Source organism: Streptomyces odontomachi (assembly GCF_024435355.1).
In the GTDB taxonomy this organism is placed as follows: Bacteria; Actinomycetota; Actinomycetes; order Streptomycetales; family Streptomycetaceae; genus Streptomyces; species Streptomyces odontomachi.
In genome coordinates this window covers 1-230,686 of the sequence record NZ_JAMJWG010000011.1, presented here as the reverse complement: position 1 = coordinate 230,686, position 230,686 = coordinate 1, and the positions used below count along the sequence as shown (strand labels likewise).

Below are 230,686 nucleotides of genomic sequence, written 5' to 3'. Positions count from 1 at the left end.
GGCCCTGGCCACGGCGCCGACCGGTACCGCGTCGCCGGCCAGGGCCGCCCTGACCAGCCGGATCGGGTGGCCGCTGACCGGCGGTTCGGCGGCCAGTGCCGCACGGATGAAGGGTTCCAGCAGGGGCCAGGAGCGGGCGACGCCGCCGCCGACGACCGCCGTGGTGATGTCCACGACGCCCGCCGTCATCACGATCGCCCGCGCGATCCCCACGCCGGCGGCCTGGTACACCGCGAGGGCGTCCTGGTCGCCGTGCCGCGCGGCGTGTGCGACCTCGCGTGCGGTCAGCCGGCGGCCGGTGCGTTCCGCGTAACGGGCGCCGATGGAACGGCCGGAGGCGAGGGTCTCCAGGTGGCCCCGGCCGCCGCAGGAGCAGGGCAGGTCGCCGAAGCCGGGGATGTGCCCGATCTCGCCGGCCGCGCCGTGCGGCCCGGCGAACAGCGCGCCGCCGGTCCACAGGGCACCGCCGACCCCGGTGCCCAGGGTCATCCCGAGGACGTCCGACGCGCCGCGCACGGCGCCGCCGAACACCTCCCCGTAGAGGAAGGCGTTGACGTCGTTGTCCAGGAAGGCCGGGACGCCCAGTGCCTCCTCGACGGCGTCCGTCACCGCGAAGCCCGCCCAGCCGGTGAAGGAGTCGCTGGCCACCAGGATGCGGCCGGCGGCGGAGTCCACCACGCCGGCCGCGCCGACCCCGGCGCCCGCGAGGCGCCCGGGGGTGCGCCTGAGCAGTGGCGCCAGCGCACCCAGGGCCGCGCCGACCATGGCCCGGCCGCCGTCGGCCGCCGGGGTCGCCACCTCGGCGCGGTCCAGCACGGTCAGGTCGTCGGCGCAGAGCACCACCTGGGTGGTGGTGCCGCCGATGTCCAGGCCGGCGAAGAGCGTACGGTCACCGGAGCTCACGCCTGGGCCTCCGTCCGGCCGGCCGCGAGGGTGGCCAGGCGTTCGGCTCTGCGGCTGCGCTGGACCACCGGGTCGGGCACCGGCACGGCGGCCAGCAGCCGGCGGGTGTAGTCGGTCTCCGGGTGCAGCAGGGTCGTGCCGGTGGCGCCCTGCTCCTCGATCCGCCCGGCCCGCATCACCACGACGCGCTGGGCGAAGTGCTGGACGACGGCCAGGTCGTGGGAGACGAAGAGACAGGCGAAGCCCAGCTCGTCCTGGAGTTCGGAGATCACGTCGAGCACGGCCTCCTGCACGCTGACGTCGAGCGCGCTGGTGGGCTCGTCGGCGACCAGCAGCCGGGGCTCGAGGACCAGGGCGCGGGCCAGGCTGACCCGCTGGCGCTGGCCTCCGGAGAGCTCCCGAGGGGCGCGCCGGGCGACCTCGCGCGGCAGCCGGACCCGGTCGAGGACGGCGTCGATCTTGCTCTGGCGCTCCTTGGCGCCCATCCCCCGCGCGTGCACCCTGAGCGGTTCGGCGATGCACTCGCCGACCGTCATCCGGGCGTCCAGGGAGGCCACCGGGTCCTGGAGGACCACGCCGATGCCGGCCCGCAGCGCCCGGCGGGCCCGGGACCGGGTGCGGGCCAGGTCGGTGCCGAACAGCCGGACGGTCCCGGAGGTCGGCGGGATCAGGCCCAGCGCGACCCGGGACGCGGTGGACTTGCCGGAGCCCGACTCGCCCACCAGGCCCAGGGTCTCCCCGGCGTGCACGACGAGCGAGACGTCGTCCAGGGCCCGTACGGCGCCCTTGCCCCGGCCGAAGACGACCGAGACGTCCTTCAGTTCCACCGCCGGTTCGCTTTCCCGGCGGCGGGTGGCGGCCGGTGCCGCGGCCTGGCCCGTCTCGGCGACCGTCAGCCGGGGCACGGCGGCCAGCAGCCGCCTGGTGTAGTCGTGACTGGGGCGGAGCAGCACGTCCTCGACGGGTCCGCTCTCCACGACCTCGCCGTGGTGCAGCACGGCGACCCGGTCGGCGAAGTCGGCCACCACGCCCATGTTGTGGGTGACCAGCAGGACGCCGGTGCCGGTCTCGGCGGCGAGCCGGCGCAGCAGGTCGAGGATCTCGGCCTGCACGGTGACGTCCAGTGCTGTGGTGGGTTCGTCGGCGATCAGCAGGGCGGGCTCGTTGGCGATGGCCATGGCGATGACCACGCGCTGGCGCTGTCCGCCGGAGAGCTGGAAGGGGTAGGCCCTGGCCCGCTGCTCCGGCTCGGGGATGCCGACCTTGCGCAGCAGTTCGACGGCTTCGGCGGCGGCGTCCTTGGCGGAGACCCGGCGGTGGTTGCGGATCACCTCGGCGATCTGCCTGCCGACCCGGGTCAGCGGGTCGAGTGCGGTGGCCGGCTCCTGGAACACCATGGAGACGGTCCGGCCGCGCAGCCCGGCCAGGTCGGCCTCGGAGGCGCCGACCACCTGGGTGCCGGCGATGACGGCGCTGCCGGTGGCGCGGGCGTTGCCCGCGAGCAGGCCCATCGCGGCCAGCGCGATGGTGGACTTGCCGGACCCCGACTCGCCGACCAGGGCGAGCGTCTCGCCGGGGCTGACGTGCAGCCGGACGCCCCGTACGGCGGGTACCTCGCCGGTCTGCGTGGTGAAGACGACGCCGAGGTCGTCGAGTTCGAGGATCGGCCCGGCCGGCGGGGTGGTGGCGGGGCCTTGGGTGGCGGTCATCCGCGTCCCCTCACGTCGAATGCGTCACGGAGTCCGTCCCCGATGGCGTTGAACGCCCACACCACCAGGATGATGGCCAGGCCCGGCGGCAGGATGAGCCACCAGTAGCCGGAGTAGGCGGCGGTGAGACCGGCGGAGAGCATGCCGCCCCAGTCGGTGGCCGGCGGCTGGACGCCGAGGCCCAGGTAGGAGACGTAGGCGACGAGCAGGATGGCGTCGGCGATCTGGAAGGTCGCCGCGACGATGATGGTCGAGACCGAGTTCGGCAGGATGTGCCGGATGATCGCCCGGGCGTGGGTCCCGCCGATGGCCCGCAGGGTCAGCACGTAGTCGCGGTTCTTCAGGCTGAGCGTCTCGGCCCTGATCAGCCGGGACGGCACCAGCCAGGAGACGAAGCCCAGGATGACGATCAGACCGGACAGGTCCGGGGTGGTGATGGCGGAGACCACCAGCAGGATGAAGAGTGCGGGGATGGCGATCCCCGCGTCCACGACCCGCATCATGACCGCGTCGATCCAGCCGCCCGCATAGCCGGCTGCGGCCCCCCACAGGGTGCCGATCACGGTGGCCAGGACGCCCGCGGCGAGGCCGACGACCAGCGACACCTTGCCGCCGTACATCAGCCGGCCCAGCTCGTCGTGGCCGACCGCGTCGGTGCCGAGCCAGTGCGCACCGCTGGGGGCGAGGTTGACCTGGTGGAGCATCGTGTGGGTCTGGTCGGTCGGGTGCACCAGCGGGCCGACGAAGCAGAACAGCACGAAGAAGACCACGACGCCGAGCCCGACCACGGCGAGCCGGTTGCGCAGGAAGCGCCGGACGGCGAGCCGGGAGCCGGACGCCGCGCCGGTGGCGGTGGCCGTGCCGGGCGTCTGGCCCGGCTGGAGGACGGCGCTCATGCCCGACCTGCCTTCACTCGGGGGTCGACGATCCGCTGGACGATGTCGGCGAGCAGCGTGCCCGCGACCGTGGCGACCGCGATGACCAGCACACAGCCCAGCAGCACGGGGTAGTCGGAGGACTGTGCCGCGGTCCAGAAGAGCAGCCCCATGCCGGGGTAGTTGAACAGCTGCTCCACCACGAGGGCGCCGCCGAACATCACCGGCACGTAGTAGCCGAGCATGGCGATCACCGGCGTCAGCGAGTTGCGGAACACGTGCCGCCACAGGATGGCGCGCGAGCGGGAGCCGCCGGCCCGCGCCGTCCTGACGTAGTCCTCGGAGAGGTTCTCCAGGGTGGCCGCCCGCATGTAGCGGCTGAAGACCGCGACCATGGAGGCGGCGCCGGCGACGACCGGCAGCACCAGCGCCTGCGGCTGCGCGAACACCTGGGAGAGCGTCTCCCCTTGCGGCGCCTGGGACGGGAACCACGGCAGCAGCTGGCTGAAGACCAGCACCAGGATCAGACCGAGGAAGTACACGGGCGTGGAGTAGGCGATGAAGCTCAGCGTGGTGATGAGGTAGTCCACCGGCTTGTTGCGCCGGACGGCCTGCCACATGCCCAGCGGGATCGCCAGCAGCAGGCCGATGAGCGCCGACAGCGCGGTCAGGACCAGGGTCTTGGCCAGCCGCTCGCCGATGAGCTGGGACACCGGCTCGTTGAGGGTGTACGAGGATCCGAGGTCACCGTGCAGCAGCTGGTTCAGGTAGTAGAGGTACTGCACGGGGAGGGGCTTGTCGAGGCCCTGCTCGTGGTTGAAGGACGCGATCTGCTGCGCCGTGGCCTGCGGGCCGAGGATCCCGCGAGCGGGACCCCCGGGCAGGGCGTGCAGCAGACCGAAGACCACGATCGTCACGATGAAGATCACCGCGATGGCCTGGAGGACCCGCCTGATCAGGTACGAAGAGGTACTCAGGGTTTTCATGGGTTTCCCGGTCGCTTCGGCTCAGTGGTCCAGGTGGTCACCGGCCGGCCTCACTTGCCGGTCCACGCCCACATGGCGGGGTGGAAGTTGGCCAGCGAGTCCTGGGCGAAGCCGCCGAGGCCGTTCTTGACCACGGAGACCTGGTAGTCCGGCTCCGGCAGCCAGATGACCGGGAGGTCCTTGGCCAGGGCTGCGCTGTACTTCTGCACCGCCTCGTCGGAGGAGGAGGTGGTGGTCTGGTTGACCAGCTCGTCCACGGCGGCGTTGGAGTAGTTGCCGAAGTTGGAGCCGCCACCGGTGGCGAAGAGGGCGTCACCGCTGGGGTAGGCCGGGAAGTACCAGCTGCCGGCGGTGCCGAAGAACGACAGCTGCCACTTGCAGCTCGGCTGGTCGGCCTTGCACTGGCCGGCCTGCGAGAGGACCGAGTTGACCGGGGCCGTCTTGATGCCGAAGGCGATGCCCGTCTTGGCGAACGACGACTGGAGGGCGCTCATCATGTTGTCGGTCACGGTGGAGCCGGACTGCGAGAGCACCTGCATCTTGAACTTGGTGCCCTTGTCCACGCCGGCACCGCAGTGGCCCGCGCCGCCGCCCGGGCTCGTGCACACCATGGTGCCGCCCTGCTCGCTCCAGCCGTGGTCGGTCAGCAGCTTCTTCGCCTTGGCGGTGGAGAACGGGTACGGGTTCTTCTTCTGCTCGGCCGAGACGAAGGACGAGCTCTGGCCCTGCGGGATCGGCCCGTAGGTGGGGACGGCGGTGCCGTTGAAGACGACCTTGGCAAGGGTGGCCTGGTCCACCGACATCTGGATGGCCTGGCGGGCGTAGAGCTGCTTGAAGACGGCGCCCATGGAGGGGTTGTTGAAGTTGTAGGGCATGTAGGTGACGGCCCAGCCGGACCACGGCTTGACCGAGTAGCCCTTGGCGGCGAAGGACGACTTCTGGCCGAGGTCGGTGGCGTTGATGTAGCCGTAGTCGACCGTGCCGGCCCGCAGCGCGTTCTCCTCGGCGTCCGTGGTGGTGAACGGCAGCAGGTTCACGTTCTTGATGTGCGCCTTGCCGCCACCGTCGTACTTGGCGTTGGCGGTCAGCTCGACCTTGCCGGAGGTGGCGAAGGACTTGAGGGTGTACGGGCCGCTGACCGTCTTCCAGAGCGGGTCGGTGGCGTAGCCGGAGATCTTCTTCGCGGCGTCGTTCAGGTACGACCAGACCTTCTTGGCGCCCGCTGCGGAGCGGTCGAGGTCCGACACGGCGCCCGAGTCGGACGTCTTGTCCCAGGCGTGCTGCGGCATCACGCGGATCATGCTCAGCTCGTTGGCGAGCATCCACTCCTGGTTGTAGGAGCGGTCGAACGTGATCGTGAAGTGCGTGTCGTCGGCGATCTTCAGCGAGGTCCAGTTGTCCGGTGCCTTGCCCGGGCTGTAGCTGGCCCAGTCGGCCTTGTTGGCCTTGATCAGGTTGAACCAGAACTGCACGTCACGGGAGGTGATCTGCTTGCCGTCGCTCCAGTGCCGCTTCCCGAGCGTGATCGTGACGCTCTTGCTGTCCTTGGCGAAGTCGGCGGCGGTGGCCAGCGAGTTGTCCTTGTTCCAGCCGACCTTGCCGGCGGAGCCGTCGTAGGCGATCAGCGGTTCCCAGAGGGACTGGGATATGGAGGCGTTGTTGGTGTTCAGATGCGCGGCGGTGCCGACCGGGAGGATCCAGTTCGGCGTGAAGTTGGCCGGCAGCGCGTAGTTGATGGTGTCCGACGAGCCGGATCCCGACGACGCGGTGCCGCCGCCGGAACAGCCGGTGAGCAGTGCACCCGTGGTGACGGCGGCGCCCGCGACGAGGGCCCAGCGGCGGCTGTTCGCCCGGTGAGCAAGGAACATGACTCTCCTCAGAGTGAAAGGACCCGTAGATGTCCCGGGAACCGGGGCGGGCACGGCAGGACCGGCACTGCGTTCACGACAGCTGGCGGTTCACGACAGCTAACGCCGGACACGCTGAAGAAACAAACACGAATCAGTAAAAAGTAAGTTACAGCAAATCTGGCAAAAGTCTTCTCGCGGCCATCTCCGGGGATTTGCGAAGATATTTAGGGCGTTTTGCCCTGATTCAGAAGTGGTCTACTTACCCCATCGAACCGTTCCCCTACGCGAAGTGCTGGCGTACTGTCGTCGCCACACACACCGTTGCGGAAGTTACTTCGTACATGACTGGAATAAGTGCAGGGGACCGCAGGCCCGCGAAGGGCGCCTCCGGCCTCGCCGTGCGCGTCCTGGAGCTCGTCGCATCGGGCCAGGCGTCCTCGCGCGCCGAACTCGCCGAACTGCTCGGCGCCGCCGCCTCCACCATCTCCCTCACCGTGGCCCAGCTGGTGGAGCGCGGGCTGATCGCCGAGGAGGGCACCCACTCCTCCACCGGCGGGCGCCCCCGCAAGGTGCTGCGGCTGGGCGGCAGCGACGAGTTCGCCGTCGCCGCCGACCTCGGTGGCCGGCACGCCCGGATCGGTGTGGTGCTGCCCGGCGGCGGTCTGACCGATGTCTCGACCGTGCCCTTCGTGATCGCCGACGGCCCCGAGGCGGCGCTGCCCCGGCTCGCCGAGACCCTTCAGGCACTGGCCGAGCAGCACGGACGTGATCGGCTGCGCGGGGTCGGGCTCTCCCTGCCGGGCCCGGTGGACGTCGCTTCGGGCTCGGTCGTCCTGCCGTCCCGGATGCCGGGCTGGAACCGTTTCCCGGTCACCGCCTGGCTGGAGGAGCACTTCGGCGTCCCGGCCGCCGTGGACAACGACGCCAACTGCATGGCGATCGGCGAGCACACCGTGCGGCCCGCCGAGCACCGGCAGACGATCATGGTGAAGATCGGCTCCGCGATCGGGGCCGGCGTCATCGCCGACGGCCGCCTGTACCGGGGCGCCACCGGCGCGGCCGGCGACATCACCCACATACGGATCGACGGCGGCGCCGACATCCCCTGCTCCTGCGGCAACACCGGCTGCCTGGAAACCGTGGCGTCCGGCGCCGCCCTGGTCCGCATCCTGCGCGAGCGCGGGGCCGACGTCAGCAGCGTCGGTGACGTGGCCCGGCTGGCCCGCGACGCCGACCCGGAGGCGACCCGCGCGGTCCGCAGGGCCGGCGACTACCTCGGCCAGGTGCTCGCCGCCAACGTCAACTTCTTCAACCCGGACGCCGTCTACCTCGGCGGCATCCTCTCCACCCTGGAGCCGTTCGTCGCCGCCGTGCGCAGCCAGCTCTACGAGAGCTGCCACCCGCTGGTCACCGAGCACCTCACCATCGAGCGGGCCAGCCTGGGCGCCGACGCCGGCCTGGTCGGCGCGGGACAGTTCGCCCTCCAGCGCGCCCTGGCCCGCGCCCTGCACGAGGTCGGCGGCGGTGACCTGGCCACCGGCCCCATCGGTCCCCCCGCGCCCCGCCACCCCGCCTGACGCCCCACCCTTCACGAGGAGCCATGCCGCAATCCCGCACCGCCGCAGCCCGCCCGGTCATCGCCATCGCCGGACTCGGCATCGAGTCGTCCACCTTCTCCCCCGCCCGCACCCAGGCGTCCGCCTTCCACCCGTCGCGCGGCGCCGAGGTGCTGGACCGTTACCCCTTCCTGGCCCCCGGTGCGGAGCTGCGCGAGGCGGCCGACTGGCATGGCGCCCTGGTCGGCAAGTCGCTGCCCGGCGGCATCGTCACCGCCGCCGCCTGGGCCGAGCTGACCGACGAGCTGATCGAACGGCTCGCCGCACTGCCCGCGTTGGACGGCCTCTGGTACGACATCCACGGCGCCATGACCGTGGAGGGCGTCGACGACGCCGAAGCGGTGCTGCTGGAGCGCATCCGCGCCACCGTCGGCCCTGACGTGCTCGTCTCCACCTCGATGGACCTGCACGGCAACGTCTCGCGCGCGCTCGTGCACCGCAGCGACCTGATCACCTGCTACCGGATGGCCCCGCACGAGGACCACATGGAGACCAAGGAGCGGGCCGTCCGCAACCTGGTGGACCTGCTGAACGTGCGAGCCTGCGGAGCGCCCCGACCGGTCAAGGCCTGGGTGCCGGTGCCGGTGCTGCTGGCCGGCGAGCAGACCTCGACCCGGATCGAGCCGGCCAGGAGCGTGTACGCGGCCGTGGACGAGGTCGAGGCCACGGACGGCGTGATCGACGCCGCGATCTGGGTCGGCTACGCCTGGGCCGACGAGCCGCGCAACCGGGCCGCCGTGGTGGTCACCGGCACCGACCGCGACGCCGTGTCGGCCGGTGCGGAGCGGCTGGCCCAGGGCTTCTGGAAGGCCCGCCACGACTTCGACTTCGTCGCCCCGACCGGCACCTTCGACGGCATCCTCGACGAGGCACTGGCCTCCGCCGAGCGCCCGTACTTCATCAGCGACACCGGGGACAACCCGACCGCCGGCGGCGCCGGCGACGTGACCTGGGGCCTGACCCGGCTGCTGGCACGCGCGGAGTTCCAGGACGACGACGGCCCCACCGTCATCTACGCCTCCGTGCCGGGCCCGGCCTCCGTCGAGACCGCCGTCTCCGCCGGTGTCGGCGCCACCGTCACGGTCACCGCGGGTGCCGAGGTGGACGACCGGCACGCGGGCCCGCTCACCCTGACCGGTGTGGTGCACGCCATCCGGCACGGCGACCGCGACGCCGAGACCGAGGTCGTCATCCGGGTCGGCAGCGTGTACGCGATCCTGACCAGGCTGCGCAAGCCCTACCACCACGAGCACGACTTCACGGACCTGGACCTCGACCCGCGCGGCGCCGACATCGTGATCGTGAAGATCGGCTACCTGGAGCCCGAGCTCTTCGCCATGTCGGCCGGCTGGAAGATGGCGCTCACCCCCGGCGGCGTCGACCAGGACCTGGTGCGTCTGGGCCACCGCCGGATCCGGCGCCCGCTGTTCCCCTTCGACCGGGAGATGGCGGAGCCGGACCTGTCGGCCCGTCTCGTCCCCGCCTCCGACGCGCCGCTGACCGGGGACGACGAGTGACCGTACGCCCCGCCCTGGAGATCGCCGTCACCTCACCGGCCGGCGCCCGCACCGCCCGGGAGCACGGCGCCGACCGGGTCGAGCTCTGCACCGCCCTAGAGCTGGGCGGCCTGACCCCGTCGGCGGCCCTGGTGGAGGCGGTCGCCGCGGCGGGGCTGCCGGTGCAGGTGCTGGTCAGGTGCCGGCCCGGCGACTTCGTCCACGGCGCGGAGGAGATCGCGTTGATGGTCGCGGAAGTGCGCTCCGTCATCGCCTCCGGCGCCAGCGGTGTGGTGATCGGTGCGCTGACCGCCGAGGGTGCCCTGGACACCGGGGCGCTCGCCCGGCTCGCCGAGGCGGCCCGTGCCGCGGACCGCCCGGTGGACGTCACCCTGCACCGCGCCGTCGACCAGTCCGCCGACCCGGTGGCCACCGCCGCGCTGCTGCCCTCGCTCGGCTTCACCCGGGTCCTCACCTCGGGCGGCGCCCGCACCGCCGCCGAGGGCCTGGAGACGATCGCCGCCATGGCCGGCGCCGCGTCCGGGGTGCAGGTGATGGCGGGCGGCGGGGTGCGCCCCGCCGACATCCCGGCCCTGGTCCGCGCCGGCGCCGCAGCCGTTCACCTCTCCGCGAAGACCAGGGCGCTGCCCCGGCGCGGCGGCGGCTGGGTACCACTCGGCGCCCGGGGCGACTCGGCCGAGCAGGACACCCACTTCGTCACCGATGCCGATGTGGTGGCCGAGGCACGGCGCGCGATAGCGGCGGCGAGCTGCCGGCGCAGCGCGTAGCGAACGCCCGGCCGGCGCCCCGGCCACCGGCCGGTTCCGCCGTGCAGGGACCCCGGGCGATCAGGCCGCCGGCGCCTTCTCCGCGGGTTCGAGCGGGGGCGTCCGCCGCTCGCCTCGGTGGGCCTGCGCCCAGCGGACGGCGAGCGGCGCCGTGAGGCCGGTCAGGGCGAACAGGGCGCCGACGACATACCACCCGGGGCGGCCCCAGGTGATGCAGAGGGCGATGAGCAGACCTGGTCCGAAGGCCTCGGCCAGCCCCACACCCAGGCCGAACACGCCGAGGTACTGGCCGGTGGCGTGCCGCGGTGCGAGGGCGAAGGACACCTCGAAGCCCGCGGCGGAGCACCACAGTTCGCCGACCGTGTGGATCAACACGCCGGTGAGGAGCAGGGTCGCGGCCGCCCACGCCGGTACGCCGGCGGACAGCGAGATGATCGAGCAGGAGACGAGGAAGGCGACACCCGCCCGGCGGTAGGCGTGGCCCCCGGCGGTGGGCGAGTTGACGTTGCGGCTGGCCCGGACCTGGAGGGCGACGACCATGACGGTGTCGGCGAGCATGGTGCCGGAGATGAGCCAGTGCGGGGCGGTGGTGGTACCGACGAGCCAGAGCGGGATGGCCACGGTGAGGACCTTGAACTGGATGGCCATGATGCCGTCGATGGCGGTGAGCAGCAGGTAGGGGCGGTCTCGGAGGGCGATCCAGCGGGGGCCGCCGGTGGCGGGCAGGGGCGCGACCGGAGGCAGCAACGCCAGGATCACGGGGCAGGCCAGGAAGGTGATCGCGTTGCCGATCGCCATGATCTGGTAGGCGGTGAGCGTGCCCACCTGGACGACCCACCCTGCCAGCACGGCACCGAGGGAGATGCCGATGTTGGTCACCGCCCGCAGGTGGGCCCGGAACTCCTGCGGACGGTCCCCTCCGTAGTGCCTGATGAGCGGGGAACGGGCGGCCGTTCCGGCCGCCTTCGCACCGGCGGCCACGCAGACCGCGGCCACGAATGGCCAGAAGCTGTCCACCAGTACGAAGCTGGCCGTGGCCAGCGCCTGGACCACGAGGGTGCCTCGGTAGACGCCGCGTGCCCCGTACCGGTCCGCGAGATGGCCGACGGCGACCCCCACGGCCAGCGCGACCAGACCGGCGATGCCGAGTCCGAGTCCCACCTGGTCGGCCGGGAGGTGAACGGCCTGCGTGAAGTACAGGACTCCGGCGGTCAGATAGAGCCCGCTGCCCACCGTGTAGACGAGGTTCGAGGCCGCGAGGACGCGCTGCGGTCCGGTCTCAGGAAGCAGGCGCAACATGACAGGGCTCCACGACACGGGAGGAAAGTAAGGGCCCGCTAAGCCTTATACCTATTACCGACCGGGGCAAAGTCGGCCGTCGAGAATCGGCCGCCCCACGGGCTCGTCGCGCGAAAAAAGGGTTTGCCGTACGGGCTCTGGATCGGATAGACGTTACCGCTGGACCCCCACCGGACGGGTGGGGAACGCCGAGAGCGAGAGGAGGGACGAGCCCATGATCCGCATGATCACCGCGCTTGTGTCCTCCCGGGGTGCGGACCGCATCTGACCCCGGAGCGGACGGGCGCCTTCACCGGAGTGTGCCTACACCGTGAAAACGAACGAAACGCACGACCTGACCATGCGTCCGATCACCGGACGCGACGAACTCGACCTCTTCTCCCGACTCCCATACCCCTACAACGACGAACTGGCAGGCGACCTGACCGCCGGCCGCCGCCGGCCGGAATGGATGTGGGTCGCGCTGCGCGGTGACCACCTGCTGGCCCGGGCTGCCTGGTGGAGCCGACCGGGGCGCGACACACCGCTGCTCCTGGACATCTTCGACGTCGACGACGACAACGGGGCGCCCGATCGCCTGGACACCGGGGCGCACCTCCTGCGCACCGCGATGGCCGCCGTCCTCCCGGACGGGGCGCCTCGCCCCGAGTACTGCCGTCACGTCCCGCCGGACTGGCGTGAGAACGCGACGACCACGCGCGTCGTCGAGGACCGCATGACGGTACTGGAACGTGCCGGCGCCCGGCTCTTCGTCGAACGGCTGCGCCTGGAGTGGCGCCCCCGACCGCCACTGCCCGAGCCCAGCGGGCGCCTCGTCTTCCGGCCGGTCGGCGACAGCGAGGAACTCGTCGCCCTCATGACCTCGGTCCTCGACGGGACGCTGGACGCACACAGCCGTGCCGACCTGACCCGGATGTCCGCCGCGGAGGTGGCCGTCCGGCACTACGAGGACGAACTCGCGCGCTACAACAGCCCGCGGGACTGGTGGCGCATCGCCACCCTGCCCCAGGGCGAGCCCGTGGGGTTCGTCGTCCCGGCCCACAACGGCTACAACCCGGTCATCGCGTACCTCGCAGTCCTGCCCGCGCACCGCGGCAACGGCTACATCGACGACGTTCTCGCCGAAGGCACCCGTGTCCTCGCCGAGCAGGGCGTCGACCGTATCCGCGCCTCCACCGACCTCGGCAACGTCCCGATGGCGAACGCCTTCCGGCGCGCCGGGTACCTCAACTTCGGACGGGAGATCAACATGACCTGGAGCTGACGTCGACCGCGTCATCCGCAGCCGGTGACCGCTGCGGATGACGCCCACGGTTATCGCGTTGCGGGCGCACCGGGGAAACCCTACGGTCGGCGGCATGTCTCTGCGTCTCCGTATGCGTCAAGCCCTGCCGGAAGCCATGCGCGCCCGTGACAAGGTCACGGTGCGCGCCCTGCGCGCCACGCTCGCCGCGCTGGACAACGCGGAGGCGGTACCCGTGGACGACGCCGCCTCCCGCGACTCGGCGCTCGAGAACGCGCCGGTCGGTGTCGGCGTCACCGAAGCGGCACGGCGCGAGCTGAGCGAACGCCGTGTCGTCGACGTCGTGCGCGCCGAGGCCGCCGAGCGACTGGAGGCCGCCGCGCAGCTGACCGCCCCTGCGCACGCCGACCGGGCCGCGCAGCTCCGTGCGGAGGCCGCCGTGCTCCAACGCTTCCTCGACGACTCCGGCACCGCATAGGGCACACCGGACAGCGCCGCGTGGCCACCCTTGCCGTGCGCTATCGCGCACCGGCACCGGTGTGGCTCAGGCCGCCGCGTCCTGCCGGAGGTCGTCGAGGCGCCGTCGTGCCCCGTCGAGCGAACGCCGACAGCGGCTGAGGCCCTTCCACGCGTCGCCCTGTGCGTCAAGCCGCTCGGGCAGGGTGCGCAGCGTCCAGCGCTGGGCGTGGAGGTCGGGATCGTCGAGTTCGGCCCAGTCCAGGGGGGTGGCGACGGGCGCATGGGGCCGGGCTCGGACCGCGTACGGGGCGACCGACGTCTGGGCGTAGGCGTTGCGTTGGGTGTCCAGGTAGAGGCGGCCGTGGCGTTGGTCCTTGCGGGCCTGGGTGGTCAGGGCGTCGGGGTGGCGGGCGGCGAGCAGGTCGGCGACGCGGCGGGCGAAGGCGCGTGCGGTGTCGAAGTCGGTGCGCCGGTTGAGCAGCACCACCAGGTGCAGCCCCCGGGACCCCGTGGTCATCAGCGCCGGGCGCAGACCGAGTTCGGTGAGCAGGTCGCCCAGTTGCCGCGCGGCCCGTCGCACGACCTCGAAGCCGTCTCCTGCGGCCTGCCCGCCACGTCCGCCGGAATGGTCGGGCGGATCCAGGTCGAACACCACGCGGTCGGGGCAGTTGAGATGGTCGGTGCGGCTGAGCCAGGGATGAAGGGTGATGCACGCCTGGTTGGCGAGGTAGGCCAGCGTGGCGACGTCATCGCAGGACGCCATGGTCAGGCTGCCGTCCTCCTTGGGCACCTCGTGGCGGTGGACCCAGTCGGGAAAGTAGTCCGGGACGTCCTTGTGGTAGAACGACCTGCCCCGGTATCCGTCGGGATACCGCTCCATGACCAGGGGCCGGTCCCTCAGGTGCGGCAGGATCACGCGGCTGACGGTGCGGTAGTAGTCGACGAGCTCGGCCTTGGTGATCCCGTCCTCGGGGAAGAGTTCCTTGTCCGGGTTGGACAGCGGCACGCTGCGGTTACCGATGCGTATGTACTCTTTCGCCTTCGGGCTCATCGCCTTACCTCTTTTCCGCCTCCCCCGCGCACGGCGGGTCGTCTACGGGGAGGCCTGGTCCACAGGGGGCGGGTACCCCGCCTCGCGGCGTCCGGACACCCTCGATCCCGGCTCGGCCGGCCACGGCGGCCGGTAGCAGCGCCGCCGGGCGCTCGGCGGGCCGTGCCGCCGGTTCCGGCTCCGTGACCGGCCGCTCAGCGGGCCCCGCCGAGCAGGCGCGCCACCAGCCGGAAGGGCAGGGTGACGACGGTGGCGATGGCGCTGCCGATCATCCGCAGGCCGTCGGCGAGAGCGGTGAGCATGATCAACTCATCCTTTCGGTCGTTTCGGTGTGACGGGACCAGCGCAACGGCTGGCGCGCCGGTCATCGGCGCCACGCGCACCGGCGCACGGTCGAGCCCGCGGCCTGCCTCGTCCCTTCGACGTACGGCGGACCGCCGCGCCGCTCACCGGCGGCCGACGGGGGTGGGATGCCGTGCGGTGGTGGTGCGCCGTCCACGTTCCGAGTTGCCTGAATCCGGCAGGGGAAACCCGGTCGTCCGGCGACCGTCCGGCGTGCCGGACGGTGCTTCCGTCCGCCGGGACAGCGGAGTTGGGGACGGAGTTGGGGACGGCAGCCGACGACCGGCCCGGGGCAGGCCGGCCAACTCCCCTCGCGCGTCCGGCCGCCACCGGCTCCGCGCACCGCACACGCACCCGGTCACCCGGTCACCCCGTCCGCACGCCCACCCAGACAACGAGGGAGCCCAGGCCCACGACAAGCCAGGCCAGGTAGTCGCCCGGGCGGCCCGAGTGCAGCCGGACGAGGGGCAGCACGCACCGGGCGCGCAGTCGGCCCATGACATGACGCAGCGCCCGGGCGGACGCCTTCGGCCGGGTCGGACCCCAGACCCCCACGGCGGCCAGCAGGATTGCCAGCAGCGTGGACAGCGTTCCCAGGAGCACGCCTTCGGCCGTCCAGCCGGAGACCGGCGTGACGGGCGGCACCGGCCGCGCGGAGTGCAGGACGGCCGCAACGTAGCCTTCGCGATCGGTGAACACGTCGGCCGCCCTGGTGAGGGCCGCCTCCCAGGCCGGGACCAGGCCGGCCGCGAGCGCGGCGGCCAGCAGCACGAGCGGCACGGCGATCATCGGCCGCGGAACGCGCCGGGCGGGCTCACCGGTCTCCGGCTCCTCGCGATCGCGTTCCGCGGGCGGCGCGGGCCCGGCTCCCACGAACACCCGCAGTGCGGTGCGCAGGACGGCCGCGCCGGTGACCGCCGAGACCAGCACGTAGAGCGCGGGCAGCCACCCGTGGAGCCGGCCGGCCGCGTGTTCCGCGACCGCCTTGCCCAGGGCGGTGCCGAACGGTGGGAGGGCTGCGAGGCCGAGGGCTCCGGCGGTGTACAGCACGCCGACGAACGGCAGCTCACGTCCCTGGCCGTACAGCTCGTGCTCGTCGACGCTGCCGTAGCGGTCCAGCAGGATGCCGGTGAGCCCGAAGAGCGCCGCCTTGATGCCCGCGTGGGCGGCCACGTACAGCGCGGTGCCGGCGGTGCCCTCGGGCGTGAGCAGCGCGATGCCGACGAGGAACAGGCCGCTGTGCGCGACCGTGGAGAAGGCCAGGAGGCGCTTGATGTGATGCTGGTGCCAGCACATCAGGCATCCGATCAGGCCCGTCAGCACCCCCGCCGTGACCATCACCTGCCGGAAGAGCGGTGCGGGGATCCCGCCGGGGCCGGAGAACACGATCCAGTAGACCCGGGCCGTTCCATAGCCGCCGAGTTCGACCATCACCCCCGACAGCAGCATGCACACCGGCGTCGGAGCCACCGCGTGCGCGTCGGGCAGCCAGAAGTGGAACGGCACGATCGCCGCCTTGACCAGCAGTCCGACGAGGACGAACGCGAAGGCGCAGCACAGCAGCGGATCCGCGTGGTGCCGCGCCAGGCGCGTGCCGATCTGGGCGAAGCCGAGTTCTCCGGTGCGGGCGTACAGCAGGCCGATGCCGAGCAGGGTGGCGTAGGCGGCCAGGGAGTTGACGACACCGAACGTCAGGGCGCCCTGGAGGGGCCTGGGGTCTTCGACGCGGTACCCGGTCAGGGCGTAGGCGGCGACGCTCATCAGCTCGAAGAAGACGAACGCGTTGAAGAGGTCGCCGGTCAGCGCGAAGCCGGTCATGCCCGCCTCGAAGAGCAGCACCAGGGCCGGGAAGATGCCGGAGTGTCCGCGTGGCGGCTCGTCGAAGTAGCGCCAGGAGTAGGCCACCACGGCGAGCACCAGCAGCGCGGCGAGCAGCGCGATTCCGGTGCCGGTCCGGTCGCCGACGAGGACGATGCCGACGCTCGTCCCGGCGTGCGGACGCCAGCCGCCCATCCAGGCCACGACATGGCCGTCTCCCGCCCTCGCCCAGAGCAGGGCCAGATCGGCCACGGTGGCGGCGGCCCAGCCCAGCGCCATGGCGTCCAACGCGACCCGGGGCAGCCAGCGGTCGCAGACGGCGAGCACCACCGAGCCCAGCAGCGGCAACGCCACCGCCAGGGCCACGAGATGCTCCGGGCTCACGACTCCTCGCCCTGGATCTCGCCGAGGTCGTCCGGATCCACCGTGCCGTGCCGTTTACGCAGCTGGATGACGAGTGCCAGCAGCAGCGCTGTCACGGTGGCGCCCACGACGATGTCCGTGAGCACCAGCGCCTGCACCACCGGGTCCACTACGGGGCGGTGCGGGGTGACGTCGGAGAAGACCGGGGCGGTGCCGTGCCGCCGGTAGCCGATGGCCAGGAGCAGGACGTAGGTGGAGGACTGGGCCACCGACAGGCAGCCGATCGTCCGGATGAGATTGCGGCTGGTGATCATCCCGTACAGCCCGACCAGGAAGATCCACCCGGCGGCCAGGAACGGCAGTACGGTCATGAGGCGTCCCTGCTCCGCACTTCCAGGGCCTGGTCGAGGAACTGCGCCAGCAGCACGATGACTCCGGAGCCGACCTCGATGCCCACCGCCACGCTCAGCAGCGGGACCAGACCGCCGGACGTGAGCGTGTTGAAGGTGCCCAGCGGCGCCACGTTGGCCAGGAACGCCGCACCGCTGAGCAGCCCGGCGAGCCCCAGCGCGGTGAACGCGCACGCGCCGACCGCGTCCGTGACGTCCAGGACGGCGAGCGGCCGGACCCGTTCGAGCACGGCGTAGTCGGCGGCGACGTACCCCAGGTGCAGGCCCGTGGCGAGCACCACCCCGCCCTGGAACCCGCCGCCCGGCGACAGCCCGCCGTGCACGACGACATAGCCGCCGGTGACCAGCGCCAGGGGGAGCGACAGCGCGCCGAACAGCAGTACCGGCGGCAGCACCCTGGCCGGCCGTGGCCCGGTGCGGCGCTCGTCGCGCGCCCGGCGCAGCAGCACCACCGCGCCGAGCACGGCGGCGAACATCAGCGATTCCTCGCCCAGGGTGTCGATGGCGCGCAGGTCGAAGTTGACGGACGACACCACGTTGGCGGTGTGGTGGCGCAGCGCCGCCCGCACCGCGCGGTCACCGTAGGGATGGCGGGCCGTACCGAAGGCCGGAAGCTGGAAGCAGGCACGCGCGAACCACACCGCGACCGCCAGCGCGGCCGTGAGGAACAGTCCCGTCCGCAGCCGCGTGCTCACTTGCGCCGGACCTTGCGCGCCGTCAGCAGGATCAGCAAGGGGGTGATGGCGGTGCCGACCGCGAGCTGGGAGAGCGCCACGTCGGGCGCCTGGAGCACCACGAACAGCAGCGCCAGGCACAGGCCGAGGACGGCGAGCACCGCCGCCTGCCGCACCGGATCGCGGGTCAGCGCCGCCACCGTGGCGACGCCGACGACCAGCAGCAGGGCGAACCCGATCAGGAAGGAGTCGATCACCGGTGCGCCTCCGTCGTCAGCAGGCCGTCCCGCCTGGCCTGCGCGCGCCCGGCGGCCATGGCGCACACCGAGCCGCCGGCGGCCAGCAGCAGGCCGATGAGCAGCAGTTTCACGGCCGCCCGCCCGGGCCCGGTCTGCACGGCTGCGGCGAGGGCGACCAGCGGGGCGCCGAGTGAGCCGGCCGGGGCCAGGGCGTGCAGCCGCGCGTACGGGCCGGGCAGCCGCACGAACGCGACCGATGACAGCACCAGGACGGCGCAGCCCGCGGCGAGCAGCACGAGGGCGGCGAGATGGCGGGCCGGCATCAGTCGTCTCCTTCGACGCAGCGTGCGAAGACCAGCGTGCCGACGGGTGCGAGCACCGCGAGCACCAGCGCGACGTCGATGTACGCAGGCCTGCCGAACCCTTCGGTGAGCAGCAGGAACACCGCCGCCATGACGGTCGACGCCAGGGACATCGCCGCGATGCGTTGCTCCACGGGGCCACGACAGGCCAGCCACAGGGGTGGCACGAGACCGCCGGGGACGAGGAATGCGGCGGCGAGCAGCCAGGCGTTCACCGTTCGCCTCCCGTGGTCATGGCCCGCTCGACCGCGGAGGGCCGGTCGGTCAGGGTGTGCAGCAGCACCACGTCGTCGTGGGCGTCCACGGCGAAGGCGGCCGGGGTGGCGGACAGCAGGCCGACCGCCCAGCCGGCACCGGTGCCGAAGGCGATCCGTGCCGTCCGGAAGGTCCCCTCGTCACGGCGTACGGCGGCGGTGGCGAGTTGCCCGGTCTCCCGCAGCAGGGCACCCGGCCAGTGGCGCAGCGCCGGCCCCAGTCCGCCCCAGCCGCCCACGCGTGCGCCGCTCGCTCTGCGCACGGCCCGCGCGGCGACGGCTCCGGCGAGCGCAGTGGCGCCACCGACGGCGACGTCCACCGGCCCGATGCCGGAGATGAAGACGACATACGTGGCCCACAACACGACGGTCCAGGCCATGATTTCGGCGAGAGCCTTCACGGGCGTCTCTCCCTTCGCAGTGCCGCACACGGGGTACTCAGCCGGGCTGTTCCGCCGGCAGCCTCCCGGCCCACCACGCCGGCGCCGCTGCGGCACGCGTCCTCCCCCGGCGATCATCACCGCTGGTGAGGGACGACCGTCGCAGCCGATCCCCACCGCGGGTGACAAGTCACCCTCTCCGGGTAACCCGCGAACCGCCGAACTACACGAAAGGCGCAGCGGGCGCGCACGACGATCGCCCCGGTACGGGGACGCCGGCTACCGCCGCCGGTGGCGGAGCACCGCTCCGAGGCCCGCTGCCGCCGCACCGGTGACGGCGGCCGACAGGAGCGCGGGGTGCCGGGCCAGCCCCGTCTGCACCGAGTGCGCATGGGAGCGGGTGTCGAACTCCCCGTGCGCCCCGTAGTCGTCCCACTCGGCCCTGTCCGCCGGTTGCCACAGGTTCTCCGGCCCGTTGCCGGACGCGGCCTCGTCCGTCTGCTGCGACGCGTAGCCGGTCCGGGCGAGGTAGCGGTCGAGCAGGGCGGGGGCCAGCTTGTTGGCGAGGACCGTCGCGGTGGTGGACGCGCCCACCTGGTACTGCCTGCGGCGCGGATGGTCCGCCGCCTGGACGACCGAGCGCGCGGCGACCTCCGGCTGGTAGATCGGCGGCACGGGCTGGGGACGCCTGGGCAGCCGGGACAACACCCAGGAGAACTGCGGCGTGTTGACGGCGGGCATCTCCACCACGGTGACGTGGACGTGGCTGCGTTGGTGCAGCAACTCGGTGCGGACGCTCGAGGTGAAGCCGTTGATGGCGTGCTTGGCGCCGCAGTAGGCGGATTGCAGCGGGATGGACCGCTCCGCGAGGGCCGAGCTGACCTGCACGATCGCTCCGGCGTCCCGGGGTGTCATCCGTTTGAGGGCGGCCCGTGTGCCGTGCACGAAGCCCAGGTAGCTCACTTCGGTGACCCGACGGTACTCCTCGGGCTCGATCTCCATGAATGGGGCGAACACCGACGTGAAGGCGTTGTTGACCCAGACGTCGATCGGTCCGAAGGCTTCTTCGGCCGCGGCGGCGGCGGCCTCGACCTGCGCATGGTCGGCCACGTCGGTGGGGACCGCGAGCGCCCGCCCGCCCCGCTCCTCGACCTCGGCGGCCGCGGCGTCGAGGCCGCCCTTGCCGCGCGCAAGGAGGACGACGTTGGCACCGCGCCGGGCGAACAGCCGTGCGGTGGCCCGGCCGATTCCGGCGCTGGCACCGGTGACGACAACGGTCTGGGTCATGATCATCATCCCTTTCGTCCGAGCGCCCCGCGCCGATACGTCACCGTCAGGTTCCCGAGCGTCATCGTTCCTAACGTCACCGTTTCGCCGGAGCGGCCCGCGGGACGGAGCCGTTTCCCAGGCCCGAGCGAGGAAACCTGTGTCGCATGGACCACTCACGCACTCCCGTCCTGGATGCCCTGGCCGCCTACCACGACGAGGGGCAGATCCCCTTCACCCCGCCGGGGCACAAGCAGGGCAGGGGCGCCGACCCACGGGTGAGGTCCGTGCTGGGGGACGCGGTGTTCCGCTCCGATCTCCTGGCCGTGCACGGGCTCGACGACCGCACCACCTCGGCCGGCGTGCTGGAGGAGGCGGAAGAGCTGATGGCCGATGCCGTCGGCGCCGAGCACACCTTCTTCTCCACCTGCGGCAGCTCACTTTCCGTGAAGGCCGCCATGCTGTCGGTGGTACGGCCCCACGAGAAGCTGGTCATCGGCCGTGACGTGCACAAGTCGGTCGTCTCGGGTCTGGTGCTGGCGGGCATCCGACCCGTCTGGGTCGACCCCGGCTGGGACGCCGAGCGGCATCTGGCCCACGCTCCGTCGCCGGCGGCCTTCGCCGCCGCCTTCGACGCGCACCCGGACGCGGCCGGGGCCGTGGTCACCACCCCCACGCCGTATGGCACCTGCTCGGATCTGCGGGCGCTCACCCGCATCTGCCACGACCGCGGCAAACCCCTGATCGTGGACGAGGCGTGGGGAGCGCACCTGCCCTTCCATCCCGACCTGCCGACCTGGGCCATGGACGCCGGCGCCGACGTGTGCGTGACGTCGGTGCACAAGATGGGTTCCGGCCTCGAGCAGGGGTCCGTCTTCCACCGCCAGGGCGACCTCGTCACCCCGATCGGGTTGCGGACCTGCGCCGACCTGCTGGGCACCACCAGCCCGTCGGTGCTGATCTACGCGGCGCTCGACGGCTGGCGTCGCCACATGGTGGAGGACGGCCGCGCGCTGTACGACCGCGCACTCGCGCTGGCCCACCGGACGCGGCGGCTGATCGACGCGATCGACGGCCTTCGGGTGCACGGCGCGGAGGACTTCTGCGGCCCGGGCCTCGCGCACGACCTGGACCCGTTGCAGATCATCATCGACCTGTCCGCCCTGGGCACCACCGGATACCGTGCCGCCGACTGGCTCCGCACCCGGCACCGGATCAACACCCACATCGCCGACCACCGCCGGATCAGCGCCCAGCTCACCCACGCCGACGACGAGACCACCACCCAGGCACTGCTGAACGGCCTGCGCGACCTCGCGGCACACGCGGCCGAACTGGGCCACGGGCCGCCCGTCGACCTGCCTGCCCCACGCGACCTGCGACTGGAGCAGGCCATGCTCCCCCGAGACGCCTTCTTCGGTGCCGGCGAAACGGTGCCGTGGGACCGTGCCGCCGGCCGGGTGTGCACGGAAATGATCACCCCCTACCCGCCGGGCGTCCCCGCGGTGCTTCCCGGTGAACGGCTCGACGAGGACGTCCTGCGCTACCTGCGCACCGGTGTCGACGCGGGGATGTTCCTACCGGACGCGTCGGACCCGCTGCTCGGCACGGTCCGGGTGGCCGTCGAGGAGTGAACCCGCCCTTCGGGCGGCGTCGGGAGTCCGGTGAGAGGACCTGGTGACCTGAGGGCGACAGGTCCTAGCGACCCGAGTCATAGCCGGCGTGCGTGACGCCGACGAGGCGTTCGAGGCGGTGCGGCTCGTAGGGTTCCGGGCCGTTCCAGCCCAGCATCATGACGGTGGCGTCGTCGGGGAGCTTTCCCTCGTGGTAGCCGTGATGGTGGGCGATGAGGCTGCGGAGCAGCTCCGGCACGGGCAGGCCGCTGCGGCCCTGGTTCACCAGGAAGTGGACCAGCCGCTCAAGGCCGAACTCCTGACCCGCACGGTTGCGCGCCTCGGTGATCCCGTCGGTGTAGAGCAGCAGGAGGTCACCGCGGCCGAGCCGGTGCCGGCAGACGGCGGCGGTCACCCCGAGGTCGGTGCCCATCGGCGGTGCAGGCGCACCGGGCAGTTGCTCGGCGGTGCCGCCGGGGTGCAGCACGACGGGGGAAAAGTGACCGTGGCTGATCCAGTCGAGTGATCCGTCGGTCAGATCCAGTCTGGCCAGGATCCCGGTGGCGAAGCGGTTGCCGCCGAACTGTTCGACGAGCGTCCGCTCGATGCCCTCGGCGGTCTCGATGAGCCCGGCGCCCTGCCGCCGGTACTTCCGTCCGGCGGCGACCGCGAGGTTGGCGGTCAGGCCGGCCGCCGTGTCGTGGCCCATGGCGTCGTACACCGCCAGGTCGATCGCGTCCGCGGCGACGGCGTAGTCGTACGCATCACCGCTGACCTCGTAGGCGGGTTCCATCACCGCGCTGATGAAGGCCCGCTCGGCGGCGCAGGTACGCGGCGGCATCAGGCGCCACTCCATCTCGGCGGCGACCTTCATGTCCCGGCGCCGTATCAGGCGGGCATGGAAGTCACTGGTGGCGCGCTTGCTGACCAGCAGCAGGGTGATGAGTCCGGCGAGCGCGTCGAGGTCCTCGAGGGGGACGGGCCCGCCGGGTTCCGGGTCCGACTCGCCGATCAGTGCCGTCCCGATCCGTTCCGTGCCGTCGATCAACGGGACCCACCACTGAGCAGCCGGAGACGGTACCGCGGGGAGTACCGCACCGGTCCGGAAGCACCGGCCCGCCGCGGTCCCCTCGACCGGCAGCTCGATCGGCGCCCGCACGGAGGTCCGACTTGCGCGGCCGGAGGGCAGCAGGTGCAGAAACCTCTGCTGGAGGTCGGCCAGGTAGATCCGGACGGGCGACCAACCGCCACGGGCAGCGTGCTCCGCGACCTTGTCCGGTATCTGCTCCAGGGTCATCACATGACTCGCCGAGATCAGGTCGGCCAGGACGTCGGAGCGGGCTGTCCGGCTACGCATGCGGGCCCCTCCTCGACGAGGTGCGCGAGGTGCGAGAAGCCAGGGCGGCACCGGCTTCCTGCACCAACGTACTGCGGACGGCCACGCTTCTCCGCTCGGCCGGCGGCGCCCACGCCCGGCCGTGCTGACTCACCGTGCCACCCGGCGCACGCTCCGCGCCCATCGCTCCGGCAGGGCGCCCTCCCGGGCAGCAGAGCGGCAGAGCGTCACTGCGTCAGGCGTGGTCCATGAGCCGCCCGACGCCCTGCTCGCGCGCGCAGTGTGCGCAGCAGTAGAACTGGCCGTCCGACTCAAGGCCGTGGCCGAGGATGCGGCATTGGCAGTTGTCGCAGACGGGGGCCATTTTCTGGGCGGCGCACTCGATGCTGTCGAAGGTGTGGACCGCTCCCGCGGCATGCACTTCGAACGACATCTCGTAGTCGTTGTTGCAGACCTCGCAGACGGCCATGAAGAGTCAGCTCCTCGTAGGGCAAGGACGCGGGGCAGGGGGCAGCACCGCAAGGCGGTTGCCCCTGGGCGGTGCGCCAGTTACGTACCCCGCGGCCGCAGCGGGCTCCCGGCCGTGCGGCGTCTTGCGCCCGGCCGGCCTACCGGCGTCACCCCGCCGGGCGCACGCCGTGCGCGGGGCGTGAAGACGCCCGGGTGAGCCGGGTCGGTGCCGCCACCACCGTCCCGCGAGTCGATGCCGAAGCTCGTACCTGCGCGCTTACTATCCGCTCGTGGCACATACCTTCGCCGAACTCGTCGAGAAGCAACAGGTGGCCAACGAAGCGCGCGACAAGGTCGATGAGCTGCGGCACCAGTACGGTCCCCCCGCGGCGGCGGAGCAGACGGAGCAGCAGGCGGAGACGTACGAGACCGCGCTACGGGCCTGGCGTGACCTGGAGCGGGAGCTGCACACCGCCGTCGCGGACTTCGCCAGGGAGCACAGCCTCGCGCTGCACGAGGTGGAGGGCCAGGTGCGGGCGGAGGCCTCGACCGGCGGGCCGCCGCAGGCGCCCTAGCCCCGCCTACTCCTCGGCGAAGGAGCCGTGGCGCGGGGCCCCGGTCGGTTCGTAGGACGCGATGATGACGCCGCTGCCGGTGGTCCGTACGCCCGTCAGCCGCAGTCCGAGCGGCCCGGCACCGGTGAACAGGCGGTGCCCGGTGCCCAGGATGACGGGGTGGAACCACAGCCGGTACTCGTCGATGAGGTCGTGCGCCTCCAGGGTCGCGGCGAGTCGGCCGCTGCCGTGCACCTGGAGTTCGTTGCCCGGTTGCGCCTTCAGCCGGGTGACGCTGCCGGCCACGTCCTCGCTGATGAGCGTGGTGTTCTGCCAGTCGGCTGAGGAGAGCGTGGTGGACACCACGTACTTCGGCAGGGTGTTGAGGCGCAGCGCGAACACGTTCGACTCGTCGGTCACCTTGGGCCAGTATCCGGCGAAGATCTCGTAGGTCCGGCGGCCGAGCAGGAACGCGTCGGCCTCGGCGAACCAGTCGGCGGCGACCCGGCCCGCGTCGTCGTCGAAGTGCGGGAACTGCCAGCCACCGTGCTCGAATCCGCCCCGGGTGTCCTCACCGGGCTGGCCCGGTGCCTGCATCACGCCGTCCAGGGTGAGGAAGGTGTTGAGGGTGAGCCGCATGCGGTGCCTCCGGCGATGCTGGCGGGATCCGTCGGTGCACGCCACCCTAGGCACCGCAGCCCCCGCCGGCCGGCCACCGGACGTGCGCGGTGCGGGGAGAACCACCTGGAATGCGGTATGACGACCACCGGGCCCGGCACGCCGGGGGAGGCGGGCCGGGCCCGGGGTGCGGCGGGTTCACGCCGTCACGACTTGTTCAGGTGCGCCCAGAACTCGTCGAAGGAGAGGAGCCTGTCGCCGTTGGCGTCCTGGGCCCCTATCACGGCCTCGGCCACTGCCTCGGTGACATGGAAGTCGCCCATCTGCGCCATGGCGCTCTTGTACTCGGCCGCGGTGATGAATCCGTCGCCGTCCTTGTCGAACCGCTGGAACGCCTTGCGTGCTTCCTCGATGTCCGCCACCGGGTTCCTCCCCTTGTGCCCTTGGCTCTTGGCCCTGTGTCGCAGGCCAGCGTAACGGGAGCCGGTGGCGCGGTGTTCGGTCAGGTTCACCTCGCGATGTCTGTTCCGGTTACGCCGCGTGGCCTGCTCTTCGGCCGGGGGTCGGGCCCGTCGCGGAGCGACTGTGGACTGCTGTGCCCCCCGGGAGAATCAGCACCCGTCCAGCCGAGCGCGGAGTGCGGCCATCGTCCAGGCGAACTCCTCGCGGTGTGCGGACTTGGGCTCGCGGCCGCTGACGATGGCCACCAGCTCCCGGTAGCGCGCGGCGTCCGCCTGGGTGCCGGACTCCATGCGTTGCAGGACCGCTGCCCGGTCGGTGTCCGGGCCGAGCAGCTCGTCCAGGACGGCGTCCGCGGCGGGGTCCTCCGGTGCGATGCCCTGCTGCCGTGCCGCGCCGACCAGCTCGACGAGCCGCCGGGCGAACCAGACCGAGGCGCCGGAGGGGGTGTTCGGGCCGCGGTCCCGCGCGTTGAACTCCACCATCTCGCGGATCCGCGCCCGGAACCCCGGATCCTGCACCAGCTCGGCGAGCTCCACCCAGGCGTCCACCTGTGCGGGCGTGGGGTCGTCGGGCAGGTCGACCTCCCGGTGGCTCATCCGCTCGCGGATGGCGGGATCGACGTTCTCGAGACCGCTGAAGACCTCCGTCACGAAGTCGTCGATGATCCGGCGGCGCTCGGCCGCGGACAGCCGGGCCAGTTTGTTCATGAGAGTCATCTCCTCGGCGGTCGAACCGCGCAGTGCGACGGTGGACAGCACGGCCCGGGTGATCCGCAGGCTCCGGATCTGCGCGTCGAGCGCCGTCACATGGGTGGCGGCGACCTGGGCCACCGTCGTCTCGCCGTGCAGCACCCGGCGCACGTCGGCGAGCGAAAGGCCCAGCTCGCGCAGGGTGCGGACGAGTTCCAGACGTGCCACGGACGCGGTGTCGTACAGCCGGTAGCCGCCCGCCGACCTGGTCACGGGCGTCAGCGCGCCCTCGTCCGACCAGTAGCGGATGGTGCGGACCGACAGGCCGGTACGCCGGGCGAGCTGCCCGATGGTGAGCAGCTCCGTGCCGTCATCGATCATGTCGAGGAGTCTGGACCTTCCAGTGGGTGGAGACTCAAGCACGTACCGCACAGCAGGTGCGTGCCGAGGTGCTCCGCCCGCGTGCACGGGTCAGCGGAAGACTCCGGTGTGGCCGAGCGAATAGCGTCCCGGCTGGGGGTAGACGGCGAGTCCGTGCGGCCCGTCGCCGACCCGGATGCGGGCGAGCTGGGCGCCGGTGCGGGTGTCGATGGCGTACACCTCGGCGTTGTAGCGCCCCGACAGCCACAGCACCCGCCCGTCGGCCGAGACGCCGCCCATGTCGGGGCTGCCGCCGCCCGGCAGCCGCCACTTCCTGGTCAGCTCGCGCCGGCCGAAGTCGAAGACGGAGATGGTGCCCTCGCCCCGGTTGGAGATGTACATCTCGCGGGCGTCCCGGCTCACGTACAGCCCGTGTGCGCCCCGCCCGGTGGTCAGCAGCGCCGGCTGGCCGAACCGGTCGCCGTCCAGCACCCAGATGCCGTTGGCCGTCATGTCGGCGACGTAGAAGGTGCTGCCGTCCGGGGAGAGCTTCACGTCCTGCGGCATCGCACCGTCGAAGGGCAGCTTCTGGTGGGCGACGACGGCCATCTTGGCCGTGTCCACCTTGAGCAGCTCACCGGAGAACTCGCAGGAGACGACGAAGTACCGGCCGTCCTTGGAGAAGTCGGCGTGGTTGACACCCGCACAGCCGACCGGGACGGTCTTCTGCACCTTCATGGTGTGCGGGTCGCGGAAGACCAGCTCGTGGTCCTTCGAGGCCATCACGACGGCGTGCCGGCCGTCGGGCGTGAAGTAGAGGTTGTACGGGTCGTGCACGTCGACGGTCTTGCCGGCCTTGCCGGTCCTGGGGTCGATGGGGGTGAGCGTGTTGCCCAGGTCGTTGTTGACCCAGAGGGTCTTCAGGTCCCAGGAGGGCACCACGTGTTGCGGCTGGTGGCCGACCGGGATCGTCTCGAGCACCCGGTAGGTGGTGGGGTCGATGACGGTCACCGTGTCGGAGTTGGTGTTGGGCACGTAGATCCGGGACGGGAAGTCCCTGACCTCCGGAGCGAGCATGCCGGGGCGGTCGGCGGCGTAGACGTTCGTCGGGTCCAGCACCGGTGGCATGCCCGGCAGGCCGCCCTCCGGGTCGGGCCCTGCGCTGCGCCGGGCCGGTGGGGCGGACGGGGTGCCACTGCCGTGGCCCTGCGGGTGCCGGTCCTGCGCGGACGTGCCGCAGCCGGCGAGGGCGACGAGCAGCACACCAGCGAGCAGGGCTGCGGCGCGCTGAATACGTTCCGGGTACACAGTCAGCAGACTGGCGTGGAATGCGACGTTCGGCGAACGGTGCGGGGTATCCGCGTGAACACCGTCCGCGCACGCCGTCCGGGCCACCCGAACGGCCACTCCGACGCCCACGACGATCGAGCGCCTTCCGATCGCACCAGAAACCAGGAAGTCCTACCAACTATTCCCAGGCGAGTGACACACCTCACCTACGAATCCATCGACAGATGAGGCATTTAATGCCTTTTGACCGATTAACGAGGTTGGTCGGAGGGCGTCGGTCTGCCATAGTCGAGATCACGGCTCCCGCGGCCCGGATGCACACCGGGTCAGGGCGACCCCTGGGGGCCCACCGGCCGCCGCGGTCCCCATCCCCCGAGTTCCGCGGCATCCCGACAGCAGCCCCCGCCCGCCCCACGAAGGCGCACGGGGGCTGCTGGCATTGCCGTGCACATCCGGGTTTGCGTGCGCAGGGCGCGTTCAGGAAATGCGCATCTCGAACCACGTCGCCTTGCCATGCGGTTCCAGGTCGACGCCCCAGCGGTCGGAGAACTCGTCGACGAGGTAGAGGCCCCGGCCGGAGACGTCGAGTTCCTGGACGGGCATCAGGCAGGGCAGCCCGCGCGAGGGGTCACGCAGTTCGACACGGATGCAGTGACGGGCGCGCAGGTATCGCATCCGCAGGCCGAAGGTGCGGGCGCCGGTGTGCCGCACGGCGTTGCCGACCAGTTCGGAGACGAGCAGCACGGTCTCCTCGGTCAGCCGTGGACCGAGGCCCCACTGACGGAGCACCACGAGCTGGGCGAGGCGGCGCGCGGTCGCCGCGGACTCCGGGCGCGACGGCAGTCGCACCTCGCCTTCGGCGGGGTTGCCGTACAACTCCAGTGCCTTCAGCGCCCGTTCGTCCTCGACCGCCGGCGACCAGCGTGCCGCGACGGCACCCGCGTGCCGCCTCGGCTGCTCCACACCTTCCAGGCCCGCCATGCCCCCCATCATGGCCGCCCGGAGTACCCGCCGCGGCCGTTCGCAGGAATCACCGAGGGGTGGTCCCCGATGTCCGGATTCTCGTATGGCATATGCCACTGGTATGACACATTCCGATGTTCGAGCCCTGACCTGTGTGGACCACCCCTCTTTCGAAGGCCGCTCTGCACGGCCTTCACGAGCTCCCGGACAAGATCTTCCTCAGCAGCCCGGGTAACCCGAAAGAGGCATTCAGCTGAACCGTGCCTTGCCGGGCCCCTCCTCCACGAAGCTGCGCATGCCGCGCTCGCGGTCCTCGGTGGCGAACAGGCCGGCGAACCAGGTGCGTTCCACCGCGAGGCCGGTGTCGATGCCGGCGTCCAGGCCGGTGTCGACGGCCTCCTTGGCGGCGCGCAGCGCCAGGGCTGGGCCCTTGGCCAGCCGGGCGGCCCACGCGTGCGCCTGCTCGTACACCTCGGCGGCGGGCACCACACGGTCCACGAGACCGAGGGTCAGCGCCTCGTCGGCGGACACCTGGCGGCCGGTGAAGATGAGGTCCTTGGCGCGGGACGGGCCGATCAGCCGCGCCAGCCGCTGGGTGCCCCCGGCCCCCGGGATGAGGCCGAGCAGGATCTCCGGCTGCCCGATCTTCGCGCTGTCGGCAGCGATGCGGTAGTCCGCGCAGAGCGTCAGCTCGCAGCCGCCGCCGAGCGCGTATCCGGTGATGGCGGCGACCACCGGCTTGGGGATGCGGGCGACGGCCGTGAAGGAGTCCTGTAGGCCACGGCTGCGTTCGACCATCGCCGCGTGGTCCATGTCTCGCATCTCTTTGATGTCCGCGCCCGCGGCGAACACCTTCGGGCCGCCGTAGACGACCACGGCCCGCACGTCCGCGCGCTCCGCGGCCTCCTCGGCGAGCTCCTTGAGACGGTCCTGGATGGCGATGTTCAGCGCGTTCATGGGCGGCCGGTCCAGGCGCAGGGTCCCGACGCCGTCGGCGACTTCCAGATGCACAGTCATGCAGAGCAGGTTAGCGGGCGTTAACGACGGCCGGGTGCCCCGGCGGCGAGTGAGCCGAAGGGCGCGCGGGTGCCCCATCTCAGCGAGTGAGCCGAAGGGCGCGCCGGTGGTGAGAGGCCGAACGCGCGGAGGCCCGACGGAGTCGGGCTGAGCACGATCGGTCTCTCACCACCGGCTGAGGCGCCCGGAGGCGAACCGAGCCACAAAAAAAGGGGTATCACTTCGTCCAGTCAGCCCAGGACATGTTCCAGCCGTTCAGGCCGTTGTCCGGCTGGATCTTCTTGTCCTTGGAGTTCTTGACGATGACGATGTCGCCGATCAGCGAGTTGTTGTAGAACCACGCGGCCGGCTGGTGACTGTCGTAGGCGCCCTTCACGTCCCGGATGCCGACGCAGCCGTGGCTGGCGTTGTAGTTCCCGAAGGCGCCGCCCGCCCAGTAGTTGCCGTGGATGAAGGTGCCGGAGGTCGACAGCCGCATCGCGTGCGGTACGTCCTTGATGTCGTACGCGCCGCCCAGGCCGACGGTGTGGCTGTCCATCCGGATCTGGTGGTACTTCTCGCTGATCACCATCTGGCCGTTGTACGTGGTGTGGCCGGGCGAGCCCGAGGTGATCGGGATCTTCTTGATGACCTTGCCGTCGCGCTCGACCTTCATCTGGTGCGTCTTGGCGTCGACGGTGGAGATCTGCGCGCGGCCGATGGTGAACGTCACCGACTTGGCCTGGGTGCCGTAGACGCCCGACCGGCCCTCGACGCCGTCCAGGTCGAGCTTGGCCGTGACCTTGGTGCCGGGCTCCCAGTACTCCTCGGGGCGGAAGTCGAGACGGTCGTTGCCGAACCAGTGGCCCTTGACCTCCACCTTCGGCTCGGTCGTGATCGTGATGGCCTTCTCGACGTCCTCAGGGTGCGTGATGCCACGCGTGAAGTTCAGCGAGAACGGCATGCCGACGCCCACCTTGGAGCCGTCCTCCGGCGTGAACCTCCCGATGAAGGTGTTCTGCGCCTTCAGCGTCTTGAACGTGGTCTGCTCGACGGTCTCGCGGCCCTGGGAGTTCTTGGCCCGGGCGTGGACCGTGTAGGTGGTGGACAGCGCCAGGTGACCCGAGGGGCGCCAGCTCGCGCCGTCCTCGGACAGCATGCCGTCGACCGGGTGCCCCTTGGAGTCCTCGACCTCGACCTGGGTGAGCCGGCCACCGGACGCGCTGACCTTGAGGGCGCCCGTGGTGTCCACGGAGTCCGCGCCGTCCTTGGGGCTGACCGTCACCGCTGCCTTCGGCACGGGCTTCGGCGAGGCCTTGCCGTTCTTGCCGCCGCCGTCCGAGTCGTCGCCGCCACACGCGGTGGCCAGCAGGAGCATCCCGCACACCAGGGCCGGCAGGGCCACGGCGCGCCGCCGGGCCGCGGTCCGGCGCGGGGTGGTGCCTGCGGTGCCCGTGGTGCGCTGCTTGCGCAGCCGTATCAGGGCAGGTATCCGATGCCGGTGGGGTGCGTCCTGCCCTGCGTCGACCGATATCCCCGACATCGCCCGCCCGTTCACGTCTTTTCTCCCCTCGCACGCCTGACCAGGCACGTGCGCACCGCACACGGCAACGCACTCCGCGTCAATTAATCACATCGGCTCCCCTCGATGACTCCCCGCGATGGTCACCTTTCAGTCTCAACACGGGCGAGGGACCGGGTGGTTGCCTGCGAACCCGCACCATCCGGGGCGCATGCGGCACGGCGGACGGGTGGGACACCAGGTCAGGCCGTACCTTCGCGCCAGGCGCGCCAGCTCATGTTCCAGCCGCCGAGGCCGTTGTCCGGGGCGACCTCGCGGTCGTCGGAGTGCACCACTTCGATCACGTCACCGATGAGGCTGCGCTCGAAGAACCAGCCCGCGGGCGTCTCGGAGTCCCCGCCCTGCACATCCCGCAGGCCCACGCAGCCGTGGCTGACGTTGTCGTTGCCGAAGACGTCGTCCGACCAGTAGTTGCCGTGCACGAAGGTGCCGGAGGCGGTCAGGCGCAGTGCGTGCGGCACGTCGGGGATGTCGTACTCCCCGTCGAAGCCGACCGTGCGGCCGTCCATCCTGGTCTCGTCGAGCATCTCGCTGACCACCATCTTGCCGTTGTACGTGCTGGTCCCGGAGGCGCCGGCAGTGATCGGCAGGATGGTGACGAGCTGGCCGCCGCGGCGCACCTCCATGGTGTGCGCCGCGACGTCCACCTGGCTCACCTGGTCGCGCCCGACGGTGAACGCGATCGTGCGGTTCCGCCGCCCGTACACGCCCGGCGCCGCCACCACGTCGCGCAGCCGCAGCCGCACGCTGACCCGGGTGCCCGGCCGCCAGTAGCTCTCGGGACGGAAGTCGAGCCGGTCGTGGCCGAACCAGTGCGGGGCGATGGGCACGGCGGGGTGGGCGGTGACGCGGATGGCGCGCTGCACGGCGGCACGGTTGCGGATCGGGTGGTCGAACCGCAGCGAGACGATCATTCCGGTGCCGACCGTGGCGCCGTCCACGGGAATCGCCTCGCTCGTGAAGTGGTGCGCCGGGACGATCGTGCGGAACGCGACGTGCCGCGCCGACCGCCGCCCGTGCCCGTCCAGCGCCACCGCGTCCACGGTGTACCGCGCGTCCGTGGCGAGCCTGCCGCCCGCCGGCCGCCAGGACAGGCCGTCCGCCGAGACCCGACCCGGCACGCGGACCGTCCGGGCGTCCTGGTGCCGCACGACCCGCACCGACGTGAGCCGCCCGGCGCGCACCCGCACCCCGATCCGCCGCCCCAACGGCACGTTCCGGCTGCCGTCGAGCGGGGCGACCACGATGGTGTCCGCAGCCGCGTGCGCCCCGCCGAACCAGGTGCCCGACGTGCATCCCGAAGCCGCCGCCAACAACGCGCCCCCGGCGAGCAGGGGGGCCACCAGTACGAGTCCTGCGCGCCGCGCGCGCCTCACTACGCGTTTCACGCCTGACCCAACGACAGCGGTCCGGCGGGGAAACGCGCGTGCACCCCCGCGGACCAGCGGCGACACCGGAGCGGGCGACACACGAACGGCCGGACCGGGCGGTGCACGCCGGTCCGACGCCGGTGGCACGCCGGTCCGACGCTGATGGCCCCGGCGCGGACGGTGGGCCGGTCGGGTCGCCGGTCGCCGTCGGCCGTCGCCGACCGCTGCCGGGCAACCGCCCGTTCGGCCGCCCCGACCACGCCTCCGGTGCAGTGGCCCGGAGGGTCCCACCCGGTGCTCCGGACCGGGGCCCAGTCGCCCGGAAACCGCCCACACCCAGCGGCTTTCGGCACACCTGCCCCAGAACGGCCTAAGACCGGCGGACGAGCCCGATCCGCCCAAGGGCCGAGGAAAACTCGGTGGGCGGCGTCAGCTGCAATCCGTAGGCTCGCTCCTGATGTCCGATAAACAGGTGCCCGGCAGGAGGCGTTCCACGGCGCACTCCCTGCTGCGGCTGTGGCCATATGTGCGCCGCGTGCGTATACGACTGTTCAGCGCGGCGGTGGTCGCGACGGTCGCGTCCTGCGTGGGTCTGGTGATCCCGCTCACCCTGAAGTGGATCGTGGACGGCCCGGTCGCCCACCGCGACCCGGGCGGCGTCTGGCTCGGGGCGCTGTACCTGCTGCTGCTCGGTCTGACCGAGGCGGGGCTGTTCGGGCTGCGGCGGTGGCTGGTGGCCCGCCCGCTGGCGGGTGTCGAGGCGCGGATGCGGGCCGATCTCTACCGCCACCTCCAGCGGCTCCCGGTCTCCTTCCACGACCGCTGGGCCTCGGGCCAGTTGCTGTCGCGCGGCACGACCGACCTCATGTTGCTGCGCCAGTTCCTTGCCTTCCCCCTGACGTTCCTGCTGGTGAACGGCACGACGGTACTGATCGGCATGATCATCTTGCTGGTACAGCAGTGGTCACTCGGGCTGGTGCTGCTGGCCCCGGCAGCGCCGCTCATCGTGCTGTGCGCGCTCTTCGAGCGGCACTACACCAAGGTCGCGCGCCGGGCGCAGGACCAGGTCGGCGATCTGGCGACGGTCGTCGAGGAAGCCGTGCTCGGCATCCGCATCATCAAGGGCTTCGGCCGGCACCGCAGCCAGGCGCTGGCCTTCCGCGCGCAGGCGCACACCCTGCGGGGCACGGAGCTGGCGAAGGCGCGTCTGCTGGCCTCGATCTGGGCGACCATCACGACGCTGCCGGAGCTGGCCATCGGCGCCGCGCTGGTGCTCGGCTGCCTCCAGGTCGCCCGCGGCGAGCTGTCCGCCGGCACCCTGGTGGCCTTCCTCTCCACCGCACTCGCCCTGCGCTGGCCCATCGAATCCATCGGTTTCCTGCTCGCCATGACCCAGGAGTCGGCCACCGCCACGGAACGGTATTTCGAGGTGATGGACGAGCCACGCGAGACGGAGCGGACGGAGCAGACGGACGGGATGGAAAAGGCGGAGGGGAGGGAACGGACGGACGGGATGGAGAAGGCGGAGGGGGCGGGCCCTCATGCGCCTCCGGCCGTCGCCGCGACCGTCACCGCCTCGTCCCGCCCGGGCCTCGTCTTCGAAGACGTCGAGTTCCGCTACCCCGATGCCCCGGCCGGTGCAGCCCCGGTGCTGAGCAGCGTGGACCTGCACATCACCCCGGGCGAGACCATGGCCCTGGTGGGCGCCACGGGGTCGGGCAAGACGACCCTCACCGCGCTCGTGCCGCGGCTGTACGAGCCGACCCGGGGCCGTATCACCCTGGACGGCGAGGACATCACGGCGATCTCACGCGAGCGACTGCGCACCCTCGTCGCCGTCGCCTTCGAAGAGCCCACGCTGTTCTCGGCGAGCGTCGCGGAGAACGTGCTGATGGGCGGCACGGACACGGCAGGCGACGACGCGTTGCGGCACGCCCTGGCGGTGGCCCAGGCGGACTTCGTCACCGCACTGCCCGAGGGGGCCCGCACGCAGGTCGGCGAGCAGGGCCTGAGCCTGTCCGGCGGCCAGCGGCAACGGCTGGCGCTGGCCCGGGCCGTGGTGGGCCGCCCGCGCTTCCTCGTCCTGGACGACCCGCTGTCCGCCCTCGACGTGCACACGGAGGCGCTGGTCGAGGCGGCGCTGCGCCGGGTCCTCACGGACACCACCGCCCTGATCGTCGCGCACCGACCGTCGACCGTGCTGCTGGCCGACCGGGTGGCGCTGCTGTCCGAAGGCCGGATCGTCGCCGTCGGCACCCATCAGGAGCTGCTGCGCAACAACGCCCAGTACGCCTGGCTGATGTCCGCGGACCCCGTGAACCCTGTGACCCCCGTGAACCCCGTGAACCCTGTGAACCCCACGGACCGGGCAGACCGGGCGGCCCACGGGTCGCCGGCGGCGCTCACGTCAGCCACACCCGCGCCCGCCCTGCCCGGGGACCCGCCCCCGGCGCTCGCACCCGCAGAGGGGACCGACCCATGACCACGGTGCCCACCAGCACCTCCCCGGAGGCCGACGACGGCGACGACAGGAACGCCGCCACCGGCCCCGACGGCACCACCGGGCCGGTCGCACGGGGCACCGCCACCCCCCAGCAGCCCCTGGAACCCCAGGAACCCCAAGACCCGCAGGAACCCCAAGACCCGCAAGAACCCCAAAAACTCCAGGACCTCGCCGACCCCACCGACCCCACCGACTCCTTCACCCGCGACACCCTGCCCGTCCCGAAAGGCGCAACGGGCGCGCTGCTGCGCTCGTTGCTCGCGCCGATGCGCCCCCGAGTGGTGCTCACCACCGTGCTCTTGCTGTTCCAGCAGGCGGCCGTGCAGGCGGGGCCGCTGCTGGTCGCCTACGCCATCGACCGCGGGGTGCCCGCGGCCGGGCGGCACGACTACGGACCGCTTGTCGCCGTCGGCGCCGGCTACGCGTTCTGCGCCCTGGCCTCCGGCGCCCTCCAGTACGCGTTCACGGTCACCTCGGCGCGGGTCAACCAGGACGTGCTGCTGGATCTGCGCGGGCGGATCTTCCGGCACGCCCAGGCGCTCAGCCTGGACTTCCACGAGCGGTACACCTCGGGCCGGCTGATCGCCCGCTCCACCACCGACGTGGAGTCGCTGCGCGAGCTGCTCGGCGAGGGGCTCCAGGAGCTGATCACCGTCATCCTGTCCTTCGTCTCCATCGCGGTGCTGCTGCTCTGGCTCGACCTCGGCATCGGCGCCGCCGCGCTGGTCTCCTTCCTCCCGCTGCTCCTGCTGGTGCGGCGGTACCGACGGCGGGCCGCGGAGATCTACGGGAAGCGGTCCACGGCGATCGCCGCGGTCATCGTGAAGTTCACGGAGACGGTGAACGGCATCCGCCCGGTGCGCGCCTTCCGCCGCGAGAAGGTCAACGACACCGCCTTCGACCTGCTCAACCGGCGCCACGAGCGCTACAACGGCGATGCGACGGTGGAGATGGCCCGCTACGTGGTCAGCTCACGCCTGGTGGCCAACACGGCGGTGGCGGCGATGGTGCTCTGGGGCGCCTACCGGGTCGCCGGGGGTTCCCTGGCGCTCGGGGTGCTGGCTGCCGCGGTGCTCTACCTGCGGCGGCTGTACGACCCGATCGACCGGCTCGGCATGTTCCTCAACTCCTACCAGTCGGCGGCGGCCTCCCTGGAGAAGATCGCGGGGCTGCTGGCGCAGGCCCCGTCCGTGCCCGAGCCGGAGTCCCCCAAGCCGCTGGCGGAGCGTGACCCCGGCCTCCCGGGGCGGGCGGTGGTCTTCGAGGACGTGCGGTTCGCGTACCGCACCGGCGGCGAGGTGCTGCCCCGCTTCGACCTCACCGTCCCGGCGGGCGAGACGGTCGCCGTGGTCGGTGCCACCGGCGCGGGCAAGTCGACCCTGGCCAAGCTGCTCGCGCGGTTCTACGACCCCACCGAGGGGCGCGTGCTGCTGGACGGCACCGACCTGCGCGACCTCTCGACGGCGGATCTGCGGCGCGGGGTGGTGATGGTGACCCAGGAGGCGTTCCTGTTCTCCGGCACCGTCGCCGAGAACATCGCCATCGGACGCCCGGACGCCACCCGCGCGGAGATCGAGCAGGCCACGAAGGCGATCGGGGCGCACGAGTTCATCACCTCCCTGCCGGAGGGCTACGACACCGACGTGCGCAAGCGCGGCGGGCGTATCTCGGCGGGGCAGCGGCAGTTGGTGGCGTTCGCCCGTGCGCTGCTCGCCGACCCCGCGGTGCTGATCCTGGACGAGGCGACCAGCTCGCTGGACATCCCGGGTGAGCGCGCGGTGCAGCACGCCATGCACACCGTGCTGCACGGGCGTACCGCCATGGTGATCGCGCACCGCCTGTCCACGGTCGAGATCGCCGACCGGGTGCTGGTCATGGCGGACGGCCGCATCGTCGAGGACGGCCCGCCGGCGACGCTCATCACCGACGGTGGCGCCTTCGCCGACCTGCACCGGGCCTGGCGGGACAGCGTGGCGGGCTGACGTTCTCGGTGCGCCCAGGGGGGCACGCCCTGGACGGGCGCACCCCGCCCCCCTCCACCGGGTCAGTGGCCCCGTACGGTCCGGGGCGCCCCCGTACCCCCGGCGGCGGCCTCTCGGTCTCGCCCCGGCTGATCAGTGGGAGACATCGCCTGGTGCCGGGGGTGCGCGTTTCGCACGGCGGTGGTGGAGACGGCGCGCAAGGTAGCGCGGCCGGTGTGGGTGATGCCGACGGGATGGCCGAGGTTGCTGGTCATGGCCACCGCCTTCCTCGTGACCGCATAGCGTGACCAATGGTGACGCACCGACGCGGACACGCTGTACACGGGGTGCGGTGCCGGGTACGAGCGGTGCGGCGTTACAGCGTCCCGGCGGGGGCGCTAGGCCAGGGAAGGCGGTGGACGATGGCAGAGCATGCGGGTACGGATATGGGTAGGGGACCGGAGGCCGTTCCGGAGGAGGACGAAGTAACGGCCGTGCAGGTCGGGGACGGTTGGGAGAACGAGGACGGTGCCGCGCGGCGCCCCGATGGCCAGGCCGGCAAAGGCGTGGTCACCGCGTTCGGCGAAACCCGCCGGCCCTGCTCGAACGCGGCGACCGTTGAGGGCGCGTAGCCGATGCGCTTGCCGAACTGCTCGCGGTCGAGTCCGGCCCGTAGCCGCAGCGTCTTCATGCACCGCTGCTACGAGTGCAAGGCAGAACTCTCTCTGGCCTCCGCCGGGATCGCCACAGCCCTGCCCTGCTCTGCTACCGCCGTCTTGCCAGCTAGCGGCTTGGCTCGGATTGTCGACCGCGTAATTGGTTCGCCGTCCGATGCCCGTCATTCTGCCTCCAGGTGTGATCTCGATGGTGGCCGTCGGGGCGTCCTGGAGTGTTCGCACGCCTGCGGGCATGGGCGAGGGCGCCTCCCACCCCGCGTGTCTCCCCGCTCTACCCGCCGTGGCCCGTCGCCTTGCCCGCCACGGCGGCGGCCGCACGGACGAAGGCGGCCAGGGCTGGGGAGGTGGCGTGCTCGGGCCAGGCGAGCACGAGCGTGGTGGGGGCGGCATCATCGACTGGGACAGCGACCAGGTCGTCGCGGAGCTGGTCGCGGATGGAGGAGGGGAGGACGGCGACCATGCGGCGCAAGGCGATGAGGTGGAGAAGCTGCGCAAGGTCGTGGACCTCGGGTCCGTGTGAGCCGCCCTCAGATGCGCCCGGCCAGCGGGGCAGGGGCTCCCCGGCGAGGTCGTTCAGGCAGACCCGGGTACGGCCCGCGAGGCGATGCGAACTCGGCACCACGAGAAGTTGAGTCTCGGTCAGGAGGTCCTGGGTGTCCAGGCCGGTGAGGTCGTGGTGGGGGCGGTGAAGCAGGGCGGCGTCGGCACGACCCTCCCGCAGGAGGCTCTCACGCTCGCCGAAGCTGCACACCAGCTCGACCGGCAGCGCACCCGGCTCAGCCTGATAGGCGTCGAGGATCGCGGGCAGCAGGCCACCGTCGCCGCCCGGCTTGATGACCAGGACCAGACGCGGGTCGGCGCGGCCGGCCCGCCGGGTGCGGCGGGCCGCGGCCGACGCGGCGTCGAGCACCGTACGGCTCTCGCGGAGCAGGACGGCCCCCGCCTCGGTCAGTGCGACCCGGCGACTGCCACGTTCCAACAGGGCTACGCCCAGCCGTCGTTCGAGCTGCTGAATGGCGCGGGACAGCGGCGGTTGGGTCATCCCCAGCCGGGCGGCCGCCCGACCGAAGTGCAGTTCTTCGGCGACAGCGGTGAAGTAGACGAGCTCGCGGACCTCCAGTCTTTCCATACCCGCACGGTATCGCTGCGCACCTGATCGGTGTTGGAACTCCCGGCCGCCCCCGTGATGGGCTGAACGCATGACAGAAACCACGACTGCCCTGGTCACCGGCGCCAACAAGGGCATCGGGCGCGAGGTCGCAGCCCGGCTCGCCTCGCTCGGCACGAACGTCCTGCTGGCCTCGCGCGACCCGCACCGCGGTGCGGCAGCCGCAGCCGACCTGGGCCCGCGGGTGCACCCGGTCACCCTGGACGTCACCGACCGCGCCGGCGTCCTGTCCGCCGCCCGCTGGATCGAGGAGCGCTTTGGCCGGCTGGACATCCTGGTCAACAACGCCGGCATCTCCGGCGACCTCGCCGCCCAGAGCCCTGGCAGTGTCGAACTGCCCGCTGTACGCGAGGTGTTCGAGACCAACGTGTTCGGCGTGATCAGCGTGACCACCACGATGCTGCCGCTGCTCGCCCGCTCCCCCGCCGCCCGGATCGTCAATGTCAGCAGTGGACTGGGCTCCATCGCCCGGATGACCGATCCCGAGGACTACTTCACAACCCGGCCCCCGCTGGCCGCGTACGTCCCGTCCAAGACCGCACTCAACTCGCTGACCGTGCAGTACGCCAAGGAACTGCGCAGCCGCAACATCCTGGTCAACGCCGCCGATCCGGGGCCGTGCGCGACCGACCTCACCACCGCGTTCCCCGGCCTCACCCGCACCGCGGCCGACGGCGCGGCCGTGGTCGTCCGGCTCGCCACGCTGCCCGATGACGGGCCGACCGGCGGCTTCTTCGACGAGCACGGCCCGGTTCCCTGGTGAGCTGCCTGCCAGGGAACCGAGGGACGGGGTGGTGGGGGTCAGCACGGACGGGATGGGCGAGCCGGAGACCGCGCCGGCGCCCGACGGGCCGCAGCGCCCGGGTTACCCGCCGACCGCCCCGGCAACAGCCGTCGGTCGGCGGGGTGCCGCCACCGGCCAGGGCATAGCCACCAGAGCAACGGCGGCCATCGTCACCGAGATGTTCACCCTGCCGGACGTGGAGTACCTGGACATCGCGCACGACCTGTCCACCACCTCTAGGCCCTGTCGTCAAACTCCCGTCTGCCTGGCGGCGTCATGCACGCCCTCTCGCCGCACCGGGCACAAGCCCACGTACATCCAGTACGCGGACTCGCGCCCGGCACTCCCCCAAGCTCTTCGAGCAGGGGGGACCCCCAGAGCACGCACCTGACGCCGCCGAGCCGCCCTTCGGGCAACGACGGGAGTTTGACGACAGGACCTAGCGCCGGGTACCGCGCCGGTTGGGCTTCACCGAAGTCCTGCGTGAACAGGGAATACCGCCAGCAGTTCCCTCGGGCAGCAGGATCGTCGCGGTCTGGCGGCTGGACCGTCCCACGCCGCTGGTTGACACCCCCTGCCCATAACCAGCCGAAACCCGCCGAGCCCAGCTCCCGCCTCTTCGGCACCGAACGAGACGACCTCTTGAGGCAGTGAGGGAGCGCCCAGGCGGAACGAGACCGAAACGTCGCCACCGGCATCCGGGGCCACCCCCTAACGGCGCGAGCCCACGGCCGCGCGCTCCCCCACGTGCACTCGCTCGTCACGGGCGGCCAACCGTCCGCCCCGCCGCGCACGCCCGCGTGCGAGACATTCAGCCGAGGGTCGATTTTCAGCCAGGTTTACGCGCGTCACATTTCTGCGAACATACCTCTGAGACGTGTCCGGAACGGCCCCCTGGCGTTCTGAACATCCGAATACCCCATACGGGAAACGGGAGGACAACCACGTCGCCCGGGTTCGCCTATCGAACATTACTCTCCGGGCACCGGACCGTTTCCGGCCAACCTGCTGACGCGCTCCTGACAATCATCGGGCCGCCTGCGACGCTTCACGCTAGCCAGGGTGCACAAGTCGGGCGCACGTTCCTCACATCCGGTTCGCCGGGCTCCGCATCCTCCCGCTCGGCCGGGGACCCCCCGGCCAAGCACCGCTGTATCCGCACGTACCCGCACGGGTTCCGCCAGCCCTGCCCGGACGGTCACCCAGCCGCCCGGCCCCCCTCTGGTCGCGCTTCGCGGCCATGCAGAAGGAGTCAGTGTTGAGACACACCTCCCGAAGAGGCAGCTCCCACAGATCGGCCTCCCACAGATCCGCCTTCACCGCCGCCAGCACCTTCGTCGCCGTGGCCGCGCTGCTGTCCATCGGCGCCCAGGCGGGAACCGCCGCCGCCGCGGACAAGCCGGCGTCGCAGGCCACGAGCCAGCACCCCACCCCGCGGCTCGGTGACATCGACCGCGGCGCCATGGCGGCGGATCTGACCCCCACCCAGCACGCCGACCTGATCAAGCAGGAGCAGGCCGCCACGGACAAGACCGCCGCCATCCTGGGCCTCCCGGCCAAGGAGAAGCTGGTCGTCAAGAACGTCGTCAAGGACAAGGACGGCACCACCCACACGCACTACGAGCGCACCTACGACGGCCTGCCCGTCCTGGGCGGCGACTTCATCGTGCAGGCCAAGGACGTCACCAGGACCCAGGGCTTCGTCCACCCGATGATGAAGCACCTGGGCAGCCCGAAGACGGCGGCGAAGATCTCCGCGGGGACCGCCACGGACAAGGCCCTCGGCGTCGCGAAGACCCAGGGCGCCAAGCAGGCCGACGCCAAGGCGCCGCGCAAGGTGATCTGGGCCGGCTCCGGCACCCCGACGCTCGCCTACGAGACGGTGGTCGGCGGCTTCCAGAAGGACGGCACGCCCAACCAGCTGCACGTCATCACCGACGCCGCCACCGGCAAGCAGCTGTACAAGTACCAGGGCATCGAGACCGGTACGGGCAACACCGAGTACAGCGGCACGGTGACGCTCGGCACCTCGCAGTCCGGGTCGACGTACACGCTCAACGACACCAGCCGCGGTGGCCACAAGACGTACAACCTGAACCACGGCACCTCGGGCACCGGCACCCTCTTCTCGGGCTCCGACGACGTGTGGGGCGACCACACGGCGAGCAACGCGGAGACCGCGGGCGCCGACGCCGCCTACGGTGCCCAGGAGACCTGGGACTTCTACAAGAACACCTACGGCCGTAACGGCATCGCCGACGACGGCCGCGCGGCGTACTCCCGGGCGCACTACGGCAACAGCTACGTGAACGCCTTCTGGGACGACTCGTGCTTCTGCATGACGTACGGCGACGGCTCGGGCAACGCGGACCCGCTGACGGCGCTCGACGTGGCCGGCCACGAGATGTCCCACGGTGTCACCTCGAACTCCGCAGGACTCAACTACAGCGGTGAGTCCGGCGGCCTGAACGAGGCCACCAGCGACATATTCGGCACCATGGTCGAGTGGTACGCGAACAACTCCGCGGACCCGGGCGACTACCTCATCGGCGAGAAGATCGACATCAACGGTGACGGTACTCCGCTGCGGTACATGGACAAGCCGAGCAAGGACGGCGGCTCCGCGGACTACTGGTCCTCCGGCGTCGGCAACAAGGACGTCCACTACTCGTCCGGTGTGGCGAACCACTTCTTCTACCTGCTCTCCGAGGGCAGCGGCGCCAAGGTGATCGGCGGCGTCAGCTACAACTCGCCGACCTACGACGGCTCGACCGTCACCGGTATCGGCCGCGACAAGGCCTCGGCGATCTGGTACAAGGCGCTGACCGAGCAGTTCACGTCCACCACCAACTACGCGAGCGCCCGTACCGGCACGCTGAACGCGGCGGCGGCCCTCTACGGCTCGGGTTCCACCGAGTACAACGCGGTCGCGAACGCCTGGGCAGGCGTCAACGTCGGCTCCGGCTCGGGCGACCCCGGCGACCCGGGCGACGGCACCTTCACCAACGACACCAACGTCAACATCCCGGACACGTCCGACGCCTCCTCGTTCATCGACGTCTCCGGCATCGGCACCGCGGGCATCATCCAGGTCGACGTGAGCATCGTCCACTCCTACAGCGGTGACCTGGACGTCTACCTCTTCGCGCCGAGCGGGGACTACGCCCAGCTGGTGCAGAACGACCCCAGCGACTCGACCCCGAACATCGACGCCTCCTGGCAGGTCGACGCGACGGGTGAAGCCGCGGACGGCACCTGGGAGTTGTACGTGGTCGACAACTACTCGGGTGACACCGGCTACATCGACAGCTGGAGCATCACCTTCTAGCGGTACACCACAGGAACAGGTACGCCGCGGGTAACGCAAAGGGGCGCCGGGCCGGTCGGGTCAACCGATCGGTCCGGCGCCCCTCTTGCTCCGTCTTCACGCGTTCCGTCCCCATCCGGAACGGGCCGTTCGCATTACGGGCACCGATCATCGCTCAACGGACGAGTTTCGGCCAACATATGGACACACTCATGACATGTACATCGAGGCGATGACAGGCTGCCCGGACGGGAGCACTCCACACCTGCCTCCTCTACCCGGGTAGACCCCCACGTCTCCGGGTTTCACACCTCACAAGGGAGCCTGCGTGACCCCCCACATCACTCGCAGAGGCAAGGTTCTGGCCATCGCCACCTCCGTCGCCTCCGGGGCACTGATCCTCTCCGGCATCGCCGGGCCGGCGTCCGCCAAGACCGCCCCCTCGACCGCCGCCCCCTCCGCCGCCCCGATGAGCCTCACCGGCGCGGCCCACACCGACCTCATCAAGGCCGCCAGCGCCAGGACCGCCGAGACGGCGAAGGCCCTGGGCCTGGGTGCCAAGGAGAAGCTGGTCGTCAAGGACGTCGTCAAGGACCGCAACGGCGCCACCCACACCCGCTACGAGCGCACCTACGACGGCCTGCCCGTACTCGGCGGCGACCTCGTCGTGCACACCACCGAGTCCGGCAAGACCAGCCAGGTCACGCGCGCCACGAAGGCCGACATCGCGGTGCCGACCGGCACCGGCACGCTCGCAGCGAAGGCCGCACCCGAGGGCGCCCGCAAGGTCGTCTGGGCCGCCTCCGGCACGCCGACGCTGGCCTACGAGAAGGTCGTCACCGGCACCGCGAAGGACGGCACGCCCCAGAAGCTGCACGTCATCACGGACGCCGCCACCGGCAAGAAGCTCTTCCAGTACGACGCCATCCACACCGGCACCGGCGAGAGCGAGTTCAGCGGCTCGGTGACGATCGGCACCAAGCAGGGCAGCGGCGGTTACGTGATGACCGACGACTCCCGCGGTGGCCACAGCACCTACAACCTGAAGAACGGCACCAGCGGCAAGGGCACGCTCTTCACGGACTCCGACGACAAGTGGGGCGACGGCACCGTCAACGACCCGGCCACCGCCGGCGTCGACGCCGCCTACGGCGCCCAGGAGACCTGGGACTACTACAAGTCCGTGCACGGCCGCAGCGGCATCGCCGGTGACGGCGTCGGCGCGTACTCGCGGGTCCACTACGGCAACAACTACGTCAACGCCTTCTGGGACGACTCCTGCTTCTGCATGACCTACGGCGACGGCGAGGGCAACAAGGCCCCGCTGACGGCGATGGACGTGGCCGGGCACGAGATGAGCCACGGCGTCACCTCCACCACCGCCGGCCTGAACTACAGCGGTGAGTCGGGCGGTCTGAACGAGGCGACCAGCGACATATTCGGCACCGCGGTCGAGTTCCACGCCGACAACCCCGAGGACCCGGGCGACTACCTGATCGGCGAGAAGATCGACATCTTCGGCGACGGTTCCCCGCTGCGCTACATGGACAAGCCCAGCAAGGACGGCGCCTCGCTGGACTCCTGGAGCTCCAGCGCCGGCAGCGTCGACGTGCACTACTCGTCCGGCATCGCCAACCACTTCTTCTACCTGCTCTCCGAGGGCAGCGGGAAGAAGACCGTCAACGGCGTCGACTACGACTCCCCGACCTCCAACGGCTCGACCGTCACCGGCATCGGCCGGGACAAGGCCGAGCAGATCTGGTACAAGGCGCTGACCGAGTACTTCACCACGACCACGAAGTACGCGAGCGCCCGCACCGGCACCCTGAGCGCGGCGGCCGACCTGTACGGCGAGGGCTCGGCCGAGTACAAGGCCGTGGACGCCGCCTGGGCAGCGGTGAACGTCAGCTGAGCCCTGAGCGTCATCCGCGGGTGAGCACCTGCTGACCCGGCGGCCCGTGGCCCGATGACGGGCCGCCGGAACACCACACGGCGGGCGGTGTGCGGGACCTTCGAGGTCACGCGCACCGCCCGCCGCCGTCTTACCCTGCACATCGCGCCCCGGCCCTACCGCAGCAGCACCCCCGCCTCCCCGCCCGCGGCACCGCCCTGGTCCTCCGGCAGGGCGACCAGGCCCAGTTCGGCACCGGAGGCCAGCAGCGGATGGGCGGGCAGGATGCGGACCGTGTAGCCGAAGGGTCCGGTGCGGCCCAGGGTGAGCGGCCCCTCGTAGGTCCAGCGGTCCGCCAGGTCGGGCCCGGAGGACGGCTTCAGCGGGAAGGAGGACGCCTCCGTGATGCGGTCCTCCGCGTCGACGCGGCCGGTGACCGCCTGCACCTCCACGTCGTCCGGGGAGAGGTCGCCAAGACGGACCCGGACCCGCAGGGCGTGGGTGGCGCCGAGCTCCGCCGTGTGTGCGGCCAGCGGCGCCTCCACGTGGTCGACCGCGACCCGCGGCCAGGCCGCGTGCACCCGGGCCTTCCAGGCGGCGAGCGCGCGGGCCGCCGCCGGGTCGAGGGCGCGGTGCGCCCGCGCGGCCGGCGCGTACAGGCGCTCCACGTACGCCCGCACCATGCGGGAGGCCTGCACCTTGGGGCCGAGTCCGCTCAGGGTGCGGCGGACCATCTCGATCCAGCGGTCCGGCAGGCCGCTCGTGCCGCGTTCGTAGAAGCGCGGGGTGATGGCGTTCTCCAGCAGGTCGTAGAGCGCGCTCGCCTCCAGGTCGTCACGGCGGTCCTCGTCGATCCCGGAGCCGTCGGCAGCGCGGTCGGGTGGTGGCCCGACGGCGCCGGCGCCCGGCGCACTGCCGATGCCGTCCGCCGTGGGGATGGCCCAGCCGAAGTCCGGCTCGTACCACTCGTCCCACCAGCCGTCCAGGACGGAGAGGTTGAGGCACCCGTTGAGCGCGGCCTTCATGCCGGAGGTGCCGCAGGCCTCCAGCGGGCGCAGCGGGTTGTTCAGCCAGACGTCGCAGCCGGGGTAGAGCGACTGCGCCATCCCCATGCCGTAGTCCGGCAGGAAGACGATGCGGTGGCGCACCTCTGGATCGTCCGTGAAGCGGACGAGTTCCTGGATGAGGCGCTTGCCGCTCTCGTCCGCGGGGTGCGCCTTGCCGGCCACCACGATCTGCACCGGCCGCTCGGGGTGCAGCAGCAGCCGGGTGAGCCGCTCGCGGTCGCGCAGCATCAGGGTGAGGCGCTTGTAGGAGGGGACGCGGCGGGCGAAGCCGATGGTGAGGACGGACGGGTCGAGCGCGTCGTCGATCCAGGCCAGCTCGGCGGGGGCGGCACCGCGCTCCAGCCAGGAGGCGTGCAGCCGGGTGCGCACCTCGCCGACGAGCCGGCCGCGCAGCTCGCGGCGGAGCTGCCAGACGGCCTCGTCCGGGATGGCGTCGGTGTCCGCCCAGCACGCCGCGGTGCGCTCGGCGTCGGTGGTGTCCGGGTGCTCGCCGGCACCGCCGCCGGCCTTGCCGGGCCCGGCGTCCGCGGTGCCGAGGGCCCGGGCGAGCAGCCGGTCCGCCTCGGGTGCCACCCAGGTGGGTGCGTGCACTCCGTTGGTGATGGCGGTGATGGGCACCTCGTCGGCGTCGAAGCCGGGCCACAGGCCGGCGAACATGGCACGGCCGACGTGGCCGTGCAGCAGCGAGACACCGTTGGCCCGCTGGCCGAGCCTGAGGCCCATGACGGCCATGTTGAACAGGGCGGGATCGCCGCCCGGGTAACTCTCCTGGCCGAGCCGGAGGATCCGTTCGACGTCGGCGTCCGGCAGCTCGGCGTCGGGTCCGAAGTGGCGGGCGACCAGCTCGCGGTCGAAGCGGTCGATGCCGGCCGGTACGGGCGTGTGGGTGGTGAAGACGGTGCCCGCGCGCACCGCCTGGAGGGCCGCGTCGAAGTCGAGGCCCTGCCCGGCCAGCTCGTGGATGCGCTCCACGCCGAGGAAGCCGGCATGGCCCTCGTTGCTGTGGAAGACCTCGGGTGCCGGGTGGCCGGTGATCCGGCAGTAGGCGCGCAGGGCGCGCACCCCTCCCATGCCGAGCAGCATCTCCTGGAGCAGCCGGTGCTCGCTGCCGCCGCCGTAGAGCCGGTCGGTGACCTCTCGTTCGCGCGGGGCGTTCTCCTCGACGGCCGAGTCGAGCAGGAGCAGCGGGACCCGGCCGACCTGGGCGCGCCAGATGCGGGCCCGCAGGTCGCGTCCGCCGGGCAGCGCGAGCCGGACGCGGGTGAGGGTGCCGTCCGGCTCGCGCAGCGGGCTGAGCGGCAGCTCGTGGGGGTCGAGCACCGGGTAGTGCTCCTGCTGCCAGCCGTCCCGGGCCAGGCTCTGCCGGAAGTAGCCGTGGCGGTAGAGGAGTCCCACGCCGATCAGCGGGACGCCGAGGTCGCTGGCGGCCTTGAGGTGGTCGCCGGCCAGGATGCCGAGGCCACCGGAGTACTGCGGTAGCGCGGCGGTGATGCCGAACTCGGGGGAGAAGTAGGCGACGGCGGCGGGCAGCGCGGTGTCGCCGGCGCCGGCTGCGCCGACCGGATCCCTGGGGTGTCGCTGGTACCAGCGGTCGCCGTCGAGGTACGCGGTCAGGTCGGCGTCGGCAGCGGCGAGCCGGCGCAGGAAGTCGTCGTCGGTGGCGAGCCGCTCCAGCCGGGCGGGCGGCACGCTGCCGAGCAACCGCACCGGGTCGCCGCCGGCACCATGCCAGCGGTCGGGGTCCACTGCGGCGAAGAGGTCACGGGTCGGGGGGTGCCAGGACCAGCGCAGATTGCGGGCCAGGCGACTGAGGGGGCGAAGCGGTTCAGGAAGAACCGGGCGTACGGTGATCCGACGGATAGCCTTCACATATCCACCTTTGCAATCCATTTAGGACCTTGCAACGGGGCGCGCAGCGCACGGGGCACCGATGCCGGCCCCCGCCAGGGGCAGACCACGGCGCACGGATGGACGGCGTGTCACAGCGCGCGCCCTGCGCATCGCTCGCGATCTGAGCAAGCGTCAGAGCGACCGGGTGCGCGCCCGAGCCGCCCGGGTAAGGCTCACCCGGTATGCGGCGCGCCGGCGCGGCCGCCGATGGAGTGAACTGAGCGAACGCGGACAGGAGCAGCCATGCCCGCAAACCCGCCAGCCGCCGCCCGCACCGATAAAAAGGTCAAAACAACCTTTACGGTGTGCTGTGCCGGCGCTGCCGCGTCGGCTCGGCCCGATCGACGTCCTCTCCCCCACCGGTCCGCGCGCCGCTCCGCCCGCGCCGCGCGCGCCTCCCCCCACCGTGCACGCCCCACCCTCCCCCCAGGTGATCCCATGCTCGGCCGTATCCCCGTCCTGGACGTACACCCCTTCGTCGACCGCGGGCGCAGACCCGCCAAGTCGGTGGCCGGTGAGGCCTTCGACATCACCGCGACCGTCTTCCGTGAAGGCCACGAGGCGGTGGGCGCCAATGTCGTGCTGCGCGGCCCGAACGGCCGGGGCGGCACCTGGATCCCGATGCGCGAGCTGGCCCCGGGCACCGACCGCTGGGGTGCCACGGTCGCCCCGGCGGTGGAGGGCCGTTGGAGCTATCTGGTGGAGGCCTGGGGGGACCCGGTGGCCAGTTGGCGGCGGGCCGCCGCGGTGAAGGTCCCGGCCGGCGTCGACACCGAACTGGTGCTGGCCGAGGGCGCCGCGCTGCTCGAGCGTGCCGCGGCCGGGGTGCCCAAGAGCAAGGGCCGCCGTGAGCTGGTGCTGGAGGCGGCCGACGCGCTGCGCGACACCACGCGCCCGGCCGCCGACCGGCTCGCCGTCGCGCTCGCCGACGAGGTGACGGCGGTGCTCGCCCGCTATCCGCTGCGCGAGATGGTGACCGCGTCGCCGCGGCTGTCGTTGCTGGTGGAGCGCAAGAGGGCGCTGTTCGGGTCCTGGTACGAGTTCTTCCCGCGCTCGGAGGGCGCCCGGCCGGGCGCGGACGGCGGGGCGCCGGTGAGCGGCACCTTCCGGACCGCGGCGGAGCGGCTGCCCGCCATCGCCGCGATGGGCTTCGACGTGGTGTACCTGCCGCCGATCCACCCGATCGGCACCACGTTCCGCAAGGGCCGGGACAACGCCCTGGCGGCCGGGCCGCACGATGTCGGGGTGCCCTGGGCGATCGGCTCGCCGGCGGGTGGGCATGACGCGGTGCACCCGGATCTCGGCACGCTCGACGACTTCGACGCGTTCGTGCGGCGGGCGGCCGACCTGCGTCTCGAGGTCGCCCTCGACTTCGCCCTGCAATGCTCCCCTGATCACCCGTGGGTGCGCGAGCACCCCGAGTGGTTCCGGCAGCAGCCCGACGGCAGCATCGCGCACGCGGAGAATCCGCCGAAGAAGTACCAGGACATCTACCCGCTCTGCTTCGAGCGTGACATGCCCGGGATCGTCACCGAGACACTGCGCATTCTGCGCTTCTGGATGGCGCACGGGGTGCGCATCTTCCGCGTGGACAATCCCCACACCAAGCCGGTGGTGTTCTGGGAGCAGGTCATCGGCGAGATCAACCGCACCGATCCGGACGTCGTCTTCCTGGCCGAAGCGTTCACCCGTCCGGCGATGCTGAAGACGCTGGCCGCGATCGGCTTCACGCAGTCGTACACCTACTTCACCTGGCGCAATTCCAAGCGAGAACTGACGGAATATCTCACGGAACTCACCGGGGAAACCGCCTCGTATCTACGGCCGAATTTCTTTGTGAACACTCCGGACATCCTGCACGAATATCTTCAGAAAGGCGGGCGTCCGGCCTTCGAGGTGCGCGCGGTCCTGGCCGCGACACTCGCACCGTCCTGGGGCGTGTACAGCGGATTCGAGCTGTGCGAGAACGAACCGCTGCGGGCGGGCAGCGAAGAGTACCGGAATTCCGAGAAATACGAACTCCGGCCACGCGACTGGGAGGCGGCCGAGCGCGAGGGGCGCACCATCGCACCACTGATCGCCGCCCTGAACCGTATCAGACGCCGTAGCCCTGCTCTACAACAGCTCAGAAGTCTTGATTTCCATGACACCGACGACGAATCAGTGATTGCCTATTCGAAAGCCGCTGCGTGTGACCGTGGCACGAACACGGTGCTGGTGGTCGTCAACCTCGACCCCCACAACACCCATGAAACCTCGGTGTCATTGGACATGCCGCGGCTCGGGCTCGACTGGGACGAGCCCCTGCCGGTGCGCGACGAGCTCACCGGCGAGACCTATCACTGGGGCAGGACCAACTATGTGCGACTGGAGCCGGCACGTACCCCGGCGCACATCTTCACCGTCCTGCGACCGTCCCCGCCGATCGGAGGGTCACCAGCACATGATCGTCAATGAACCCGTCCCGGACACCTTCGAGGACACCCCCGCCAAGGACCGGGACCCGGATTGGTTCAAACGCGCCGTCTTCTACGAGGTCCTGGTCCGGTCGTTCCAGGACAGCAACGGGGACGGCGTGGGCGACCTCAAGGGCATCACCGCCAAGCTGGACTACCTCCAGTGGCTCGGCGTCGACTGCCTGTGGCTGCCGCCGTTCTTCAAGTCGCCGCTGCGTGACGGCGGTTACGACGTGTCCGACTACACCTCGGTGCTCCCGGAGTTCGGCGACCTGGCCGACTTCGTGGAGTTCGTGGACGCGGCCCACCAACGGGGCATGCGGGTGATCATCGACTTCGTGATGAACCACACCAGCGACCAGCACCCGTGGTTCCAGGAGTCCCGCACCGACCCCGACGGACCCTACGGCGACTACTACGTCTGGGCCGACGACGACAAGCAGTACCAGGACGCCCGGGTCATCTTCGTCGACACCGAGGCCTCCAACTGGACCTTCGACCCGGTGCGCAAGCAGTACTACTGGCACCGGTTCTTCTCCCACCAACCCGACCTCAACTTCGAGAACCCGGCGGTGCAGGAGGAGATCCTGGCCGCGCTGCGCTTCTGGCTGGACCTCGGCATCGATGGATTCCGACTGGATGCGGTGCCCTACCTTTTCACGCAGGAGGGCACCAACTGCGAGAATCTGCCGGCCACCCACGCCATGCTGCGGAGGGTACGCGCCGAGATCGACGCGCATTACCCCGACACGGTACTGCTGGCCGAGGCGAATCAATGGCCTGAAGATGTCGTCGACTATTTCGGGGATTTCACGAAGGGCGGCGACGAATGCCATATGGCATTCCACTTCCCGGTGATGCCGCGTATCTTCATGGCGGTCAGGCGGGAATCGCGCTACCCGGTCTCGGAAATCCTCGCCAAGACGCCCGCGATTCCGTCCGGCTGCCAGTGGGGAATCTTCCTGCGTAATCACGACGAGCTGACGCTGGAAATGGTCACGGACGAAGAGCGTGACTACATGTACGCGGAGTACGCGAAGGATCCGCGTATGCGCGCCAACATCGGCATCCGCCGCCGTCTCGCCCCGCTCCTCGACAACGACCGCAACCAGATCGAGCTGTTCACCGCACTGCTGCTGTCCCTGCCGGGCTCGCCGATCCTGTACTACGGCGACGAGATCGGGATGGGCGACAACATCTGGCTCGGTGACCGGGACGCGGTGCGCACCCCGATGCAGTGGACGCCGGACCGCAACGCCGGCTTCTCCTCCTGCGACCCGGGCCGGCTCTTCCTGCCCACCATCATGGATCCGGTCTACGGCTACCAGGTCACCAACGTCGAGGCGTCCATGTCCTCGCCGTCCTCGCTGCTGCACTGGACCCGCCGGATGATCGAGATCCGCAAGCAGAACCCGGCGTTCGGCCTGGGCCGCTACACCGAGCTGCCGTCCACCAACCCGGCGGTGCTGGCGTACCTGCGCGAGTACGACGGTGACTCCGGCGAGGACACCGTGCTGTGCGTGAACAACTTCTCCCGGTTCGCCCAGCCGACCGAGCTGGACCTGCGGGCCTTCGAGGGCCGCCACCCGGTGGAGCTGATCGGCGGGGTGCGGTTCCCGGCGATCGGCGAATGGCCGTATCTGCTCACCCTCGCGGGTCACGGCTTCTACTGGTTCCGGCTCCGCAAGGACACCCCTGCGACGGCGGCGGGCACTGCGGTGACCACGGCGTCGGCGGCCGGTATCGACCGCTAGCCACGCACCCGGGCGGGTCGGCCCCACCCCGTTCCGCCCGGGCCAAACCGACCGAGTCCGTACGGACCATCCTGACCCGACACGTCCCGCACAGCCGTACAGCCGCGGCCGCCTTCGGGGACACTGACGCGCAATTTGAGTGGTGCCTGGGGAAAGGACGCGACGCGAAATGTCCGAAGCTGTCAGACAGCCGGCCCCGGCGTCGCTTGCCTGCCCCGAGCTGCTCGACTCGCTGGACCCGCTGCTGCGGGACTGGCTGCCGCGGCAGCGCTGGTTCGCCGGCAAGGGCCGGCCCGTCACCGGCTTCTCCCTGGTCTGCGCGACCGAACTGCTCCCGCTGGCCGCACCCCCGCCCGGCGCCGGGGACCGTGCCGCACCGGTCGGCCTGCTGCACCTGCTGGTCCGGGCCGAGCAGAGCGGGCGTCCGGTGCGGGGCGGGCGCGGCGGCCCGTCACGCGTCGCCGGGGACTGCTACCAACTGCTGCTCGGCGTGCGACCGGCGCTGCCGGCGCACCTGGCCCCCGCACTGATCGGCGAGGTGCCGCACGGCCCGCTGGCGGGGCGCACGGTGTACGAGGCGCTGTACGACCCGCCCCTGGCCGAGGTGCTGCTGGACGCGCTGCGCCGCCGGGCCCGCATCGGGACGCTCCGCTTCGAGCGCGACGCGGGCACCGACGTCCCACCCGACCTGACACCACGGCTGCTCGGCGCGGAACAGTCCAACTCCTCCCTGGTCTACGGGGACACCTTCATCCTCAAGCTGTTCCGGCGCATCGTGCCCGGCATCAACCCGGACCTGGAGCTGCCGCACGCCCTCGCACGCACCTGCTGCCCGCGGGTGCCGCCGCCGGCGGCCTGGTTCGTCGCGGACGCCCGGGGCATCGCGTCCGCCGCGGCTCACGGGCGTACGCCGGCGGCCTTCGGGCACCGTTCGGGCCCGCCGGACCGCCGCCCCGCAGGCGCCCCCGAAACGCCCAGGTCCGGCGCGCCGGACGCCCGGCCGCCGGTCGCCCCCGCGGGCACCGGCCGGCCGGGAGCGCCGGAGGACACGCTGGTGCTCGGCGTGCTCCAGCCGTATCTCAAGGACGCCACGGACGGCTGGCAGCTGGCGCTGAGCGAGCTCGCCAGGGGCGAGGACTTCCGCGCCGAGGCCCGAGCGCTGGGGCGTGCGACCGCCGAGGTGCACACCGCGCTGGCCGGCGCGCTGCCCACCGTCACCCTGGGCCGTGCCCAGCTGGAGCTGCTGGCGGCCGGCATGACGGAGCGCCTGGAGGCCGCCGTGCAGGCGGTGCCCGCACTGCGCCGGTACGCGCCCGGGCTGCGGTCCGCCTATGACGCACTGGGCACGCTGGGCGGCTGCGACGACTTCTGGACCGCCCAGCGGGTCCACGGCGACCTGCACCTCGGCCAGTGCCTGCGGGCCCCGTCCGGCGAGTGGTCGTTGATCGACTTCGAGGGCGAGCCGGCGCGTCCGCTCACCGAGCGCTGCCTGCCACAGCACCCGGTACGGGACATCGCCGGGATACTGCGCTCCTTCGACTACGCGGCCCGCTCCCACCGACCGTGGGCGCCCGCCTGGGCGCACGGCTGCCGGGGCGCGTACTGCACCGGGTACGCGGAGGTGTCGGGCCGCGACCCGCGCGCCGAACCGGTACTGCTGCGGGCCTACGAGACGGACAAGGCGGTCTACGAGGTGATGTACGAGGCCAGGCACCGGCCGGACTGGCTGCCGGTGCCGCTCGCCGCGATACAACGCCTCGCCGGTGCCGACGACCAGTGACCCCGGCACCGTCTCCCGCCCCCGATCTCCGTCCCGCTCCCTCCCCTCCCCCCACCGCACCGTTGCACCGCCCAGGAGCCCCCGTGACCCGCCCGCCGTCCGGCACATCGCCCACGCCCTCGACGCCGCCCACACCGCCCGCGCCTTCCGCACCGCCACCCCCGCCAGCGCCGTCCATGGCTCCCGCATCCGCCCCGAAGACCTCTGACGCCGCTTCCGCCCCGGCCGCCCCGTCCACTCCGCAGGTGCCGGCCACCGCCTCGGGCGGTTCCGAGGCCGCTTCCGGGTCCCGGCCGCCCGGCCCGCGCGCGTCGAAGGCGACACGGGCCCGGCGGAGCACCGGAACCAGCGGTCCGGCCGCCCGCCGACCCGCCACGGCACGGACCCGGACCGGGCGGGCCGTGCCGCCCACCGCACCCGCACCCGCACCCGCACCCGCACCCGCACCGGAGCCACGCCCCGCCGGCGTCGCGGCACGCGTCGCCGCCGGTGTCGGTGTTCCGGCGGAGGACCGGGATCGGCTGCTGGCCGGGACGCACCACGACCCGCACGGTGTGCTCGGGACCCACCCGGTCGAGGGCGGCGTCGCCCTGCGCGTGCTGCGGCCCTGCGCACGGGCGGTCACCGTGGTCGTGGAGGGGCGCCGGGTCGAGCTGCACGACGACGGCGACGGGTTCTTCTCGGCTGCGTTGCCGCCGGCCACCGTGCCGGACTACCGGCTGCTCGTGACGTATCCCGGGCCGGGCTCGGGGACGGACTCCGCGACGGCGTCGGAACCGGCGGGCACGGACGTCGTGCACGAGACGGCCGACGCCTACCGTTTCCTGCCGTCGCTCGGGGAGTTGGATCTGCACCTGATCTCCGAGGGCCGGCACGAGCAACTGTGGCAGGCGCTCGGGGCGTGGCCCCTCACGCACCAGGGCGTGCGGGGCACCCGCTTCACCGTCTGGGCGCCGAACGCGCGCGGGGTGCGCCTGGTCGGCGACTTCAACTACTGGGACGGCACCGGCTTCCCCATGCGCTCCCTCGGTTCCTCGGGCGTCTGGGAGCTGTTCGTGCCCGGTGTCGGCGAGGGCCGGCTGTACAAGTTCGAGATCACCCGCCCGGACGGCACCCGCACCGTGCGCGTCGACCCGCTGGCACGCCACACCGAGGCCCCGCCCGCCACGGCGTCCGTCGTGCACGTCTCGCGCTACGCGTGGCAGGACGCGGCCTGGCTGGCCCGCCGCGCCCAGCGGTCCCTGCACGACGCCCCGTTCTCGGTGTACGAGGTGCACCTGCCGTCCTGGCGCCCCGGCCTCGGCTACCGCGAGCTGGCCGAGCAGCTGCCCGCCTACGTCACCGACCTGGGCTTCACCCATGTCGAGTTCATGCCGGTCGCCGAGCATCCGTTCAGCCCGTCGTGGGGTTACCAGATCACCGGGTTCTACGCGCCGACGGCCCGTCTCGGCACCCCCGACGACTTCAGGTACCTGGTGGACGCCCTGCACCAGGCGGGCGTCGGGGTGCTGATGGACTGGGTGCCCGCGCACTTCCCGCGGGACGACTGGGCGCTGGCCGAGTTCGACGGCCGGCCGCTGTACGAGCACCAGGATCCGGCGCGTGCCGCGCACCCGGACTGGGGCACGCTGGAGTTCGACTACGGCCGCCGCGAGGTGCGCAACTTCCTGGTGGCCAACGCGGTCTACTGGTGCGAGGAGTTCCACATCGACGGCCTGCGCGTGGACGCCGTCGCCTCCATGCTCTACCTGGACTACTCCCGGGGCCCCGGCCAGTGGTCCCCGAACAGCCGTGGCGGCCGGGAGGACCTGGACGCGGTCGCCTTCCTCCAGGAGATGAACGCCACCGTGTACCGGCGGGTGCCCGGTGTGGTGACCATCGCCGAGGAGTCCACGGCGTGGAACGGCGTCACCCGGCCCACCCATGTCGTCGGGTCCGACGGCTTCGGCGGCCTGGGCTTCGGCCTGAAGTGGAACATGGGCTGGATGCACGACTCGCTCGCGTACATGGCGCACGAGCCGGTGCACCGCAAGTACCACCACAACGAGATGACGTTCTCGATGGTGTACGCCTACAGCGAGAACTACATCCTGCCGATCTCGCACGACGAGGTGGTGCACGGCAAGCAGGCCCTGGTGTCGAAGATGCCGGGCGACTGGTGGCAGCGGCGCGCGGACCACCGCGCCTACCTCGGTTTCATGTGGGCCCACCCCGGCAAGCAGCTGCTGTTCATGGGCCAGGAGTTCGCCCAGGGCGCCGAGTGGTCCGAGCGGCACGGGCCCGACTGGTGGCTGCTCGACCCGTCGTACTCCGCCGAGCCGGACCACCGCGGGGTACGGGACCTGGTGCGCGACCTGAACACGGCGTACGGCGCCGAGCCGGCGCTGTGGCAACGGGACGGCGACCCCGGCGGGTTCGCGTGGGTGGTCGGCGACGCCGGCGACGACAACCTCTTCGCCTTCCTCCGGTACGCCACCGACGGCTCGCCCCTGCTGTGCGTCTCGCACTTCTCACCGGTGGTGCGGCACGGCTACCGGCTCAGGGTGCCGGAGCGGCACGCCGGCTGGCGTGAGGTGCTCAACACGGACGAGGTGCGGTACGGCGGGGGCGGGGTGCGCAACGCGGGCGTCCTGAAGCCGGTGGAGTGCGGCTCGGACGGTGCCGGCTGGCTGGAGGTGACGGTGCCGCCGCTGGCCACGGTGTGGTTCCGGCCGGCGTAGGGCCTGTCCGGGGCCGGGACGCGCGGTCACCTGGGGCGCGCTGCGGGCGGCTCGCCTCGCGCGACCCGGCGATGTCGTCTTACATGGGAGGTGGGACCGGCCGCGTGCCCAGGCCTGCGCGCACCTCGCTGCGCCCGTCCTGGCGTGCCTCCGCGCGCCTGGGGACACCGCCGGGCGCGCGCACCCTCGATCGAGAGGATCGTCATGCCCTTCGTCAGCACTCGTGACGACGTCAGGATCGCCTACAAGGACTGGGGCAGCGGGGCCCCGGTCGTCTTCAGCCACGGCTGGCCGCTGAACGGGGACGCCTGGGACGACCAGATGAAATGGGTCGCTGACCACGGTTACCGCGGTATCGCCCACGACCGGCGCGGCCACGGCCGCTCCGAGCAGCCCTGGGGCGGCTACGACTTCGACACCTTCGCGGACGACCTGAACGACCTGATCACCTCGCTCGACCTGCGCGACGTCACCCTCGTCGCGCACTCCATGGGCGGCGGCGAGCTGGCCCGGTACATCGGCCGGCACGGCACCGAGCGGATCAGCAAGGCCGTCCTGCTGTCCGCGATCCCGCCCCTGATGATCAAGACGGACGACAACCCGGAGGGGGTACCGGAGAAAGCCTTCGAGGACATCAAGAACGGGATCGTCGCGGAGCGCTCGCAGTTCTGGAAAGACCTCTCCGAGTCGTTCGTGGGCGCAAACCGACCGGGCAGCCGGGCGACACAGGGCAATCGCGATGCGTTCTGGCTCATGGCCATGCAGGAGAGCATCGAGGCCGGCGTGAAATGCGTGGACGCATTCGCGCGCACCGACTTCACGGCGGATCTACGCGCGTTCGACATTCCCACCCTCGTCGCACACGGCGACGACGACCAGATCGTGCCGTTCGATGCGACGGGGAAGAAAACGGCGCAGATCGTCTCCGACGCGACCCTGAAGGTGTACGAGGGCGGCTCACACGGACTCGCGCTCGTACCGGGCTACAAGGAGAAATTCAACGCGGACCTTCTGTCATTCCTCCAGGGCTGAATCCATCGGGTCCAGGGCTGAATCCGTCAGGCGAATCCCTGGCGCATCCGATACGTCCCCGGACGAGTCGGCCAGCCCCTTCGGCAGGTCCCCGGTGTGGATGATCCCCAGGTGCTGGGTCGCCCGGGTCAGCGCGACGTACAGGTCGCTGGTGCCGTAGCGGGCCGGTTCGACCACCAGGACGCTGTCGAACTCGAGGCCCTTGGCCTGCCGGGGGTCGAGCAGCACGACCGTGTGGGTGAGGTCGGGCTCGGCGCCCGCGGTCACGCCGGGGAGCCGGCCGGCCAGGGTGGCGTGCAACTCGCGGGGGGCGATGACGGCGACCCGGCCCTCCTCGGGGGTCAGCTCGGCCACCGCCCGTGCGACCGCGGCAGCGAGCCCGTCCGGATCCGCCCGGCGCACCGACGGGTGCACGCCCGTCGAACGCACCGAGCGGGGCGGCTCGAAGCCGGGACGCTCGGCGCGCACCACCTCGGCGGCCAGATCCATGATCTCCGTCGGGGTGCGGTAGTTGACGGCCAACCGGGTGTGCGTCCAGCGGTCCTCGACATACGGCGCGAGGATGCCGTCCCAGGAACCGACGCCGGCCTCTTCCGCGGTCTGCGCCGGGTCGCCGACCAGCGTCATGGAACGGGTCGGGCAGCGCCGCATCAGCAGCCGCCAGGCCATCGGCGACAGCTCCTGCGCCTCGTCGACGATGATGTGGCCGAACGCCCAGGTCCGGTCGGCCGCGGCCCGCTCCGCCGCGCTGCGGCTGTCGGTCTCGTCCTGCCGCTCGGCCATCCGCTCGGCGTCGATGATGTCGTGCGCACCGAGCACCTCGGAGTCCTCGTCGTCCCGGTCCTCGAACTCGTAGGTACGCGAGGCGTAGGCGACCTCCAGGACGCCCTGGGCGTAGGCCACCTTCTCGCCCCGCTCCCGCGCCGCGGCGGCGCGCGCCTCGCGGTCGTCCTCGCCGAGGAGTTCGGCCGCCTCGTCCAGCAGCGGCACGTCGGCAGGGGTCCAGTCCGAGGTGGTGCGCCGGATCGCGGCCGCGTCTTCGGCGGGCAGGTGGCCGGGGTCGGCGAGGAAGTCGGCGATCAGCTGCTGGGGCGTGAGGCGCGGCCAGAGCTGGTCGATGGCGGTCCAGACCTCGGGGTTCGCGGCCAACTCGTCACGGATCTGGGTGATGTCGCTGTCGTCCAGCAGGCTGCCGCCGTCGTACGGGTCCGTACCGATGCGCTCGGCGTGCATGTCGGTGAGGGTGTTGAGGATGTGGCCCTCGAAGTGCTCACGGGCCACGTTGTGCGGCAGCCGCTGGGCACGGGTACGGTCGCGCGCCACCCTGACCAGGTCGGCGTCGAGCATCAGGACCTCGCGGTCGTGCGCGACGGCGATCACCGGATCGGGCAGCGCCTGCCGGTCGGCGACCACCGCCGCCAGCACGTCCGCCATGTCCCGGCGCCCCTTGACGGCGGCGGCGCGCGGCGTGTCCACACCGGTGGCGCGCACCCCGGGATACAGCTCGCCCAGGCTGGCCAGCAGCACACCGGTCTCACCCAGCGAGGGCAGCACCTCTCCGATGTAGCCCAGGAAGGCCGGGTTCGGGCCGACGATCAGCACCGCACGGCGGGCGAGCAGCTCACGGTGCTCGTAGAGCAGGAACGCGGCGCGGTGCAGCGCCACCGCCGTCTTACCGGTGCCGGGGCCGCCCTCGACGACCAGCACACCGCGGTGCGGGGCACGGATGATGCGGTCCTGGTCGGCCTGGATGGTGCGCACGATGTCGGCCATCCGGCCGGTGCGCGCGGAGTTGAGCGCGGCGAGCAGCACCGCGTCGCCGGTGGGGTCCTCGTGGCCGGTGCGCTCGTGGTCGGACAGGTCGAGCAACTCGTCGTGGAGCGCCGTGACGGCACGGCCGTGGGTGGTGATGTGCCTCCGGCGGCGCAGGCCCATCGGGGTGTGGCCGGTGGCCAGGTAGAAGGGGCGGGCCACCGGGGCGCGCCAGTCGATCAGGATCGGCCGCCGCTCCCCCGTCTCGTCCGGGTCCTCCTCGCGCAGCCCGATGCGCCCGATGTGGTAGTCGTCGCCGTCGGCCAGATCGATCCGGCCGAAGCAGAGCGACCCGTCGACCGCGTTGAGAGCCGCCAGCAGCCCGGAGCGCTCGGCCACCCGGATCTCACGCTCCACCCGCGCCTGACGACCGTTGCCGACCGGGGCGAGCGCGCTCTGCACGGCCTCCTCGGCCGCGCCGCGCAGGACGTCGACATGGCGGTACAGATGGTCGACGAATTCCTGCTCGCCCTGCAATTCGCGGTCCGGGACATTATCACGCCCCGCCGCGTCTGCCGTGTTTGACAATGCGACTCCCACCCCGATATACTGCGTCTAGTAGTTTTCCTCTGGTAACGCCCGGGATCCCATGAGTTGTATTGCATGAGATACCGAACGAGACACCAGAGACATGGAAAGCCAATATACGCAGAGAAATCCCCCGGTTGTCAATTCACCGGGGGATTTCTTCGTTCTCGGGGCGCCGCTACAGAACGTCGTCCAGATCCTTCAGAAGCACCCGCTTGGGCCGCGCCCCCAGGATCGAGCGCACCGGCCGACCGTCACGGAACACCAGCAGCGTCGGCGTGCCCAACACCGCATACGCCGCCGGCGTCGCCGGATTCGCGTCCACGTCCATCTGCACGACCTTCAACCGCCCGCCCAGCTCCGCGGCGACCTCGCTGAGCACCGGAGCAAGCTGCCGGCACGGACCACACCAGTCCGCCGTGAACTCCACCAACACCGGACCCGCCGCCTCGACGACCTCACTCGCGAAGTCCGCGTCCGTCACCTCGGCCACACCAGCCGCCTTGATCACCACGTCACCCTCCCAGCTCGCAACGGGGTTCCGGACCGTCCGGAACCAAGGCATCGGCGGCCAGCTCGTCCCGCGCCCGCTCGGCCCGCGCCAGCTGCACACCCACCTGGGCGCGCACCGACTGCAACTCGCCGATCAGCACGTCCAACTCGGCCAGCTTGCGCCGATACACGGCGAGCGACGCAGGACAGGAATCACCCTCGGGATGGCCCGCCCGCAGACACTCCACGAACGGCCGGGTCTCCTCCAACTCGAACCCGAAATCCCGCAACGTCCTGATCTGCTCGACCAGCCGCAGATCCCGCTCGTCATAGACGCGGTAGCCGTTGGCGTTCCGCCGGGCAGGCAACAACCCCCGGGACTCGTAGTACCGCAGCGTCCGCGTGCTCATGCCGACCCGCCGAGCCAGTTCACCGATGCGCATGACGGCGACCGTAATCCTTGACGCCGACGTCAAGGCAACGACGACAGGACGGCGGAAGGGCAGGGGGCGGAAGGCAGAACGGCGGAAGGCAGGACGGCGGAAGGCAGGACGGCGGAAGGGCAGGGGGCGGGCCGGCCGGGGAACCGCACCCCCCGCCCGGCCGACCCCGCCACCGCGGCCGGCGCCTCACACCTCGGCCGACTCCTTGCCGCCCTCGGCCGACTCCTTGCCGTCCCGGCGCTGCACGGGCACCGAGCCCTCAACGCCGTCCTCGCCGCCATCACCGCCATCACCGCCGTCGCCGCCGTCACCGCCGTCACCGCCGTCACCGCCGTCACCGGCACCGTCGTTCAACAGGGTCCGCTCGTCGAACGGCACCTCGCCGGCCAGCACGCGGGCCACCCGGTCCTTGTCGATCTCCTTGGTCCAGGTGCCGACGATGACCGTGGCCACCGCGTTGCCCGCGAAGTTCGTCAGGGCGCGCGCCTCGCTCATGAAGCGGTCGATGCCGACGATCAGGCCGACCCCGTCGAGCAGCGCGGGCCGGTGCGACTGGAGTCCACCGGCCAGCGTGGCCAGGCCGGCGCCGGTGACGCCCGCCGCGCCCTTGGAGGCCACCACCATGAACACCAGCAGCGAGATCTGCTCCCCCGCGTTCAGCGGCGCGTTCATCGCGTTGGCAACGAAGAGGGACGCCATCGTGAGGTAGATCGCGGTGCCGTCCAGGTTGAAGGAGTAGCCGGTCGGCACGGTGACACCGACCACCGGCCGGCTCACCCCCAGGTGCTCCATCTTCGCGATGAGCCGCGGCAGCGCCGACTCCGACGACGACGTCGACAGGATCAGCAGGAACTCCCGGGCCAGATAGCGGAACAGCTTGAGGATGTTCACGCCGGTGATCAGCCGCAGTACCGACCCCAGCACCACGAAGACGAACAGGAAGCAGGTGATGTAGAAGCCGATCATGATGACCGCGAGCGACTTCAGCGCATCGACGCCGGTCTCACCGACCACCGCCGCCATCGCACCGAACGCGCCCACCGGCGCCACCCACATGATCATCGACAGCACCCGGAAGACCAGCCGCTGGATGTGCTGGACACCGGTGAGGATCGGCTGCCCGACGGGGCCGAGCACCTGGAGGGCGAAGCCGACGAGCAGCGCGACCAGCAGGGTCTGGAGTACCTCGCCCTCGGTGAAGGCCGAGAGCAGGCTGGTCGGGATGATGCCGAGCAGGAAGTCCGTGGTGGACTCCGATGCCCCCTTGGCCTGCTCCGCACCCACGTGCCGGACCGTTTCCGTCAGGTGCAGCCCGCTGCCCGGCTCCAGGATGTTCCCGACGACGAGGCCGATGGCCAGCGCCACCGTCGACATCACCAGGAAGTAGCCCAGCGCGAGGCCGCCCACCGCGCCGACCTTCGACGCCTTACGCACCGAGCCGACACCCAGCACGATCGTGCAGAAGATGATGGGCGAGATCATCATCGTGATCAGGTTCACGAAGCCGGTACCGAGCGGCTTGAGGTCCACGGCGAAGTCCGGCGCCGCGAAGCCCACCACGATGCCGAGCAGCACGGCCACGATCACGGCGAGGTAGAGAAAGTGAGTTCTGTCCCGTTTGGCGGCGGGTGCCGCCTTTGCAACGGTCACGGGGGTTGCCTCCTTGTGCTGCCGTCCGGCTGTTCGTGAGCGGTCCCCTGGGGATCGGGGGCGCTTCACCTCGGTGTTCTTCAGTGGACCACGCGAGTCCACCGACAGGGAGTGTGGCCTCTCCGGTCTCCGGGGGACCCACACCGTTCACGACCGATAACAAGTTGACATGTTGTCCTGTCGTGTCGACGCATGCCCATTGACCCTGCTCTTGGCAGCCGCTTACGTTCAGCGAGCAGCCACCGCCACACCCGTGGCGACGGCCACGTCCGGCCACGCAGGAGGTTGTGCCCGTGCGTCCCACCGCCCGTCCCCGCTCCACCGTGCGGTCAGCAGGTCCCGCCCTGCTCACCGTCGTGCTCGCCGCGGCCTCCCTCACCGCCTGCGGCGGCGGCTCCGGCAGCGACGCGGACACCGTCAAGGTCGCGTACAACCGCAGCACTGACAACAACATCCGCTTCAAGGACCAGTTCCTCGAGAAGATGAAGAAGGAGTTCGAGAAGGCCCATCCGGGCAAGACGGTCAAGCTCATCCCGATCCAGGCGGCGGACAACGACTACGCCGCCAAGGTCCAGCAGATGATGCGCGCCCCCAAGACCGCGCCCGACCTGGTCTACGAGGACACCTTCCGGATCAACTCCGACATCCAGGCGGGCTATCTGCGCCCGCTCGACGCGTACATCGCGAAGTGGGACACCTGGAACCAGTTCGTGCCCACCGCCAAGAGTGCGGCGAAGGCGCAGGACGGCAAGACGTACGGCATCCCGGACGGCACCGACACGCGTGGCCTCTGGTTCAACAAGAAGATCTTCAAGAAGGCCGGCCTGCCCGCCGACTGGCAGCCGAAGACCTGGGACGACATCCTCTCCGCGGCCCGCACCATCAAGAAGAAGGTGCCCGGCGTCACCCCGCTGAACGTCTACACCGGCAAGGGCCCCGGTGAGGCGTCCGTCATGCAGGGCTTCGAGATGCTGCTGTACGGCACCGGCGACGGCAAGGCCCCGCTGTACGACACCGCGTCGAAGAAGTGGGTGACGGGCAGCAAGGGTTTCCAGGACGCGCTGGGCTTCGTCAAGTCCGTGTACGGCGAGAAGCTCGGGCCCGACGTCTCGGACGCGCTTGACCCCAACGTCGGCACGTCCGTCACCAACGACTGGATCCCCAAGGGCAAGCTCGCCATCTCGCTGGACGGCTCCTGGCTCGGGCAGAACTGGATCACCGACGGGCCGCGCGTGTGGCCAGCCTGGAAGACCGACATGGGCATGGCGGCGATGCCGACCCAGCACGGCCAGGCGCCCGGCAAGGTCTCCATGTCCGGCGGCTGGACCTGGGCCATCCCGCAGAAGTCGGGCAACCCCGACCTCGCCTTCGACTTCGTCAAGGCCATGCAGACGCCGAAGAACGCGGCGCACTGGGACGTCGTCGACGCGCAGATCGCGGTCCGCAAGGACGTCGCGGCCGACCCGGAGTACCTGCACTCCATGCCCGGTATCGAGTTCTTCACCCAGCTCGTGCAGTACACCCACTACCGCCCCGCGCTGCCTGTGTACCCCCAGGTCTCCACCGCGATCGGGGAGGCGATGGAGTCGGTCACCACCGGCGACAAGGGCGCCGCAGCAGCGGCGCAGACCTACGACGGGCAGCTCAAGGACATCGTCCAGGGCGCCGTGGTGAAGAAGCCGTGAGCCGGCGCACCATCCGGGTGGGTCAGCAGACCGCCGACGTGCCGGGCGCCGCCCACCGCGACGCTTCCCGGCCGGCCGTCCCCGGGCCGGCGGGCACCGCGGGTCGGTCCCGATGAGCACCGCACAAACCGCCGCACCCGGCACCGGACCGGGTGCGGCGCCCGGCACGGCACGGCGCCACCGCATCCCCGGACTGCGCTGGCTGCCCGTCGCCCCCGCGACCGCGCTGCTGCTGATGTTCCTGGCCGGCCCGATCGCGTACTGCGTCTACGCCGCGTTCACGAACATGCAGCTCACCGGCGCTTCCCACACGGACTTCGTCGGTTTCGACAACTTCACCCGGGCCTTCAGGGACCCGGACTTCCGCAACGCCGTCTGGCTGACGCTGGTCTTCACCGTCATCTCGTCGATCCTCGGCCAGAACACCCTCGGCCTGGTGCTCGCCGGTCTGATGAAGCGCGCCGCCCGATGGGTCCGCACGCTCACCGGCGCCCTGGTGATCGCCGCCTGGGTCCTGCCGGAGATCGTGGCGGCGTTCCTCCTGTACGCGTTCTTCCGCCGCGAGGGCACGCTGAACGTCATCCTCGACTGGCTGCACCTGCCGACCCAGAACTGGCTGTACACGCTGCCGATCATCGCGGTGTCGTTCGCCAACGTCTGGCGCGGCACGGCGTTCTCGATGCTGATCTACTCGGCGGCGCTCGCCGACATCCCCAAGGAGATCACCGAGGCCGCCGAGGTCGACGGGGCCAGCGGCTGGCACCGCGTACGGTATGTGACGCTGCCCATGATCAGCCGCTCGATCGGCACCAACCTGATGCTCAACACCCTCCAGACCCTCTCGGTGTTCGGCCTGATCTGGGCGATGACACGCGGCGGCCCCGGCAACCGCTCCGAGACCCTTCCGGTGCTGATGTACGACCAGGCGTTCAACAAGAGCCTGATCGGCTACGGCACCGCGATCGCGCTGCTGTTGCTGCTGGTGGGCGCGGTGTTCTCCATGGTGTACCTGCGTCTGCTCCGACCGGAGGTGTGAGCGCCGGTGTCCCAGCTCCCCCACACGGCAGAACCCACCACCAAGCTGCCGAGCACCCCGCCCAGACCGGGCCGCACCCGCCCTCGGCTGCTCCCCCAGCGCTTCAAGAGCCTGGGAGGCACCCCCAGGACCCGCGCCCAACTCGGCGCCAGCGCCGCCCTCCTGGTCGTCGCAGCCGCCTTCGCCCTTCCCCTGGCCTGGCTGCTGCTCTCCTCGTTCGACTCCCAGGCGACCCTGAGCCTCCAGACGCCCTCGCCGTCGATGGACAACTTCTCGGCCGTGCTCACGGACGAGATCACCTTCACGCCGATGCTCAACAGCCTGATCCTGTGCGGCAGCGCCACCCTGGTGACGGTGGCGTGCGCGGCCCTCGCCGCCTACCCGCTCTCCCGCTACCGCTCCCGCTTCGCCCGTCCCTACCTGCTGACGATCCTCTTCTCCACCTGCCTGCCGATCACCGCGATCATGGTCCCGGTCTACGGCCTCTTCGTGCAGGTCAACCTGATCGACACCATGTCGGGAACGGCACTGTTCCTGGCCGCCTCGCAACTGCCGTTCGCGATCTGGCTGATGAAGAACTTCATGGACGGCGTCCCGATGGTCCTGGAAGAGGCCGCCTGGACGGACGGCGCGTCCTGGGTCCAGACCCTGCTGCGCGTCGTCCTGCCCCTGATGGGCCCCGGCCTGACCGTGGTCATGATCTACAGCTTCATCATGATGTGGGGCAACTTCTTCGTCCCCTTCATGCTGCTGCTCTCCCCCGACCAGCTCCCCGCCTCAGTCTCGATCTTCACCTTCTTCGGCAACCACGGCCAGGTGATCTACGGCCAACTCGCCGCCTTCTCCATGCTCTACTCGACACCGGTGGTCCTGCTGTACGTCCTCATCTCCCGGCGTTTGGGGGGAGGGTTCGCGCTGGGCGGGGCGGTGAAGGGGTGACGTTCCGGCCAGTCCAACCAAGCCCGTCCGGCGATCGTGGACGAGCCCAACCAATCCAGCCCGTCCGGCGATCGAGGACAAGCCCAACCAATCCAGCCCGTCCGGCGATCGAGGACAAGCCCAACCAATCCAGCCCGTCCGGCGTTTGAGGACAAGCCCGAAGGGCGATGAAGGGGTCCGGGGCGCAGCCCCGAGTCGGCCACCCCGGGCCAGGGCCGGGCGACGGGGCGCCCCTAGAACACCGACTCCGCCTCGTCCATACGATCCTTCGGCACCGTCTTCAACTCGGTGACCGCCTCCGCAAGCGGCACCAGCACGATGTCCGTCCCCCGCAGCGCCGTCATCATCCCGTGCTCCCCACGGTGCGCAGCCTCCACCGCATGCCATCCGAACCGGGTGGCGAGCACCCGGTCGTACGCGGTCGGGGTGCCGCCCCGCTGTACATGCCCGAGGATCACCGGCTTGGCCTCCTTGCCGAGCCGTTGGCCCAGATCGAAGGCGAGGGCGGTGCCGATGCCCTGGAACCGCTCATGGCCGTACTGGTCGATCTCGCCCCTGCGGTAGTCCATGGTGCCGTCCACGGGGTGGGCACCCTCGGCGACGCACACCACGGCGAACTTCTTGCCGCGCGCGAAGCGCTCCTCGACCATCTTGACCAGGTCGTCCGGGTGGAAGGGCCGTTCCGGCAGGCAGATGCCGTGCGCGCCGCCGGCCATGCCGGACTCCAGCGCGATCCAGCCGGCGTGCCGCCCCATGACCTCGACCACCATCACCCGCTGGTGCGACTCGGCGGTGGTCTTCAACCGGTCCATGGCCTCGGTGGCCACGCCCACGGCGGTGTCGAAGCCGAAGGTGCGGTCGGTGGAGGAGATGTCGTTGTCGATCGTCTTGGGGACGCCGACCACGGGCAGGCCCGCGTCGGCGAGCATCCGTGCGGCGGTCAGGGTGCCCTCGCCGCCGATCGGGATCAGCACGTCGAAACCGATCTCGGTGGCGAGCTGGCGGGCGTTCTCGCAGGCCGCGCGGAAGCGGTCACGGGCCAGCCGGGACGAGCCGAGCACGGTCCCGCCGCGGGCCAGGATGCCGCTCACCGCGTCGAGGTCCAGCCGACGGTAGCGGCTCTCCAGGAGGCCGGCGTATCCGTCCTCGAAGCCGATCACCTCGTCGCCGTAATGCGTCACAGCGCGATGCACGACCGACCGGATCACGGCGTTCAGGCCGGGGCAGTCGCCGCCTGCGGTGAGAACTCCGATACGCATCGTGTCTGTCTCTCCTGCTCCCCGTCGATGTTGACCGATCCGATTCTTTCACGCTTCCGCCGGACATCATCGCCCCCGGGCCGCACGCCGCCCGGCCTCCGTCATGGCCCGGCCCTGTACTGTCAGGAACGCACTGCTCGCCAGGCCGGAGGGTACGCGTCCGTAACGCCCCAGAGGCCGCATCGCCGCATCGACGACAGGCCCTCGACGAGATGCCCCGTAGCCGCCTGGACGCCTACCCGGGCGCCCCCGGCGCACTCCGCCCGCATGCCCGCCCGGTCCGCCCCGCCGCGCGTGCACCTTCCCGCAGGGAAGCGACGGGTACGGGGCGGCCCGGTGACACGTCAGCGAACCGGCGGCGTCACCCGATGTCCTCCGTGTCGCCGACCGCCAGCGGCATCATCGGAAGGACGGAAAGCCGTTGCGGGCAGCGACTGCGACGAACCGCTGCACAAACGAACCGACATGACCACGCCGAACCACGACGAACCACGGCGAACGACGAACGACGAACGAACGGAGAGTCCCCGTGACGCGCAGCGTGTACGTGACCAGCATCGAGCGCGGGGACGGTCGTCAGATCGTCGAGCTGGGCGTCATGGAGTTGCTGACCCGCCGGGTCGATCGGGTCGGGGTCTTCCGCCCGCTCGTCCACGACGGTCCCGATCGCCTCTTCGACCTGCTGCGCTCCCGTTACCGACTCACCCAGGACCCCGCCACCGGCTACGGCATGTCCTACGACGAGGCGTCCACCGTGCAGGCCGAGGAGGGCACGGACGAACTGGTCTCCCGGCTCGTGGACCGCTTCCACGCCCTCGCCCGCGACTACGAGGCCGTCCTGGTGCTCGGCACCGACTACGCCGGCAGTCAGCTGCCCGAGGAGCTGGCGCTGAACGCCCGGCTGGCCAACGAGTTCGGCGCGGCGGTGCTCCCGGTCGTCGGTGGCCGCGGCCAGAGCGCGGAGTCGGTGCACACCGAGGCTCGCAACGCCCACCGTGCCTACGCCCAGCTGGGCTGCGAGATCCCCGCGCTGTTCGTCAACCGGGTCACGCCGGCCGACCGCGAGGAGGTGCGCGACCAGCTCGCCGCCCACCTCCCGGTGCCCTGCTACGTACTGCCGGACGAGCCCGCGCTGGCCGCGCCCACCGTCGCCCAGATCGCCCAGGCGCTCCAGGGCACGGTGCTGCTGGGCGATGACGCGGGTCTGGCCCGTGACGCGCTGGACTTCGTCTTCGGCGGCGCGATGCTGCCGAACCTGCTCAAGGCGCTCACCCCGGGCTGCGTGGTGATCACCCCCGGGGACCGTGCCGATCTGGTGGTCGGCGCGCTCGCCGCGCACAGCGCCGGCAATCCGCCCATCGCCGGGGTGCTGCTCACCCTGGGCGAGCGGCCCGGCAAGGAGATCCTGGCCCTCGCCGATCGGCTGGCGCCCGGCACGCCGGTGATATCCGTGGCCGGCACCAGCTTCCCGACGGCCACGCAGCTGTTCACGCTGGAGGGCCGGCTGAGCGCGGCCACGCCCCGCAAGGTGGAGACGGCCCTCGGCCTCTTCGAGCAGTGCACCGCCACCGGCGAACTGCTCGACCAGATCTCGGCGCCGCGCAGTACCCGCATCACCCCGATGATGTTCCAGCACCAGCTGCTGGAGCGGGCCCGCGCGGACCGGCGCCATGTCGTGCTGCCCGAGGGCACCGAGGAGCGGGTGCTGCACGCCGCCGAGGTGCTGCTGCGGCGTGGCGTGTGCGACCTCAGCCTGCTCGGCCCGGTGGACTCCATCCGCAAGAAGGCCGCCGACCTCGGTATCGACCTCGGCCGGGCCCGGCTGGTCGATCCGACCACCTCCGAGTTGCGGGACGACTTCGCCGCACGCTACGCCGAGCTGCGCGCCCACAAGGGCGTGACCCTGGACCTCGCCCATGACGTGGTCGCCGACGCGAACTACTTCGGCACGCTGATGGTCGAGCAGGGCCTGGCGGACGGCATGGTGTCCGGTTCGGTGCACTCCACGGCCGCGACGATCCGGCCGGCGTTCGAGATCATCAAGACGGCCACCCCGAAGGCCGGGCCGGGCACGGCAGCGGGCGGCGAGCCGGCCGCCGCCCCGATCGTGTCGTCGGTGTTCTTCATGTGCCTGGCGGACAGGGTGCTCGTCTACGGCGACTGCGCGGTGAACCCGGACCCGGGCGCCCGGCAGCTGGCCGACATCGCGTTGCAGTCCGCGGCCACCGCCGAGCGCTTCGGCGTCGAACCGCGGATCGCGCTGCTGTCGTACTCGACCGGCACCTCGGGCGCCGGAGCGGACGTCGACAAGGTGCGCGAGGCCACCGAACTGGCCCGGGCCCGGCGGCCCGACCTGCCCATCGAGGGCCCGATCCAGTACGACGCCGCCGTGGACCCCGTCGTGGCGGCCACCAAGCTGCCGGGCTCCGCGGTCGCGGGCCGTGCCACCGTGCTGATCTTCCCGGACCTGAACACCGGCAACAACACCTACAAGGCCGTGCAGCGCTCGGCCGGCGCCTTCGCCGTGGGCCCGGTCCTCCAGGGGCTGCGCAAGCCGGTCAACGACCTCTCCAGGGGCGCCCTCGTCGGCGACATCGTGCACACGGTCGCCATCACCGCCATCCAGGCCCAGGAGCCCGGCTGAGCGGCCCCCAGGCACCGGCCGGCACCCTGAACCCGCCGACGGCGCACGCGGCGCCGTAGCCGCGCTCACAGGCCCCGGTGCCGCGCTCCGCCCGGCCAGTCCCGTCCCGCACCGTCCCGCACCCACCCAGAAAGCCCCCGTTCCCGTGATCGCAGCGTCCGAAGCCGGCGACAGCTCGCCCGGCCACGTCCTCGTCCTCAACTCCGGCTCGTCGTCGGTGAAGTACCAGCTCATCGAGATGGCGACCGGCACCCGGCTCGCCGTGGGCCTCGTCGAGCGGATCGGTGAGAGCACCTCGCGCCTGGTGCACACCCCGGCCGCCGGCGAGGAGGCCCGCCGCGAACGCACCGGCCGGGTCGCCGACCATGAGGAGGCCCTGCGCGCCATGGCCGAGGAGTTGTCCGCCGACGGGCTCGGACTCGACTCGCCGGAGCTGGCCGCGATCGGGCACCGCGTGGTGCACGGCGGCAGGTCGTTCACCGAGCCGGTCCTCATCGACGACCACGTGGTCGCGGAGATCGAACGGCTGGTGCCGCTCGCGCCGCTGCACAACCCGGCCGGCCTGGCCGGCATCCGCACCGCCCGCCGGCTCCGCCCCGACCTGCCCCAGGTCGCCGTCTTCGACACCGCCTTCCACGCGGCGATCCCGCCGGCCGCGGCACGCTACGCGATCGACGTGGCGACCGCCGACCGGCACCGCATCCGCCGCTACGGCTTCCACGGCACGTCGCACGCCTACGTCTCCAGGGCCACCGCCCGGCTGCTGGACCGTGCGCCGTCCGACGTCAACGTGATCGTGCTGCACCTGGGCAACGGGGCGTCCGCCGCGGCGGTGCGCGGCGGACGGTGCGTGGAGACCTCCATGGGCCTGACGCCCTTGGAAGGGCTGGTGATGGGTACGCGTTCGGGTGACATCGATCCTGCGGTCGTCTTCCATCTCATGCGGGTCGGAAAAATGTCCGCTGACGACATCGACGTATTGCTGAACAAGAAGAGCGGCCTGGTCGGCCTGTGCGGGGACAACGACGTGCGGGAGATACTCCGGCGCCGCGCCGAGGGCGATCCGGAGGCCGCGCTCGCCTTCGACATCTACGTACACCGGCTGAGGAAATACATCGGCGCCTATTACGCGGTGCTCGGTCGGGTCGACGCGGTGGTGTTCACCGCGGGTGTCGGGGAGCACGCGGCGGCGGTGCGCGAGGCCGCCGTGGCGGGCCTGGAAGGGCTCGGTCTCGCCGTGGACGCAGAGCGGAACGCGGCGCGCTCCGGCGCGGCGCGGCTGATCTCGCCCGCCGGCGCACGGGTCGCCGTGGCCGTGGTGCCGACCGACGAGGAAATGGAGATCGCACAGCAGACATATACGTGGGTGAAGGCCTAAAAAGAGCGACAGGTGAGCGGGGAGTCGCCCATGTGTTTTCCCGTCCGACCGGGGGACGCCGCTTAATTCCACCCCGGAACAAACCGATAGGATCCGACCTATGCGCCGTTCCAAAATCGTCTGCACGCTGGGCCCCGCCGTCGACTCGTACGAGCAGTTGAAATCGCTCATCGACGCCGGAATGAACGTGGCCCGTTTCAACATGAGCCACGGCTCCCACCCCGAGCACGAGGAGCGGTACCACCGTGTCCGCCGGGCCGCGGAGGACACCGGCCGCGCCGTCGGGGTGCTCGCCGACCTCCAGGGCCCGAAGATCCGCCTGGAGACCTTCGCCGAAGGCCCGGTCGAGCTGGTGCGCGGCGACGAGTTCACCATCACCACCGAGGACGTCGAGGGCGACAACACGATCTGCGGCACCACCTACAAGGGCCTGCCCGGCGACGTCTCGCACGGCGACCAGATCCTCATCAACGACGGCAACGTCGAGCTGCGGGTCCTGGAGGTCCACGGCTCGCGGGTGCGGACCATCGTGGTCGAGGGCGGCGTCATCTCCGACCACAAGGGCATCAACCTGCCCGGGGCTGCCGTCAACGTCCCGGCGCTCTCCGACAAGGACGTCGAGGACCTGCGCTTCGCGCTGCGGATGGGCTGCGACATGGTCGCCCTGTCCTTCGTGCGGGACGCGGCCGACATCAAGGACGTCCACGCGATCATGGACGAGGTGGGCCGGCGGGTCCCGGTCGTCGCCAAGGTGGAGAAGCCGCAGGCGGTGGCCAACATGACGGAGGTCGTGATGGCCTTCGACGGCGTGATGGTGGCCCGCGGCGACCTGGCCGTGGAGTATCCGCTGGAGAAGGTCCCGATGGTGCAGAAGCGGCTCATCGAGCTGTGCCGTCGCAACGCCAAACCGGTGATCGTGGCCACCCAGATGATGGAGTCGATGATCACCAACTCCCGGCCCACCCGCGCCGAGGCCTCCGACGTGGCCAACGCGATCCTGGACGGCGCCGACGCGGTCATGCTGTCGGCCGAGTCGTCCGTCGGCGCCTACCCGATCGAGACGGTCAAGACCATGTCGAAGATCGTCGTCGCCGCCGAGCAGGAGCTGCTGTCCAAGGGCCTCCAGCCGCTCGTGACCAGCCGCAAGCCGCGCACCCAGGGCGGCTCGGTGGCCCGTGCGGCGGTCGAGATCGCGGACTTCCTGGACGGCAGGGGCCTGGTCGCCTTCACCCAGTCAGGCGACACCGCACGCCGCCTCTCCCGCAACCGCGCCATCCAGCCGATCCTCGCCTTCACCACGGATGCGGCCACCCGCAACCAGCTCGCCCTGAGCTGGGGCGTCGAGGCGTTCGTGGTGCCGCACGTGGACAACACCGACGCGATGGTGGAACTCGTCGACGCGGAGCTGGTCAAGCTCAATCGGTTCAACCCGGGAGACGTCGTCATCATGACGGCCGGGTCGCCCCCGGGGGTGCCGGGGACGACCAACATGGTCCGGGTGCATCACCTGGGGACGTCCGGGTCGGCCTGAGACGCCCGCACCACGGGCGCACCCATCGTCACCGTCCCGCAGGGGCAGTTCCAGTCGTGCCCAGCCCACCACCGGGCCGGTGGTGGGCTGGGCACGCAGTTCCCCGCGCCCCTCTACAGGCGCCTTCGGCGCCATCAGAGGCGCACGCCCACAGGGGCGCGGGGAACTGCGCAACCAACCACGACGAAACCGTCACATAGCCACCGACCCGGAGGGGCAGTTCCAGTCGTGCCCGGACCACCGGCCGGTGGTCCGGGCCCCGCTCGGTCCGGACATGGCTGTGGCCCGCATCCCGAACAGGGGGTGCGGGCCACGGCCATGTGCGGCTCCCGGCGGACGGAGGGGGCCCCTGAGGGGGGCGCCCCGTCAGTCGGTGATGTAGTTGTGCAGGCCCGGGACCGTGAGGTTGCCGCCGAACTGTCCGGCCTGGGTGAGCTTCACGTTGGTGAAGTAGGCGGCCGGAAGGTCGATGGGCGGCGGGTGCTCGGGGTCGAAGGTGATCGGGATGACCCCGAAGAGGTTGCCCGACAGGCTCTCCGTGTACAGCGTCACCGTGCCACCGCGGATCGTGGACGTGGAGCCCTTGGCGGCCTGGACGTGGTACTGCTTGCCCATCGGCCCCGTCAGGATCTGGTGCAGGTCACCGATGTCGATGCCGTCCTTCACCGTGTACTTCAGCGCCTGCTTGGTCTGCCCGTTGGGCATCGTCAGGTTCACGACGCCCTCGTAGTGCATGCCCTGGAGCGTCAGCGAGCTGGCCTCGAGGTGCCACGGCTGGTTCGGGATCGGAGCCGGCGGGGTCTCTGCGGAGCCGTCGGCCTTCTTCTCCTCCACGCACGGGAACGCCTTCTTGCCGCTCTCGTCCTCGCTGGCCGACGGCGACGGCTTGGTGGCGTCCTTCGCCTTGCCCGCCACACCGTCCACGGTGTCCTTGGCACCACCGGTGACCTTGTCGACCGTGTCCCCGACCGCCCCCGCGACATCGTCCACCGCGGAGCCGGAGCTCTTGGAGGCGGACGGCGAGGGGCTGGGTGAGGCCTTGGCCGACTCCTTCTCACCGGGCGAGAGCACGCTGCCGAGCGCGCTGCCGAGCCCACCCAGCAGACCACCGGAATCGGAGTCGCCGGAGGCGGAGGGGGAGGCCGACGGGCTGGGTTCCTTCGAGTCGTCGGACGACGTGTGCTTGGGCGAGGAGGACGGCTTCGACGTGGCGGAAGGCGACGGCGAGGCCTTGTCGCCCTTCGACTCGTCCTTGGCCTTGTCCTTCTCCTTGCCGGCCTTGTCGTCCTTCTGGCTGTCCTCGGGCGACTCGTCCGGCTGGGTGACGCAGGGCCCGTCCTGGAACGGGTTCTTCGGCAACGGCTTGGCCGAGGCGAGCGTCGGGGTCAGACCCATGCCCATGAGCACCGCGGTGGGCATCGCCGCAAGGGCTATCGCCTTGCCCGCGGGCATCTGGAGCCGGGTGAACAGGGGCTTTCTCGGGGCCGCGTGCCGGGGGCCGGTTCTCTCCCCCGACTGGGGCTCTGCCCCCTCTTGGTGACCCTTGTCAGCGCGCACGGTGCCTCCCGCTCGTGCCCTCGTTCCCGAACAGGTCAGTGGTGGGCTCGCTGCTGCTGCTACTGCCGCCGCCGCTCACCGAGTACGTGGCTCCCGCGACGCCCCTGACCACCGCCGGTGAAGGGGCTTCGTCGTCGTCAGGGTCCTCAGCGGACGGCTCGTCCTGCGCGGCCTCGGCCTGCGGCTTGCCGGGCGCCCAGGAGATGGCGAGACCGCCACCGATGAGGGCGAGCAGGAAGCCGAAGAGGAAGCCGCCGAAGTTGGAGACGACGAGGGACACCAGCGCGAGCAGGATCGCGGCCACGCCTGCGAATACCCGGGAGTGCTTCTGGAACCACATCGTCAGACCCAGCACGACCAGCAGCACACCGATGATGAGCGATCCGGCGCCTGCGGTGGTCGCCATCCGGATCGTCATCGTGCCGAGCGTCAGATTGGCGTACGGCAGATACATGATCGGGATGCCGCCCAGCAGCGTCAGCAGACCACCCCAATACGGGCGCTCCCAGCGCCACTCTCGGAACGATTGGCGCATCCGGCCGAGCCTGTCGCCCAACCCTGCCTGCGCTTCGGCGCTCATGTAGTACAGCTCCTCGGGGTGGCGTCGGTTCAGTGTTTCATGTGGTGGGCGCGTACCGCCCGGGCCCCCGTGGGACGGGCTCCCCCAGCGCCTCCTAGGCGCGGACGGGGGCGCCGCCCACGCCCGTTCAGGGCAGTGGGGGAGTCCCAGGGGCGGGCACGGGGACCGCCGGGGAGGAACCCGTGCCCCCGCGCCCCACCGTTCAGCCCAGGTGCCTCAGCGGCAAGCCGCTCAGTAGCACTCGTGCTTGCCCTTCTGGACCTGCATGTGAAGGCCAGAGAGCTTGAACGTGCCCGCCGTGGTGGCCCACGCCGTCTGCTTCACGTCTCTGAAGTCGACGGACTCGGCCTGCTGGGCGAAGCTGCCCGGCAGGTACTTGTCACCCTTGTCCGGGCCAGGGCCCTTGGTGGTGTCATCCACCGAGACGCCGATGTCGACCTTGTTGAAGGTACCGGTGGTGCGAAGGTCGGTGGCGTCGATGTAGAGCTTGGTCGCCTCGACCTTCGGGCCGCCTGCGGCGCCCGCCTTCAGAGTCATCGACACATCGCCGAAGACCGGTACCGGGACGACCACGGACTGGCACAGGTTGGTGATCTTGGCGTGGTCGATGCCGACCACGGCAACCGGGTGGTCACCCGTCTTGCCACTGTCCACCGCGCCGTACTGGTCGAAGCCAGTACCTTCCAGGTGGTCGGCCGTCACCTTGAACTGCTGACCGGACACACTGAACGATGCCGCAAGTGCACCCTGCGAGAGGGCCACGCCTATCGCGGCCGTCGCCGCGACGCTCGGCACCATGACCACGGCGAACCGCTTCCATCTGGTTCCGCCACGAGCCACGGACTCCATGACTTTCCTCCTTCTCGGACGTACATCTCCGGCCCTGACTGCTCCTGTTGGGCGGCTCAGCCGGGCAGGGATGGGAGAAGTGCTACGTCCTCGGGAAGGAGAGCGCCCGCTTCGGAGGCACTGCATGCGCCCAAAAACCGGCGATCACCCCCGAGCGACAACCACTTTGGCTGCGCCGTCAAGCACTTACGCAACCTTTCCGGACAGGCCCTGCCGCATCGACAAGGACCCCCCTGTCCAAGGCCGGCGCCGTGTTGGCACCCGCCTGCTCGGTGGGGACCCACAACCACCGCTACCCGACCGGCTGCCGGGCTTACGGGAATGGACCGAGCGTCGCCGATCGTGGTGCATTCTCGGCGCGGGCACAAGGGGGTTCATTACTCATCGGTAACGGCTGCATAACCGATTCACGACTGCCCGACACCAAGCGACCACACGGAGTGTTGCAGGGTGTGACCCCACAACGTGCAAGAGTGGTCATATCCAGACAGAAGACCAGTCCGTTCTTACTACGAGTAACAGCGACCGCAATTACCAAGTTTTGGCAAAGTACGGCCGCTGCAGCGCTCGTTCGTCGAACTTTCACTCGGGCATCACATGACCCGAGGTTTATCGACTGGTCAGAACAGGGCCCGTGCCAGGGCCCGTCGCGCGTCGGTGACACGGGGATCGTCGGCCCCAACCACCTCAAAAAGCTCCAGAAGTCGCAGGCGTACCGCGTCGCGGTCGTCGCCGGCGGTCCGCTTGACGGTGTCGATGAGTCGACCGAAGGCGTCCTCGACGTGACCGCCCACCAGGTCCAGGTCGGCGGCGGCGATTTGGGCGGCGGCGTCCTTCGGGTGCTGCGCGGCCTCGTCACGCACCTGCTGCGGGTCGACGCCCTGGACCCGCTGGAGCAGCTGGGCCTGGGAGAGGCCGAGCTTGGCCTCCATGTTGCCGGGGTCGTCGGCCAGGACGTTCGTGTACGCCTGGACCGCTCCGTCCAGGTCGCCGGCGTCCAGCGCGGCCACGGCCGCCTCCAGCGCCGCGTCGTACGGCCCGACCGGAACGTCCGGGGCGGCGCCCTCCTCGGGCTCGACGGCGTCCGCGTCGACCTTCAGACCGACCAGGCCGAAGCGCTCCTCGGCGACCTGGATGACCTGGTCGAGGGTCTGGCGGATCTGGGCCTCGGGCGCGGCGCCCTGGAAGAGCGGCAGGGCCTGACCGGCCACCACAGCGAAGACCGCGGGGATGCCCTGGATCTGGAACTGCTGCATCAGCATCGGGTTGGCGTCCGCGTCGATCTTGGCGAGGACGAAGCGACCGCTGTACTCCTTGGCGAGCCGGTCGAGAACGGGGCTCAGCTGCTTGCACGGGCCGCACCACTCGGCCCAGAAATCGATGATGACGGGGACTTCGGTGGAACGCTGGAGGACGGCGCTCTCGAAGGTCGCCTCATCGACGTCGACCACCAGGCTGGCGGGTGAGACGGCTCCCCCGCCGCCCTGCCGCGCGGCTTCCGCGCGTGCCTGTTCCGCCTTGGCCTTCGCCTCCTGGGCCGCCTTCACCGCGCCGAGGTCGACGACTCCACTCATAGACATGTTCCGTGGCTGCATGCGTCCATCCTCCCCCTTCCGCGCGCCGCAGTGAAAAGCATGACGAAGAAGTCCGATCTGCGCCGGGTCCCCACCGCGACGCCCGTGGTTGTCACCGCGTGCCCGGGCCGGGGCAGGGGCCCTGCCGGTCGGCGCCGGCCAACCCCCGCGCGGGGCTCGTGCACGCTTTCGCTACGGCTCGTAGCGTAACTGCACGCGCCTCGCCGCGCGCCTTCCACCTGCCCCTTTTCGCGTGATCTTGCTCACCGCCGGGGCCGTCCGATTGCGGCCTACCGGCCGGTATGGTCCTGGCATGTCCCGCCGCAGCACCACCCGTACCGGCCGTCCGCGCAATCCCACGGCGGACGCTGCGATCCTTCAGGCCACTCGGGCGGCGCTGGTTGACCTTGGCTGGTCAAAGTTGACACTGGGCGATGTCGCTTTGCGCGCGGGCGTTGCCAAGACCACCCTCTACCGTCGCTGGGCGGGCAAGAACGAGCTGGTCGTGGATGCGGTGGCGGTGCTCTTCGACGAGCTGGAACTGCCCGATCGGGGCAACCTTGAGGCCGACGTCGAGGGGGTGGTGCGGCAGTTCGCCGCGCTGCTCGACCGGCCCGAGACCAAGACGGCGCTGATGGCGGTGGTCGCGGAGGCGACACGGGACGAGCCGCTGCGGGAGCGGATCAGGACGTCGATCGTGGAGCGGCAGAAGCGGTTGGTTCTCCAGGGCCGGGCCCGCGCGGAGGCACGCGGCGAGCTGCCGCGCCCCGCCACCCCGGAGGCCGCGGCGCGCAACGCGGACCTCATCTTCGACGTGGTCGCCGGGGCGGTGGTGCATCGGACGTTGGTCAGCGGGCAGGCCGTGGACGCTGCTTGGGTCCACGGCCTGACGGCGTTGTTGCTTGGGGGGCTGGGGGCAGCGGCGGGGCAATGACCGACGGTCGTCTTGGCACCCTTGGCACCCTTGGCACCCTTGGCACCCTTGGGCAGGGTGCCCCGTGCCCCGGGCGGGTCTCGGCTTGGCACATCGTGAGGCCGGGCGCGACAGGAACTGCCCCCTCGGGACGGTGGCGACCTGACGGTCTCGTCGCGGCTTGTCGCGCAGTTCCCCGCGCCCCTTGAGCGGTCCCCTGGACCGCACGGGCACCGCTGCGCCCCTAAAAAAAGGGGCGCGGGGAACTGCGCCGGCAACCAACCACCCGCCGGTGGTCCGGGCGCGACAGGAACTGCCCCCTTGGGACGGTGGCGACCTGACGGTCTCGTCGCGGCTTGTCGCGCAGTTCCCCGCGCCCCTTGAGCGGTCCCCCTGGACCGCACGGGCACCGCTGCGCCCCTAAAAAAGGGGCACGGGGAACTGCGCCGGCAACCAACCACCCGCCGGTGGTCCGGGCGCGACAGGAACTGCCCCCTCGGGGCGGTGGCCGCCCGACCCTCTCGTCGTGGTCGGGCGCGCCTCCCGGGCGGAACGGGGGCACCCGAGAGCCGTGGGGCGGGTCAGAAGCCGGGGGGCTCCGTGTAGACGCCCCACTCGTCGCGGAGTGCACCGCAGATCTCGCCGAGGGTCGCCTCGGCGCGGGCCGCGTCCAGCATGGGCTCGATCATGTTGGCCCCGCTCCGTGCCGCGTCGAGCATCCCGGCCAGCGCGGCCCGCACCTTCGCGTCGTCCCGGGCCGACCGCCGCTCGGCGAGCGTGCGGACCTGATCGCGCTCCACCTCGTGGCTGACCCGCAGGATCTCCAGCTCGCCGGTGACCGAGTGCTCGTGGACGTTGACGCCGACGATGTTCTTCTCGCCCTTCTCCAGGGCCCGCTGGTAGCGGAAGGCGGATTCGGCGATCTCGCCGGTGAACCAGCCGTCCTCGATGCCGCGCAGGATGCCGGATGTGATGGGCCCGATCTCGTGCCCCTCGGGGCGGGCCTGCGCGCCGCGCTCCCTGATGCGCTCGAAGATCTTCTCCGCGTCCGCCTCGATGCGGTCGGTCAGCTGCTCCACGTACCAGGAGCCGCCCAGCGGGTCGGCGACGTTCCCGACGCCGGTCTCCTCCATCAGTACCTGCTGGGTGCGCAGGGCGATCTCGGCGGCCCGCTCGCTGGGCAGGGCCAGCGTCTCGTCCAGGGCGTTGGTGTGCAGCGAGTTGGTGCCGCCGAGCACCGCGGCCAGGGCCTCCACCGCGGTGCGTACGACGTTGTTGTACGGCTGCTGTGCGGTCAGCGAGACGCCCGCGGTCTGGGTGTGGAAGCGCAGCCACTGCGCCTTCTCGGTCCTCGCGCCGTACACGTCCCGCATCCAGCGGGCCCAGATGCGGCGTGCCGCGCGGAACTTCGCGATCTCCTCGAAGAAGTCCACGTGCGCGTCGAAGAAGAAGGACAGGCCGGGCGCGAAGACGTCCACGTCCAGGCCGCGCGAGAGGCCCAGCTCCACGTAGCCGAAGCCGTCCGCGAGGGTGTACGCCAGCTCCTGCGCGGCCGTCGAGCCCGCCTCGCGGATGTGGTAGCCGGAGACCGAGAGCGGCTTGTAGGCGGGGATGCGGCCGGCGCAGTACTCCATCAGGTCGCCGATCAGGCGCAGGTGCGGCTCGGGCTGGAAGAGCCACTCCTTCTGCGCGATGTACTCCTTGAAGATGTCCGTCTGGAGGGTGCCGTTCAGCACGCCCGGGTCGACACCCTGCCGTTCGGCCGCCACCAGGTACATGCAGAAGATCGGCACTGCGGGACCGCTGATCGTCATGGAGGTGGTGACGTCGCCCAGCGGGATGCCGTCGAAGAGGGCGTCCATGTCGGTGGCCGAGTCGATCGCGACGCCGCAGTGGCCGACCTCTCCGAGGGAGCGCGGGTCGTCGGAGTCGCGGCCCATCAGGGTCGGCATGTCGAAGGCGACGCTCAGGCCGCCCCCGCCGGCCTTGAGGATCATCTTGTAGCGCTCGTTGGTCTGCTGGGCGTTGCCGAACCCGGCGAACTGGCGGATGGTCCAGGTACGGCCCCGGTAACCGGTCGGATACAGCCCGCGGGTGAACGGGTACTCCCCCGGCCAGCCGATCCGCTCGAAGCCTTCATAGGCATCACCTGGTCGCGGCCCGTACACCGGCTCCACGGGATCGCCGGAGAGCGTGGTGAAGTCTGCCTCCCTGGTGCGGGCGGCGTCGTACCGGGCCTGCCACCGTCGGCGGCCCTCCTGGATGGCATCAGACTGCATACCCGCTATTTTAGTAGGACGTCCTAGTAACTGTCGACGCGTACGGGACTCCTGCGTCAAACAAGTCACACCGTGACCGGAGGGGTCCGGCTCAGGCCCCGACGGTCTCGCCGGAGGTCCCCGCGACCGCCGGCTCCAGCTCCCGTGTCACCCTGCGCTCGACGAAGAACGCCGCCGTGGGGATGGTGCCCGCCAGCAGCACCCAGAGGAGCTTGCCGAGCGGCCAGCGGGCCTTGGAGCCGAGGTCGAAGGCGAACACCAGGTAGATCACGTACAGCCAGCCGTGCGCGATGCCGACGGCCGTCACGAACCCGGCCGCCCCGTCCGCCTGAAGCCCGTACTTGGCGATGCACCCGAGGGTCAGCAGCACCAGGAGGACGCCGGTGACGTAGGCCATGACGCGGTAGCGGGTCAGCACGCTTCGTTTCATGGGACGAGCGTAACCGCCCGTTTTGCACGATCCAGCAGCGCCCCCGCCGCCGGCGGACCCGTGCTCCCGGGCCGGCGGCAGCGGTCAGTCCTCGTCCTCGAAGTCCTTCGCCGCGACCCGCAGGGGACGCAGCTGCGCGAAGATCTCCCCGCACTCCTCCGCGTCGTACACGCCCAGACCGAAGTCCATCGCCATGAGGTCGCGGGTGGCCGAGTCCACGACCTGGCGGCCCTTGTCGGTGATGGAGGCGAGGGTGCCCCGGCCGTCGTTCGGATTGGGACGCTTGGCCACCAGGCCGGACCTGACGAGGCGGTCGACGGTGTTCGTCACCGACGTGGGGTGCACCATCAGCCGCTCGCCGATCTTCGACATCGGCAGTTCGCCCGCCTTGGAGAAGGTGAGCAGCACCAGTGCCTCGTAGCGCGCGAAGGTCAGTCCGTACGGTTTGACGACCGCGTCGACCTCGGCGAGCAGGATCTGCTGGGCGCGCATGATCGAGGTGATCGCGGCCATCGACGGCACGGAGCCCCATCGCTGCTTCCAGAGCTCGTCGGCACGCGCGATGGGATCGAAGGGAAGGCTCAGCGGTTTCGGCACGCGTCCGACCATAGCCGGGCGGTCATATGCCGGTCAGCTCCGTCTCAGGGACCGATCATGACGGCCGCACCGGGCGGGTGCGGCGGACCTCCGCGGCCAGCAGGGCGCAGCAGAGGGTGCCCAGGGCGCCCGCCGCGGCCACCACGGTGTGCACGGCGAGGAGTTCCGCCGCCGCCCCGGCGAGCGCCATGCCGATGCCCTGGATGGTCATCAGGCCGGCCGTGTACACCGCCATGGCCCTCCCCCGCAGCTCCTCGGGCACCGCGTCGACGAACCAGCGGTCCAGGCCCAGGGTGTAGGCCGAGCCGGCGCCGGTGAGCACGAGGACGGCGAGGGCCGGGGCGATGCCGGGGGTGAGCGCGTAGGTGGTGAGCGGCAGCAGGGCGACGGTGCCGAGTGGCAGCACGACGCGGGCGCGGGCCGCCGCGGACAGCACCGCCCCGGCGTACAGCTCCCCCGCGATGGTGCCCACCGGCAGCGCGCTCATCAGCAGCCCGACGCCGGCGCTGCCGGCGCCGATCTCGTCCCCGTACGCAGCGGCCAGCGCCTCCGGGGCGACGCTGAACATCGGCGGCACCCAGAGCAGGAGCAGCAGGGCACGTGCACGGCGATCGGCGAGGAGCTTCCGGGCGCCGGCGAGCGAGTACCGCACCAGCGTCGCGCCGTCCGCTCCCTCGGGGTGGGCGGGCGTCCTGGCCGGCCTGCGGCGGGTGCCGAGGCGCAGCAGGGTCGCGGAGGCGAGGAAGGTGCCGGTGGTGATGAGCAGGGCGCCCCGCGGCGGTACGACGAGGAGCAGCACGCCACCGAGGCCGAACCCGGCGAGCACCGCGCCCTGCGAGACGATGCGCAGCAGCGAGCGGCCGAGCACGAACAGGTCGCCGCTGCCCAGGATGTCGGCGAGGGTCGCCATCCGGGTGCCGTTGAAGACCGGGGAGACGGCCGCGATGACGCAGCGCAGCGCCAGGAGCGCGGCGACCGGCGTCGCGGGCAGCGCCATCAGCCCCGCGCACCCGGCACACACCAGGTCGCACAGCACCAGCACGCGCCGGGGCGGGAACCGGTCGGCGATCCCGGCCAGCAACGTGCCACCCGCCAGGTAGGGCAGGAACCCGAGCGCGAAGGTCAGCGCACTCAGCAGCGGCGACCCGGTGAGCCCGTAGACCAGCACGGTGAGCGTGATCTCGCTGACCACGGTGCCGAGCAGGGAACAGGCGTGGGCGACGAAGACGGTGCGGAACTCGGGGGCCGCGAAGAGCCGCCGGTACCCGGCCGGCTCGGGCCCGGCCGTCGCCCGGTGGGACGCATGGTCTGCCCGCTCCGGCGCGGCCGAGTCCAGGTCGGCGACCGCCGGGCCGGACGGGTGTTCGACTGGCCCCGGCCCGGCCGGGTTCGGGCCAGTCGACCTCGACGCGGACGGGTCCGGGTCGGCCGTCGCCCGCTCGGGCGGGTGGTCGGCCCACTCCGGCGCGGCCGGGTTCAGCCCGACCGACGCCCGGTCTACTCGGTCCGCCCGGTCTGCGCGGTTCAGGCCGGCCGGCCCCGGCCCGGCCGGTTTCGGGTCAGTCGACCTCGACGGGGACGGGTCCGGGTCGGCCGTCGCACCCTCGGGCGGGTGGTCGGACGACTTCGTCGCGGGCGGGTTCGAGGTGTGCGAGGGCGCTGTGGTGACGGGCTGGTCCGGCATGCCGGCAGCGTGCTCGACGGCCGCGCCCAGCTGTATTGTTTCGGCACCAGCCGAATGTTGACGGGCACATCGGCCTCCCGGTGGCCGGTCCGCCCTTGGTCGGACGCCTGGACGCCCTGTCCGTGGGCACGCCCGTTCCGGGGCGCCGCGGCCGCGGGCGGGCGGCGCCGGGGGCTACCCGCCCGGGAAAACCGAGGGGGACCATGCCGCATCGCCTCTACTTCGGCGAGGACGACCTGCTGCTCTGCCGGTTCGCCGTGTCACCGCTGTGGGAGACGCAGGAGGCGGTGCGCACCCTCAAGATGCGCCGCCGGCACGGCTACCACCTGCCCTGGCTGCGCGCCGCCCGGGTCGCTGCCGCCGGGCTCGACCTTCGGCCGCTGTGGCTGCTGATGCCGGGCCACGGACACAGCCCGGACTGGCTGGGGCCGCCCCCGATCGGCCCGTCGGCCACCTTCGACGAGGAGATCGCGCGGGTCCGGGCGACCGACCCGGACACGGCACGGGCCGGGATCGCCCACTCCCTCGCGGACACCCCCGGCGCCGCCGACACCCCGCACGGGCGGGCCATGCTCGCCGATCCGGCGGGGGCCGTGCAGCAGCTCACCGAACTGTTGCAGGCGGCGTGGCAGCTCCTGGTCGAGCCGCACTGGCCGCGGCTGCGCACCCTGCTGGAGGCCGACGTGCACCACCGCTCGCGCCGGCTGGCCGACGCCGGTCTCGGCGCGCTGCTGAGCGAGCTCGACCCGCGCCTGACGTGGGCCGCCGGCCAGCTGACCGTCAGCTGGCACGGCGAGCACGCGCGCCGCCTCGACGGCCGCGGCCTGGTGCTGCTGCCCAGCGTCTTCTCCTGGCCCGACGTGGTCAGCGGCTTCGATCCGCCGTGGCAGCCGACGGTGGCCTACCCGGCGCGCGGCATCGGCGCGCTGTGGACGGCTCCCGCAGACCACACGCCCGAAGCACTGGTGCGCGTCCTGGGCCGCGGGCGTGCCCAGGTCCTCACCGTTCTCGACGAGCCCGCGACGACCACGGCGTTGGCCCATCGCCTCTCCCTCGCCCCGTCGTCCGTCTCGGCGCACCTGTCCGCGCTGCGCGCCGCCGGCCTGCTCTCCACACAGCGCCACGGCCACCAGGTGCGGTACGAGCGGACGGCGCTCGGCGACGCACTGCTGGCCGGCGGCATCTGACGGGCGGTGAGCGCTCGGAGCCGGCTGGACTGTACGGGCCCCCGCCCCCCACCCACACGGGCGAGCCCATCACGGCGCCGCAAAGTGTCGCAGCTCGGGCAATACGGACGCCTGTGCCAGGATGACCGGACGAATTGCCGGTCCCGCTGTCGTCGCGCTCAAGGGGTCTGGATGTCACGGCTGGTCCGTACTGTCGCCGCCCTGCTCCTGCTCGGCGGGCTCGGGGTCACCGCGGGCTGTTCCGGTGACTCCGCGGCCAAGGCCTCCGTCGACCGCAGTCCGGCGGGCTCCGGCGCGGTGGCGCCGTTCTGGGTCGACCCGGCCGGCCCGGCCGCCTGGCAGGCCGACGAGTGGCGGCGGCAGGGGCGAGACCGCGACGCGACCACGTTGCAGCGGATCGCGCGGCAGCCCGTGGCGGTCTGGCCGGCCGGCGACGACCCGTACCCGATGATGCAGGCGGCCACCGCAGGGGCGAGCGCGCAGGGCAGTACGGCGCTGTTCGTCGCGTACAACATCCCGCACCGGGACTGCGGCCAGCACTCGGCCGGGGGAGCCGTGGACGCCGCGGCCTACGAGCGGTGGGTCGACCGGTTCGCGGCGGCCGTCGGCATGGCCAGGGCGTGGGTGATCCTCGAGCCGGACGCGGTCGCGCACAGCGTGGACGGCTGCACGCCCCCGCAGTTCCGGGACGAGCGCTACCGGCTGCTGTCCGATGCCGTCGTCCGGCTCAAGCAGCAGCCGTACACCAAGGTCTACCTGGACGCCGGCAACCCGGCCTGGATCACCGACGCCGCCCGGCTCGCCCAGCCGCTGGCCCAGGCCGGCATCGCGCGCGCGGACGGCTTCGCGTTGAACGTGTCCAACTTCCAGACGACCGCCGACACCGTGGCGTACGGGCACCGGCTGGTGAAGCAGTTGCAGGGCCTGGGCACCAAGCACTTCGTGATCGACACCAGCCGCAACGGCAACGGCCCCCTGGCCGGCGACCGGGGCACCGCCTGGTGCAACCCGCCCGGCCGCGCCCTCGGCACCCCGCCGACGCTGCACACCGGCGATCCGCTCGTCGACGCCTATCTGTGGATCAAGCGGCCGGGCGAGTCGGACGGCACCTGCCGGGGTGGTCCGGCGGCGGGGAAGTGGTGGCCCGAGTACGCGCTGGACCTCGCTCGCGGGGCGGCTCGGTAGCCGTCACCCGGATCGCCCTGACGTCGCCCGGGTCACCCTGAGCCGGCGCCCGGGTCGCCCTGACCCCGCCCGGGTCACCCTCAGCCGTCGTGGGCCGCTCGCCCCCGCCGCTCACCCCCCGCCCGTGGTGCCGCCGGCGACCCATCCCGGCTGCGTCTCCGCCTCGGCCGTGGCGGCGGCCGTCGGGCGCTTGTCCCGGCGGGCGAGGAGCGAGGCGCACCAGATCCCCGCCGGTGCCAGGCAGACGGCCAGCGCGAGGCCGGCCCAGACGCGCATCGCCACATGGGTGTGGCCGAGCGGCACCGACGCGGCCAGGGCCGTGGAGAGCACGACCGCCCAGCCCAGATGGATGCGGAAGGTGGCCAGGCGGTCGGTGCTGATGGTGCCGCCCTTGGGCGTGACCACGAACCGACTCGGGCGGCGCAGCACCGCGCCGATCAGCGATCTTGCGTAGATGGGCGCCGACAGTGCGCTCATCACCATGCCGGCGAGCCCGCCGGAGCCCTCCGGTTCGTGCGGCGAGACGTTGTGCCGCCGGTTCCAGGTGTACAGGCCGATCTGGAGCGCGGCCGCGTCGCTGTAGAGCATCAGCCACACGGCGGAGCTGACCTGCGTGCCGGACGCGCCGAAGCACAGGAACAGCACCGAGCTGAGCACCCCGAGCAGCCAGTTGACCGCGGTCATGGGGTAGTAGACGAGCATCAGCGTGTACGAGAACAGCCGGCCCGGCGGCATGCTGAGCGGTGCCCTCCAGTACTGCTTGAGCAGCGTCTCGTAGGTCCCGCGCGACCAGCGCAGCTGCTGGGTGAAGAAGTCCGTCCAGGAGGCGGGTCCCTCGCCCTTGGCGAGCACGTCCGGGGTGTAGACGGAGCGCCAGTGGAAGCCGGTGGCCGGGTTCCGGCAGCGGTGCAGCTCGAAGCCGGTGGCCATGTCCTCCGTTATCGAGTCGTACAGGCCGCCGACCTGGAGCAGTGCGGATATCCGCACGACGTTGTTGGTGCCCACGAACATCGGGGCCCGGTAGCGGTTGCCCGCCCGCTGTATGAGGGCGTGGAAGAGGAACTGCTGCGACTCGGCGGCCTTGGTGACGGCCACGTCGTAGTTGGCGTACACCTGCGGGCCGACCACGAAGGCCACGTCCGGGTCGCGGAAGTAGCCCATCATCCGTTCCAGGAAGTTGGGCAGCGGAACGTGGTCGGTGTCGACGGAGGCGAAGAACTCGTAGGCGTGGCCGTGCAGGGCGAGCCAGGCGTTGTAGTTGCCGTGCTTGGTGCCCGTCTTGTGGGGGCCCCTGGTGCGGTTCCACTCGGGTACGCCCTTGCGGGAGAAGTGCCGCACGCCCAGCCGGGCGCACAACTCCTTGACCTCGTCGCTGTCGCCCTCGTCGAGCAGCCAGACGTCCAGCGTGCCGTTGTGCCGCACCCGCCGCGCGGCTTGCAGGGTGGCGCGCACCATGGCGAGGGGTTCCTTGCCCGGGACGTGGGTGGTGAGGAAGGCGACCTTGGTGCCCGGCTCCGGGGACACCGGCACCGGGTCGCGGGCGACGAGCGTGGCATGCGCGATGGAGACCACGTTGACCAGCATGAACACTTCGATCAGGCCGATCGTCACCAGCATGGTGGCATCGAGGGCGGTCAGCCAGGGCGCGGCGCCGTCGCGTCGGGTCCAGTGCGAGGGCCACACCAGGTAGCCGAGGAGCACACCGGTGAGCAGCGGCGCCAGCGTCATCAGCAGGACGGCGGACACGCGCCGTCGCTCCTTCGCGAGCAACGAGCGGTACCTGACCCGGTACGGGCTGCCGTCCGGTTCGGTGAGGGGTCCGGCGAGCGTGCTGTGGGTGTCGTAGTCGTACCCCTCAGGCCGCACAACGCCCTCCATGGTCCGTGGAACGAATGAGTCGCTATATCCACAGAAAGGGAGACATGACGACCTGTCGAACCAGGGAGGTCCGTGCGAGGGTTTCGCGCCTGGGCGCGCGTTCGGGTGAGGGGGACCACTGGCGGGCACCACCGGCAGCGCCCTGAGCCGGATTCGAGCCGGGCCCGCGGTGGGTCTGAGCCGTGACTAGACCGCGCCGTCCGGCGGCGGAGCGGACAGGTGGCGCTCGACCGTGTCGACCTTGGAGGTGAGCGCACCGGTCACGCCGGGCCGGATGTCCGCCTTCAGGACCAGCGAGACGCGCGGTGCACGCTCCTCGACGACGGCGACGGCGCGCCGCACCACGGCCATCACCTCGTCCCACTCTCCTTCGACGGAGGTGAACATGGCGTCGGTGCGGTTCGGCAGCCCGGATGCGCGGACCACGCGGACGGCGTCGGCGACGTACTCCCCGACGTCCTCGCCGACGCCCAGCGGTGTCACGGAGAAGGCGACGATCATGTGTTCACGACCCCCTCGCGGCGGGCCCGGGCGACGATCGCCAGGTCGTCACAGGCGCGCCGGAGCTTGCGCTCGGCGAAGAAGCCGCCGGTGGGCAGCACGGAGAGCACGAAGTAGAGGATGCCGGTGCCGGCCGTCCACTTGGTCCGGTTCCAGGCGTCCAGCCAGAAGACCACGTAGAGGATGAACAGGACGCCGTGCACCATCCCCATCACCGGGACCGCGTTGAAGTCGGTGGTGCGCTTGAGCACCGAGCAGATGAGCAGCAGCAGGAACGAGACGGCCTCGGGCGCGGAGACCAGGCGGAGGCGGCGGAGTGCGGTGGCGGTCTTGTTGTCCACGGGTCACCTTGGGTCGGGGTCGGGGTCGGGATCGGCCCACGGTGCGGAGGACAGCGGACCGTACTTGTGAATACAGGCACAAGCACACCCATTCTGACGCAGCCCCGCGGGAACTCCGCACGCAGGGGTCCCCATCCGGTCGGATTGCCCTGTGCGGCGGCGCCGGGGCGGCTACGGTCGGCGGGTGGCAGTGTTTCGACTCCAGGGCAGCAAGGTGCTGGCCGTCGAGCTGGCCGGGGACGCCGTCAAGGCGAAGGCCGGCTCGATGGTCGCCTACGACGGCCGGATGACCTTCAAGAAGCGGTCCGGCGGCGGTGAGGGCCTGCGCGGCATGGTCACCCGCCGGCTGACCGGCGAGCAGCTGGCCGTGATGGAGGTGACGGGGGAAGGCACCTGCTGGTTCGCGGACCGTGCCACGGAGATCAATCTGGTGCGGCTGTCCGGCGACAAGCTCTATGTGGAGGCGAGCAATCTGCTGGCCACCGAGGCGGGCCTGCGCACCGGCACCACCTTCACCGGCCTGCGTGGCGCCTCGCAGGGCAACGGCCTGTTCACCACCACGGTGGAGGGCCACGGCCAGGCGGCCATCATGTCGGACGGCCCCGCGGTGGCGCTCCGGGTGTCGGGGCAGTACCCGCTCACCGTGGACCCCGGCGCCTACATCGCCCACCAGGGCCAGATCCGGCAGAGCCTCCAGTCCGGGGTGACGTTCCGCACGTTCCTGGGCGAGGGCGGCGGCGAGGCCTTCCAGATCCGCTTCGAGGGCGAGGGCGTGGTCTACGTCCAGCCCAGCGAGCGCAGCACCATCGCGGGGGACGTCTGATGCCCTTCCGGGAGATCAACGCCAAGATGGTCGAGGCGACGGTGCTGCCCGGCCAGACGATGTACAGCCAGCGCGGCGCGATGCTCGCCTACCGCGGCGAGGTGACCTTCACGCCCAGCATCCAGGGCGGGCAGGGCGGGCTGATGTCGATGATCGGCCGCCGGGTGGCGAACGAGGCCACCCCGCTGATGACCGTGGCGGGCGAGGGCACCGTCCTCTTCGGGCACGGCGGCCACCACATCCAGCTGATCACCCTGACCGGCGAGACCCTGTACGTGGAGGCGGACCGGCTGCTCGCCTTCGACGGCAGCCTCCGGCAGGGCACGATGTTCATGGGCTCGCAGGGCGGCGTCATGGGCATGGTGCGCGGCCAGGTGACGGGCCAGGGACTCTTCACGACGACGCTGTCGGGCCACGGCGCGGTCGCGGTGCTGGCGCACGGCGGCGTCATCGAGCTGCCGATCGCCCCGGACCACCCCGTCCACGTCGACCCGCAGGCCTACGTCGCCCACCACGGCGAGGTGCGCAACAAGCTGTCGGCCGCGATCGGCTGGCGCGAGATGGTGGGCCGCGGCTCCGGGGAGGCGTTCCAGCTGGAGCTCTCCGGCAGCGGCACCGTCTACGTCCAGGCCTCCGAGGAGAAGCTATGAGCGCCCACGGTGCCGGATGGGGCCCCGCCGCCGCGGGCCCTGTCGTGCACGACCCGACGACGCTGCCGGTGGACGACAACGTCAACGCCTACACCTTCTGCGTGGAGCTGGCCGGCAGCCCGTGGTTCCTCCAGAAGGGCAAGATGATCGCCTACTACGGCGCGATGGAGTTCAACGGCGTCGGACATGGCCGACTCGACCACCTCCTGCGGACCTCGTTCCATTCGCCATTGCACGCCGGCGAATGGGTGGTCGCCGAGGGCCAGGGCAAGATGCTCCTCGCCGACCGGGCCTTCGACGTCAACTCCTACGACCTGGACGACGGCAACCTGACCATTCGCTCAGGCAACTTGCTTGCTTTTCAGCCAAGTCTCGCGCTGAAGCAGTCAATTGTTCCGGGCTTTCTCACCCTGATCGGTACGGGCAGATTCGTCGCCGCTTCGAACGGGCCGGTGGTCTTCATGGAACCCCCGATCCGGGTGGATCCGCAGGCCCTGGTCGGCTGGGCGGACTGCCCCAGCCCCTGCCACCACTACGATCACGGTTACCTCAGCGGCGTCCTGGGCGGGATTCGAGCGCTCACCGGAATCGGCGGAGCCTCGGGCGAGGAGCACCAGTTCGACTTCACCGGGGCGGGTACGGTGCTGCTGCAGTCGTCCGAGACCCTGATGCCGGACCAGCCCACCGGGGAGGTTCCGCACCAGGCCGGCGTACCGGGCGGCCCGTCGGCGCCGCCTACCATGGGCGGACCAGCAGGACAAGGGGGCCTAACCGGCCAGCTGGGCAACCTCCAGCGTCGCTTCGGGCTGTGAGCGGTAACCTGCACAGTGTGATGTCGAACGCATGCTCTCCCGCCACCGCAAGGGCCGTCCTTCCGCCTTAGCGACACCAAAGGCGGAAGAGGTACCTCATGAGGTGTCGTCCGCCACACGGCCACGAGAGTTCGTTCATATTTCAACCTCTTAGGTAGTATCTATTCCATGGAGACCGAGACGGCCACGCCCTGGCTGACCGAAGCGGAGCAGTGCGCCTGGCGCACCCACCTCGAGGTCAACAGGCTCCTGACCTACCAGTTGGAGAAGGACCTCCAGCCCTTCGGGCTGACGATGAACGACTACGAGATCCTGGTGAATCTCTCGGAGTCGGACGAGTTGCGGATGCGCATGAGCGATCTCGCCTCAGCGACCCTCCAGTCCAAGAGCCGTCTCTCCCACCAGATCACCCGCATGGAGAACGCCGGCCTCGTACGGCGGGAGAACTGCGACACGGACCGGCGCGGGCTGTACGCCGTGCTCACCCAGCACGGCCTGGAGACCATGCGGAAGGTCGCCCCGCACCATGTCGAGTCGGTACGGCGGCACTTCATCGATCTGCTGACACCCGAGGCGCTGGCGGACCTGCGGGCCTCCCTCGGGCCGATCGCGCAGCATCTGCGGGCTCAGCGGGGGCGTGGCTGACGTCCGTGCCGTAGGGCACCCCCTGGATGGACAGGACGGGCTGGACGGGCAGGACGGGCACCTCCTGAACGGCACCCGCTAGCCCCACACACGGCAGTTCGAGCACGAACAGCCTGCTCTCGGTGTGGGTCACGTCGACTCGGCGACCGGCGCGGTGCACGTCGCCGCCGACCCCGACGACGACGTCGACGCCGACGACACAGCGCCGCGCAAGGCACCGATCGACCTGCGCGAAGCCGCCACCCGGGCCCGCGCCGCCACGCCCGGCACCGTGCTGTCGGTGGAGTTCGACTCCGACGACCACCGGCCGGGGCACGGCTGCGAGACGAAGATCAAGGGCTCGGACGGCGCGACCCACGAGCCGATGGTGGACGCGCGGACGGGCGCGGTCACGGCCGACGACGAGGTCCGATCCCACCGGGACGACGATCGACGGCAGCAGAACGAGGACCGGTCGCACGAGGACGACGACCAGCCACACCAGAACGACGATCGACCGCACCAGGACGACGACTGACCGCGCCGGACCCGCGGCGCCGGCTCACCCCTGAGTGAGCCCCCGCACCAGCTCGTCCGCCGCACCGTACGGATCCAACTCACCCGCGACCACGCGCTCGGCAAGGGCGTCCACGCGACGGTCGCCGTGCAGATCCCCGATGCGTTCGCGCAGGGTGGTGACCGCGATGGTCTCGACCTCCTTGGCGGCGCGTGCGCGGCGGCGCTCCGCGAGCACGCCGCGCTCCTCCATCCAGGCCCGGTGCTTCTCCAGGGCCTGGACGACCTCGTCGACGCCCTCGCCGCGCGCGGCGACCGTCTTCACGATCGGCGGGCGCCAGTCGCCGGCCGCCCGGGACTCGCCGAGGCCGAGCATGTGGTTCAACTCGCGCACGGTGGCGTCGGCGCCGTCCCGGTCGGCCTTGTTGACCACGTAGACGTCGCCGATCTCCAGGATGCCCGCCTTCGCCGCCTGGATGCCGTCGCCCATGCCGGGCGCCAGCAGGACGACGGACGTGTCGGCCTGGGAGGCGATCTCCACCTCGGACTGTCCCACGCCGACCGTCTCCACCAGGATCACGTCGCAGCCGGCCGCGTCCAGCACCCGGATGGCCTGCGGCGCGGCCCAGGCCAGGCCGCCGAGGTGGCCGCGGGTGGCCATGGAGCGGATGTAGACGCCCGGGTCCGAGGCGTGCTCGGACATCCGCACCCGGTCACCGAGCAGCGCGCCGCCGGAGAACGGCGACGACGGGTCCACGGCCAGCACGCCGACCCGCTTGCCGGCCGCCCGGTACGCCGTCACCAGCGCCGACGTGGACGTGGACTTGCCGACGCCGGGCGATCCGGTGAGGCCGACGACGTAGGCGTGCCCGGCGAGCGGCGCCAGCGCCGCCATGACCTCCCGCAGCTGCCCTGAGGCACCCTCCACCAGGGAGATCAGCCGCGCCACGGCCCTCGGCCGGCCCTCCCTGGCCTGGGCGACCAGCGAAGCGACATCCTGCATCTCAGCTCCGTTTTCGTCAGGTTCGACGGCGTTCGTCGAGTACCGCGTTCATCGTCCGGTGCCACCGAGCCGGCCGGGTGCGGGCCATCGAACCCGCACCCGACCGGCTCACCGAAGTGGCCGGCGTCCCCGGACCGTCAGGCCCCGGGCACCCGCACGATCAGCGCGTCCCCCTGGCCGCCGCCCCCGCACAGGCCCGCCGCGCCCACGCCGCCGCCGCGCCGCTGGAGCTCCAGCGCGAGGTGCAGCGCGAGCCGTGCCCCCGACATCCCGATGGGGTGACCGAGGGCGATGGCGCCGCCGTTGACGTTCACCCTTTCAGAGGTCACGCCGAGGTCGTTCATTGACTGCACGGCGACGGCGGCGAAGGCCTCGTTGATCTCGATCAGATCGAGGTCGCCGACCGAGAGCCCGTCCTTCTTCAGGGCGTGCTGGATGGCGCGCGACGGCTGGGACTGCAAGGAGTTGTCCGGGCCCGCCACGTTGCCGTGCGCACCGATCTCGGCGAGCCAGGTGAGGCCGAGGGCCTCGGCACGCGCGCGGCTCATCACGACGACCGCGGCGGCACCGTCGGAGATCTGCGAGGCGGAGCCGGCGGTGATCGTGCCGTCCTTGCTGAACGCCGGGCGCAGCTTGGCCAGGGACTCGACGGTGGTCTCGGCCCTGATGCCCTCGTCCGTGTCGAACACGACCGGCTCGCCGCGCCGCTGCGGGATCGTGACCGGCGTGATCTCGGCCTTGAACCGGCCGGCCTGCTGGGCGGCGGCGGCCCGCTGGTGGGAGAGCGCGGCGAACGCGTCCTGCTCGGGGCGCGCGATGCCCAGGCGGGTGTTGTGCTTCTCGGTGGACTCGCCCATGGCGATGTTCTCGAAGGAGTCGGTCAGGCCGTCGTGGGCCATGGCGTCCAGGACCTGCATCGCGCCGTACTTGACGCCCTGGCGGCCCTGCGGGAGCAAATGCGGGGCGTTGGTCATGGACTCCTGGCCGCCGGCGACCACCACGTCGAACTCCCCGGCGCGGATCAGCTGGTCGGCCAGCGCGATGGCGTCGAGTCCGGACAGGCAGACCTTGTTGATGGTCAGGGCGGGGACGTCCATGGGGATGCCGGCCTTGACGGCGGCCTGCCGCGCCGGGATCTGCCCGGCGCCGGCCTGCAACACCTGGCCCATGATCACGTACTGCACCTGGTCGCCGGTGACGCCGGCCCGCTCCAGCGCGGCCTTGATGGCGAAGCCGCCGAGGTCCGCGCCCGAGAACGGCGTGAGGGAGCCCAGCAGCCGGCCCATGGGCGTACGGGCGCCCGCGACGATCACTGAGGTGGTGCCGTTGGTTCCAGACATGACGTGCAATCCCTTTCCAGCGTACGGCTGAGACGAATGGGCGACTTGCGGGCGGAGACGGATGCAGCCGCGGAGGCACGCTCTACGAGCACGATGCGCGCACGGATGCGAATGCGAATGTGGACACGGATGCGAAAGTTGTAGAGGCGAATACGGACGATGGAATTCCGGGGGCCGGCGGGCGACGAAAGAACGCTACGGCGATCCGGCGCCGCGGCGCGGAATCGGCGCATTCCGCCGCCCGGCGGAGGCCGAAGTGCAGGCCCGAGGGGTGGGACCGGGGGCCGGCGCTGCACGGTCTGGGAGATGTGAACGGTGGTTCACTTGAATGTACTGGCCGGTAGTCCGGTTCGTCATCGTCGCAAGAGTGTGATCGCGCGCACGTTGCGTAACCAGCCGTACAGGCGCTGCACTGGGGCCATGCTGACGAGAATCGACCACATCGGGATCGCGTGCTTCGACCTGGACGCGACCGTCGAGTTCTACCGCGCCACCTACGGCTTCGAGGTGCACCACACCGAGGTCAACGAGGAGCAGGGGGTGCGCGAGGCCATGCTGCGGATCAACGGCACGGACGACGGCGGCGCCTCCTACCTGCAACTGCTCGAGCCGGTGCGGGAGGACAGCGCGGTCGGCAAGTGGCTCGCGAAGAACGGCGAGGGCGTGCATCACATCGCCTTCGGCACGGCGGACGTGGACGGCGACTCCCAGGCCATCGGCGACAAGGGCGTCCGCGTGCTGTACGACCAGCCGCGGCGTGGCTCGATGGGATCGCGCATCACCTTCCTGCACCCCAAGGACTGTCACGGTGTGCTCACCGAACTGGTGACTTCGGCCGAGTCCGCACCCGTTGCGACCGAAGAGCACTGACCCGTACAGATCCGGGCCGGTAGTGTGGGCGACGGCCGTCCCGGGCAGGAGTGCTGGGAGCTTCACACGTGGCGGCCACGGCCGGGGTGTGGTGGGTAAGGGGCAGGTGTTGGGGCGGCAGCCTCTGTTCCGCCGTTGATCTGACACCATTTCCCCGGGGGCCCCATCCATTGGATGGTCGGGGCTCGTTCGGTGAACTTGCGACCATGGGACGGATGGGACCGCAGAGTGCGGGGCTACGAACGCCAGGAGCGGGAGCGGGCTGAGGTCGACCACCTCTCTCGGTTCGAGGCCGAGATGGAGCGGCTGAAGACCGAGCGGGACAAGGCCGTCCAGCACGCCGAGGACCTCGGGTATCAGGTCGAGGTGTTGCGCGCGAAGCTGCACGAGGCGCGCCGTGCTCTGGCGGTCCGGCCTGCCTTCGACGGCGCCGACGTCGGCTACCACGCCGAGCAGCTGCTCCGTAACGCCCAGACCCAGGCCGACCAGCTGCGCGCGGACGCCGAGCGTGAGCTGCGCGACGCCCGCGCCCAGACCCAGCGCATCCTCCAGGAGCACGCCGAGCAACAGGCCCGGCTCCAGGCCGAGCTGCACGCGGAGGCCGTCTCCCGACGCCAGCAGCTCGACCAGGAACTCGCCGATCGCCGCGCCACCGTCGAGTCCCACGTCAACGAGAACGTCGCCTGGGCCGAGCAGCTGCGCGCCCGCACCGAGCAGCAGGCCAGGCGGCTGCTCGACGACTCGCGCACCGAGGCCGACCAGGCGCTCGCCGCAGCCCGCGCGGAGGCCGAGCGGCTCACCGCCCAGGCCCGCCACCGGCTCGCCGAGGACGCCGAGAACGCCCGTGCCGAGGCCGATGCGATCCTGCGCCGGGCCCGCACCGACGCCGAGCGGCTGCTGAACGCCGCGTCCGCCCAGGCCCAGGAGGCCACCGAGCACGCCGAGCAGCTGCGCAGCAGCACCGCGAGCGAGTCCGAGCAGACCCGCCGCCAGGTGGCCGAGCTGAGCCGGACGGCCGAGGCCCGGATGGCCGAGGCCGAGGAGGCGGTGCGGCAGGCGCAGACCGAGGCGGACAAGGTCGTCAGCCAGGCCAAGGAGGAAGCGGCCAAGCGTCTTGCCAGCGCCGAGTCCGAGGGCGAGCAGCGCACCCGTACCGCCAAGGAGCAGGTCGCGCGCCTGGTCAGCGAGGCCACCAAGGACGCGGAGGCCAGCAAGGCGGAGGCCGAGCAGATCGTCGCCGACGCCAGGGCCGAGGGCGAGAAGCTGATCGCCGCGGCGTCCGAGCGGGCCCGTACCGTCACCGCCGAGGAGACCGCCTCCCAGCTGGCCAAGGCCGCGCACACCGCCGAGGAGGCCGTCACCAAGGCGACCGCCGAGGCGAAGGAGACCACCAGGGCCGCCACCGAGGAGGCCGAGCGGATCCGCCGCGAGGCGGAGACGGAGGCCGACCGGCTGCGCTCCGAGGCGCACGACATCGCCGAGCAGCTCAAGGGCGCGGCGAAGGACGACACCAAGGAGTACCGCGCCAAGACGGTCGAGCTCCAGGAGGAGGCGCGCCGGCTGCGCGGCGAGGCCGAGCAGCTGCGCGCCGACGCGCTCGCCGAGGGTGAGCGGATCCGCAGCGAGGCCCGCCGCGAGTCGCTCCAGCAGATCGAAGAGGCCGCCAAGAACGCCGAGGAGCTCGTCACCAAGGCCCGCGCCGAGAGCGAGGAGCTGCGCGAGACGGCGCAGACCGAGTCGGAGCGGGTGCGCACCGACGCCATCGAGCGCGCCACCACCCTGCGCAAGCAGGCCGCGGACGCGCTGGAGCGCAGCCGCGCCGAGGCCGACCAGCAGCGCACCGAGGCCGCCGAGCACGCCGAGACCGTCAAGGCGGAGGCCGAGCAGGCGGCACGCAAGCTGCGCGAGGACACCGAGAAGGCCGTCGAGGCGCAGCGCGCCGAGGTGGCCGAGGAGCTGGCCCGCAAGGACACCGAGGTCGAGGAGCGGCTGGCCGCCGCCGAACAGCAGCTCACGGACGCCCGCGCCGAGGCGGACCGGCTGCGCCGCGAGGCCGCCCAGGAGACCGACCGGCTGCGCACCGAGGCCGCCGAGCGCATCAGGACCCTCCAGGCCCAGGCCGAGGAGGAAGCCGAGCGGCTGCGGAACGAGGCCGCTTCGGACGCCTCCGCGTCCCGCGCCGAGGGCGAGAACATCGCCGTACGGCTGCGTTCGGAGGCGGCCGCCGAGGCCGAGGAGCTGAAGTCCAAGGCGCAGGACACCGCCGACCGGATCCGCAGCGAGGCGGCGGCCGCCGCCGAGCGGGTCGGCCAGGAGGCCGCCGAGGCGCTGTCGGCCGCCCAGGAGGAGGCGGCGCGCCGCCGCCGGGAGGCCGAGGAGCTGCTGGGCGCGGCCCGCGGCGAGGCCGACCAGGAGCGCGAGCGGGCCCGCGAGCAGAGCGAGGAGCTGCTGGCCAACGCGCGCAAGCGCGTGGAGGAGGCCCAGGCCGAGGCGGCCAGGCTGGTCGAGGAGGCGGACCAGCGGGCCTCGGACATGGTCTCGGCCGCCGAGCAGACCGCGCAGTCGGTGCGCGACTCCGTGCAGGGGCTGCACGAGCAGGCCCAGGAGGAGATCGCCGGGCTCAGGTCGGCCGCGGAGCACGCGGCGGAGCGCACCAGGACCGAGGCGCAGGAGGCGGCCGACCGGATCCGCGCCGACGCCTACGCGGAGCGGGAGCGGGCCGCCGAGGACGCGAGCCGGATGCGCCGCGAGGCGCAGGAGGAGACCGACGCCGGCAAGGCCCTCGCCGAGCGCACCGTCAACGAGGCGATCACCGAGTCCGACCGGGTGCGCACCGAAGCCGCCGAGTACGCCCAGCGGATGCGCCAGGAGGCGGCCGAACTGCGCGCCAAGGCCGAGGAGGAAGCGGCGCGCACCCGTGCCGACGCCGAACGGATCCGTGCCGACGCCCGCACCGAGGCCGAGCGCATCGGGAACGCCACGCGCGAAGAGGTCGAGCGGATGCGTGACGAGGCGCGCCGGGACGCCAACAAGCGCCGTTCCGAGGCTGCCGAGCAGGCCGACACCCTCATCGCCGAGGCCTCCGCCGAGGTGGACAAGTTCACCTCCGAGGCCCGCAAGAACGCCCACACCCTCACCGCGGACGCCGAGGCGCAGGCCGACACCATGGTGGGCGCGGCCCGCCGGGAGGCGGAGCGGTTGGTCTCCGAAGGCCGCGTGGAGGGCAACTCCCTGGTGGAGAAGGCGCGTACGGACGCCGACGAACTGCTGGTCGGCGCCCGCCGGGACGCCACCGCGATCCGGGAGCGCGCCGAGGAGCTGCGCGAGCGCATCACCCGCGAGATCGAGGCGCTGCACGAGCAGGCCCGCCGGGAGTCCGCTGAAGCGCTCAAGTCCGCCGGCGAGCGGTGCGACGCCCTGCTCAAGGCCGCCGAGGAGCAGCGGGTCGAGGCCGAGACGAAGGCCGCCGAGCAGATGGCGGAGGCCAACTCCGAGGCGAGCAAGGTGCGCATCTCCGCGGTCAAGAAGGCGGAGACGCTCATCAAGGAGGCCGAGCAGAAGCAGCGGGACGCGACCCGGGAGGCCGAGCGGGTCCGTGCCGAGGCGGAGGCGGAAGCGGAGCGGATCGTCAGGGACGGCAAGCGCGAGCTGGAGGTGCTGGCCCGCCGCCGCGAGGACATCAACGCCGAGATCTCCCGCGTCCAGGACGTGCTGAACGCGCTGGGCTCCCTGGAGGGCAAGCCGGCCGGTGGTGCGAACGCCGGTGGCGTCAAGGCGGCGGCCGGTGCCGGCGCGACACCTTCGAGTGGCAAACCGTCGGAGAGCTAGGCAGAACGCTGCATTCTGTGCTCGCCGAAGGCCCTTGGTGCCGGTGCGGGCAAGTGCTGCTACGGTTCGCCACCCAAAAGGGGTGTCAATCTCCAGATCAAACGGGCATCTGCTCGATGCCACAGCGTTTGGACCCCTAGGATTCCCTCTATCACCTCACCGGTCTCATTCGACAGGAACCCCATGAGCGACACTTCCCCCTATGGCTTCGAGCTAGTGCGGCGTGGGTACGACCGCGCTCAGGTGGACGAACGCATTTCCAAGCTCGTCTCCGATCGTGACAGTGCCCTGGCACGAATCACCGCCCTGGAAAAGCGCATCGAGGAACTCCACCTCGAAACCCAGAACGCCCAGGCGGCGGTCAACGACTCTGAACCGTCGTACGCCGGCCTCGGTGCTCGTGTCGAGAAGATCCTCCGGCTCGCCGAGGAAGAGGCGAAGGATCTGCGCGAGGAGGCCCGGCGCGCCGCCGAACAGCACCGCGAGCTCGCCGAGTCGGCGGCCCAGCAGGTGCGCAACGACGCGGAGGCCTTCGCGGCGGAGCGCAAGGCCAAGGCCGAGGACGAGGGCGTCAGGATCGTCGACAAGGCCAACAGCGACGCCGCGGCACTGCGTTCCGAGGCGCAGAAGGACGCGCAGTCCAAGCGGGAAGAGGCCGACGCCCTCTTCGAGGAGACGCGCGCCAAGGCGGCCCAGGCGGCGGCCGACTTCGAGACCAACCTCGCCAAGCGGCGCGACCAGTCCGAGCGTGATCTGGCGTCGCGGCAGGCCAAGGCGGAGAAGCGGCTTGCGGAGATCGAGCACCGCGCGGAGCAGCTGCGTCTCGAGGCCGAGAAGCTGCGCACCGACGCGGAGCGCCGGGCCCGCCAGACGGTCGAGACGGCGCAGCGCCAGTCCGAGGACATCGTGGCGGACGCGAACGCCAAGGCGGACCGGATCCGCAGCGAGTCCGAGCGCGAGCTCGCCGCCCTCACCAACCGCCGCGACTCGATCAACGCCCAGCTGACGAACGTGCGCGAGATGCTGGCGACGCTCACGGGGGCGGCTGTCGCCGCCAGTGGGACGCCGGAGGACGAGCCGGTCTCCCGTGGGGTCCCCGCGCAGCAGACCCGCTGACGCCGCGCGCCAGCCGTCGGGCGCGACGGCCGGCGCCCCCCATGTGGTCCACGGTGCCCCGTGACGTCTCCCACGTCGCGGGGCACTGGCGTGTCCGGGGTGCGCACGGCGTTCTTGAAGGGGCGCGGGGAACTGCGCGCCCAGCCCGATACGACCCTGCGGGTCGCCACCGACCCAGAGGGGCTGTTTCTGTCGTGTCCGGACCACCGGACCGGTGGTGGGCTGGTCGCTCCCCCACTGCCTTGAAGGCGTGGGAGGTACCCCCATCCCCGCGCCCCTTGAGTGGGCACCCCAAGCCGCAAGGGCTCCGCGGGCCGCGCCTCCCCGACCAGCCGGGGCGCAGCCCCTAGCGTTGGGGCATGATCGAGTTGGCGGGGCTGACCAAGCGTTACGGCGACAAGGTGGCCGTCGACCACCTCACGTTCACCGTGCGCCCGGGCACCGTCACCGGCTTCCTCGGGCCGAACGGTGCGGGGAAGTCCACCACGATGCGCCTTCTCCTCGGGCTCGACCGGCCCACCACCGGCGCGGTCCGCATCGACGGCAAGCGGTACGACCGGCTCAGGGATCCCCTGAAGGAGATCGGCGCCCTGCTGGAGGCCAAGGCAGCGCACGGCGGGCGCAACGCCTTCAACCATCTGCTCTGCCTCGCGCAGAGCAACGGCCTGCCCACCTCGCGGGTGCGCGAGGTGCTGGACACCGTGGGCCTGACGGCGGTGGCGCGCAAGAAGGTGAAGGGGTTCTCGCTGGGCATGAGCCAGCGGCTGGGGATCGCGGTGGCGTTGCTCGGGGACCCTCGGATCGTGATGTTCGACGAGCCGGTGAACGGCCTCGATCCCGAGGGCATCCACTGGGTGCGCAACCTGATGAAGTCGCTCGCCGCCGAGGGCCGTACCGTCTTCGTCTCCTCGCACCTGATGAGCGAGATGGCGCTGACGGCCGACCATCTGGTGGTGATCGGCCAGGGACGGCTCCTCGCCGACCTGCCGATGGCCGAGTTCATCCGGCGCAACTCGCACTCGTACGTCCGGCTGCGCTCCCCTGACGACGAGCGGCTCCGTGCGGCGCTGGACCAGGCCGGCATCGTCGCCACCCGGACCGCGGACGGCGCCCTGGACGTGACGGGGGGCAGTGCGCAGCAGCTCGGCGAGCTGGCGGCCCGGCACGGTGTCGTCCTGCATGAGCTGAGCCCTCGGCAGGCCTCGCTGGAGGAGGCGTTCATGCGGCTCACCGCGACGTCGGTGGAGTACCACGCCCATACGGACCAGTCCGAGCCACCGGCGCCGGCGCCGGGTGCCGTGCCGGAGTGGGGCGCCGGGTGGCGGCGGCGGAAGGACGGCTGACGTGCTGGTGTCACAGGTCATCAGGTCGGAGTGGACGAAGGTCCGGTCCGTCGCTTCCACCGTGTGGACGCTGTCCGTGGCCGCGGTCGTGACGATCGCGCTCGGCATGCTCATCAGCTATCTCGCCCGGCGGGACTTCAGCAGTATGAGCGTCGACCGGCAGATCGCCTTCGATCCGACGTTCGTGAGCTTCGCCGGGATGACCCTCGGTCAGCTCGCCATGATCGTGTTCGGGGTGCTGGTGGTGTCGAGCGAGTACAGCACCGGGATGATCCGTGCCTCGCTGGCCGCGGTGCCGCAGCGCGGTGCCTTCCTGTTCGGCAAGGTCGCCGTCGCCACCGTGCTGGCCTTCGTGGTGGGCATCGTGACCAGTTTCCTCGCGTTCTTCCTCGGCCAGGCACTGCTCGGTCCGTTTCGCGCGTCGATCAGCGACCCCGGGGTGCTGCGCGCGGTGTTCGGCGGCGGCCTCTATATGACGCTCATCGCGATGTTCTCCATGGGCATCGCGGCGATACTGCGCGGCCCGCTGCTTTCGCTCGGAATTCTGATGCCGTTCTTCTTTCTGATCTCCAACATCCTGGGCAGCGTGTCGGCCACCCAGAAGGTGGGCCGCTATCTTCCGGACCAGGCGGGCAGCCGAATCCTGCGGGTGGTGCGACCCCTCGACGATCATGCTCCGTACGGGCCGTGGGGTGGGCTGGGAATCATGGCGTTGTGGGTGATCGCCGCGCTCGCGGGTGGATTCATGCTGCTCAGGACGCGGGACGCGTAGGGCTTCGGGGCCCGGCGTACGCGTCCCGTGCCGCGGCGGGTCCCCGGGGTTTTCAGGTGCCGGGACCGCCCGGTCGGCTCCGGTCGTGGCGCACGCCTGCCGGTGCTCCGCACCGCCGTGGCCGAGGGCCCGTTCGAGGCCACTTCGTCGGAACCGTCAGAGCCCGATTAAGCTCCTAACCCTTACGGGGGCGTGCGCCCCGACGACCTGATCTGTCGATGGGTGCGAAGCATGATCGAGGCAGTCGGACTGACCAAGCGTTACGGCGCCAAAACAGCGGTGGACAACCTGTCCTTCCAGGTGCGCCCGGGCGCCGTCACCGGCTTCCTGGGGCCGAACGGCTCCGGCAAGTCGACGACGATGCGCATGATCCTCGGCCTCGACCAACCCAGCGCCGGTCATGTCACCATCGGCGGCCATCCCTACCGCAAGGTCCCCAACGCCCCGCGCCAGGTCGGCGCGCTGCTGGACGCCAAGGCGGTGCACGGCGGGCGGACCGCGCGCAATCATCTGCTCTGCCTTGCCCAGCTGTCCGGCATCCCGGACCGTCGGGTGGACGAGGTGCTGGGCGTGGTGGGGCTCCAGGAGGTGGCCCGCAAGCGCTCCAAGGGGTTCTCGCTCGGCATGGGCCAGCGGCTCGGCATCGCGGCGGCGCTGCTCGGTGACCCGCAGGTGCTGCTCTTCGACGAGCCGGTGAACGGCCTCGACCCGGAGGGCATCCTCTGGGTGCGCAACCTGATGAAGTCGCTCGCCACCGAGGGCCGTACCGTCTTCGTCTCCTCGCACCTGATGAGCGAGATGGCGCTGACCGCCGACCATCTGATCGTGATCGGCCGCGGTCAACTGCTCGCCGACATGAGCGTCAGGGACTTCATCTCCCACAACTCGGCCGGCTTCGCCCGGGTGCGTACGCCCGGCACCGAGCCGCAGCAGCGCGAGAAGCTGACGGCCGCGCTCACCGAGGCGGGCGGCCAGGTGCTGCCCGAGCAGGACGGCGCGCTGCGGGTGACGGGGCTTGCGCTGCCCCGCATCAGCGACCTGGCGCACGACGCGAACGTCCGCCTGTGGGAGCTGTCACCGCACCAGGCCTCGCTGGAGGAGGCGTACATGCGGATGACGCAGGGCGCCGTCGACTACCGCTCGGCCATCGACCAGCGTGCCGGCCTCCAGCAAGCGCTCGCCCCGGGCATGCAGCCACAGCCGGCGATGCCGGTACCGGGCGAGGGTCAGCCGGGCTGGTTCCCGCCGCCCCCGCCGCAGCAGGGCGGCCAGCCGTTCGCGATGCCCCAGCCGCCCACGGGCCCGTACGGCACGCCCGGCGCGGCGCCGCAGCCCGGGTACGGGGCACCGGGCGCACCGGGCGCACCGGCTCCCCAGGCGTACGGTGCGCCGGGGTCCGCACCCGGCGCACCCGGCCAGCAGGCCTACGGAGCGCCGGGCGCACCGGGCGCGCAGCCGCAGGGGGCGCCGAGCGCCGGTGGCGCACCGGGCGCGCAGCAGGCCGCCCCGTACTCCGCGCCGCCCATGCCGCCCGCCGCCTCTCCCACCGACCACCGGGCTCCTTCCCAGCCGACCCAGCGCGACAGCGAGGACCACCGATGACCACCCCGCCCACGCCCCCGGTGCAGCCCACGCCGCAGAGCCCACCGCCGCCGCACGGGCAGGTCCCGGGCGCCCCGCACGCGACCCAGCCGGGTGGGCTGCCCCCGCAGGCCACCGCTCCGTTCGGCGCACCCGGCGCACACGGCGCACCCGGCGTGAACCCTGCCGCGCCCGGCGCCGCCGCCGTACCGGGGTCGGCGCCCGGCGGTTGGCACCCGGCGGGCCCCGTGGCGGGCCAGGGCGGTGCCTGGCAGAAGTCGCCCGGCGCCGATGCCTCGTACGCCTCGCCGATCCCGATCAAGCGCACCCATCTGGGCCATGCGCTGGTCTCGGAGTGGACGAAGATCAAGTCCGTGCGCTCCACGATGTGGACGCTCGGCGTCTTCGTCGTCCTGGTCATCGGCATCGGGCTGCTGGTCAGCGCGCAGACGCACGACAGCGACTACCTGGACGTGCCGTACACGGTCCCGGCGTTCTTCGGACTGGTCCTGGGGCAGATCTGCCTCATCACGTTGGGCGTGCTGGTGATCTCCTCCGAGTACGGCACCGGAATGATCCGCACCACCTTCACCGCCTCACCGCAGCGCTACCGGGTGCTGGCCGCCAAGTTCCTGATCTACTTCGTGCTCGCCTTCGTGGTCTCGCTGGTCTCCGTCGGCCTGGTGGCCCTGGCGGTGTCCGGGATGCACAGCGGCGCCTCCGACCAGTCCTGGCAGCCGTCGGCGCTCAAGGGCTCCCTGTACGTATCGTTGCTCGGGGTGCTCTCGCTCGCCGTCGGCTCGATGCTGCGGCACTCGGCCGGCGCCATCACCACGATGCTGGGTGTGGTGCTGGTGCCGTCGATCCTCCCGGCGTTCCTCATGATCGCCGACAGCACCCGTCACATCGGCGAGACGATGGCGAAGTACAACGCGCCCAGCTCACTCGCGATGATCTTCCATCTCGACGGCGGCTCGCAGAAGGGCACGTCCCAGCTGTGGCTGCTGGTCGGTGTCACGGTTGCCGCCGTCATCGGCGCGTTCGCCCTGCTGGAACGGCGCGACGTCTAGGGCCGGGGCCGTCCAGGGCTGCCCGGCGGGTCCAGAACCGGGCAAGAACGCTCAAGGGGGCGCACCGCCCAGCGGTGCGCCCCCTCAGCGCGTCAATGCGACGGGTGGGCAGGACGGGTTCACCAGGTCGGCGTGCCGCCGTCCGACGCGGGTGCCGCGGAGGCGGGCGGCAGGGTGGCGTCGGCGGCGAGGGCGGCGTCCAGTTCGGCGTCCAGCGAGGAGTCGTCGGCGCCGACCGTCCGAGGCATACCGCGGGTCGCGATGGCGACGGCCGCGACCGCCATGGGCAGCGCCACGAAGACCGCCGCGCTGCGCATTCCGCCGGGTGCGGAGAGCACCAGCGCGATGAGCGGTGGCCCGAAGGCGCCGCCGGACTTGCCGACGGCGGCTGCCCAGCCACCCGCGGTACCGCGGATGAGCGTCGGATAGATCTCGGCCGTGTAGGGGCCGAGCAGCGCGATCACCCCCGAAGTGCCGGCGAACAGCGCCATGATCGCGGTGAGGGTCGCGGCCCGGCTGCCGTGCGTGCCGATGACCGCCAGGGCGAGCAGGGCGCCCACGGTGAGCAGGGCATAGCCGGTCATGGTGCCCCGGGCCGACCAGCGGGTGTAGAGCCAGGCGGCGACGAGACAGGTCGGGATGGAGAGCAGCGACGAGTAGAAGAGCAGGGTGGCGGCGGACATGCCGTGCTGCCCGCTCGCGAACAGGGTGGGCAGGAAGGTGACGAAGCCCCAGTAGACCAGGCCCCAGGCGAGCGCGTAGATGGTGACGACGAGCGTCCTGGAGACATGGTCCGCGCGGAAGAGCGCGGTGGCCGGCAGGCGCTTGACGCGTGCCCGGCCGCCGGCGAACGCGGCCGACTCCGGTATCCAGTGGTTGAGCAGGATCAGCATCAGCACCGGCGGCAGCTGCGCGAACCAGAGCATCCGCCAGCCGACCAGCGGCACGAAGACCGCGGCGAGTCCGGACGCCGCGATGTAGCCGCCGGTGGTGGAGAGCCCGGCCTGCAACACCATGATGGCCGCCCGCCGGCCGGGCGGCAGCATCTCGGTCATCAGCGCGTAGACGACGGGCACCATGCCGCCGGCCGCCATGCCCATTAGCGCGCACATGACAAGATTACCGGCGAAGCTGGGCATCGTGGCACAGACGGTCGTACCGAGGAACAGCAGCGAGGCGAGCAGGATGGTGGCCCGGCGACCGATGCGGTCCGCCGCCCGCCCCCACACCAGCGACCCCACGACGGTGCCGGTCAGGGCGACGGTGGGCAGCCAGGCCACCTCGGACGCGGTGAGATGGAACTCGGTGCGCATACCGGGTTCGATGAACGCCAGGGTGGCGGGCTTCATCTGGTCGACCAGCAGGCCGAAGCTCAGGATGCAGATGAGCCGGAGACGGCCGGCGCGGGTCAACCGGACCGGCGTCGCAGCGGCCGCGATGGCCCCCGGCGGCCGTCTCAGCGCCAGCCCTGAGGCCGCCACGCCGACCACGATGGCCACCATGGCACCCCACATCGTCGGCGTCATGCCCATGGAGTTCATGCGGTAGTCCATGGTGGCGGAGCGGGTGAACATCCAGAGGTGCTCGGCGACACCCGCGGCGGTGAGCACGACACCGGCCCAGAACAGGGCGGGCCGCGGAATGAGTCGGGCGGAGCGGGATGGCGGGGGCGGTGCTTCCGGAGAGGGGGCGGCAGGGGACATGGCTCCTCCTGGGTGAATGACAGGGGGTTTGCGGAACGTCCAGTGCATGCGCGGTCGCGCCTCGCATCCCGGCACGGCGGGTCACGGCGGCACGGGTGCAGGATCAGCCTGCCCACGGCGGTGAACTTTCAGGACGGCACAGGAGCACACCCACGCACCTCTGCCGTCCCGCCCGGGCTCCCCCGCCATCCCCTCGAGCACACCTGCCACCCGCCGGAGCGCGCCGGGCGTCGGGGACGGTGACGGGGACGGGGACGGGGACGGGGACGGGGCGCTCAAGGGTCCAGCCGCCTCTTGGCAGGCACGGTGCCGCGGCGGACGGCGGGGCTCAGTACCGGGGCGCGTTCCTGGACCGCTGCACCCGTGTGGTGCGCCGGTCCCGGGCGTTCCAGCAGGACTTGTGCCAGTGTCGCCGCTCGTCGACGCCCATGTGTTCCGGCCAGGCCACCACATGCGGCAGCCCGGAGCCGATCTCCTGGTCGCAGCCGGGGCAGCGGTACGTCTTGCCGGCCGCGCTGGCGCCCGCGACATGGCGGACGCTCCACTCCTCGCCCTGCCAGCTCTCCGTGCGCTGGAAGCCGCCGTACCGGTCGCCGGGCTCCTCGGTCGTGCGCTTGCCGTCCGGGGCCCGACGGGACGAGGGGCGGTTTCGACGCGGGGACACGAGCACACCTCACGGTCGTTCATACGGAAACGGTCTTGCACACACTCAAGGGCTGCCGCCCGGATCAAGCCTACGCGTCCGCGCTTCCCAGGTCAGAATTCCAGCGATTCCCGCAATTCCAGCATTTCGATCACTTACCGCACTTCCGAAAACTTCAGCACCTCAAACGCGGCCGACACCGCCCATCACTCCCCCTCGCCCTCCAGCAACGCACATATCACGCATATTGAAGAACAAATCAGCCAATCTTCCTGCACGGCCGTGCCTTTGGCACGTGCTGACGCGTTATTGCCAGCAGGAGAGCGTTGCCGGCAGGGGGCCAGCAGAACAGCGCTTCCGCTGAGGAGGCACGAGTGCGATGCGCGTAGGAAGTTTCGTCCTGGCCGCCCAATTCCCCGGCCAGCGACACACGGAGGCGCTCCACCGCGCGGTGCGCATCGGCGAGGTCTCGGAGGAGTCGGGCCTGGACACGATCTGGCTCGCCGAGCACCACTTCGTGCCCTACGGCACCTGCCCGTCCGCCACGACGCTCGGCGCCCTGCTGCTGGGCCGCACCCGCCGCATCCGCGTCGGCACCGCGGTGAGCGTGCTGCCCACCCAGCACCCCGTGACACTCGGCGAGCAGGCCGCGCTGCTCCACGTCACCTCCGGCGGCCGCTTCACGCTGGGCGTGGGACGCGGCGGCCCATGGGTGGACCTGGAGGTCTTCGGCATGGGCATCGAGGCGTACGAGAGCGGCTTCCCCGAGTCGCTGGCCCTCCTGCTGCGCTGGCTGCACGAGCCGCAGGTGGGCGCTGCGGGCGGCCGGTACACCTTCCGCGACGTGCCCGTCGTACCGCTGCCGGCGGAGCAGCCAGACCAGGCCGGCGGCCCCGAAGTGGTGGTGGCCTGCACCTCGCCCGCCAGCGTCCGGCTCGCCGCCCAGCACGGCCTGCCGATGCTGCTCGGCATGCACTGCAACGACCAGGAGAAGGCCGACATGGTCGCCCTGTGGCGGGCGCACGCACACGACGCGGGCCGATCGCACGAAGAGATCATGACCGCCGCGCATGTCTCCGCAGGCGTCGCCCAGGTCGCCGACAGCACGGCGGAAGCGGAGGATCAGCTGCGCCGCGCCCTGCCCGGCTGGCTGAGCCAGGGCCTTGCCGCGCACGTCACCGTCGACGGCCGCAAGCGCACGATGCGCGACCCCCTGCCGTACACCGAACTGCTCTGCGACCTGCACCCGGTGGGCACCCCGGAACTCTGCGCCGACCGGCTCGCCGCGACCGCACGGCACACCGGCATCACGCGCTTCGCGCTACTCGTGGAGGGCTCCGGCGACCTGGCGGCCACCGAGGAGAACGTACGGCGCCTCGGCGCGGAAGTACTGCCCCAGCTCCCCTAGTACCAGGCCCCGGACCGGACGATCCGACGACCGGTCGCCAGGCCGGACCGGGCGACCCGGCAACCGGGAGCGCCCCGGCCGGACATCCCGTCCCCGACCGGGGTGGCCGCCGCCCGGCCCCGAGTGGGGTCGGCGCGTCCGAAGCGGCGGGCCATCCGGCGCGGCGTGTCAGCAGTCCCGCAACTCCGGCGACTGGTTGAGCAACTGGCCGCGTATGGACGTGAACTTGACTAACCTGGCGTCCGCGGACGCGTCCAGCGGGAACACCGCCACCCGGTGGCAGTTCTGGAAGGCCAGCCGGACCCCGAAGTGCCGCTGAAGCGCGCCGCGTATCGCGTCACTCGCGAGCGCACGCAGCAGCTGACCGCGCGCCTGCTCATCCGGCGGCGGCGTCCGGTTGTCGGCGAAGTCACCACCGTCGACCTTCAGCTGGGCCACCAGTGAACTGATCATCTCCCATGCATAGGGCAGGGAGGTACGGACGCAGTCGACGAAAGCGGCTTCGTCGACCTCGCCTCGCTCGGCCTGTTCCAAGAGGGCCGGTGAGACGTCGAGCGACATGAGTTCTCCTCTCACACCCCCATGACGACGCACGGGGGCCGACGGGCAGGACGAAAGGCCGACGGATACGCAGAGTGCAGGGTTCGCGACCTCTCGCGCACACGTTAGGCATCCAGACCCGACCGCACCAGGAGAAGGTACGTACAACCGGCCAGTAACGAACGGGGGCAAGAGGGACGCCTAGACGGGTCACTCATGTGGGTGACAGCAGGGGACGGGTTAGGACCGGGGCGCGTCGCGGGGCGTGCCGGCGGTCGAGTAGCGTTGCCGACCATGCGTCTCGTCATTGCCCGCTGCTCGGTCGACTACGCGGGCCGGCTCACCGCCCATCTGCCGTCGGCGCCACGCCTCATCCTGGTGAAGGCGGACGGCAGTGTCTCGATCCATGCGGACGACCGGGCCTACAAACCCCTCAACTGGATGTCGCCCCCCTGCACCCTGAAGGAGGGTACGGAGGACGATGCCGGCGTCTGGACCGTCGTCAACAAATCGGGCGAGAAACTCATCATCACGATGGAGGAGATCCTGCACGACTCCTCCCACGAACTCGGGGTCGACCCGGGCTTGATCAAGGACGGCGTGGAGGCCCACCTCCAGGAGCTCCTGGCCGACCGCATCGACACCCTCGGCAAGGGCTACACCCTGATCCGCCGCGAATACCCCACCGCCATCGGCCCGGTCGACATCCTGTGCCGGGACGCCGACGGCGGCACCGTAGCGGTGGAGATCAAGCGGCGCGGCGAGATCGACGGCGTGGAGCAGCTGACCCGGTACCTGGAGCTGCTCAACCGCGACCCGCATCTGGCGCCGGTACGCGGCGTGTTCGCCGCACAGGAGATCAAACCCCAGGCGCGGGTGCTCGCCACGGACCGCGGCATCGACTGCGCCGTCCTGGACTACGACGCCCTGCGCGGCATCGAGGACGACAAGCTCCGGCTCTTCTGACCCCCTCCGACCCACCACCACGGGCCCGGCCTTCCTCGGCCGGGCCCTGATCCTTTCCCCGCCGCCCGTTCAACGCCTTGCGGCCGGGACCGGGGGCCGGCGCGTACCGGAACGCACGCTACGCGCGTACACAAGCCCGGTGGTCACGCGTACGCACGCTGCGTACGGCGGCCACGCCCGCTCCGCGTCCACGCGTACGCGGCCCGGCGGCAACCCCTAAGAGTGCGCCCCCGTGGAAGACGCCCCCGCGGACAGCCGGTCGGCGGTCGTTCCGGTGGCATCGGGCGCACCGGGGTCCGGGGTGGTCGACCCGGACGGTGAGGCGGGCGGGCTGGACGTCGGGGGTTTGGACGTGGGGGGCTTGGTCGTCGGCGGCTTGGTGGTGGCCGGCGGACGGTGCGTGGGCCGCTTGGTCGTCGCCTCGTTGGACGGCTTGCCCGACGAACTCGACGCATGGCCGCCGTCGCCCGGCACGCCCGTGGTCCCGCTCGCGGTCGGGCTGGTGCTGCCCGATGTGCTCGGTGAGCCACTGCTGCTCGACGGGCTCGCCGTCGACGGGTCGTCGGACTGCGACGCCTGCTCGCCGGCGGGGACCCCGTCGCCGTCCTGCTGGCTCACGGACGGGTCCGGGTCGACCGTGCTGGACGGCTTGCCGTGGTCGGACGTGGTGCCGAGGGTGACCACGGTGCCGAGGATCGCCGCGAGCAGGGTGCCACCGGCCGCGGCGACCAGGTTCCGCTTGGTGTTCTTCGCGGTGCCGCGCCGACCGTCGGAGCGGACCACGGGCCCCTCGTCGGCGGCCGCCCTGCCGGGGCCACGCGCGACCAGGGTGGCGGGACCTTCGGGATCCCCGTGAGAATCACCGCCCGGCTCCGGTTCCGGATCCTCCGCGGGGCCCGGGTACGGGCCTTCGCCGAACCTCGAGTACGACAGGCCGTCGGACCTCGCGTACAGGTCGGCCTCGTCGGCATCCGGATAACCGCCGTCCGGCTGCCGGTGCCCGGGTGTCCCGGGCAAGGTGGCGCCCGTCCCGCCCGCGGCATCGGACGCTGCGGCGGGCGCCTTGGGCCGGTCGGATATCTGCCGCAGTTCGGTGGTGGGCGGATCCTCGGGAGCGAGGAACGGCACCCCGGCCCCGAAGGACGTCTGCGCGGCGGACGGCATCGGGTCGTCGCCGGACCGGCTCGGCCCGCTGCGCGTGCTCGGCCCGTCCTGGCGCGGCTCCACGGGCGCCGCGGGACCGCTGCCGGACTCCCCGGCCGCCGCCCGGTCCTCGACGAGTGCCAGGGCGCGGCGGCCGGTGACGGTGCCACGCTTGTCGGCGAGGACGCCGCGCAGTCCTATGGAGGCTTCCAGTTCGGCGCGCGCCCGGTCGAGTCGACCCGTGCACAGCGCGAGCACCCCCAGCTCGTGGTGGAAGTACGCCTCCTCGGCGACCTCCCCGGCCCGCCTGGCCGCCTCCTGGCCGGAGCGCAACGCGCGTTCCCAGACGCCCCAGTCGAGAGCGGCGACGAAGGCCGGCGCGGCGGTGCGGGCCAGGTGCACCGCGCGGTTGCGCTCGCCGTCGGTGCCGGAAGGCCCGGAAGGCACCGTGGCGTTCGGCACCAGGGCCGCGAGGGTGGCCAGGACGGTGTCCGACTCGGCGAGCACCCGCTCGGGCGCGACGGAACGGTGCCCGGTCCACCAGATGTAGTGCTCACCGGCGGCGTCGGCACGCGCCGCGGCGCCCTCGCCGTATCCGGCCGCCTCCAGTTGCGGCTGGATCCCGGCGGCGAGGCGGTAGCGCGCGCCGACCGGCGTCAGGAGTCCGGCGGTCAGCAGTTCGCCGAGGGCGCCGTCCGCGTGCGGGTCGGAGAGCAGGGCAGGCAGTTGGGCGCGGTGCGGCACCTCACCGCCGAGCGCCACCGCGAACTGCAACAGGGCGCGGGCCGTCGGGCTCAACAGCGAGGCGAGCAGCGCGACGGGTGCGGATCCCTCGGCGAGCGAGGGCAGCGGCACCTCGGGCACCGGTGCGGGGCCCGACAGCGGGTCCTGCTGCGCGGCCCGGGCGTGCGCCTGGTCGCGGTACCGCAGCAGGGCGCCGGCCTGCACGAACCGTGCCGGCAACCCCTCGGAGGCGAACCACAGGTCCCCGGCCCAGCTGCGCTCCTCCTCGGTGAGTTCACGGCCGACGGTCTGGCGCAGCAGGTCCATGCCGTCGTTGCGGCCCACGCCGCTCAGGAAGATCTCTTCCAGGGGCAGGTCGGAGGAGGGCGCCGGCGCGTCGGGGGTGGCGGCGAGCACGAAGGCGCACTCGGGGGTGGCGTCGAGGAGTTCGTCGAGGGCCTGACCGCCGAACTCCAGGTCGTCGAGGAGGACCACGGCCCCGATCTCACCGACCAGGCGGCGCAGCAGACCGTCCTCGGGCCGGTACCCCTCGGCGGCGTAGACGGTGGAGAACAGGTCGTACAGCAGGTCCTTGACGGTGCGGCGGTGGCCGGAGAGCCGGATGACGCCGTCCGGCGCGAGATGGGCGCAGTCCTCGGCGACACCCTCCAGCAGGGTCGTCCGGCCGGATCCGGGAGGTCCGGTGAGCCGTACGGAGCGCCCCCGGGAAAGCAGCCGTACCAGCCTCCTGCGGACCTCCTGGTACTCCGGCAGCGGCGGACGGTTGGGCACCAGGCCGGGCGGCAGCGGTGGACGGGCCGTCCGGGCGAGCTCGGCACGCTCCTCTGCGGAGCGCCGGACGGGGAGGGGCGGGCGGAGGTCGGGCGGGCACAGCTCGACCTCGCTGCCGTCGATCGGGTTGACGGTGACGCGCAGCTCTCCCGCGATGATCTGGACCGGCCGGCGCGCACCCTTGTCGGCAAGCGCCCGGGCGGACGTTGCCGGATCGCTGCCGGACGGGCCGAGCGGAACGGGCAACGCCGCGTCACCGCCGAAGCCGGAGCCCTCCGCGGCACGGGATCTGGCCGCCGCGTCGCCAGGGCCGGCAGCGGTGTTGCGGATGTTGGGGTCTTCGGATCCCCGGTCCATCGGGTCCATGTCATTGCCCTCACAAGCGTCGTGTACCGAGCGCTCCCGGCCTGGTGCACACCGCGCTGTCACTTCGGGTCCGGGCCCGCCGCTCACCGAGTCTCTGCATACAACGGGCCGACCGCACCCTAAACCTTCGCTCCGTGTCCGGGAACAGCCGGGGTGGCGCTCGGACCGAGACGTCCGGCTCGCGTGGATTGCACGCGAGGCGGTGTTACTGCGTTTTCCCCGGGGGGTGCTGCGGTCCACAGTCGCTCCGCGACGGGCCGGACCCCCAGCCGGACTGCGTTTTCCCGGGGGATGCCCCCCCGGACCCCCAGCCGGAAAAGCAGGCCAGCCGGGGTGACCGGCGCGGCCATCGCGCGGGAGACCTGGGTAACGCGGCTCTGGAAGGGGCTGTCCGAATATCAGCACCCTGCTCTAGACCCGCGGCAGCGATTCCAGGCCGATGCCGCCTTCGATGGCGAGGATCCGGTGCAGTCGCGTGGCGACCAGCAGACGCTGCATCTGGGGCGGTACGTCGCGCAGCACGAGCCGTCGCCCGCAGCGGCCCGCTCTGCGGTGCACGCCCATGATGACGCCGAGCCCCGTGGCGTCCCAGGACTCCAGTTCTGAAAGGTCGAGCACCAGGTCACCGACGCCGTCGTCGACGGCCGAATGCAGGACCGTCCGGGCGTCCGCCGCGCTGCGGACGTCGAGGCGGCCCCCGACGACCAGCTCGGCGTGGTCGCCCCTGATGTGCATATGCGCTCCCCGAGATGGTGGTGTCACGTGTCCTGTGTCGGTGTTTCGGTTGGCGTACGGCGGTGGTCGTGGCCGCCGTACCACCATCCGGTGGTGGCCCTGGTCCGGTCCGGTCGGTCATCACCGGCGCTGCCGTCCCGAGTCCCTCTTCACGTGGTCTGTCGTCATGTCACTGCACCGAAACGCCGACCGGTGCGCAGAGTGGCCGGTCGTAAGCGAACCGATATCGAACGCGGCGCTCCGGCACCTGCACCACGGCGGGCCCGGCAGCGCACGGCGCCCGACCGCACGCCGCCCGACCGATGCCGGGCGGTGCGGGGTCAGTGCTGGTAGAAGCCCTGCCCGCGCTTGCGTCCGAGGTCACCGGCGTCGACCATCCGGCGCATCAACTCCGGCGGGGCGAACTTCTCGTCCCTGGTCTCGGCGTAGATGTTCTCGGTGGCATGCAGCAGGATGTCGACCCCGGTGAGGTCGGCCGTCGCCAGCGGGCCCATGGCGTGGCCGAAGCCCAGCTTGCAGGCCAGGTCGATGTCCTCGGCGCTGGCCACCCCGCTCTCGTAGAGCTTGGCGGCCTCCACGACGAGGGCCGAGATCAGCCGGGTGGTGACGAACCCGGCCACGTCTCGGCGGACGACGATGCAGGTCTTGCCGACGGACTCGGCGAACTCCCGCGCGGTGGCGAGGGTTTCGTCGCTGGTCTTCAGGCCCCGCACCAGCTCGCAGAGCTGCATCATCGGCACCGGCGAGAAGAAGTGGGTGCCCACCACCCGCTCGGGGCGTGTGGTGACCGCCGCGATCTTGGTGATCGGGATGGCGGAGGTGTTGGAGGCGAGCACGGCATCGTCCCGTACGAGCTTGTCGAGCGCACGGAAGATCTCGTGCTTGACCTCCAGCTTCTCGAACACGGCCTCCACGACGACGTCGGCCTCCTGGGCGGCGTCCAGATCAGTGGTCGTGCTGATTCTGGCGAGCGCGGCCGACGCGTCGTCGGCGGTCAGCCTGCCCTTGGAGACGAACTTGTCGTACGAGGCCTTGATGCCGTCGGTGCCGCGCTTGAGCGCCGCATCGGTGATATCACGCAAGGTCACTTCCCAGCCCGCCACGGCGGAGACCTGGGCGATGCCGGATCCCATGAGTCCGGCCCCGATGACGGCGAGCTTGCGTGCCACTGTGCGACTCCCTGTCCCTGTCCGCCGACGCGGCTCCGTCGCCGTGCCGACACGTCATGACGTCATTGACGTGTTCAGGACCCTAGCGCCCGGCAAGCCCGGATGGGGGCTGACGAGATGCGTGTCACGTCCCCTGGGCGGACATCACACGGTTGCGGGGTCCCACCGCGCGCAACGGTGGCCCTGCGCGCCGCCCCCTTGTTCGGTCATCCACCGCCGGGGGCACCACCCGCGTTTTTCGAACCGTGCGGGAACACCGCATAGTTGAGGACCTTCTCGCTGAGCATGTCCTCCATCTCGTCGAGCAGTGTCAGCACCTCGCGCGAGACCTCGCGCGGTGAGCGCCCGGCGACCATCTCACGGCCGATGGTGCCGACGACGACCTGGTGCATCCAGTTGATCTGCCCGGCCATCAGCGTGGGCATGGGATCGTCGGGCGCTGCGCCGGTCTCCTCTCGCAGCGTCGCCTCCAGGTTCTCGAAGACCTCCTGCCCGAAGCTCCACAGCCGGGACTGCAACGACGGCGCACCCTGGATGACCCGCATGTACTGGGCATAGCCGGCGACCAGTCCGATCCGCGGCGAGACGGCCTCCACCTCGTCGCGCAACTCGCGCAGCACGGCGGCGGCCGCCGCCTCGCCGGCGTCGCGCCCACGCACCCAGCGCGAGAGGCGGTCGACGATGCCCGACAGGCGGTCCAGGTACAGGTCCTCCTTGGCCGGGAAGTAGTTGTAGACGGTGTTCACGGAGACGTTCGCGGCCTCGGCGACCTCGGCGACCGTCACGGCGTCGAACCCGCGCTCCAGGAACAGGCCGGTGGCCACGTCCGAGATGTACTGCCGGGTCTGCCGCTTCTTGCGCTCCCTGAGCCCCTCTGCCATGCGGCTGCTCCCTCAGTCCTCTGCCCGGCGTCCCGTTGCTGCTGCCCGGCCTGTCCGACCTGCGGTCATCGTAACGCTCGTTGGGCCAGCTGCATTTTTGGAGTCATTGCAAAATTCCAGTGACTCTGTTTTTCTTACGGTCATGGCAATCATCCGTACGGAGGGTCTGGCGCAGACCTTCCAGACCAAGCGCGGCCCCGTGGAGGCCGTACGCGGCATCGACCTGTCCGCCCAGGCCGGCGAGATCCTCGGCTTCCTCGGCCCGAACGGCGCGGGCAAGACCACCACCCTGCGCATGCTCACCACCCTCCTCACCCCCACCGGCGGAACCGCCACCGTGGCCGGCTGCGACCTCGCGGGTGACCCGGCGGGCGTACGGGCCAGGAGCGGTTACGTCGCCCAGTCCGGCGGCGTCGACCCCACCGTGTCGGTACGCGAGGAACTGGTCACGCAGGGCCGGCTCTACCGGCTGTCCAAGACGGCGGCGACGGCGCGCGCCGACGAACTGGCCGCCGACCTCGGGCTGGCCGACCTCATGGACCGCAAGTGCGGTGCGCTCTCCGGCGGCCAGCGACGCCGGCTCGACATCGCGATGGGGCTCACCCACCGCCCCGAAGTCCTCTTCCTCGACGAGCCGACCACCGGCCTCGACCCCGGCAGCCGCGCCGACCTGTGGGACCTGGTGCGCCGGCTGCGTGCCGAGAACGGCACCACGATCTTCCTCACCACGCACTACCTCGACGAGGCGGACGCCCTGTGCGACCGCATCGTGGTGGTGGACGAGGGCGTCGTCGCGGCCGAGGGCACGCCGAGCGCGCTGAAGCTCGAACACGGCGGGTCGATCGACGCAACGCTCCAGGACGCCTTCCTCGCCATCACCGGACGCGGCCCCACACCGGTCGACACGACGCCGGTGGCCGTCTGACCCGGATCCGACATTCCGTCCGGCCCACTTCTCTCGCCGGTACGCACCCCCCTGCTCAGTGCCGCGCTCAGTTCCCTCCCGACCGCTAGGACCCGTATGACCGCCCTGCTCTCCGACACCGCTCTGATCTTCGGCCGGTACGCCCGGCAGACCCTTCGTTCCCGCTTCCAGATGCTCTTCGGCGTCCTCATGCCGCTGATGTACCTGGTGTTCTTCGGGCCGCTGCTCACCGGCATGCGGCTGGCCTCGCACGGCAGCTCCTGGCAGGTGCTGGTGCCCGGTCTGTTGCTGCAACTCGGGCTGTTCGGTGCCTCGTTCTCCGGCTTCGCGATCATCATGGAGAAGGGGTGGGGAGTCGTCGAACGCATGCGGGTCACTCCGGTCAGCCGCCTTGCGCTGCTGCTCGGCCGCACCCTGCGCGACACCGCGCTCTTCCTCTTCCAGTCGGTGCTGCTGGTCGTGGCCGCGACGGTGATGGGCCTGCGGGCGCCGCTCGCCGGGGTGCTCATCGGCTTCGCCTTCACGGGGCTGCTGACCATCGCGCTGTCCTCGTTGTCGTACGCGATGGCGATGCGGGTGAGCACCCCGCAGGAGTTCGGGCCCGTGGTCAACACGGTCACCATGCCCTCGATGCTGCTGTCCGGGCTGATGCTGCCGATGGCGCTCGGACCGACCTGGCTGGACGTGCTGTCCCACGTCATGCCGCTGCGCTACCTGGTCGACGCGGTACGCGACGCCTACGTGGGCCACTACGCCACCACGTCGATGCTCTACGGCGTGCTGGTGTCCCTCGCGTTCACGGCCCTGGCCGTGACGATCGGCACACGGACGTTCCGGAAGGCGGGCGCGTAGCCCGTCGGGGAGCGGGCGGGAGCCCGTCGGCGCCGGGGCCACCAGGACGCGGGCCCGGCGGCGCCGACCCGGTGGTCGCGCCCCGGCGGCCCGCTCGCCCTACTCTTGCCGCATGGTCAATCTGACGCGCATCTACACCAGGACCGGCGACCAGGGCACCACCACCCTCGGCGACATGAGCCGGACCGCCAAGACCGATCTGCGGATCGCGGCCTACGCGGACGCGAACGAGGCCAACGCCGTCATCGGCACCGCGATCGCCCTCGGACAGCTCGACGAGGAGATCGTCAAGGTCCTCGTCCGCGTGCAGAACGACCTGTTCGACGTGGGCGCCGACCTGTGCACGCCGGTCGTCGAGGAACCGGAGTACCCGCCGCTGCGGGTCGAGCAGTTCTACGTCGACCGGCTCGAGGAGGACTGCGACCGGTTCAACGCCGAGCTGGAGAAGCTGCGCAGCTTCATCCTGCCCGGCGGCACGCCTGGTGCCGCGCTGCTGCACCAGGCGTGCACGGTGGTCCGCCGCGCCGAGCGCTCCACCTGGGCCGCGCTGGAGGTGCACGGCGAGACGATGAACCCGCTCGCCGCGACCTACCTCAACCGCCTCTCCGACCTGCTCTTCATCCTCGCCAGGTCGGCGAACCGGCAGACCGGCGACGTGCTGTGGGTGCCGGGCGGGGAGCGCTAGCCGTCGTCGTCCTCGGCCGCGTCGCGGTCCGCCGCCCCCGCGGCGGACTCCGCCGCGTCCACCTTCTTCTGCATCTCCTCCAATCCGGCACGGTCACCGGATGACCCGGTGCCGGCCGATGCGGACGGGGAGCCGGTGGTGGCCGGGGCGCCGCCGGACGCATCGCCGTCCTTCCCGCAGCCCGCGACGAGCGCGCACCCCAGGACCAGGAGCGCCGCGGCCGCCGCTGCCCGGTGTGTGAGCGTACGCATCATTTCTCCTGCTTGCCGTCGTCGTGGGACAGGCACCAGGTCTTGACGTCGTCGAGGTCCTTCTGCCGCTGGTGCAACGTGGGCACCAGCGACTTGCGGAACGTCAGCTTGTCGTCCAGGTACGTCTTGACGGCGTCGTGTCCGGCCTTGTCCGCGTTGTCCACGCGCCGTTGCAGCCGGGCGATCGAGCCGCGCACCTTCTGGCCGGCGTTCAGGCGCTTCAGGGCACGGTCGATACGGTGGTCGATCTTCGGCACCCGCTTGCACAGGGCATGGGCGCCGTCGCCGCTCGGCGCGTGCGCCTCGGTCCCCGGCGTGGCGCTCGCCGTGGCACTGGGCGTGGGGCTCGCGGTGGCGCTGGGCGTGCTGCCGCCGTCCGCGAGGGCGACGGTGCTGCCGGCGGCGAACGCCACCACGGTGGACAGGGCCACCACGGCGCCGCTGCGGGTGCGCGGTGTACGTGACTTCATGTCGTGCCTCCGTTCTCCCGGACGGGTTCCTCGGTTCCTCGTCCCGCCCGTCGCCGGGAGGCTAGGGAGCGTCTTTGTGGAAACCTTGTGGTTCGCAGGAGAGCTGCGCGGCTACGCGTGACCATGTGCCCGCGGGGCCGCGCGGCCGGCCACGACGACGCCGCCGGGCGTCACCGGTCCGCGTCACCGACCTGTTCGTGCGGCGCGGACGCGAACCAGTCACGCTGGCGTGGCAGCTCGCCGCCCGGTGCCGGCAGGCGCACGGTGAAGCGCGCCCCGGCGCCGTCGCGCCCCGCGCCGGCCTCCACCGTGCCGCCGTGCAGCGCCGCCTGCTGCGCGACGAGTGTCAGGCCGAGCCCTGACCCGGTGCTCGTCGGCCCCCGGTGGAAGCGTCGGAAGATCTCGGCGCGCGTGTCGGCCGGCACGCCGGGACCGCGGTCGTCAACGGTGATCAGCACGGCGGATCCCGCACGGTGCACGCTGACCTCCACCTCCGCGCACCCGTCCGCACCACGACCGTGCGCCAGCGCGTTGGCCAGCAGGTTGTCGAACAGCAGCCGGATGCCGGGCTCCCAGGCGTGCATCGTCGGACCGGCGCCGGCGCCGGTGCTCAGCGTGATGCCTGCGCCCGGGGCGCTGCGCCGGGCGTCGGCGATGGCCGCGTCCGCGATCTCCGCGACGTCCACGAGGCGGAAGGACTCCGCCTCCACCAGATCACCGCGGGCCAGCTCGCGCAGCATCACCAGCAGGCCGAGCAGCCGGCGGTGCTCGCGGCGCAGATCACCGAGGACCTCGCCGCGGTCGGGCTCGGGCAGCTCGGGGTGCTCGGTGAGGATGTCGAGGTTGGTGCCCATGCTCATCAACGGGGTGCGCAGCTCGTGTGAGGCGGCGGAGGAGAACGAGCGGGCGGTGTCCAGCGCCTGCGCGCTACGGATGACCTGCTCGTCGTACCGTGCGAGGACCGTCTCCAGGGTGGCCGCCAGGTCGTCGACCTCGCGCACTCCGGTCGGTTCGTGGTGCAGCCGGGCCGGGCTGAGCCGCGGGTCGAGGCCCGCGGCGCGCCGCCTGAGCCGGCGCAGCGGCCGGATGGCACCGCCCGCGACGCCGCCGGCGAGCAGCCCGGACAGCGGCGCGGCCAGCAGCGCCGTGCTCACCACCCGCCGGCGGACCGCGGCGAGCCGGGCCCGGTCGGCGGTGTCGGGCGAGAACACCCACAGGGTGCCGGACGCCCGGTGCCCGGCACTGTGCACCGACACCGACACCGTGCGCCAACTGCGCTCGCCGGCCCGGACGGTGACCGGCTTGCGGGCCCGGTCCGGCAGCGGCACCGAGGCGCCGGGCTGCGGTCCCGCGGTGAAGGTGGCGTCGGGCCCGATCAGGCGGACGCCCATGTCGAGGGCCGCGTCGTAGAGCCGGCGCTCCCGGGCGTCGGAGGCCTTGGGCCGGTCGGCGGCGGTGAGCCGCAGCAGTTCCCGGGCGTCCGGGACCAGCGCGGTGGCCCGTGCCCGCACCTGAGCGTCCTCCTCGCGTTGCAGGTCACGGCCGACGAACGCGAGCAGCAGCCACCCGAGGGCGAGCACCAGCAGGACGACGGCCAGTCCGACGGCGAGAGCGATCCGTGTCGACAGTTTCATAGCGGCTCAGCAGCTCCAACGGCGGCGTACGGACCGGTCGGCGCGGGGGCGCACGCCCGGCTCACGGGCAATGGTCCGGGGGTGCGGCACCCCGGACCCTGCACGCAGCCGGCCCTCAGGTCCCCTCGTCACCTCAGGACGAACCCGACACCCCGCACGGTGTGCACGAGCCGGGGCCGGCCGCCCGCCTCCAGCTTGCGGCGGAGATAGCTGACGAAGGTGTCCACGGCGTCGGTGCGCACCTCGAAGTCGTAACCCCACACCCGTTCGAGCAGCTGGTCGCGGGTGAGCACCTGGCCGGCGTTGCGGGCCAGCACCACCAGGAGTTCGAACTCGCGCCGGGTCAGGGTCACGGGGACGCCGTCCCGCTGCGCGGTGCGGGCGGCCGTGTCGATCTCCAGGCCCGCCACCCGCAGCACGTCGCGGTCCACCGGCGGCCGGCGACGCAGCAGCGCATGCAGCCGCAGCACGAGCTCCTGCAACGCGAACGGCTTGACCAGGTAGTCGTCGCCGCCCGCCTGGAGTCCGGCGATGCGGTCGGCGGTCTCGTCGAGCGCGGAGAGCATCAGGATCGGCAGGTCCAGGCCGTCCTCACGCAGCGCGGCGCACACCTCGATGCCGGTCATGCCGGGCATCGCCACGTCGAGCACCAGCACATCGGGCGGCGCTTCCCGCACCGCGCCCAACGCCTCCCGGCCGCTCTCGGCGGTGCGGACCTGGAAGCCGCTGAGCCGCAACCCGCGTGCGAGGGAGCGCCGGATGGCCGCGTCGTCGTCGACGACCAGCACCCAACGGGGCCGTGCCGTCCCGCCCATGCACCGCACCCCCTACCGCGCCGCTCGTACCGCTGCTCCCGCCCGGGCGTCCCGCCGTCCGGTCAGCGTACGACCACGGGGGCGGGGCGCCACCGGTGGGGATGCCCAGGTCGTTCAGCGCCCGGCGGGCCGTTTCTTCGGCCAGACGAGATAGGTGAGGGCGATCACGCCGTGGATCGCCGCGATCCGCACCGCCGTCCACTGCCACAGGCGCAGCGACGTCACGTCCCCTGCGGCACCGACGTACCAGACGGCGAGCTGGAGCAGCGCGCAGGCGACGCAGGCGGCCAGCACGGTCCGCAGCCACAGCCGGCCTTCGTGGCGGGCCCGTGCCATGCCGTACCGCGGGGGCCCGGCGGGCGGCGGTCCACCGGCGATGCGGTGGTTGACCCGGCTGTCGACCCAGCTGATGGTGGCGTGGCCGTAGCCGAGGGTGAAGCCGATGTAGAGCGCGGCGAGTCCGTGCCTGAAGTCCGGTGTGGCACCGTTTTTGAGGTCGACGGCCGTGGCGACGAGCAGCACCACCTCCAGCAGCGGCTCGGCCAGCAGGACGGCGATACCGGCGCGCGGCATCCGGGCCACGTACCGCAGGAACATCCCCACGGCCAGCAGCACCCAGAACGCCACCTCGCACACGACGACCAACGTCACGACCACGGCCCGCTCTCCCCTCCCCCGTCCACCCCACGCGAGCGGACGCTTCCAGACTCGCCCCGCGGGACGGCCGGCCACATCGTCGACGCTGCGGAGACGGCGACCGGGGCACTGCATCGAACGACGCAGGCGCCCTCTCCTCCCGGCAGGGCGCGCGGACCCGGAAAGCGCCCCGTCCGGTCCGTCCTTCGATGTACTGCCGGCGGGGAAACCTCCTCCCGCAGTACCAGGCGCCCACGCGGCGGGCCGTGTTGGGATGGGTCCGTGCGCTTCCCGGTCCCGTACGTGCCGCCCCGCCCGCACCGCGACGACCTGCTCATCGCGGTCGGCGGACTGCTCAGCGGCCTGCTGCTGTGGGCGCTCGGCCTCGGCCTCCAGACCGGCCGGCCGCTCGGGCCGGCCTGGGTGCTCGCGCCGCTGCTCGCCACCGCCGCCATGGAGCCGCTGCGGCGCACCCGCCCGCGCACCGCGCTGCTGATCGGCACGGCGGCCGTGGTCACGGACCAGTTCACGCCGGGCAACCTGGCCACCGTCCTGATGTTCACGGACATCGTCTACGCGGCCGTGCTGTACGGTCCGCCCCGCACGGCACGCCGGGTGCCGATCATCACGGCACTGATCACCGTCGCCGTGACCCTGGGACTGCTGGCCTGGTGGCGTACCCCGCAGGCGCTGCTGACCGGGGCGGTGTGCGGTCTGGTCACGTTCATGCCGGCCGGCACCGGTGTCGTGGTGCGCGGCCACCGGCAAGCGGCCGAGACGGCCCTGCTGCGGGCCGAGCAGACGGCGCTGCTGGCCGAGGCCGACCGGGTACAGGCGGTGGGCGCCGAGCGCACCCGCATGGCACGCGAGCTGCACGACATGGTGGCCAACCACCTCTCCGCCATCGCGATCCACTCCACCGCGGCGCTGTCGCTGGACGATGCGGACACCACGCGCCAGGCGCTCACCGTCATCCGCGAGAACAGCGTCGAGGGCCTGGCCGAGATGCGCCGGCTGATCGGCATCCTGCGGGAGACCGGCGGCGACCGGGAGCCGACCGCGGCGCCCACCCTCGCCGGCCTCGACGCCCTGGTCGCCCAGGCCCGCGGCAACGGGCTCGACGTCCACCTCGACGACGCCCGGCCGCCGGACCACCCCCTGCCGACCCCGGTCGAGCTGGCCGCCTACCGCATCGTGCAGGAGTCCCTGACCAACGCGCTCAAGCACGCCGGACCCGGCCGGGTCGACGTGGCGCTCCAACTGGGCGACGGGGCGCTCACCGTACGGGTGCGCAGTCCGCTGGGCGGCCGGCGGGACGGGCCACGGGCACCGGGCTCGGGGGCCGGCCTGGTGGGCATGCAGGAACGGGTCGCACTGCTGGACGGCACGTTCACGGCCGGCCCCGACGGCGCGCCTCCCCAGCCTGCCCGGCCGTCAAGGCCGGCGAGGCCCGCAAGACCCACCAGGCACGTGAGGCACGCGCGGCCGCCCGGAACGGCGGACGGTGCGCCGGCCGGCGACACCGGCGCACGGTGGACCGTGCGCGCGACCCTGCCCCTCGGCGCCGTCGAGATCGCGGCCGGCAGGCCGTCGAGCGAAGGAGGAAGCACGGCATGACCATCCGCGTCCTGGTCGCGGAGGACCAGTCGGCCGTGCGCGCCGGCCTGGTCCTCATCCTGCGCAGCGCACCGGACATCGAGGTGGTGGGTGAGGCGGCCGACGGCGAACGGGCCGTGGCGCTGGCCCGTGAACTCCGCCCCGACCTGGTCCTCATGGATGTGCAGATGCCGGTCCTGGACGGGGTGTCGGCCACCCGCCGCGTGGTCGGCGAACGGCTGGCCGACGTCCTGGTGCTGACCACCTTCGACCTGGACGAGTACGTGTTCGGGGCGTTGCGGGCCGGCGCGGTGGGATTCCTGCTGAAGAACACCGAGGCACGGGACCTGCTGGCGGCGGTGCGCACGGTCGCCCGCGGCGAGGGGCTGATCTCGCCCGCGGTCACCCGCCGTCTGATCGCCGAGTTCGCCGCGGCGGCCGTACCTGAGGAGAGCCGCCCCGATCCGGCCGTGCTCGACGTGCTCACCCGACGGGAACGCGAGGTGCTGTCCTGCCTCGGCAAGGGCCTGACGAACGCGCAGATCGCGGCGCGGCTGACGATGGCCGAGGCCACCGTGAAGACCCATGTGAGCCGGCTGCTCGGCAAACTGGACCTACGCAGCCGCGTACAGGCGGCCGTACTGGCCCAGGAACTGGGGATCTGACGGGCGCGGAAGACAGCCTATTCAAGCCACATTGACTCTCCCCCACGCTCCGCGCGGGGGCACCCCCATCCAACGAGAGAGCCTATTCAAGCCACATTGACTCTCCCCCACGCTCCGCGCGGGGGCACCCCCATCCAACGAGAGAGCTTATTCAAGCCACATTGACTCGTTGGCCCGGAGGTGCGGCCTCGAGCCAGGCCAGGAAGCCGGTGAGGGCGTCCTCGCTCATGGCGAGTTCGAGGCGGGCGCCCTGGTGGTCGCAGCCGAGCACGATGGCGTCGGAGAGCAGTGCCAGCTCTTCCTCGCCCTCGGGGGTCCGCCGGCCGGTGACGACGATGGCGCCGCGTTCCAGGGTGCGGCGCGGCCGGGGCGCGTAGGAGAAGACGCGGAACCACTCGACGCGGTCGCCGCTGTAGCGGGCGATGCCGTAGGCCCAGCCTTTGCCGTTCTCGTGGGGTGCGGCGGGCTCGGTGCCGCCATGGGGGCGGTGCGCCGGAGTGTTCCAGCGCAGACTGCAATCGAAGGTGCCGCCGGAGCGCTGGATGATCCTTCGGCGCGCCCCGAAGGCGAAAAGCCCCAGGAGAAGCAGCACGATCACGGCGATGACGCACACCACGGCGAGGATCATCGGCACCGACCTCCTCGCCTCGTCACCTATGGATCAACCCTTCCGAGCCTGCATTGCCTCAGCCGCGGCCCGGTCCGGATGCTCCAGTCCTGGCCGCGGCTGAGTCACCGCCTCGTGCTTACCTGCTCACCGCACCGCCACCGCACGCAGCCGTACGTCGGCCCGCCGCTCGGCGGACGCGTCCGCGTCGGACTTGGCGCGCTCCAGTGCCCGCTCCGCGCGCTGGACGTCGATCTCGTCCGACAGCTCGGCGATCTCGGCCAGCAGCGACAGCTTGTTGTCGGCGAAGGAGATGAAGCCGCCGTGCACCGCGGCGACGACGGTTCCTCCGTCGCCCGTACGAATGGTCACCGGGCCCGACTCCAGTACACCGAGCAGCGGCTGGTGACCGGGCATGACGCCGATGTCGCCGGAGGTGGTGCGCGCGACGACCAGGGTGGCCTCACCCGACCAGACCTGGCGGTCGGCGGCGACCAGCTCGACGTGCAGCTCAGCAGCCAAAACGGCTCCTTGGGTCAGCACCCGACAGGTGTGCCGGGTGTGGTTCGGATTCTAGTGGTCGGCGGACGGGGTGCCGGACAGGGGGCCGGGTGCATGTACGTGGATGTCACTCCACATGCTCCGTGGGCCGCTGACGGCCCGGGAGGTGATCCCGGACCCCCTGCTGGTACTGCCCGGCGTCAGGAGACGCCCAGCTCCTTGGCGTTCTTCTTCAGGTCCTCAAGACCACCGCACATGAAGAAGGCCTGCTCGGGGAAGTGGTCGTACTCGCCGTCGCAGATCGCGTTGAACGCGGCGATCGACTCGTCGAGCGACACGTCCGAGCCCTTGACGCCGGTGAACTGCTCGGCGACGTGGGTGTTCTGCGACAGGAAGCGCTCCACGCGGCGGGCGCGGTGCACGACCAGCTTGTCCTCTTCACCGAGCTCGTCGATACCGAGAATGGCGATGATGTCCTGGAGGTCCTTGTACTTCTGCAGGATCGTCTTGACGCGCGAGGCGCAGTCGTAGTGCTCCTGCGTGATGTAGCGCGGGTCCAGGATGCGGGACGTGGAGTCCAGCGGGTCCACCGCCGGGTAGATGCCCTTCTCGGAGATCGGACGGGAGAGCACCGTCGTCGCGTCCAGGTGGGCGAAGGTGGTGGCCGGGGCCGGGTCGGTCAGGTCGTCCGCGGGGACGTAGATCGCCTGCATGGAGGTGATCGAGTGACCACGGGTGGAGGTGATGCGCTCCTGGAGGAGGCCCATCTCGTCCGCCAGGTTCGGCTGGTAGCCCACCGCGGAGGGCATCCGGCCGAGCAGCGTGGAGACCTCGGACCCGGCCTGGGTGAAGCGGAAGATGTTGTCGATGAAGAACAGCACGTCCTGCTTCTGGACGTCACGGAAGTACTCGGCCATGGTCAGGCCGGCCAGCGCGACCCGCAGACGGGTGCCCGGGGGCTCGTCCATCTGGCCGAAGACCAGCGCGGTCTTGTCGATGACGCCGGAGTCGCTCATCTCGTCGATGAGGTCGTTGCCCTCGCGGGTGCGCTCGCCGACACCGGCGAAGACGGACACACCGTCGTGGTTGTTGGCGACACGGTAGATCATCTCCTGGATGAGCACCGTCTTGCCGACGCCGGCGCCGCCGAACAGGCCGATCTTGCCGCCCTTGACGTACGGGGTCAGCAGGTCGATGACCTTGATGCCGGTCTCGAACATCTCGGTCTTCGACTCGAGCTGGTCGAAGCTGGGCGCCTTGCGGTGGATGGACCACCGCTCGCCGATGTTGGCGTTCTCCTCGGGGACGTTCAGCACCTCACCGACGGTGTTGAACACCTTGCCCTTGGTGAAGTCGCCGACCGGCACCGTGATGCCGGAGCCGGTGTCGGTCACCGCGGCCTGGCGGACCAGGCCGTCGGTGGGCTGCATGGAGATCGCGCGGACCATGCCGTCACCCAGGTGCTGGGCGACCTCCATGGTCAGCGTCTTCTTCTCGCCTTCGTTGGCCGGGTCGGCCACCTCGACGTGCAGGGCGTTGTACATGTCCGGCATCGCGTCGACGGGGAACTCCACGTCGACGACCGGGCCGATGACCCGGGCGACGCGGCCCGTAGCCGTCGCGGTCTCAACAGTGGTGGTCATGATCAGTCACTCCCCGCGGTCGCGTCGGACAGGGCTGCGGAGCCGCCGACGATCTCGCTGATTTCCTGGGTGATTTCGGCCTGGCGGGCCGCGTTGGCCAGCCGGGAGAGGCTCTCGATGAGCTCTCCGGCGTTGTCGGTCGCCGACTTCATCGCGCGGCGGGTCGCCGCGTGCTTGGAGGCGGCCGACTGGAGCAGCGCGTTGTAGATCCGGCTTTCCACGTAGCGCGGCAGCAGGGCGTCGAGGACGCCTTCCGCCGACGGCTCGAACTCGTAGAGCGGCCGGACCCCACCGGTCTTGGGCGCACCCTCGGTGCCGGCTCCCTCGGAGCCGCCCTCCAGGGCGCCGGAGCTCACCGAGTCGAGGCTGAGCGGCAGCAGCCGGTTGTCGACCGGCGTCTGCGTCAGCATCGAGACGAACTCCGTGTAGACGATGTGCAGCTCGTCCACGCCACCTTCGTCGGTGTCCTGCTGGATCGCCTCGATCAGCGGGTCGGCGACCTGCTTGGCGTCGGCGTAGTCGGGGTCGTCGGTGAAGCCCGTCCAGGACTGGGCGATGGCGCGCTCACGGAACTGGTAGTAGGCGACACCCTTGCGGCCGACGATGTACGTGGCGACCTCCTTGCCCTCGCCACGCAGCCGCTCGCTGAGCTGCTCGGCGGTCTTGATGGCGTTGGAGTTGTAGCCGCCGGCCAGACCACGGTCGCTGGTGAGCAGCAGGACCGCTGCGCGGCGCGGCTGCTCGGCCTCCGTGGTGAGCGGGTGCTTGGCGTTCGATCCGGTCGCCACCGCCGTGACCGCGCGGGTGAGCTCGGTCGCGTACGGCGTGGAGGCCGCCACCCTGCGCTGCGCCTTGACGATGCGCGAGGCGGCGATCATCTCCATCGCCCTGGTGATCTTCTTGGTGGCGGAGACCGACCGGATGCGACGCTTGTAGACCCGGAGCTGCGCTCCCATGAGTCAGGTCCCTTCGGTCGTCACTCGGAGGCGGAGGTGTCGTCGCCGAGCAGCTTGCCGTCCGAGGTCTCGAACTGCTTCTTGAAGGCGTCGATCGACTCGCTGATCTTCTGGATCGTGTCGTCCGACATCTTCGCGCCCTCCCGGATGGAGGTGAGCAGCGGCTTCTCCTCGCGACGCAGGTAGTCCAGCAGCTCGCGCTCGAAGCGACGGATGTCGGCTACGGGTACGTCGTCCATCTTGCCGTTGGTGCCGGCCCAGATGGAGACGACCTGCTCCTCCGTCGGGTACGGGGCGTACTGCGCCTGCTTCAGCAGCTCGACCATGCGCTGGCCACGGCCCAGCTGGGCCTTGGACGCCGCGTCCAGGTCGGAACCGAAGGCGGCGAACGCCTCCAGCTCACGGAACTGGGCGAGGTCCACGCGGAGCCGGCCGGAGACCTGGCGGATGGCCTTGTGCTGGGCGGAGCCACCGACCCGGGAGACCGAGATACCGACGTTCAGCGCGGGGCGGATGCCGGCGTTGAACAGGTCGGACTCCAGGAAGCACTGGCCGTCGGTGATGGAGATGACGTTGGTCGGGATGAACGCCGAGACGTCGTTGGCCTTGGTCTCGACGATCGGCAGACCGGTCATCGAGCCGGCGCCCATGTCGTCGGAGAGCTTCGCGCAGCGCTCCAGCAGCCGGGAGTGCAGGTAGAAGACGTCACCCGGGTAGGCCTCACGGCCCGGCGGGCGGCGCAGCAGCAGGGACACGGCGCGGTAGGCGTCGGCCTGCTTGGACAGGTCGTCGAAGATGATCAGGACGTGCTTGCCCTGGTACATCCAGTGCTGGCCGATGGCGGACCCGGTGTAGGGCGCCAGGTACTTGAAGCCGGCCGGGTCGGACGCCGGGGCGGCGACGATGGTGGTGTACTCCAGCGCGCCGGCCTCCTCCAGGGCACCGCGCACGGAGGCGATGGTGGAGCCCTTCTGGCCGATGGCGACGTAGACGCAGCGGACCTGCTTGCTGGGGTCACCGGAGTGCCAGTTGTCACGCTGGTTGATGATCGTGTCGACGCACAGCGCGGTCTTGCCGGTCTGCCGGTCGCCGATGATCAGCTGGCGCTGGCCACGGCCGATCGGGGTCATGGTGTCGACGGCCTTGTAGCCGGTCTCCATCGGCTCGTGCACCGACTTGCGCTGCATCACCGAGGGGGCCTGAAGCTCCAGGGCGCGGCGACCGTCGGTCTCGATCTCGCCGAGGCCGTCGATCGGGTTGCCGAGCGGGTCGACGACACGGCCGAGGTAGCCCTCGCCGACCGCGACGGACAGGACCTCGCCGGTGCGGGTGACCGGCTGGCCCTCCTCGATGCCGCCGAACTCGCCGAGCACGATCGCACCGATCTCGCGCTCTTCCAGGTTCAGTGCGAGACCGAGCGTGCCGTCCTCGAACTTCAGCAGTTCGTTGGCCATGGCCGAGGGAAGGCCCTCGACCTTGGCGATGCCGTCACCGGCCTCGGTGACAGTCCCGACCTCCTCGCGCGAGGCCGCGTCCGGCTTGTACGACTGGACGAAGTTCGCCAGCGCGTCCCGGATCTCCTCCGGCCGGATCGTAAGCTCCGCCATCTGAGTTTCCTGCTCTCCTTGTTGGGCCCGATGTCTGGGGGGTCCTGGGGGACTCCCCCCAGAGATCTCTGCCTACGGCCCAACCAGGGCCGTCGTTCTCCGCATTGTGGGTGGCGGCTGTGCTCGGGGCTCAGCCCGCCATCCGCCGTGCCGCCTCGTCGAGACGGTCCGCGATGGTTCCGGTGATGACCTCGTCACCGACGCGCACCGAGACTCCGCCGAGGACGCTGGGGTCCACGTCGAGGTTCAGGTGCACCTGCCTGCCGTAGATCTTGGCCAGCGACGCCCCGAGGCGCTGCTTCTGCTGATCGCTCAGCGGAACCGCCGAGACCACCACTGCGACCACCCGGTTACGGCGCGCGGCGGCGAGCTTGGTCAGGGAGTCGATCCCTGCGTCCAGGCTACGTCCCCGCGGCTGGGTCACAAGGCGGACGATCAACCGGTCGGTGACCGGATTGACCCGACTGCCCAGCAGCGAGTGCACCAGCTCCGCTTTGGCCCCGGCCGGGGCGCGGCGGTCGCTCAGGGCGGCGCGCAGCTCGACGCTCCCGGAGACGATCCGGCCGAACCGGAACAGTTCGTCCTCGACGTCGTCCAGCGCGTCGGACCGCTCCGCGCCGATGATCTCGGCGAGGAAGGCCAGCTGCTCACAGGTGTGGGTCAGGTCACGCGCCCGCGACCAGCGGGACCGCACCAGGCCGGAGACCAGGTCGAGCGCCTCGGCGTCGATCTTGCCCCGGAAGAGTGCGGCGACCAGGTCGGCCTTGCGCTGTCCCTCGATGCCCGGGTCGGTGAGCGTGCCGCGCAGCCCGGCCTCGCGGTCGAGCAGATCGGTCACGGCCAGCAGCTGCGCGGCGAGGGCGGAGGTGTCGACCGAGCTGTTGTCGGTCAGCGCCTCCAGGCGCTCGCGAGCCGCAGCGCTCGACTGACGGGTGGCATTGCTCATGTAGCGGCGCCCTGGGTCTGCTCGGCCTTGGCGTCAAGCTCGTCCAGGAAGCGGTCGATGACGCGGCTCTGGCGTGCGCTGTCCTCCAGGGACTCGCCGACGACACGGCCGGCCAGGTCGGTCGCAATGGTGCCGACCTCCTGGCGGAGCGCCACGGTCACCTGCCGGCGGTCCGCCTCGATCTGCGCATGGCCCGCTTCGATGATGGCCTCGCGCTGGCGCTGCCCCTCTTCGCGCATCTCCGCGATGATCTGGGCGCCCTGCTCGCGGGCCTGCTCGGTGATGCGGGCCGCTTCGTGGCGCGCCTCGGCGAGCTGGGTCCTGTACTCCTCGAGGGTGCGGTTGGCCTCGGCCTGCGCCTGCTGCGCCCGCTCCAGGCCACCCTCGATCGCGTCGTGCCGCTCGTCCAGGGTCTTCTGGATGTTCGGCAGCAGCTTCTTTCCGAGGATGCCGAAGACGATGAAGAAGCAGAGCAGGCCGACAACCAGTTCCGTGCCCTCGGGGATGAGCGGGTTCTGCGCCCCCTCCGCAAGGAAGGTCATCATGTCTGAACCTTTCGTCGAGTGGCTACTGGGTGGTCGTCCAGGTCACTGCTGGAAGATGAAGGGGACCACCAGGCCGAGGAGGGCCAGCACCTCGCAGAGGGCGAAGCCGAGGAACATGTTGGTGCGGATGATCGGCATGGCCTCGGGCTGACGGGCCATGGCCTCGATGGAGTGACCGAAGACCAGACCGATGCCCACACCGGGGCCGATGGCAGCGAGACCGTAGGCGACGGCGCCCAGGCGGCCGGCGGTGGTGGCGGCGGCGAGGTTAACGAGCTCGGCAGACATTTCCCTGTCTTCCTTTGTGATGCGTCTCCGTTGGGGGGCTTCCCAGCGGAAGTCGGTGGGTGGATGTGAGTGACGCCCTGTGGTGCACCGGGCAGGGTCAGTGACCCTCTTCGAGCGCACCGCTGATGTAGATCGAGGCGAGCAGCGTGAAGATGTACGCCTGCAAGAACTGGATCAGCAGCTCGAACGCGGTCATGAACGCGGCCAGCAGGAACGAACCGCCGGCGACGGCCGACAGGAACGAGGGCGTGAGCAGGTACCAGCTGGCGACGCTGAACATCACGATCAGCATGTGCCCGGCGAACATGTTGGCCCACAGCCGCACCGCGAGGGTGAACGGCCGCGTGATCACGTTCTGGATGAACTCCAGGAGCACGATCAGGGGCACCAGGAACTTGGGCAGTCCCGGGATCCAGACGAGGTTCTTGACGCCGCCCTTGAAGCCGTGCGTCTTGAACGTCAGGTACATGTAGGTGATGAACACCAGGGCGGCGAGCGCGACCGGGAAGGCGAATCGCGACGTCGCCGGGAACTGCGCCAGCGGGATGATCGACATCACGTTCATGATCCACACGAAGAAGAAGATCGACGTGAGGAAGGGCACGTACTTGTCGCCCTTCTTACCGATCACTTCGCGCGCGATGCTGCGGGCCACGAAGGTGTACCCGATCTCGCCGACCAGCTGGAGCTTGCTCGGCCGCACCTGGGGCTTGCGGAACGCAGCCCAGAAGAAGCCGACCACGAGCAGCGTGCAGATGAGCGAGAGCAGTATCGGCTTGGTGAAGTCGAAGCCCGCGACGCTGAAGATCGGCTTGAACTGGAATGAGTGGAGGCCCGGCGCGGGGAAGCCACAGCCAGCATTGATGTGGCATCCGCTCTCAGCGAGCAGCGTGTGGGCACTCACCCGTGGCTCCTTCGTCGTGAGGCATGAGTTACGGCAACCTTGTGTGTCAGCGCGGCTGGTGGAGCCGCGGTTCGGCACTGAGGACGTGGTGGTGGGGCGGTGCCGCCGCGGACTGCCGAGGGCATCCGCCGGGGACCTGAGATCCCGGATTCCGCGCTGCGACCACAGCCACTCATCCGAGTACGCCGCTGGCCGAGGGGGCGGTGCCCTCCTGCGTCCCGTGACCGGGAGGGGCCCCCACGGCCGGAAGCGATTCCGGACGATAGCAGATCAGGATGGAGCGTCTTAACGCAGCCCTTACGCCGCATCGCGAGACCCCGGACGCGCCGAGCCTGCCGTCTTGTCCCCCGCCGCACCGACGGCCGCCGCCCCGCCTTCGGAGGCGCGGGAGGCGCCGGCGGAGGTACTCCCGGCGTTCCCGGCGGGCACGGAGGGCTCCGGGCTGACGTAGAGCATCTTGCTGGTGAGGCTGTAACGAACCTGGCCGCCCACCCAGGCCAGCGCCGTCACGAGCAGGCTGAGGGCGAAGGCCTTGCTGTTGAAGAGGGTGGTGTCCTGGAAGACGATGATGAAGACCCCGATGAGCAGGATCTGCACGAAATAGACCAGCAGCCCTGCGGTCATCGCCACTTGAGGGGTGTTCTGGGTGATGCGCATCAGCGCCCAGGTGCCCAGCCCGAAGAAGACGGCAACCACGGCCAGCGCCACGAGGGCGCCGATCAGTCCCTTTTCACCAGCGACGAGCGCACTGACCACGGTGGCGGCAATTCCCAGCGGGGCAGCGATGATCGCCGCACCCCGGAGAATCCGGGCGTCGTCCGACTGCATGCGGGCAGCTCCAGCGGGAGTTGGGGGCGGGGTGCATCCGGTGACTGACGGTGACTCGCCAACGGTCCATGTTGAACAGAGGGTAGCGTCAGGAGGCGGGGTGCCTCAGGCCGGAAGACCGTCCTGCACAAGGTCTTTCGGTCCTTCACCCGTTGGTAGTGAACGGTATCACAAACTATTTGATGAGAGCTTTACCAATTCGGTGTGGGCACCATCACACGTGAGAGCGATGCTGCACGCTTGTGCATGCCCTGTGACCAATTTGTCTGCTATAAGGCGCATTTGCCCGATCATGCTGTCGCAGCTGACGCACCCTCGGTGCGCTGCGCCGGCCTCAGCCCGAGGTACCGGCCTCCCGGCTGTCCAGCCGGTCCAGGAGGCGCCCGCGGTGCCCCGGGCCGTGCCGATGGCCGGATCCGTTCTGCCCAAGGGCCGTCGCCCCGTTGGCTCCTGCGGTGCCGGAGACGGTGGGGCGCGCGGTGTGGTGGGCGAGCGCGGCCTGCTGCGGATGTGCGCCGTCCGCTTCGGCGGTGGCGTCGGCGGTGGCGGTCACCGTTTCGGGGTGGGTCATCTCACCCTCCCCTGAACCGTTTTGCCCCGCTGCCCGACCGTGTTCCTGCGGGTCCTGCGGGTCCTGCACCATGCTGTCGTCGTCCGCCGGGTCCTGCTCCGCACCGTCCTGCTCTGCCGGAACGTATGTCGCGCGGGAGCGCCGGTAGCGCGGCGGGAGGAGGCTCTCGGCCCAGTACGGGGCGCGCGGTGTGAAGCGCGGCAGCAGGAGCAGCACCAGGCCCACCGCGCTCAGCGCGGCGATGGACAGCACGATCCACATCGATGCGGAGTTGACCGAGTAGGCCAGCGCACCGAAGGCGATCAGGCCCGACCAGAAGTACATGATCAGCACGGCCCGGCTGTGCGAGTGCCCGATCTCCAGCAGCCGGTGGTGGAGATGGCCGCGGTCCGCCGCGAACGGCGACTGGCCGCGCCAGGTGCGCCGTACCACGGCGAGCACCAGGTCGGCGGCGGGCACCGCGATGATCGTCAGCGGCAGCAGCAGCGGGATGTAGGCGGGCACCATCAGGTGCACTGCGGCCCGCTCGGATCCGGAACTCACCCTGAAGGAGTCCGGGTCCACCTGGCCGGTGATCGAGATGGCACCCGCGGCCAGCACCAGGCCGATCAGCATCGAGCCCGAGTCGCCCATGAAGATCCGCGCCGGATGCATGTTGTGGGGTAGGAAGCCCAGGCACATGCCCATCAGGATGGCCGCGAAGAGGGTCGCGGGGGCCGCCGGCTCAAGGCCGTAGCCGTACCAGATGCGGTAGGCGTACAGGAAGAACGCGGTGGCGGCGATGCAGACCATGCCGGCCGCGAGGCCGTCCAGGCCGTCGACGAAGTTGATCGCGTTGATGGTGATCACCACCAGTGCGACGGTCAGCAGGGTGCCCTGCCACTGGGTGAGCGCGACGATGCCGACGCCCGGGACCGGCAGCCACAGGATCGTCAGGCCCTGCACCACCATGACGCCTGCGGCGATCATCTGGGCGCCCAGCTTGATCAGTGCGTCGATCTCGAACTTGTCGTCGAGGACGCCGATCAGCCAGATCAGCGCGGCACCGGAGAGCAGGGCACGTGGCTCGTTGGTGTTCTGGAACACCTCGTTGAGGCTGGACAGGTGGGAGGCGACCAGCAGGCCCGCACAGAGCCCGAAGAACATGGCGATACCGCCGAGGCGCGGCGTCGGCTCACGGTGCACGTCCCGTGCCCGGATCGCCGGCATCGCCCCGGCCACGATTGCGAACTTCCGCACCGGCCCGGTCAGCAGGTATGTCACCGCGGCACTGATGCAGAGCGTCAGCAAGTATTCACGCACGGGCTTCCCCACAGGTATCGCTGGCCATCTCAGCCCCACACCCTAGACGAGCACGTCCGGCGATGCGTCGATCGCCCGACGGGGCGGGCCTCGCGGTGTTCGGGCCCGGCGGGTGCGAGGCGCCACAGGTCGGCGGGGACACCGCCGGATGTCCGACCGGATTCGTGCCCATAAAGATATGGACTGCCGGACGACGCGCATGGTTGCACGGCGGGCTGTGAGCCGCCTGTCCCCACCACACCGTACCGGCCCGGAGCCGGTGGCGACGGCGCCCCGGCGCCGGGTCAGGCCGGTTCGCCACCGCCCGGGTACGGCGGGTGCGCGGCGGCCAGCTCACGGACCTCGGCACGGGCCTGTCGGACATCGCACTCGCCGCGGAGCACCGCTCCGATCAGCGCGGCGATCAGTGCCATCTCCGGCTCTCGCATGCCCTGGGTGGTGACGGCGGCGGTGCCGAGCCGCAGGCCCCGGGTCGCACCATGCGGCAGCGCACAGGTGTCCAGCACGATCGCGACGGCGGCGAGCCGGCCGCGTGCCGTGCCGGCGTCGCTGCCGAGCGGTGTCGGATCGGCGGTCAGCAGGTGGGTGTCGGTGCCGCCGGTGGTGATCACCATGCCCTCCGCGGTGAGCGCCTTGGCGAGCGCCCGGGCGTTGGCGACCACCTGGTGGGCGTACCCGCGAAAGGCCGGGGTCGCCGCCTCCCCGAAGGCCACCGCCTTGGCCGCGATGGCGTGCATCTGCGCGCCGCCCTGGGCGAACGGGAACACCGCGCGGTCGATCCGCTCGGCCAGCTCGGTCCCGCACAGCACCATGCCGCCGCGCGGGCCGCGCAGCACCTTGTGCGTGGTGGCGCACACCACGTCCGCGTACGGCACCGGGCTCGGCGCCGCGTCCCCGGCGACCAGGCCGATCGGGTGTGCCGCGTCGGCGATCAGGTAGGCGCCGACGTCGTCGGCGATGTCGCGGAAGGCGGCGTAGTCGATGTGCCGGGGATAGGAGATCGAGCCGCAGACGATCGCCTTGGGGCGCCGGGCCCTGGCCAGCGCGAGGACCTGGGCGTAGTCGAGCAGCCCGGTGTCCGGGTCGACGCCGTAGCCGACGAAGTCGAACCAGCGTCCGGAGAAGTTCGCCGGGGAACCGTGCGTGAGGTGACCGCCGAAGGGCAGCCCCATCGCCAGGACCGTGTCGCCGGGGCGCAGCAGCGCGGCGTACGTGGCGAGCACGGCGGACGAACCGGAGTGCGGCTGCACGTTCGCGTGGCTGGCTGAAAAGAGCCGCTGGGCGCGCGCGGCGGCGGTGCGCTCGGCGACGTCGACGATCTCGCAGCCGCCGTGGTGGCGGGCGCCCGGGTAGCCCTCCGCGTACTTGTTGGCGAGCGGTGAGCCGAGGACGGCGAGCACGGCGGGCGAGGTGAAGTTCTCGGCGGCGACGAGTTGCAGGCCGGTGCTCTGCCGTTCGATCTCACCGGCAAGGATGTCGGCCATCTCCGGGTCCTGGCGCCACAGGGCCGCGCTGTCACCGCCGACGAGTGCGGGCGGGACTGCCGGTGCGCCCTGCACCACGGCGCCTGCTGCGGGCGCGGCCCCGGCCGGGGTGTGACCGGCTTGGCCTGCGGCGGCCTGGCTGACCGGCACCATGGCGTGCTCCGGGCTCGATGGCATCCGTCTCCATCCAATGTAGACGGATAACCGGCATAAATCCCCCGCTTCGCCCACCGGGCGCACGGGCTCACGGCGGGTGCTACTGCTTCACGCCCGTCAGGGCGAACACCACCGGCTCCAGGGCCTCCCGTATCTCCTCGCCCACCGAGCGGAAGAACGGCAGCGGCGCCCCGTACGGGTCGTAGACCTCGTCCGCCTCGACGCTGGGCGCCAGCAGCCAGCCGCGCAGCGCCGCAGCGGCCCGTACCAGGGCGCGGGCGCGCTCGACGATCCCGTCGTCGGCGGGGTTCGGCAGCGTCGCGGGGTCTATCGCCCGGACCAGGCGGGTGAACTCCTTCAGGGTGAAGGTGCGCAGCCCCGCCGAGTGGCCCATCGAGATGACCTGGGCGCGGTGGTCGCGGGTCGCGGTGAGCACCAGGTCGGCCCGGATGACGTGCTCGTCCAGCAGCTCACGGCCGGTGAAGCCGCCGGCGTCGGCACCGAAGTCGGCGAGCACCGTCTCGGCGTGCGCCTCCATCGGCGCCCCCTCGTGACCCCAGGTGCCGGCGCTCTCGACGATCAGGCCGCCGATCGGCGCGCCCGAGGCGTATCCGGTCATGCCGAGCCGGGTCGCCAGGGCATGCCGGGTCAGCCGCTCGGTGATCGGAGAGCGGCAGACGTTACCCGTGCTGACGTGCAGGATCCTGAACGTTTCGGCATTGCCGAAGTCGCCTATGTCCCGCACGCTGCCGGAGTTGGGTGTCGTCAATTGGCCACCTCAAGGTCGGGTACGACCTTGCGGAGCTCATCGGCGTCGAGCGCCCCGGCGCGCAGCAGCACCGGTACCTTCCCGGTGACGTCGACGATCGAGGACGGGACGTTGCCGGGGGTCGGGCCGCCGTCCAGGTAGACGGAGATCGAGTCGCCGAGCATGTCCTGCGCGGCGTCGCAGGTCTCGGGCGCGGGATGGCCGGTGAGGTTCGCCGAGGTGACGGCCATCGGGCCGGTCTCGGTGAGCAGCTCGATGGCGACCGGGTGCAGCGGCATGCGCACGGCCACGGTGCCGCGGGTCTCGCCGAGGTCCCAGGTCAGGGACGGCTGGTGCTTGGCGACCAGCGTCAGCGCGCCCGGCCAGAAGGCGTCGACGAGTTCCCAGGCCATCTCGGAGAAGTCGGTGACCAGGCCGTGCAGCGTGTTCGGGGAGCCGATGAGGACGGGGCTGGGCATGTTGCGGCCACGGCCCTTGGCCGCGAGGAGTTCCCCGACGGCCTCGGCGCTGAAGGCATCGGCACCGACGCCGTACACGGTGTCGGTGGGCAGGACGACCAGCTCGCCCCGGTGGACGGCGGACGCGGCCTCACGCAGACCGGTGGTGCGGTCCGTCGCGTCATTGGTGTCGTAGCGCCGTGCCATGGGCGGTCACTCCTTTGATTGTCACTCGGCTCACCTCCGGGGCGCGCCTGTGCCGACGGTCGACCGTGCTCGGTCCCTCCTTCGTCGGGACCTCCGCGCGCTCTCCCTTTCGGCACAGGCGCGCCCCTTCGGCTCGCTCGTTCCTGGCTGGGTGAACGGGGGAAAACGGGATGGACGACGCGATGCACGCGGCCATCACGGCAGTGCCTTGCGCGCTGTGGCGAACCGTGGACGGTTGTTCAGGTCGGGGTGGTCGGCGGCGTCCGCCCAGCCGGCCCCCTCGTGGAAGATCCACGGCACCTGGCCGCCCTGGGTGTCGGCGTGCTCGATGACGACGATGCCACCGGGCCGCAGCAGTCGGTGCGCGGTGCGCTCGATCCCCCGGATGGTCTCGAGCCCGTCCTCACCGGAGAACAGGGCGAGCTCCGGGTCGTGGTCGCGTGCCTCCGGCGCGACGTACTCCCACTCGGTGAGCGGGATGTACGGGGGGTTGGAGATGACCAGGTCGACCTGACCGTTCAGCTGGGGCAGGGCGGTCAGCGCGTCGCCCTGGTGGATGGTGAGGCGGGAGGCGGCGGTCTGCCCGGCCTGCCCGGCGTTCTTGCGGGTCCACTCCAGCGCGTCCTCGGACAGCTCGACGGCGTGCACTCGCGAACGGGGCACCTCCTGCGCCATGGCGAGCGCGATCGCCCCGGATCCGGAGCACAGGTCGACGATGAGGGGCTCGACGACGTCCATGGCGCGCACCGCCGCTATGGCCCAGTCGACCACCGACTCGGTCTCGGGGCGCGGCACGAAGACCCCGGGGCCCACGTACAGCTCCAGATAGCGGAAGTAGGCGCGGCCGGTGATGTGCTGGAGGGGCTCGCGGGCCTCGCGACGGGCGACCGCCTCCCAGTAGCGGGCGTCGAAGTCGGCGTCCTTGACGGTGTGCAGCTCGCCGCGCTTGACGCCGTGCACGAAGGCGGCCAGTTCCTCGGCGTCGTTGCGCGGCGAGGGCACGCCGGCGTCGGCGAGCCGCTGGGTGGCCTGGGCCACCTCGGCGAGCAGCACGCTGCGGCGGTTCGGGGGCCGCTCCCCAACATGTTGCTGCACGCGTCTCCTCCGGGCCTGGGCGGTCGATGTGCGGGCGGGCTGGGTCGGGTGGGGCGAGGCGGGTGGTCCGGCGATCGGCGCCCTGCGTGCCCCGGGGCGACGGCTGCGGGTTACGCGGACGCCGCGCTGGCGAGTTTGGCCGCGGAGTCCGCGTCGACGCACGCCTGGATGACGGCGTCGATCTCGCCGTCGAGCACCTGGTCCAAGTTGTACGCCTTGAATCCCACGCGGTGGTCCGAAATACGGTTCTCCGGGAAGTTGTAGGTACGGATCTTCTCGGAGCGGTCGACGGTGCGGACCTGGCTGCGCCGGGCGTCGGCCGCCTTGCTCTCCGCCTCCTCCTGTGCCGCTGCGAGGAGCCTGGAGCGCAGGATACGCAGTGCCTGCTCCTTGTTCTGCAACTGGCTCTTCTCGTTCTGGCAGGAGGCGACGGTGCCGGTGGGCAGGTGGGTGATGCGGACGGCCGAGTCGGTGGTGTTGACGGACTGGCCGCCGGGGCCCGAGGAGCGGTAGACGTCGATGCGCAGGTCGTTCGGGTTGATCTCGATGTCGATCTCCTCGGCCTCCGGGGTGACGAGGACACCGGCGGCCGAGGTGTGGATGCGGCCCTGCGACTCGGTGGCGGGCACCCGCTGCACGCGGTGCACCCCGCCCTCGTACTTCAGGCGGGCCCAGACGCCCTGGCCCGGCTCGCTCTGGCCCCTGGCCTTCACGGCGACCTGTACGTCCTTGTACCCGCCCAGCTCGGACTCGGTGGAGTCGATGATCTCGGTCTTCCAGCCGACCCGCTCCGCGTACCGCAGGTACATCCGCAGCAGGTCACCGGCGAACAGCGCGGACTCGTCGCCGCCGGCGCCCGCCTTGATCTCCAGGATGACGTCCTTGTCGTCGCTGGGGTCGCGCGGGATGAGCAGCAGGCGCAGCTTCTCGGTGAGCGCCTCGCGCTGCTCCTCCAGGTCGCGCACCTCGGCGGCGAAGTCGGGGTCTTCGGCGGCCAGCTCGCGGGCGGTCTCGATGTCGTCGCCGGTCTGCTTCCAGGCGCGGTAGGCGGCCACGATGGGGGTCAGCTCGTGGTAGCGCTTGTTGAGCCGCCGGGCGCCGGCCTGGTCGGCGTGGACCGCGGGGTCGGCGAGCTGCTTCTCGAGATCGGCGTGCTCACCGATGAGTTCCTCGACCGCCTCGAACATCTCTAAGGGCTCCTGATCTGCGATGCATGCGCCCGACGGCGGGCCGCTTGCGGGGGCATGGGCTGCTTGAGCGGGGTGAGCGAGCAAAAAACGCCGGCCCCGGCGCCCCGCTGGGGGGCGGCCGAGGACCGGCGCAGGTAGCTCGCTACTTCTTCTTGGAGCCGGCAGCAGCCTTGCCGAAGCGGGCCTCGAAGCGGGCCACACGGCCACCGGTGTCGAGGATCTTCTGCTTGCCCGTGTAGAACGGGTGGCATTCGGAGCAGATCTCGGCGCGAATGGTGCCGGATCCAATGGTGCTACGGGTCGTGAACGACGCGCCACAGGTGCAGCTGACCTGCGTCTCGACGTACTCGGGGTGGATGTCGCGCTTCAAGGGTCTCTCCTGTTCACAGGGGGCGCCGGGTCGCAGCCCGCGGGATGCGGGTGCGTGAACCGGAGCCGACGGACCAGTCTGCCAGGACTGGCGTCTTCCCCCAAAACCGGGGCGGGGGGACGGATATTCCCCGACGGCTCCGGACCGGCCAGACCCTCGCTGACCTGCGATTCTGCTGCGGGTCCAAGGAGAGCCGCCCACCGGCCGCGGTTTCCGCTGCTCCTGAACGTCTCCGGAAACGTCCACGGAAATGTCCACGGAGCGCCTCCCGGGCGCCGCGGCTCAGCCGCCGCTGACGACCTTCCCGGCGGATCCCTTGGCGCCGCCGGAGTCATGGGTGGCGGAGGCCGGGATGGGGCGGTCGGCCTTGAGTGCGGTCCACACCTGGTGGTCCTCGGCGCGCTGCGGCAGGACCCGGTTGGCGTCCTGCGCGTCGTACTTGACCGGCAGGGTGACCATCGACATGTGGGCCGCGTCGATGCCCTTCAGGCCGCCTGCGAAGCCCGCCAGGCGCTTGACGGAGGCCAGCTCGGAGTCGGTGGTGACGGCGTTGGTGGCGGCGGAGGCCAGGTCGTAGAGCTTCTTCGGGTCGCTGAACACCCCGACCTGCCCGACCTGCTTGATCAGCGCCTTCACGAACGCCTGCTGGAGCTGGATGCGGCCGAGGTCGCTGCCGTCGCCCACGCCGTGCCGGGTGCGGACCAGGCCGAGCGCCTGCTCGCCGGTGAGCCGGTGGTGACCGGGGGTGAGGTGCAGATGGCTCTGGTTGTCGTCGATGGCCTGGCGGGTCGTGATGTCGACGCCGCCGAGGGTGTTGACGAGCTTCTTGAAGCCGGTGAAGTCGACCTCGACGACATGGTCCATGCGGATGCCGGACATCGACTCGACCGTCTTCACGGCGCACGCGGGGCCACCGTTCGCGTAGGCGCTGTTGAACATCTGCTCGCGCGCGCCCTCGACCTTCTTGCCGCTCTGCGTGGTGCAGTCGGGCCGGGTGACCAGGGTGTCGCGCGGTATGGAGACCACGCTGGCCTTCTTGTGGCCCTTGTAGACGTGCACCACCATCGCGGTGTCGGACCGGGAACCGCTGTCGTCCCTGCCGTATTTCGCGTTCGCTCCGGCGCGCGAGTCGGAGCCGAGGACGAGGATGTCCATCGAGCCGTCGTCGACGTTCTTGGGGCGGTGGTGGCCGAGGGCGGCGTCGATGTCGACGCCACTGATGTTGCCGTTCAGCTTGTAGTACACATAGCCGAGTCCGGCGCCGCCGAGCGCGACCACGGCCGCGGCGGTCCATGCCGTTGCCACGAGCGCCTTCCGCCGCGGTGTGCGGCGGCGCTGCACACCGTGTGCGCGGTGCCGCCCACCGCCGGGCTCGTGCAGGTTCTCGTCGGGCATGTGTTCCCCAGTCGTCGTCGTGCTCGGTTACCCCCTGCGCTCAGGGTCAGTCACGATTCGGCCACCTCGGGGCGCACCCGCGCCCGGTCCTCGGTGCGCGCTCACGAACCGCGCAATCAGCCAGAAGCGTTGCACAGCGCCGGGGCGCCGCCCCGTCATGCCTCGGCCACTGAGCGTGGCTCCTGCCTGGGATCACGCCTGTGACCAGGGGTGTTGCGGGGGTGCGTCGTGGTTGCCCGGCGGGGGCCGTGTGGTGAAGCTCTCCCCTCGGCGGGGGGCCTGAACGGCTGAAATTGCCCCCTTCGACGGGTGGCGACCTACCGGTCTCGTCGTGGCCGGTCGCGCAGTTCCCCGCGCCCCTTTGAGGGGCGCATCGGGCGCCCCTGAGGGCACGCAGTGCCCTTCAAGGGGCGCGGGGAACTGCGCGAGCAACCCACCACCGACCGCCAGGTCAGGAGCCGGCAGAACCCCCACCCCGGGCGGCCAACGGACCCACACGCACCCCGCAGCCGCCCCCCGACCGGGGGACGCAAAAAACCGGGGCCGCCGTCACCGCAAGGGTGACGCCGGCCCCGGTTCACGTCGGCTGGGCCCAAGCGCAGCGCTCAGTCGCCGTTGCCGCCGATCGACGGCGTCGTCTTCTGGATCTGGAGCAGGAACTCCGCGTTCGACTTGGACTGCTTCATGCGGTCCAGCAGCAGCTCGATCGCCTGCTGCTGGTCGAGCGCGTGCAGCACCCGGCGCAGCTTCCAGACGATGCCCAGCTCCTCGCCGGAGAGCAGGATCTCCTCCTTGCGGGTGCCGGAGGCGTCGACGTCGACGGCCGGGAAGATGCGCTTGTCGGCGAGCTTCCGGTCGAGCTTGAGCTCCATGTTGCCGGTGCCCTTGAACTCCTCGAAGATCACCTCGTCCATGCGCGAGCCGGTGTCGACCAGCGCGGTGGCCAGGATGGTCAGCGAGCCGCCGTCCTCGATGTTGCGCGCCGCGCCGAAGAAGCGCTTCGGCGGGTAGAGCGCGGTCGAGTCGACACCACCGGACAGGATGCGTCCGGAGGCGGGTGCCGCCAGGTTGTAGGCGCGGCCCAGACGGGTGATGGAGTCCAGCAGGACGACCACGTCGTGGCCCAGCTCGACGAGGCGCTTGGCGCGCTCGATGGCCAGCTCGGCGACGGTGGTGTGGTCCTCGGCCGGGCGGTCGAAGGTGGAGGAGATGACCTCGCCCTTGACCGACCGCTGCATGTCGGTGACCTCTTCGGGCCGCTCGTCGACGAGGACGACCATCAGGTGGCACTCGGGGTTGTTGTGCGTGATCGCGTTGGCGATGGCCTGCATGATCATGGTCTTACCGGTCTTCGGCGGGGCCACGATCAGACCACGCTGGCCCTTACCGATCGGCGAGACCAGGTCGATGATGCGGGTGGTGAGCACGCCCGGGTCGGTCTCCAGGCGGAGCCGGTCCTGCGGGTAGAGCGGGGTGAGCTTGTTGAACTCGGGGCGTCCGCGGCCGTGTTCGGGCGCCATGCCGTTGACGGAGTCCAGGCGGACGAGGGCGTTGAACTTCTCGCGGCGCTCGCCTTCCTTGGGCTGCCGCACGGCGCCGGTGATGTGGTCGCCCTTGCGCAGGCCGTTCTTGCGGACCTGGGCCAGGGAGACGTACACGTCGTTGGGGCCGGGGAGGTAGCCGGAGGTGCGGATGAAGGCGTAGTTGTCGAGGATGTCGAGGATGCCCGCGACGGGGATCAGGACGTCGTCCTCGGCGATCTGCGGCTCGCCGACCTCGTCGCGCCCGCGACGGCCACGCCGGTCGCGGTAGCGGCCCCGGCGGCCGCGACGACCGCCGCCGTCGTCGTCGTAGCCGTCATCCTGACGGTCCTGGCGGTCCTGGCGGTCCTGACGGCCGCCTCCGCCGCCCTGCTGGCGCTGGCCGCCACCCTGCTGGCCCTGCTGGTCGTCGCCCTTGCCGCGGCGGCGGCCACGGTCCCGGCGGTTCTGCCGGCCGTCACCGTGCTCGTCGTGCTTGTCGCCGTGCCCGTCGCCCTTGGCGCCGTCCTTCTGCTCGGCCTTCGCGTCGCCGTCGGCCTTGGCGTCGGGGCTGCCGGCGTCGGCGGTGGCCCGGCGCCTGCGGCGGTCGCCGCCGCCCTGCTGGTCCTCGCCGGCTCCCTGGCCGGGGATGTCGATCTGCTGCTGGGCGCCGGCGCGCTGCGCGGCGTCACCGGCCTCGCCACCGTCGGTCCTGGTGGGCCGCCCGGCGGCCTTGTCGGTGGTGTCGGCGGGCGCGGCGGCCTGGGCGTCGGTGTCGGCCTTGCCGGCCGTGGACGTCTTGGCGGGCTGCTCGGCGCTCGCCTCGTCGCCGGTGCGCGCCCGGGACGTGGTCCGGCGCTTCGGCTTGGTCTCGGCCTGGGCAGCGCTCTTCGCGGGGGCGGCCTGGCCCCCACCGGCCTGTGCCTCCTTGATGACCTCGATCAGCTGGCTCTTGCGCATCCGCGCCGTCCCCCTGATCCCGAGGGCCGAAGCGACCTGCTGAAGCTCGGCCAGCACCATGCCCTCAAGGCCGGTGCCGCGGCGCCGCCTGGTGCCGGCCGATGCGGAGGCAGGCGCGCCTGAGGCGTCCGTGGCGGGCGCGGCAGCGGTCTCGACCGTGCTGTCGGCGCTCACGCCCATCAGATCGGTGGTGTCGCTCACGAAGGGTCCTTCCCTGGAGCGGACGTCGGCCTGTCTGGCTCGGCGACCGGTTGTGCTGTCCGGCGATGGTCCTCGCGGTGGGGACCTGCCGGGGCGGTGGTCCGCCAAAGCGGCGGAAGAGAAACAACTGGTAATCGGCGAGTCCCGGGCCGTGCCACGAAGTTTTTTCGGTGTCACGGGGTTCGGTCACGCCGGCTCCGGAGCTTTCCCAGCTGATGCTGGGAGTGGGCCCACCAGCTATCGCTGGGGGTGCCTCCGCTCGGCATTCCGCTCAGTACGGTGCGGTGCGCGGAACGGTGTGGGAGGCTCCCGGAAGAATGTCTGTCCCGGAGGGGGACACAACGCACCCGCCGTTAAAGGGGCCATTGTGGGTTCGGGTGCAGACTTGAGGTTAACACTACCGGATCCAACAAACATTCCCCCTCTCCACATCCGGCAACCGTGTGCTGGCGCCGCGTGTCACTCGGTCCTCGCCGGTGTCAGCGGCAGCACGCTAGCTCCGGCCGAGTCCATGCTGAGCCGGTTCGCCGCCCATTCGTCGCCCGCCAGGCGGGCGACCTTGTCGGCCTCGCCGCTCTGCGTCAGCGCAAGCACCGTGGGGCCCGCTCCGGAGATCACCGCGGGTACCCCGTCCGCGCGCAGCCGCTCCACGAGGGCGGCGCTCTCGGGCATGCTCGGCGCCCGGTACTCCTGGTGCAGCCGGTCCTCGGTGGCGGGCAGCAGCAGCTCGGGGCGCCTGGTGACGGCCTCGACCAGCAGGGCGGCCCGGCCCGTGTTGACGGCCGCGTCGACATGCGGGACGGTGCGCGGCAGCAGCCCGCGTGCGGTCTCCGTCAGTACTGGTTTACCCGGTACGAAAACCACCGGAACGATGGAATCCGCGGCATCCATCCTGATCGCGCGCGCCGCCCCGCCCTCCGTCCAGGAGATGGTGAATCCGCCGAGCAGACAGGCGGCCACGTTGTCGGGGTGCCCTTCGATCTCGGCGGCCAGCTCCAGCATGGCGGCGTCGTCGAGTTTGGCGTCGCCGCCTATGGTCACCGCGCGTGCGGCGGTGATGCCCGCGCAGATGGCGGCAGACGAGGAGCCGAGGCCGCGGCCGTGCGGAATGCGGTTGGCGCAGACGACTTCCAGGCCGCGTGGCTGCCCGCCGAGCAGGTCGAACGTGGCGCGTAGCGAGCGTACGAGCAGGTGCCGCTCGTCGCGCGGGAGCGTGTCGCTGCCCTCGCCTGCGATGTCGATGTGCAGGCCGGAGTCGGCCACGCGGACGACGACGTCGTCGTAGAGCCCCAGTGCGAGACCGAAGGCGTCGAAGCCCGGGCCGACGTTGCCACTGCTGGCGGGGGTGCGCACCCGTACGGCGGCGGCGCGAAAAGCGGGACCGGCCATCGCTTGATGACCCTCCTTGTACTGCGGTTGTGCGGGCGTGGGTCTGCGTGCTGTCAGTGTGCGGGGCCTGCCGAACCTGCGGGGACCGGCTGTCCCGGAGCGTTCCGGTGCGGTGGGATCTGCACCGTCCGCTGGATCTGTGGCATCTGCAGGGGCCTTAAAGGATCACGTCTCTACGAGGTGGGGTGGTGGATCGATACTCCGGAACGGCAGTCGACGTGTGGGGAGCCCGGAGCCCCGCGCAGGACCAGCACCGCGGCATATGCGACGGGGATTCGGTACAGCTTATCGAAGGAAGGTTCTGTGGCGACACAGGGCGCACAGGAGGCGCACGATGCGTGTCGTGTGCTCTTTCGTGCACCCCCTGCCGCTCCCGGCGGGCGGTGTGCGGCTCCTGCACCCGGCGTGTGTGACCTGGGACGCTCCGTGTGCGCCGTGCGGGTGCACGGCCGCACGGGGTCGCGGGGACGGTCGTGGGGACGGGGGGAACGAAGGGGGAACGGCGGGGGACACGGGTGGCTGTCGTCGCGGAGGTTGCGCGGTGCGTGTCGCTTGGTAGCGCGAAGGTTGCGCGGTGGGTATCGCGGGGGTTGCGCGAGAGGTGTGGCGGGACGGTGCGCGAGGGGTGTGCGCAAAGAGTGCGGGAGGATGGTGGGTCCTCCGGTGCGGGCGTGGGGCGTGTCCTGGGGTGTGGACACGCCCTGCCACGTGCCAACTGCAAGGCGGCGTGCATGCAAACTGCAACGCGGCGTGCGTGCAAACTGCAAGGCGGCGTGCGGGGCGGCCTGACGGCGGGCCAGCCGGGCTGGTGAGCCGGGTGGCGGGCCGCCGCCGACCGTCCCTTGCCGCCGTTTCTGCCGTGCTCCCGTTACCCGAGCCCCAGCTTCTCCGCGGCGGCCGCGGCGTCCACCGGAACCGTGACCGGTTGCGGTGCGCCGGCGACGGCCCAGTCGGGGTCCTTGAGGCCGTTTCCGGTCACCGTGCAGACGATGCGCTGGCCGGGGTCGAGCCGGCCCTGCTCGGCGGCCTTCAGCAGGCCGGCCACGGAAGCGGCGGACGCGGGCTCGACGAAGACGCCCTCCTGGGACGCCAACAGCTTGTAGGTGCGCAGGATCTCACGGTCCGTCACCTCCTCGATGAGCCCGCCCGACTCCTCCTTGGCGGCCAGCGCGAAGTCCCACGACGCGGGGTTGCCGATGCGGATCGCGGTCGCGATCGTCGTGGGGTCCTTCACGATCTCGCCCCGCACGATGGGCGCGGCACCGGAGGCCTGGAAGCCCCACATCCGGGGGGTGCGGGTGGCCGGGCCATCCGCCGCATACTCGCGGTAACCCTTCCAGTACGCCGTGATGTTGCCGGCGTTGCCCACCGGGAGCACATGGATGTCGGGCGCGTCGCCGAGCGAGTCGACGACCTCGAACGCGGCCGTCTTCTGCCCCTCGATGCGGACCGGGTTGACCGAATTGACCAGCGCCACCGGGTAGTTCTCGGAGAGCGAGCGTGCCAGCGTCAGGCAGTCGTCGAAGTTTCCGTCGACCTGGAGGATCCGGGAGCCGTGCACCAGCGCCTGGCCCATCTTGCCGAGCGCGATCTTGCCCTGCGGCACGAGCACGGCGCAGACCATGCCGGCCCGCACCGCGTACGCGGCGGCCGAGGCGGAGGTGTTGCCGGTGGAGGCGCAGATGACGGCCTGCGCGCCCTCCTCCCGCGCCTTGGTGATCGCCATGGTCATGCCGCGGTCCTTGAAGGACCCGGTCGGGTTGGCACCCTCCACCTTCAGGTGCACTTCGCAGCCCGTGCGCTCGGAGACCACCTGCGCGGGCACGAGCGGCGTGCCACCTTCGCGTAGCGTGACGACCTGCGTGGTGTCGGAGACCGGCAGCCGGTCCCGGTACTCCTCGATGATTCCGCGCCACAGATGGGTCATTGCTGGTTACTCTCCTTCAACCCGCATCATGCTGGCGACACCACGCACGGTGTCGAGATCCCGCAACGCAGCGACGGTTCCCGTGAGGGCGGCGTCGGACGCGCGGTGGGTGACGACGACGAGGGATGCATCGGAGGCTCCATCGGCTCCGGCGGCCCCGTCGGGCCGGCTCTGCTGGCGCACCGTGTCGATGGACACGTCGTGCTCGGCGAAGACCGTCGCGACCTGAGCAAGCACACCCGGCTTGTCAGCGACGTCGAGACTGATGTGGTAGCGCGTGACCACGTCGCCCATGGGCGAGACGGGCAGCCTGCTGTAGGCGGACTCGCCGGGTCCGGTGGCCTCGCCGAGGCGGTTGCGGCAGACCGCGACGAGGTCGCCGAGGACCGCGGATGCGGTCGGCGAGCCGCCTGCCCCGCGCCCGTAGAACATCAACTGCCCGGCCGCCTCGGACTCGACGAAGACCGCGTTGTACGCCTCGCGTACGGAGGCGAGCGGGTGGCTCCGCGGGATCATCGCCGGATGCACGCGTGCGGTGACGGACTCCCCGTCGGCAGCCCGCTCGCAGATGGCGAGCAGCTTGATGGTGCAGCCCATCTCCCGGGCGGAGGCGAAGTCGGCGGCGGTGACCTCGGTCATGCCCTCGCGGTAGACGTCGTCGAGCCGGACCCGGGTGTGGAAGGCGATTCCGGCCAGGATGGCGGCCTTGGCGGCGGCGTCGAAGCCCTCGATGTCGGCGGTCGGGTCGGCCTCCGCGTACCCGAGTGCGGTGGCCTCGTCGAGGGCTTCCTGGTAGCCGGCACCCGTGGTGTCCATCTTGTCCAGGATGAAGTTGGTGGTGCCGTTGACGATGCCGAGCACACGGTTCACCACGTCGCCGGCCATCGACTCGCGCAGCGGCCTGATCAGCGGGATCGCACCCGCCACCGCCGCCTCGTAGTACAGGTCGCGGCCCTGCTGCTCGGCGGCCGCGTGCAGGGCGGCGCCGTCCTGGGCGATCAGTGCCTTGTTCGCGGAGACGACGGAGGCGCCGTGCTCCAGGGCGGCGGTGATCAGGGAGCGGGCCGGCTCGATACCGCCGATGACCTCGATGACGACGTCGATGTCGCCGCGTTTGACGAGGGCGGTGGCGTCCGTGGTGATGAGCGCGGGGTCGATGCCCTCCCGGACCAGAGCGGGCCGCCGCACCGCGACGCCGGCCAGTTCCACCGGGGCACCGATGCGGGCCGTGAGGTCGTCGGCCTGCGTCGTCATGATGCGCGCCACCTCTGAGCCGACGTTCCCACAGCCCAGCAGCGCCACCTTCAGCGGACGCGTACGCATCATCCGACCTCGCCTCTCGTCCATCCTGGAAACTCCAGTCTCACGCACCGGACGGGAATTCCCGTGCATCGTCCGGATCCTGAGACATTTCGCCGCAATATTTTTGACCTGTGCCGTCAATTCTGAACCGTCCCGCCCGCCGCCCGACATCCGGCCGCCAACCGACACACAGTCGAGACCGTCATGCGCACGGTCGGGACCGTCAACCGACGCCCGGCCGGGCCGTCAGCCGACGTCGAGCCGGAGAAGATCCTCCTCCGTCTCGCGCCGCACGATGACCCGGGCCGCACCGTCTCGGACGGCGATCACCGGTGGACGCGGCACATGGTTGTAGTTGCTGGCCATCGACCGGCAGTACGCCCCTGTGGCAGGCACCGCGAGCAGGTCCCCCGGCGCCACGTCGCCCGGCAGGAAGGCGTCCCGTACGACGATGTCACCGCTCTCACAGTGCTTGCCGACCACACGGGCCAGCATCGGTTCCGCGTCGGAGGTGCGGGACGCCAGAACCACACTGTATTCCGCGTCGTAGAGCGCGGTGCGGATGTTGTCGGACATCCCGCCGTCGACGGAGACGTAGGTGCGCAGCCCGTCCAGCGGCTTGACGGTCCCGACCTCGTACAACGTGAACGCGGTGGGCCCGACGATGGCACGCCCGGGCTCGACGGAGATCCGCGGCGTGCGCAGCCCCTCCGCCTCGCACTCACGCCGCACGATCTCGCCCAGCGACTTGGCGATCTCCTGCGGCTCACGCGGGTCGTCGTCGGAGGTGTAGGCGATGCCGAGGCCACCACCGAGATCGATCTCGGGCAGCTCGACACCGTGCTCGTCCCGGACTCGGGCGAGCAGCGAGACGACGCGCCGGGCGGCGACCTCGAACCCGGCCATGTCGAAGATCTGCGACCCGATGTGCGAGTGGATGCCGAGGACTTCCAGCCCGTCAAGTGCGAGAGCCCGCCGCACCGCTTCAGCGGCCTGCCCGTCGGCCAGCGCGATCCCGAACTTCTGGTCCTCGTGCGCGGTGGCGATGAACTCGTGCGTGTGCGCCTCGACACCGACCGTCACCCGAATCAACACCGGCTGCCGCCTGCCGAGCCGCTCGGCGATGTGCGCGACCCGCACGATCTCCTGGAACGAGTCCAGCACGATCCGCCCCACGCCGGCGCGCACGGCCCGTTCGATCTCGCCCTCGGACTTGTTGTTCCCGTGCAACGCGATCCGCTCGGGCGGCATGCCGGCGGCCAGCGCCACGGCCAGCTCGCCACCGGAGCACACGTCGAGGTTGATCCCCTCCTCGGCAAGCCAGCGCACGACGGCGCGCGACAGGAACGCCTTGCCCGCGTAGAACACGTCGGCATCCGGCCCGAAGGCCGTCCGCCAGTCCTGCACCCGCGCGCGGAAGTCACTCTCGTCCATGAAGTACGCAGGCGTCCCGAACTCCTCGGCGAGCTGCGCGACACCGATCCCGCCCACGGTGAGCATCCCGTCCTCGTCGCGCCGGACGGTGCGCGACCAGACCTTGGGGTCCAGGACGTTCGGGTCCAGGTTGGCGGGCGGCGCGATGTGATGCTCTCCGGGGAGCACGTCAGCGTGCCGGGGGCCTGCGGGGTGTGCGGAACGGCTCATGGGGTGTGGGGTCTTTCTTGGGTGGTGGTGGTTGGTGGGGGTGATGGGTGGTGGGTGGTGGGTCGCGGGGTGGTTGGTGGTGAGTGGCTCGTGGCGAGTGGTCGGTGGCGAGTGGTTGGTAGGCAGGCTCGGGGGCGGTGAGACGGGTTCCGGTGTGGGTGGGTCGGCACACCGGCGCTCGGTAGGTCGGTGGACCCGCGCCGGTGCCCGTCGGGTTCGGCAACCGACTACCGACGCAGCAGACCGGACGGTCCGGGGTGTTCAGATGTGGTCAGGTGCATCGATGCCGAGCAGGGCCAGGCCGCCGGCCAGCACCGTCCCGGTGGCTTCGGCGAGGGCGAGCCGGGCACGGTGGGCGGCCGAGGGTTTCTCGTCCCCCCGCGGCAGGATCGGGACCGTTTCCTGGAACCCCTGAAACCACAGGAAGGCGTCGGCGACACGGATGAGGTGCCGCGCGAGCCGATCGGGCGCCCGGTGCCGGGCTGCGGCGGCCAGGGCCACGGGGTAGTCGGCCAGGGCGGTGGAGAGGGGGGTGAGGGGCGGTGCGGCCGGGTTGCCCGGGCGGGCGATGCCGGCTGGGGCGGCATCTCCGGCTGGGCCAGCTGGGGCGCTTTGGCCGTCGTCCGGTCCGTCGGTCACGGAATCGGAAGAACGGGTCGTCGTCGAATCGGAGCAACGGGTCGTCGTCACGATCGGCTCGGGGTCGCCGGGGACGGGGCTGAAGCCCAGGTCGGCGGCGTTGCGCAGCAGGGCACGGGTTCGGGCGTGCGCGTACCGGACCCGGAAGAGCGGGTTGTCCTCACGCTGCGCCAGGTGCTCGGCACCGATCCGCGGCCGATCGTGCGCCGCGGGTAGCAACAGCGCCCACCGCCCTGCGTCCCGACCGAGCGGGAGGGGGTCGGCGGGGGCGGGGGTGGGACGGATGAGGACGACGGTGCCGGGGGGCGCGGGGGCGACGTCGCTGCCGCTGTTGCCCTCGCTAGCGCTGTTGCTGTCACTGCTAGTGCTGTTCCTGTCACTGGGGCGGCCGGCGTCGTCCGGGTGACGGACGGTGACGACTCCGAGCGCCGCCCAGGCCGGATCGGGCCCGGCCACGTCCTCGTAACGGAGCCGTCCAGTCACCCCTTGGGACCGCAGGATCAGTGCGACGGAGTCGGCGACGACGGCGGCGCGGACACCGGGGGCGATACGCAGATGCAGCGTGGCACTGCTGTGACCAGCATCACGCACCCCGCTCCCCGGCCGCTCCAGGTGCCCGTACGCCGGACCGCAACGCAGGATCTCCCGCACCAGCGCGACGACCTGCCCCTGCCCGTCGAGCGAGATGTTGAGGAACCCGGGCCCCGTGATCTCGATCCCGGCGACCCCTGGGGTGGTCAGCAGCCGTCGCCGCAGCACCTCGGCGACCTGCCGGGGAGGCCGGCCCGCGGGCCGAGCAAGCTGGAGGGCGACCCCGGTCGCGTAGTCCCCGCACCCACCGGGCCTGGGCCTTTCGACCACGACCCGTTCAGGCACGCCTACGCTCAGCTCCCCTTCGTCGACAGCACGACGCACGGCGTGCTGCACGGTACGGGAGAGTTCGACGGGGGTCACGGCACCAGCGTATGGGAGAGCGGTAAGGGGAAGGCGAACCAGTTTCGGATGCCGGAATGACGAGCGCCGCCGCGACGCGAGACGGAGACAAACAGCCGCTCGCCCTCGCCCTAAGCTCCACTCCTCCAGGCCGCACGCTCGGCCTCTCCCGGAGGGCGGGGGGAACCCGGCGCACCACGCCCGGCCTGCCCCGCCCCGGCCGGGCCGCCCGTCGCCGGCTGCTCGGGGTCGCCAGGGTCAGCTCGCTCATCACGCTCACCCTGGTCACCGACCTCTCCAAGCCCACCGAGGTCACTGCGCTGGCCGAGGTCGCGGCAGTGGTCGAGGTCACTGCGCTGGCCGAGGTCACTGCGCTGGCCAAGAGCCTCAGCGCCGAGCCCACCGAGCTTCGCGGGGCGATGCCGGGCGGCCGACACTTCCTCGGACCCTCGCTCCAGCAACCGCCGCACGAAACGCACCAGCTCAGCGGGCTCGAACGGTTTGGCGAGGTAGCCGTCCACGGCGACTTCGCAGCCGCTGTCCACTTCCTGCGGAGTGCAGCCGCTGACGATCAGCAGCGGCAGCGCTCGCGTACGCGGGTCCGCACGGAGGAGGGCGGCGGTGCGCAGCCCGTCAAGCCGAGGCATGACCACATCGAGGGTGATCATGTCGGGCTGCACCTGGTGAACCACCTCAAGACACTCGGCACCGTCAGCAGCGGTCACGACCTCGAACCCTTCCGATTCGAGAATGACCCTGATCAGTTGCCGGATGACCTTGTTGTCGTCCACAACAAGCACCCGCCCAGACGCCCGCGGCACAAGTCGAGCCTAGGTCGACCGGGGTAGCCACGTCCGGGTTTTCCCTACTTCTGCCCCGGGTGGGGGATGCGGGGGGTGGGGGTGGATCCGGGTGGCCGGCTGGGCGGAGGAGGGGTGGATCCGGGGGCTCGCCTGGGCAGGGCGGGGGTGGGGGTGGGGTGGCTTCGGGCGCCGCCTGGGCGGAGCGGGGGCGGGGTGGTTCCGGGTGGCCCGCCTGGGCGGAGCGGTGCGCGAGGTGGATCCGGGTGGCCCACGTGGACGAGGCGGAGGGCGAGGTGGAGCCCGGACTCCGGCCAGCGCCCGGTGGTGCCCGGTGACCGGTCAGGGCAACCGACCAGGACGCGGTAACCACGGCCGCACCCTCAACCTCAACCTCAACCTCAACCGGATCAAGGGACCCGCAGGCCCAGCCCCCGCACCCCGTGCTGCGGGAACCGTCTCCAAGGCCCTCCACGCCCCGCAAAACCCGTTCATGAACACCCCGACAGAGCTGGTAGGGTTCTACCCGTCAGCGCGAAACCGCGCCGGACACGCCCCCGTAGCTCAGGGGATAGAGCAACGGCCTCCGGAGCCGTGTGCGCAGGTTCGAATCCTGCCGGGGGCACCTTGGATGAGGTGTCCAAAGACCCCGCCATCAGCAACTTCGCTGGGTGCGGGGTCTTCGCGTATGCGCAGCCGAATGCGGCTGGAGGCGGCCCGTTGTCAGCATCCGCGGCGTATTCGCGGGATGGAATCCCAGCCGTTTTCGCTGGTCAAGTGGCACGCATAAAGCGACCCCCGGGATAGATTACCGAGGGCCGCAGGTGGGTCGCAGATGGGTCGTGGAACCTTTACGTCTCCCCTTCCTCGTCGTGTTCGTCGTCGCCGAGCAGCTGCTCTACTCGCCGGTTGGCCACGTCCTGGCGCCCGTCCAGGCACTTCGCGTACCGGCTCCGGTCCAGAGCGCCAGTTCTTGACGTCGATGACGAACACACCGCCGGGACCGACGAACAGCATGTCCACGTTGGCCGCGCGCGTTCCCGGCCACCTGCGGTCAACCAGTAAGCGCCACCCGCGCGCCGTGAGAACCAACATCTGGGCGGCGACCCTGCGTTCGCCGTCACCGGCGGCTTCCCAACGGCGTGCCTGCTGCCGGGCCACCTGCCACTGCTCCCTAAGCAACCGCTCCTGCCGCCGCGCCTCCTGCGCCCGCCGCGACGCTGATCCACCGGCTGTCATGCCACGCTCCCTCGTACGCAGAGTAGTGATCTTAAGACGAACAGCGATTGGCAGTGGAGGGTGCACGACCGACAGGGGCCATCCCTACCGCATGTCTTCAGCCATGCCTACAGTCGTCGAACACGTGCCGTTGAAGCTGGCGCACCGTCGATGAATCACCCGCCGCGGCTGCTCCGATAGTTCTTAGCCGTGGCTGAGATGCCTCTCTCGACGGTGGGTGCTGCCTTGTTTACCGTGGGTTGAGGCGGATGCGGGTACGTGCCGGCATCGGGGGCAGCATGCAGCGCAGGGAAGCGTTTCGGCGGATCGTCAGCGAGTTCGGTGCGACCTGTAAGCAGGCGTTATTGCATGGGCAGAAAGAAGCCGCGATACGCCGGGCAGTGGAGACGCTTCTAGTCGACGCGGCGGCCGTGTTGAGGTTGCAGGCCATCTTGCATGCCGAGGTTGCGGTTACCGCGCACCGGATCCGCCCTGATCTGGCAGTGCGAATCGGGAAATCGCCCCGCAACATCGTCGGCTACGTCGAGCTGAAGAGCCCGGAGAAAAGTGTGATCCATCCTGGCGGGCTAAATCAGCGCGACCGTCGTCAATGGGAGGGCATGGCAAAGCTCCCCAACTTGATCTACACCAACGGCCAGACGTGGATCATGTATCGCTCAGGCCGACAGCATGGCGACAGCATCCACCTCGAAGGCGATCTACGCACAGCCGGATCCCGATTACGTCTGTCGAATGCTGGCGAGGCCGCATTCGAAGCGATGCTTACCGCGTTCTTCATCTGGCAGCCGCATCCTCTAACGTCGATGCGGGAGGTGGTGACTCAGGTAGCCCCTCTGTGCACTCTTCTACGTGATGCAGTGCACGACCGCCTCGACGCCGAATCCAACCTCCCACGGCACCAGCGCCCCTTCACCGACCTGGCCTCCACTCTCGAAGTCGACCTCTTTCCCACCACCGACGACCGAGACAAACGCACGGCCTTTGCCGATCGCTACGCCCAGTCCGTTACCTTCGCCCTCCTGCTCGCCAGCTCCGACGCCGCCGAAGGCGACGACAAGGTGCTGGCCGGTATGAGCCTGCACGAGATAGGTAGGCGGTTGGGAGCGGAGCATTCCGTCATGGGCCGCGCCCTGCAGATCCTCACTGACCAGGTCGAGGGAGAATTCCGTGACAGTCTTGACATGCTCGTCCGCGTTATCGACGCCATCGACTGGAGAAGTGCCCTGGCCAGCGAGCCCGGCTTCCATGTCCATCTTTACGAGCACTTCTTGCAGGAGTACGACGCCGACCTGCGTAAGGACTCCGGCACGTATTACACCCCCGCCCCACTGATGACAGAGATGGTCCGCCTTGTAGACGAGGTACTGGCCGCCACGCTGGATTGCCCGGACGGCTTCGCCGACCCCAGTGTGTCCATCATCGACCCGGCCATGGGCACCGGCACCTTCCTCACTGGCATCATCGACCTCGTCGCACGCAAGCAGTCCGAGGGAGGCAACGACGGCTTCCGTGCCGAATCCGTACAGGAGATCGCTGGTCGGCTGATTGGCTTCGAGAAGCAGATGGGCGCCTTTGCCGTGGCCCAGATGCGCGTCGGGCAGATGCTGCGCCATCTCAATGCCCGCGTCCGGCTGCACGACATGCGCCTGCACCTGGCGGACACACTCGCCGACCCATGGCGACCCAACAAGCTCTTCGACCGCTACGGCGCCTTATGGGGGCCTTTACGGGATGACGCCGAAGCAGCCGGCACCATCCAGCGCGACGGACGTATCACCGTCGTCATCGGCAACCCTCCTCACCGCGAACAGGCAGAGGGCCAAGGCGGGTGGATCGAAAAGGGCTCGCCGGGCCGTGGTGCCCCACCCTTGGACGCCTTCCGGCTACGCGGTGCGGCAGGCGTGTACGAGAACAAGCTGAAAAGCCTGTGCACCTATTTCTGGCGCTGGGCCACTCACAAGGTCTTCGACCAGCACGACGACCACCGCCACGGCGTCGTCTGCTTCGTCAGCACAGCTGGATTTATCCGCGGTGCCGGCTTCCAGGGCATGCGTTCCTACTTGCGGCGCGCCTGCACCGAGGGCTGGATCATCGACCTCACGCCCGAAACCAAAAGACCACCGCTCAACAGCCGGTTCTTCCCCGGAGTCCAGCAAGAATTAGCCATCGCCATCTTCGTCCGCAGACAAGGTGAGCGGCAGGACGAACTGGCCCCTGTCCACTACATGACCGTCCAGGGCACCCGCCAAGACAAAGAACAGCAACTGCACCGTCTACACATCAGCGGTCCCGGCTGGCATACCGCTCGCAGCGCCGAATACGCCCCGTTCACGCCCACATCCAGCAGCGACTGGGACTCCTTTCCCGCCATCACCGACCTCGTGCCGTGGTACAAACCTGGCGTTACCACCAACCGGAACTGGGTCATCAGCCCATCCAAGGCCACATTGCGCCGACGCTGGGACCGTCTCATCGAGGAACGTGACCCCGCCACGAAGCAGGCGTTGTTCAAAGAGACCCGCGACCGCGCCCTGAACAGGGAAGCCGTCCAGCTCCCCGGCCATCCTCACCCACCGACCCTTCTCGGTGAAGAACGCGGCTCGTGTCCTGTTCCGGTACGCATCGCCCGCAGAGCTCTGGACCGCCAGTGGCTCATACCCGACGGTCGCGTCATTGACTTCTCTCGCCCCGAACTGTGGCACGCTGCCCTGGACGACCAGGTCTTCATCGTCGAACAGCACGCCCAACGCCTACAGACCGGCCCGGCACTGCTGTTTACAGCCATCATCCCCGACGTGCACTACTTCAATGGAAACGGCGGCCGCGTCTTACCGATGCTGCACCCCGACCGCACTCCCAACATCGCCCCAGGACTGTTACACCACCTCGCCAACTCTTACGGTCTTCCAGAAGTCTTCCCGGAGGACCTGCTCTGCTACATTGCCGCCGTTGCCGCCCACCCCGCCTTCACCGAGCGCTACGCAGATGACCTCAACTCCCTCGGCATACGCCTTCCCCTGACCGCAGATGGCGGTCTCTGGCATGAGGCCATCAGTCTGGGTCGCCATATTCTTTGGGCATCCACCTTCGGCAAACGCTGCATCAACCCCGGCGATCGCCGTCCTGCAGGCACATCAAATTGGTGGCGACGCATAAACCCCGAGATCATGTACGCCCGAGAAGTTGCGCCCGACAGACTTCCGTCCACCATGACCTACGACAGCGAACGCGAGCACCTGGTCATTGAGGGCGGCATCTTCACTGGAGTAACGCCACGCATGCGCGGCTACACCACCGGCGGGCGCAACCTACTCGACAGTTGGCTCGCATACCGCAGTGATCGCACCACAGGAAAAGTCACCAGCGAACTGGACCGCGAACGCTCCCAGCATTGGGAGCACGACTGGAGCCGGGAGCTCATCGAAGTCCTTGCCGTGCTCAGCCACCTCACTGCTTTGGAACCACAGCAGAAAGAGCTACTCAATCGCGTCGTCGCGGCACCCCTGATCGATGTTGCAGAACTGACCCGGCGCCGCATCCTGCCGGTACCTGAGCGTGCCAAACGCGCCCACACCGGCCCTGACTGCGCATTTCTGCCCGGTATGGAATCAGTCGACGGCCGACCACCAGGTCCCGTCGGCCCACTGCCTCTCCCGAACGACTCGCCGAGTACTGCGCTGCCCAAGCCCCACCTGCCCGTGCGACCCGGCTCACGCAGCCGGCGGCGTCGCGGCCCAATTTGATCAGTCGTGCCTGGCAGCCGGTCCGTGGTCCGCGCTACCCCTGACCTCAGCAAACACGAGGAAGTCCGGTGCGCGGATGTAGTGGGGCTCATTCCTGGCGGGACTCGGTCCCGCGGCCATACGCAGGCCGTTTACCGGTTCGACCGAACGACCGTCTGGATCACCAGCTGGTTGCTGAACGGTTTCCGCCGTTCCCATACCCCACATCCCCCGCCGAGAGCCTCTATAGGATCATCTACATAGGTCAGGGGTGTCCTAACCATCTCTCACGGACATGGGACCGCACACGCCGTGACTGCTGTCCCCTACTAGGCCGCCGAACCGGCAGGTTCTTCGGGGACACGTGACGCCTACCGGGATGTCGTGCAGTCTGCGCAGGTGCGAGCCTTACGGGCCTTCCAGAACGTGGGAAACGAGGCCCACTACCGATCCCTTGCCGAGCCGGCTGCGCGCCGGTTAGACCACAACCCCGTGTCGCCCGTAGAGGTTCCGGCCTCCTGCTCGGTCGTGCGCAACCGGCGGCGCGAAGTCGAAGACAACCACGCCGGCGTCGGCTACAGCACCTGCGCCGGGCACCGGCGAAACCCATTCGGTCGTCGAAACCCACCGCACAGGCCTGGCGGCGGGGCTTGCACCGGAGACTGACGCGTGACCACCGCTCCGCCCGTTGAGGGGCCGAGCGCTCACCCCCGGACAGCCGAGCGGCAGCCGGCCTTACCTCGGCCGAGCTGCCGCGGGACAACGGTTCATACCCGTCACGCGATCACCGCAGTTTTGTCGAAACAGGCTCACGCAATCCAGTCGGGCACCGTCCGACTACGGCTCGCACTCGGCGCTGACGAACTTCACGGCCGCCATCGGATCAGCGCGGGCATGGCAGCGTGGTCGGTCCCTTCCATGGTCACGATGACCTCCCGGCCCACCGACATTCCCAGCCAGGTCACGAAGGCACGAACGGGTGCGAAGGTCGCCTCGTCGACCACGTCGGAGGGATCGAAGGTGAACTCGATCTCCTCGATGTCGAAGAAGTAGCAGGTGAACCAGACACCGTCGACATCGACGGCCAGACTCGCCGACTCCTCCGGATCCTGTTCTAGTCGGGACCATACGGCGGAGGCGTCCAAGGCGTCAGTCTCCGTGGTGTCGGAGAGCGACCAGGTGAGGACGTGGGGCCCGGGTGCTGTGCGCAGTGCGTCGAACATGCGCCGCCAGTCCTCGATCGTGGTGTCGAGGACGCAGAGGTCCCGCAGCGCTCCGTCTGCGACGAAGTCCTCTTTCCGGTAGGCCGGCTCGGCCCCGTACTGCCCCGCCATCACAGGAATCCTTCGAAAGTGAGTTGGCCCCCACGCCAGCTCCATCGGGCTCCCCAACCTCCGGGAACCCTGAAATCCCGGGTGATGCCGCCGTATTGTGCCGACGCTGACGTGTTGACCTTCTCGACCACGTTCGGGTCGGTGAGTATCTCCTGGATCATCTCATTGGCGACCTCGGTCCGCTCACTGTTGGTGAGCTTGCCGAAGTTATACATATCAACGTGAGCTTGACCTCGTTTGGCCAGATTACCCGGGCTGGGGTCTCCGTGTTTCTGCAGTGCCCTGCCCGCCGGCGACAGCTGGCCCTTCTTGATGGTGGTGGCCGCCTTGTACAGGTTGTCGGCTCCGTAGTTGCAGGGGGAGAGGCCGAGGGGGTCGATCCAGGTGAGCGGAGTGCGTACATAGCCGTGGTGGTTGTCCGCCGGCTCCAGCCCCAGCGGGTCCGTGCTGATGTACCGGGCTGTCGCAGGGTCGTAGTAGCGGTGCAGGTTGTAATGCAGCCCGGTCTCGTCGTCGGCGTACTGCCCGGGGAAACGCAACGGGCAGTCGACGGAGCCGGGGCTATCGTCCGGGACCGGCAAGCACGTGCCCCATAGGGTGGTGCGGCGCTGCCAACTAAGGTCTCCGGATGCGGACACCAGTTCCATGGGGGTGCCGACGGGGTCCGTGACCACGGCGTGGAAGCGAGCGGTGCGCTCGGGGTTCGATTCCTCGGCCAGGCGCGCCAAAAACGAGGCATTCGACCGTGTGGCCGAGGGCTCGTGATCGGTCTGGGCCACCAGACGGGGAGTGCCCGGTTTGTACTCCCAGGTCAGCACCCTGCCGTCCGGTGTGGTTTGCTCGGCCAGCAGGGTGTCGTCCCAGCTGAACTCCGTGCGGTCGTGCACCGAGCCGTCCTCGGTCACCCGCTGTTTGGAGATGCGCCGGCCCAATGGGTCGTAGGTGTACCGCCAACGGTCGCCGTCCGGGGTGGTCACTTCTGTCAGACGGTCTTCAGCGTTCCAGGCGTAGGTCCAGCTACGTTTCTGGCCGTTCAAGAGTCTGCGGGTTCTGCGGAGCAGGCGACCTTGCGCATCGTGCTCGTAGGTGGTTCCGCTCGCCGAACGAATGAGGGTGCCCTCGAACTCGCGCTCGCCGGGGGCGTCGTGGGCGGGTGCGGTGGCGTCCACCAGATTGCCCGCCGTGTCGTACGCGTACGTCTCGGTCCAGCCGTGGGCGCGCACTCCGGTGACATGCCCCACGCCGTCGAGGATGTAGCGCCGGGTGCCGGAGGTCAGCTCTCGGATCTCGGTGAGGTAGCCGTCGGCGCGGTGTGTGTAGGTGCGGTGTTGGAGGAGGTGGTCCACACCGTCCGCGTCCGGGCCGGAGGTCAGGGTCTGACCGGCGAGACGGTTCCGTGGGCTCCAGTTCTGGGTCAGCCTCACCTCCGTACCGATGCGGCGCTCGGTCTCGCGGCCCGCGGAATCGTGGGCGAAGTGCAGTTCGCCCACAAGCGAGTGCAGGGTGAGCGGGCGGCCCGCCGGGTCGTACGTCCACTGTGAGGCCAGTCCGGACGGCGTCACCCGGCTGACACGGCGGCCGAGAACGTCGTAGGCATACGTGGTCTTGCGGCCGTTCACCGTCTCCGACAGCACACGGCCCACGCCGTCCCGCTCCAGTACGACCTCGGCTTCAGCGTTGGCCGCCTGCGCGAGGCCTCCGTCGGGACCGTACGCGAACGTTGCGATGGAGCCCGCTGTGGACCGCTGCTCCACCACCCGCCCCAACTCGTCCCGCGTGAGGTGCAGGGTCTCCCCGATGCCGTTGGTCCGGGAAGTCAGCCGCCCGGCCGCGTCGTGGAGGTACCTCAGCATTCGACCGTTGAAGTCCGTCTCCGAAGTCAGCCGGCCCGCCTCGTCGTAGGTGTACGACCAGGTGCGCCCCTGCGGGTTGGTGACACCGATCAGGCGAAGCTCGGTGTCGTAGGCGAACTCGTAACGGGCGCCGTCCGGGTCCGTCCGTGTGGCAGGAATGTCAAAGGGGCCCGGTGTGTGGTGGGTCGTGTTGCCGGCGGCGTCGGTGTGGCTGAGGAGGTTACCTTCCGCGTCCCAGGCCCATGATTCGCGCGTACCGTCCGGTTGTTGGCGCCACTCCTGTCTGCCCTCAGGGGTCCAGCCCAGGCGGGTGGTGTGCCCCAGCGGGTCGGTCACCTCTACGATCCGACCGAAGGAGTCCCGGCGGATTGTCGTGGTGTGGCCGAGCTCGTCGGTCGTCCCGACGGGCAGGCCGGCCGGGTCGTACGCGATGGTGCGGGTGTGGCCGAGAGCGTCGGTGATCGTGGTCGGGCGGCCCGCTGCGTCGTGCGTGTACCGCGTCTCGGCCCCGGTGGGGTCGACGGTCGTGAGAAGGTTGCCCTTCTCGTCGTAGCTGTGCCGCCACACCGCTCCGCCTGGCTCGACGACCTCGGTTGGCTGCCCGAATGCGTTGCACGCGGCCCGCGCGACCGATCCGTCCGGCAGAGTGAGTTCCGTGAGGTTACCTGCGGCGTCATAGGCGTACCGGGTCGTGCGTTGTAGGGGATCGGTGACGGCGACGGGCTGGGTTCCGTACGCGTCCCAGCAGGTGCGGGTGGTGTGCCCCAGCGGATCAGTCTCCTCCTCGACCTGGCCCTCGGCGTTGTAACGGTGCAGAGAGGCCCGACCCTGCGAGTCTGTGTACGTCGTCGTGCGTGCCGCGTCCTCGTACGTCAGCGTCCCGGACAGGATGCCGTCGGTGCCCTCGGTTCGAACCACGCGACCGCGCTCGTCGTAGAGGTACGAGAACCACGTGCCATTGCGGTCGGTCCAGCGGGTGACCCGGCCCTCGTTGTCGTAGGTGAAGCGCAAGGGCTCGCCACTGGAGTTGATGACCTCCATGAGGTTGCCGGAGGCGTCGTAGCCGTAGCGCATGACGACCGTGCCCTCGCCGCCCTGCGGGGATTGCGGGGCGTAGCGAGGAGGCGGCTCGTCGAGGAGGCGCAGGGTCGTGATGCGCGGGCCCTGGGTGTCCACGGCCACGTAGTAGCCGCCGGAGTGGCGAATTCCGTACGGGATGCCTTCGTCGTCGCGTTCGACGTCGATGCGGTTGCCGTTGCGGTCTGTCCAAGACTCCAGCGCCAGGTGGAACACGCCGAAGGTCGGAGACGGGATCGGCGCGGCGAAGGCGCGGACCACGCCCGTCGCCGGGTCCGTGACCGTCATCGTGCCGTCCGGCTTGCCGTCCCACTCCAGAGGCCATCGGGCGCCCTTCACCGGCATGGTGGGCACACCCGGCTCGGGGACCGGGTACACCAAGCGCATGCCGTCCGCCGCTGCGAAGACGACGCCCTCACCGTCGATCTGAAGGCACTCGTCGAGGGTCGATATCCAGGTGGACCCGAAGCAGACACCACCGCGGTACGAGGAGAGATGGGTACGCGTGAACTCCAGTGGCAGGCTCCCGGGCAGCGACAGGTCTGTCTCCGTCATCAGCATCGCGCCGGTCGCCACGTCGATCGGCTCCCCCACGCAGGGCGTCTTCCCGGCTCTCCTTGCAGCCGGCCCCAGGTCGACGAGGTCGGGGCGCAGGGACGGCGGACGGGTCAGGAACGGTGACTCGCCCAGAGCTGGGTCGAGGCCGTTCTTCACGACGCCGAAGCCTGCGCCGAAAGCCGCACCGTAGATCATGCCGTCCTTGGCCGCCCTGTTGACTTCGTCCAGGCTCATGCCCGTCTGCAGCCCGGTGGCTATCTTCAGAGGCTGGGCGACCGCCAGGTCCACGGTCACCGACTCCACGCCACCGAACGCGGCGGCCACGAAGGTTCCTGCCGCGATCTCAGCCACCGTCGCGGACACACCTACGCCCAGGCCCGCGCCCACCTCGATGATCGCGTCGGCAGCAGCGGCAGCGGCGCCAGAGGCAAGCCCCGCAGTGAAGAACGCCAGCGCGATGCCGCCCGCAATCACCGCAGCGTCGATACCGATCTGCGTCCACAACTTGTTGACCGCGTCATCGATGGCATCAGCGAAATCATCCAGAGCCTTGGCCATCTTGCGAGCGGAATCCGACAAGTCGCTCAGCCAGCCGGCATCCTTGCCCTTGGCGTACCGGCCCCAGAACTTGTCGAACGTGTCGATCGCCTCACCCTTGTTGTGGTGAATGATCGACTGTGCAGCACTGTTCACCGGCCCGCGTACGTCATCCACGGCATCGGCGAACGTCCGCCAGGCACCAGCGGCATCCCTCAGTTTGCCCGAGTCCGCGTCCGGCCACCACAGACCCATCTTCAGCAGGATCTTCTTGGCCTCATCCTCGACGCTCACTTCGCGCCCCCGGCGTCATCGTGGCCGCCGTGCTTCGGGATCTGTAGTTTCTTGAACATCCCCTGGATCAATAGGTCGTTGTCGACATGCCCATCCGCCATGTCGACCAGCGCCTCATGGATGCTCGTCAGGCCAAGCACCAGGATCCCCGCGGACGTCTCGATGGAGTGTTGCAGCGGTGAGTACTTCTCCCCGAACTCCTTGCCCTGCTTGTCCTCACCCCATGGCTTGCCCAAATGATCCAAAGTCTTGATCAGCTGCGTCAGCGCCTTGCCCAGGTTCTGGGCCTGCGTGTGAAAAGCCGGCGCCGCCGCCTTGATGTCCGAGATCTTGATGTCAAGGACCTTGCCGTCGTCCTTGCCCCCACCACCCATAGAGCCCCCCGTTCACCTTGCGCCTGCAACCGCCAAACATTCTTCCGAAGCGCCCTTGTGCTCACTGAGGCTTGAGCCGGGCGACCGGTACTCCTCCTCCGGGGATTCGACCAGCAACGTCTCCCGGTGTTATCCAAGGATGCTTCTGACATGGTATTTCGCTCACGCTTCCGTCACACAGGCGAACGCGCCCAGACCACCCTCATCCAGTGAGATTGGCCGATCCGCGTCGGTCTCCCTCCTCGCGCTCTTCCAATCCCCATCATTCTCTGGCGCTGCCCCGGCGACGTGCATATGGACCCGGTAGACCGTTGAACCGACGCTCATTACTGACCCAGCGATCCGGCCTCCCGCCTCAGCGTCGGACAGGACTGCGCCGAGCTCACGTCCGGAGTGCAGTTCTCCGTGCCGTTGGCCTGACTTCCGGCACCGCTGGCCACGTTGGTCCCGATCCGACCTGATCAGCACTGTCGCGCGGTATACACACTTGCCTGCGCCCCGATGCGCCGGATTACATTCTCCGTCACCATGGCCGTTGCCAAGCACGACAGGAGCTGCGATGTGCGGCTCCCGTACGCTGCCGGCCGAACTCCCGATTGCTTATGTACCCCCACGATTGACCGGGACGGCCGCCTCAATCACCAGCCCACCGACCCCAGGGTGCCCTTCCACCCGTTCCCATGCTCCATGCCCCCCGCCGGGGGCACCTCTCCTGAGGTGCCCAAAGACCCCGTCAGCAGCGAAACGTGAGGCCGGGGTCTTCTTGTATGTGCAGGCGTATGCAGCGCTGAGCGGCCCTGTGACGGGTGCTGTGGACTATTCGTGGACAGGATCTTGGGGCGTTCCCTCAGGTCGGCCCGCGAACAACTGACGCCCCCCGAAATGGATCAGGGGGTTGAGGGTGTGGAGCGCACCCCCATACGCCTACCGTCGGCTGGCCGATGGCGACGAGCCGTGCTCGGTGCGTTCCTTCTCCAGGTAGTAGTAACTGCGAGAATCGGGGTCGCCGAACAGGAAGAACAGACGCAGCCCCTTCGCACCCCGCTGCATCTCCAGCGTCCACGTGTACGTCTTCGGTGCAGGTCGCCTGGCATCTGCGGGAACTCGCCCCCCGGGTTCCGTGTCGTGGCGTTCCTCCCATGACATCCGCTGCGTGACTCTCACAGAGATATGCTGACCATTTCCCCAACCCGACTTCGCATCGGTCAGTCGCCAGGTCCCGATCCCCGACATGCGCCAGCCATCGTCGAAGTCGAACTCCTGCCCGTCAAGGTGCGCCACGGCGGCCGACCCGTCGACATTCAGCACGACCTCCGTCCCCTCCACACAACGCCACACACCCACGATCTCAGAGCGTTTCGCGTTCGACACCGAAGGTACGGAGTCGTACTGATGCGGGTTGCAGCCCTGCAGAGCCAGCATCGACGGCGTGACGACCACGAGAGTGGCCACTGCTCGAATGACGCGCATGTCAGTCCCCCCTGCCACCGCCTCGGACAGACGGAACGGTCCTATCCTTGCGGAACGGCGCCCAGACTGCAGTCAGATCACAACGTCTACAGCGCCAAATGAGTTCTCTGCTTCTGAGGTAGGTAGTGAAGCCGCTACTCGTACTCGCTCAACAGCTTCTCAATGCGGTTGTTCGCCACTTCCTGGCGCCCGTCGATGCACTTCGCATAGCGGCTCAGCAGGACCTCAATGGAGTTCCGGCTCGTTCAGCGACCGCGGTGGGGTCGACTCCGGCATTGAGCCAGGTCGACAAGGCGGAGTGCCGCAGATCGTACGGCCGAGCAGCCAACGGGGACGCAACCAAGGTCGGCGGCAAGGCCAGGAACCGCGCTTCCTGCCACACGCGGAAGTACGTCGAGGACGAAACCACGGCCCCTTTCTCGCTGAAGAACAGCCGCCCGTCGTGAGCGGTTCCGAATATGTCGAGGTGTTCCCGCACCACGACCACGAGCTGCGGAGGGATGGGCACGCGCCGGACGTCCTCGGCCGGTCGGTTCTTCAGCCCGCGGTCGTCATGCGTCTCTCCCGAATCGGTCCAGAGCTTTCCCGCGGTGGGTCGGGTGCGGTGGAGGAGAGCAGAGCCCCAGCCCGTGGCGGGCAGCACGAGATCCGGTTCCGCAAGGCCGACCGCCTCAGCCGGGCGGAAACCTCCGAAGTACATCGCTGCGAACAGGCCGACCAGGCGCCGGCCGCGGGCTCGCTTGTAGCCGCCGACGTATGAGACGGCGACGAGGAAGCTTCGCACCTGCACGGGATTGGCGACCAGCCGTGGGTCTACTTCGCCCGAGCTGGACCGCACTCCCCCGAGCCCCACTCAGCGGTCAGCCCCGCATCCACCCATCCACCGCAGCGGTCCGGCACTTTCCAGGCGACCCCAGGCCGAAGGAAGCAGCAAACCTGCGGTGGCCGCATCCGGCCTCAGCACGGTGTCCATGCGCGGCAACCATCCGCCAAGCCACATGCCGACAGCGGTCTGCGCCCGCGGCTGCTCACGACCGCTGAGCGTGCGCGAAGCGCGAGGGCCAAGGGGGCACGACAGGTCACAGCGCAATGCGGTGACAAGATTGTCACAGATTCGCAAACAGTGCACTTATCAACTCAAAATGGCATTCAATGTGCCTTCCGGCTCCACCGAGATACACGCGGTGTTGGGCTCAACCTTTAAGTTTCCGCATTGCCAGATAGGACGCAAAAATGGCAGTGGTCTTAACCAAGGCATCGCCTACGGTCTCGCTGGCCAAGCATGGCGTGGCCTCGGGACTTATCCGGGTCAACCTGAACTGGACCTCACCCCGAGCAGTAGCACAACGCGAAGCCCGAGCAGGGCGTGGCGGGCTGTTTCGTAAAATGCAAGCCTCCTTGCGTGCTAGTACGCTGAAGGATGTGGATCTCGATTTGGGATGCATGATCAGGTTCAGCGACGGCAGCAAGACCGTGGTACAGGCCCTTGGTGACGCGTTCGGCGCAGTGGATCGCTTCCCTTATGTTGCGTTGGATGCAGACGACAGGACCGGCGCCCGAGCCGCGGGTGAGAACCTTGTCATCAATCTCGACCACCAGGCCGATTTCTCGAAGCTCCTGCTCTTCGCCTATATCTATGACGGGTCCGGGGACTTCCGTGGGCTTGATGCAGTAGTGACCCTTACGTCTGATCAGGGTCAAGGATTTGAAGTGCGTCTCGATGACTGTCCACCGTGCGCTCACGCCTGCGCCATTGCTTTGATCAAGCGCCAGAAGGGGGAGTTGATCGTGGGACGCGAGGTGAGATGGTTCACCCCGCAGGACGGACCAGGTGTCCAGGACGTGATCTCACGAGCATATCGGCTTGGCATGAAGTGGACGCCTGGGCGGAAGTAGCTCGTCAGCTGGCCGGCTCTTGCTGCCTCCACATCGAGGGCTCGCTGACAACAGGCGAGCAAGACACGGCGTCGGCAGAGGTGGTCGCGACATCCGATCCGACAAGTGGTCTAACGTCACGGTCAACGACGTTCCCGCACGCCCTGCCCCGAAGGAGAGCCTCACGTGCACATTGCGCCCCTCAGCCCGGATGATCCGAGCGAATTGGGCGGCTATGAGTTGCTGGGCAGGATCGGGCATGGCGGCATGGGCCAGGTGTATCTAGGAGAGTCGCCGGGCGGGGAGCCAGCCGCCGTCAAGGTGATCAAGCCATCTGTCGTGGATTCGGCCACGCGGCAGAGGTTCGCGCAAGAAGTGGAGATCCTCAAGACTGTGTGGGGAGCGCGGATCGCCGCCCTGCTGGACGCCGACTCCGAAGCGGACCCGCCGTGGCTGGCCACCGAGTACGTCGAAGGGCTGGATTTGAGCAGGCATGTGGGCACCCACGGCCCGCTGCCTGCCCTCCTCACCGCCTCGCTGGGCGCGACGCTCGCGGAGGCGCTGGCCACCGTGCACAAGCAGGGGCTGCTGCACCGCGACCTCAAGCCGGCCAATGTACTCCTCGGTCCCAATGGTCCGAAGATCATTGACTTCGGACTGGCTGTGTTCGCAGAGTCGAGTGCTTCGCTGACCGCACCGAACACCGTCGTGGGCACCCCTTCCTGCATGCCTCCCGAGCAGGCGAAAGGCGAGAAGCCGCTGACCCCAGCGGTCGACGTGTATGCGCTGGGTGCCGTGCTGTTGTTCGCCGCTTCGGGTCATCCCCCTTATCGGGCCGACAACATCCAAGTTCTTTTCCACCAGGTAATCGATCCGACGACCGCTCCGGACCTGTCCGGGGCGCCGGACGAACTGGTCCCTTTGCTGGCAACGATGCTGGCGCATCGGACACAGGACCGGCCAGCGCTTGACGATGTAGTCCAGCAGTGCAGGGCGCTGATCGAGGCTCAGGGGCTGAAGGTGGCCCAAGCGCGCCGCAGGCTCACCAGCTACACGGCCGCTCAAGCGCATCTCCTGGACGAACTGCTCGCCGTTCCACGGGGCAATAGTCTTCCGTCGGCCTCTTCAGATGTCGCTGCTGTCCCGGTCGACATCGCCAACGTCTCGGGCAGCACTTCACCGGGGAACCAGCAGCCCACGGCTCCCGACCCCTCATCGCAGCGCTCCCCGGACCAGCGTCCTACCTCTCCCGGCCATACGTCTGGGGCGCCGCTCACCGACGCTTCCCGTGATGCGGCAGTCGACGAGGAGGGGGTGCAGGGTCAGGCCGCCGGACAGGTTCTCGCCCGCCCCAGGGTTCACGGCAGCTCGGGTCAGCGCTCGCTGCTGCACAGCGCTCAGGCCCGTATCACCGCACAGCGGTTGCGCGAGGCCTACGCCGCCGATGCTCCTTTCTGACAATTACTCAATTATTCTCTTCGAGTCCGCGAAACTGGTGGGCGGCTCGTTGGAGGACGCCCGCCAAACGTCCGAGCGAACCGCCCCGGGAGGCCATGGGTGACCACCGTCCACACCAGCGCAGAGAAAAGCAGCGCCACTGCGCACAGGGCGGTGCAGGAGCAGTATCCAGCCGGCGCCCAGGTCCTTGTGCGGGACGAGGAGTGGCTGATCAGGAGCTCCGTGCCGACGACGGACGACGGCACCCGGCTGGACGTCGTCGGGGTGTCGGAGTTCGTCCGCGATCAGGAGGCCGTGTTCTTCTCGGGCCTGGACCGGATCGAGTTGCTGGATCCACGCGACACCCGACTGGTCCCGGACGACTCGCCGAACTACCGGCGTTCCCGGCTGTTCCTTGAGGCCGTGCTGCGCCGCACCGCGCTGCCCCAGTCCGAGCGCCGCCTCGCGCTGGCCGACTCGTTCCTGCTGGATTCCCTCCCTTACCAGCGTCGCCCCGCCGAGCTGGCGCTGTCGGGTGCGAACCTCCGCCCGCGCCTGCTGATAGCCGACGTGGTGGGCCTGGGCAAGACCTTGGAAATCGGGTTAACCCTCGCCGAGCTGATCCGCCGCGGCCGGGGCGAGCGCATCCTCGTCGTCACGCCGCAACATGTGCTGGAGCAGTTCCAGCACGAGTTGTGGACGAGGTTCTCGATCCCGTTGGTGCGTCTGGACTCGGTCGGCATTGAGCGCATCCAGCGGGAGATACCAGCTGGCCGCAACCCCTTCACCTCGTTCAAGCGGGTGATTGTCTCCATCGACACCCTGAAGAACGCTGATCAGTACCGGCATCACCTGGAGCAGATCCGCTGGGACGCCGTCGTCATCGACGAGTCGCACAACCTGATCAACCGCGGATCGTTGCGCAACCAACTCGCGCAGATCCTCGCTCCCCGCACAGACGCCCTGATCCTGGCCTCCGCCACCCCCCACAACGGCGACGCGAGGTCGTTCGCCGAGCTGATCGGCCTGCTCGACCCGGCGGCGATCCGCGACCCGGAGAGCTATCGCGCCGACGACATCCGGCACCTGTTCATCCGCCGAACGAAGATCAGCCCAGAAGTCCGCGAGCAGATGAAGGGCCAGTGGGCGGACCGCGGTCCGTCCCGGTCGGTGCACTGTCCGGCGACCCCCGCCGAGGAGAAGATCTTCGAGGAACTGGCGAGCGTCTGGCTGCCCGGCGACGGGCGCCCATCGGTGAGCGCCGTCCCCCTCTTCCCGTACACGCTGCTGAAGTCGTTCCTCTCCTCCCACGCGGCCCTGAAGGCCACTGTCTCCGCGCGCATCAAGACGTTGGAGAAGAAAGAAGATCCTCGGGCGACGGCCGGCGAACTGGCCGCACTGCACCGGTTGTCGGAACTGGCCGCCGACCTCACCCAAGTCGACTCGGCGAAGTTCACCGCCCTCGTGCACCAGCTCCGTGAGGAGATCGGTGTCGGTCCCGGCTCCGATGCCCGCGTGGTGGTCTTCTCCGAGCGTGTCCAGACCCTTCAATGGCTCGCCGGGGTGCTCCCGGCGGCGCTCGGGTTCACCGGCCGCGCGGCACGCGACTGTGTCCGGGTCATGCACGGCGGCCTCTCCGACGAGCAGCAGATGGCCTGTGTGGAGGAGTTCGGTCTGGCCGATGCTCCGATACGCGTCCTGCTGACCGGTGACGTGGCGTCCGAGGGTGTCAACCTGCACCGCCAGTGCCACCAGCTGGTGCACTACGACGTGCCGTGGTCGTTGATCCGCATCGAACAGCGCAACGGCCGTATCGATCGGTATGGGCAGGCCAGGCCCCCGGAGTTCCGCGCGATGCTCCTCACCAGCGAGGTCGAGGGCGCCAAGGACGACACGGTCGTCGCCGAACGGCTACTGGACCGCGAGGACCAGGCCCACCGCTCACTGGGCACGGCGGAGGCCGTGACCGGTCTGTATCGGGCTGAGGCGGAGGAGAAGTCCCTCATCCAGGATCTGCTACGCGGCAGGTCCGTGGACGAGTCGCTGGACTCCCGCCGTTCCGGCGCGGGCCACGGGGACGGCGGGAGCGGCCATGCAGACGCGGGCATGGATGACTTCCTCGCCGAGTTCTTCGGCGCGGTCGGCGAGGAGCCCACGGCTGAGATTGAGGCAGTGGACCCGGTCGGACCGGGCAGCTCCGCAGGTCCAGGCGTGCCCGGCTCTCCCTCTCCAACGACGGGAAGCGAGAGCGGTTCCCCCGTGCTCCCTCGGCTCTTCGAGTCCACCGCGCACTTCCTCGACGAGGCGCTGGGTGAGGTGTACCCCGACGCCCACGACCGTCTGGAGCTGGACCGCGACCCGCAGTCGGGCCTGCTCTCCTTCCGTCCGCCCGCTGACCTCGTCCACCGTCTCAAGGCACTGCCCACGGACTACCTTCGCGAGCAGCGGCTGCGCGAGCGGCTCCTGGTCACCTTCAACCGTCGGCTCGCCGAACACTCCCTCCAACGAGCGCGGGAGTCGTCGGACTCCGTGTGGCCGGAGATCTCCCTGCTCACGGACCTGCATCCGGTGGTCGAGTGGCTCACCGACAAGGTCCTGGTCCGCCTGGGCCGCCAGGAGGCCCCCGTGATCACCGCGAACGTGGCGGCGCCGATCTACCTCATCCAGGGCGTGTACTCCAACAGCCTCGGCAGACCCACCGTCGTCAAGTGGATGGGCGTGACGGGCCGGGGCGCGGTCGATGACGACATGGTGTCCCTGCTGCGGCGCTGCGGGGTCGGCCCGAGCATGGCCAACAAAGGCCACCACCACGATCCCGGACCACTGTGCGAGGATCTCTCCGCCGTCCTGCGCGTAGCCGAGACGTTCCTGGACGCGCGTCGCGACGCCTGGGACGAGCCGTTGCGCGAGCCCATCGCCGAATACAAGCGCCGGCTCGCCACCTGGCACCAGCCGACCCTCGCCGGGGATCGCGGCGAGCGTGCGAAGAAGCGCCTGGCCGACCTCGCCGACTCGCTGTTGACGACGGGCCGTCCGCTGCTGCGGGTCCTCGCCGTGCTCGTGCCGGATCCCGACGGCGAACGGGACGGCCACCGCACCCCGGACGCGCCGCCGCCCGTCAGCCTCGGCGCGCCGGAGCTACCAGCGTCCACATCTTCGTCCGCCTCCGGGCCGACGCCTTCCACCCCGTGACCGAAGTGCCGCCCCTGACCCGCTGAGAGAAGCCCTGTCATGACGTACGACTCCCTGGTCAACCGCGGCGACTACTTCTCGGCCCACTACCTGGCCGAGGTGCTGCCGAAGGACCTCAAGTCGGGTCTGCTCCAGACCTGGAAGGAACGCGAGGAGGCCGCGAAGCCCGCCGCCGGGACTGCCGGTTCTCCAGGGCTTGAAGAGCCGGAGGAGCCGGATGTGGCGGTCCCCGGGCGCGGCGAGCTGCCCGTGACGCCCCGTGCCGGGCTGCGGGATCTGCGCCGCCTCTACTTCAGGGCCCGGTCCTTCTTCGCCCTCCCGGAGGACGAGGACGGCATCATCGCGGTACGCGACACCGACGACGACGCCTTGACGTATGCCTCGCCGGAGTGGCGGCAGCGGGTGCGGTCCCTCAACACGGAGGTGCTGCGCGCCTTCGGCTACGACGCCAAGCCCCGTACGCTCACGGTGACACGCGCCGGGCAGGTGCACGAGATCCCGTTGGCGCACGCCGAGCGGGGTCTGGTGGCCGTGGACTGCGGCTGGGCCGCGGAACCGGACGCCGCCCTCGACGCCGACGGTCGCGGGCGGCTACTGGAAGAGGTCCCGCTCGACGGCCCGACCGCCGCCCTGGCCACCGGCTCGAAGCTGGCCTCGTTCCTGTTCGCCTGCGAGGAGCCGCCCCGCTACGTACTGCTCCTGGGCGGCGGGGTGATCGTGCTCGCCGACCGTGCGGTGTGGGGCGAGGGCCGCTATCTCGCGGTCTCGCTGGACACCGCGTTGCAACGCAACGACACCAAGGTGGGCGGCGAGCTCGACACGGTGGCGGCGCTCTTCGGCGCGGACTCGCTGCGCACCCCGGAGGAGGGCGGCGAGAACCCTCTCGCCGCCCTCGTCGGCAAGTCGGCGAAGCATGCGGTGGGCGTCTCCAGCGAGCTACGCGACGGCCTGCGCGCGAGCGTCGAGCTGATAGCGGGCGAGGTGCTGGCCCGCCTGCGTGAGCAGGGCGTCCGGCCCGAAGACATCGGTGAACTCCCGGAACTGGGCCGCCAGCTGACCCGCGAGTCGCTGCGCTACCTGTACCGGATCCTGTTCCTGCTGTACGCCGAGGCACGCCCCGAACTGGGCATCCTGCCGGCCGACTACCCCGAGTACCAGCAGGGCTACGGCCTCGGTCGGCTCGGCGAGCTGATAGCCGACCGGGAACCGGTCAGCGAGAAGTCCCGCGCGGGCTTCTACCTGTACGAGTCCCTCGACCTGCTGTTCCGCAAGGTCCAGGTCGGCTACCGGACGCGTCGCACACATGGTGTGACGACCGACTCCGGCACGGACACCGTGGCCGACGCGGATGCCATGAATGCCGCCGACTCCGCCGGAAAGACCAGCGAGGACGTCGGCCTGCGTTTCGAGGCACTGCACAGCAAACTGTTCGAGCCCGAGGCGATCCGCCTGATAGGCGCCGATTCCCTTCCCGACCCGCGTCATGACATCGACGAGGCCCTGGCCCGCGGCGAGTCGGTCCGTTACCTCGACACCCGGCTGCGCAACGCCACCCTGTACGAGGTGCTGCACCGCCTGATGATCACGCGCGGCAAGAAGGGCGAACGCGGCGGCTTCATCTCGTACGCCCAGCTCGGCATCAACCAGCTCGGCGCCGTGTACGAGGGTCTGATGTCGTACAGCGGCTTCATCGCGGGCGAGGAGCTGTACGAGGTCGCGAAGGGCGGCGACCCGAAGGACGGCTCCTGGCTGGTGCCCAAGTCCAGGATCGACGAATACCCGGACTCGGTGTTCGTGCGCCGCCGGGACAAGCACACCGGCGAGGACCTGCGGGTCTCGTACGCCCCGGGCTCGTTCGTGTACCGCTTGTCGGGCCGCGACCGGCAGACTTCGGCCTCGTACTACACCCCGGAGTCCCTGACGAAGGTCACGGTGCAGCTCGCCCTCCAGTACCGCCTGGACCAGGACGGCACCACCACCGAGGCGCGGGAGCTGCTGGACTGGAAGATCTGCGAGCCGGCACTCGGCTCGGGCGCGTTCCTCAACGAGGCGATCAACCAGGTCGCAGCGGAGTACCTGCGGCGCAGGCAGCGCGAGACGGGCCGGACCATCGACACCGAGCAGTACGCCGTCGAGCTGCTGAAGACCAAGGCGTACATCGCACTCCACAACTCCTACGGCGTCGACCTGAACGAGACGGCGGTCGAGCTGGCCGAGGTCTCCCTGTGGCTGAACACCATGCACCCTGGCATGGAGGCCCCGTGGTTCGGCCTGCACCTGCGGCGCGGCAACTCCCTCATCGGGGGACGCAGGGAGGTGTACGCGGCCGACCGGCTGAAGAAGGGCGGCTGGCTGGGGACCACTCCTGAACGGTTCCCGCTGGCGGAGGCAGTGGGGGGCGCCACGTTGCCCGAGGGCGCGGTGCACCACTTCCTGCTCCCCGCGAAGGAGTGGGGCTCGGTCGCGGCCGAGAAGGAGGCGAAGGCGCTTGCGCCGGAGGCGGCGAAGGCGCTGGGTGCCTGGCGACGGGCGATTGTGAAGTCGCCGACGGCCCGGCAGACGGTTCGGCTTCAGGGGCTCGCGCGGCGGGTCGAGTACCTGTGGGGGCTGGTCGTACGGCGGCTTGAGCTGTCCGAACGGGACATTTCCCGGCGGATAGCGGTGTGGGGCGCCGAGGAGGGGTGGCTGCGACGGCCAGAGGTCGCGGTGCAACGGGACGAGGTACTGGCGGACCTGACGGCGGCCGATACTCCGTACTGGCGGCTGAAGACGCTGATGGACGCGTGGTGCGCGCTGTGGTTCTGGCCGGTGCAGGAGGCTGGGCTGCTGAACGGTTCGGACGAGCGGTATGCGCGGGCTGAGGCGTTGGCTGAGCGGGCTGCGGAGTTCGAGGCGGGGGCGGGGGGGGACGCGGAGACGGGGACGGCCGGGGGTGCGGTGGCCGGGGGCGGCGCCGATGATGCGGGTGCGGGTATCGGGGCGGCGGGCGGTGGCGGGTCCGGTGGGGAGGACGAGGGTGACGGTGTGCTGCTGGCCTGGGAAGCGGATGCGTTGCCTGGGTTCGCGGCGGAGCCCAAGCAGTTGACGCTGACGCGGGAGTCGGTGTCCCGTCGTCGCGTGGGCCGTCGTGCGGAGCAGGTGCGGGGAGAGCGGCGGGCGGTCATTCCGCTGGCTGATCTGGACGACTGGCTGGACTTCGCGGAGGCGTTGGTCGGGACGGAGGATGTGCCGGAGGAGTCTCTGGTGCCGACGTTCAAGACTTTGGACGACTTGTCCGCCTACGAGGACGAACTGCCTGAGTGGATGGGCATGGACCGTTTCCAGTGGGTGGCGACACGCTTTCCTTGGACGGCGGTCGCGGAGGACGTGGCGAAGCGGCAAGGGTTCTTTCACTGGGAGCTAGAGTTCGGGCAGGTCTTTGTGCGGGACGGGTTTGACTTGCAGGTGGGGAATCCGCCTTGGGTTCGGCCACAGTGGCAGGAGGACCTGGTTCTGGCAGAGCTAGAGCCTTGGTTCGTGATGGCAGAAAAGCCCAGCGTTGCAGAATGGCGACTACGTAAGGAAGATGTACTGGCCACGGACGCGGGTGGTGGGCAATTCTTTCTAGGGGAGCTTGCTGCGCATGCCGGGGTCGTCTCTATATTGGCTAGCTCAGCCGCTTATCCACTTCTTGTCGGCACGCAAGGCGATCTTTACCGAGCCTTTATGGCTCAAGTGTGGCAGCACCTCGCACCGCACGGCACTGCGGGCCTGATTCATCCCGACTCGCATTTCGGCGGAGCACGTGAGGGATTAATTCGGGTAGCCGCCTATCACCATCTCCGCATCCATGCGCATTTTGTGAACTCCGCGAACTGGGCGTTTGAGGACCTCCACCGCTCCCAAGAGTTCGGTGTGCACATCTACGGACAACCCCAAGAGCCGGACTTTCTGCACCTCAGCGAACTTCGCGGCGCTGACGTCCTGACCGATTCACTTACCCACGACGGGCAAGGAGCCACACCCGGAATCAAACATAACGGCACATGGGATATTCGACCGCACCAAAAACGTGTAGTGCACGTAAATGCCGCACTACTAACCAGCTGGCAGGCAATAACGGGATTAACGGATGCATCAATTAAACCACCTTTACTCTACCCCGTACTCGTCGGCGAGCAGGGAGTGATCGAAGCACTTGCTTCTCATCCGAGCACTCTTGCCGATCATAATCCAATGACTTCAAGCGGATATCACGAAACAGGCGCACAGAAAGAAGGGCTGATCTGCTGGGACAGTCAAACTGTTTCCGATTTCAGGGATGTCATTCTCCAAGGGGGACATTTCACTACGGCATTACCATTCTCGAAGACACCTAGAATCCCATGTCGAAGCAATAGGGACTGGAACCTTATCGCACCTACAGAGCTACCTGATAATTTTACCCCTGCAACTAATTATGTTCGGTCCACCGACCGTAAGACCTATGTATCGGCCCAAGACTCCTGGCTCGGGAGGCCATACACCAGTTATTACCGACTCGCCTGGCGAAAGATGATCCCTTTTGCTAATAGTCGCAGCCTGCATGCCGCTCTCATCCCACCTGGCCCAGCGCACATCGACAGTGTTTACTCAATGGGACTAACAGATAATCGACTCACGGTTCTCAGTACGGGTTTCTGGGCGTCGTTGCCCTTCGATTACCTCCTGCGTATCACCGGACGCTCAAACTTCCATGCTGCTGACGCCCGTAGGATGCCCGCGCCCGATTCCAAGCACCCTCTCGCCCCCGCTCTGCTTCTTCGCACCCTCCGCCTGAACGCCCTAACTTCCCATTACGCACCCCTTTGGGAAGAACTCTTCGACCCGCAGTGGGCTGGATACGAGGACTGGGCCAACCGAAACTGGCCCCACCTCAGGCCCCTCTCAGCCGGTCTCAAACCGGCCTGGCGGTACGAGACCCCACTCCGCACAGAATGCGAGCGCCGGGCCGCCCTCGTCGAGGTTGACGCACTCGTCTCTGTCTGGCTCGGGATCACCGCGGACCAGCTCGTCGCGATCTTCAAGTCGCGATATCCGCAGTTGTACGACTACGAGTCCGCCACTTACTTTGACGTCAATGGGCGCAAGATAGCCGCCGACTTCAACACATTCGGTCACGGTCAGACCAAGCAGGATTATCTCGATCTCATGGACCATCTGGAGGACCCGCACCGCACTCCACCCCCCGACGGTTACCGAGCCCCCTTCTACAAGGTGGATCGGGAGGCCGAAATGCGAGCCGCACACGCGCACTTCCAGGACCGGCTAGATACCGAGATTGCCGCGGGACGCTGGGTACCACCCGCTCACGCAGAGGTAGAGGTGTAGCTGAAGAGCGCCGAGCTCGATGAAGGCAAGTCTGCCCCTGGACATCAAGTATCAGGGGCAGACCTTTACGACCTAACGCGTCCACTACCGGGACGCAAATGCAACAAATGTTGTCCAAGTGCCGACGTCGATCGTGAGTCTGGGCCCAGCTATGTTCTTTGAGTCCCGTACGTGGACGACGTGCGGGCACATGGCCACCTCGACGCACTCGCCGCCATCGCCAGCGCTATGGCTGGACTTACGCCAGGGAAAGGCGACTTCGACACACTCACCACCCGACCCAGTGCTGTAGCTGCTCTTGAACCACGCTGAATCAGAGACGACGATAGTCATTGGCTCGGTATTCATAATTCTCCCAGCAATTTCTCGACAAAGTTGAGAGAGGCTCGCGGACTGAGGGCTTGCGCCCTGAGAATTCCGTACTGATCTTCAATTTCCCGAACGTACTTACGCTCGCTGAACATTCGACTATCTTTGTATCCCTCTACGTAGGCGAACCTGCGCCCATCACGGTTCTCGATCAAGGTGAAGGGGCCCTCAAGTGCAGCATGCTCCTCCAACGCATTGGGCACCACTTGGATTTCGACGTTCCGACGCAGTCCACAGAGCATGACTTGCTCAAGCTGGCCCCGCATCACCGACAGACCACCCAGTGGCCTTCGGAGCACTGACTCCTCAATGACGAAACTGATGGTCGGCAGTGGCGCCCGTGAGAAGATCTCCTGTCGTGCAAGACGCCCCGTGACCCGTTGCTCAATGATCTCCTCCGACAGCAGGGGCCGCCACATCGTGCACACCGCACGCGCGTAATCCGCAGTCTGTAGCAGGCCTGGCACAGCTTTCGTCGCGTACACATGCAGCTCGACCGCCTTCGCCTCCAACTGTGCGGCGTCCTGGAAGAACGGCGGGTACTGCGCCTTCGCAACCTCGTCCTTCATCTCCAGGAGGACACCGCCCGCGTCAAGCACCTCGTCCGCCTGGTCGATGAACCGCGGTGGCGGAATCCGTCGCCCCTGCTCGAACGCGGCGATCGTCGAGGCCGAGTAGCCGACCATCGCCCCGAACTCAGGGCGCTCCAGCCCCGCCCGCACCCGGCACCGTTTCAACTGCCGCCCGAATACCCGCACGATGCCCGAGCCTGCCTCCGCACCCGCGCCCGTATCCGTATCCGCCCCGGCCTCCGTCTCCGGTTCCTGCCGCTGCTCCCCGAACTCGGGCGTCACGTCGCCCGTCTCACCCATCGGTTCACTCATCCCGTACCACCTCCACCGACCAACGCACCCCCGCGCCAGCCGTCACGCTCCACCCCGCCTACACTCGCGCACCGACCGCATACAGCTACCCTCCGTGTGCGCGCCGTTCTCGTCACGTTAGGTCCACAACAGCGGCGTAAGCCTCATAAACATCGAGATGTCCCCCGAACGCGAAGTTCCGGTCCGCGGCCCACCCCACCGCCAAGCACTCCGTCGGCCACGGTCCATCCCCACCACCCGAGTTCGCCATGCGCTTCGGGTCCTCCCGCCTCGGCGCCGTCTCGCCCGCCGGCTCATCTCGCATCGGCGCGATACATGAGGCCGCCCGTACGACCGCTCCGCGCACCCCCCAGACCCCCAGACGCCGAAGCGCGCCGCGGCCCGCTGATCGTCGCCCGCGTGGCGCCCCGTTGGGGGATCGCGCCACGCATCTGCGCACCGCACAAAACCGCCCGGGGCAACCGCACGCCCGATGCGCGCCCGGCGCCGCCGGTAAGTCGTTTTTGCGTCAATGACCAGGCTGGTTTCGGTAACGGCCCACTCGGTTCCGGATCCGCGGACTAGCCTCGTGCAGTTCTGCGACCGTGCACACGCACGCCTCGCCCCGCCCCCACCGCGGAAGACCGAGGGAAAGCACCGTGACCACCATGCCCCACGACCGGCCTGGATACCGGATCTCGATCGTCGACGACGACCCGTTGCGTGCCCGCAAGGAGGCGCGCGAGCTCCTCGCCGAGGTCAGCGGTACCGATCCGGGTGCCGCGCTGGACGTTCCGGGGCGGCGCACGTCCGGTGACGGTTCGGACAAGGGCACGCTGTCCGTCGATACGGTCGGCGTGCTGATCAGCGCCGGATCCCTGGCCGTAGCTGGGGTGCAGGCCTGGCTGGCTCGCGTGCCGCAGCGGACGATCGTCGTGACCCGGCCCGATGGGGCGACCCTCCACATCACCGGGAAGGAGGCATCCGAGGACGACGAGCGGATCGCGCGATTCCTCGCGGACGGTGCCGGGCGGCCGGCGCACGACCCAGACGCCCTCGGGCCCGCACGCGGTACGGACGGCGCCGGACCCGACGGCGACGCGGCGGGCGTCACCCCAGGCGACAGCACCGGACCGGCGGCAGGCTGAGCACCGATGACCGACAACGACCGGTACGCCCTGCTCATCGGCGTCTCCACGTACGACAACGACGCCTGCCCCGACCTGCCGCCGGTCCGCGCGGACCTGCACTACATGCAGGCCGTGCTCCAGAACACCGAGATCGGCATGTACAACGAGTGCGCGATGGTCCCGGAGCCGACCCGGGCGGAAATGCTGCACGCCGTGGAGACGTTCCTCAAAACGCGGCAGCCAAGCGAGACGGCGCTGGTGTATTTCAGCGGGCACGGCGAGTTCTGCGAGGACGACGGCCAGCTCTACTTCCTCACCTGCGACGCCGATCCGGACGATCTGCCGCGCACCGCGGTACCGGCCGAATTCCTGGAGCGAATGCTCACTGCCTGCCGTGCATCGTCGAAGATCGTGCTGCTGGACTGCTGCTCCAGCGGCTCCGTCGTGCAGGGCTGGACGGCCAAGGGCACCCAGGGCGCAGACCAGCAGCCTGCGCCCAGCACCCTGCTGCGGCCGACCGGCGTGTACTTCATCACCGCGTCCGACGCCTTGCAGTCGGCATCCGCGATGGCGCCACCCGGGTCCACGCTCGGCACGTCCCGGTTCACCGGTGAGATCGTGGAGGGACTGCGCAACGGGCGGATCAAGGAGGGCGGGTGGATCTCGCCCGACGACCTGTTCACCTATCTGACGGCGCAGATGGTGCGCGACGGCGTGCCGAAGGAGCAGTGGCCCACCAAGTCCACCATCCGGGCCACGCACACGCTGCACTTCGCACGGTCGGTGGCACGTCCCGTCCGCCTCCCCGCACCGCCGCAGGGCGCCGCCGAAGCGGCCCAGCGCTCCCCCGCCCTGGTGAAGGCCAGGGAAATGGCGGCACGGGACGCGCGGGACGGCGTGGACTGGCAGCGGTTGCTGCGGTACTACGCCCACTGCCTCACCGCCGAGGCCGCGGCCGGCATGCTGCCCGACCGCGAGAAGGAGCGGAACAAAGGGTATTTCCTGCTGAACCAAGGCGAGGAGACCATCCAGTCAGGACGCAAGTCGACGATCCTGGCGCCCGGAGGGCGGTCCAAGCCTCAGGCCCGGCCGCGCGGGGCAGGCGGCGACGCGGGCACGCAGCAGGAATACTGGTACGGCTATCCGGCGGTCACCCTCGCCCTCCGTGAGCAGGACACCCGGGGGCGTCGCGCTCCGGTGGAGATCGCCCCGTTGCTGATCCAGCAGATGGAGCTCGTTCCGGACGAGAACGGCCGAGACGTGCTCCGTCCCACCGGGGTGCCGTCGCTGCACACCGGGGTCGTCGCGAGGCTGCTGGACGCGGATGACGCCGCCGAGCTGATCGCGCGCTGGGAGCCGACCTGGCAGGAGGGCAACGACGCACAGATGGTGCAGGCTGTGCGGCAGTTGCTTGAGGAACTGGGTCTTTCGGAGCTGGAGCCGCTGGATCCGTCCGCGCTCAGCGAGCGGACGGTGGACCAAGCACTGCGCACCGGTGCGCACAACGCAGCCGTCCTGCTGGTGCTGTCGGGCGCTGCGGCGAACGCCACGCAGGGGCTGGTGGAGAACATCCTGGAGATGTCGACCCGGACGGGGCAGATACCCGGTACCGCCCTTGAGGCGCTGCTGAGCGGCAATACGGTGGATGGGCGCGAGGGCTCCGCGCCGGTCGTGGTGGCGCCAGGGCCCTGCAACGAGAGCCAGGAGCTGATGGTCTCCTCGGCGATGACTCGCGCGCTGACGGTGGCGACCGGTCCGCCAGGAACCGGCAAGAGCGAGGTGGTCACGGCCGTCGTCACCACCTGCGTCTCCGCAGGGCAATCCGTACTCGTCGCCTCCACGAACAATGAGGCGGTGAACGTCGTCGCCGAGCGCTGCGACGCCATAGCGCCGGGGCTGCTGATGCGGACCGGCAACAAGGACGCGCGGGAGCAGGAGGCTGCGAAGCTGGAGCGGCTGCTCGGCGCCCCAGCGGAAGCCCCGCGGCGGAGTGCGGCGACCGTGGGAGGGGAGCTGCGCAACACCCGTGTGCGGGCCGCCGAACAGCAGGCCGAGGCGGCACTCCGGGTCGGCGAGGAAGAACAGCTGCTGGAGTTGCTTCGGGAACGCCAGGAGCGGGCAGCCGAAGCGGAGTTGCCACTGACGCTCCTCGAACGCGTTTGGTCGGCTTCGGCGGCCGACGACGCAGTGGCAGCCCTGAAGCGCTGGGAGGACAGGGCCCGTGCGACCGCCGGTGCCCGTTGGTGGCTGTTCGGCTCCTGGCGCCGGGCGCGGGCGCTGGCCGCGCTCGTCACGGCGGCCGGCCCAGTCCAGAGCGACGGCCCGTCGTGGCCGGGATGGGCGCACGAGCGTCCCGTCTCCCCTGAGCTGCTTCGCTCTCTGGCTGACACGGTGGCCGTAGAGCGCCTGCTGCGAGGGCTCGTACCCGTTCACACCACATGGGACGAGGACGGTCTGAAGCAGTCACGCCTTGCGATGGCTCAGGCCCTGTCCGGGCTGTCCGCGGAACTGTCCCGCGCAGTCTCAGCTCAGGTCCTGACACAGGGCAGGGTGCTGATGGGCCAGCGGCTCCAGGCGCTGCGGGGGCAGTCGGGGTACCGGAAGACGCAGCGGAACCTGATGGCGCACGTCAAGGGGTGGGCGATCAGCACCCACTCGGTGCGGCAGCTGGACCTCGTCCCGAAGATGTTCGACCTGGTCGTCATCGACGAGGCCAGCCAGTGCTCCATACCGTCGGTGCTGCCGCTGCTCTTCCGGGCGCGGCGAGCGCTGATCATCGGTGATCCGATGCAGCTCGGCCATATCGCCAACCTCGTGCCGGAACAGGAGCGGCAGGCGCGCACTGCGGCCGGGCTGAGCGCCGCGCAGTTGGAGGACCACCGGCTCACCCATCACGTGTACTCGGCCTACCACGCAGCCGCACAGCACGGTGACGAGGCCCTGCTGCTCGACGAGCACTACCGTTGCCATCCGGAGATCGCCGGTGTCGTCAACGGTCACTGTTACGCGGGACAGTTGCAGGTATTGACCGATGTGCGGCGGCAGGTGCCGGCGCTCGACCCGGTGGGCAAGGAGGACCCCGCTCCGGTGCTGGGCTGGGTGGACGCACCGGGCGGTGCCTCCGCACGGGGCGGCGGAGGGCAGTCCTGGCGCAACGACACCGAGGCCGCCGCCGTGCGGCGGGTCGTCGACGAGCTGCTGGCGCGGCTGCCGCAGGATGCGACGCTGGGTGTGGTGACCCCGTTCCGGGCGCAGAAGGACATGCTGGCGCGGGTGTGGCGCGACGACGACCGGGTGCGGGTGGGGACGGTGCACGCGTTCCAGGGTGGGCAGCGTGACGTGATGGTGCTGAGCCCCGTTGCCACGGACAACACCCCGTCGAGAACGACGCACTGGGTCGCGAGCCAGGTCAACCTGTGGAACGTGGCGGTCACGCGGGCCAAGTCACAGCTGATCACGGTGGGCAGTCATGCGTTCTGGCAGGCGCAGAGCGGGCTGCCGGCGCTCCTCGCCGGGCGCTCGGTCGCGCTGGGAGCAGGCGCCGAGCAGTTCCGCGGGTGGGGAGCAGGGAGCGGCACCGCGAGTACCGGGGCGGGAGCAGCAGGAGCGACCCGCACCGCGGGGCCGGTGAGCACGTTCCGAGAGGAGTTGGCGGACCGTCTCCAGCAATACCTCGGCGAGCGCGGCATCACCGAGCTGGAGCGTGCGGCCGTGGTCGGCGGTCACCCGGTGGACCTGTTGTTCACCGCGGAAGGGGAGAACACGGCGGTGTTGATCGACACCGGCCCGCCGCCCGGCCAGGATCCGGCACGGCACTTGAGGCTGACCCACGTGCGGGGCGATCTGCTGGCCGGCCTGCCTTCCGGCGGCCAGGGGGCGAAAGCGTGTGAGGTCAGTCGGACGGTGCGGGTACCGGCGTGGCGGATTCTGGCGGGCGAGCGCATGCTGGCGCCGTTGTTCGACTGAACCAACGAGTGACCTTCACGGGAGGGTGCAGCGCCCGGGTCAGGGGCGGCGAAGGCACTGGGCCACGTAGGTCATGTGTTGGATGTTCCCCGCCCACTGCCAGGGCCCGACCTGCCCTGTGCCGTCGCCGGAGGAGTCGGGTCCCTCAGCGCAGTCATACAGCCAGGTGTCCCCTGCGCTGGCCCTTGCCCCTCTGAATTCGGGAAGGTCACAGATGCGGCGGGCCGCCGCCCGGATGTCCGCGGCACGTTCAGGTCCCTCGTTCCGCACCTTGCACAGCACGAACCACCGATCGATGGTGTACCGGAGGACGCCCCACGGCACGGGCCCGCCGCCGGGCTTCCGGGCAAGGGCCGTGGCAGGCAGCACGCCATAGTCGCCGTACGTCAGCTGTGGCACGTATGCACGGCCGGTCGTCTGTATCTCGTGCCAGGTGTGCCAATCGGTTCGGGGTTCCTCGCGCAACTCCCCCAGCTCCAGCATGTCGCCCGTGACCTGGGGGAAGCCACCTCCGATGACGACGGTGGTCCGCCACTTGGCCAGAGGGAGCAGGGCGTCCAGTGCCCGTACGGCCTCTTTCCCCGCGTTGGGGCGGTCAGGGAGGACGCTGCCCAGGTCCAGGAGCAGATCGGCTCGGGCATCCGGCGGGACTTGGGTCAGAAGTCGGTGGACATCTCCGGTCGTACGGGCGGTCGTGCCGGCTCCCCACTCTCCCGGCACGCTGACGCGAACGCCGATCCCGCAGCCGTTGCGGCGGGCCGTGTCCAGGGCGGCGGCCTGCTGCGCCGCGCACCGTTCGGGTCCGGTCACCGGGCGAAGTTCGGAGAAGAGCCCACCGAACTCGAAGAGGAGCTCCGGCAGGAGGACCGCCTGTTCGTCCTCAGCAAACGGGGCGTCAACCCAGGCCGGGTGGCTTCCGTGTGCTCCACTCACCCAGCTGAGCTCCCGCCGCCAGAGCTTCTTCAGCTCCGCCGGGGCCACACCGGGGCATGCCGGAAGGTTCCACAGCGGGGCCACCGCAGCCTGAATCCGAGGCCGGAGGTCTTCGTAGGCCTTCCGCTGGTACTGCCGGACGGACAGGACGGGAACGTAGAGCGGTTCGGACATCGGCTCCCCTTTGGCAGTGCCCGCGCGCTTCCCCTCCTGGGCAGGGTGGCCGGATGTCAGGACGTCAGCAAAGAGGGCCTTTTCAGCCGTAACGACCAAGACGAGTGTGTATGTGATGCCGATGTGACACAGACGGTTCGATTCGTGATCCTCGGTGGTCAGACATTTCGAGTGAGAACGGGCGTCATCTGTCAGTCGCGCCGTATACGGTGGTACGCCTAACCAGGGCACCGGTACGCAAGTACAGAGCAGTACGAGGGGGACCGTCCTGAAGCCCACCCTGGCCGCCGCTCAGTTACGCGGCAGTCTGACGCAATACCTCACGACGACGTACGCCCTCGCCGACGAGGACACCCGCAGCGCCCTCGAACGCTTCCTCGGGCATCCGGAGACCGGCATATTCCGGGGGCCGTACCTGCGGATCAGGACACCCTTCCACGTCGCCGACGACGACTGGCGGCAGGACATCGAGTGGTCGACGGGGCATCCGGGGTTCCCGGGCTTTCCGGGGTTCGTGCCCTGGCGTCACCAGGCGAAGGCATGGGCTCGGTTGTCCACGCTGCGCGGTCCCGCCCAGCCGACGGTGGTGACGACCGGCACCGGCTCCGGCAAGACCGAGTCGTTCCTGATACCCGTGCTGGACCACTGCCGACGCCAGAAGGCCGAGGGGCGGAGCGGAGTCAAGGCCGTTCTGCTGTATCCGATGAACGCGCTCGCCACCGACCAGGCGGGGCGCATTGGCGAGTACCTGGCGCGGCCGGAACTGGCACAGCTCACCGCAGGCCTCTACATCGGGGATCGGCCCGATACGGATTTCCGGCGGGTGATGACACGCCGGGACGAGATGCGGTTGTCGCCGCCGGACGTGCTGATCACCAACTACAAGATGCTCGACCTGCTGTTGCAGCGCGGGGAGGACCGGCAGCTGTGGGAGGGCGCCGACCTGGCCTACGTCGTGTTGGACGAGTTCCACACGTACGACGGCGCGCAGGGCACCGACGTCGCGATGCTGCTGCGGCGACTGGGCGCCGCCACCGGTGCGTCCCGGCCCGGCAGGCCGCTGGGGTCGATATGCCCGGTGGCTACCTCGGCAACGCTCGGTGAGGGGGCGCCGGGCAAGGAGGCCGGAGGCGTCCTCGACGTGGCTGCGCGGGTGTTCGGGATGCCCTTCCCGGCGAACGCGGTCATAGGCGAGGAGCGGCTGACCGCGGACGAGTTCACCGGGTCCGTGGACTACGAACTGCCCGAGCCGCCCACCCCGCAGGAGGTCGTGGCCGTGTCCGGTGGTCCGGACGTGGAGGCCCGGCCCGACCAGCTGGATTTGGACGCGCTCGCCACCGTGATGCTGGGGCGGGCAGGCCTCGATGCGTTCCGCATCGGACGGTTGCTCAAGCGGCATGACTTCACCCACGGTGTGCTGTCCCTGCTCAGCGGGGAGCCCCTTGACGAGTGGGCGTTACAGGACCGTCTGGCCCGGTTCGGGTATTCCTGGGGCCGCACCGCGCGGGAGAACCCGCGGCTGGTCCTCCAGGCGCTGGGCCGATTCGTGGCGCTGCTGTCCGCGGCCCGCGACCCGGACTCCGACGAGCGTAGGCCCCGGTCCCTGCTGCACATCGAGGCACATCTGTGGGTGCGACCAGTGACGCGGGTGCTGCGCGGAGTGGGGCACACGCCAGAATTCCGCTGGTACGCGGACGACCGGACCGCAGCGCGGCGGGCCGCGTTGCACGCCGCACCCGCCGGCGACGACGACTCGGATACGTCGTCCGGCAGTTGGCCGTCGTCCTCGGCGAGCAGACCGAAGCCGTTGCCGGGCACGGACACGGCGCCTCGACCGGCGCAGGTGCACCTGCCGGCCGTGTACTGCCGTCACTGCGGGCGTTCCGGGTGGGCGGCGCTGTCCCCGGAGACTGACCCGCAGCAATTGGTGACTGCACAGGACCGCATCTGGCGGGCCGCTGTCGGGCGGGACAAGCGACGCATCCGCTACTTCATTTCCGCCACCGAAGGCGAGCGGCAGCAGGCACTGGACGCGCTGACGGGGGCGCGGCCCACTGACGGCAAGACCGACCCGCTGTCGGTCGTGGTACTGGACGGCGGCCAGGGCACCTACCGGCTACCCACCTCGGCGGACGACGGCGAACTCGTCGACGCGTGGTTCGCGCGAGCCCTGCTCGACAAGAACACCGCCGACCGGGCCGCGAAAGACGACCGTTGCCCGGCCTGCCACACCGACAACGGCATCCGCTTCCTCGGCACGGCACAGGCGGCCCTCGCCTCAGCGACGGTGACCCAGTTGTTCACCGGCGGCGACATCGCGCTCGTCCCGGAAGAGCGCAAGACACTGCTTTTCAACGACTCCACGCAGGACGCGGCGCACCGGGCGGGTTACGTCGCCAACGCTTCGTACAAGTTCTCGCTGCGTTCGCTGCTCGCTCACAACCTGGACGAGTCAGGGGCGCCCGTCCCGCTGAACGACCTGATCGGCCATGTCCTGGATTCAGTGGACGACGCGGAAGCGCTGGCCGCCGTAGTCCCTCCTGACCTGCACGACGAGCCGGGCGTCGACCGCCTGCTGTCCGGCCGCGGCACCGGCGACGCACGGACCTGGAAGCTGATCGGAGAGCGCCTCGCCTTCGCGACGGTGATGGAGTTCGGGCTGCGCAGCCGCATGGGCCGCACCCTGGAGCTGACCCGCACCGCCGCCGCCGAGGTGGCCGTGGCCGAGCCCGACCGCATCACGGACCTCGCCCGTGATCTGCACTTGTCCCTGCCGGGGCAACTCCTGGTGGGAGGCGGCCTGCCCACACCGGAGCGCTATCTGGCCTATGTACGGGGGCTGCTGGAGCGGCTGCGGATGCGCGGCGCGATACGACACCGCTGGCTGGACACCTGGATCAAGGAGGCTGGTGCCAACCGCTACGTCATATGGGGGCGCAGGCCCGACGGTATGCCTGCGTTCCCGGAGGGGGTGGCCCCTCCGCGCTTCCTGCTGGACGGGCAGAAGGACAGGACCGAGTTCGATGCCATCACGGGACGCCTGGGCTGGTACCAGGACTGGACCCGCAGGTGCCTGGGCCTGGACGCGGCGGGAGCTGTCGAGTACTTGCGCAGGTTACTGCCCGCCCTCGCCGAGGAGCGTGCCCTGGCGGTACGCACGTCACGCGACCGGCAGACCCGCGTCTACGGGCTGCAACCGGGGCACATCGAAGTGCGGCTGCTCGGCGACGCCGTCGTCAACAAGGCCTTCGTCAGTTGCGAGGACTGCGGATGGCAGCAGATCGTCGCGCCCGAGCGCCGAACCCGCTGGTACGGGCACCCCTGCCCGCGGTACCGCTGCGGTGGGCGGCTGACCGCACCGCAACCGGGCGCACAGCGCGGCGAGCCGACGTTCTCCCGTAGGGGCGACGCCGCCGAGGAGCGGGACTACACCGGCGACTACTACCGGCGTCTCTATCTCACCGGTGGCACGTTCCGTGTCGTGACCGCCGAGCACACCGGCATGCTCATCCGCCCGGAACGCGAACGCGTGGAGCGCGCCTTCAGAGCAGGAACGCACTACACCGACCCCAACGTGCTCTCGTGTACGCCGACACTGGAACTCGGCATCGACATCGGCGAACTGTCCGCCGTCCTGCTCGGCTCCCTGCCGGCCGGACCGGCCAGCTACGTCCAGCGTGCCGGACGGGCCGGCCGCCAGACGGGCAACGCGCTGGTGGTCGCCTTCGGCGGACGCAGGGCACGCGACCTGTACTACCTGGACGAGCCGCGCGAGATGATCGCCGGGACCATCCTGCCGCCGGGTTGCTACCTGTCCGCGGTGGAGATTCTGCGCCGCCAGTACACGGCCCGGCTGATCGACCTCGCCGCCCGGGGCGCACTGCACACCTCTGACGGGGAGGTGCTGGCGCCCCTCCCTCGACTGTCGTCTGCCCTGTTTGGCACCAGCGGCTGGTGCCAGGACCTGGCCGACGCCGCACAGACCCATGGCGCGGAACTCGTCGATGGGTTCCTGACCCTGTTCCCCCCCAGCAGCGGCGGAGAGGACCCGAGCGACGCCGGCATATCGGCGTACGCAGCCGAAGAACTGAGGGCCTATGCGACCGACGGCATTGTCCGCGCGCTTCAGGAGGCCGAAGAGGACTGGACGGGCCGGCGTGAAGAACTACGTCGCAGGATCGCCGCCATCGACCAGGCCGCCGAGCAGCTGGCCAGGTCAGACGAGTCACAGGAACGTGAGAGGCGCGAGTTGCTGGCCGAGCGCCGTGGCACCGGTGACCTGCTGCGCGAACTGAGCCAGTCGAGCGCCCACGCCACGCTGGTGGAGCTGGGGCTGCTGCCCAACTACAGCCTGACCGACACCACTACGCAACTGGAAGCGACGCTTTACTGGAACGAGGCCCAGGGCGACGACGAGAGCGCCGAGGGCACAGGAGCAAAGGACGGCCCGCCCAGCAAGGTCTACCGCAGTGAAACGCGGGGATACGAACGCTCCCGCAAGCTGGCGCTCACCGAGCTCGCCCCCGGCAACAGCTTCTACGTCAACGGTTACCGCCATGTGGTGCGCGCCCTCGACATCGGCAGCCCCGAGCGCCGGGCGTGGTCGGTCTGGCGGCTCTGTCCCGGCTGCGGCTATGTGCGTACCAGCGGCGCCGAGCATGACACCGGGCCGTGTCCGCGCTGCGGCGGGCGGGAAATCGCGGATGCGGGGTGCGTGCAGTACGTACTCCAGCCGAGGAGGGTGCTCTCACGAGACAAGCGGGACGACGCCCGGGTGCGGGACGACCGTGACGAGCGCGATCGCAGGCACTATGCGACCCTGACCACCGTCGACATCGACCCCGAACGCCTGGCACCCGGCTCCTGGCGGCACGACACCGCTGTCTTCGGCGTCGACTTCACCCGCCAGGCCAAGATCCGGACGCTCAACCTGGGACTCGACCGCGAGGACGGTAGCAGCACGGTGCCGGTGGCGGGGCGCGATGTGCGTCTCAACCCCTTCTTCGTCTGTACCAGTTGCGGCGGCGCGACGGCCGACGGCCGCCCGGTGGCAGACGTGCCGCAGCACGCGCTGACCGAATCAGGAGCAGTGGGCTCCCCGGCAGCCAAGCATCATTTGCTGTGGTGCCCCCGACGCCGGGGCAAAGGCACGGATAGGGACGCCGCAAGCGGCCCAGGCAGAGGACAGGACGTCCCACTCCTGCTCGCCCACGAGCTGACCACGGAGGCAGTGCGCATCCTGTTGCCCGCGTCAGTGGCCCGTGCCAAGGAGCGGCTCGCCTCCTTCACCGCTGCGCTGTTCGCCGGCATAGCCGCCCGCTACGGCGGCGACCCCGATCACATCGACATCGCCGAGGCGACGATGCCGGACCATGCGGGCGATTCGAGCGCCGACTGGCCGAGGCGCTTTCTCGTCGTCTACGACCGCCTTCCAGGCGGCACCGGGTATCTGCACCGATTGGCGTCCGCCGATGGCTTCCGCGAGGTGCTCCTGATGGCACGCGAGGTCATCGAGGGGTGCGCATGCCTGGAAAAAGGACTCGACGGCTGCCACCAGTGCCTCCTGCGACGAGTCCCCGCCGCCGACTACGACAGGGTGAGCCGCAACGAAGTCAGGCAGATGCTGGACGAGCTGCTCGGCACCGACGGTGAGCGCTGGAAGACCTCACCGGTCGCGACCACACGGCACATCCCGCTCCAGCGGCAGGCGGAGAGTGACCTGGAGATCCTCTTCCTCGACACCCTTCAGGACTGGGCGAAACTCACCGAGTCCGGGGCTGCCGCGGACACGTACACCACCTCGGCAGGCACCTACGCGCTCGACCTGCGGCTGACGGCGGCGGAGGGCACGACCGTGAGCTGGCGGGTCTCGCAGCAGCGCGTCCTGGACGGCACCCGGCCCGATGTACTCCTCGAACGACTCGACGCTCCTGGCCCGCGCGTGGCTCTGTATCTGGACGGCTACGCCTACCACGCCACCCGCGAACACAACCGGCTCGCCGACGACGCCATGAAACGGACACGGCTGAGGGCGGAGGGCCTGCGGGTGTTCCAGCTGACCTTCTACGACGTCAAGGAGTGGCGTCAGCGGGTCCAGGACACGGGGTACGCGGCAGCGAAGTCGAACAATCCGGTGTGGGAACCGTACGGCACGAGCGGCCGCAAACGGGCCCGTGACTACTACGAACGCGTGGGCGGGGGTCTACCCGGCGAGCTGGCGGAAACAGTGTGGGTCAATCCCGTCAGGCTGCTCCTCTCCTATCTCCGCTCCCCCGACCCCGGGCGGTGGCAGCACCGGGCGGAAGCGGTCGCCGCCGGTCTGAGTGGGACTGACGGCGTCCGTGCCATCGCGCTCGCGGGTGAAGAGGTCACCGATGGCATCCGAGAGGCTCTGGGCGGCGGTGCGGTGCGGGGGGCCTCGGGACCGGTGCGGCTGCTATTCGGCGCCGATACGTCGGGTTGCCGTCTGGTGCTGGCTGCGGACGGCAGGCGCACGCCGCCGGTTTGGACAGGACTCAGCGTCCTGGACGACGGCGATGCGGCCCTGGCAGATGAGCAGGCTCACAAGCGGCGCTGGCAGGCCTGGCTGTACTGGAGCAACGTGCTGCAGTTCCTGGAGTACGGCGGCGGTGACAGTGCTCAGCTGACCACCAGCATGCTCGACGGGTTCGCCCCCGAGCTGCTCACCGTCACAGGCGGAACCGGCTGGCTGACGTCGGTGCACACCCCGGCCTCCCCGCGCGCCGAGGATGCACCCGCCACCGTCGACGAACCGATCGTGCCGGCGCACAGCGCGAGCGCGCGCGTCACACCCGTACCAGGAGCAGCCGACAAGGCCACGGTCGCAGCCTCGGAGCAGGATGCGGGCTGGGAGCGGGTCATCGAGTACCTCGATCCGGAGGAACCGGGCCTTGCCGGCCTCGCGCAGGCGCTGGCCGACGCCGGGGTGCCCGCCCCACGCGATGGCTACGAACTCGACGAGCACGGCTGGCAGGCCGAATTGGCCTGGCCCGATGCCCGTGTCGGCGTGGTCCTCGCGCCCCTCGCACACGGGGTCGAGCCGGACCACGAGGCAGAGGACCGCGACAAGGCATTCGCGGATGCGGGCTGGGAGGTCCGCACCGCGACCGAATGGGGCCAGGAGTCACTGATAGCCCGGCTCACCGGACAGCAGCACGGCAGCACCACGAGCGACGGAGAGCGGAAGCGATGAACACCTCGGGCGTCACACTGCGCCTGCTCGACAAGGCCGACAAGGAGATCCGCAAACTCCCCCGCACGGTCAAGGGGGCGTTCTTCGACTTCCAGCACAAGTTCAGGACCAACCCGAACACAGCAGGGTTGAAGCTCCAGCAGCTCAAGGGTGACAGCAGGCTGTGGTCAGCACGGGTCAACGACGAGTACCGAGCGCTGCTCCTGCGGCTCGCCGACGACGACTGGCTGATCGTCTCCGTCAAGCACCGCAAAGACGTCTACGACCGTCTGTCCTATGGCGTCAACCAGATCACCGGCGGAATCGAATACGTGGACCTGGAGGTGGTGGAAGACAGCATCCTCCGCCGCCTTCCAGCACCGCCACCGTCCCCCACGGATACCGCGCCAGCAGCACCGACTCCTCCGGAAACGGCCCAGACCCTCTTCGCGGCATGGTCCGACGAACAGCTCTCGGACCTTGGAGTCGCCGAACCCCTGCTGCCGGTCATCCGCACGCTCACCACGGAGGACCAACTCCTCGGCCTGATCGAGTACGCCCCGCAGCTCACCGGCGAGGTCCTGCTCGCGCTGTTCGACGGCGCATCGTACGACGCCGTACTCGACCAGGTGACCAGGCCGGTCGCCGCCACCGAACCGGTCGACCCGGATGACTTCGAGGCGGCCGTTCAGCGCCCGGCAACCGTCGTCACCACGACCGATGACGCCCTGAAGGAGGCCTTGGAAAGCGGCGACTTCGGCCGGTGGAAGGTCTTTCTGCACCCCACACAGGCAAAGCTGGTCGAGCGGCACTACAACGGCCCCGCCCGGGTGGGTGGCGGTCCTGGTACCGGTAAGACCATCGTCGCCCTGCACCGGGTGCGATTCCTCGTGGGGCAGCTCTCGGCCGGCCGCGACAAACCAGTCCTGCTGACGACGTACAACAAGAACCTGGCTGCCGACCTGCGCTCCCGGCTGCTGGAACTGGGCGGCGAGGAGCTGCTGGCCCGCGTCGAGGTGAGCCATGTGGACCAGCTGGCGCTGCGCATCGTCCGAGAAGCTGAACCAGGCAACAGGAAGCAGACGATCGACGACAGCCAAGCCGTACGGGAATGGCGAGGGCTCCTCGATGAGCTCGGGGAAAACAACTGGGACCCTGAATTCCTCCACGACGAATGGACGCAGGTCATCCTCGGCCAGGCCGTCGGCACCCGCACCGAGTATTTCCGGGCGCGCCGTGCTGGGCGTGGCAAGAACGTCAGCCGTCAAGAACGCGCGGATATATGGCAGCTGGCCGACCGCTTTACCCAACGTCTCGACCGCCTCGGACGGCAAACCTGGGACCAGGTGGCCGAGCGCGCCGCCCGTCTGGAGATGGAACGCGAGCAACGCATCCTCAGGATCGCGCAGCAGCGTGAGGAGGCAGGTGGCCTTGACAACATCCATCTCCAGGACGGTTCGGGGGGATGGCTGCGATTCCGGTATCGGCACGTCGTCGTGGACGAGGCGCAGGACCTGCGGCCCGCCCACTGGAAGATGCTGCGCGCGATGACTCCTCGCGGCGAGAACGACCTGTTCCTGGTCGGCGACACCCATCAGCGCATCTATAAGAACCAGGTGACGCTTGGCAGCCTGGGCATCAACATCCGTGGCCGCGCCTCGAAGCTGAGCCTGAGCTACCGCACGACGCGGCAGATCCTGCGCTCGGCTCTCGGCGTACTGGGCGACACCAAGTACGACGATTTGGACGGCAGCGAGGAGACCCTGGCCGGGTACCGCTCGGTGCTCAGCGGGAGTAAGCCGGTCGGACACGCGTTCGTCGACTGGGCGGCAGAACGGGACGGCATCGCTGCCCTGATCAAGGATTGGGATGCCAGTTCAGAACTGAGCATTCCGCACGAACAGATCGCCATCTGTGTCCCTACTAATCAGATGGCAACCGAGGTGGGTTACACGCTCAGGTTGCACGGTATCCATTCGGTCGAAATCCGTTCGGACGGCCCGCACGGCGCCGACGGAGTGCACGTCGGCACCATGTTCCGCTTCAAAGGACTCGAATACCAGCGGATGATCATCGCAGGAGTGGCGGACGGTATCGTGCCGCGCGACGTCGTCGAACGCCTGCGCGCTACGGATCCGGTGCGCTATCGACACGAGATCCAGCGGGCGAGGTCCCTGCTTTTCGTGGCGGCCACCAGGGCTCGGGACAGTGTCGATCTATTTTGGCACGGAGCGCCCAGCCCGTTTCTCGGCGCGACGCTCACATCCGGAGGAAATCCGTCGGATACAGACGGCGCCGGGGATGAGTAAGTGACCGGAGGGTGCCGTCGCGGCTGACCGATTCGAGGAGCCGGGTCAGCCCGGGACTGCATTCGACACACGACGATATCGATAGTTGTGCAGGGCCGATCTTATTGCGGTTACTGCTGAGCCACAAGGGAGCGAGCACGTGCGGGCAGACACAGTCGATCTGCGACGGATCTTCGGCAGAGACATCCGCTATACGGTGCCTTTGTTTCAGAGGCCTTACGTGTGGGATCGGGACGAAAACTGGGCTCCCTTGTGGGCTGATATCCGGCGAACCATCGAGCTTGCCGAACAAGCAACGGAGAACGAGACTGTGGCGCCGCACTTCCTCGGCGCCCTTGTCTTCGACGAGACGCCCTACCTATCGTCGAACCTGGAGACCCGGCAGGTCATCGACGGCCAGCAGCGCTTGACGACACTGCAACTCTTCTTATTCGCTGCCCGAATCTCCGCCACGGCCCTCGATCACGAACGCTCCGTACGGCTGCTCAGCAAATTCCTGGAGAACGACGAGGATCTGTTCGACCGGGACGGCCACCCCGACCACCTCTACAAAATCTGGCCCACCAACGCGGACCGAGAAGAATTCCGCACCGTGATGACGGGGCATGGCGGTACCGGACGGCTCGCGCAGGCCGTCGCTTATTTCCAGCAGGAAATAAGCTCCTGGCTTGCCGAGGCAACTGATCCCGAGGAGCGTCTCGGCGCACTGGTACAGACGATGCGGGAACATTTGCGTCTGGTGATCATCGACCTGGAGAAGCACGACGACGCTCAGGTTGTCTTCGAGACGCTGAACAGCCGTGGCACTCCGCTCGAGAAGGCGGACCTCATCAAGAACCTGCTGTTCCGCACTGCCGAGCACGCCGGGGCAGACGTCGATCGGCTTTACACCACGTACTGGTTCCCCTTCGACCAGGACGAGTGGCGCACCGAGCAGAGGACCGGTCGCATCACCCGCAGCCGTCTGGATGTCTTCCTGACCCACTGGCTCATCATGCGCAGCCGGCGTGACTTCACCTCATCCGCCCTCTTCAAGGAGTTCGAACGCTGGCTCGCAGCATCGTCCGCCTCCACAGAGGACGTTTTCGCCGAACTCGCCCGGTACGCCGACATCTACGAGCGCATTGACCATCACCCCACCGATGGAGTCGAAGGCCGCTTCCTGTACCGGATGAAGGTCATGGACACTTCCACCCCGATGCCCCTACTACTGTTCCTCTACGGGTTGGAAGAGGGCGTCCTCTCCAGCGAGCGCAGGCTTCGAGCGATCCGTGCGGTCGACAGCTACCTCATGCGCCGGACGATCCTCAACCTGACCAACCGCGATTACAACCATGTCTTCCGGGAGCTCGTAACGGCCGCAGCCAGGCAGCCCGAGTACGCGGACGAAGCGGTCATCAAAACCCTTTCGTCCATGCAGGGGCCTCACCGGCAGTGGCCCACGGACGCAGAATTCCGTACCGCGCTGGAACAGGCCCCGCTCTACTCCCGCCTGTACCGCAGCCGTGTCCGCATTCTGCTCGAAGCGCTGGAGGACGCACTACGCACCGACCACACCGAGCAGCTCGTTCCCCCTGTCGGTGAACAGGTCAGTGCGAAATTGACCATCGAGCACGTCATGCCGCAGAGCTGGCGCGACAACTGGCCAGTGCTTGAGGACGACCTCCAGGAAGGGGCTGAACGCGATGAGTTGGTACATACACTCGGCAATCTCACCTTGCTGACTGGCCGGCTCAACCCCGCCCTGGGGAACATGGCTTGGGAAAGCAAGAAGCAATTGCTCGGCGAGCACAGTCTGCTGCGCCTCACTCATGGCACCCTGCTCAACTCTCCCGAGGACAGCGGTATCACCGACTGGGCCGCTCATTGGGACGAACACCGCATCCGCGTGCGCGGCAGCTACCTAGCCTCGATCGCGCTCCGGATTTGGCTGTTTGCGGACGGTCTACTGTCTCTTCCCGTGGACTCAGCCTCGGCCGTCAACTGATCTACTCCGGCAGCGGCTACGAGCAACCTTTGAAGGTTCTGCCTGGCTCAGCTCAGCCTACGCACGGATGCCCACTGGTCTCGGGGCAACGGGTATTCGTGCGCAGACGGTGATCTGTGGAGCAGGGCCCTCGCAAGCCGAACAATCACAAGACCAATTGGGGCGAGAAGCCGCTCGGCAGATGTTAAGTCTCTATCTGGAGCCCAACTTCGCGGAACCTTGTCATCGGCTCCTGGGACCTGTCGCCAAGCTGACAAGCCACCCGGGCCAACCGCCCAGGACTTCCTGCCCGATACGGGAGCATGTTGTGCCATGAACCTCCTGTGGACCCTCCTGGCGGCCACCATCACCGCCCTGGTCACCACAATCACCGTTGGCCTGGTCGCCACCCCCCGGCTGGACGCCCGCAAGAAGCGGATTGGCGAGGCCCATGCCGCACGCGACACCTTCGGCACACATCTGATGACGGTCTTGGCGACATGCACGCTCCTGGAGCAGACCCCGGTGGACGATTCCGACTGGAGTCGCAGCCTTCGGGACCGGGTGAAGGGGGAGCGAGAACGGTGGCTACAGCAACTCGACGACGCCACACGATGGATGGTCGACAACGCCTTCACATACGCCGGTAGCTGGCCCTCACAACGGCTCAAGGACTTTGCCGTCGCCTATGCAGCCAACGCCCGGGGTGTGGTGCTGTCGGAGCGGGATGAGGCCGTTAAGCGGGAGCTGCTGATCGCGCTGACGACACCGACGCAGCGCCAGTTCTTCGCGCTCTGGTGGATCCGTACCCGTTACTACACGGCCGATCAGCGGCTGTTCGCCGAGACGATCGCACGCCTCGCACCGGAGGTGCCCCAAAGCTGACGGATGCACGAGGCACCAAGCGCAAGAAGTCGCCGCAGCCCAACTGTGGCAGGCAGGACCGCAAGCTGCGCTAGGCGAAGTGAGGCTTGCCCTTTTCAACTGAAGATCATCTGAATCACCAGTTGACCAACGCTCGGTGGTTTCCCCTGTTCCCCTGCCCCACATCCCCCGCCCTCCGCCAGGTCCCGCGAGGACCTGCACCGCCTCTGATCACTGCCTTCCCTCGCGGTCGGACCTGCGCAGGTTCATACCCTGGGGCGTATTTGCAGCAGCCGCGTTCCTTCAGGCGCACGGCGCGTCTCGAGACCATGGCGGCGCTTTGCTCCGTGTCCGTCTCTCCGGGATCAGTTGAGGGGACGGGGGCGCGCCGGCGCCGGAGAGCCCGCCGGGACCGAAGAGCCGGCCCCTGTGCAGGTCAGCCCTGCCGCTGCGGAATCAGTGCGCCCTTCACCCACCAGCCCTTGCCGTCCGCCTGGCGGTGGCCGGACCGTGTCAGCACTACGTTGTTCGTCTCGGGTGCCCACATCAGTGACGTGACACCGCCGATGAGCGACACGACGCCCATGAACACCATCGACCAGCTCAGGCCGAGGTGGTCGAGGGAGAGCGGCAGCACGAAGGTACCGAGCGCGGCGCCGATTCGGCTGGCCGCGGAGGACAGGCCCACGCCCGAGGTGCGTATGGACGTCGGGAAGACCTCTTCGGGGTAGATGCCGGGCAGGATGCTCATGATCCCGTACGAGAAGAGATAGCCGAAGAAGCACGCCGTCGCGAGCCATACCGGCAGGAGCGAGCCCAGCGCCACCAGGAACAGCGCGAGCGCGCAACCGAACATCGGCCAGATCAGGATGGTCCGCCGGCCGATCCGATCGACCAGGAACCACCCCGTAGCGGCTCCGACCAGCGCTACGAAGGTGCCGAGCAGCGCGCCAGCGAGCGCACTGCCGCCGAGTCCGATCGCCCTGAGCACGGTTGGCTGGAAGAACGTCAGCGCGAAGTACGGGAGGACGATGCAGATCCAGAAGACGCACGTGAACACCGTGCGCCGGAGATAGTCGGGCGAGAACAGCTCCCGGTAGCGGGTCTCCTCGGCCTGCTCGTCGCGCCAGTCCTCGGTGTCCATCGACACCCCGAGGTCCTGCTCGACGATGTCGGCGGCTTCCTTGTGGCGCCCCTTGGAGATCAGCCAGCGGGGCGATTCGGGCAGGCCGTGCCGGAGGAGCAGGCATACGACGGCGGGGACGGTGCTGGCGGCGAGCGTGTAGTGCCAGGCGTCAGGCCAGTTCGTGTTGACCAGGTAACCGATGAGGTACGCGACGACGTAGCCGACGTTCCACAGGATTTCCAGGATGCCGAGGTAGTTTCCGCGCTTCCGGGTGGGCGCGAACTCCGCGAGCAGCGGCGACCCGATGGAGTAGTCGGCACCGACCGCGAGCCCCATGACCAGGCCCAGGGCGAACACCTGCCAGGCCGCCGTCACGAAGAACATCAGCACAGCACAGCCGAGGAACACTGACAGATCGATGGTGAACATGGGCCGGCGACCGAGCCTGTCGGTGACGTATCCGAGGAACAGGCCCCCGAAGAACGTGCCGATGAGGGTCGACGACGAGATCAGCGAGTTCCACGTCGAGGTGACACCGATATCACGAGCCATCGCGGTGCCCGCCAGGGCCGACGCCACCGAGGCGAAGACGAACCCGTCGATGAACATACCGCCGCCGGTGGCAGCCGTGAGGCGCCGCAGGAAGCGGCGTGTTCCGGGGCTCGCCGGAGCCGTGTCTCGTGAATCGTGTGCAGCCGTCGTCACAAGGGTGCCTTCCCGTAGGTGGCAGTGCCCCTCTCCCGTATTCGCTCATTCATTCCTGTGGCGTCCGCTACACCGGCCAGGGTGATCGAAGCGAGATGGGGCAGACAGGGCAATCGACGGCGGCGGCCCGTCGGCGTCGCCGGTGCGGGAGGTACACCACTTCGGACTCGGACGGCAAGCCCCTGCCGTGGGCCTTCCCTCCGGGCGGGGTGGTACCTGAGGACTACGAGGGTCCGCTTGTGGACGGAAATCGGGCCGTTGCCTGAACCTCCTTCAGCCGCCGCCGCATCTTGCCTCACGTCGCATCCAGCACAACCGGCAGGAAGAGTCTGATGATCGGCCACATGAGTCAGGTGGAGACCGAAGGGGCGCGGAGTTCGCGGTCCCCGGAGACGGACGGCGCACGGCGGGCCTCGGCGCCGGAGTACCAGGGAGTGCTCGGGTCCCTTTCGGTGAACGCCTCGGTCAGCGACGTGCTGGCCCGTGGTATCGAGGAATTGCGCGCCGCCGAGTCCGCCGGGGACCTGCGGGAGGCCGCGCGGTGCGGGCTCGCCGTTGCGGAGGCGTACCGGAGGCTCGGCCGGACGGCTCAGGCCGATGGTGCCTGGAAGTCGAGTTACCGGACCGCCCGTTCGGCGGGTGACCAGGCGGGGATGGCCTGGGCGCTGTGGAGCGGCGGCACGCTGGCCCGGCAGACGGGAAGGTTCCGGCTGGCGTACCGGCTGCTGCGGCTGGCGTCGGAATGGGGCGAGCGCAGCGGTGACGTCGTGGCCCTCGGCTACTCCCTCGCCGGACTCGCCGAGACGGGCCGCATACAGGGAGATTACGCGGCCGTGGAGCGCCTCCACGAGCAACTGCTGGCTGAGGCGCGCCGACGCGGTGAGGCCCGGCACACGGTGTGGGCCCTGGAGGGCATCGCGCAGATGCACCGCAACAACGGCTCCTACGACCGGGCTCTCGCCCTCTTCGAGGAGGCGGCCGAGACGGCCCGCGCGGCCGACGACCGGCGGGGCTGGGCATGGGCGATGCGCGGCATGGCCGACGTGCTCTCCGCACGCGACGGGCGCACCGAGGAGGCGCTGTCGCTGCTGTCGCAGGCCGAGGAGACCTGTCGCGCGATGGACCTGCGCAGCGCGCTCGCCTTCAACCACAAGATGCGCGGCAACGTCCTCTACCGTGCCGGACGTTATGCCGAGGCCCGCGACACGTACGCGTACGCCCTGACGGAGTTCGAGGGGATCGCCGAGCCCCGGGGCACCGCGCTGGCCCGTCTCGGCCTGACCAAGGCGCTCGCCCGGCTGGGTCGCGACACCGCCCGGACCGCCGCCGACCTGGCCGAACTACGTGCCCGGCTGCGGGTCATCGGACTGCATCACGCCCGGGAGATGGTCGACAAAGCTGCGGCCGAGCTCGGCGTGGGTCCGCTGCCCGACCCTGGCCCTGGTCTTGGCCCGCGCGATGACCGGAGCGACGGCACGCCGGCCGCGGACGTGCCCCTCGCACCGGCCGGAGCGGGCCGTCTCGCCGCGCTCGCCGACGCCGGCGTGCTTCCGTCGGCAGCCCGTACGGTGGCCAGGACCGCGGAGGTCGATGCGTGGTGATGAGTTCCATGACTCAGCTCTTCTCCCCGCCGACCGGGCCCGCCTCCACCGCCCCGCACCCGCCAGCCGCCGCACTGGCCGCACCAGGCACCACCCCGCACCCGCAGGCCGCATCGGCCACACCAGGCACCGCACCCTCCACACAAGTCGCCACGCCCGCCGTCGAGGCCCCGAGACTGACCCCGACCCCGGTCCCGACCCCCGTCCCCGTCCCCGTCCCCGTCCCCGTCCCCGACACCCTCGCGCGCTGCCGCAGCCTCGTGCGCCCCGTACTCGTGGACACGATCCGCCGGCTCGACCCATGGACCGGCAAGAAGGCGGCGTACGCACTCGGCTGGTGCGACACCTCCGGAACCCCGGACGGAGCGGCCTCCCAGGGGAAGGGGCTGCGGCAGGCCCTGGCCGTGCTGGCTGCCGAAGCGGTCGGTGCCGATCCTCTCGTCGCCCGTCCGGCGGCCGTCGCGGTCGAACTGGTGCACGTCTTCTCCTTGCTGCACGACGACATCATGGACGGCGATCCGACCCGCCGCGGGCGTGCCGCGATGTGGTCGGCCTACGGCATCGGACCCGCGATTCTCACCGGTGACGCCCTGCACGCCCTTGCGGTGCAGTGCCTCGCCCGGACACCGGGCCCGCGCACCGCGCAGGCGGTGCGGCGGCTGTCCGACACGCTGCTCGCGCTGGTGCACGGCCAGGCGGACGACCTGCGCTTCGCGCGGCTGCCCTGGAGCGGGCCGACCGCCGTGCGGCTGGACGACTACCGCACCATGGCCGAGCACAAGACCGGCACGCTCCTCGGCTGTGCCGCCGCGCTCGGTGCCGAACTGGGGGACGCACCGGACGCGACCGTGGCGGCGTTCGACCAAGCGGGCCGCCACCTGGGCGTGGCCTTCCAGGTGGTGGACGACCTGCTCGGCATCTGGGGCGACCCGCACACGACAGGCAAGCCCGTCCACGGCGACCTCAAGGAACGCAAGAAGACCTACCCGGTGCTCGCCGCTCTCGCGACCGGCGGCCCGGCCGCCCGCGAGCTGCTCGCACTCCTTCAGGCGCCCGGGCCGCTCGACGCCCCCTCCGCCTCCCGCGCGGCGGCACTTGTGGCCGAAGCCGGCGGGCAGGCGGCCGGCCGGGCCGAGGCCCGCGACCACCTCGCCCGGGCCACCGGTCTCCTTGACCAGGCCGGGCTGCGACCGGGCCCGGTCCGAGAACTGCGCACACTGATCGGTTCCCTCCTCGACCGGACGCACTGACCGCCGGGGTCCTCGGGGACCGGCCGCCCTTACAGACCGTTCTCGTCGAGGAGTCGCATCAGGTTGCGTTTGCGCTTCTGGTTCGCGCGCATGGCCGTGAGGTATGTGGTGAACGCTATGCACTCCTGCGGACCTGCCGGTGGCGATCTGCGGCATCGACTATCAGGTCTCCAAGGAAGCCGGAACCCTGTGGCAGCTCGCCGTGCTGCCGGCGCCGCAGTCCCGCGGCTTGGGAACGTTGCTCGTCCGCGTTGCCGAACAACGAATCCGGTACCGCGGGCTCCGTCAGCCGGCAAGGCACCCCCACGATGCCCAACCGGCAAGGCACCCCCACGATCCCCAACCGGCAAGGCTTCCGTATGAGGCCCACGATGCATACGGGATTCCCCACCCCCACCGGGATGATTGTCGGTTTTCAGCCGGGCGGTGAGCCGTTCTTCCCGTGATGGCGGGTCATTTCTACAATGGAAAGTGGGGTGGACTCACCGAGGCGGGGGATCAGGCGGTGCATATGCGGCGCAGTGCAGCTTTCGGCGCGCGGTTCTTACGCCGTGGCCAGGTGTCTTTGTTACCCGGCTTACCCGGAATCGTGGCGGGGTCGCTGGGCGCGTTGGTGCTCGGGCTCGTGACAGGGGCGGTGACCAGACCGGATGGCCTCACCGACCACTCCTGGTACCTGTTCCTGGCCGGACTGCTGCTGGGCGTCGGGCTGTTCGGCAGCACCTACGAGATAGCGCCGCGCGAGATGCGGCAGGACCTGCGCACCGTGCTCGTGGCCGTCACCCTCGGTGTCGTGGTGAAGGCGTCGCTGATCGCCGCCGTGATGGTGCTGGCGTTCCACCGGCCCGAGTACCTCGTCCTGGGGATCGCCGTCGCCCAGATCGACCCGCTGTCGGTGGCCGCGATGAACAACCGTCATCGCATGTCACCGCGGGCGAAATCGCTGCTGTCGGCGTGGGCGTCCTTCGACGACCCGATGACCGTCCTGCTCACCCTCTACGCCTCCGTCCTCGCCTACCAGGTCTCCGGCCGTTCCGGGGCGCCGAGCACGGGACCGGCCGGGGACGGCCTGGCGGCCTACGCCCTGGGCTTCGGCTGGAACGCGCTGCTGCTCGCCGCGGTGGCCGCCGCCTGGTTCCTGCCGCGTCGGCTGCGGCGCAGGCGGACGAAGGCGGCAGGTCGAAGCCGGGTGCAGGAGGTGACCGCGTTGCTTCTGCTGGCGGCACTGCTGGTGGTCGCCGCCGTCTGGATGCTGATGCTGGCGGTGGCGCTGGCCGGGCTCTTCCTCCGTGTCGACCTGGTCCGCAAGGTGATCGGCCGGGCGGTGCCGGTGGCCTTCCTGGTCGCCTCGTTCGGCCTGGGGCTGCTGGTCGTCGGCGGATTCTCGCCGTGGCGCGGTGTGGTGCTCGGGCTGGCCGCGTTCGGTGCCCAAGCGGTCATCGCGCTGCTGATCGTGCCCAGGCTGATGCCCGGTCTTGCCCGCACCGACCTCGTCCACCTGGCCCTGGGCCAGCAGAACGGGATCACCGCGATCATCCTGGCGCTCACCCTGGAGCGGGACTTCCCCGGCACCGTCGGCATCGTGGCGCCCGCCATCGTGACCATCAACCTCCTGTACTACGCCGGCAACGAAGCATGGACGCGCCGGCGCCGGCAGCCGCAGGAGCCGTCAGCAGCCCCGCCCGAAGCCGCGCTTGCCCAGGCCGCGCCGGAGCAGCCCGCCGTGACTCCTGCTCCGATAGCGGTGGCCGGACAGCACTCGCCACCCGCCGCCGGAGCGCGGCCGTGTAGCGTCAGGCGCGCGGCCACCCGGCAGCCCGGGGGCCCGCAGTCCGCATCAGCCACCCTGGCCGACGGCATGTCGTCCTTGTGAGCAGAACGGGGTATCGGGAGGGTGTTACGGGAGGCGGTGCTGGCGGCCGTGGCGGCTGCCTGCCTGGGTGCCGTGTGCGCGCCGCAGAACGCGCTCGCGGCCGACTCCGGCAAGGACGACGTGCAGACCGTCTACTGCCTGACGCCCTCCCGCCGCGCCGCCCTGGTCCAGGCCGCCGCAGCGCTGGGCGTGGCCCGCACCGTGCCCGGCGATCCGTCCCTGGTGCGCGTGACCGCCTCGGGGCCGACGATGACGGCCCCGACCTGGGCGGGCCACGACCCGGCCGCGTTCCGGCGTACCTGCACCGCGCTGATGGCCGCAGACGCCGCCGCTCGGCCATCCGGCGGCGGCGCGGGCGGCGGGGATTCCGGCGGCCTGTTGACCAGCCTTGCGGTGGCCGCTGGAGGTGCCCTCTTCGCGCTGGCCGGCCAGCTCTTCGAGCGGAGCACGGGCGGGCGACGCGAGCGGGCGCGTGCCGTGGTCACCGCCGCCACCGGGTTCGCGGTCAGTGCCGGTGAGTACCTCGACGCCTGGCAGCGCAACACCGACACCGCGCACGAGCCCACGGCCGCCGCCCGCGCCGCCCTGGCCGCGGCACTGCGCGGGCTCGCCGTGACCGGAGAGCGCTCCCGGCAGGCCGAGGCACTCGCCCGGAGCCTTCCGCTGGCGCAGCCACCCGTGGCGGTGGGCGCCACGGCCACCGGGCCGCGCGCCCTGCCCGCGCACGAGCGGCCCGCCCTGGCCGAGGAACAGCACAGCCTCCTGGAGGCCCATGTCGACGCGGCACTCCGTCTGACCCGTTCGGCCGGAGTGTGGCACTTGCGCAGGCTGGTGCGCGGCCCGGATCAGGTCCCCGGCAGCCAGGACCAGGATGCAGGTGATCACGCTTGACCAGGACCGTCCACAACCCGTTCGCCATACGCGCCGCCTACGAGCCTTCCGGCACCAGCCGGCCCGTCTACAACTGGACGGGGGACTGGCCCCTGGTCCCCTGGATGATTCACGGGCACGCGGAGCTGTACGCCCCGGTGGACCATACCGACGAGCAGTTCCAGTACTTCGTCGACGAGGGCCCCCAGGCGTTGGACGTCACCGACAGCCAGGCCACCTCGGGCCATGTGGTGGTGGTCAGCGGGCCGCAGGGTTGCGGCAAGACGTCACTGATCCACCGCTGTGTGGCCGGGCTCGTCGAGGGCATCCGTGAAGTCAGGCAGCGGCACGAGACCGACGAGGAAGAACTGTGGTCGCTGAAGCGGGGGATGGAGGAGGTGAGCGTCGTACTGCTCGGCAACGTGAAGAACCGGGGTGATGGAATCTGCCGGGACAACAACGGGCAGTTCGCCCCGCTCGAAGACATCAACAGACGCATCTTCGACCAAGTCAAGCGCAGGCTGGGAGCGGTGAAGGACTTCTCGGGTCTGGCCGCCTCCGAGGAACACGCCGCTCTGCACTCATCCGCCCTGTGGAACGCCTACCGGGCCCTGGGAGAAGTTCTGGTCGAGCTTGCCCACTGTGTCCTGGTGGTGGTTCCCGACATGCGATGGCGCAGCTCGGATCTGCAAAAGAGATTTCTTCGCGCCTGCTCAAGCAATGTGCCGGCAGGTATGGTCTTCTTCGTGGAAAGTTCCAACAGCGAGTTGGACAAAGACATAGAAGACGAGTTCGGCGATATTCAGCTGGGTACGAATATGACTCATCTTATTGTCGGAAAGCTGCACGATCAGGACTGCGCACGGTTCGTCGAAAAGCGCATGGCCGCCCCAGGGCTGCCCAGCCCCCGGGTCACCGTGGCCGACGAGGCCATCGGTGGGGACTCACCGCACAGCTGGGGCCGGACCGTGCGGGACCTACAGGAGATGTACTACCGAGTCTCGCAAGAAGTGATCAGGAGCCAGCACCACCGCCAGGAGATCACCCTGGACCACCTGCGCGTGTACCAGGACCGCAGGAGACCGAACCTCGGAGCTCTTGGACGTTAACGCCGATTCGCCCCTGCCCGGAGGCACCCCGATGAGCGCAGCAGACCGTTTATTCCAAGTGGGCAACCCCTTCCCGCCCATACCCGCGGCGCGGCTGGGCGGGTTCGCCGACGAGACGGGCGCGAGCGCACGGAGCGACGACGAACCGGTCACCATCGACACCGATGCCCTGGACCATCTGCGCGAGCAGGCCGACGACTACTTCCGCAGAACCGCGGGCGGCCGGTTGCGCGGGCGGGCGGTGGCCCTCGTCGGAACGCTGGGCATCGGCAAGACCCATCTGGCCAACTCGGTCACCACCCAGCTACGGGAGCGCGAGGAAGACCCCCCGGTGTGGGTGATCGACGAGCCGGTGGTCGACCTCGGCATGGTCTACCGCGACCGGCTGATGCGTCTGAGCGACGACCGTACCCGCCGGGTGGCCTTCGAGGACGTGGTCATCGACTACTACGCCGACGTGGCCGCGCTCCGCATCGAGGAGCAGGACGACGGAGGGCCGCAGTCCAGCCATGCGCAGATCGCCCAGGGCCTGCGGCTGCGCACCATCGACCCGCACAAGGCCGTCGACGCGCTCCAGATCGACGAGGAACTCATCCACCGCGACCTCCAGCGGCACCTCGGCGACATCACCGAGCACCGCAAGTTCGCCACCGCACTGACGCTGCTGCTCGACCGTGACTTCAAGCGCCTGGTCTGGGACTGGCTCGGTGGCGCGGAACCCGCCCAGCCCCTGGTGGACCGCGGCATCCGGGACCGTATCGACGGCATCGACGCGGTCTTCGACGTGCTCGCCGTCTTCGCGTTCCTGCACGGCCGGGTCGGCAAACCCTACGCGCTGGTCCTCGACGCACTGGAGAAGGTCCTCGACTGGCCGGAGCACGATCAGTTCTCCTTCGTCGACGCCTTCGAACGGCTGGTCAACGTCTACACCAACGAGGGCGGACTGCTGGTCTTCTGCGTCTCCCCCGCACCGCTCAGCCGGTTCAGGCCCAACCTGCACGAACGCATCATGCAGATCTGGCCGTCCCCCCTCGACCAGCAGCAGACGGCCCGCTTGGTGCAGAGCTACCTGCCGCAGGCGGACCGCCCGCTGTTCACCGCCGGGTCCCTCGCGGAGATCTGCCAGCTGGCCGGCGGCGTTCCTCGGCAGGTGCTCAAGACCTGCTGGTGGTGCTGGAACCTGATGGAGAGCTCGCCCCGGGGCGCCACCGTCGTCGACGAGCGCATCGTGCACGCGGCGGTCCGCCGGCTGTACCGGACCGCCAACCAGGACTACGTCCTCGGGGTCATCGAAGCCATCCTCGTCGCCGGCCAGTGGCGCACCGAGGAACCCTCCCCCGGAGGACCCGGTTCCAGCGGTGCCGCCGCACAGGTCGACTTCTGGGTCAGGGTGAGCGACACCTCCAGGATCGCCGTCCTCACCGTGGGCTCCGTCCTGGTGGACGCGGAGGTGGATGTCATCGCCGGAGTCGTCCGAGCAGCCCGTGCCGCGTCCGAGCCGGGCCACTGCGCGGTGCTCGTCGTCGTCAACGGCCACCTGTCACGGCGCATGCGGGAGCGGGTCGCCCGGGTCAGCGGCGCCCAGCCGATCGTCTACGAGACGGGGCAGTTCGAGGAGCTGGTGCGCGAGGCGCTGCACATCCTGGCCGAGCGGCTGAAGAGCGTCCACCGGGACTCCGCCGAGGAGCGCCTGAGCCGGCGGATCGGCGGCCTGTCCAGTCACCAGGACGCCCTGCTGGACCACATCCAGCGGATCGACTCCCGTCTGGAGCGGGTGCTGGCCACCGCCCAGCGGCCCGCCAGACCGTTCATGGCGGCGACACGGTCCGTGCCGGAGCCGATGGCGGGGGAGGCGGAGCTGCCGGTGCGGGTGGCGGAGGAGTTCACCCGGGCCTTCGATGCCCTGGACGTGCTCTACGACCCCCGTCTGCCGGAGCTGCTGGACGTGGACGCCTCCGGCACGGTCACGGCGGACGAGGCGCCTCGGCGGCTGCGGTTCACTCCCGAGCAGTTCCAGACGATGGGCGTGGCCACCCTGCTGCGCCACCTGCTCACGGCGTTCCGCGACGGTGTGGCCGGTTGGCTGTCCGCGGTACGCGTCGCGAACCCGTCTCCCAGCCCCGGCGCTGACCAGATAAGGAACCTGTTCGTGCTCTGCCGCAGCTTCGAGATCACCACCGAGGTGCTGCCACTGGCCCGGGCGGAACGGCACCTGCCGCTGTTCGCCCCCGCCGACGGGTCGCACGACACGCTGGACACCGCGGGGCACGCCCTGCTGCGGGCGGACGCCGAGGACGTGCTGCGCCGCCTGGCGGAGCGGGTCAATCAACGGGTGCTCGAGGTGGTCAGGGGCGGGGCGGCGCCGGAATTTCGCTGACCAGCTCACGCAGCCGCTGCTCGGCCCTGCCGACCAGGAACTGGTCCATCGTCACCCCGATGACGAGGTCGTCGAGGCCCGTGGGCAGCCGGTGCAGGTACACCGCGCCTTCCTGCACGTCGAGCACCAGCCGGTCGATGGGATCGCGGGTGATCGGGCGCAGCACGTCCTGCAAACGGGCCACGGTGCCGCGCAGCCGCCCTGCCAGGTCGCGGTAGAGGGCGCGCCGGGCACTGGCCGTCATGTCGAGGAAGCGCGGGCTGAGCCCCGGGTCCTCGAAGGCGTCACCGGCGCAGGTGAGCGTCCAGTGCTGGAAGTAGGAGGCGTACTGGAGGTCGGTCGGGTTGACGAAGCGGTGCCAGATGCCGCGCAGTTGCCCCACCCTTGCCGGATCGTGGCGCAGCCCGCCCTCGAAGGTGAGCTTCTGCACCGTGTCCAGCTCGGCGCGCGACGCCCCTTCCGCGCCGCCCGGATTCTCGTCGGGCAGGTTGTAGACCTCGGTGCGCAGCCGGGTGACCAGCCGGTTCATCGCCTCGTCCAGGGCGGGCACATCGCTGTCGAGGGTGACGCCGACCAGGTGCTGCCGCGCCCGGACCCGCCCGCAGTAGAGGCCGCAGGACCGGGTCTGGACGACCATGCGCATCAGGTCGCCCGTCTGGAACCGGTTCAGCTCGGCGTCCAGGTCCTGGAAGGAACGGATGAGCTGACGGCCCATCGCCCCCTCGGATTCCAGCGGGTCCTCCGTGACCAGGGTGGTGTTCGGCAGGGGCCGGGCGTTCTCCGGACGCACCGCGAAGTCGATGATCCCGTTGCCGAAGTGAGCGATCGACCGGATGGCCGCGGAGTCCGCGAACGCGTCCTGGCAGCGGTCGCTGAGCGGCCGGTGGCCGTCGTCGTGCCGCTCGGTGAGCACCACCGTCCGGGCGCGCGCACGGCAGAGCGCGGGGTCCTTCTCGGCCACTGTCGTCACTCCTCTCCTGCGGCGGCACCCGTGTTCGGGGGTCCACCGTCGTTCATACCCCGGGCAGCTCCAGATCGATGTCCGCACGCGGTGGTGCGTCCGGTGGCGGGGACGAGCCACCGGCGCGAGCACGGGTCTCGGCGAGGTTGTGGGCGGCCAGATCGCGGTTGGGGTGTTGGGCCATACCCGCCGCGTCGAAGCCGTCCAGGGTGTCCGCCTCCAGCCGTGCGGCCAGCCTCCAGTCGCCCTGCTCCACCAGCGTGTTGGCCAGGTTCACCGCAGCCGCGAGCACCCACGGGTGGACGGCGCCGAGCCGGTCCAGGAGCCGCCGGTGCGCCTCCTCGCCCATCCGCAGCGCCTCGGCCTGCTGCCCGGCGGCCCGGGTGTGCACCGCCAGGCGGACCCGGCACAGCTGGGCGTAGGGGTGGGCCGTGCCGAAGGTGTCCTCCAGCACCTGGAGGCAGCGGCGGGCCTCGGCCACGGCCTCGTCGTGCTTGCCCAACTGGTACAGGTCGGCCGACCGGCTCAGTCGGCAGCGCAGCGTGGCGATGGACCGCTCGCCGACGTGGCGGCGCAGCTCCCCGAGCGCCCGGGTGTCACGGTCCAGCGCGTACTGCGGCCGGCCCAGCCTGCGCTCGGTGACCGCCAGGGCCACCTCCGCGTTCAGCACGGCGAGGTCGCTGAGGCCCAGCACGGTGCGGCGGGCCAGATACTCCTTGAGCAGGGTGAACGACTCCAGGTCCGCGCCGACGGCGCGGTGCATCGCGGCCAGCGCATTGGCCAGCCCCCAGCCGTCCCTGTCGTCCTCGCCGCCGATCGCCCGGCGCCGGTCGAACCGGCTCTGGAGCAGCTCCAGGGCGCCGCTGGGGTTGCCTGCCAGGGCTTCTGCGAGCGCCAGGTTGTACTCGGCCTGGACGGTGGCGAAGTGCCCGCTGCCGAGCAGTTCGGTGAGACCGTGCAGCACGTGCCGGCCTTCCACCACCGCCTCGTCGAAGTGTCCGGTGGCCCGCAGCGCCGCGCAGTACGAGTCTCCCGTGAGCAGGGTGCGCGGGTGAACGGGCCCGAGGAGCTGGCGCTGGCCGCTCAGCGCCCGCCGGTCGTACCGGGCCACGTCCGCGTAGTCGCCGAGCTGGCGGTGCGCGCCGGCGATCAGGTTGAGCAGCCTGAGGTACTGCGGCGAGGCCGCGCCGGAGCCCCAGGACCGCTCGGCCCGGCTGCCGATCTCCACCACCTGGAGCAGGGCGCGTTCCGCCCCGTTGGCCAGCAGCGCCTTCAGGTGCTCCAGGACTCCCTGGCGGACCATCGGGCGGTCGTCCTCCCAGGCGCGCAGCTCGGTCAGATACCGCGCCCGGCGATCCTCGATCAGGCTCCCGGGCAGCTGCCTCGCCGGGTGGGCCGTGTAGCCGACGACGACCTCTCGCAGTTCGGTCTCCCGCTCGCTCAGGTCCTCGCCCAGGCGGGCGCGGATGAGCTCGGCCAGCGTGCGGTGCTGGCGCACCGGCCGGTCCGGGCGCTCGAAGTCGACCTCGATCAGGCCGTGCCGAGCCAGGCACCACAGGGCGACGTCCACCATCAGCGGATCGCTCAGCATCGGCTGCGGCTCGTCGGCCGCGGACGGCCGCGCCTGCCGGCGGGCCAGTGCCTCCTGCATCTGCGGGGAGGTGAGCAGCGTCACGTCGGCATCGGACTCGGCAAGCAGCGCACACGCCTCCAGCAGCCACACCAGGGCGGCGCTGCCCGCGCTCTCCCGGGCCCACGCCTGCGCCCCGGGCAGCCGCATCAGCGAGGCCAGGCTCACCTCCAGCATCACCCGGGTCAGCGGGGTGCCGCCCGGCTGGGCCTGGAGGCGGGCCTGGGCGAGCCGGAAGTCATCGCCGAAGCGGGCCACCGCCTGCCGCAGCGCCTGTGCCAAGAGCTGGTTGTCGGCCATCGCCTGCTCCACGGCGATCCCCAGCCAGGCAGCGGCCAGCTGTACGGTCAGCGGCACGTTGCCCACCGTCTGGCCCACCCGCTCGGCCTGTTCCGGCAGCAGTCCCGGGACCTGGGCGGCGAGCAGGGCCCGGCTCTCCTCGGGCGTGAACGGCGGGACGGTGACGGTGTGCCGTGCGAACGCCTCGTCACCGGGCTGCCGGGAGGTGAGCAGGACGTCCACGCCAGCGCCGGTCCGCGGCAGCTGCCGGAGCACCGCCGGGTCGCGGACGTCGTCGTAGACCAGCAACCAGCGCTCACCCGGAGGCGGTTCCGGCGGGCCGTCGCCGCCGCGCTGCCCGGTCAGCTCGGCCAGGCCCTGGTGCAGCGGGCCGGGATACGCGGCGGACCGCCACCACACCACGTCGTAGTCGCCGCCGAAGCGGTGGCAGAACTCCAGGGCCAGTTCGCTCTTGCCGATGCCCGGTTCACCGGTCAGCAGGCACCGTCCGGCCTCGTCGACCATCGCGCGTAGCCCGTCCAGGATCCCGTCCCGGCCGATGAACCCGACGGCCCGTGGCGGCAGGACGGCCCGCTCCGGCAGCCGGGGCAGCCGGCGGTGCGGGCCGGGTCCGGCCACCGGCGCGGCCAGGTGCAGGCTGCGTTGCAGCCGGGCCACGGCCTGCGGCTCGGACAGCCGCCGCAGGTCGATCCGTTCGTGGTGGGCGAGGAGTACCTGCGGCTGCGTCTCGTCCACCAGGACCAGACGCACGTCCGGGTGCGAGAACGCGGCCAGCAGCTGCATGGTCTCGTCGTCGAGACCGGTGGGCGAGACGATGAGCAGCGCCGTGCCGTGCCCGGGACGCTCGCCGGTGAACTGCGCGAAGGGCGTCAGCGTCGTCGGCACCCCGGAGAACTCCAGGCGCTCGGCCAGCCAGCGGGCCCAGGCGACGCCGCGCGGGGTGTGCACCACGGTGGCGCGGCGGATCCCGGTCGGGCGGGTCCGCGTGATCTCCTCGGCGAGCTGGGCCAGGCACGGCCGCAGGCCGTCATCGGAACCGGGCGGCTCGTCCGCGACGGCCAGCCGGTCGCTCTGCATGTACTCGGGCGCGTAGGGGATTTCGAGGTAACGGGGCGTGTCGCCGGGGTCTGCCAGGTCCAGGAACTCGGCGCGCACCCGGGCGCGGGCGGTGCGCAACTGGTCGTGCGTGCGGACGTCGGCCTGGAGGCCCACGGCGAGCACGGTCACGGGTGTCACGGCGCGGTTCCTGATCCGGCGGGCGAGGCCGGCGGCGTTCTCGACGGACCAGGAGTTGAGCGCGAAGCAGACGGCGATGGTGTCCGACACCCGGGCCAGCGCCTCGAACTGCCGGTCGGCGTGGGCCAGGGGGGCGTCGATCAGTACCGCGTCGTAGCCTGCGAAGAGCGTGCTGCCGGACTCGACGGCGCGCTGGTCCGGCAGCAGGTCCAACTCCCCGAAGCCGTCCAGGGTGAGCAGGTCCAGCCGGAGCCCGCCGGTGTGCCCGGTGATCCGCCACCGGTCCGGGTGGCCGGGACTGCGCGACGGGGCCACGGTGGCGCCCGGCAGGGTGCGCAGATAGCGCGGGACGCTCACGTCGGAGGGTTTGGCGTCCACCACGAGCACCCGGCGCCCGGCCTCGGCGAGCAGCAGGGCCGTGTTGGTCAGGGTGGTGGTCTGGCCGATGTTCTCCCTGGTGGAGCAGAACGTCGTCACCCGGACGGTGCGCGGGTCGATCTCGGGCTGTGGCATGACCGCTCCGTTCCCAGCCGGATGCACCCCGGCGCCGGAGTCTTCATTCTATGGACGCGTTCCCGCGTGAGCGGGCGACCGGAAAGTGACGGTGGCCGGCTTACGCGGCCTCCTGTTTGTAGTCCGTGTTGAACAGGTCGTCGGCACCCTCGGCCGCTTCGTGGATGCGGCGCAAGGCGATACCCAGCGCGGAGTCCGGCAGGTTCGCGATGGTTTCCAGTGACAGGCCGGACAGATCCACCAGGGGGGATTCGAGATCGCCCGGTGCCACCCGCGCGCCTGTTACCTCGACATCACTCATACGGAAGTCGCCACCGTCCATGGGAATCCCTGCCAGAATCCTGTCCGGAAACGGCTCGGCAAATAAGCGCGGGCCGCCATGCCATGCTAACGGGGCGTCAACTTACCAGCCAGTGCGCGTGCACTCGATCAGTTCTGACCAGCGTCGATGTTGGCCGAGATGCGATAGGTGGGCCGATAGTGCGCCCTTGACTCGCCCGTGCGCAGCGGCAAATACTTGGCCCCCCGAATCCGCTGCGCATGGAGGGCCATTGACCGGCGGAGACGACGATGCGCGCGGCGCGCGCATCCGGCCACAGAACCGACCGGATTCGAATTGGCCGTCCGGTCTGGATGTCGATGCGGTCGTGGCCGGGGGCTGGACTCCGGTGCCCTTCCGGAATTTCGTTCTCAAGATCTTCAGCCGGTGCGATCTCGACTGCGACTATTGCTACATGTACCGCGGGCCCGACCAGAGCTGGCGGGACCAGCCACGGGCGATGTCCCGTGCCGTGGTCGGCTGGACCGCCCGGCGCATCTCCGAGCACGCTGCGGCGCACGGTCTCGACCGCGTCGGTGTGGTGCTGCACGGCGGCGAGCCGCTGCTGGCGGGCCCCGACCTGATCGCCCATACGATCACCGCCGTCCGCGAGGCGGCCGGTCCGCGGGTCCGGGTGGACGTGTCGGTGCAGACCAACGGCACGCGACTGGACGACGACTACCTGGCGCTGTTCGCCCGGCACGGGGTGCGGATCGGGATCAGCCTGGACGGCGACCGTGCCGCACACGACCTGCACCGGCGCACCGCGGACGGCCACGGCAGCCACGCCCGGGTGACCGAGGCCCTGCACCGGCTCTCCGGCGGACCGCACCGCGCCCTGTTCGGCGGCCTGCTGTGCACCATCGACCTGCGCAACGACCCGGTTGGCACCTACCGGGAACTGCTGCGCCACCGCCCGCCTCTGGTCGACTTCCTGCTCCCGCACGGCAACTGGACCACGCCCCCGCCCGGTCGGATCCCCGACGACCCCGCCACGCCCTACGCCGATTGGCTGGCCGCGGTGTTCGACGAGTGGTACGGCGCGCCGGTCCGGCAGACGCGGGTCCGGGTGCTGGAGCAAATCCTCACCCTGCTGCTCGGCGGCCGGGCCGGACCCGAGGGCCTCGGTCTGGAGCCCACGGCGTACCTGGTGGTCGAGACGGACGGGCGGATCGGCCAGGACGACGCGCTGCGCACCGCCTACCCCGGTGCCGCCGCCACCGGCCTGCATGTGGCCCGTGACGCCTTCGACACCGCGCTGCGCCATCCCCCGTTCGTCGCCAGGCAGCTCAGCGCCCAGGCGCTGGCCGCGCCGTGCCGGGCATGCCGGCTGCACCGGGTCTGCGGCGGCGGTCACTACGTGCACCGCTACCGTGCCGGATCGGGGTTCGCCAACCCCTCCGTCTACTGCCCTGACCTGTACGCACTGATCAGCCATGTGCGCCGGCGTCTGACGGCCGACATCGCCGACCTCCGGACCGCCGGGGCGGGCGCCGCATGAGTCTGCCGCGGCACCGTGTCCCCGGCGAGCTGTTCGACCGGATCGCCTCCGGCGACGGCGGCGCCGCCGCGCTGCGTCTGCTGCACCGCGTGGAGTACAGCCGGCGGCTGACCCTGGTGCGTGCCGTGCTGACCCTGGCGCAGCAGCGCCGGCCGGACCTCGGCGGCGTGGCAGGTGAGGTCTGGGCCGCGCTGACCGCGGTGCAGCGGCGCTCGCCCGAGGCACTGCGCCAGGTGCTGTGCTATCCCTCGGCCGGCCCTGCCAACCTGCGCCTGCTGCGCGAACTGTCCGGCGGGCAGCCTGCGCCGTCACTGGAGCCGCTGGCCGCACTGACCGCAGCGGCCGTGGTGCGGGCCGCACTGCCGACCACGGTCGTGCTGCGGGTGCGAGGCGGGTGGGTGGCGCTGCCCTCCTTGGGGGCGGCTCGGTTCCCCGACGCGGCCGAGGGCGAGCCCGCGGTGGTGCGGGTGACGCGCTCGGGCGCGACGGTCACCGCGGGCGAGCAGGTGGTGCGGGTCCCGCGGGACCCGTTCGACGGGGTGGCGCCGGGCTGGTCGGGGCTGCGCAGGATCGCCGCCCCCGGGTCGGACACGACGCTCCTGCTCGACGACGTGGACCCGTTTCGTTTCCCGGCGTCCCCCTGGTGCGTCAATCGGCTCCCCGAGCGGGACCTGCGGCACTGGCAGGACACGGTCGCCGAGGGGTGGCGGCTGCTGTGCGCGGTCCACCCGGGGCCCGCGGAGGAACTGGGCGCGGGCACCCGGGTCCTGGTGCCGCTGGCCCGCGGCCCGGACGGCACCACCATCAGCGCCAGCTCGTCCGAGACGCACGGCTGCACGGCGCTGTCCACGCCCCCGTCCCCGCGCGCCCTGGCGCTGGCCCTGACCCACGAGATCCAGCACACCAAGTTCGCCGCCCTGCTGCACGCCCTGGACCTGGTCGACCCCGCCGCCGTGCGTTCCGGCGCACGGTTCTACGCACCCTGGCGGTCCGACCCGCGCCCGCTCACCGGACTGTTCCACGGCGCCTACGCCCACCTGGGCGTGGCCGGGTTCTGGGGTCGGCAGCGGCGGGTGGAGACCGAACCGGCCGCACTCTCCTACGCGCACCTCGAGTTCGTCCGGTGGCGGGAGGCCAGTTGGGAGGCGACCGGGGTCCTGCTGGACAGCGGCCACCTCACCCCGCTCGGCCGCCGCTTCGTCACCGGGATGCGCACCGCCCTGGCGGCACTGCGCCGCGAGCCGGTCCCGGCCCGGGAAGTCGAACGGGCACGGGAGATGGCGGCCGATCACCGGCAGGAGTGGACCCGGCGCCATACGGTGGGGTCGCACAGGAAGTGAGGCAGGGGCAGGGGGCAGGGGGCTTTCCCGGCTTTCCCTGTTCCGGTGTCCCGTATCCCTGCCTCCGGTTCACGGAGCGGACCAGGGACGGCGAGTTGCTCGTCAATCCGCTGATGGCCCTGTACTTCTGCGTGGACCTGCCCGGACTGGCCCGCCGCTGTCTCTCCCTCGATCTGCTGGAACGGACGGTGCTGATGCGGCAAATGAGTGCCGTGATCGAGGAGTTCCGCAGCACGCTGCCCCGTCAGCGCCCGCCGCGGGCATTCCCGCACTGAGCCTTCAGGAGCGGGCCGTTCAGGCCTTGTGCGTGGCCGTTTCGGTCGGGCGGACGTCCGTTCAGGAGGTGGTCGCGTGCAGGGTTTCCCGGCGGGCGAGGAGGCCGGAGGAGGTCACTTCCACTGTCCGGCGCACGACGTCGGTGAAGTCGATGCGCAGGGCGGCCAGCGCGGGATCGGAGGCATAGGCGGCGAGGACGGCTTGCGGGGGGCGGCTGCACGGCCAGGCCGCGACGGCCATCAGCAGGGTTGTCTCCACGAGGGTCGCGGCCCCCTCGTCGCCGAGCTCCGGCAGGTACCGGGCGGCGAGCGCGACCAGGCGCTCCAGGGACTCCCGGGCGGTGTGCTTGTGCCGGGCCGCGACCTCGGTGGAGATGTTGTGCTCCAGCACGGCGGCCTGCGAGCTGAGCAGGTCGCACAGCACCGGTCGGCGCGCCATCGAGGCGGCCAGGAGCGCGGCGAGCCGGTCGCCGCGTTCCTCGGTCGTACCTGCGGGGACGGCTTCGCGCTCCAGCTCGGCGAGCCAGTCGGAGACCTGGGTATCCAGCAGTTCCAGCAGGACCGCCTCGCGCGATTCGAAGTAGCGCAGCACGTTGGCCTTGGCCAGGCAGACCCGGCGGCTCAGGGCGCTGAGGCTGAGTTCGGACACCGTCATCTCGGTCAGCATCGCGTCTGCGGCATTCAGGATCTGCCGCCGCCGCTGGTTGCGTTGTTCGTCGGTTCTCGCTCGCTGGAAGGACACCCCTCCAGCTTACAGACCGCCGGTACTTTACTAAGGTACCGGTGGTTCGTTATGTTGGGTGGCGAGACAAGATACCGGCAGTACGTTATGGAGCTCGTCATGTACCAGGTCCCCGACCAGCAGGGAAAGCTCGCCGTCGTCACCGGCGCGAACAGCGGCACGGGCAAGGAGACGGCCAAGCGTCTCGCCGCTGCCGGCGCCCACGTCGTTCTCGCGGTGCGCACCGAGACCAAGGGCGAGCAGGCGAGGGCGGAGATCCTGGCCACGCACCCCGGTGCCCGGGTGGAGGTCCGCCGCCTGGACCTGGCGGACCAGTCCTCGGTGCGAAAGTTCGCCGACGGCCTGATCGCCGACGGCCGGCCGCTGGACGTCCTGGTGAACAACGCCGGAGTGATGAACGTCCCCGCGCGCACGGAGACGGTCGACGGCTTCGAGCTCCAGCTGGCCAGCAACTTCCTCGGCCCGTTCGCGCTCACCGTCCGGCTCCTGCCCCTGCTGCTGACCGCCCCCGCACCGCGGGTCGCCACGATGAGCAGCGGCATGGCGAACCGGGCGCGGATCGACTTCGACGACCTACAGTCGGCCCGCCGCTACCGCCCGACCCGGGCGTACGCCCAGTCGAAGCTGGCCGACCTGCTGATGATGACGCACCTGGCCGCTCTCGCCGCGGAACGCGGCTGGGCCCTGCTGTCCATCGGTGCGCACCCGGGCTACACCCGTACCAACCTGATGACCTCCGGCCCGCACCTGAACGGTGGCCGCCCCGGCCTGATCGAGTCCCTGGCCTACCGGATCGCCCCCTCGCAGGGCCCGGAACAGGGCGCCGAACCCCTGCTCTACGCCGCAGCCGACCCCGGCGCCGCCTCGGGCGGCTACTACGGGCCCCGCTGGGCACTCGTCGGCCCGACCAAGCCCGTCGCGCTGCCGCGCCCGGGCCGCGACAAGGTCACCGCGGCCCGGCTGTGGCGGGAGGCCGAACGCCTCACCGAGGTGTCCGCCCCCACCCGGGGCAGGTGACCGAGATCTGTCAGCAGAACGGCCGGAACTCCTTGAAGTCCAACGTCGGGCGTGGATCGGGCAGCCGGTAGGCACGGGTCCGTGGCCGACCGCTGGCCGGGTCGGTCGTCCCGTCCGTCAGAGCGCCCGGCACCGGGCGCCACCCCAGGTTGGTCTCGAAGTAGGCGACGGCGGCACCGACGGACGGCCACCAGACGTCGTCGAGCACCACGATGCCGCCGGGCCGGACGATCTCGCCCAGGAAGACGAGGTCGACGAACACGTTGTGGAAGTGGTGGCTGCCGTCGACGAACGCCGCGTCCGCGGCGAAGCCCGCGGCGACCAGCCGGGGAAGGAACCGCTGCGACGGCTCGGTCACCAGCTCGGCGACGCCGTCCAGGCCGGCGCTGCACAGCAGCTCCCACCCCACACCGTCGTAGGCCGTGTACTGGAACGGGTCGATCACCACGTGCCGCGGGGTCCGCGAACCAGCACGCAGCAGTGCCTCGCCGATCGCCAGCGCCGAACGGGCGTAGGCGAGTCCGATCTCGACGACCGTGCCGACCCGCTCGTCCACCAGCAGGTCACGTACCTGATCGCAGTCACGCTCCGGTAGTGCGACGGTGGCGAAGTCCGGAGCGCCGTCGGGCGTGCGCGGTGGTCCGTGCTCGGCGAGTTCGCGGCGGACGGCGGCCACGCGTGCCGGCCACTCGCCCGTGGCTCCGTCCGGATGCGCGTTCGGACTCACCAGGCCCACTCCTTACGTTCGGCGGCATCACCGGGTGGGGCCATCACGCCATCGCCCGAAACACAGGGTCACCGCGTCGTCTTCTCATCGGGCGGGCCGTCGTCAGGCGGGCCCTCGTCGGACGGGCCGTCCGGTGAGCGTTCCACTTCGGGGTTCTCGGGCCGCGAGGAACGTGTGCTGTCGCCGCCCGTCACGGCCGGCGGGGTGGCGGAGCCGGGGAGTTCGGCCTTCATCGTCGCCAGCTGGGCCTCCACGTCCTGGTCGGCCGTCGTCGCATCCAGCTCCGTCTGGATGTCGTCGCGGCCGGCCGGGAGGGTGGCGTCCTCCAGAGCTCCGGAGTCGATCAGCTCGTCCAGGGCGCCGGCCCGGGCCTGGAGCTCCTCGGTCCTGTCCTGGGCGCGCTGCACGGCCATGCCGACATCGCCCATCTCGTCACCGATACCGGAAACCGCCTCGGTGATGCGGGTGCGGGCCTCGGCCGCGGTGTAGCCGGCCTTGATGGTCTCCTTGCGGGTACGGAACGTCTCCACCTGTGACTGGAGGCGCTGCGCCGAGACGGTGAGCTTCTCCTCCTGCTCCTGCAAGGTCGCCCCCTGGCCGTCCAGGTCCTCGATCTGGTCGAGAACCGCCGTCCGCCTGGTCAGCGCCTCACGGGCCAGATCCTCCCGGCCGGCGCCGAGCGCCTGCTGTGCCTGCTTCTCGAGCTTGTCGCCGGACTGCCGCAGCTGCGCCGCCTGCACCTCGACCCGCTTGCGGCTGGTCGCGACATCCGTCAGTCCGCGCCGCACCCGCTGCAACATCTCCAGTTGCCGTTGGTACGAGTAGTCGAGGACCTCACGCGGGTCTTCGGCACGGTCCAGCGCCTTGTTCGCCTTGATCCGGAAAAGGTCGACGATTCGGCGAATGATGCTGGTCATGGTGACCGCCTGCTCCTCTCCGTGGCCGGTGCCCGTGCACGGCAGGCGGTGACCCGTGCCCATGCACGGCAAGCGAGCGCAAACGCGCTGGTCGCAAGCGTCTCCTGGCTCGCGGCCGTCACCCGTTCATGTCCAGTGTCCCTCGCGCGAACGGCACCGTGGCAGTTGCGAAGGAGTGCTCCGACGGGGCGGGCGAAGGCATCCACCGAACGCGCCACGCCGGTCACGGAAAGTGATCAACAGGCGAGTGTCAGTGCACGGTGCCACCCTGATGCCACCAGGGATCTGCGGAAGGGAACCATCGCCATGATCACCACGGACTTCGCCCCCGGTTCGCCCTGTTGGCTGGACCTGGGCGCTCCTGACGTCCCCGCCGCCGCGGCTTTCTACGGTGCGGTGCTCGGGTGGAGCTACCAGTCCATGGGCGAGGGCGAGGACATGGAAGGTGGCATGTTCCGCAAGGACGGAAAGATCGTCGCCGGCCTCGGCAAGCTCACCGAGGAGGGCGCGCGCCCGGCCTGGATGATCTACTACAGCGTCGCCGACGCGGATGCCACGACCCAGGCCGTGGAGCGCGCGGGCGGCACCGTGCGGGTGGCGCCCATGGACCTCGACGACTGGGGCCGGATGGCACAGTACAGCGACCCGCTGGGCGGCCAGTTCGCCGTCTGGCAGCCGGGCAAGGACAAGGGTGTCGAGCTCGTGGACCAGCCGGGCTCGCTGTCCTGGACCGAGCTGTACACGACCGACGCCGCGGCCGCCAAGGAGTTCTACGGCGCCCTCTTCGGCTGGCGGTTCAGCGACATGGAGTTGCCCGGCGGCGGGGGCACGTACTCCCTCATCACCCCCGCCGGCCTTCCCGAGGAGCGCATGCACGGCGGCGTCATGCAACTCCCCAAGGAGCACCTCGCCTTGACGAGCGGACGACCGTACTGGCACCCGGTCTTCGCGGTCGCCGACTGCGACGCCGCGGTCGCCGCGGTCACCGAGAACGGCGGCAGCGTGCAGATGGGGCCCGACGACGCAGCGGGCGTCGGCCGCCTGGCCGTCTGCCTCGACCCGTCGAACGCGGACTTCGTGGTGCTCACCCCGGCCCGCAGCTGAGCCGGGACATGCCCGGGTGATTCACCGCAGTGGCGGGGAGGGCTGCCTCCGACAGCGCGTGGTCCGCGCATCTTGGCGCACCGACGATCTTGTGATGTCCTACTCCGGTGGACGGTGTCTTCTCCGCCTTGATCGCAGTCGTTGGGACATTGCTCGGCTCCGCTGTGACGTACGTGTTCCAACGCAGGGTGTCCGCACATGACCGCATGTTCGCGGCCCAGCAGCAGCTCCGCTCGGATCGCATGGCCGTGTACAGCGACTTCGCCGGAGCGCTGACGGAGTTCCGGCGCAGCCAGCAGGATCGCTGGCATCGCGGCGACGAGGATCGGGACGGGCCCGCGTTCGTCGACGCTCGTACGGAGGCTTACCGGCTGCGCGGGATCGCCCTCCACGCGCTGTTCCGCGTCCAACTCGTAGCAAGCGGGCAGGCACTGATCGACACCGCCCAAGGCGCCTACGACATGGCGACCGACCTGCACAAGGCATCCGACAGGACAGAGCTGAGCACCCGTTCGGATCAGGCACGCGAGGCACTGGAGCGGTTCGTCAGGTTCGCCGCGTCCGACATGCGGTGAATCGGACGTGCGACGACACGGCTGCCACGCCCTCAGCCGCATGGCTCCGAGCGGCATGAAACGTGTTCACGCCGTCGGAGCCGGCCGTTGGCGGCGACTCGGACTCCGGCTGCACCGACCGGAGTTCGACGCCCCGCCCCGCAAACGGACAAAGGAGCGCACATGGACGTCCCTGCCAGACACGACGCACCGGGCCCGAGCCCACATCAGCCGGGCCCGAGCCCGCACCGGGCACTGGCCGTCAGCAGACGCCGCCTACTGGGCGCGGCGGGAGTCGCCGCCGGCAGCGCCCTGCCCTGGATGGCCGGGGCACCCCAGGCGGCCGCGACCCCGGCGGCACCGACCGCGGAGACGGCCGCAGGGACCACCACGGGGACCACCGCAGAAACCGCCGCCCCCTCCCCCGACCAGCTCCCCCTCACCGGCGGCCCCGACTTCCCCATCGGCATCTTCTGGCCGCCGCACCCCTACGCCAGCACCGCAGCCCGCTACGCCGAGATCGCCGACGCCGGGTTCACCTTCGTCATCTCGGGCAACTACGCCGGGGACGGCCAGATATTCACCCACCAGCTCGGCCTGGCGCAGGACGCCGGCCTGAAGATGCTCATCTCGGATGACATCCAGGTGAGCAACATGTCGCGGTGGTTCGCCATCTCGGACGATCCCGCCGACCATCTGTCCGTCACCCCGGCCGAGGCCCGCGAGCTGTACAAGCGCGCCTTCGACGCGTACGGCCCGCACTCCTCCCTCGCCGGCTTCAACCACTACGACGAACCGGGGGCAGGCTGGTTCGCCACCCTGGCCCGCACGCTTCAGGCGGCGCGCGACGTCGCGCCCGGCCTGCTGCCGTACGTCAACCTCCTGCCGTCCACCGATCCGGCCTACTACCAGGGTTTCGTGGACGTGGTGAAGCCGTCGCTGATCTCCTTCGACCGCTATCCGCTGCTCTCCGAGGGGCGCGAGGACGCCGAGTACTTCCTCAACTGGTCGGTGGTGCGCAAGGCGGCGCTCAGCGCCGACCTGCCGGCATGGACGTTCATCCAGACGCTCGCGTTCAACAACCACCGCACGCCCACCGCGGCCGAGCTGCTCTGGCAGGTCAACGTGAGCCTCGCCTACGGCGCCAAGGGCATCCAGTACTTCACGTACTGGACCCCGGAGGCCGCGCGCGGCGAAGGCTTCCAGCCGGCGCTCATCACGGTGGACGGGGCGCGGACGAAACGGTACGACGCGGCCCGTGCCATCAACACGACCTGGTTGCGGCCCGTCGGGCGGGAGCTCAAGCCGCTGGTGCCCGAGTCCGTGATGCACGCGAACGAATCGCCGCTGCCCGCCGGGGCGACCGCCTTCACCCCCGACGACCAGCTGGATTCGGTCAGCGGCGCGCCGGTGATCCTGAGCACCTTCCGCAGCCGTGACCCGGCCGTCGCCGACCGCTGGGTGCTGGTGGCCAACCGCTGGCACAACGCACGCGCCCGAGCGACGGTGGCGGTGCGGCCCACCTCCGTGGCGCGGATCGCGTCCTTCGACCCGTCCAGCGGGGAGTACCGCGCCACGAACGCCCAGGACGCCCTCACGGTCGACCTCGCACCCGGTGCGGCGGGCCTCTATCTACTGCGCGCGGGCTGACGCCGGCACGACCCGTGCCCGGGGACCGGTCCCCGGGCACGGGAAGGGAAAAGGAACGGGAACGGGAACGGTGGGCCGGTTCGCCGGAACCCCGCCCGGTCCACTCGAAGAACTTCCTACTCGAAGAACTTCCTACTCGAAGAACTTCAGGCTCCACCCGGTGTTGGTGTTGTCACCGGGCACGTTGGCGCGGCTGTACGTGGTGTTCCCCCACCAGCAGAACGTTCCCGTGTACCAGTGCCGGTTCGCCCACGAGTACGGGGTCCCCTTCGCGACCGCGTGGAACATCAGGGGGAACGTCGGGCCGGCGGGCGGGCTGGTGGCGATGTCTCCGTCGAGGAGGACGAAGGTGTGGTGGCCGGGGCCGTTCACGTAGAGGGTCGGGTCCCAACCGCTCATCATGGTCGCCGCGTTGGAGCCGAACAGGCAGCCGTTGGACTTGTACCAGTCCCATACGTAGGTCGGGTCGCCGCCGGACCGCAGCCGCAGGTCGGCCAGGCAGTACTGGTCGCTCCAGCTGCCGTTGGCGGAGTACACGATGTGCAGCTGCCCGTTCGGGTCCTTGATCGCCTCGGGGGCCTCGTTGATGTACGGGTTGCCGACCACGCGCTCCCAGCTCTCCCTCGGTTGGGAGATGATGGAGCGTCCCCCGGTCGGGGTGGTCGGGCTGCTCATGCGGGCGATGTAGAGGTTCTGCTCGACGTTGGTGTCGCCGGCCCAGCCGGACCAGACGAACCAGCGCTGCCCGTTGAAGGTGAACATGGTGCCGTCGATGGCCCACTTGTCGTCGGGCAGGGCCAGCTTCGTCTCGGCGGTGTAGCCGCTGTCGGGGTTCGCTGAGCTGATCACGTACATCCGGTGGGCGGATCCGGCGCCGGCCGAGAAGTAGACGTAGTAGCGACCGCCGTCCCGCACGATCTCCGGGGCCCAGACCTCGCCGAGACCGTGGCTGTCGGACCAGATCTGCCGGGCGGTCGCCGAGGACAGGCCGTCCGTCGAGGAGGCCTGCCGTACGGCGATACCGCCGCCGGTCGACTGCACCGAGATGTAGGTCCCGCCGACGCGCAGGACGCTCGGGTCCGCCGCCTGGATGCCCTGTTGGCCCGCCTCGGCCGGCCCGGCGGACACCAGGCACGCCGTGACGGCGAGGACGACGGACAGCGCGAAGGCCGCCATGCCGGAAATTCGACGACGAAGTCTCATAGCCCCTTTTCCTACGTCCTCTCGCGCGGCACACGATCCCGCTCCGCTGTGGTTACCGGTCCGTAGAATCGCGAGTTTCCGTGAGCATGTCAATCAGAAAGAGGAGGCTCTCCGCGGATACCCAATCTTTCCCGACTCATTCGTGTGTTGATATTCACCTTTCACATGACATCAAAAATCAGTCATAGGCGGACATTCGGCGAATACGCGTTCGCCTAAAGTTTCCGGCCATGCCGCCCACTACCGGAACTCCAGCCTCCACTGGAGAAACCACACACCAGCCCCCGCACCACCACCCCCACGGCCGCCCCCACCACCCCGTCCGCGTCCTGCGTCATGTCTGGATACCGCTCAGGGACGGCACCAGGCTCGCCGCCCGTGTCTGGCTGCCGGCGGACGCTTCAGGGCCGGTGCCGAGCGTGTTGGAGTACATCCCGTACCGCAAGAACGACGCCACGGCGCCACGCGACGTCACGCTGCACGCGCCCTTCGCGCAGGCCGGGTTCGCCTCGGTGCGGGTCGACTGCCGGGGCAGTGGCGACTCCGACGGCGTCATGCTCGACGAGTACCACCCGACCGAACTGTCCGACGCCCTCGAAGTCCTCGACTGGATCGAGCGGCAGGAGTGGTCGGACGGGCAGGTCGCGATCATCGGGAAGTCCTGGGGCGGCTTCAACGGGTTGCAGATCGCCGCGCTCGACCCGCCCCAGCTGCGCTGCATCGTCACCGTCTGCTCCACGGACGACCGCTACGCCGACGACGTGCACTACGCGGGCGGCGCCCTGCTCGCCTCCGAGATGCTGCCCTGGGCGGCGACGATGCTCGCCTACAACGCCCGCCCCGGCGACCCCGCCGTGCTCGGCGAGTCCTGGCGGGAGCGTTGGCTGGAGCGGCTGGCGGCGACGGTTCCGTATGCCGAGGAGTGGGTCGGCCACCAGCGCCGGGACGCGTACTGGGAGCACGGCTCGGTCTGCGAGGACTACTCCGCGATCAAGGTGCCGGTGTACGCGGTGGGCGGCTGGCTCGACCAGTACCGCGGTGCCGTCTTCCGGCTGATGACCGGCCTGGAGGAGGCGGGCGTCCCGGTCAAGGGGCTGCTCGGGCCCTGGGCGCACAACTACCCGCACCAAGGGGTGCCCGGACCCGCCATCGACTTCATCGGCGAGTGCGTCCGCTGGTTCGACCGCTGGATGCGCTCCTCCGCCCCCACCGACGACGACCTCGGGCTGCGCGTGTGGATGCCGGAGCCCGCCCCGCTCGGCGCCGACCGCGTGCACCGTGCCGGGCGCTGGGTCGCCGAGCCGTCCTGGCCGTCACCGGGCGTCACCTCCCGCCGTACGCCGCTGAGCGAGCTGGGCGGGGTCCCGGGCACGGCCGTGCTGCGTTCGCCGCTCGCCCTCGGGGCCGGAACGGGCGACTTCCTCAAGTTCGGGGACGTTCCCGGGCAGTACGCCGACCAGGCGGCCGACGACGGGCTGGCCTGCTCCTTCACCGGGCCTGAGCTGCCCGAGCGGGTGGAGATCCTCGGCGCTCCCGAGGTCACCCTGCGCGTCACGAGCGACCGTCCGCAGGCGCAGCTCGCCGTGCGGCTGTGCGAGGTCACGCCGGACGGCGCGTCCCGGCTGGTCACCACCGGGCTGCTCAACCTCACCCACCGCGCCGGTCACGCCGCGCCCGAACCGCTGGAGCCGGGCCGGGCCTACGACGTGACGGTTCCGCTCTTCGCCGTCGGCCACGCCTTCGGCGCCGGGAACCGCATCCGGGTAGCCGTCTCCGCCGCGTTGTGGCCGTGGGTGTGGCCCTCGCCCCAATCCGTGGCGCTGGAGCTGGACACCGGCCACGGTGCGTTGACCCTTCCCGTACGGGAGCCGCGTCCGGCCGAGGAGGCCGCGTTGGGTGACTTCGGGCCACCGCCGCCGGCTCCGCCGCACTCCATCGAGACGGAGACGCTGCCGGGTGCGCGCCGGGTGACGTACGACCCGGTGAGCCGGGAGCAGGTCATCGTCGCCACGCCGGCCGGCGGCTCGATGGTCGACTGCGCCGACGGGCTGACGTACGGCTCGCGCGACCTCAACCGCTTCCGGCTGGTGGAGGGCGACCCGCTGTCCGCGAGCGTCGAGTGCGAGCGGGAGGAGCGCATCGGGCGGGGTGAGTGGGCGGTACGGGTGCACACCCGGTCCCGGATGACCGCCGACGACCGGGACTTCCTCGTCGTCAACCATCTCGCCGCCTACGAGGGCTCCGGCGCTCAGGAGCGTGAGGTGTTCGCTCGTACGTGGACTCGTTCGATCCCCAGGGACCAGGTGTGAGCGCCCGGAGAGTGGGCCGCCACATCGGCCGGAAGGCGGGGCGGCGGGCCGCGCTGGCGGTGCTGCTGGTACTCGGCTGCGTCGCCGCGCTCAGCGGCTGCGGAGCCGCGGCGCCCGGCGGGCGGCCCACCGTGGTGATCGGCGCGAAGGAGTTCACCGAGGAGTGGGTCATCGGCGAGCTGTACAAGCAGGGGCTCGAGCACGCCGGCTACCACGTCGAGCTCAAGTCGAACATCGGCAGCACCAACATCATCGACGGTGCCCTCACCTCCGGCCAGATCGACCTCTACCCCGAGTACACGGGCGTCATCCTCCAGGTGCTGGCCCAGGAGACCGAGGTCCCCGGCAGTGCGGCGGAGACCTTCCGCAAGGCGAAGGCGTTCCAGGAGAAGCGCGGCCTGACGATGCTGCCCGCGACGCCGTTCCAGAACCGCGACGCGGTGGGCGTGAAGCCCGCCTTCGCCAGGAAGTACGGCATGAAGACCATCGCCGACCTGCGCAAGGCGCCGCACGTCGTGTTCGCCGAGTACCCCGACAACCTCACCGGAGCACTGGGCTACCACCAGCTCGTCAAGGCGTACCACCTGCCGAACACCGAGGTGAAGACCCTCAACATCGGCTTGCAGTACTCCGCCCTCGACCACGGCCAGGTCGACGCCGCCGACGTCTTCACCACCGACCCGCAGCTCGCCCGCGGCGACTACACGCTGCTGGCGGACACCAAGAGCTTCTACGGCTACCAGAACCTCGCCCCCGTACTGCGCAAGGGCGTCCTCAAGGAGCAGGGGCCCGGATTCGCGAAGGTGCTGAACCGGATCGACGCCCTGCTCACCGACAAGGCCGTGCGCGAGATGAACCGCGCCGTCGACGAGGTACGCCTGGCGCCGTCCGAGGTCGCCACGGACTTCCTGCGGGCGAACGGGATGACCTGAGCGCAGCGCGTCCCGGCGCCACGCGCCCCGGCGGCGCGCACCCCGCACCTGCACGTACCCCCGTCGCCCTCCCAGGAGAACCCCGATGAGTCAGGAAACCAACGAACCGAGAAGCGCGTCCGGCGCCGCGAGCCCGGCGGTCCCGGCAACCGAACCGGACGCCACCGCCACCGCCAGCGCCACCGCGGACGCCCCTGCCCCCGAAGCTCAGGAGATCGTCTTCGACCGGGTCGTGAAGAACTACCCGGGCGCCGACACGCCGGCCGTCGACGAGCTGTCGCTGACCGTCCCGGCGGGCGAGATCTGCGTCCTGCTCGGTCCGTCCGGCAGCGGCAAGACCACGGCCCTGATGATGGTCAACCGGCTGACCGAGCCCACCCGCGGCGACATCAGGATCGGCGGCCGTTCCATCCGGGACATGGACCCGATCGAGCTGCGCCGCTCCATCGGCTACGTCATCCAGCAGGTCGGCCTCTTCCCGCACCTGTCCATAGCGGACAACGTCGCGACCGTGCCGAAGGTGCTCGGCTGGGACCGCGGGCGTACGAAGCGGCGGGTGGCCGAACTGCTCGACCTGGTGGGGCTGCCGGTCGCCGAGTACGGCAAGCGCTATCCGGCGCAGCTCTCCGGTGGGCAGCAGCAGCGCGTCGGGATCGCCCGCGCGCTGGCCGCCGACCCGCCCGTGATGCTGATGGACGAGCCGTTCGGCGCGCTGGACCCGATCACCCGGGAGCGGGTGCAGGACGAGTTCCTGGCGCTGCACGAGCGGATCAGGAAGACCGTCATCTTCGTCAGCCACGACATCGACGAGGCCGTGAAGATGGGCGACCGGATCGCCGTGCTGCGCCAGGGCGGGCGGCTCGCCCAGTACGACACCCCGCACACGCTGCTGAAGGAGCCCGCCGACGCGTTCGTGGCCCGCTTCGTCGGCGCCGACCGGGGGCTGAAGCGGCTCACCCTGATCCGGCTGGCCGACCTGGAGCTGGCGGCACCCGACGGCGCGGCACAGGACGCAGCGGCGGACGAGGCGGCCCGGCTGCCCTCGCTCCCCCGGGACGCTTCGCTGCGCTCCGCGCTCTCCCTGATGATCGCCGAGGGCACCGATGCGCTGCGCGTGACGGGCCCGGAGGGACAGGTGGTGGGGACCGCGACCCTCGACGCCGTCCGGAAGGCGGGGGCGGCATGATGACCGCGCTCCTCCCGCTGGCCGTGGCCGCCGGCGGGCCCGGCCATCCCGTCATCCCCGACTTCGGCGAGCCCAGCAGGTGCGTGGCCGACGACGCCACGTTCTGCACCGACTGGTTCACCGCCCACTGGTCGAACCTCTTCTGGCCGGCGCTGGCGCAGCACATCGAGCTGACCCTGATCGCGGTCGTCATCGGTTTCGTCATCGCGTCGGCGGCCGCCGTGCTCGCGCACTTCCAGGGCTGGCTCGCCGCCCCGGTCTCCGCGGTGTCGTCGTTCCTCTACACGGTGCCGCCGCTCGCGCTGTTCCAGCTGCTGGTGCCGGTCACCGGGTTCTCGGTGCTGACGGTGGAGGTGGCGCTCGTCGCTTACAGCCTGTACCTGCTCTTCACCACCCTGCTCACCGGACTGCGCGAGGTGCCCCAGGACGCCGTTCGGGCCGGCCGGGGCATGGGGCTGACCCGGCGGCAGATCCTCTTCAAGGTGGAGATCCCGCTGGCGATGCCCGCGATCATCGCCGGTCTGCGCGTGACGACGGTGATGACCATCGGCACCGTCGCCATCGCGGCCTACGTCATCGACGAAGGGCTCGGCTCCCTGATCCTCAAGGCGCTCCAGTCGCCGTTCAACACCCAGTTCGTCGGTGCCGGGGCGCTGGCGGTCGCGCTGGCACTGGCCGCCGACGGTCTGCTGGTGCTCGCCGGCCGGCTGCTCACACCGTGGTCGCACCGCAGGAGGAGCGCATAAATGGACACCTTCGTGGGCTCCTTCACCTTCATGCACGACCAGCTGCCGCTGCTGCTGGACAAGACCGGCCAGCACCTGTGGATGTGCGGCCTGGTCATCGGCATCTCGCTGGTCGTCGCCGTGCCCGCCGGGCTGTGGCTGGGGCACCTGCACCGTGGCGAGTTCCTGACCACCAGCATCTCCAACGTGGGAAGGGCGCTGCCCAGCCTCGCCATCATCGCGATCGGCCTGGGCGTCATCGGCCTCAACTTCGCCAACATCGCCGTCGCGCTGCTGGTCTGTGCGATCCCGCCGATCCTCAGCCAGGCGTACCTCGCCGTCGACCAGGTCGACCCGAACCTGGTGCGTGCGGCGCGCGGCATGGGGCTGACCGCGCGGCAGGTCCTCTTCACCGTGGAACTGCCGCTCGCGCTGCCGTTGCTCTTCTCGGGCATCCGGATCGCGGTGGTGTACGTGATCTCCAGCGCCACCCTGGCGACCGTCGCGGGCGGCGGTGGTCTGGGCGACATCGTGCTCGGCCAGGCCAACTACGGGCTGGAGGGCGTCATCGCCGCCGCGCTGTGGGTGGCCGCCCTCGCGCTGATCGCCGACGGGTTGCTGGCGCTGGCCGGCCGGTTGCTCGTCCCGCGCGGGCTCCGGGTGGCGCGCGACTGAGAGCGGGCGCATCCGGGGCCGGGGCTCCGTTCGTCCCGCGTCCTGCTGTGGCGGTGGCCGGCTGTCGAGCAGCCCGCCCCCCCCCCCGCCGCCTTTTTCCGCTGGGGGCGGCGCGGCGTTGTACCGCCTCGCATCGCCGCCCCCCTCTATCCTGCGACCCACGACCCCCGGGAGGGCCCCCTCCCCCCGCCTCCTCGCCGCAGACTGGCCCC

174 protein-coding genes, 1 tRNA gene and 5 pseudogenes (1 of these 180 cut by a window edge) are annotated in these 230,686 nt (G+C 70.4%); 79 read left to right on the top strand and 101 right to left on the bottom strand.

Annotated features, from left to right (window positions below; translation table 11 throughout):
* The 5 genes in view from NQO67_RS23190 to NQO67_RS23170 are tightly spaced (at most 59 nt apart) and all read right to left on the bottom strand, a layout consistent with a single transcriptional unit that may run on beyond the window.
* Window positions 1–903 carry the 5' portion of an ROK family protein gene (locus tag NQO67_RS23190; RefSeq protein WP_255952088.1) on the bottom strand. It extends 33 nt beyond the left edge of the window, so 903 of the gene's 936 nt are visible here — the first part of the coding sequence; the start codon lies at window positions 901–903; its stop codon lies off the left edge, out of view.
* Window positions 900–2,612: a dipeptide ABC transporter ATP-binding protein gene (locus NQO67_RS23185; protein ID WP_255952087.1), complete on the bottom strand. Its 1,713-nt coding sequence runs from the start codon at window positions 2,610–2,612 to the stop codon at window positions 900–902. Before NQO67_RS23185 ends, NQO67_RS23190 begins: the two co-directional genes overlap by 4 nt.
* On the bottom strand, window positions 2,609–3,508 hold the full coding sequence (locus NQO67_RS23180) for an ABC transporter permease (RefSeq protein ID WP_255952086.1): 900 nt from the start codon (window positions 3,506–3,508) through the stop codon (window positions 2,609–2,611). The genes NQO67_RS23185 and NQO67_RS23180 overlap by 4 nt, the downstream gene beginning before the upstream one ends.
* Complete coding sequence (locus NQO67_RS23175) at window positions 3,505–4,464, bottom strand: ABC transporter permease (protein WP_255952180.1); 960 nt, start codon at window positions 4,462–4,464, stop codon at window positions 3,505–3,507. Before NQO67_RS23175 ends, NQO67_RS23180 begins: the two co-directional genes overlap by 4 nt.
* Before the next feature lie 59 nt (window positions 4,465–4,523).
* Window positions 4,524–6,341 carry a peptide ABC transporter substrate-binding protein gene (locus tag NQO67_RS23170; protein ID WP_255952085.1) on the bottom strand — a complete coding sequence of 606 codons (1,818 nt, stop codon included), beginning with the start codon at window positions 6,339–6,341 and terminating at the stop codon, window positions 4,524–4,526.
* 323 nt (window positions 6,342–6,664) lie between these two features.
* On the opposite strand from NQO67_RS23170, the gene NQO67_RS23165 reads away from it, so the two are divergent.
* From NQO67_RS23165 to NQO67_RS23155, 3 genes are read left to right on the top strand one after another with little or no spacing between them, the layout of a single operon-like run.
* A complete protein-coding gene (locus NQO67_RS23165; RefSeq protein ID WP_255952084.1) occupies window positions 6,665–7,900 on the top strand; it encodes an ROK family transcriptional regulator in 1,236 nt (411 codons plus the stop codon).
* A 23-nt stretch (window positions 7,901–7,923) separates the two neighbouring features.
* The gene (locus NQO67_RS23160; RefSeq protein WP_255952083.1) at window positions 7,924–9,456 is read left to right on the top strand and encodes a M81 family metallopeptidase; all 1,533 of its coding nucleotides are present in this window, start codon (window positions 7,924–7,926) and stop codon (window positions 9,454–9,456) included.
* Entirely contained in the window at window positions 9,453–10,223 is a 771-nt protein-coding gene (locus NQO67_RS23155; protein ID WP_255952082.1) for a copper homeostasis protein CutC, read from the top strand. Before NQO67_RS23160 ends, NQO67_RS23155 begins: the two co-directional genes overlap by 4 nt.
* Before the next feature lie 60 nt (window positions 10,224–10,283).
* On the opposite strand, the gene NQO67_RS23150 is transcribed toward NQO67_RS23155, so the two are convergent.
* Window positions 10,284–11,522: an MFS transporter gene (locus NQO67_RS23150; protein WP_255952081.1), complete on the bottom strand. Its 1,239-nt coding sequence runs from the start codon at window positions 11,520–11,522 to the stop codon at window positions 10,284–10,286.
* A 340-nt stretch (window positions 11,523–11,862) separates the two neighbouring features.
* Between NQO67_RS23150 and NQO67_RS23145 the strand changes: the two genes are divergently transcribed.
* Both NQO67_RS23145 and NQO67_RS23140 read left to right on the top strand, forming a co-directional pair.
* Window positions 11,863–12,786, top strand: coding sequence for a GNAT family N-acetyltransferase (locus tag NQO67_RS23145; RefSeq protein ID WP_255952179.1), 924 nt, complete (start codon window positions 11,863–11,865; stop codon window positions 12,784–12,786).
* 136 nt (window positions 12,787–12,922) lie between these two features.
* A complete protein-coding gene (locus tag NQO67_RS23140) occupies window positions 12,923–13,243 on the top strand; it encodes a GatB/YqeY domain-containing protein (RefSeq protein ID WP_255952178.1) in 321 nt (106 codons plus the stop codon).
* Window positions 13,244–13,309: 66 nt separating this feature from the next.
* On the opposite strand, the gene ligD is transcribed toward NQO67_RS23140, so the two are convergent.
* The 10 genes from ligD to NQO67_RS23090 form a co-directional block, all read right to left on the bottom strand.
* Complete coding sequence (gene ligD, locus NQO67_RS23135; protein ID WP_255952080.1) at window positions 13,310–14,275, bottom strand: non-homologous end-joining DNA ligase; 966 nt, start codon at window positions 14,273–14,275, stop codon at window positions 13,310–13,312.
* Window positions 14,276–14,469: 194 nt separating this feature from the next.
* Window positions 14,470–14,577 (bottom strand): LPFR motif small protein, encoded by a 108-nt coding sequence (locus tag NQO67_RS23130; RefSeq protein WP_255952079.1) that lies wholly within the window; start codon window positions 14,575–14,577, stop codon window positions 14,470–14,472.
* Window positions 14,578–14,983: 406 nt separating this feature from the next.
* On the bottom strand, window positions 14,984–16,819 hold the full coding sequence (locus tag NQO67_RS23125; RefSeq protein ID WP_255952078.1) for a complex I subunit 5 family protein: 1,836 nt from the start codon (window positions 16,817–16,819) through the stop codon (window positions 14,984–14,986).
* Entirely contained in the window at window positions 16,816–17,169 is a 354-nt protein-coding gene (locus NQO67_RS23120; protein WP_255952077.1) for a sodium:proton antiporter, read from the bottom strand. Before NQO67_RS23120 ends, NQO67_RS23125 begins: the two co-directional genes overlap by 4 nt.
* On the bottom strand, window positions 17,166–17,903 hold the full coding sequence (locus tag NQO67_RS23115; protein ID WP_255952076.1) for an MnhB domain-containing protein: 738 nt from the start codon (window positions 17,901–17,903) through the stop codon (window positions 17,166–17,168). The genes NQO67_RS23120 and NQO67_RS23115 overlap by 4 nt, the downstream gene beginning before the upstream one ends.
* Entirely contained in the window at window positions 17,900–18,136 is a 237-nt protein-coding gene (locus NQO67_RS23110) for a Na(+)/H(+) antiporter subunit B (protein WP_255952177.1), read from the bottom strand. Before NQO67_RS23110 ends, NQO67_RS23115 begins: the two co-directional genes overlap by 4 nt.
* The gene (locus tag NQO67_RS23105) at window positions 18,136–18,444 is read right to left on the bottom strand and encodes a monovalent cation/H(+) antiporter subunit G (RefSeq protein WP_255952075.1); all 309 of its coding nucleotides are present in this window, start codon (window positions 18,442–18,444) and stop codon (window positions 18,136–18,138) included. Before NQO67_RS23105 ends, NQO67_RS23110 begins: the two co-directional genes overlap by 1 nt.
* A complete protein-coding gene (locus NQO67_RS44315) occupies window positions 18,444–18,698 on the bottom strand; it encodes a monovalent cation/H+ antiporter complex subunit F (RefSeq protein ID WP_255952073.1) in 255 nt (84 codons plus the stop codon). The genes NQO67_RS23105 and NQO67_RS44315 overlap by 1 nt, the downstream gene beginning before the upstream one ends.
* Window positions 18,695–19,138, bottom strand: a complete 444-nt coding sequence (locus NQO67_RS23095; protein WP_255952066.1) for a hypothetical protein — start codon at window positions 19,136–19,138, stop codon at window positions 18,695–18,697. Before NQO67_RS23095 ends, NQO67_RS44315 begins: the two co-directional genes overlap by 4 nt.
* A gap of 258 nt (window positions 19,139–19,396) precedes the next feature.
* On the bottom strand, window positions 19,397–20,404 hold the full coding sequence (locus tag NQO67_RS23090) for an SDR family oxidoreductase (RefSeq protein ID WP_255952065.1): 1,008 nt from the start codon (window positions 20,402–20,404) through the stop codon (window positions 19,397–19,399).
* A gap of 146 nt (window positions 20,405–20,550) precedes the next feature.
* On the opposite strand from NQO67_RS23090, the gene NQO67_RS23085 reads away from it, so the two are divergent.
* Window positions 20,551–22,017 (top strand): aminotransferase class I/II-fold pyridoxal phosphate-dependent enzyme, encoded by a 1,467-nt coding sequence (locus NQO67_RS23085; RefSeq protein WP_255952064.1) that lies wholly within the window; start codon window positions 20,551–20,553, stop codon window positions 22,015–22,017.
* A 64-nt stretch (window positions 22,018–22,081) separates the two neighbouring features.
* Here NQO67_RS23085 and NQO67_RS23080 read toward each other — a convergent pair whose 3' ends face one another.
* Both NQO67_RS23080 and NQO67_RS23075 read right to left on the bottom strand, forming a co-directional pair.
* Window positions 22,082–23,353 carry a PP2C family protein-serine/threonine phosphatase gene (locus tag NQO67_RS23080; protein ID WP_255952063.1) on the bottom strand — a complete coding sequence of 424 codons (1,272 nt, stop codon included), beginning with the start codon at window positions 23,351–23,353 and terminating at the stop codon, window positions 22,082–22,084.
* Window positions 23,354–23,567: 214 nt separating this feature from the next.
* A complete protein-coding gene (locus NQO67_RS23075) occupies window positions 23,568–23,801 on the bottom strand; it encodes a metallothionein (protein ID WP_255952062.1) in 234 nt (77 codons plus the stop codon).
* Window positions 23,802–24,072: 271 nt separating this feature from the next.
* On the opposite strand from NQO67_RS23075, the gene NQO67_RS23070 reads away from it, so the two are divergent.
* Entirely contained in the window at window positions 24,073–24,357 is a 285-nt protein-coding gene (locus NQO67_RS23070; protein ID WP_255952061.1) for a hypothetical protein, read from the top strand.
* Between the two features lie 6 nt (window positions 24,358–24,363).
* On the opposite strand, the gene NQO67_RS23065 is transcribed toward NQO67_RS23070, so the two are convergent.
* The 8 genes from NQO67_RS23065 to NQO67_RS23030 form a co-directional block, all read right to left on the bottom strand.
* The gene (locus NQO67_RS23065) at window positions 24,364–24,975 is read right to left on the bottom strand and encodes a dihydrofolate reductase family protein (RefSeq protein WP_255952060.1); all 612 of its coding nucleotides are present in this window, start codon (window positions 24,973–24,975) and stop codon (window positions 24,364–24,366) included.
* 185 nt (window positions 24,976–25,160) lie between these two features.
* Window positions 25,161–25,376 (bottom strand): EF-hand domain-containing protein, encoded by a 216-nt coding sequence (locus NQO67_RS23060; RefSeq protein WP_255952059.1) that lies wholly within the window; start codon window positions 25,374–25,376, stop codon window positions 25,161–25,163.
* 189 nt (window positions 25,377–25,565) lie between these two features.
* The gene (locus NQO67_RS23055; protein WP_255952058.1) at window positions 25,566–26,486 is read right to left on the bottom strand and encodes a helix-turn-helix domain-containing protein; all 921 of its coding nucleotides are present in this window, start codon (window positions 26,484–26,486) and stop codon (window positions 25,566–25,568) included.
* A gap of 90 nt (window positions 26,487–26,576) precedes the next feature.
* Window positions 26,577–27,773 (bottom strand): YVTN family beta-propeller repeat protein, encoded by a 1,197-nt coding sequence (locus NQO67_RS23050; protein WP_255952057.1) that lies wholly within the window; start codon window positions 27,771–27,773, stop codon window positions 26,577–26,579.
* Between the two features lie 459 nt (window positions 27,774–28,232).
* On the bottom strand, window positions 28,233–28,736 hold the full coding sequence (locus NQO67_RS23045; protein ID WP_308295691.1) for an ATP-binding protein: 504 nt from the start codon (window positions 28,734–28,736) through the stop codon (window positions 28,233–28,235).
* Window positions 28,737–28,967: 231 nt separating this feature from the next.
* Window positions 28,968–29,735 carry an enoyl-CoA hydratase/isomerase family protein gene (locus tag NQO67_RS23040; protein ID WP_255952055.1) on the bottom strand — a complete coding sequence of 256 codons (768 nt, stop codon included), beginning with the start codon at window positions 29,733–29,735 and terminating at the stop codon, window positions 28,968–28,970.
* A gap of 217 nt (window positions 29,736–29,952) precedes the next feature.
* Window positions 29,953–31,092, bottom strand: a complete 1,140-nt coding sequence (locus NQO67_RS23035) for a L,D-transpeptidase (RefSeq protein WP_255952176.1) — start codon at window positions 31,090–31,092, stop codon at window positions 29,953–29,955.
* A gap of 386 nt (window positions 31,093–31,478) precedes the next feature.
* Window positions 31,479–32,684: a L,D-transpeptidase gene (locus tag NQO67_RS23030; RefSeq protein ID WP_255952054.1), complete on the bottom strand. Its 1,206-nt coding sequence runs from the start codon at window positions 32,682–32,684 to the stop codon at window positions 31,479–31,481.
* A 439-nt stretch (window positions 32,685–33,123) separates the two neighbouring features.
* Here NQO67_RS23030 and NQO67_RS23025 point away from each other — a divergent pair, with 439 nt between their 5' ends.
* The 3 genes from NQO67_RS23025 to NQO67_RS44815 all read left to right on the top strand — a co-directional run bounded on the left by NQO67_RS23025 (window position 33,124) and on the right by NQO67_RS44815 (window position 37,762).
* The gene (locus tag NQO67_RS23025; protein ID WP_255952053.1) at window positions 33,124–35,148 is read left to right on the top strand and encodes an ABC transporter ATP-binding protein; all 2,025 of its coding nucleotides are present in this window, start codon (window positions 33,124–33,126) and stop codon (window positions 35,146–35,148) included.
* Window positions 35,145–37,151: an ABC transporter ATP-binding protein gene (locus NQO67_RS23020; RefSeq protein WP_255952052.1), complete on the top strand. Its 2,007-nt coding sequence runs from the start codon at window positions 35,145–35,147 to the stop codon at window positions 37,149–37,151. The genes NQO67_RS23025 and NQO67_RS23020 overlap by 4 nt, the downstream gene beginning before the upstream one ends.
* A gap of 401 nt (window positions 37,152–37,552) precedes the next feature.
* Complete coding sequence (locus tag NQO67_RS44815) at window positions 37,553–37,762, top strand: hypothetical protein (protein WP_255952051.1); 210 nt, start codon at window positions 37,553–37,555, stop codon at window positions 37,760–37,762.
* Here the strand turns inward: NQO67_RS44815 and NQO67_RS44810 are convergent.
* Both NQO67_RS44810 and NQO67_RS23005 read right to left on the bottom strand, forming a co-directional pair.
* Window positions 37,762–37,821 (bottom strand): annotated as a pseudogene (locus NQO67_RS44810) (hypothetical protein); the annotation flags it as partial. The gene NQO67_RS44815 and the pseudogene NQO67_RS44810 sit on opposite strands and share 1 nt — an antisense overlap.
* A gap of 257 nt (window positions 37,822–38,078) precedes the next feature.
* The gene (locus NQO67_RS23005; RefSeq protein WP_255952049.1) at window positions 38,079–38,936 is read right to left on the bottom strand and encodes a LysR family transcriptional regulator; all 858 of its coding nucleotides are present in this window, start codon (window positions 38,934–38,936) and stop codon (window positions 38,079–38,081) included.
* A gap of 70 nt (window positions 38,937–39,006) precedes the next feature.
* Between NQO67_RS23005 and NQO67_RS23000 the strand changes: the two genes are divergently transcribed.
* From NQO67_RS23000 to NQO67_RS44615, 4 genes and pseudogenes are all read left to right on the top strand, one after another.
* Window positions 39,007–39,738 (top strand): SDR family oxidoreductase, encoded by a 732-nt coding sequence (locus NQO67_RS23000; protein WP_255952048.1) that lies wholly within the window; start codon window positions 39,007–39,009, stop codon window positions 39,736–39,738.
* A 1,261-nt stretch (window positions 39,739–40,999) separates the two neighbouring features.
* A complete protein-coding gene (locus NQO67_RS22995; RefSeq protein WP_255952047.1) occupies window positions 41,000–43,087 on the top strand; it encodes a M4 family metallopeptidase in 2,088 nt (695 codons plus the stop codon).
* Window positions 43,088–43,535: 448 nt separating this feature from the next.
* Window positions 43,536–44,429 (top strand): annotated as a pseudogene (locus NQO67_RS44620) (M4 family metallopeptidase); the annotation flags it as partial.
* Window positions 44,421–44,978: a M4 family metallopeptidase gene (locus tag NQO67_RS44615; protein WP_374119069.1), complete on the top strand. Its 558-nt coding sequence runs from the start codon at window positions 44,421–44,423 to the stop codon at window positions 44,976–44,978. The pseudogene NQO67_RS44620 and the gene NQO67_RS44615, both read left to right, overlap by 9 nt.
* A gap of 155 nt (window positions 44,979–45,133) precedes the next feature.
* On the opposite strand, the gene glgP is transcribed toward NQO67_RS44615, so the two are convergent.
* On the bottom strand, window positions 45,134–47,893 hold the full coding sequence (gene glgP, locus NQO67_RS22985; protein WP_255952044.1) for an alpha-glucan family phosphorylase: 2,760 nt from the start codon (window positions 47,891–47,893) through the stop codon (window positions 45,134–45,136).
* 459 nt (window positions 47,894–48,352) lie between these two features.
* On the opposite strand from glgP, the gene NQO67_RS22980 reads away from it, so the two are divergent.
* The 6 genes from NQO67_RS22980 to NQO67_RS22960 all read left to right on the top strand — a co-directional run bounded on the left by NQO67_RS22980 (window position 48,353) and on the right by NQO67_RS22960 (window position 57,656).
* The gene (locus tag NQO67_RS22980; RefSeq protein ID WP_255952043.1) at window positions 48,353–50,371 is read left to right on the top strand and encodes an alpha-1,4-glucan--maltose-1-phosphate maltosyltransferase; all 2,019 of its coding nucleotides are present in this window, start codon (window positions 48,353–48,355) and stop codon (window positions 50,369–50,371) included.
* Window positions 50,358–52,124, top strand: coding sequence for a maltose alpha-D-glucosyltransferase (treS, locus tag NQO67_RS22975; protein WP_255952041.1), 1,767 nt, complete (start codon window positions 50,358–50,360; stop codon window positions 52,122–52,124). The genes NQO67_RS22980 and treS overlap by 14 nt, the downstream gene beginning before the upstream one ends.
* A 169-nt stretch (window positions 52,125–52,293) precedes the next feature.
* Window positions 52,294–53,904 carry a maltokinase N-terminal cap-like domain-containing protein gene (locus NQO67_RS22970; RefSeq protein ID WP_255952038.1) on the top strand — a complete coding sequence of 537 codons (1,611 nt, stop codon included), beginning with the start codon at window positions 52,294–52,296 and terminating at the stop codon, window positions 53,902–53,904.
* The gene (locus tag NQO67_RS44610; protein ID WP_374119061.1) at window positions 53,888–54,112 is read left to right on the top strand and encodes a hypothetical protein; all 225 of its coding nucleotides are present in this window, start codon (window positions 53,888–53,890) and stop codon (window positions 54,110–54,112) included. The genes NQO67_RS22970 and NQO67_RS44610 overlap by 17 nt, the downstream gene beginning before the upstream one ends.
* Window positions 54,081–56,624, top strand: coding sequence for a 1,4-alpha-glucan branching enzyme (gene glgB, locus NQO67_RS22965; RefSeq protein WP_374119060.1), 2,544 nt, complete (start codon window positions 54,081–54,083; stop codon window positions 56,622–56,624). The genes NQO67_RS44610 and glgB overlap by 32 nt, the downstream gene beginning before the upstream one ends.
* A 204-nt stretch (window positions 56,625–56,828) precedes the next feature.
* The gene (locus NQO67_RS22960; protein ID WP_255952033.1) at window positions 56,829–57,656 is read left to right on the top strand and encodes an alpha/beta fold hydrolase; all 828 of its coding nucleotides are present in this window, start codon (window positions 56,829–56,831) and stop codon (window positions 57,654–57,656) included.
* Here NQO67_RS22960 and NQO67_RS22955 read toward each other — a convergent pair.
* From NQO67_RS22955 to NQO67_RS22940, 4 genes are all read right to left on the bottom strand, one after another.
* The gene (locus NQO67_RS22955; protein WP_374119058.1) at window positions 57,639–59,996 is read right to left on the bottom strand and encodes a HelD family protein; all 2,358 of its coding nucleotides are present in this window, start codon (window positions 59,994–59,996) and stop codon (window positions 57,639–57,641) included. The genes NQO67_RS22960 and NQO67_RS22955 overlap by 18 nt on opposite strands.
* Window positions 59,997–60,174: 178 nt before the next feature.
* The gene (locus NQO67_RS22950; RefSeq protein WP_308295693.1) at window positions 60,175–60,507 is read right to left on the bottom strand and encodes a thioredoxin family protein; all 333 of its coding nucleotides are present in this window, start codon (window positions 60,505–60,507) and stop codon (window positions 60,175–60,177) included.
* Between the two features lie 4 nt (window positions 60,508–60,511).
* Window positions 60,512–60,931: a MerR family transcriptional regulator gene (locus NQO67_RS22945; protein WP_255952032.1), complete on the bottom strand. Its 420-nt coding sequence runs from the start codon at window positions 60,929–60,931 to the stop codon at window positions 60,512–60,514.
* Window positions 60,932–61,117: 186 nt separating this feature from the next.
* Complete coding sequence (locus NQO67_RS22940; RefSeq protein ID WP_255952173.1) at window positions 61,118–62,518, bottom strand: cation:dicarboxylate symporter family transporter; 1,401 nt, start codon at window positions 62,516–62,518, stop codon at window positions 61,118–61,120.
* 350 nt (window positions 62,519–62,868) lie between these two features.
* On the opposite strand from NQO67_RS22940, the gene NQO67_RS22935 reads away from it, so the two are divergent.
* The 3 genes from NQO67_RS22935 (at window position 62,869) to NQO67_RS22925 (ending at window position 66,241) form a co-directional block, all read left to right on the top strand.
* Entirely contained in the window at window positions 62,869–64,266 is a 1,398-nt protein-coding gene (locus NQO67_RS22935) for an ABC transporter substrate-binding protein (RefSeq protein WP_255952031.1), read from the top strand.
* Between the two features lie 112 nt (window positions 64,267–64,378).
* Window positions 64,379–65,302: a carbohydrate ABC transporter permease gene (locus tag NQO67_RS22930; RefSeq protein WP_255952030.1), complete on the top strand. Its 924-nt coding sequence runs from the start codon at window positions 64,379–64,381 to the stop codon at window positions 65,300–65,302.
* 87 nt (window positions 65,303–65,389) lie between these two features.
* Window positions 65,390–66,241, top strand: coding sequence for a carbohydrate ABC transporter permease (locus NQO67_RS22925; protein WP_255952172.1), 852 nt, complete (start codon window positions 65,390–65,392; stop codon window positions 66,239–66,241).
* A gap of 233 nt (window positions 66,242–66,474) precedes the next feature.
* Here NQO67_RS22925 and NQO67_RS22920 read toward each other — a convergent pair whose 3' ends face one another.
* Window positions 66,475–67,500, bottom strand: coding sequence for a 6-phosphofructokinase (locus NQO67_RS22920; RefSeq protein ID WP_255952029.1), 1,026 nt, complete (start codon window positions 67,498–67,500; stop codon window positions 66,475–66,477).
* Between the two features lie 529 nt (window positions 67,501–68,029).
* Here NQO67_RS22920 and pta point away from each other — a divergent pair.
* From pta to pyk, 3 genes are all read left to right on the top strand, one after another.
* Window positions 68,030–70,144 (top strand): phosphate acetyltransferase, encoded by a 2,115-nt coding sequence (pta, locus tag NQO67_RS22915; protein WP_255952028.1) that lies wholly within the window; start codon window positions 68,030–68,032, stop codon window positions 70,142–70,144.
* 148 nt (window positions 70,145–70,292) lie between these two features.
* Window positions 70,293–71,522 carry an acetate kinase gene (locus NQO67_RS22910; RefSeq protein WP_255952171.1) on the top strand — a complete coding sequence of 410 codons (1,230 nt, stop codon included), beginning with the start codon at window positions 70,293–70,295 and terminating at the stop codon, window positions 71,520–71,522.
* Window positions 71,523–71,622: 100 nt separating this feature from the next.
* Complete coding sequence (gene pyk / locus NQO67_RS22905; RefSeq protein WP_255952027.1) at window positions 71,623–73,053, top strand: pyruvate kinase; 1,431 nt, start codon at window positions 71,623–71,625, stop codon at window positions 73,051–73,053.
* 366 nt (window positions 73,054–73,419) lie between these two features.
* On the opposite strand, the gene NQO67_RS22900 is transcribed toward pyk, so the two are convergent.
* The 4 genes from NQO67_RS22900 to NQO67_RS22885 all read right to left on the bottom strand — a co-directional run bounded on the left by NQO67_RS22900 (window position 73,420) and on the right by NQO67_RS22885 (window position 77,634).
* Window positions 73,420–74,505, bottom strand: coding sequence for a hypothetical protein (locus tag NQO67_RS22900; RefSeq protein WP_255952026.1), 1,086 nt, complete (start codon window positions 74,503–74,505; stop codon window positions 73,420–73,422).
* 94 nt (window positions 74,506–74,599) lie between these two features.
* Window positions 74,600–75,190: a DUF6114 domain-containing protein gene (locus NQO67_RS22895; RefSeq protein WP_255952025.1), complete on the bottom strand. Its 591-nt coding sequence runs from the start codon at window positions 75,188–75,190 to the stop codon at window positions 74,600–74,602.
* A 231-nt stretch (window positions 75,191–75,421) separates the two neighbouring features.
* The gene (locus NQO67_RS22890; protein WP_255952024.1) at window positions 75,422–76,039 is read right to left on the bottom strand and encodes a DUF6230 family protein; all 618 of its coding nucleotides are present in this window, start codon (window positions 76,037–76,039) and stop codon (window positions 75,422–75,424) included.
* Between the two features lie 620 nt (window positions 76,040–76,659).
* Window positions 76,660–77,634, bottom strand: coding sequence for a tetratricopeptide repeat protein (locus NQO67_RS22885; protein ID WP_255952023.1), 975 nt, complete (start codon window positions 77,632–77,634; stop codon window positions 76,660–76,662).
* Window positions 77,635–77,926: 292 nt separating this feature from the next.
* On the opposite strand from NQO67_RS22885, the gene NQO67_RS22880 reads away from it, so the two are divergent.
* Window positions 77,927–78,547, top strand: a complete 621-nt coding sequence (locus tag NQO67_RS22880) for a TetR/AcrR family transcriptional regulator (protein ID WP_255952022.1) — start codon at window positions 77,927–77,929, stop codon at window positions 78,545–78,547.
* A 560-nt stretch (window positions 78,548–79,107) separates the two neighbouring features.
* On the opposite strand, the gene icmA is transcribed toward NQO67_RS22880, so the two are convergent.
* The 4 genes from icmA to NQO67_RS22860 all read right to left on the bottom strand — a co-directional run bounded on the left by icmA (window position 79,108) and on the right by NQO67_RS22860 (window position 83,168).
* Complete coding sequence (gene icmA, locus NQO67_RS22875) at window positions 79,108–80,805, bottom strand: coenzyme B12-dependent isobutyryl-CoA mutase large subunit (protein WP_255952021.1); 1,698 nt, start codon at window positions 80,803–80,805, stop codon at window positions 79,108–79,110.
* Between the two features lie 91 nt (window positions 80,806–80,896).
* Entirely contained in the window at window positions 80,897–81,235 is a 339-nt protein-coding gene (locus NQO67_RS22870) for a DUF3817 domain-containing protein (protein WP_255952019.1), read from the bottom strand.
* A gap of 84 nt (window positions 81,236–81,319) precedes the next feature.
* Window positions 81,320–81,832: a MarR family winged helix-turn-helix transcriptional regulator gene (locus NQO67_RS22865; protein ID WP_255952018.1), complete on the bottom strand. Its 513-nt coding sequence runs from the start codon at window positions 81,830–81,832 to the stop codon at window positions 81,320–81,322.
* Window positions 81,833–81,887: 55 nt separating this feature from the next.
* Window positions 81,888–83,168, bottom strand: a complete 1,281-nt coding sequence (locus NQO67_RS22860) for an MFS transporter (RefSeq protein WP_255952170.1) — start codon at window positions 83,166–83,168, stop codon at window positions 81,888–81,890.
* 551 nt (window positions 83,169–83,719) lie between these two features.
* On the opposite strand from NQO67_RS22860, the gene NQO67_RS22855 reads away from it, so the two are divergent.
* Both NQO67_RS22855 and NQO67_RS22850 read left to right on the top strand, forming a co-directional pair.
* Window positions 83,720–84,703 carry an ArsR/SmtB family transcription factor gene (locus NQO67_RS22855; protein WP_255952017.1) on the top strand — a complete coding sequence of 328 codons (984 nt, stop codon included), beginning with the start codon at window positions 83,720–83,722 and terminating at the stop codon, window positions 84,701–84,703.
* 171 nt (window positions 84,704–84,874) lie between these two features.
* Window positions 84,875–85,888: a glycoside hydrolase family 6 protein gene (locus NQO67_RS22850; RefSeq protein WP_255952016.1), complete on the top strand. Its 1,014-nt coding sequence runs from the start codon at window positions 84,875–84,877 to the stop codon at window positions 85,886–85,888.
* A gap of 111 nt (window positions 85,889–85,999) precedes the next feature.
* Here NQO67_RS22850 and NQO67_RS22845 read toward each other — a convergent pair whose 3' ends face one another.
* The 3 genes from NQO67_RS22845 to NQO67_RS22835 all read right to left on the bottom strand — a co-directional run bounded on the left by NQO67_RS22845 (window position 86,000) and on the right by NQO67_RS22835 (window position 88,608).
* On the bottom strand, window positions 86,000–87,754 hold the full coding sequence (locus NQO67_RS22845; RefSeq protein ID WP_255952015.1) for a glycosyltransferase family 2 protein: 1,755 nt from the start codon (window positions 87,752–87,754) through the stop codon (window positions 86,000–86,002).
* 198 nt (window positions 87,755–87,952) lie between these two features.
* Entirely contained in the window at window positions 87,953–88,267 is a 315-nt protein-coding gene (locus tag NQO67_RS22840; protein ID WP_255952014.1) for an MTH1187 family thiamine-binding protein, read from the bottom strand.
* On the bottom strand, window positions 88,264–88,608 hold the full coding sequence (locus tag NQO67_RS22835; protein WP_255952013.1) for a DUF3817 domain-containing protein: 345 nt from the start codon (window positions 88,606–88,608) through the stop codon (window positions 88,264–88,266). The genes NQO67_RS22840 and NQO67_RS22835 overlap by 4 nt, the downstream gene beginning before the upstream one ends.
* Window positions 88,609–88,792: 184 nt before the next feature.
* On the opposite strand from NQO67_RS22835, the gene NQO67_RS22830 reads away from it, so the two are divergent.
* From NQO67_RS22830 to NQO67_RS22810, 5 genes are all read left to right on the top strand, one after another.
* Window positions 88,793–89,431 carry an AIM24 family protein gene (locus NQO67_RS22830; RefSeq protein WP_255952012.1) on the top strand — a complete coding sequence of 213 codons (639 nt, stop codon included), beginning with the start codon at window positions 88,793–88,795 and terminating at the stop codon, window positions 89,429–89,431.
* Window positions 89,431–90,081 carry an AIM24 family protein gene (locus tag NQO67_RS22825; protein ID WP_255952011.1) on the top strand — a complete coding sequence of 217 codons (651 nt, stop codon included), beginning with the start codon at window positions 89,431–89,433 and terminating at the stop codon, window positions 90,079–90,081. The genes NQO67_RS22830 and NQO67_RS22825 overlap by 1 nt, the downstream gene beginning before the upstream one ends.
* Complete coding sequence (locus NQO67_RS22820) at window positions 90,078–90,893, top strand: AIM24 family protein (RefSeq protein WP_255952010.1); 816 nt, start codon at window positions 90,078–90,080, stop codon at window positions 90,891–90,893. The genes NQO67_RS22825 and NQO67_RS22820 overlap by 4 nt, the downstream gene beginning before the upstream one ends.
* A gap of 168 nt (window positions 90,894–91,061) precedes the next feature.
* Complete coding sequence (locus tag NQO67_RS22815; RefSeq protein WP_255952009.1) at window positions 91,062–91,538, top strand: MarR family winged helix-turn-helix transcriptional regulator; 477 nt, start codon at window positions 91,062–91,064, stop codon at window positions 91,536–91,538.
* A 124-nt stretch (window positions 91,539–91,662) separates the two neighbouring features.
* Window positions 91,663–92,055, top strand: coding sequence for a PepSY domain-containing protein (locus NQO67_RS22810; RefSeq protein WP_255952007.1), 393 nt, complete (start codon window positions 91,663–91,665; stop codon window positions 92,053–92,055).
* Between the two features lie 24 nt (window positions 92,056–92,079).
* Here the strand turns inward: NQO67_RS22810 and meaB are convergent, their stop codons facing one another.
* Entirely contained in the window at window positions 92,080–93,036 is a 957-nt protein-coding gene (gene meaB / locus NQO67_RS22805) for a methylmalonyl Co-A mutase-associated GTPase MeaB (protein ID WP_255952006.1), read from the bottom strand.
* A 137-nt stretch (window positions 93,037–93,173) separates the two neighbouring features.
* Window positions 93,174–94,376, bottom strand: coding sequence for an acetyl-CoA C-acetyltransferase (locus NQO67_RS22800; protein WP_255952005.1), 1,203 nt, complete (start codon window positions 94,374–94,376; stop codon window positions 93,174–93,176).
* A gap of 420 nt (window positions 94,377–94,796) precedes the next feature.
* Here NQO67_RS22800 and mce point away from each other — a divergent pair, with 420 nt between their 5' ends.
* The 7 genes from mce (at window position 94,797) to NQO67_RS22765 (ending at window position 104,956) form a co-directional block, all read left to right on the top strand.
* Window positions 94,797–95,246 (top strand): methylmalonyl-CoA epimerase, encoded by a 450-nt coding sequence (gene mce, locus NQO67_RS22795; protein WP_255952004.1) that lies wholly within the window; start codon window positions 94,797–94,799, stop codon window positions 95,244–95,246.
* Window positions 95,247–95,474: 228 nt separating this feature from the next.
* The gene (scy, locus tag NQO67_RS22790; protein ID WP_255952169.1) at window positions 95,475–99,074 is read left to right on the top strand and encodes a polarized growth protein Scy; all 3,600 of its coding nucleotides are present in this window, start codon (window positions 95,475–95,477) and stop codon (window positions 99,072–99,074) included.
* A 183-nt stretch (window positions 99,075–99,257) separates the two neighbouring features.
* Window positions 99,258–100,190 (top strand): coiled-coil domain-containing protein, encoded by a 933-nt coding sequence (locus tag NQO67_RS22785; protein WP_255952003.1) that lies wholly within the window; start codon window positions 99,258–99,260, stop codon window positions 100,188–100,190.
* A 359-nt stretch (window positions 100,191–100,549) separates the two neighbouring features.
* Entirely contained in the window at window positions 100,550–101,533 is a 984-nt protein-coding gene (locus NQO67_RS22780; RefSeq protein WP_255952002.1) for an ABC transporter ATP-binding protein, read from the top strand.
* Window position 101,534: 1 nt separating this feature from the next.
* Window positions 101,535–102,305: an ABC transporter permease gene (locus tag NQO67_RS22775; RefSeq protein WP_255952001.1), complete on the top strand. Its 771-nt coding sequence runs from the start codon at window positions 101,535–101,537 to the stop codon at window positions 102,303–102,305.
* Window positions 102,306–102,536: 231 nt separating this feature from the next.
* On the top strand, window positions 102,537–103,907 hold the full coding sequence (locus NQO67_RS22770) for an ABC transporter ATP-binding protein (protein ID WP_255952000.1): 1,371 nt from the start codon (window positions 102,537–102,539) through the stop codon (window positions 103,905–103,907).
* Window positions 103,908–104,134: 227 nt separating this feature from the next.
* Window positions 104,135–104,956 (top strand): ABC transporter permease, encoded by an 822-nt coding sequence (locus NQO67_RS22765; protein ID WP_374119068.1) that lies wholly within the window; start codon window positions 104,135–104,137, stop codon window positions 104,954–104,956.
* A gap of 119 nt (window positions 104,957–105,075) precedes the next feature.
* Here the strand turns inward: NQO67_RS22765 and NQO67_RS22760 are convergent, their stop codons facing one another.
* Together NQO67_RS22760 and NQO67_RS22755 are read right to left on the bottom strand one after the other, a co-directional pair.
* Entirely contained in the window at window positions 105,076–106,659 is a 1,584-nt protein-coding gene (locus NQO67_RS22760; RefSeq protein WP_255951998.1) for an MFS transporter, read from the bottom strand.
* Window positions 106,660–106,987: 328 nt separating this feature from the next.
* Window positions 106,988–107,323 (bottom strand): Rv1322 family protein, encoded by a 336-nt coding sequence (locus NQO67_RS22755; RefSeq protein ID WP_255951997.1) that lies wholly within the window; start codon window positions 107,321–107,323, stop codon window positions 106,988–106,990.
* A 358-nt stretch (window positions 107,324–107,681) separates the two neighbouring features.
* Between NQO67_RS22755 and NQO67_RS22750 the strand changes: the two genes are divergently transcribed.
* Window positions 107,682–108,710, top strand: coding sequence for an LLM class flavin-dependent oxidoreductase (locus NQO67_RS22750; RefSeq protein ID WP_255951996.1), 1,029 nt, complete (start codon window positions 107,682–107,684; stop codon window positions 108,708–108,710).
* 168 nt (window positions 108,711–108,878) lie between these two features.
* Here NQO67_RS22750 and NQO67_RS22745 read toward each other — a convergent pair whose 3' ends face one another.
* Entirely contained in the window at window positions 108,879–109,271 is a 393-nt protein-coding gene (locus NQO67_RS22745) for an SCO5389 family protein (protein ID WP_255951995.1), read from the bottom strand.
* Between the two features lie 273 nt (window positions 109,272–109,544).
* Here NQO67_RS22745 and nucS point away from each other — a divergent pair, with 273 nt between their 5' ends.
* Window positions 109,545–110,216 carry an endonuclease NucS gene (gene nucS / locus NQO67_RS22740; RefSeq protein WP_255951994.1) on the top strand — a complete coding sequence of 224 codons (672 nt, stop codon included), beginning with the start codon at window positions 109,545–109,547 and terminating at the stop codon, window positions 110,214–110,216.
* Window positions 110,217–110,432: 216 nt separating this feature from the next.
* On the opposite strand, the gene NQO67_RS22735 is transcribed toward nucS, so the two are convergent.
* From NQO67_RS22735 to NQO67_RS22720, 4 genes are all read right to left on the bottom strand, one after another.
* On the bottom strand, window positions 110,433–113,240 hold the full coding sequence (locus tag NQO67_RS22735) for an ATP-binding protein (RefSeq protein ID WP_445195103.1): 2,808 nt from the start codon (window positions 113,238–113,240) through the stop codon (window positions 110,433–110,435).
* 411 nt (window positions 113,241–113,651) lie between these two features.
* Window positions 113,652–113,975 (bottom strand): STAS domain-containing protein, encoded by a 324-nt coding sequence (locus tag NQO67_RS22730; RefSeq protein ID WP_255951992.1) that lies wholly within the window; start codon window positions 113,973–113,975, stop codon window positions 113,652–113,654.
* Between the two features lie 320 nt (window positions 113,976–114,295).
* Window positions 114,296–115,144: a 3-hydroxyacyl-CoA dehydrogenase family protein gene (locus NQO67_RS22725; RefSeq protein WP_255951991.1), complete on the bottom strand. Its 849-nt coding sequence runs from the start codon at window positions 115,142–115,144 to the stop codon at window positions 114,296–114,298.
* Between the two features lie 206 nt (window positions 115,145–115,350).
* Window positions 115,351–116,025: a TetR/AcrR family transcriptional regulator gene (locus NQO67_RS22720; protein ID WP_255951990.1), complete on the bottom strand. Its 675-nt coding sequence runs from the start codon at window positions 116,023–116,025 to the stop codon at window positions 115,351–115,353.
* Window positions 116,026–116,167: 142 nt separating this feature from the next.
* Between NQO67_RS22720 and NQO67_RS22715 the strand changes: the two genes are divergently transcribed.
* The 3 genes from NQO67_RS22715 (at window position 116,168) to NQO67_RS22705 (ending at window position 118,487) form a co-directional block, all read left to right on the top strand.
* Complete coding sequence (locus NQO67_RS22715; protein WP_255951989.1) at window positions 116,168–116,950, top strand: ABC transporter ATP-binding protein; 783 nt, start codon at window positions 116,168–116,170, stop codon at window positions 116,948–116,950.
* Between the two features lie 96 nt (window positions 116,951–117,046).
* Window positions 117,047–117,802 carry an ABC transporter permease gene (locus NQO67_RS22710; RefSeq protein ID WP_255951988.1) on the top strand — a complete coding sequence of 252 codons (756 nt, stop codon included), beginning with the start codon at window positions 117,047–117,049 and terminating at the stop codon, window positions 117,800–117,802.
* Between the two features lie 112 nt (window positions 117,803–117,914).
* The gene (locus NQO67_RS22705) at window positions 117,915–118,487 is read left to right on the top strand and encodes a cob(I)yrinic acid a,c-diamide adenosyltransferase (protein ID WP_255951986.1); all 573 of its coding nucleotides are present in this window, start codon (window positions 117,915–117,917) and stop codon (window positions 118,485–118,487) included.
* Here NQO67_RS22705 and NQO67_RS22700 read toward each other — a convergent pair.
* From NQO67_RS22700 to NQO67_RS22680, 5 genes are all read right to left on the bottom strand, one after another.
* Window positions 118,484–118,738 carry a hypothetical protein gene (locus tag NQO67_RS22700; protein WP_255951985.1) on the bottom strand — a complete coding sequence of 85 codons (255 nt, stop codon included), beginning with the start codon at window positions 118,736–118,738 and terminating at the stop codon, window positions 118,484–118,486. The genes NQO67_RS22705 and NQO67_RS22700 overlap by 4 nt on opposite strands.
* Window positions 118,738–119,208, bottom strand: coding sequence for a hypothetical protein (locus tag NQO67_RS22695; RefSeq protein ID WP_255951984.1), 471 nt, complete (start codon window positions 119,206–119,208; stop codon window positions 118,738–118,740). The genes NQO67_RS22700 and NQO67_RS22695 overlap by 1 nt, the downstream gene beginning before the upstream one ends.
* Before the next feature lie 170 nt (window positions 119,209–119,378).
* Entirely contained in the window at window positions 119,379–120,842 is a 1,464-nt protein-coding gene (locus NQO67_RS22690) for a sensor histidine kinase (RefSeq protein WP_255951983.1), read from the bottom strand.
* Window positions 120,843–120,970: 128 nt separating this feature from the next.
* Complete coding sequence (locus NQO67_RS22685; RefSeq protein WP_255951982.1) at window positions 120,971–121,657, bottom strand: response regulator transcription factor; 687 nt, start codon at window positions 121,655–121,657, stop codon at window positions 120,971–120,973.
* A 114-nt stretch (window positions 121,658–121,771) separates the two neighbouring features.
* Entirely contained in the window at window positions 121,772–122,314 is a 543-nt protein-coding gene (locus NQO67_RS22680; protein ID WP_255951981.1) for a hypothetical protein, read from the bottom strand.
* Window positions 122,315–122,575: 261 nt separating this feature from the next.
* Between NQO67_RS22680 and NQO67_RS22675 the strand changes: the two genes are divergently transcribed.
* The gene (locus tag NQO67_RS22675) at window positions 122,576–123,910 is read left to right on the top strand and encodes a sensor histidine kinase (RefSeq protein WP_255951980.1); all 1,335 of its coding nucleotides are present in this window, start codon (window positions 122,576–122,578) and stop codon (window positions 123,908–123,910) included.
* On the top strand, window positions 123,907–124,554 hold the full coding sequence (locus tag NQO67_RS22670) for a response regulator (protein ID WP_255951979.1): 648 nt from the start codon (window positions 123,907–123,909) through the stop codon (window positions 124,552–124,554). Before NQO67_RS22675 ends, NQO67_RS22670 begins: the two co-directional genes overlap by 4 nt.
* Window positions 124,555–124,705: 151 nt before the next feature.
* Here the strand turns inward: NQO67_RS22670 and NQO67_RS22665 are convergent, their stop codons facing one another.
* The 25 genes from NQO67_RS22665 to NQO67_RS44605 form a co-directional block, all read right to left on the bottom strand.
* Entirely contained in the window at window positions 124,706–125,182 is a 477-nt protein-coding gene (locus tag NQO67_RS22665; RefSeq protein ID WP_255951978.1) for a DUF2550 domain-containing protein, read from the bottom strand.
* Window positions 125,183–125,308: 126 nt separating this feature from the next.
* On the bottom strand, window positions 125,309–125,683 hold the full coding sequence (locus NQO67_RS22660; RefSeq protein WP_255951977.1) for a F0F1 ATP synthase subunit epsilon: 375 nt from the start codon (window positions 125,681–125,683) through the stop codon (window positions 125,309–125,311).
* Between the two features lie 179 nt (window positions 125,684–125,862).
* Window positions 125,863–127,305 carry a F0F1 ATP synthase subunit beta gene (atpD, locus tag NQO67_RS22655; RefSeq protein WP_255951976.1) on the bottom strand — a complete coding sequence of 481 codons (1,443 nt, stop codon included), beginning with the start codon at window positions 127,303–127,305 and terminating at the stop codon, window positions 125,863–125,865.
* 2 nt (window positions 127,306–127,307) lie between these two features.
* Entirely contained in the window at window positions 127,308–128,261 is a 954-nt protein-coding gene (locus NQO67_RS22650) for a F0F1 ATP synthase subunit gamma (RefSeq protein ID WP_255951975.1), read from the bottom strand.
* Between the two features lie 20 nt (window positions 128,262–128,281).
* Entirely contained in the window at window positions 128,282–129,868 is a 1,587-nt protein-coding gene (atpA, locus tag NQO67_RS22645) for a F0F1 ATP synthase subunit alpha (RefSeq protein ID WP_255951974.1), read from the bottom strand.
* Between the two features lie 130 nt (window positions 129,869–129,998).
* Window positions 129,999–130,814: a F0F1 ATP synthase subunit delta gene (locus NQO67_RS22640; protein ID WP_255951973.1), complete on the bottom strand. Its 816-nt coding sequence runs from the start codon at window positions 130,812–130,814 to the stop codon at window positions 129,999–130,001.
* Window positions 130,811–131,356 (bottom strand): F0F1 ATP synthase subunit B, encoded by a 546-nt coding sequence (locus tag NQO67_RS22635; protein ID WP_255952168.1) that lies wholly within the window; start codon window positions 131,354–131,356, stop codon window positions 130,811–130,813. Before NQO67_RS22635 ends, NQO67_RS22640 begins: the two co-directional genes overlap by 4 nt.
* Window positions 131,357–131,401: 45 nt before the next feature.
* The gene (gene atpE, locus NQO67_RS22630; RefSeq protein WP_255951972.1) at window positions 131,402–131,647 is read right to left on the bottom strand and encodes an ATP synthase F0 subunit C; all 246 of its coding nucleotides are present in this window, start codon (window positions 131,645–131,647) and stop codon (window positions 131,402–131,404) included.
* A gap of 97 nt (window positions 131,648–131,744) precedes the next feature.
* On the bottom strand, window positions 131,745–132,551 hold the full coding sequence (gene atpB / locus NQO67_RS22625) for a F0F1 ATP synthase subunit A (RefSeq protein ID WP_255951971.1): 807 nt from the start codon (window positions 132,549–132,551) through the stop codon (window positions 131,745–131,747).
* 297 nt (window positions 132,552–132,848) lie between these two features.
* Window positions 132,849–133,379 (bottom strand): Cg1360 family ATP-synthase-associated protein, encoded by a 531-nt coding sequence (locus NQO67_RS22620; RefSeq protein WP_255951970.1) that lies wholly within the window; start codon window positions 133,377–133,379, stop codon window positions 132,849–132,851.
* 334 nt (window positions 133,380–133,713) lie between these two features.
* Window positions 133,714–135,252 carry an MraY family glycosyltransferase gene (locus tag NQO67_RS22615; RefSeq protein WP_255951969.1) on the bottom strand — a complete coding sequence of 513 codons (1,539 nt, stop codon included), beginning with the start codon at window positions 135,250–135,252 and terminating at the stop codon, window positions 133,714–133,716.
* A gap of 284 nt (window positions 135,253–135,536) precedes the next feature.
* Window positions 135,537–136,736, bottom strand: coding sequence for a serine hydroxymethyltransferase (gene glyA / locus NQO67_RS22610; protein ID WP_255952167.1), 1,200 nt, complete (start codon window positions 136,734–136,736; stop codon window positions 135,537–135,539).
* A 256-nt stretch (window positions 136,737–136,992) separates the two neighbouring features.
* Window positions 136,993–137,661: an arsenate reductase/protein-tyrosine-phosphatase family protein gene (locus NQO67_RS22605; RefSeq protein WP_255951968.1), complete on the bottom strand. Its 669-nt coding sequence runs from the start codon at window positions 137,659–137,661 to the stop codon at window positions 136,993–136,995.
* Window positions 137,658–138,305 (bottom strand): L-threonylcarbamoyladenylate synthase, encoded by a 648-nt coding sequence (locus tag NQO67_RS22600; RefSeq protein WP_255951967.1) that lies wholly within the window; start codon window positions 138,303–138,305, stop codon window positions 137,658–137,660. The genes NQO67_RS22605 and NQO67_RS22600 overlap by 4 nt, the downstream gene beginning before the upstream one ends.
* Before the next feature lie 195 nt (window positions 138,306–138,500).
* Window positions 138,501–139,400: a peptide chain release factor N(5)-glutamine methyltransferase gene (gene prmC / locus NQO67_RS22595; RefSeq protein ID WP_255951966.1), complete on the bottom strand. Its 900-nt coding sequence runs from the start codon at window positions 139,398–139,400 to the stop codon at window positions 138,501–138,503.
* 110 nt (window positions 139,401–139,510) lie between these two features.
* Window positions 139,511–140,587: a peptide chain release factor 1 gene (gene prfA, locus NQO67_RS22590; RefSeq protein WP_255951965.1), complete on the bottom strand. Its 1,077-nt coding sequence runs from the start codon at window positions 140,585–140,587 to the stop codon at window positions 139,511–139,513.
* 145 nt (window positions 140,588–140,732) lie between these two features.
* Window positions 140,733–140,960, bottom strand: a complete 228-nt coding sequence (rpmE, locus tag NQO67_RS22585; protein ID WP_255951964.1) for a 50S ribosomal protein L31 — start codon at window positions 140,958–140,960, stop codon at window positions 140,733–140,735.
* A 282-nt stretch (window positions 140,961–141,242) separates the two neighbouring features.
* Complete coding sequence (locus tag NQO67_RS22580; protein ID WP_255951963.1) at window positions 141,243–142,355, bottom strand: LCP family protein; 1,113 nt, start codon at window positions 142,353–142,355, stop codon at window positions 141,243–141,245.
* 605 nt (window positions 142,356–142,960) lie between these two features.
* Window positions 142,961–145,036, bottom strand: a complete 2,076-nt coding sequence (gene rho, locus NQO67_RS22575; protein WP_255951962.1) for a transcription termination factor Rho — start codon at window positions 145,034–145,036, stop codon at window positions 142,961–142,963.
* 459 nt (window positions 145,037–145,495) lie between these two features.
* On the bottom strand, window positions 145,496–146,425 hold the full coding sequence (gene thrB, locus NQO67_RS22570; RefSeq protein WP_255951961.1) for a homoserine kinase: 930 nt from the start codon (window positions 146,423–146,425) through the stop codon (window positions 145,496–145,498).
* A gap of 868 nt (window positions 146,426–147,293) precedes the next feature.
* Window positions 147,294–148,352: a threonine synthase gene (thrC, locus tag NQO67_RS22565; protein ID WP_255951960.1), complete on the bottom strand. Its 1,059-nt coding sequence runs from the start codon at window positions 148,350–148,352 to the stop codon at window positions 147,294–147,296.
* A gap of 6 nt (window positions 148,353–148,358) precedes the next feature.
* Entirely contained in the window at window positions 148,359–149,678 is a 1,320-nt protein-coding gene (locus tag NQO67_RS22560) for a homoserine dehydrogenase (protein ID WP_255952166.1), read from the bottom strand.
* Window positions 149,679–149,900: 222 nt separating this feature from the next.
* On the bottom strand, window positions 149,901–151,298 hold the full coding sequence (lysA, locus tag NQO67_RS22555) for a diaminopimelate decarboxylase (protein ID WP_255951959.1): 1,398 nt from the start codon (window positions 151,296–151,298) through the stop codon (window positions 149,901–149,903).
* A 261-nt stretch (window positions 151,299–151,559) separates the two neighbouring features.
* Window positions 151,560–152,891 carry an ArgS-related anticodon-binding protein NrtL gene (gene nrtL, locus NQO67_RS22550; protein ID WP_255951958.1) on the bottom strand — a complete coding sequence of 444 codons (1,332 nt, stop codon included), beginning with the start codon at window positions 152,889–152,891 and terminating at the stop codon, window positions 151,560–151,562.
* A 110-nt stretch (window positions 152,892–153,001) separates the two neighbouring features.
* Complete coding sequence (locus NQO67_RS44605) at window positions 153,002–153,661, bottom strand: response regulator (protein ID WP_374119055.1); 660 nt, start codon at window positions 153,659–153,661, stop codon at window positions 153,002–153,004.
* A gap of 562 nt (window positions 153,662–154,223) precedes the next feature.
* Between NQO67_RS44605 and NQO67_RS22540 the strand changes: the two genes are divergently transcribed.
* Window positions 154,224–154,295, top strand: a tRNA-Arg gene (locus NQO67_RS22540).
* Window positions 154,296–154,393: 98 nt separating this feature from the next.
* Here NQO67_RS22540 and NQO67_RS22535 read toward each other — a convergent pair.
* Complete coding sequence (locus tag NQO67_RS22535) at window positions 154,394–154,909, bottom strand: NERD domain-containing protein (protein ID WP_255951957.1); 516 nt, start codon at window positions 154,907–154,909, stop codon at window positions 154,394–154,396.
* A gap of 278 nt (window positions 154,910–155,187) precedes the next feature.
* Here NQO67_RS22535 and NQO67_RS22530 point away from each other — a divergent pair, with 278 nt between their 5' ends.
* A complete protein-coding gene (locus NQO67_RS22530) occupies window positions 155,188–158,652 on the top strand; it encodes a type ISP restriction/modification enzyme (RefSeq protein ID WP_255951956.1) in 3,465 nt (1,154 codons plus the stop codon).
* Window positions 158,653–159,497: 845 nt separating this feature from the next.
* Here NQO67_RS22530 and NQO67_RS22525 read toward each other — a convergent pair.
* From NQO67_RS22525 to NQO67_RS22505, 5 genes and pseudogenes are all read right to left on the bottom strand, one after another.
* Window positions 159,498–159,965, bottom strand: coding sequence for a hypothetical protein (locus NQO67_RS22525; protein ID WP_255951955.1), 468 nt, complete (start codon window positions 159,963–159,965; stop codon window positions 159,498–159,500).
* Window positions 159,965–164,284 carry a DUF6531 domain-containing protein gene (locus NQO67_RS22520; RefSeq protein ID WP_308295689.1) on the bottom strand — a complete coding sequence of 1,440 codons (4,320 nt, stop codon included), beginning with the start codon at window positions 164,282–164,284 and terminating at the stop codon, window positions 159,965–159,967. The genes NQO67_RS22525 and NQO67_RS22520 overlap by 1 nt, the downstream gene beginning before the upstream one ends.
* Complete coding sequence (locus NQO67_RS22515; RefSeq protein WP_255951954.1) at window positions 164,281–164,658, bottom strand: hypothetical protein; 378 nt, start codon at window positions 164,656–164,658, stop codon at window positions 164,281–164,283. Before NQO67_RS22515 ends, NQO67_RS22520 begins: the two co-directional genes overlap by 4 nt.
* A gap of 924 nt (window positions 164,659–165,582) precedes the next feature.
* Window positions 165,583–166,128 (bottom strand): hypothetical protein, encoded by a 546-nt coding sequence (locus NQO67_RS22510; RefSeq protein WP_255951953.1) that lies wholly within the window; start codon window positions 166,126–166,128, stop codon window positions 165,583–165,585.
* A gap of 134 nt (window positions 166,129–166,262) precedes the next feature.
* Window positions 166,263–166,954: pseudogene (locus NQO67_RS22505) on the bottom strand (site-specific integrase); the annotation flags it as partial.
* A 407-nt stretch (window positions 166,955–167,361) separates the two neighbouring features.
* On the opposite strand from NQO67_RS22505, the gene NQO67_RS22500 reads away from it, so the two are divergent.
* The 4 genes from NQO67_RS22500 to NQO67_RS22485 all read left to right on the top strand — a co-directional run bounded on the left by NQO67_RS22500 (window position 167,362) and on the right by NQO67_RS22485 (window position 177,981).
* Window positions 167,362–168,024 carry a hypothetical protein gene (locus tag NQO67_RS22500; protein ID WP_255951952.1) on the top strand — a complete coding sequence of 221 codons (663 nt, stop codon included), beginning with the start codon at window positions 167,362–167,364 and terminating at the stop codon, window positions 168,022–168,024.
* 165 nt (window positions 168,025–168,189) lie between these two features.
* Complete coding sequence (locus NQO67_RS22495) at window positions 168,190–169,461, top strand: serine/threonine-protein kinase (RefSeq protein ID WP_255951951.1); 1,272 nt, start codon at window positions 168,190–168,192, stop codon at window positions 169,459–169,461.
* A gap of 99 nt (window positions 169,462–169,560) precedes the next feature.
* Window positions 169,561–172,632 carry a DEAD/DEAH box helicase gene (locus tag NQO67_RS22490; RefSeq protein ID WP_255951950.1) on the top strand — a complete coding sequence of 1,024 codons (3,072 nt, stop codon included), beginning with the start codon at window positions 169,561–169,563 and terminating at the stop codon, window positions 172,630–172,632.
* Window positions 172,633–172,671: 39 nt separating this feature from the next.
* Window positions 172,672–177,981, top strand: a complete 5,310-nt coding sequence (locus NQO67_RS22485) for a DNA methyltransferase family protein (RefSeq protein WP_255951949.1) — start codon at window positions 172,672–172,674, stop codon at window positions 177,979–177,981.
* 84 nt (window positions 177,982–178,065) lie between these two features.
* Here the strand turns inward: NQO67_RS22485 and NQO67_RS22480 are convergent, their stop codons facing one another.
* Window positions 178,066–178,314, bottom strand: coding sequence for a DUF397 domain-containing protein (locus NQO67_RS22480; protein WP_255951948.1), 249 nt, complete (start codon window positions 178,312–178,314; stop codon window positions 178,066–178,068).
* An 11-nt stretch (window positions 178,315–178,325) separates the two neighbouring features.
* Entirely contained in the window at window positions 178,326–179,234 is a 909-nt protein-coding gene (locus tag NQO67_RS22475; protein WP_255951947.1) for a helix-turn-helix domain-containing protein, read from the bottom strand.
* 647 nt (window positions 179,235–179,881) lie between these two features.
* Between NQO67_RS22475 and NQO67_RS22470 the strand changes: the two genes are divergently transcribed.
* The gene (locus NQO67_RS22470; protein WP_255952164.1) at window positions 179,882–180,361 is read left to right on the top strand and encodes an effector-associated constant component EACC1; all 480 of its coding nucleotides are present in this window, start codon (window positions 179,882–179,884) and stop codon (window positions 180,359–180,361) included.
* Window positions 180,362–180,367: 6 nt separating this feature from the next.
* A complete protein-coding gene (locus NQO67_RS22465) occupies window positions 180,368–184,309 on the top strand; it encodes a caspase, EACC1-associated type (protein ID WP_255951946.1) in 3,942 nt (1,313 codons plus the stop codon).
* A gap of 39 nt (window positions 184,310–184,348) precedes the next feature.
* Here NQO67_RS22465 and NQO67_RS22460 read toward each other — a convergent pair whose 3' ends face one another.
* Complete coding sequence (locus NQO67_RS22460) at window positions 184,349–185,416, bottom strand: beta family protein (RefSeq protein ID WP_255951945.1); 1,068 nt, start codon at window positions 185,414–185,416, stop codon at window positions 184,349–184,351.
* A 268-nt stretch (window positions 185,417–185,684) separates the two neighbouring features.
* Here NQO67_RS22460 and NQO67_RS22455 point away from each other — a divergent pair, with 268 nt between their 5' ends.
* The 4 genes from NQO67_RS22455 to NQO67_RS22440 all read left to right on the top strand — a co-directional run bounded on the left by NQO67_RS22455 (window position 185,685) and on the right by NQO67_RS22440 (window position 197,768).
* Window positions 185,685–192,629, top strand: coding sequence for a DEAD/DEAH box helicase (locus tag NQO67_RS22455; protein WP_255952163.1), 6,945 nt, complete (start codon window positions 185,685–185,687; stop codon window positions 192,627–192,629).
* A complete protein-coding gene (locus NQO67_RS22450; RefSeq protein WP_255951944.1) occupies window positions 192,626–194,917 on the top strand; it encodes a UvrD-helicase domain-containing protein in 2,292 nt (763 codons plus the stop codon). The genes NQO67_RS22455 and NQO67_RS22450 overlap by 4 nt, the downstream gene beginning before the upstream one ends.
* A 139-nt stretch (window positions 194,918–195,056) precedes the next feature.
* Complete coding sequence (locus tag NQO67_RS22445; RefSeq protein ID WP_255951943.1) at window positions 195,057–196,904, top strand: DUF262 domain-containing protein; 1,848 nt, start codon at window positions 195,057–195,059, stop codon at window positions 196,902–196,904.
* 312 nt (window positions 196,905–197,216) lie between these two features.
* Window positions 197,217–197,768: a hypothetical protein gene (locus NQO67_RS22440; protein WP_255951942.1), complete on the top strand. Its 552-nt coding sequence runs from the start codon at window positions 197,217–197,219 to the stop codon at window positions 197,766–197,768.
* A 415-nt stretch (window positions 197,769–198,183) separates the two neighbouring features.
* Here the strand turns inward: NQO67_RS22440 and NQO67_RS22435 are convergent, their stop codons facing one another.
* Window positions 198,184–199,482, bottom strand: coding sequence for an MFS transporter (locus NQO67_RS22435; protein ID WP_255951941.1), 1,299 nt, complete (start codon window positions 199,480–199,482; stop codon window positions 198,184–198,186).
* A 440-nt stretch (window positions 199,483–199,922) separates the two neighbouring features.
* Here NQO67_RS22435 and NQO67_RS22430 point away from each other — a divergent pair, with 440 nt between their 5' ends.
* The 7 genes and pseudogenes from NQO67_RS22430 to NQO67_RS22400 all read left to right on the top strand — a co-directional run bounded on the left by NQO67_RS22430 (window position 199,923) and on the right by NQO67_RS22400 (window position 208,658).
* Window positions 199,923–201,179 carry a tetratricopeptide repeat protein gene (locus NQO67_RS22430; RefSeq protein WP_255951940.1) on the top strand — a complete coding sequence of 419 codons (1,257 nt, stop codon included), beginning with the start codon at window positions 199,923–199,925 and terminating at the stop codon, window positions 201,177–201,179.
* Window positions 201,179–202,429, top strand: coding sequence for a polyprenyl synthetase family protein (locus NQO67_RS22425; RefSeq protein ID WP_255951939.1), 1,251 nt, complete (start codon window positions 201,179–201,181; stop codon window positions 202,427–202,429). The genes NQO67_RS22430 and NQO67_RS22425 overlap by 1 nt, the downstream gene beginning before the upstream one ends.
* Window positions 202,430–202,544: 115 nt before the next feature.
* Window positions 202,545–202,718, top strand: a pseudogene (locus NQO67_RS22420) (GNAT family N-acetyltransferase); the annotation flags it as partial.
* 348 nt (window positions 202,719–203,066) lie between these two features.
* Window positions 203,067–204,302, top strand: a complete 1,236-nt coding sequence (locus NQO67_RS22415; protein WP_255951938.1) for a cation:proton antiporter family protein — start codon at window positions 203,067–203,069, stop codon at window positions 204,300–204,302.
* Window positions 204,303–204,323: 21 nt separating this feature from the next.
* Window positions 204,324–205,193 (top strand): hypothetical protein, encoded by an 870-nt coding sequence (locus NQO67_RS22410; RefSeq protein ID WP_255951937.1) that lies wholly within the window; start codon window positions 204,324–204,326, stop codon window positions 205,191–205,193.
* On the top strand, window positions 205,190–206,281 hold the full coding sequence (locus NQO67_RS22405) for a hypothetical protein (RefSeq protein WP_255951936.1): 1,092 nt from the start codon (window positions 205,190–205,192) through the stop codon (window positions 206,279–206,281). Before NQO67_RS22410 ends, NQO67_RS22405 begins: the two co-directional genes overlap by 4 nt.
* 31 nt (window positions 206,282–206,312) lie before the next feature.
* Window positions 206,313–208,658 (top strand): hypothetical protein, encoded by a 2,346-nt coding sequence (locus NQO67_RS22400; protein WP_255951935.1) that lies wholly within the window; start codon window positions 206,313–206,315, stop codon window positions 208,656–208,658.
* On the opposite strand, the gene NQO67_RS22395 is transcribed toward NQO67_RS22400, so the two are convergent.
* The 3 genes from NQO67_RS22395 to NQO67_RS22385 all read right to left on the bottom strand — a co-directional run bounded on the left by NQO67_RS22395 (window position 208,627) and on the right by NQO67_RS22385 (window position 213,599).
* A complete protein-coding gene (locus NQO67_RS22395; protein ID WP_255951934.1) occupies window positions 208,627–209,619 on the bottom strand; it encodes a hypothetical protein in 993 nt (330 codons plus the stop codon). The two genes, NQO67_RS22400 and NQO67_RS22395, sit on opposite strands and share 32 nt — an antisense overlap.
* A gap of 52 nt (window positions 209,620–209,671) precedes the next feature.
* On the bottom strand, window positions 209,672–213,298 hold the full coding sequence (fxsT, locus tag NQO67_RS22390; protein ID WP_255951933.1) for an FxSxx-COOH system tetratricopeptide repeat protein: 3,627 nt from the start codon (window positions 213,296–213,298) through the stop codon (window positions 209,672–209,674).
* Between the two features lie 100 nt (window positions 213,299–213,398).
* Window positions 213,399–213,599, bottom strand: coding sequence for an FxSxx-COOH-like cyclophane-containing RiPP peptide (locus NQO67_RS22385; protein ID WP_255951932.1), 201 nt, complete (start codon window positions 213,597–213,599; stop codon window positions 213,399–213,401).
* A 346-nt stretch (window positions 213,600–213,945) separates the two neighbouring features.
* Here NQO67_RS22385 and NQO67_RS22380 point away from each other — a divergent pair, with 346 nt between their 5' ends.
* The 3 genes and pseudogenes from NQO67_RS22380 to NQO67_RS22370 all read left to right on the top strand — a co-directional run.
* Window positions 213,946–215,118 (top strand): FxsB family cyclophane-forming radical SAM/SPASM peptide maturase, encoded by a 1,173-nt coding sequence (locus NQO67_RS22380; RefSeq protein WP_308295687.1) that lies wholly within the window; start codon window positions 213,946–213,948, stop codon window positions 215,116–215,118.
* On the top strand, window positions 215,115–216,458 hold the full coding sequence (locus NQO67_RS22375; RefSeq protein WP_255951930.1) for an HEXXH motif domain-containing protein: 1,344 nt from the start codon (window positions 215,115–215,117) through the stop codon (window positions 216,456–216,458). The genes NQO67_RS22380 and NQO67_RS22375 overlap by 4 nt, the downstream gene beginning before the upstream one ends.
* A gap of 62 nt (window positions 216,459–216,520) precedes the next feature.
* Window positions 216,521–216,733 (top strand): annotated as a pseudogene (locus tag NQO67_RS22370) (DUF1152 domain-containing protein); the annotation flags it as partial.
* Window positions 216,734–216,794: 61 nt separating this feature from the next.
* On the opposite strand, the gene NQO67_RS22365 reads toward NQO67_RS22370, so the two are convergent.
* Entirely contained in the window at window positions 216,795–217,475 is a 681-nt protein-coding gene (locus NQO67_RS22365; RefSeq protein ID WP_255951929.1) for a TetR/AcrR family transcriptional regulator, read from the bottom strand.
* Window positions 217,476–217,574: 99 nt separating this feature from the next.
* Between NQO67_RS22365 and NQO67_RS22360 the strand changes: the two genes are divergently transcribed.
* Window positions 217,575–218,492 carry an SDR family oxidoreductase gene (locus tag NQO67_RS22360; RefSeq protein WP_255951928.1) on the top strand — a complete coding sequence of 306 codons (918 nt, stop codon included), beginning with the start codon at window positions 217,575–217,577 and terminating at the stop codon, window positions 218,490–218,492.
* A 10-nt stretch (window positions 218,493–218,502) separates the two neighbouring features.
* Here the strand turns inward: NQO67_RS22360 and NQO67_RS22355 are convergent, their stop codons facing one another.
* Together NQO67_RS22355 and NQO67_RS22350 are read right to left on the bottom strand one after the other, a co-directional pair.
* Window positions 218,503–219,219 carry a class I SAM-dependent methyltransferase gene (locus NQO67_RS22355; RefSeq protein ID WP_255951927.1) on the bottom strand — a complete coding sequence of 239 codons (717 nt, stop codon included), beginning with the start codon at window positions 219,217–219,219 and terminating at the stop codon, window positions 218,503–218,505.
* 68 nt (window positions 219,220–219,287) lie between these two features.
* The gene (locus tag NQO67_RS22350; RefSeq protein WP_255951926.1) at window positions 219,288–220,136 is read right to left on the bottom strand and encodes a PspA/IM30 family protein; all 849 of its coding nucleotides are present in this window, start codon (window positions 220,134–220,136) and stop codon (window positions 219,288–219,290) included.
* Between the two features lie 306 nt (window positions 220,137–220,442).
* Here NQO67_RS22350 and NQO67_RS22345 point away from each other — a divergent pair, with 306 nt between their 5' ends.
* The 3 genes from NQO67_RS22345 to NQO67_RS22335 all read left to right on the top strand — a co-directional run bounded on the left by NQO67_RS22345 (window position 220,443) and on the right by NQO67_RS22335 (window position 223,444).
* The gene (locus NQO67_RS22345; protein ID WP_255951925.1) at window positions 220,443–221,240 is read left to right on the top strand and encodes a VOC family protein; all 798 of its coding nucleotides are present in this window, start codon (window positions 220,443–220,445) and stop codon (window positions 221,238–221,240) included.
* Window positions 221,241–221,428: 188 nt separating this feature from the next.
* Window positions 221,429–221,815: a plasmid transfer protein KilB gene (kilB, locus tag NQO67_RS22340; protein WP_255951924.1), complete on the top strand. Its 387-nt coding sequence runs from the start codon at window positions 221,429–221,431 to the stop codon at window positions 221,813–221,815.
* 162 nt (window positions 221,816–221,977) lie between these two features.
* Window positions 221,978–223,444 (top strand): hypothetical protein, encoded by a 1,467-nt coding sequence (locus NQO67_RS22335; protein ID WP_255951923.1) that lies wholly within the window; start codon window positions 221,978–221,980, stop codon window positions 223,442–223,444.
* Window positions 223,445–223,576: 132 nt separating this feature from the next.
* Here the strand turns inward: NQO67_RS22335 and NQO67_RS22330 are convergent, their stop codons facing one another.
* Window positions 223,577–224,647 carry a glycoside hydrolase family 43 protein gene (locus NQO67_RS22330; RefSeq protein WP_255951922.1) on the bottom strand — a complete coding sequence of 357 codons (1,071 nt, stop codon included), beginning with the start codon at window positions 224,645–224,647 and terminating at the stop codon, window positions 223,577–223,579.
* A gap of 329 nt (window positions 224,648–224,976) precedes the next feature.
* Here NQO67_RS22330 and NQO67_RS22325 point away from each other — a divergent pair, with 329 nt between their 5' ends.
* The 5 genes from NQO67_RS22325 to NQO67_RS22305 all read left to right on the top strand — a co-directional run bounded on the left by NQO67_RS22325 (window position 224,977) and on the right by NQO67_RS22305 (window position 230,474).
* Entirely contained in the window at window positions 224,977–226,956 is a 1,980-nt protein-coding gene (locus NQO67_RS22325; RefSeq protein WP_255952162.1) for a CocE/NonD family hydrolase, read from the top strand.
* Window positions 226,953–227,888 carry an ABC transporter substrate-binding protein gene (locus NQO67_RS22320; RefSeq protein ID WP_255951921.1) on the top strand — a complete coding sequence of 312 codons (936 nt, stop codon included), beginning with the start codon at window positions 226,953–226,955 and terminating at the stop codon, window positions 227,886–227,888. The genes NQO67_RS22325 and NQO67_RS22320 overlap by 4 nt, the downstream gene beginning before the upstream one ends.
* A gap of 85 nt (window positions 227,889–227,973) precedes the next feature.
* The gene (locus NQO67_RS22315; protein WP_255951920.1) at window positions 227,974–229,074 is read left to right on the top strand and encodes an ABC transporter ATP-binding protein; all 1,101 of its coding nucleotides are present in this window, start codon (window positions 227,974–227,976) and stop codon (window positions 229,072–229,074) included.
* Window positions 229,071–229,820, top strand: coding sequence for an ABC transporter permease (locus NQO67_RS22310; RefSeq protein ID WP_255951919.1), 750 nt, complete (start codon window positions 229,071–229,073; stop codon window positions 229,818–229,820). Before NQO67_RS22315 ends, NQO67_RS22310 begins: the two co-directional genes overlap by 4 nt.
* Window positions 229,821–230,474, top strand: a complete 654-nt coding sequence (locus NQO67_RS22305) for an ABC transporter permease (RefSeq protein WP_255951918.1) — start codon at window positions 229,821–229,823, stop codon at window positions 230,472–230,474. It begins immediately after the preceding gene.
* Window positions 230,475–230,686 lie beyond the last annotated feature (212 nt).

Coding starts and splice junctions, on each gene's coding strand:
- NQO67_RS22510 (WP_255951953.1), bottom strand. CDS start 166,128: ATGCGCGTCATTCGAGCAGTGGCCACTCTCGTGGTCGTCACGCCGTCG.
- NQO67_RS22515 (WP_255951954.1), bottom strand. CDS start 164,658: ATGGGTGGTGGGGGCAAGGACGACGGCAAGGTCCTTGACATCAAGATC.
- NQO67_RS22470 (WP_255952164.1), top strand. CDS start 179,882: ATGCCCCACGACCGGCCTGGATACCGGATCTCGATCGTCGACGACGAC.
- NQO67_RS22665 (WP_255951978.1), bottom strand. CDS start 125,182: ATGATCCTCGCCGTGGTGTGCGTCATCGCCGTGATCGTGCTGCTTCTC.
- NQO67_RS44615 (WP_374119069.1), top strand. CDS start 44,421: ATGAGCCACGGCGTCACCTCCACCACCGCCGGCCTGAACTACAGCGGT.
- atpD (WP_255951976.1), bottom strand. CDS start 127,305: ATGACCACCACTGTTGAGACCGCGACGGCTACGGGCCGCGTCGCCCGG.
- NQO67_RS22400 (WP_255951935.1), top strand. CDS start 206,313: ATGAGCGCAGCAGACCGTTTATTCCAAGTGGGCAACCCCTTCCCGCCC.
- NQO67_RS22770 (WP_255952000.1), top strand. CDS start 102,537: ATGATCGAGGCAGTCGGACTGACCAAGCGTTACGGCGCCAAAACAGCG.
- NQO67_RS22685 (WP_255951982.1), bottom strand. CDS start 121,657: ATGGGCGGGACGGCACGGCCCCGTTGGGTGCTGGTCGTCGACGACGAC.
- meaB (WP_255952006.1), bottom strand. CDS start 93,036: ATGCAGGATGTCGCTTCGCTGGTCGCCCAGGCCAGGGAGGGCCGGCCG.
- NQO67_RS22780 (WP_255952002.1), top strand. CDS start 100,550: ATGATCGAGTTGGCGGGGCTGACCAAGCGTTACGGCGACAAGGTGGCC.
- NQO67_RS44815 (WP_255952051.1), top strand. CDS start 37,553: ATGGCAGAGCATGCGGGTACGGATATGGGTAGGGGACCGGAGGCCGTT.
- NQO67_RS23185 (WP_255952087.1), bottom strand. CDS start 2,612: ATGACCGCCACCCAAGGCCCCGCCACCACCCCGCCGGCCGGGCCGATC.
- NQO67_RS22315 (WP_255951920.1), top strand. CDS start 227,974: ATGAGTCAGGAAACCAACGAACCGAGAAGCGCGTCCGGCGCCGCGAGC.
- atpE (WP_255951972.1), bottom strand. CDS start 131,647: ATGTCTGCCGAGCTCGTTAACCTCGCCGCCGCCACCACCGCCGGCCGC.
- NQO67_RS22375 (WP_255951930.1), top strand. CDS start 215,115: ATGAGTCTGCCGCGGCACCGTGTCCCCGGCGAGCTGTTCGACCGGATC.
- NQO67_RS22305 (WP_255951918.1), top strand. CDS start 229,821: ATGGACACCTTCGTGGGCTCCTTCACCTTCATGCACGACCAGCTGCCG.
- lysA (WP_255951959.1), bottom strand. CDS start 151,298: ATGAGCCGTTCCGCACACCCCGCAGGCCCCCGGCACGCTGACGTGCTC.
- NQO67_RS22435 (WP_255951941.1), bottom strand. CDS start 199,482: ATGTTCATCGACGGGTTCGTCTTCGCCTCGGTGGCGTCGGCCCTGGCG.
- mce (WP_255952004.1), top strand. CDS start 94,797: ATGCTGACGAGAATCGACCACATCGGGATCGCGTGCTTCGACCTGGAC.
- NQO67_RS22640 (WP_255951973.1), bottom strand. CDS start 130,814: ATGAGCAATGCCACCCGTCAGTCGAGCGCTGCGGCTCGCGAGCGCCTG.
- NQO67_RS23020 (WP_255952052.1), top strand. CDS start 35,145: ATGACCACGGTGCCCACCAGCACCTCCCCGGAGGCCGACGACGGCGAC.
- prfA (WP_255951965.1), bottom strand. CDS start 140,587: ATGTTCGAGGCGGTCGAGGAACTCATCGGTGAGCACGCCGATCTCGAG.
- NQO67_RS22900 (WP_255952026.1), bottom strand. CDS start 74,505: ATGCCCGCGGGCAAGGCGATAGCCCTTGCGGCGATGCCCACCGCGGTG.
- pyk (WP_255952027.1), top strand. CDS start 71,623: ATGCGCCGTTCCAAAATCGTCTGCACGCTGGGCCCCGCCGTCGACTCG.
- NQO67_RS22580 (WP_255951963.1), bottom strand. CDS start 142,355: ATGCCCGACGAGAACCTGCACGAGCCCGGCGGTGGGCGGCACCGCGCA.
- NQO67_RS23090 (WP_255952065.1), bottom strand. CDS start 20,404: ATGACCCAGACCGTTGTCGTCACCGGTGCCAGCGCCGGAATCGGCCGG.
- NQO67_RS22930 (WP_255952030.1), top strand. CDS start 64,379: ATGAGCACCGCACAAACCGCCGCACCCGGCACCGGACCGGGTGCGGCG.
- NQO67_RS22890 (WP_255952024.1), bottom strand. CDS start 76,039: ATGGAGTCCGTGGCTCGTGGCGGAACCAGATGGAAGCGGTTCGCCGTG.
- NQO67_RS23075 (WP_255952062.1), bottom strand. CDS start 23,801: ATGGCCGTCTGCGAGGTCTGCAACAACGACTACGAGATGTCGTTCGAA.
- NQO67_RS22310 (WP_255951919.1), top strand. CDS start 229,071: ATGATGACCGCGCTCCTCCCGCTGGCCGTGGCCGCCGGCGGGCCCGGC.
- NQO67_RS23145 (WP_255952179.1), top strand. CDS start 11,863: ATGCGTCCGATCACCGGACGCGACGAACTCGACCTCTTCTCCCGACTC.
- icmA (WP_255952021.1), bottom strand. CDS start 80,805: ATGCAGTCTGATGCCATCCAGGAGGGCCGCCGACGGTGGCAGGCCCGG.
- NQO67_RS22870 (WP_255952019.1), bottom strand. CDS start 81,235: ATGAAACGAAGCGTGCTGACCCGCTACCGCGTCATGGCCTACGTCACC.
- NQO67_RS23180 (WP_255952086.1), bottom strand. CDS start 3,508: ATGAGCGCCGTCCTCCAGCCGGGCCAGACGCCCGGCACGGCCACCGCC.
- NQO67_RS22995 (WP_255952047.1), top strand. CDS start 41,000: ATGCAGAAGGAGTCAGTGTTGAGACACACCTCCCGAAGAGGCAGCTCC.
- NQO67_RS22535 (WP_255951957.1), bottom strand. CDS start 154,909: ATGACAGCCGGTGGATCAGCGTCGCGGCGGGCGCAGGAGGCGCGGCGG.
- NQO67_RS22335 (WP_255951923.1), top strand. CDS start 221,978: ATGGACGTCCCTGCCAGACACGACGCACCGGGCCCGAGCCCACATCAG.
- NQO67_RS23065 (WP_255952060.1), bottom strand. CDS start 24,975: ATGCGGCTCACCCTCAACACCTTCCTCACCCTGGACGGCGTGATGCAG.
- NQO67_RS23040 (WP_255952055.1), bottom strand. CDS start 29,735: ATGACTGTGCATCTGGAAGTCGCCGACGGCGTCGGGACCCTGCGCCTG.
- NQO67_RS22920 (WP_255952029.1), bottom strand. CDS start 67,500: ATGCGTATCGGAGTTCTCACCGCAGGCGGCGACTGCCCCGGCCTGAAC.
- NQO67_RS22500 (WP_255951952.1), top strand. CDS start 167,362: ATGGCAGTGGTCTTAACCAAGGCATCGCCTACGGTCTCGCTGGCCAAG.
- NQO67_RS23080 (WP_255952063.1), bottom strand. CDS start 23,353: ATGCGTAGCCGGACAGCCCGCTCCGACGTCCTGGCCGACCTGATCTCG.
- NQO67_RS22690 (WP_255951983.1), bottom strand. CDS start 120,842: ATGAAACTGTCGACACGGATCGCTCTCGCCGTCGGACTGGCCGTCGTC.
- NQO67_RS22880 (WP_255952022.1), top strand. CDS start 77,927: ATGTCCCGCCGCAGCACCACCCGTACCGGCCGTCCGCGCAATCCCACG.
- NQO67_RS22465 (WP_255951946.1), top strand. CDS start 180,368: ATGACCGACAACGACCGGTACGCCCTGCTCATCGGCGTCTCCACGTAC.
- NQO67_RS22735 (WP_445195103.1), bottom strand. CDS start 113,240: ATGGACCCGATGGACCGGGGATCCGAAGACCCCAACATCCGCAACACC.
- NQO67_RS23150 (WP_255952081.1), bottom strand. CDS start 11,522: ATGTTGCGCCTGCTTCCTGAGACCGGACCGCAGCGCGTCCTCGCGGCC.
- glgB (WP_374119060.1), top strand. CDS start 54,081: ATGGCTCCCGCATCCGCCCCGAAGACCTCTGACGCCGCTTCCGCCCCG.
- NQO67_RS23005 (WP_255952049.1), bottom strand. CDS start 38,936: ATGGAAAGACTGGAGGTCCGCGAGCTCGTCTACTTCACCGCTGTCGCC.
- atpA (WP_255951974.1), bottom strand. CDS start 129,868: ATGGCGGAGCTTACGATCCGGCCGGAGGAGATCCGGGACGCGCTGGCG.
- NQO67_RS22560 (WP_255952166.1), bottom strand. CDS start 149,678: ATGATGCGTACGCGTCCGCTGAAGGTGGCGCTGCTGGGCTGTGGGAAC.
- NQO67_RS22385 (WP_255951932.1), bottom strand. CDS start 213,599: ATGAGTGATGTCGAGGTAACAGGCGCGCGGGTGGCACCGGGCGATCTC.
- NQO67_RS22620 (WP_255951970.1), bottom strand. CDS start 133,379: ATGCAGTCGGACGACGCCCGGATTCTCCGGGGTGCGGCGATCATCGCT.
- NQO67_RS22475 (WP_255951947.1), bottom strand. CDS start 179,234: ATGAGTGAACCGATGGGTGAGACGGGCGACGTGACGCCCGAGTTCGGG.
- NQO67_RS22705 (WP_255951986.1), top strand. CDS start 117,915: ATGGTCAATCTGACGCGCATCTACACCAGGACCGGCGACCAGGGCACC.
- NQO67_RS22450 (WP_255951944.1), top strand. CDS start 192,626: ATGAACACCTCGGGCGTCACACTGCGCCTGCTCGACAAGGCCGACAAG.
- NQO67_RS22895 (WP_255952025.1), bottom strand. CDS start 75,190: ATGAGCGCCGAAGCGCAGGCAGGGTTGGGCGACAGGCTCGGCCGGATG.
- NQO67_RS22350 (WP_255951926.1), bottom strand. CDS start 220,136: ATGACCAGCATCATTCGCCGAATCGTCGACCTTTTCCGGATCAAGGCG.
- glyA (WP_255952167.1), bottom strand. CDS start 136,736: ATGGCCGACATCCTTGCCGGTGAGATCGAACGGCAGAGCACCGGCCTG.
- NQO67_RS22600 (WP_255951967.1), bottom strand. CDS start 138,305: ATGGCACGGCGCTACGACACCAATGACGCGACGGACCGCACCACCGGT.
- ligD (WP_255952080.1), bottom strand. CDS start 14,275: ATGAGCCCGAAGGCGAAAGAGTACATACGCATCGGTAACCGCAGCGTG.
- NQO67_RS22800 (WP_255952005.1), bottom strand. CDS start 94,376: ATGTCTGGAACCAACGGCACCACCTCAGTGATCGTCGCGGGCGCCCGT.
- NQO67_RS22670 (WP_255951979.1), top strand. CDS start 123,907: ATGACCATCCGCGTCCTGGTCGCGGAGGACCAGTCGGCCGTGCGCGCC.
- NQO67_RS22460 (WP_255951945.1), bottom strand. CDS start 185,416: ATGTCCGAACCGCTCTACGTTCCCGTCCTGTCCGTCCGGCAGTACCAG.
- nucS (WP_255951994.1), top strand. CDS start 109,545: ATGCGTCTCGTCATTGCCCGCTGCTCGGTCGACTACGCGGGCCGGCTC.
- NQO67_RS22695 (WP_255951984.1), bottom strand. CDS start 119,208: ATGAAGTCACGTACACCGCGCACCCGCAGCGGCGCCGTGGTGGCCCTG.
- NQO67_RS22785 (WP_255952003.1), top strand. CDS start 99,258: ATGAGCGACACTTCCCCCTATGGCTTCGAGCTAGTGCGGCGTGGGTAC.
- NQO67_RS22720 (WP_255951990.1), bottom strand. CDS start 116,025: ATGGCAGAGGGGCTCAGGGAGCGCAAGAAGCGGCAGACCCGGCAGTAC.
- NQO67_RS23045 (WP_308295691.1), bottom strand. CDS start 28,736: ATGGCGGGCCTGGAAGGTGTGGAGCAGCCGAGGCGGCACGCGGGTGCC.
- NQO67_RS22360 (WP_255951928.1), top strand. CDS start 217,575: ATGTACCAGGTCCCCGACCAGCAGGGAAAGCTCGCCGTCGTCACCGGC.
- NQO67_RS22430 (WP_255951940.1), top strand. CDS start 199,923: ATGAGTCAGGTGGAGACCGAAGGGGCGCGGAGTTCGCGGTCCCCGGAG.
- NQO67_RS23000 (WP_255952048.1), top strand. CDS start 39,007: ATGACAGAAACCACGACTGCCCTGGTCACCGGCGCCAACAAGGGCATC.
- NQO67_RS22760 (WP_255951998.1), bottom strand. CDS start 106,659: ATGTCCCCTGCCGCCCCCTCTCCGGAAGCACCGCCCCCGCCATCCCGC.
- NQO67_RS23120 (WP_255952077.1), bottom strand. CDS start 17,169: ATGACCGTACTGCCGTTCCTGGCCGCCGGGTGGATCTTCCTGGTCGGG.
- NQO67_RS23140 (WP_255952178.1), top strand. CDS start 12,923: ATGCGCGCCCGTGACAAGGTCACGGTGCGCGCCCTGCGCGCCACGCTC.
- NQO67_RS22635 (WP_255952168.1), bottom strand. CDS start 131,356: ATGACCTTCCTTGCGGAGGGGGCGCAGAACCCGCTCATCCCCGAGGGC.
- NQO67_RS22330 (WP_255951922.1), bottom strand. CDS start 224,647: ATGAGACTTCGTCGTCGAATTTCCGGCATGGCGGCCTTCGCGCTGTCC.
- NQO67_RS22700 (WP_255951985.1), bottom strand. CDS start 118,738: ATGCGTACGCTCACACACCGGGCAGCGGCGGCCGCGGCGCTCCTGGTC.
- fxsT (WP_255951933.1), bottom strand. CDS start 213,298: ATGCCACAGCCCGAGATCGACCCGCGCACCGTCCGGGTGACGACGTTC.
- NQO67_RS22960 (WP_255952033.1), top strand. CDS start 56,829: ATGCCCTTCGTCAGCACTCGTGACGACGTCAGGATCGCCTACAAGGAC.
- NQO67_RS22850 (WP_255952016.1), top strand. CDS start 84,875: ATGTCACGGCTGGTCCGTACTGTCGCCGCCCTGCTCCTGCTCGGCGGG.
- NQO67_RS22970 (WP_255952038.1), top strand. CDS start 52,294: ATGTCCGAAGCTGTCAGACAGCCGGCCCCGGCGTCGCTTGCCTGCCCC.
- treS (WP_255952041.1), top strand. CDS start 50,358: ATGATCGTCAATGAACCCGTCCCGGACACCTTCGAGGACACCCCCGCC.
- NQO67_RS22485 (WP_255951949.1), top strand. CDS start 172,672: ATGACGTACGACTCCCTGGTCAACCGCGGCGACTACTTCTCGGCCCAC.
- NQO67_RS23160 (WP_255952083.1), top strand. CDS start 7,924: ATGCCGCAATCCCGCACCGCCGCAGCCCGCCCGGTCATCGCCATCGCC.
- NQO67_RS22980 (WP_255952043.1), top strand. CDS start 48,353: ATGCTCGGCCGTATCCCCGTCCTGGACGTACACCCCTTCGTCGACCGC.
- NQO67_RS23025 (WP_255952053.1), top strand. CDS start 33,124: ATGTCCGATAAACAGGTGCCCGGCAGGAGGCGTTCCACGGCGCACTCC.
- NQO67_RS23165 (WP_255952084.1), top strand. CDS start 6,665: ATGACTGGAATAAGTGCAGGGGACCGCAGGCCCGCGAAGGGCGCCTCC.
- NQO67_RS22855 (WP_255952017.1), top strand. CDS start 83,720: ATGCCGCATCGCCTCTACTTCGGCGAGGACGACCTGCTGCTCTGCCGG.
- NQO67_RS22525 (WP_255951955.1), bottom strand. CDS start 159,965: ATGGCGGGGCAGTACGGGGCCGAGCCGGCCTACCGGAAAGAGGACTTC.
- NQO67_RS22730 (WP_255951992.1), bottom strand. CDS start 113,975: ATGCACATCAGGGGCGACCACGCCGAGCTGGTCGTCGGGGGCCGCCTC.
- NQO67_RS22745 (WP_255951995.1), bottom strand. CDS start 109,271: ATGTCGCTCGACGTCTCACCGGCCCTCTTGGAACAGGCCGAGCGAGGC.
- NQO67_RS22825 (WP_255952011.1), top strand. CDS start 89,431: ATGCCCTTCCGGGAGATCAACGCCAAGATGGTCGAGGCGACGGTGCTG.
- NQO67_RS22710 (WP_255951988.1), top strand. CDS start 117,047: ATGACCGCCCTGCTCTCCGACACCGCTCTGATCTTCGGCCGGTACGCC.
- NQO67_RS22650 (WP_255951975.1), bottom strand. CDS start 128,261: ATGGGAGCGCAGCTCCGGGTCTACAAGCGTCGCATCCGGTCGGTCTCC.
- NQO67_RS22530 (WP_255951956.1), top strand. CDS start 155,188: ATGCAGCGCAGGGAAGCGTTTCGGCGGATCGTCAGCGAGTTCGGTGCG.
- NQO67_RS22840 (WP_255952014.1), bottom strand. CDS start 88,267: ATGATCGTCGCCTTCTCCGTGACACCGCTGGGCGTCGGCGAGGACGTC.
- thrC (WP_255951960.1), bottom strand. CDS start 148,352: ATGACCCATCTGTGGCGCGGAATCATCGAGGAGTACCGGGACCGGCTG.
- NQO67_RS22820 (WP_255952010.1), top strand. CDS start 90,078: ATGAGCGCCCACGGTGCCGGATGGGGCCCCGCCGCCGCGGGCCCTGTC.
- NQO67_RS23105 (WP_255952075.1), bottom strand. CDS start 18,444: ATGCCGGCCCGCCATCTCGCCGCCCTCGTGCTGCTCGCCGCGGGCTGC.
- NQO67_RS22440 (WP_255951942.1), top strand. CDS start 197,217: ATGAACCTCCTGTGGACCCTCCTGGCGGCCACCATCACCGCCCTGGTC.
- NQO67_RS22345 (WP_255951925.1), top strand. CDS start 220,443: ATGATCACCACGGACTTCGCCCCCGGTTCGCCCTGTTGGCTGGACCTG.
- NQO67_RS23085 (WP_255952064.1), top strand. CDS start 20,551: ATGGACCACTCACGCACTCCCGTCCTGGATGCCCTGGCCGCCTACCAC.
- NQO67_RS22945 (WP_255952032.1), bottom strand. CDS start 60,931: ATGCGCATCGGTGAACTGGCTCGGCGGGTCGGCATGAGCACGCGGACG.
- NQO67_RS23035 (WP_255952176.1), bottom strand. CDS start 31,092: ATGCTCCTGCTGGCCACCGCGTGTGGCGGCGACGACTCGGACGGCGGC.
- NQO67_RS22480 (WP_255951948.1), bottom strand. CDS start 178,314: ATGACTATCGTCGTCTCTGATTCAGCGTGGTTCAAGAGCAGCTACAGC.
- NQO67_RS23055 (WP_255952058.1), bottom strand. CDS start 26,486: ATGATCGATGACGGCACGGAGCTGCTCACCATCGGGCAGCTCGCCCGG.
- NQO67_RS22885 (WP_255952023.1), bottom strand. CDS start 77,634: ATGCAGCCACGGAACATGTCTATGAGTGGAGTCGTCGACCTCGGCGCG.
- NQO67_RS22715 (WP_255951989.1), top strand. CDS start 116,168: ATGGCAATCATCCGTACGGAGGGTCTGGCGCAGACCTTCCAGACCAAG.
- NQO67_RS22750 (WP_255951996.1), top strand. CDS start 107,682: ATGCGCGTAGGAAGTTTCGTCCTGGCCGCCCAATTCCCCGGCCAGCGA.
- NQO67_RS22815 (WP_255952009.1), top strand. CDS start 91,062: ATGGAGACCGAGACGGCCACGCCCTGGCTGACCGAAGCGGAGCAGTGC.
- thrB (WP_255951961.1), bottom strand. CDS start 146,425: ATGGCCGGTCCCGCTTTTCGCGCCGCCGCCGTACGGGTGCGCACCCCC.
- NQO67_RS23170 (WP_255952085.1), bottom strand. CDS start 6,341: ATGTTCCTTGCTCACCGGGCGAACAGCCGCCGCTGGGCCCTCGTCGCG.
- NQO67_RS22425 (WP_255951939.1), top strand. CDS start 201,179: ATGAGTTCCATGACTCAGCTCTTCTCCCCGCCGACCGGGCCCGCCTCC.
- NQO67_RS23130 (WP_255952079.1), bottom strand. CDS start 14,577: ATGCTCACCGCTCTCGCCGACGGCCTGCGGATGATCGGCAGCGCCATC.